Genomic DNA, 198995 nt, shown 5'->3' on the forward strand with positions numbered 1-198995 from the left:
CGCTGGATATGGCCTACGAGCAACGAGGCAAACCGCAGCAGGTGCTGTTTCATTCCGATCAGGGCAGCCAGTACGCCAGCCGCCTGTTTCGGCAGCGGTTGTGGCGATATCGGATGGAACAGAGCATGAGCCGTCGAGGTAATTGCTGGGACAATTCACCGATGGAGCGGTTGTTCCGGAGTCTGAAGTCGGAGTGGGTTCCGCCGACCGGTTACCTGACAGCTCAGGAGGCTCAGCGGGACATCAGTCATTACCTGATGCACCGCTACAACTGGATCAGGCCACATCAATTCAACGACGGGCTGCCGCCCGCCGCTGCCGAAGAAAAACTTAACCCACTGTCCGGGATGGGTTGACCACTACAACGACTTGAAAGAAACAGCCTCCGTCACCGATCACGCGGCCCATTCCCACGGGTTGGGCGCCATGCAGGATTTGCACGGCAAAGAGGCTGTTAGGTAAGCCCCGTGCGGCGGCCTCATCGGTCTTTGCGCTAAGGCCAGAGCCAACTCGAAGCGCTTGATAGACCTGAACGGATGGCGTTTCTAACAGGCAGGAGTAAATGCTCAATGGAATCTCCGAATCAGAGGAATTCTTGTGGCGGCAGTTTGAACCCGATTAGAGAGTGCAGAGGGTTCATTGAGCAAATCGGAGCCCCCTCAGTAACGCCTGCTTTTTCGATCCTGCCAACTGTCGTCAATTCGCATGCCATCTGCTTCGGCGCCATTTGGCCTTGAGCTTTGGCGTATGCGCTCGGCTCACGGGTGGCTTGCGCCGCCGTCCCGCGGCGTTGCCCTGTGATCGGGATGCCCGAGCAGTGGTGCCGTCGCCGTGCCTGATTCACGCTCGGCAACGAAGGTCGCCGGCGGTGAGCCATCGGCGTTGAGCTGGAGGATGCGTTTGGGCCGGCCCTGTTCGTCGAAGAACACCTGGCCGAGGCCGGCGCTGTTCCACAGGCGTTCGCCCGAGCGGCTGCGGTCGGGGATCAGCGGGGTGACGCGCATGCGCCGGCGCTTGGTCAGCCAGTTGAGCGGTGACCAGGGCGCGTAGAGCCAGCGGTTGAGGCGATCGAACCAGTCCAGCAGCTCGGCCGGGAATTCGTTCTTGATGCCGCTGCTGGTGATCTGCCAGATGGTCGGGCTGGCGCGCTTGTGGCGGATGCTCACGCGGTAGACGAAGGAGTAGTGCACGTCGCCGGAGAGGATGACGAAATCACCCGGCGTACGCGAGTGGCGGAAGATGTTCATCATCACGCTGGCCGCACCGCGATGCGCCATCCAGTTTTCCGCATCGACCATCAGCGGGTGGCCGGCATAGGTGAACAGTTTCTGGATGCCCTCGATCAGCTTCACGCCGAACATCGGCGCCGGCGAGACGATGATGCAGCTGGGGTGATCGAGCAGCGTCTGCTGAAAGTCGCACAGCGCTTCCCAGTCCATCAGCCCCGAGGGTTTCGACAGGTGCCCTTCGCTGCGCCAGCGGCGCGTACGGGTGTCCAGCACCAGCAGCGCGGGCGTGGTCGGCAGCACGTAGTGCCACTGCTCGAAATGCAGCAACTGGTCGATCAGCGCATCCTGCGCACTGGCCTGCAAGTGATGGTTCTGACGCTGCTGCAGCAGGTCGGCAAAGGCCTGCAGCGGCTCATCGAATACATCCGGGTTGTTGCCCCAGCCCTGGCACAGCAGATAGGCGAGCAGGGCGTTGCCGATGATGCGCTTGGAGAACGGATGACCGTAGGCGGTCTGCTCCCAGCGCGCGGAGAGGTTCCAGTCATCGGTGACATCGTGGTCGTCGAAGATCATCAGCGTCGGCAGGTGGGCGAACGTCCGCGCGGCCTGGCCGAGGGTCTGGCGGAAGGCGTCGATGCGTTCGCGCTCACGGGCGTAACGCTGCCGCTGTTCCTCGTCCAGCGCTGGCTGCTCTTCGCTGATCAGCGTCCAGGGCAGCGGCGACCAGACCAGCAGGTACATGGCGATCATCTCGGCGAAGGTCACCAGATGATTGTCGGCACTGCTGCTGGTGAAGACCGGTTTCTCCACACCGCCGAAGAACTTGTCGCGCAGGGTCTGGTTGCTTTTCACCGCCGGCAGCAGCTCGGCGCGTTGGTAGTAGCCGACCGGGTGGCCATACAGCGCCTGGCTGTCCTCGACCACGGCACCTTCGAGAAACTCGTCGAACAGGCCGAGGCGGGCGATCAATTGGTGAATGGCGCATAGCAATGGGCCGGCGACATCGTCGACATAGACCTGGTCGCCGCTCATCAGCAGCAGCGCCGGACGCTGCTTGGCTTCGGGCTGACTTGCCAGCAGGCGATCGGCGCAGAGCAGGCCGTCAGCAGCGGCGTGGTGCGGCTTGCGGCAGGAGCCGTGGAGCAGGTGGTCGACGCGCGAGCGCAGGACGAAATCAGCGTGCTTAGCGCCGTCGTAGAGCAGGTGCGGTGCCCAGTCGCGCATGCCTTTCGCGCCCGCGCTGTCGATGATCTGCAGGTCGTAGGCGATACGTTGGTCCTGTGGCAGTGCCTGTTCGAGCGGCAGGTCGATCAGGTGCAGCACGGCGTGCCGGCCTAGCGGCAGTTGCTGGCAGTGTTCGTCCAGCGCATGCGTCTGCTGCGCCTGGCCCTCGGGTTGCAGCCACAGTTGCAGGCTCAGTTCACGGCTGGCCACCAGCCACAGCACCAGGCGGCCGGGCTCCAGGCGGCGCAGCAGCGGGCCGGCGAGCACATCGGGCAGCGGAGCGGGGGCATTGTCTGGCATCGGTGCGGTACTTCCTGCAAGAAAAACGACAGAGATTGGACAGTGGCAGGACGCCAGCGGTTCAGGAGGCCAGCTGGCGCAGACGCTCGAAGTCGAGAATTTCGATCTCGCCGTAGGTGAGCTGCACCACGCCCTGCGCTTGCAGTTCCTTGAGAATCTGGTTGGTGGTCTGGCGTGACAGCGAGAGCATCAGCGCCAGCTGCTCCTGGGCCAGGTGCAGCACCCGGCGCGGTTCGCTTTCTCCGTAGTTCTCGGCGATCAGCAGCAGGCGTCGGGCCAGGCGCGGCGCGGCCGGCAGCAGGCTCATGTCTTCCAGAGCGACGAAGGCCAGACGCAGCTTGTGGCTCATCAACAGGGCGAAGTCGCGCCAGTACTGCGGCTCGCGTTCGAGCAGCGCGAGCAGGTCGTGCTGGGGTAGCAGCAGCAGGGTGCTGGCGCTTTCGGCGAAGGCATCGTGGGTGCGCGGCAGGCCATCGAACAGGGAAATTTCGCCGAACCAGTAGGGCGGCTCGACCAGGGTCAGCAATGCCTCCTTGCCGTTTTCGCTGACCGCGCCGATGCGCACTGCACCTTCGACCACCGCATACAGCCCGCTGGGTTTGTCGCCACGGCGAAACAGCCGCTGGCCGGCATCCAGGCGTTGCATCTGGGCCATGTCCAGCAGGCCCTGGCTCAGCGCTGGGGGCAATGCGGCGAACCAGTGGCCCTGGTTCAGCTGGCTGAGGTAATGACGGGGGTCGGGCATGGCGGCTCCTGTGAGGTTGCGCGGCGGTGCGGCCTTCCCTGCCATTGTCGGCTAGCCGACAGTGTGACTAGCCAAGGTGGAGGGATCATGTGCGGGCCCGTTTCACACCTGAGGACGATAATAATGAAAACCCTCGTCGATCACCTGGCGCAATATGCCGCCTACCATCGCGACCGGCGCAATATCGCCAGTCATTTCATCGGCATCCCGATGATCGTGCTGGCCGTCGCCGTGCTGCTGTCGCGGCCAGGTTTCCATCTTGCCGGCCTGTGGCTGGCGCCTGCCACGCTGGTGGCGCTGGCGTCGGCATGGTTCTACCTGCGCCTGGACACCCGTTTTGGCCTGCTCATGGCCGTGCTGCTGGGGCTGTGCCTGTGGGCCGGTGCCAGCCTGGCGGTCGCTTCCACTGCCCTGTGGCTGACGGCAGGCATTGGTCTGTTTGTGGTCGGCTGGGTCATCCAGTTCGTCGGTCACTACTACGAAGGACGCAAGCCGGCCTTCGTCGATGACGTCATGGGGCTGGTGATCGGGCCGCTGTTCGTGGTCGCTGAACTGGCCTTTCTGCTCGGCCTGCGCAAGGAAGTCGAGCATGCCGTGGTAGAGATCGCCGGGCCGACCTGCATCCGCGAGAAGAAGGCGCTGGCCTGAGCACGTGCTGCTGTTCGTCGCGGCTGAAGCCCCTCCCTCGGTCACTCGGTTTTGTGGGAGGGGCTTTAGCCGCGAGCCTTTCTAGAACATCGCCATCCACTGAGCCGTCATCGAGCGTGCGTGGCGATCCACGGTGATGGGTGCAAAGGGGCGGCCGGAGACGCTCTGCAGGGTGTTGCTCTGGCTGTTCATGTCGGCCAGCGCCGCACGCAGATAGCTCCAGCGCGTCTGCAGCTTGGTCACCTGCGGGTCGGATTGATCCTTGAGTGCCTGCAGTTCGCTGTCGATGGCCGGCAATAGCAGGCGTTCGTCCTGACCGAGGTAGGTGCCGGGCTGCTCGCGAGCGATCTCGAAGGTGCCCAGGTAGGAGCGGCTGAGGTATTGCACGCTGAGGTACTCGACCTTCGCCGCCAGCTCGCTCTGGCCTTCGGCCCCCGGTAGTGCACGGGCCGTGCTGAGGAAGTCGCGCAGGGCGCGGCTGAGGTCTTCGGGAAAGCGCCAGGGTACGTTCTCGTCACCGGGGCCATAGGAAACACCGTTGCGCAATTGGGTAACGAGGGCCTGATGGGCGCTGGTGAGTTCGGCGCTGCCCTGCGGCAGGCTCTGCATGGCACCGGCCAGAGCGGCCAGGTCGGCTTCCAGGCGCTGCTGATGGGTCTTCTGGAACCCTTCGCCACGTAACAGCATCAGGCTGCTGGTGGCGCGGCTGGCGTGTATCTGGATTTGTTCCTGCGGGCTGACGGCTTCGGCGAAGGCCATTGGCGAGAGCCCGACGAAGAGTCCGAGCGACCAGAAAAAAGCATGGCGCAACAGTGCTTTACAGCGCATCCGGGGTGCTCCTTGTTATTGTTTTGAGCAGGTATGCAGTGGGCAGCGTCAATGACGCAGCGCCAAGACTACTGCGTGACGCGCTGCAGAGCATGACCCGAAAGAGTGATTTCGTCGGAAAACGCTACCGTTCAGGTGCTGTTCGCCAGATTGCGCAGGTACTCGGCGGTGAAGGCGTCGGCGGGGAAGAAGGTCTCCAGTGCCAGTTCGGCGAGGGTCACGTCATTCGGGGTGCCGAACACCGTGATGGTGCTGATCAGGCTGAGCACACCTTGCTCGCTGTGCAGTTGCAGCGGCACCAGCACGGCGTCGCTCGGTGGCGCAGGGACTTCAGCGGGTGCCGGATAGCCGCGCAGTTCATCGAGCAGGCTGAACAGGGCTTCGTCGCCGCTGATTTCGGCGTCGCGCTGCAGGCGCATCAGCAGGTGCGCGCGCCACAACGCGAGGTTGGCGATGCGTGGTGCCAGGCCTTCGGGGTGCAACGACAGGCGCATCACATTGAGCGGCGGCCCGAGCAGAAAGTCCGGCATGCCGGCGAGGAAGGCACCGACCGAGGCGTTGGCTGCCAGCAGGTTCCACTGTCGGTCGATGGCCAGCGCCGGATAGGGTTCATGGGCCTTGAGCAACTGTTCGATGGCCTGGCGGGCTGGAGCCAGCGCCGGGTCGCTCAGTTCGTGCTGGCTGTACAGCGGGGCGAAACCGGCGGCGCTGAGCAGGCGATTGCGCTCGCGCAGGGGAATCTCCAGTTGCTCGGCCAGGTGCAGCAGCATTTCGCGGCTGGGTTGGGCGCGTCCGGTTTCGACGAAGCTCAGGTGGCGGGTGGAGATCTCCGCCTCGCAGGCGAGGTCGAGCTGGCTCAGGCGGCGCCTTTGGCGCCATTGGCGCAACAGGGCGCCGGCGGTCTGGGTATTGTTCATGGTCAGCACGATAGTTCAGTCAGGTCATGCCGGCCATTACCTGGCAGGTAATCGACGCCCCGCGCGTTTCGGCGAAATCTGTAGGCCAGGCACCACCCCGGTGTCCCTATGGAGGATTCATCATGAACGCACTGCAACCCACCCCGATGCTGCGCAATGCTCTCTTGCTCGATGGTCTGCTCAGCGGCGTTACCGGCCTGCTGCTGGTCCTGGCGGCCGGCTGGCTGGGCGCCTTCCTCGAACTACCGCGCCTGCTGTTGCTGGTCGCCGGTAGCGCGCTGCTGCCCTTCGCGGCGCTGCTGGTGTGGTTGTCCAACCGCGCCGAAATCAGCCGCCAGGCGATCTGGGCGGTGATCGCGGTCAACGCGCTGTGGGTGATCGACAGCCTGCTGGTACTGGTGATCGGCTGGGTGTCGCCGAACCTGTTCGGCTACGCCTTCGTTATCGCCCAGGCGCTGGCGGTGGCGCTGCTGGCCGAGCTGCAATGGTTCGGCCTCAAGCACTCGCAGGCTGCCGCCGTTTGATGGTCAGGTTCAGAGACCGCGCAGCGCCAGTTCTGCCCCAAGCAGCAACAGGCCGATGAAGAACCAGCGCTTGAAGCGCTCCGCGCTGATGCGTTTGCGCAGCCACTGGCCGCCGGCCATGCCCAGCAGTGCGGGCAGCAGGGCGAGGGCCGATACACCCAGCACCGCCGGTTGCAGCAGTTCACCGCTGTGACCGAGTGCTGCCGCCAGAGCCAGGGTGGAGACGCTGAAGGACAACCCCAGGGCCTGAACCAGATCGTCCTTCTCCAGGCCGATGGCCTGCAAGTAGGGCACGGCGGGAATCACGAATACACCGGTAACCGCGGTGATCGCGCCGGTGAGCGCACCAATCACCGGGCTCAGCCAGCCTTCCTTGATCCGCTCCACGCGAAAGTGCACCTTGGCCAGGCCGAGCAGTGCGTAAACCACCAGCGCCACGCCCAGCCAGCGGGTGGCGCCGGGCAGGTCGAGGCTTTGCAGCAGAGCGGCGACCAGCAGCGTGCCGCACAGGATGCCCAGCAGCATCGGCCATAGCCGGCGCAGCATCGGCAGCGGACTGCGACCGTCGCACAGCTGCCAGATGTTGGTCACCATCGACGGGATGATCAGCAGCGCGGCGGCCTGCAATGGCGCCATCACCAGACCGAGCAGACCGACGGCGATGGTCGGCAGGCCAAGGCCGACCACACCCTTGACCATGCCGGCGAGCAGGAAGGTGACGAGGATCAGGAGCAGGTGCTCAGTCATCGCGCTGCCCCTGATCGTGGATCGCGCGGCTGTCGGCCGGCGCCTGTTCGCGCTCGTGCATGCCGTAGTCGCGCAGTACCTGGGCCACGCGCAACCGATAGTGACTGAAGACCTCCTCGCGTCCTGCCGACTGCGCGCGGCGGTGTTCTTCGCGCTGGCGCCAGGCCTGGATTGCGGCTTCGTCCTGCCAGAACGACAGCGACAGGATCTTCCCCGGCTGGGTCAGGCTCTGGAAGCGCTCGATGGAGATGAAACCCGGCTGCTCGGCGAGCAGTGGGCGCAACTCACCGGCGAGGTCGAGATAGTCCTGCTGCAGGCCTGGCTTGGCCTGAACTTCGAAGATCACGGCGAGCATCGGTTTCTCCCTGGCTGGCTCTGGCTGAAATTGCCTGCCAGTATCCACATTTGCTGCACGCCATGTTTCGTCATGAGGTGAACTATGGAATACGCACCGGGTTTCAGCTCGATTGCCGCGTTGCTCGCCGATGCCGGGCGCGCCAGCATGGTCTGGGCGCTGATGGACGGCAGCGCGCGGCCGGCCGGCGAGCTGGCCTTGCTGGCGGGGCTGTCGCCGTCGTCGACCAGCGCGCACCTGGCCAAGCTGGTCGAAGGCGGCCTGCTGGTTCAGCAGCGCCATGGGCGCAATCGCTATTACCGCCTGGCCGGGCCGGAAGTCGGGCAACTGGTCGAGGCCCTGGCCAGTGCCGCGCTCGCCGCGCAGCCACGGCAACCACGGGCGATGCCGGCCTCGCGCGGGACGCCGCAGGCCATGCGTGAGGCGCGCACCTGTTACGACCATCTGGCCGGCGAACTGGCGGTCGGCGTGTTCGCGCGCATGCGCGCAGCTGACTGGCTGAGCGAGGGGGGCGGTGCGCTGCAGCTGACGGCAAGCGGTGAGCAGGGGCTGCAGGCGTTGGGGATCGATCTGCACCAGGTCAACCGTCAGCGCCGCCAGCGACTCTGTGCCTGCCCGGACTGGAGCGAGCGCAAGCCGCATCTCGGTGGTGCGCTGGGCGCGGCATTGCTGGGTCTGTGCGAAGGCGAGGGCTGGCTGCGGCGCAGCACGGGTTCGCGTGCGCTGCAGGTTTCCCCGCAGGGGCGTAGGGCGATCATGGCGATCGCGGCTCCGTAGGGTGGGCTTCAGCTCACCAAACAAAGGTTGAGCTCTGTGCGGTGGGCTGAAGCCCACCCTAAGCTCGTCCTACGTACTAAGGCGTGCCAATGCTTCACCGCGTAGGAGCCCCGCCCCGGGGCGAAGCTTTTCGTCGCGGGGCGCGACTCCTACGGGTGGCTTTAGGCTGAGGCGCTGACCGGCTTGCCGCCCTTGGGCTTGAAGTACAGGGTGGTGCCGCGGGCGAGGTTGTCCAGGCTGACGTGATCCTTGGCCACCTCGGCTTCGATCAGCTCGTCCTGGCCTTCGACCTTGAGGGTGATGCGGGTGATCGCGCCGAGCAGACGAATGTCGCGTACCTCGCCGGCCTTGTGCTCCGGGCTCGGTTCGCTGGACAGGTCAACCTCGTGCGGGCGGAACAGTACGTGGTGATCGTTGCCGACGTAGAGGCGGTTGGCGTCACCGAGGAAGTGGTAGACGAAATCGCTGGCCGGATTCTCGTAAACCTCGGCCGGTGTACCGATCTGCTCGATCACGCCCTTGTTCATCACCACGATGCGGTCGGCCACTTCCATGGCTTCTTCCTGGTCGTGGGTGACGAATACGCTGGTCAGGTGCACGTCCTCGTGCAGGCGCGCCAGCCAGCGGCGCAGCTCCTTGCGCACCTTGGCATCCAGCGCGCCGAAGGGTTCGTCGAGCAGCAGTACGCGCGGCTCCACCGCCAGGGCGCGAGCCAGGGCAATACGCTGGCGCTGACCGCCGGAGAGCTGTTCCGGGTAGCGATCGCCGAGCCAGTCGAGCTGCACCAGGTCGAGCAGTTCGTGGACCTTGCGCTTGATCACCTCTTCGCTCGGGCGCTGACCCTTGGGCTTCATGCGCAGGCCGAAGGCGACGTTGTCGAACACCGTCATGTGGCGGAACAGCGCGTAGTGCTGGAACACGAAGCCGACGTTGCGATCACGCACGTCGTGGTTGGAGACGTCCTCGCCGTGGAACTCGATGGTGCCGCTGTCCGGGGTTTCCAGGCCGGCGATGATGCGCAGCAGGGTGGTCTTGCCGCAGCCGGACGGGCCGAGCAGGGCGACCAGTTCGCCGCTCTGGATGTTCAGGTTGATCTCGTTCAGCGCCTTGAACGCATTGAAGTTCTTGCTGACGTTGCGGATTTCGATACTCATGTTTTATTCCTCGCCCGCACTGGCTTTCAGGCGGTTGATACGGGATTCGCTCCACTGCTTGAGCAGCAGGATGAACAGCGCCAGAAGCAGTAGCAGGCTGGCAACGCTGAAGGCGGCGACGTGATTGTATTCGTTGTAGAGAATCTCGACATGCAGCGGCAGCGTATTGGTGTAGCCGCGGATGTGCCCGGAGACCACCGATACTGCGCCAAACTCGCCCATCGCCCGGGCGGTGCACAGCACCACGCCGTAGATCAGGCCCCATTTGATATTGGGCAGGGTCACGTGCCAGAACATCTGCCAGCCGTTGGCACCGAGCAGGCGCGCGGCCTCTTCCTCCTGCGTGCCCTGTTCCTGCATCAGCGGGATCAGCTCGCGGGCGACGAAGGGCACGGTGACAAAGATGGTCGCCAGGACGATGCCGGGCAGGGCGAAGATGATCTGGATATCGTGCTCGCGCAACCAGGGGCCGAAGAAGCCCTGGGCGCCGAACAGCAGCACATAGATCAGACCGGCGATTACCGGTGACACCGAGAACGGCAGGTCGATCAGGGTCACCAGAATGCTCTTGCCGCGAAACTCATACTTGCTCACGCACCAGGCGGCGGCCACGCCGAACACCAGATTGAGCGGCACGGCGATGCCCACGGCGAGCAGGGTCAGTTTCAGTGCGCTGATGGCGTCGGGTTCGAGGATCGAAGCGACGAACACGCCGACGCCCTGTTTGAGCGCCTCGGTCGCCACCACGAACAAGGGCAGCAGCAGGAAGAAGGCGAACACCAGCCAGGCCGAAATGATCAGCAGGCGGCGGCCCAGGGCGTTACCGCGGCGCGCGGCATTGTTGGCGGCGCTGGCCGTCAGGGTTGCAGATGACATGCCTGGCTCCTTAAGAACGGCTGATGCGGCGCTGCAGCAGGTTGATCAGCAGCAGCAAGATGAACGACACCACCAGCATCAGCACGCCGATGGCGGTGGCGCCGGCGTAGTTGTACTGGTCCAGCTGCACCATGATCAGCAGCGGCAGGATCTCGGTCTTCATCGGCATGTTGCCGGCGATGAAGATCACCGAGCCGTACTCGCCAACGCCACGGGCGAAGGCCAGGGCGAAGCCGGTCAGCCAGGCCGGCAGCAGCGCCGGCAGCAGCACGTGGCGGGCCACCTGCAGCGGCTTGGCACCGAGGCAGGCGGCGGCTTCCTCGACTTCGCGCGGGATGTCGGCCAGTACCGGCTGGATGGTGCGCACGACGAAGGGTAGGGTGACGAAGGTCAGCGCCAGGGTGATGCCCAACGGGGTGTAGGCGATCTTGAAACCCAGGGTGGTGGCGAACTGGCCGATCAAACCGTTGGGCGCATAGAGCGCGGTCAGGGCGATACCGGCGACCGCGGTGGGCAGGGCGAACGGCAGGTCGATCATCGCTTCGATGATCTTGCGACCGGGGAAGGTGTAGCGCACCAGCACCCAGGCCAGCAGGGTACCGATCACGCCGTTGATGATGGCAGCGAGAAAGGCGGTGCCGAAGCTCAGCTTCAGGGCGGCCAGCACGCGCGGCGAGGAAATGATTGCCCAGAACTGATCCCAGGTGAGCTGGGCAGCGTGGACGAACATGGCACCCAGGGGAATCAGCACCAACAGACTGAGGTACACCAGGGTGTAACCCAGCGTCAGCCCGAAGCCGGGTATGACGGGGGAAGTACGACGAGACATTGGCTGTCCTTATCTGCTTGGGTTGCAACGCTTTAATACGCAAAGGGCGGACAAGCCAAAACACTGCCCGCCGCCTGCAATTGCCCAAGGTGGACAGGGAGTATTCCCTGCCCACCCGTTTTATCACTGGGCTTGGTAGATCTGGTCGAACACGCCACCGTCGTTGAAGAACTTCGGCTGAGCGGTTTTCCAGCCATCGAAGTCAGCGTCGATGGTTACCAGCTTGAGCTGCGGGAACTGCTTGGCGAACTCGGCCGCCACCGCCTGGTTGCGTGGGCGGTAGAAGTGCTTGGCGGCGATGCGCTGGCCTTCCTCGCTGTACAGGTAGTTGAGGTAGGCCTCGGCGACTTTGCGGGTGCCTTTCTTGTCGACGTTCTGATCGACCACGCTTACCGGCGGTTCGGCGAGGATCGACAGCGACGGCGCGACGATCTCGAAGTTCTCCCCGCCTTCTTCCTTGAGCGCCAGGAAGGCCTCGTTCTCCCAGGCCAGCAGCACGTCGCCGATGCCGTTGTTGACGAAGGTGATGGTTGAGCCGCGGGCGCCGGTATCGAGCACCGGGACGTTCTTGTAGAGCTTCTCGGTGAAGGCCTTGGCCTCGGCTTCGCTGCCGTACTTCTGCTGGGCATAGGCCCAGGCAGCGAGGAAGTTCCAGCGTGCGCCACCGGAGGTTTTCGGGTTCGGGGTAATCACTTCCACGCCCGGCTTGACCAGGTCATCCCAGTCCTTCAGGCCTTTCGGGTTGCCCTTGCGCACCAGGAACACGATGGTCGAGGTGTAGGGGGTGCTGGCGTCCGGCAGACGCTCCTGCCAGTTTTCCGGGATCAGCTTGCCGAGCTTGTACAGCTCGTCGATATCGCCGGCCAGGGCCAGGGTCACCACGTCGGCGCGCAGGCCGTCGATCACCGCACGGGCCTGCTTGCCCGAGCCGCCGTGGGATTGCTGGATGGTCACCGCTTCGTTGCCCTGGGCCTGCCAGTGCTTGTTGAAGGCGGCGTTGAATTCGGTGTAGAGCTCACGGGTCGGGTCGTAGGACACGTTGAGCAGGGTTTGTGCGGCGGCTACCGGGCCGGCGATCAGGGCGCTGGCCAGTGCGGCCAGGGCGAAACGACGAATGGACATGGTGCAGCTCCTAACTGTGAAATTCTTGTGTTGGCGTATTGGGTGTCAGGCGGGGCGATCTTTCTCGAGCCCTCTGGTGGTCCAGTCGGGCCGCATCATGTTTCAGCTGTTCTTGGTACTCGGTTGTTGCAGGCGAATCTTTTCCTTGCGCTCGATCTGCACGACCTGGCCGTTGTGCACGGTGATTTCCACCGAGCCGAATTTCAGGCCATGCAGGGCGGTCTGAATCTCGCGCAGGATGCTGGCTTCATCCTGGCCTTCGAGGTTTCTCAGCGTCGCGGTCATTTCCAGGCTCCTTATGAATAGGTCGCCATGGCGGCGGTATGGAGTACCGACGCTGGCGTGGAGCGGATAGTAGAGAGATGGAAATATTCTTAAAAATATTGTTTAAGAACATTTATATGCTTTTTGGAAATATGAGGCATGATGCGATTTATTGCGTTTTTGGAATAAGTAAATAAGTTCTTATTCTTTTTGTAATTTATTCGTGCTGCCTAGACTGACGCCATTCGATTCAAGGAGGCGCCGTCATGGGCAGCGAAGCAATCCGTTACCTGATCCTGCCGGGCTGGCAGGGCTCACCCGAAGAACACTGGCAAAGCCATTGGCAGCGCAGCCTGCCGAATAGCGCGCGTGTGGAGCAGAAGGACTGGCTCAACCCGCAACGTGGCGACTGGGTCACCGCGTTGAACCAGGCAGTCGCCGACGATCCGCGTCCGCTCATCCTCATCGCCCATAGCCTGGGCTGCGTGACGGTGGCTCATTGGGCCGCGCAGGCACCGGTCGAACTGCTGCGCCGTGTGCGCGGCGCGCTGCTGGTGGCGCCGGCCGATGTCGAGCGGCCGGGCTGCCCCGAGGCACTGCAGAATTTCGCGCCGATGCCGCGTGATCTGCTGCCCTTTCCCAGCCTGCTGGTGGGTTCCGACAACGACGCAGCGGCCAGCGCCCTGCGCGCCATGGAGCTGGCGCGGGCCTGGGGCAGCGAGGCGGCGATTCTGACCGGTGCCGGGCATATCAACGTGAAGTCCGGGCACCGTTACTGGGAGCAGGGCTTCGGCTATCTGTATCGCCTGCAGAGCCGCATCGAACAGCAGTCGCGCTTGCGCGCCTGATCCCCTCATAGCGGGACAACCTTTTCGGAGCGGGGTCGGGCCAGGCAGCCGCCCGCTCTTTTTTATGGCTGGCCATCCATGGCGGCCACCCTTCGGGCCGTTGCGGGGCAAGGTTAAAAGTTGCTCCAGGCATTTTTTATTCGCGTACAGGCTGCGCCGGCGAGGTGTGGCTCAGGAGCTTCACGTCATGAGTCTTCCACCTGGTTTCCCACCACCATTGACCTTCGCTGATTCGGACAAGAGCCCGCTGAGCATCCGCGCCAAGGCGCTGGTATTCGTCGATGCGCGTTCGCGCCAGTTGCGTGAGCGTGCCGAAGCCTTGGCGGGCAATGGCCAGCCGTTGCTGATTCTCGGTGAAACCGGCACCGGCAAGGAGCTGCTGGCGCGCTATATCCATCGCCACAGTGAGCGCGCTGGCCTGTTCGTGGCGGTGAGCTGCGCGGCGATAAGCCCGCAGTGGGGCGAGGCCGAGTTGTTCGGCCATGCCGCCGGTGCTCATGTCGGCGCCGGCAGTAGCCGTGCCGGCTGGTTCGGTTCGGCCAATGGCGGCACGCTCTACCTGGATGAAATCGCCGACCTCTCGCGGCCGTTGCAGAGCAAGCTGCTGGCCGCGCTGGAAACCCGCGAGGTGTATCGCGTCGGCGCCAGCCAGGCGCTGCCGGTGGATGTGCGTCTGGTGGCGGCGAGTAGCATCGACCTGGCCCGCGCGGTGGCCGCCGGCACCTTCGATGAGCGCCTGTACGCCTACCTGTGTGACGGCCAGTTGCTGTTCCCGGCGCTGCGTCAGCGGGTCGGCGACATTCTGCCGCTGGCCGAATACTTCCTCGGCATCCATGCCTCGCGCCTGGGCCTGACCATTCCGTCGATCAGTCCGGCGGCGCAGTCCGTGCTGGAGGCACATCGCTGGCCGGGCAATACCCGCGAGCTGGAGAACGTCATCCATTTCGCCCTGCTGCTGGCCGGCAATGCCGAGATCGGGCCGGAGCATCTGGAGTTGCCGGGTATTGCGTGAGACTGATCGTTCCTCACGCTCCGCGTGGGAATGCACCCTGGGACGCTCTGCATCCGTTTGGCTTTTGCCTAGCAGTCCGTACGGGCGCTGAGCGCCCTTACCTTGACTCCCACGCAGAGCGTGGGAGCTACAGATCTGCGTGTGCTCGGTGCGCGCGGCGCACCCTACGGCGCGAGCAGCGACACCGATTTGATCTGCGCCCAGAGCGCCTGGCCGGCATGAATGCCCAGCTGATCGAAGGAGTAGCGGGTGATTCGCGCCAGCAGGCGTTGATCACCGATGCGCAGGGTCAGCAGCATCTGCGCATCGAGCGCCTGCCAGCTTTCCACCCGTGCCGGCAGCAGATTGAGCAGGCTGCAATCCTCGGCGCGATTGAGCGCCAGGCTGACATCGCGTGCCTTGATCTTCACGCGCACCGAGTGGCCGTTGGGCAACGCCGCATGGGGCAGGCGCAGGCAGGCTTCGCTGCGGGGAAGGTTGAGTTGCAGCAGATCGTAGGCGGCATCATGACCGCAGACCTGGCCGTCGATCACGGCCTCGGCATCCTCGTCGCTGGCGAAGGGCAGGTCGGCGCGCAGCAGAATTTCCTTGAGCGGGCCGCTGGCGCGCACCTGGCCTTCGTCGAGCAGCACCAGATGATCGGCCAGGCGCGCCACCTCGTCCGGGGCGTGGCTGACGTAGAGCACCGGGATGTCCAGCTCCTCGTGCAGGCGCTGCAGATACGGCAGCACTTCCTGTTTGCGCTTGAGGTCCAGCGAAGCCAGCGGCTCGTCCATCAGCAGCAGGCGCGGGCTGGTCACCAGCGCGCGGGCTATGCCGACGCGTTGGCGTTCGCCGCCGGACAGCGCCGAGGGCATGCGCTCGAGCAGGTGGCCGATGCCCAGCAGCTGCAGCGCCTGATCCAGCGCCACCCTGCGTTGCGAGGCGGGGATGCGCCGTTGGCCGTACTCAAGGTTCTTGCGCACGCTCAGGTGCGGGAACAGGTTGGCGTCCTGGAACACGTAGCCGATGGCGCGTTTGTGCGCCGGCAGAAAGAAACCGCGCTCACTGTCGTGCCAGAGCTCTCCAGCAACCTGCAGGTAGCCCTGCTGCGGGCGATCCAGCCCGGCGAAGCAGCGCAGGCAACTGGTCTTGCCCGAACCGGAATGGCCGAACAGCGCACTGACGCCGCGCCCGGGCAGGTCAAGGTCGACATCCAGGGTGAAGCCCGGATGCTTGACCAGAAAGCGCGCGCGAATACGCCCATCGTCGTGGATGGCAGGTATCAGTGCCTTGCCGAGCCCGAACATCACAGCGCCCTCATCCGAGCATTGCGCCCGCCGTACAACGCCAGCAGAACGATGAAGGAGAACGCCACCATGCCGCCGGCCAGCCAGTGCGCCTGGGCGTAGTTCATGGTTTCCACGTGGTTGTAGATCTGCACCGAGACCACCTGGGTCTTGCCGGGGATATTGCCGCCGATCATCAGCACCACGCCGAACTCACCGATGGTATGGGCGAAGCTGAGAATGGCGGCGGTGATGAAGCCGGGGCGGGCCAGCGGCAGCACCACGCTGAAGAAGCTGTCCCAGGGATTGGCGCGCAGGGTCGCGGCGGCCTCCAGCGGGCCGCGGCCGATGGCCTCGAAGGCGTTCTGCAACGGCTGCACGACGAAGGGCAGGGAATAGAAGATCGAACCAATCACCAGGCCGGTAAAGGTGAAAGTGAAGGTGCCGAGACCGAGGCTCTGCGTCAGTTGGCCGAAGAAGCCATTGGGCCCCATGCTCACCAGCAGATAGAAGCCGATCACCGTTGGCGGCAGCACCAGCGGCAGCGCCACCACCGCGCCGACCGGGCGCTTGAGCCAAGAGTCGGTGCGCGCCAGCCACAGGGCAATCGGCGTACCGATGATCAGCAGCAGCACGGTGGTCAGCGAGGCCAGCTCCAGGGTCAGGAGGATGGCGTCGAGGTCATTCTTGGACAGCGGCATGTATAGGTTCCGGTGGCGAACGTAGCCCGGATGCAATCCGGGGCAGGCACAGTCAGGAGGCTCCCGGATTTCATCCGGGCTACGGCAGTTTATAGCCGAACGATTCGATCACCCTGGCCGCTTCCGCGCTCTGCAGGTACTCGACCAGTGCCACGGCGGCCGGATTGTTCGCACCCTGCTTGAGCATCACCGCGTCCTGCTTGATCGGGTCGTACATGGCCTCCGGCACGATCCAGGCCGAGCCGCTACTGACCTGGCCGTCCTTGTACACCTGCGACAGCGCGACGAAACCCAGCTCGGCGTTGCCGGTGAAGACGAACTGATGTGCCTGGGTGATGTTCTGGCCCTCCACCAGCTTGGCTTTCACTGCCTCGCTCAGCCCCAGCTTGTCCAGCACCTGCATCGCGGCCAGGCCGTAGGGCGCGGCCTTGGGGTTGGCGATGGACAGGTGCCTGAACTGGCCGGCCTTCAGCGCCGCGTCCGTGCCGTCGAGGTAGCTGGCATCGGCTGACCACAGCACCAGGCTGCCGATGGCGTAGGTGAAACGCGAGCCGGGCACTGTTGCACCTTCGCTCTCCAGCCTGGCCGGCGTCGTGTCGTCGGCAGCGAGCAGCACATCGAAAGGCGCGCCATTCTTGATCTGCGCATAGAACTGCCCGGTAGCGCCGAAGGACGCCACCAGCTTGTGCCCGGTGGCCTTCTCGAACGCGGGCGCGATGGCCTGCATCGGTGCGGTGAAGTTGGCGGCCACGGCGATCTTGACCTCGTCGGCGATGGCGCCGCTGGTGAAGATCAGGCCGAGGGTAAACAGGCTGCGCTTGAGAGGCTTGAGCATGAGGATTCCTCGTGGAATCGATCCTGATGACAGACCGGATGCGCAATCCTACATCGTTATGTTTTTTTGTATATAGCGGTTGTTGAAGTGGCTGACGGGCCTGGCCTGCATCACTTGAAGAACTGGCTGGGCGTGGTGCCGAACTGCTTCTTGAACATGGTGGCGAAGGCGCTGGGGCTGTCGTAGCCCAGCTCTCCGGCGATGTCGATGATCTTCTCGCCCAGGGCGATGCGCTCCAGCGCCAGCAACAGACGCGCCTGCTGGCGCCACTGGCCAAAGGTCATGCCAGTGCCTTTCTGGAACAGGCGCTGGATGGTCTTCTCGTCCAAGCCCAGGCGGGTGCTCCAGTCGGCCAGGGTGGAGGCGTCGCCGGGGTTGTCCTGCAGCGTTGAACAGATCGGCTGGATGCGCAGGTCGGCCGGTTGCGGCAGGTGCAGCGGCAGGGTTGGCAGGATGCGCAGTTCATCGAGGATCAGGCGCATCACCCGCGCCTCGCGCGAGTCGTCGGCGTAGGGCTGGTTGATCGCCACGGCGGCGCGGATCAGCTCGCCCAGCAGCGGCGAGATGGCCACGGCGCGGCACTCGGCGGGCATGTCCGCCAGGCTGTCAGGGCGCACGAAGACGCTGCGCATTCGCACGCTGCCGATGCAGCGGATCGCGTGCACCTGGCCGCAGGGCATCCAGATGCCGCGGCTTGGTGGCACCGTCCACTGGTTCAGCGCCGAGGTCACCACCATCACCCCGGAAATCGCATAGATCAGCTGGTGCTTGTTGCGGTGCGAGTGCGGCTCGATGACGGCGTTGAGCGGGTAATCGGTGGCGCTGCTGCTGACCATCCAGGGGGAAGCGTCGATCTCGGCCAGCAGCTTGTCGGCTAAGCGCATGAGGATGCCTTTTTTGCGAGGGTTGCTGCCCTGTCTTCGTGAGACAGGCGATGGGGCGCAGCCTAGCATAGCGCCGTTCCTCACCTCGTCCGGAAACTTCAAGCATGCCCAGCAGTCCTGCCGCTACGACCCTGGCCGGCGCCTCGCCCGCCAGCCAGGCCAGCCCTCTGGTGATGCGCGTGATCGGCGCCTGCGCCCTGGCGCACCTGATCAACGACCTGATCCAAGCGGTGTTGCCCGCCATCTACCCGATGCTCAAGCTCAACTACGGCCTGAGCTTCGCCCAGATCGGCCTGATCACCCTGACCTTCCAGCTCACCGCCTCGCTGCTGCAGCCCTGGGTGGGCTACCACACCGACCGCCATCCCAAGCCCTGGCTGCTGCCCGCCGGCTCGTTGTGCACCCTGGTCGGCATCCTCATGCTGGCCTTCGTCGGCAGCTTCCCGGCGATTCTCCTGGCCTCGGCGCTGGTGGGCATCGGCTCCTCGACCTTCCACCCCGAGGCGTCGCGCATCGCCCGCCTGGCCTCGGGCGGGCGCTACGGCCTGGCGCAATCCACCTTCCAGGTCGGCGGCAATGCCGGCACCGCCTTCGGCCCGCTGCTGGCGGCGGCGATCATCATTCCCTACGGCCAGGGCAACGTCGCCTGGTTCGGCCTGTTCGCCGCCTTTGCCATCGTCGTGCTGTACGGCCTGAGCCGCTGGTATCGCCATCACCTGACGTTGTTCAAGCTCAAGCAGGGCGGTGTAGCTACTCACGGGCTGTCATCCGGGCGGGTGAAGTTCGCCTTGCTGATCCTGGCGCTGCTGGTGTTCTCCAAGTACTTCTACATGGCCAGCTTCACCAGCTACTTCACCTTCTTCCTGATCGAGAAGTTCGACCTGTCGGTGGCCAGCTCGCAGCTCTACCTGTTTCTGTTCCTCGGCGCGGTGGCCGCTGGCACCTTCTTCGGCGGGCCGATAGGCGACCGCATCGGGCGCAAGCAGGTGATCTGGTTCTCCATCCTCGGCGTGGCGCCGTTCTCCCTGCTGCTGCCACACGTCGACCTGTTCTGGACCGGCGTGCTGAGCATGGTGATCGGCTTCATCCTCGCCTCGGCATTCTCCGCCATCGTGGTCTTCGCCCAGGAGCTGATGCCGGGCAACGTCGGTATGATCGCCGGGCTGTTCTTCGGCCTGATGTTCGGTTTCGGCGGCATCGGCGGGGCGCTGCTCGGTTACCTGGCGGACATCCACGGTATCGAGGAGGTGTTCCTGATCTGTTCGTTCCTGCCGCTGCTTGGCATCCTCACCGCGCTGTTGCCGTCGCTCAAAAAACATTAGTCGCTTACCACTCGCAAGGAAGGACAGCCATGATCACCTGCTACCTGCGCTATATCGTCGACCCCTACAAACTCAAGGATTTCGAGCACTACGCGAAGCTGTGGATTCCCTTGGTAGAGCGCTTCGGCGGCACGCACCACGGTTACTTCCTGCCGTCCGAGGGGGCCAATAACGTGGCGTTGGCGCTGTTCAGCTTCCCCAGCCTGGCCGAATACGAACGCTATCGTCAGGATTCCTTCGCCGACGCCGAGTGTCAGGCGGCCTTTCGCTACGCCGAAGAGACACGTTGCATCCTCAGCTACGAGCGCAGCTTTTTCCGGCCCGTATTCGACTAGGGCGACGCATGCCTGTGGTGGTGAGCTAAGCGACTCGTCGCCATACGCTGGCCAGCCAGGGTTGCTGGTCGCGAGGCAGGCCGGCGGGGCGGTAGTAGTGCTCCAGCTCGACGAAACCGGCCGCCGTGAGCCGCGCGCGCCAGCGTTCCAGGTCGTGGTAGCTGCCGTAGCGCGGGCCGTTCCAGCCTTCCTGATTCTCGCCGCGCGGGTTGGAGCTGAACAGCACGCCGCCTGGTTTCAGCGCTGCCTGCAACTGGCTGAGCACGCGCGGCAGCTCCTGATCGGGCACATGGAACAGGCTGGCGTTGGCGAAGATGCCATCGAAGTGGCCGGCCGGCAGATCCAGCTCCAGAAAACTTTGCTGCCAGACCTCGCAGCCGCTGTCGGCGCGAGCCATGGTGACGAACTCTGCGCAGCCATCGAGGCCGATGGCGGTATGGCCGAGGCCGCTGAAGGTGCGCAGATCACGCCCCGGGCCACAGCCGAAATCGAGGATGCGCCAGGGCTTTTCGCCCTCGATATGGCGCAGCAGCGCGGCGATGTTCTGGCTCACGTCATGGTCGCGCGTGCCCTCGCGAAAATCCTCGGCGCTGCTCTGGTAATGGGCCAGGGTGAGAGCGCTGATCTGCGTGAGTTCGTCGGGGCTCAGGGGCATGGTGAGGTTCCGGTAAAAGAGCGCATTAAAACCCTTTGGCGGGGCGCACGGCCAGAGGCGGCATGGCCCTTGGTCGGTAGCCAATGAACCTGCGTACCGCTTGCACAGTCCCATTTCTTGAGGGGTGTAGACCGGCTGTCTGCAGCCGGGTGCCCACAATCAAGGAGATAACGCGATGGTTACGCACTACAAAGTCTCTGGCCACCTCGCTTGTGGCTCTCATGGTGAAAAGCTGCCCGCCACCACCGAGCTGGCCAAGGTCAAATGCCGCAATTGCCGCAAGACCGAAGTGTTCACCGAAGCTCGACGTAACTCACGCAATGCCGCGCGCCGTGCCGCCCGCCGCGAAAAGGCCGCCCGCGCCGTCAACGACTGGCGCACTTCCTGGGAGGCGCGTCTGGCTGCCTTGCCAGGCCCGCAGCGTCTGCCGCGTGGTTTCGGCGACCAGGCATTCGTCTAGCCTGGATATTGGCGGGAGGAATGACCTCCCGCATCCGCCCGCGCTGCCAACACCTGTAGGAGCCGCGCCCCGTGGCGAATGGAGCCGGCAACTCACTATTGCGATACGGTCGCATCCGTCTTCGTTCCGGGGCGGCGCTCCTACAGTGACCGAACCAGGCGCGGCACCCGGCGTTGTCCAGTAAGGCGCTCGTGTGTCTGACGCCACCGCGCGGTCCAGGGCGCGATCTGCGCAACAGCCTGTTCCTGGGTTTGCCCCGTGGCGGAGCTTTCCCGTAGATTGGCCGGCTTACCTCGTCCGGCACTGGCCGGTTCTGCCTCGAGATTTTCGCCGTGTCCGCTGCTCCCGTTTCCGTTTACCGACTTCCCGGTTTCCTGCCGTTTCTCATCGCCCGCATCGTGGTGGTGTTCGCCGTGCAGATTCAGGCCATCGTGGTGGCCTGGCAGGTCTACGACCTGACGCGTGATCCGCTGTCGCTGGCCTATGTCGGCCTGGCGCAGTTCATCCCCATGCTGGTGCTGCTGATGCCAGCCGGCGACCTCATCGACCGCTACGACCGCAAGCTGATCCTCATGCTCAGCTGGCTGGTCGAAGGCCTGTGTGCGGCGGCGCTGCTGTGGTTGTCGCTGAGCGAAGCGGCCGTCAGTTGGTATTACGCGGTGCTGGTGCTCTACGGCTGTGGCCGCGCCTTCACCGGGCCGGCGCTATCGAGCCTGCTGCCGCAGATCGTGCCGCGCGAGCGCCTGGCCGCGGCCATCGCCGCCAACAGCATGATCATGCGTGGCGCGACCATTTCCGGCCCGGTGATCGGCGGCGGCCTGTATGCCATCGGCGGTGGCGGGCTGACCTATTCGGTCTGCCTTGCCTGCTTCCTTGCTGGCTCCGCACTGCTACCGCTGGTACCGGTGCGCTACGCGGAAAAGATGCAGGCGCTGGAAGCCACCGCGTGGGCGCGTTTTACCGCGGGCATCCACTTCATCCGCACGCGGCCGATCATCCTCGGCACCATCTCGCTGGACCTGTTCGCCGTGCTGCTTGGAGGCGTGATCGCGCTGCTGCCGATCTACGCCCAAAAAGTGCTGGAAGTCGGGCCGACGGGGCTCGGCCTGCTGCGCAGCGCCATGGCCATCGGCGAAGTGTCGGTCGGTTTGTACCTGAGCATGAAGCCGTTCAACCGCCATGTCGGCCTGGTGATGTTCGGCGCGGTGGCGCTGTTCGGTGTGGCCAACCTGGTGTTTGCGCTGTCCAGCCTGTTCTGGCTGTCCTTCGCCGCACTGGTGGTGGCCGGCGGCGCGGACATGGTGAGCATGTACATCCGTTCCTCGCTGGTGCAGTTCTCCACCCCGGACACCATGCGTGGCCGGGTCAACGCGGTGAACATGCTGTTCATCGGCTCTTCCAACGAGCTCGGCGAATTTCGCGCCGGCACCAGCGCCGCCTGGTTCGGCGTGGTGCCGGCGGCGCTGATCGGCTGCGCCTGCACCCTGACCGTGACTGGCGGCTGGATGCTCGGCTTCAAGAGCCTGCGCAGGGTCGACCGCTTCGAGGATGCGTCGCCGAACAAGGCGGCCTGAGTGCTGGTGTCGCAGCTTGACGTGGTGCGCACAGCGCACCCTACGGGGTAATCGTGTAGGGCGCACCGCCCCCACCCAGCGCCAGATCGGATGCAACCGTAGCCCGGATGAAATCCGGGGAAACCTGCAGCAGAAGACCCCGGATTTCATCCGGGCTACGAAGGTGCATCAGCCCAAGCGCAACAGCGCTCGCAGCTTCAGCCCAAGCACAATGCCAACCAGGCAGAACAGCCCGAACACCCAGCCCGACACCGCGCCGGCCATCACTCCGGACAGCAGCGTGCCTACCGTGCAGCCCAACGCCAGCAGGCTGCCCCAGCCCAGCAGCACGCCACCGAGCAGGCCGCGCAGCCAGTCGCGGGGTGCGCCGCTGCTGGGGCGGAAGTCGCCGGCGGCCAGGGCGCTGGCCCAGGCTGCGATCACCAGGCCGATGACGAACAGGCCGTTGTTCGACAGCAGGGTTTCCTTGACCACTGTGGCGCAGCCGGAAAAGCCATCGAGTCCCTCCAGGCGTGCTGGCAGCCAGCCCAGGCTGTCCGCGCCGGTACGCGCCAGGCTGCCCAGTTCGGCGGTCACCCCCAGTGGCGCGACGCGAAAATAGGCCAGCACCGCCAGCCCACCGATCAGCACACCGCCGACCCAGGTCGGCCAGCGTGCGCCGAACAGCAGCGACCACAGTCCTTGAGCTTCAGTCCTAGAGCCCGTCTGGCGATAACGCAGCAGCCAGGCGGCCAGCGCACCCAGCAGCGCCAGTTGCAGCAGCAGCGAGCTGCCGTAACCAACCCGGCCGGGCAGCCAGAGCACCGGCGCTTCCTGCAGGGCGGCCAGATACAGCGGGTTCCAGCTTAAAAAGCCCAGGGCGAAGCCGAGCAGCGCGCCGCCCAGCGCGGCCAGCGAGGCGAAATTGCCCTCGCCGAGGCGATACAGGTGCGCGCTGATGCACGAGCCGGAAATCGCCATGCCGAGGCCGAACACCGTGGCGGCCAGAGCCAGAACCCAGCTCAGCGGGCCGATATGGGCATCCGGGGGCAGGCGCCCGCCGCTGGGGTCGGGCAGGAAGGCGCCGAACACCGCGTGATAGCCGAGGGTGCCCAGCGCCAGGGCGGCGAGCAGGCCGAGCAGGCCGTCCGGTATGCGGCGTTCGACGAAGTCGCGGGTGACGCAGAAGAAACAGAAGCGCGAACGCTGCAGCAGCAGGCCGAACAGCGTGCCGCTGGCCAGCGAGTAGCTGAAGGCGCGACCTTCGTTGCTGCCGTCGGCCAGCTGCCAGATGAAGGCGAGCAGGGCGATGGTGAGCAGGCCGGACGTAGCGATGGACAGCGTTGCGCGAGGAGTGGCGATACTGGCGGTCATAGGTTGTCCTTGCTGACCGTAATGACGAAAGCGGCCCCGGTGTTTAGGCCGGGGCCGTGTTGTGCGTGACTGACGTTTGTTTTGTAGGAGCGGCTGCGGCCGCGAAACTCGCGGATAAATCCGCTCCTACAGGAGGCATCAGCCTTCATAGCGATGGATCGGTGAGGCGTGATCCACCCTACGCCTGGATCGGTTCAAGACCTTACTTGCCGCCCCAGACGGTGCCCGCCACGTTCACCACCGGCACGCCTACGGCATTGCCGTATTCGGTCCAGGAGCCGTCGTAGTTGCGCACGTCGTAGCCGAGGATTTTCTTCAGGGCGAACCAGGTGTGGCTGGAGCGCTCGCCGATGCGGCAGTAGGTGATGATCGGCTTGCTGCCATCGATACCTACTGCGCTGTAGACCTTCTTCAGCTCTTCAGCCGACTTGAAGGTGCCGTCAGCAGCGACCGCCTGGCCCCAGGGCACGTTCACCGCGCCGGGCACGTGGCCGGCGCGCACGGCCAGCTCCTGCACGCCCTGCGGGGCGAAGACCTTGCCGTTGTATTCGTCCGGCGAGCGGATATCCACCAGTTGCACGTCGCTGCGCTTCTCCGCGGCGGCCAACACGTCTGGCAGGAAGGCGCGCAGATCCTTGTTGGCGGCCTGCACCGTGACGTTGCCAGCCTTCGGCGTGCTGGCGCGGCTGTCCAAAGTACGGCCTTCAGCTTCCCACTTGGCGCGACCGCCATCGAGCAGCTTGACGTTATCCACGCCGTACACGTCGAACACCCAGGCGCCCCAGGCGGCGAACCAGTTGTTGTTGTCGCCGTAGAGAATGGTGGTGCTGTCGTCGTTCACCCCGGCCTTGCGCAGCAGTTGCTGGAAGGCTTCCTGGCTGGCGATGTCGCGGCGTACCGGGTCGACCAGGTCGCTGTGCCAGGCGAAGTTCACCGCGCCGGGGATATGCCCGCGCTCGTAGACGCCGGGCACCACGCTCACTTCGATGATGCGTACCTTGGGATCTTTCAGGTTCTTTTCCAGCCAGTCGGTACTGACCAGATAGTCGCTGGCGGCCTGCGCCGTCAGCGTGTGCAGCAGGGTGGCGGCGGCCAGCAGGCCGGCGCCGAACAGGGTCTTGATAGTCATTGTCGACGACCTCTCTAAGGTTGGCAGATTTCAGGCTAGTCAGCCTTTATCGAAGCGAGATACCGCTTTTTTCTATGCATATTCCCGGTTGAACGCACCTCCCTCAGCCGTACAGCGACGGCTGCGGCCCCTGGCCGCTGAGCAGCCAGTGACCGAGGTCGCGCACCTTGTAGTCGATGGGGTCGTGCAGGCTGTGCACCCGCACGTTGCGCCAGAAGCGGTCGAAGCCGTAACGCGAGCTGGTGGCGCGGGCGCCCATGGCTTCGAAGATCTGGCTGGTGATCTCCAGTGCCGCGCGTACCGCCACCACCTTGGCCTCGCTGATGGCTAGCGCCACCTCGGCACGTTCGGCGGCGGTCAGCGCCGGTTTTTCCCAGGAGCTCTGCAGGCGCTGGGCGGCGTGCTCGGCTAGGGGCAGGGCGCTGCGGTAGCGCAGCCACAGTTCGCCGTAGCGTTGCTGGATAAACGGATCGTCACTGGCATTGGCCACGCCTGATGCCGGCCAGGCGCGGCTGTGCTCGCGGGTGTAGCGCAGCGCTGCATCCAGCGCGCCCTGGGCATTGCCCAGGTAGAGCTGGGTGAGGATCAGCTGTGACAGGCAGGCGCGCAGGGTGGTACGCGGGCTGGGGCCGACCGGGCCGAGCAGCTCGCTGGCGTCGACGAAGACCTGCTCGAACTGCACCGTGCCGCTGTCGGTCTGGCGCTGGCCGAAGCCGTCCCAGTCGCTGTTCACCGCCAACCCCTCGCGCTGGCTGGGCAGGACGATGAACACGCGATCCTCTGGGCTCTTGCCGCGCGGTGCGCTGATCACCAGCGCATCGGCGCCGAGCGCGCCGGAGCAGAACGACTTGCTGCCATTGAGCTCGTAATGCTCCTCACGCGGGCTGAGCTTTAGGCCGGTGTCGCGGCCATTGGTGGCGTTGCCCCAGAACCAGCGCTCCTGCACCGTACGCGTCAACCAGTGACGCTGCTGATCGGGGTTGCCGAATAGCACGATGGTCGCCACCTGCAGGTGCTGGAAGGCGAACAGGTGGGCCAGCGAGCTGTCCACCGCCGCCAGGTAGCGCACGATGCGGTAGATCTCCGGCCAGGCCACGCCCTGGCCGCCGTACTGCTGCGGCACGGCCAGGGTCAGCAGGCCGCTTTCACGAATCAACTCGCGTTCGGCCTGGGCGCTGCCGCCAGCACGATCACGCTCCACCGCGCTGGCCGCCAGGCGCCGGGCCAGGCGTTCGACCTTGGCCGTGCGGCTGCCGAAGTCCACGGGGAACAGGTGCGCGGCGAACAACGGTTCGTCGCGCAGGCTGGGATGCAGGCGGGCCTCGGCGCTCATTGCGGGCTCCAGATGCTCACTTCACGGGCATCCACTGAGGTCGGCAGCAGGCTGGCGCCGTAGAAGGCATCGGCGATCTTCTGCTGCTCGGCGAGGCTGTCTGGCTGTACCAGACGCACCTGGTAGCTGCGTTTGGCGTTGGCTTTCTCGACGATGGCCGGGTCGAGGTTGCCCCACAGCGGGCCGAGGATTTCAGCCGCCTGGCGCGGGTTGGCGCGCAGCCAGTCACCGGTCTTCACCAGCTCGGCGAACACGGTCTGCAGCACCTGCGGGTGGCTCTTGGCGAACTTGGCGCTGGTCAGGTAGTAGCGCTGGTAGTCGGCCAGGCCCTTGCCGTCGGCGAGGATGCGCGTCGGCAACTGCTGCTGCGCGCCGCTGAGGAAGGGCTCCCAGGTGACCCAGGCGTCCACTTTGCGGTTCTCGAAGGCGGCGCGGCCATCGGCCGGGGTCAGGTAGGCGGGTTCGATGTCGCTGAACGTCAGGCCAGCCTTGTTCAGCGCGGCGATCAGCAGGTAGTGCACGCCGGCTGCCTTGGTCACGGCGACCTTCTTGCCCTTGAGGTCGGCCAGGGTTTTGATCGGCGAATCCTCGCGCACGATGATCGCCTGCGCGCTGGGGGAGGGTGCTTCCTGGGCAAAATAGGCGAGGTCGGCACCGGCGGCCTGGGCGAATACCGGCACGGTGTCGGCGACATCGGCAGAGAGATCGATATTGCCGACGTTGAGCGCTTCCAGCAGCGGCTGACCGTTGGGGAATTCGTGCCAGCTGATGGTGATGTCCTGGTCGGCCAGTGCCTTCTCCAGGGTGCCCTGGCTCTTCAGCAGGCTGATCAGCGTGGAGGATTTCTGGTAGCCGATGCGCAGTTGCTCGGCAGCCTCGGTGAGCGGAGCGACGAGCAGACCGATGGCCAGCGAGGCGGCGATCAGTGTGCTGCGTTTGGAATGAGTGTTGGACATGGCGGCTCTCGATACGAACACGTGCCGGCCATGGGATTGCGGCGGATCACGCGTACTTCAGTGTTTAGAAAAAGAAGTCCGGTGATCCGGTGAAGAGAAGCTAGTCGATATAAAAAGCAGTTGTTAAATAATTTTTAGGAATTAGCTAAGGCCAGTTTGTCAGGCGCGGCGGGGGCTCTGTGCGGGCTGGCGAAGCAAGCCGTCAGAAGTGGCTCGCAGGATTCGCGGATGAATCGGCTCCTACGGACCGAATTGCATCGGGATCAGGCTTATATTCTTTTTAGTTACTACAAAGTGAAAAATAATTCTTTTTAGGGATTAGTGTGTATTCCGTAGATTAGCCACCAGCCGACAGCGGACCACCGCATCGGGCCCGAATCAGGGGCTCTTAGAACCTGTTCACGGTCTCGCGAGCTAGAGTCAGGCAAGGCGAAATCAGGCGAAAAAGCGCAGTTTACGAGCTGTAAATGAGCATTTTGAGCCTGGTTTCAACGCAGCATGGCCGACGCGCAGCAGATCGTGACCAGGTTCGTATGCCAATCCGCCGAGACCAGCGCCATGTCCGCTGTCCTGCCGAGCCCCTGTGCAGTGCCAACCCCAGAACAGCACACAAAGCACTTGGAGCATCGAGCATGAAAAAATCCACCCTGGCCTTGGCCGTCACGCTGGCCGCCATCGCCAACCAGGCCACCGCCGCCGGTTTCATCGAAGACAGCAAGGCCAGCATCGGCCTGCGCAATTTCTATTACGACCTGAACAACAAGAACACCGCCAACAACAACGGCGAGGCGCAAGAGTGGGGTCAGGGTTTCATCTTCAACTACAGCTCCGGTTTCACCCAGGGCACCGTCGGTTTCGGCCTCGACGCCATCGGCCTGCTTGGCGTGAAGCTGGACTCCGGCGGCACCGCAAGCAAGGCCGGCCGTGATCGCACCCCAGGCCAGCTGTTCCCGCTCGACAGCGACGGCAGCGCCGTGGACGACTACAGCAAGGCCGGCGTGACCGCCAAGGTGCGCCTGTCCAAGACCGAGGCGCGCCTCGGCACCCTGCTGCCGAAGCTGCCGGTGGTGACCTTCAACGACGGCCGCCTGCTGCCGCAGACCTTCGAGGGCGGGCAGATCACCTCCAACGAGATCGACGGCCTGACCCTGACCGCCGGCCAGTTGGAAAGCACCAAGACTCGTAGCTCCACCGACGACATCTCTCTGCGTATCGCCGGCGCCACCGGTGACGCCGACACCAACAAGTTCTACTTCGCCGGTGGTGACTACAAGCTGACCAAGGACCTGACGCTGCAGTACTACTACGGCAACCTTGAAGACTTCTACAAACAGCACTTCCTCGGCCTGGTGCACAACTGGGCGATCGGCCCGGGTTCGCTTAAGACCGATCTGCGCTACTTCGACAGTGGCTCCGACGGCAAGAACGGCAGCGCCTCCGGCCGTGCCGATGGCTACCGCAGCGCCGGCTACTGGCGTGCTGGCGACAGCAGCACCGGCGAGGTCGACAACCAGACCTGGAGCGCGCTGTTCACCTACACCCTGGGCAGCCACTTCGCCAGCCTGGGCTACCAGCAGGTCGAAGGCGACAGCGCCTTCCCCTTCCTCAACCAGGGCGGCGGCAGCTCGTCCTACCTGATCACCGACCGCCAGATCGGCAAGTTCCAGAACGCCGGCGAGCGCACCTGGCTGGCCGAGTACGGCTATGACTTCACCAAACTCGGCGTCCCGGGCCTGAAGGCCAGCGTCGCTTACCTCAAGGGTGACAACGTCGACTCCGCCAACGGTGACCTGAAAGAGTGGGAGCGCGACTTCCGCCTCGACTACACCCTGCAGGACGGCCCGCTGAAAGGCCTCGGCGTGTCCTGGCGCAACGCGACCCAGCGCGGCAACGTCACCACCGACGCCGACGAAAACCGCCTGATCCTGAGTTACACCCTGACCCTGCTGTAACCCAAGTTGTGACATCTCCTGACCGGCCCGCCAACGGGCCGGAAGGCCATATATCCACGAGGAGATGACCATGAAGAAGAATGCCTTGCGTGTTGGCCTGGCGGCGCTGTTCGCCGCCTGGTTGCCAGCCGCCGTACATGCCGCACCACCGAAAGAAGTCCGCCTGGACTACGCCTACTACGCCCCCACCAGCCTGGTGCTCAAGCAGCAGGGCTTGTTGGAAAAAGCCCTCGCGCCGCAGGGCATCGCCGTCAAATGGACATTCAGCCAGGGCAGCAACCGCTCGCTGGAATACCTCAACGGAGGTAGCACCGATTTCGCCTCCACTGCCGGCCTGGCCGCCGTGCTCAGCCGCGCCAACGGCGCGCCGATCAACACCGTCTACGTCGCCAGCCGCCCGGAGTGGACAGCGCTGGTGGTGCCCAAGGACTCGCCCGTCCAGTCGCTGGCCGACCTCAAGGGTAAAAAGGTCGCCGCCACCAAGGGCACCGACCCTTTCCTGTTCCTCCTGCAAAGCCTGCAGAAGGCCGGGCTGGACAAGAACGACGTGGAGATCGTCCACCTGCAACACCCGGACGGTCGCGTCGCCCTGGAGCGCGGCGACGTGCAGGCCTGGGCCGGGCTCGACCCGCTGATGGCGGCCAGCGAGCTGCAGGCTGGTTCGCGCCTGCTGTACCGCAATCGTGACTTCAACAGCTACAGCGTGCTCAGCGTCACCGAAAAGTTCGCCAAGGAGCAGCCCGAGCTGATCAAGCAGGTGATCGCCGCTTATGAGCAGGCGCGCCAGTGGGCCATCGCCAACCCCGATGCCCTGGCCCAGTTGCTCGCCGACGAAGCCAAACTGCCGCTGGAAGTGGCCAAGCTGCAACTGTCGCGCACCGACTTCAGCAACCCGCAGCCGGGCGCCGAACACATCAAGGCGCTGAAAGCCTCTGCACCCATCCTGCTCGACGAGCAACTGGTGCGTCCGGGCACCGACGTCGCTCAGGTGGTCGACCAACTGATCCAGCCGCAACTGGCCGCTCAGGTGATCGGCAGCAACGTGGCCAAGGCGGGGAACTGACCGATGGGCGCGCTCAACCTCGTCATCGGTCGCTGGGCCGAACGGCTTCCAGGCTGGCGGCCGGCACTGACCGACCTGCGTGGTTGGGTGGTGCCCCTGCTGATTCTGGCTCTGCTGGAAGCCCTGGTGCGCAGCGGCGTATTGCCCGCGCACCAGATGCCTGCGCCGAGCCAGGTGGCGCAAACCCTATACCTGCTGGCGCAGAGTGGCGAGCTGTGGCGGCATCTGAACGCCAGCCTGCTGCGCGTCGGCGCCGGTTTTGCCATCGGCGCCGCGCTGGCCATCGTCATCGGCACCTGGGTGGGCCTCAGTCGTCGCGCTGAGGCCTATCTGGAGCCGACCTTCCAGGCGCTGCGGGCCATCCCGAGCCTGGCCTGGGTGCCGCTGCTGCTGCTCTGGTTGGGCATCGACGAAACGCCGAAAATCGTGCTGATCGCCCTCGGCGCCTTCTTCCCGGTGTACCTGGCGCTGCTCGCCGGCATCCGCAACATCGACCGCAAGCTGGTGGAGGTGGGCCAGCTCTACGGCCTGTCGCCGATGGCGCTGGTGCGCCGCATTCTGCTGCCGGCTGCGCTGCCGAGCCTGTTCACCGGCTTGCGCGGGGCGCTCAGCCTGAGCTGGATGTTCCTCGTCGCCGCCGAACTGATCGCCGCCACCCGTGGCCTCGGCTACCTGCTCAGCGACGGTCGGGAAACCTCGCGGCCGGATCTGGTGATCGCCGCGATCCTGCTGCTGGCGCTGTTCGGCAAACTCAGCGACAGCCTGCTCAAGGCCTGGGAAACCCGCGCCCTGCGCTGGCGCGACAGTTACCAGGGTGGGGAGGGCGAAGCATGAGTGCGCTGCTGAAACTGCAGAATATCCACAAGGCCTTCGCTGACGTGCGCGTGCTCGAAGACGTCAGCCTGAGCCTGGCCGCCGGCGAAGTAGTGAGCCTGCTCGGCCCCTCCGGCTGCGGCAAGAGCACCCTGCTGCGCATCGCCGCCGGGCTGGATCAGGACTATCAGGGCGGGCTGGAACTCAACCCGCTGCTCAACTTCGGGCGTGGCAGCGGCATCGGCGTGGTGTTCCAGGAACCCCGGCTGATGCCCTGGCTCAGCGTGGCGCAGAACGTCGGCTTCGCCGATGGCTGGGTGGCGGATGATAAATGGGTGGAACAATTGCTCCGCGACGTCGGCTTGCACGGGCGTGGCGAGGCGTTGCCCAAACACCTATCCGGCGGTCAGGCACAACGCGTGGCCATTGCCCGTGCGCTGTACGGCAAACCGCAGGTGCTGCTGCTGGATGAGCCCTTCAGCGCGGTGGACGCCTTCACCCGCATGAAGCTGCAGGATCTGGTGGTGGAGCTGGCTGCCCGCTACGAAATCGCCGTGCTGCTGGTCACCCATGACCTCGACGAAGCCTTTTATCTAAGCGACCGCGTGCTGATCCTCGGCGGCACGCCAAGCCGCCTGCAACGCGAACTGGCCGTGCCCCTGGCCCGCCCCCGCGACCGCCGCTCGGCCGAACTGGCCTACCTGCGCGGCGAGGCCCTGACCGAGCTGTACCAGTCGCACGTGCTGTAAACGAACTCTTCAAGGTGGAGTACTTTTTCGGGCCGTAAGGCCCGATTTTTTTGCCCGCGCCGCACGCGCAGGCTTTTGTAGCCCGGATGAAATCCGGGGGCTTTATCAGGGCGAGGCTCAGAGGTTATGGCGGGTATGAAACCGAACGTGTCATTCGGCTGAAGGCGCTCTACCCAGGCTACATGCTGACGTAGGGCGGCCTCGCTCGCGAAGCGAGCAGCCCGCCAGGCCGTGCTGAGATTAGATCCTGCGCCCGACACATCATCGGCGTACTGCTTCCGAACGGCCGGCGTCCCGGTACGCCCTACGCGCTGACGTGTTGATTTCGCCCTGCCGGGCGAGTCACTTTTGTCTTGGCAAAAGTAACCAAAACCGCCCGCCCCGCCATCCGGCCCCGGCTTCGCCGGGGTTCGTTCGCTCCATCGTCGCTCCAGAGGCCCGCTGCGAAGGGCCATCCCTGGCCCATCGCAGCTCTCGCGGCATCCATGCCGCTCAACCTCTTCCGCGACGATTCCGCTCACCCTCCTGAAGGGGCTACTCGCGCGCATGATGCATCGGCGTTCTTATCCTAGGGTGCGCCATGCGCACCGAATTTTTTATGCTCTGTTGGTTGCAAGTGCAGTAAATAAATCTGTCCTCTTTGGGGCACTGCCTGGACTCCTTGCTATTAGGAGCTAAAGTATCTGCAATGCTTTAAATAACCCCCTATGAACAACGACCCTTTCATTATAATTTAATCTTGCTTCTCTGTTTTGATAGCGAAAAACATAACGTCCTCCGCGAGGGCTGTTTCCGATGACGCTGAATAGGAAAAGAATTTGTAGAACAAATTTTACGTTTCGCTCTTGGATGAATCCTTGTTCTACACGCTGTTGATATGCCTGCTCGAATTCCGGGATGGAAAAATTCCATTTTCTTAACTGTGAAATTGTGTCAAAGGTGTTGGAGATGTCAGGTAAGATAGCAAATAATTCATCAGTTAATTCTTGTCTCAAGTAGTTTGAGAAAGCTTTGTCGACGTATCTCACAACGGTTGGTCCAATCTGGACGTTTGATTCTATTGCATGCTGTGCGCAATTTTGGAGGTAAAGGACAAAGTCTCGTGGGCGTATTAAAGTACTTCGACAGATGAATTCAAAAGTGGATATCTTGCTTTTTTGTCTGTTCGATCCTACGCCAATTCGGCGCGCTCCAAATACTCGACCCCAAGCTGCATCAAATGGGAGAATGTTCTTGCAGTCTTGGTCAATTGCCCTTGATATACGAAAAGCAATGAGGCGTTTGATTTTTTCTACATCCCAGTTTAGGTCGACCCTGAAATCTCCCCATTTGTTTTTGTCAGAGTCCTTTACTAGGTCGTATATGTCGTCACGCAGGAACACAATCGGCAGGATTTTGGCGCCTCCTCCACCAAAAATACTCCTAATGTCTTGGACTGCTTTGAAAAGACTTGTTATTAATGCTGTGTATTGTTCGAACTGTTCTTCTGCAACAATGTCTCTGTAGTCTTCATCAAGTTCGTCAAAGAGGATGTAGTATTTGCTTTCGCTAACATGATTTAGCAATAGATCTTCTAGGTAGTCTACGTTCTTTATCCAGTTGGTTGGCTCGTGAGTGTCTTCGCTTCTGGTTATCTTTAATGATAATCCAAAAAGCGAAAAGCCAAAGTCTTTGCTTACCCAGCGCCCTATCCTACGGCTCAGTGGTGCCTTGTCATCATATATTTTAGATAGCTGCTCCCTGATTTCTAAATCAACGGAATTGTCTTTTAGCATCAGTCTGCAAATTGAGCTGTATATTAGGTATTTCCAGATGGTAATAAATTGATTTGGTTTGGTGTATTTTGCATTTTTATGGTCGTATAGCTCATTGAATGGGAAGTTTTTAAAGCTGAGCTTTTCAGAAAATACATCATGGCTCGATAACGCACTAAAGTGCTCGCATATGGCTGTTTTTCCTGAACCCTTTCTGCCGATTACGAAACATTTTTCTCCTTGGGAGATTTGATCTACTTCCCTGACATGCCAAAAATATCGAGTGTTGTCTTCGCTTTTTGCTTCCCTTTTCCAGCGAGATATTTCAGAAAGTAATGCGTTGTTGACTGCGTCTGTGTCTAATTCTTCTATTTCTTCGGATTCTAAGGTTTCATCAGTTATTTGCTCTGAGTCTTGGAGTTGCTCATGGCTGTTGTTGTATGGAACTCTTGATGAGCCGTTATCTTTCAGTGGGGGGTAGTGAGGAGGCGCTATTAATTTCGCATTGACTGCTTGTCTTTTCTTTTCGCTGGTATCTATTTCGAACTCTACTTGGCATCCAGCGCTGAGCTCCAAAGGATTTGTAGCGTGAGTGATATGTAAAAATATATCTGAAGAGTCGTCAGGTATTTTAATGAACCCGTACGCTTTTTTGTTTAGCCAACCTTTAAAAATTCCTTGAGTGCTCATTTGGGCTTTCCTGTATGTTTGCGTAAAGGTTCTTTGAAAACGAGGTGGTTACGGTTTTATGGTGGCGCTTTCTAGAAAGTGCTTCAAGTTTTAGTAATAACTAACTGTCAACAATAATTATTTTGCGATCCCAGGAACTGTGTCTGCCTGAAGGGAAAGACCTGCGGCCTGAGAATTTCCGAGTTGTGATACTTAGGTTAGTGATCCGATCTAATTCAAATCGACGCCATTCGGGCAGTGGGCCTCCGGATCTGCTGGAACCACCTATTTGGTAACCAAGCAATTGGAGAGAGCCCCCGTTTACACCTAGTATATGAGGCTCCACATGGCGAGAGTGCCCGCCGTAGTTAAAAGTCACTACAGATTTTTCACGGATGGCACGTTCAATAATTTGCTGATTCATAAAAGTTCCTTCTTTGTCTAGTGTTTCCTAACGATTAATTAGGAGACATAAAGCAGCATTCCCTGCGAAACCTGTTACACAACCTTCTTGTCGTCCCGCAGACCCTTGTTTCGCTTGGTGGTGGCCGCAGTACCAAGGTAGAAAACAACAGTAATGGCAACAAGCCTAATCCGCTGGATCGCATCACCAGCAGAACCAAGCCAGAACCTAGTCCATCCATCGGCACACTGTCCATGTTCCGTTGGCAAAATGCCATGCCAGTGGTTTGCCGTTGGAGAAACGGCGATCCAGACCTTCCCAAACCCACCCACAAATTCTGTGAACACCACTGTGGATAACCTTTGCAAAAAGCGCTTCGCGCCTAGCATCCAAGCGGGTCACGGCAGGCCGTTCAATTTTTGTCCAATGACGTTGTACTGGCGTTATCGCCAGGCGGAATATCGCTTTTAATCAATCACTTGGCTCGGGTTTTCAACTGCTGAGCTGGGCGGGGGCGTGTTGCCGGGTGTCGTGCACAAAATCTGGGGAAAGTGCTGTGGATAAGATGCGGGAAAACTCTTCCAGCCCAGGTGGGGTAAGGGCTGCCTGGAGCTGGTGATTTTTCGTTCGGGGTCACGCGGTTGTCATGTTTCGCAGCTATAGTGGCCGGTCGATTTCAGTTGCTGGAGCCCTTCGATGTCCGAGTCCCCCGAGCGTCCCGCCCCGGTCAGTTTGCTGCAGGCGTTCTGGTTCTGGCTGAAGCTGGGGTTGATCAGCTTCGGCGGGCCGGCCGGGCAGATTTCAATCATGCATCAGGAGTTGGTGGAGAAGCGCCGCTGGTTGTCCGAGCGGCGCTTTCTGCATGCGCTGAACTACTGCATGTTGCTGCCCGGGCCGGAGGCGCAGCAGTTGGCGACTTATATCGGCTGGTTGATGCACCGCACCTGGGGCGGGGTGATCGCCGGGGCGCTGTTCGTGCTGCCGTCGCTGTTGATCCTGATCGCGCTGTCCTGGGTCTATCTTGTGTTCGGCGATGTGCCGCTGGTGGCGGGGATCTTCTATGGCATCAAGCCGGCGGTGACGGCCATCGTGCTGCAGGCGGCCTGGCGCATCGGCGGTCGGGTGTTGAAGAACATCTGGCTGTGGGCCATCGCGGCGGCGGCCTTCGTGGCCATCTTCGCCCTGCAGCTGCCGTTCCCGCTGATCGTGCTGGGCGCCGCGCTGGTGGGCTACATCGGTGGGCGACTGGCGCCGCAGCACTTCGCGGTCGGTGGTGGCCATGGCGAGAAGGTCGGGGCGCATGCGCCGGCATTGATCGATGACGAGACGCGCCTGGCGCACACGCACCTTCGCTCCAGCCGCCTGGCGCTGATCCTGCTGGTCGGCGCGCTGCTCTGGCTGTTGCCGATGGGCCTGCTAACCCTGGCGTTCGGCTGGCAGGGCACACTGACGCAGATGGGCTGGTTCTTCACCAAGGCGGCGTTGCTGACCTTCGGCGGCGCCTATGCGGTATTGCCCTATGTGTATCAGGGCGCAGTGGGTCACTACGGCTGGCTGACGCCGACGCAGATGATCGATGGCCTGGCGCTGGGTGAAACCACGCCGGGGCCGCTGATCATGGTGGTGGCTTTCGTCGCCTTCGTTGGTGCCTTTGGCCAGCCGGTGTTCGGTGGCGATTCGGCCTTCGCCAGTGGCGCGTTGGCGGCGGTGCTGGTCACCTGGTTCACCTTTCTGCCGTCGTTTCTGTTCATCCTCGCCGGCGGGCCGCTGGTGGAGTCGACCCACGGTCAGTTGAAGTTCACAGCGCCGCTGACCGGGATCACCGCTGCGGTGGTCGGGGTGATCCTCAACCTGGCGCTGTTCTTCGGTTATCACGTGCTCTGGCCAGAGGGCTTCGCCGGTACGTTCGATTGGGTGTCGGCGTTGATTACCCTCGGTGCGGGCGTGGCGTTGCTGGGCTTCAAGCGTGGGGTGATTGAGACGCTGGTGGCCTGTGCACTGGTGGGCTTGGCGGTTCGGTTGTTGGGTTGAGTGGTTGGGCTTGCGAGCGCTTGGTGGGTTACGCGGCGCTTGAGGTGGGTGCGCGGCTGTTTGAGCGGTGTTTTGCGCCGCTAACCCACCCTACGGGAGCGCGCTGCCAGGGCTTTTGTGGGAGGGGCTTTAGCCGCGACAGCCGCTAGGCCTGGACAAGTCGCCGCTGAAGCGCCTTCCACAGGGCTGATCCCACTGCATCAATACGATTTCTTTACGCCCCGGCGGCGGGGTGCCAATCGAATTTTTACGGCCAGCCTTTCGACAATGCTCGCGAGCGGATTCCCCGCATCGTGGAGCTTTGCACATGAACGCAATCGATGGTGTGTCGCTGATCCTGGTGGTCGGCCTCTTCGCCTACCTGCTGTCGGCGCTGCTGACCGCCGGGCGTGGTTGAGGAGACGGCCATGCACGACTACGACTGGCTGCTGCTGGCGGCCTTCCTCCTGCTGGTGCTGGCACCGGCACCTTTTCTCGGGCGCTACTTCTACCGCGTGATGGAGGGCCAGCGCACCTGGCTCAGCCCGTTGCTGCAGCCGGTGGAGCGCCTGTGCTACCGCGTGGCCGGCGTCGACCCGGAGCGTGAGCAGAGCTGGCGCGGCTACGCCCTGGCGCTGCTGGCCTTCACCCTGGTCTGCCTGCTGGCGCTGATGAGCATTCTGTTGCTACAGGGCGCCTTGCCGCTCAACCCGCAGCAGCTCGCCGGACTGAGCCTGCCACTGGCGTTCAACACGGCGGTGAGCTTCGTCACCAATACCAACTGGCAGGCCTACAGCGGCGAGGCGCAGCTCAGTTACTTCAGTCAGATGATTGGGCTCGGTGTGCAGAACTTCGTCAGCCCGGCGGTGGGTTTGGCGGTGTTGGTGGTGCTGTGCCGTGGCTTGGCGCGGCAGTCCAACGACTGCCTGGGCAATTTCTGGGTGGATATCACCCGCGCCGTGCTCTACGGCCTGTTGCCGCTGTGCCTGGTGCTGGCTGTGCTGCTGGTGTGGCAGGGCGTGCCGCAGAACTTCAGCGACTACGTCTCGGCCACCACCCTGCAGGGCAGCGAGCAGACCCTGCCGATGGGGCCGGCGGCCAGCCAGATCGCCATCAAGCAACTGGGCACCAACGGCGGCGGCTTCTTCGGCGTCAACTCGGCGCATCCATTCGAGAACCCCACGGCGCTGAGCAACCTGCTGGAGCTGGCGTCGATCCTGCTGATCCCGGCGGCGCTGGTGTTCACCTTCGGCCATTACGTGCGTGACCTGCGCCAGAGCCGGGCGATCCTGGCCAGCATGCTGCTGCTGTTCGTCATCGGCCTGGGTGTTTGCGCCTGGGCGGAGTTGCAGCCGAACCCGGCGCTGGCGGGGCTGCCCATCGAGCAGGTCGGCTCGTTGGAGGGCAAGGAGGCGCGCTTCGGCAGCTTCGCCTCGGTGCTCTGGGCCACGGCCACCACGGCGGCGTCCAACGGCTCGGTGAACGCCATGCACGACAGCTTCAGCGCCCTCGGCGGCCTGGTACCGCTGGTCAACATGCTGCTTGGTGAGATTATTTTCGGCGGCGTCGGCGCGGGCCTCTACGGCATGCTGCTGTTCGTGCTGATCGCAGTGTTCCTCGCCGGCCTGATGATCGGCCGCACGCCGGCTTATCTGGGCAAGAAGCTGGAAGCTCGTGAGGTACGGCTGATGGTTGCCACGCTGCTGGTGATGCCGGTCGGCGTGCTGGTGTTCGGCGCCCTGGCGGTGAGTTTCACCGGCCCTGCGGCCTCCATCGGCAACCCCGGCCCGCATGGCTTCAGCCAGGCGCTGTATGCCTACGGCTCGGCCACCGGCAACAACGGCTCGGCTTTCGCCGGCTTCACCGCCGACACCCCCTACCACAACCTGATGCTCGGCCTGGCCATGCTGCTCGGGCGCTTCGGCTACATCCTGCCGGTGCTGGCGATTGCCGGCAGCCTGGCGGCCAAGCGCGCCGCGCCGCAGGGGCAGAACAGCTTCCCCACCCATGGGCCGCTGTTCGTCGTGCTGCTGACGTTGACCATCCTCCTGGTGGGTGGCCTGACCTTCATGCCGGCGCTGGCCCTGGGCCCGCTGGCCGAACACCTGGCGTTCTGAAGGAGAAACCGTGATGAATGCCCCCGTAACGGCGCAACGCAGCGCCCAATCGTCCAGCAGCCAGCCGCAGACCGGCCTCGGCGCGCTGTGGCGCCCGGCCCTCAAGCAGGCCTTCGTCAAGCTCGACCCACGGCAACTGGTGCGCTCGCCGGTGATGCTGGTGGTGGAGCTGACGGCGCTGGTCACCAGCGTGCTGTGCTTCGTCCCCAACCCAGCGGTGAGCACCGCCCTGGGCGTGCAGATCGCCCTGTGGCTGTGGTTCACCGTGCTCTTCGCCAACTTCGCCGAGGCCCTGGCCGAGGGCCGTGGCAAGGCCCGCGCCGACAGCCTGAAGTCCGGCAGCCAGGGGCTGATGGCGCGCAAGCAGGTCGGCGAGCAGTTCCAGTCCGTCCCGGCCAGCAGCCTGCGCAAGGGCGACGTGGTGCGGGTCGAGGCCGGTGAATTGATCCCCGGTGACGGCGAGGTGATCGAAGGCGTCGCGGCGGTCAACGAGGCGGCGATTACTGGCGAGTCCGCACCGGTGATCCGCGAGTCCGGCGGCGACCGCTCGGCGGTGACCGGCAACACCCGACTGGTGTCGGACTGGCTGCTGGTGCGCATCAGCGCCAACCCCGGCGAGTCCACCCTCGACCGCATGATCGCTCTGGTCGAAGGCGCGCGCCGGCAGAAGACGCCCAACGAGGTGGCTCTGGATATCCTGCTGATCGGCCTGACCCTGATCTTCCTGCTGGTGGTGGCCACGCTGCAGCCGTTCGCCCGTTTTGCCGGTGGCGATCTGCCGCTTATCTACCTGGCGGCGCTGCTGGTGACGCTGATCCCCACCACCATCGGCGGCTTGCTCTCGGCCATCGGCATCGCCGGCATGGATCGCCTGGTGCGCCTCAACGTCATCGCCAAGTCCGGCCGCGCCGTGGAGGCGGCGGGCGACGTGCACACCCTGCTGCTGGACAAGACCGGCACCATCACCTTTGGCAACCGCCGCTGCAGCGCCATGGTCAAGGCGCCGGGCGTCACCACGCTGGAGCTGGCCGAGGCGGCGCTGCTGGCCTCGCAGGGCGACGACACGCCCGAGGGCAAGTCCATCGTCGAGTACCTGGCAGCGCTGCACCCGATGGAGGTGCCCGAGCGTAGCGGCATGACGCTGATCGCCTTCAGCGCCGAGACGCGCCTGTCCGGTGCTGATGTGGGTGGCGTGGCTTATCGCAAAGGCGCAGTGGACGCCGTGCTGGCCTACCTCGGCCTGGGCCGTAGTGATCTGCCGGCGCCCCTGGCGCGCGAGGTGGAGAAGATCGCCCAGAGTGGCGGCACGCCGCTGCTGGTGGCCGGGGACGGGCGCCTGCTCGGCGCCATCCACCTCAAAGATGTGGTCAAGCCAGACATCCGAGAGCGCTTCGCCGAGTTGCGCGCCCTGGGTATCCGCACCGTCATGGTCACCGGCGACAACCCGCTGACCGCCGCCGCCATCGCCGCCGAGGCCGGTGTCGACGACGTGATTGCCGAGGCCACGCCGGAGAAGAAGCTCTCGCGCATCCGCGCCGAGCAGGCCGAAGGCAAGCTGGTGGCGATGTGCGGCGACGGCGCCAACGACGCCCCGGCGCTGGCCCAGGCCGACGTCGGCCTGGCGATGAACGACGGCACCCAGGCCGCGCGCGAGGCCGCCAACCTGGTGGATCTGGACAGCGACCCGACCAAGCTGATCGACGTGGTGCAGGTGGGCAAGGAACTGCTGGTGACGCGCGGCGCGCTGACCACCTTCTCGGTGGCCAACGACGTGGCCAAGTACTTCGCCATCCTCCCGGCGTTGTTCGCCGGCATCTACCCGCAGCTTGGCGCGCTCAACCTGATGCAGCTGCACAGCCCGCAAAGCGCGATCCTCTCGGCCATCGTGTTCAACGCCCTGATCATCGTCGCGCTGATCCCGCTGGCGCTGCGCGGCGTGCGCATCCCCGCGCTGGGCGCCGGCCAACTGTTGCGGCGCAACCTGCTGATCTATGGCCTCGGCGGGCTGCTCGCGCCCTTCGTCGGCATCAAGCTGCTCGACCTGCTGCTGGTGGGGTTGGGCTGGGTGTAAGTGCGTTGTTTGAACGTTCTGTAGGAGCGGATTTATCCGCGAAATGGCTGGCAAGCAGGCAAGGCCATCGCGAATGAATTCGCTCCTACACAAGCAAAGAATCGATATCGGAGATTCATCATGCTCAACTCTATCCGCCCCGCCATCGCCACCCTGGTGCTGATGACCCTGCTCACCGGCGTGGCTTACCCGCTGGCGGTCACCGGCGTGGCCCAGGTGGCCTTCCCCGATCAGGCCGCCGGCAGTCTGGTGCGTGACGACGCCGGCCAGGTACGCGGCAGCCGCCTGATCGCCCAGTCCTTCGACGGCGATCAATGGTTCCAGCCGCGCCCCTCGGCAGGTAGCTACGCCACCGTGGCCAGCGGCGCCAGCAACCTGTCGGCCGGCAATCCGAAGCTGTTTGCCCGCATCGAGCAGGCCAGCGCCGGCCTTGCAGGTGACACGCCAGTGCCGATGCAACTGGTGACCACCTCGGGCAGCGGCCTCGACCCACAGCTGTCGCCCGAAGCCGCCGCCTGGCAGATTCCGCGCATCGCCCAGGCCCGTGGCCTGGCCGAGGCCGAGCTGCTGCGCCTGGTCGAGGCATACACCGAGCGCCCGCTGTTCGGCCCGGCGGTGGTCAATGTGCTGGCTCTGAACCTGGCGCTGGTCGACAATCCATCCACTTCTTCCCAGTGACGAGTGCTCGATGAACGACAGCCTACGCGCCGAAGCGCTGCTCGCCGACCTGCCCCGCGAAGGCCGTGGCCGGCTCAAGGTGTTTCTCGGCGCGGCGCCGGGCGTGGGCAAGACCTACGCCATGCTCCAGGCCGCCCATGCGCAACTGCGCCAGGGCGTGGCGCTGCGCGCCGGGGTGGTGGAAAGCCACGGCCGCAGCGAGACCGAGGCGCTACTGCTGGGCCTGCCGCAACAGCCGCCATTGCGCCTGCCGTATCGCGGCCTGGAGCTGAGCGAGATGGATCTCGATGGCCTGCTCGCCGACCCACCCAAGCTGGCGCTGGTCGACGAGCTGGCGCACAGCAATGCGCCCGGCAGCCGCCACGCCAAGCGCTGGCAGGACGTGCAGGAGCTGCTTGCTGCCGGCATCGACATCTACACCACGGTCAACGTGCAGCACCTGGAAAGCCTCAACGACCGCGTCCGCGATATCACCGGCGTGCAGGTGCGCGAAACCGTGCCCGACTGGGTGCTGCAGGAAGCCGACGAGATCCAGCTGGTCGATCTGCCGCCGCGTGAGCTGCTCGAGCGTCTACGTGACGGCAAGGTGTACATGCCCGAGCAGGCGCGGGCGGCCATCGACGCCTTCTTCTCGCCGACCAACCTCACCGCGCTGCGCGAGCTGGCCATGCAGACTGCTGCCGCGCGGGTCGATGCCGACCTCGACCAACGCTACCGCCAGCTCGGCCAGGCCGCGCCCAGCGTGCTCGGGCGACTGCTGGTGGGAGTGGATGGCGACGGCGAGGCCGAGCGCCTGGTGCGCCATGCCTGCCGGGTCGCCGAGCGGCGTCATCTGCCCTGGTCGGTGGTGCACGTGGACGGCCGCCACGCCATGGACGAGGACCAGCGCGGCCGTCTGCAAGCCGCGCTGCGCCTGGCCGAGCGCCTCGGTGGCGAGGTGGTGACGCTGCACGGCGACTCGGTGGCACGCACGCTGCTCGACCACGCCCGCGAGCGCCGCGCCAGCCTGATCCTGGTCGGCAGCAGCACACGGCGCCTGCGTCGGCGCTGGTTCGGTCGTGGCCTCGGCGAGCGTCTGTTGGCCGCTGGTGCCGGGCTGGAAGTGAGCGTGCTGGATGCGGCGGGTGATCAGCCACGGGCTGGCCGTCGCGCGCGCATCGCCCCGCGCTGGCGCGACTACCTGCTGGCCGCACTGGCGACTGCCTGCGCCACGCTGATCTCCCTCGGCCTGGCGCGGGTGCTGGAGTTGCCGAACATCTCCCTGGTGTTTCTCGCCGCCGTACTGCTGGTGGCGGTGCGCAGCAGCCTGGGCCCGGCGCTGGCGTGCTCGGGGCTGTCGTTCCTGGCCTACAACTTCCTGTTCATTCCGCCGACCCTGACCATGCAGATCCAGCGTCAGGAGGACGTGCTGACCCTGCTGTTCTTCCTGCTCATGGCCGGGCTGACTGGCAACCTGGCCAGCCGCCAGCGGCGCCAGGTGCAGGCGCTGCGTCAGGCGCAGAGTGAAACCACGGCGCTGCTGGAGCTGTCGCGCAAGCTCACCGTCGCCGCCGACCGCCAGGCCGTGCTGGCGGTGGCCGAGCAACAACTGGGCGGCTGGGCCGAGATGCAGCTGACCCTGTTGTCGCGTTCGGCGGATGGCCAGTGGCAGCATGAGGGCGGTCTGCACGCCGAGTTGCCCGATGCTGAGCGCGCCGCCGCCGACTGGGCCTGGCAGCACGAGCAGCCAGCGGGACTTGGCACCGACACCCTGCCCAGCAGCCGCTGGTGGTGGTGGCCGCTGTGCGGCGAGGAGGGGCCGCTACTGTTGATCGGCCTGCAGCGTGTCGACGGCGCGCCGCTGGCGGACGGGCGCCGACGCCTGGTCGCCGCCCTGGGCCAGCCGCTGGCGCAGGCCCTGGCCCGTGCGCAATTGGCCGAGGAGCTGGAGGCGGCGCGCCTGCACGGGCAGACCGAGGAGCTGCGTAGTGCGTTGCTGGCTTCGGTGTCGCACGACCTGCGCACGCCATTGACCGCCATGCGCGGCTCCATCGACAGTCTGCTGGCGTTGGGTGATGCGATCCCCGCGGCGGATCGCAACGAGCTGCTGGAGGGCACCCGCGACGAGGCCGAGCGCCTCGACCGCTATATCCAGAACCTGCTCGACATGACCCGCCTCGGCCATGGCGGGCTCAAGCTGGCGCGCGACTGGGTGGCGCCCAGCGATATCGTCGCCAGCGCCCTGCAACGCCTGCGCGCGGTGCTCGCGCCGTTGCAGGTCGAATGCGTGTTGCCGCCGGAGCCGCCGCTGCTGCGTGTGCATGCGGCGCTGATCGAGCAGGCGCTGGTCAACGTGCTGGAAAACGCCGCGCGCTTCTCGCCGCCCGCTGGCCGCCTGCGCGTGGCGCTGGAGTACGACGCGCAGGAGCTGCGCTTCGTCGTCGCCGATCAGGGCCCTGGCATTCCCGAGGCGGAACGGGCGAAGATCTTCGACATGTTCTATACCGCAGCGCGAGGAGATCGTGGCGGCCAGGGCACGGGCCTGGGCCTGGCGATCTGCCAGGGCATGGTCGGTGCCCATGGCGGCCGCGTCACGGTCGGCGAGGGCCTCGATGGTCGTGGCGCCAGCCTGACCCTGCACCTGCCGCTGACCACGCAACCGCAAGCCGCCGAGGAAGACTGATGAGCCAGGGGCCGAGCATTCTGCTGATCGACGATGAGGCGCAGATTCGCAAGTTCCTGCGCATCGCCCTCAGTGCCCAGGGCTACCGGGTGCTGGAGGCGGCGAACGGCGAAGACGGCCTGGCCCAGGCGGCGCTGCACAACCCCGATCTCGTCGTGCTCGACCTCGGCCTGCCCGACCTCGACGGCCAGCAGGTGCTGCGCGGCCTGCGCGAATGGAGCCAGGTACCGGTGCTGGTGCTTTCGGTGCGTGCCAGCGAGGGTGAGAAGGTGCTGGCGCTGGACGGCGGCGCCAACGACTACGTGACCAAGCCGTTCGGCATCCAGGAATTCCTCGCCCGCGTGCGCGTGCTGCTGCGCCAGGGCCAGGGTCGCGAAGCGCTGCCGGCGAGCATCGTCTGTGGTGCGCTGAGCATCGACCTGGCCTATCGTCGGGTCAGCCTCGACGGCGCCGAAATCGCCCTGACGCCCAAGGAATATGCGGTGCTGGCGCTGCTCGCCCAGTACCTTGGCCGTGTGGTGACCCAGCAGCAACTGCTGCGCGATGTCTGGGGGCCGAGCCACGTCGGTGACAGCCATTATCTGCGCGTGGTGGTCGGCCACCTGCGGCAGAAACTCGGCGACGACCCGGCCGCGCCGCGCTACCTGATCACCGAGGCCGGTGTGGGTTATCGCCTGCGCGAGCCCGCCTAAAGTACCAAGGCTAGGCGCAAACGATCTCGATGCTGCAGGCCGTTCTCGAACAGCGGCTCGGGGTAGTGCTGCGGGAAATAATCCGGCTCAACCGCCACCACGCGAAAACCGGCGCGCTGGTAGAAGGTCAGCTGGTGACCGAATGTGCCGGTGCCCAGCTCCAGGCGCTGCGCCCCGAGCTGCCGGGCCTGGTCGATGGCGTGACGTAGCAGCAGGGCGCCGATACCCTGACCCTGGTGTTCGGGCGCCACGGCGATGTTCATCAGTTCCCAGGTATCGGCGGTCATGGCCTTGATCACGTAGACGCCGATGATCGCGTCGTCCAGGCATGCGACCACGCAATGACCCTCCTGCAGATAGCGGGCGATGACGCTGGGGCTGGGGTCGGCCTCCAGCAGCAGCGCCATCGGTACCTGTTCGCTGGGAACCTTGTGCAGGCTTGGGGTGGACATGACGAACCTTCCTCGAATAACTTTTTGGTTATAAATAAATCATTATTTATTCTTTTTATTTCGATTGGTTCCTGAGCATAGTGAGCGCCACGCAAGCTACTGCCAAGGAGCACGATCATGACCATCCGTCTGGGCGACATCGCCCCTGACTTCGAACAGGATTCCAGCGAAGGCCGCATTCGATTCCACGAGTGGCTGGGCGACAGCTGGGGCATCCTCTTCTCCCACCCGGCTGACTTCACGCCGGTGTGCACCACCGAACTGGGCTTCACCGCCAAGCTCAAGGATGAGTTCGCCAAGCGTGGCGTCAAGGCCATCGCCCTGTCGGTCGACCCGGTGGATTCGCACATCAAATGGATCGATGACATCAACGAGACGCAGAACACCGCGGTCAACTTCCCGATCATCGCCGATGCCGACCGCAAGGTGTCCGACCTCTACGACCTGATCCACCCGAACGCCAACGACACCCTGACCGTGCGTTCGCTGTTCGTCATCGACCCGAACAAAAAGGTGCGCCTGACCATCACCTATCCGGCTAGTACCGGGCGCAACTTCAATGAAATCCTGCGCGTCGTCGATTCGCTGCAACTGACCGACAACTACAAGGTGGCCACGCCGGCCAACTGGCAGGACGGTGAAGAGGTGGTGATCGTGCCGTCGTTGAAGGACGAGGCCGAGATCGCCGAGCGCTTCCCGAAAGGCTATCGCGCGGTCAAACCCTATCTGCGCCTGACGCCGCAGCCGAACCGCTAAGGAGCGATCTGCTGCGCGTCGGCCTTACTGCGTTAAAACCGGGCTCGGACTGCTCATTTGCAGCTCGTAAAGTCGAGCGCGACTCCGACCTCTCCTCGTACGGTTTTGCCTTGTATGGCTCTAGCTCGCGAGATCGCAAGAACGTTTAAGGAATCACCATGCATGTCGTGTTGCTCTCCGGCAGCCCTGCGGTGCGTTCGCGCACCGAGGTACTGCTGGATTACGTCCGCCAGCGCCTGGAGGCGCAGCAGGTGGAAGTCAGCCTGCTGCGGGTGCGGGATTTCCCCGCCGAGGACCTGCTGCATGCCCGCTTCGACAGCCCGGCGGTGCAGCAGTTGCAGGCTGTGGTGGCCAGCGCCGATGGCCTGGTGGTCGGTACGCCGGTGTACAAGGCGTCGTTCACCGGTGCCTTGAAGGTGCTGCTGGATCTGCTGCCCGAGCGCGCCCTGGCGCACAAGGTGGTGCTGCCCCTGGCCAGTGGTGGCAGCCCGGCGCATCTGCTGGCTGTGGACTACGCGCTCAAGCCGGTGCTGGCCGCGCTGAAGGCGCAGGAAATGCTCTCCGGCGTGTTCGCCGTAGACAAGCAGATCGCCTACCCGGAAGGGGACAGGCCCGCGCAGATCGACGACGAGTTGCGCGAACGTCTCGATGAGGCTCTGGAACAACTGGGCGCAGCCCTGGCGCGACGGCCGAAGCCGATCGACCCGAACCTGCTCAACGACCGGCTGGTGAACGCCCGCTGGAGTATCTGATCCATCTGTAACACCCCGCCTTACTCGCCCGCCAACGGGCAAGCAGGTAGCCAACCAAGACATCACAGCAAAGGGAGAGCGCCATGCGCACCATTACTTTGCGTCGAAGCCTGGTCGCCCTGTTTGCCGCGGCCATTTCCTTCGGCGCCATCACTCATGCACAAGCCGAGACATTGCGTATCGGCTATCAGAAATACGGCACCCTGGTGCTGCTCAAGGCCAAGGGCACCCTGGAAAAACGCTTGGCCGAGCAGGGCGTGGAGGTCAAGTGGACGGAGTTCCCGGGCGGTCCGCAACTGCTCGAGGGTCTCAACGTCGGCTCCGTGGATTTCGGTGTCACCGGTGAAACCCCACCGGTGTTCGCTCAGGCAGCTGGCGCTGACCTGCTCTACGTCGCCCATGAGCCGCCGGCCCCAACCGGCGAGGCGATCCTCGTGCCGAAAGATTCGCCGATCAAATCGGTGGCCGAACTCAAGGGCAAGAAGGTCGCCCTGAACAAGGGCTCCAACGTGCATTACCTGCTGGTGCGCGCGCTGGAAGACGCCGGCCTCAAGTACGGCGACATCACCCCGGTCTACCTGCCGCCCGCCGATGCCCGCGCCGCCTTCGAGCGTGGCAGCGTCGATGCCTGGGTGATCTGGGACCCGTTCCAGTCCGCCGCCGAGAAGCAATTGCAGGCCCGCACCCTGCGTGACGGTAGCGGTCTGGTGGACAACCACCAGTTCTACCTGGCGACCCGCACCTATGCCGAGAAGAACCCGCAGGTGGTCGGCACGCTGGTCGAGGAAATCCGCGGCGTCGGCGAGTGGGTCAAGGGCAACCTCGACGAAGCCACCAGCCAGGTCGCGCCGCTGATCGGCCTGTCCCCGGAAATCACCCGCCAGGCCGTCGAGCGCCAGGGTTACGGCGCGCAGTTCATCAGCCCGGAGGTGGTCGAGGCGCAGCAGAAGATCGCCGATACCTTCACTGAGCTGAAGCTGATCCCCAAGCAGCTGACCATCAAGGACGTGATCTGGAATCCGCCGGCCAAGGTCGCGCAGAACCAGTAACCCGTAGCCCGGATGCAATCCGGGGCAGCCACACGGTATTTCCCGGATTGCATCCGGGCTACGTCAACGCTTTCGTGAAAGGAGACAACTCCATGAGCCTCAACATCTTCTGGTTCCTGCCTACCCATGGCGATGGCAAGTACCTGGGCACCGCCGAAGGCGCGCGCGCCGTCGACCACGGCTACCTGGCCCAGGTCGCCCAGGCGGCTGACCGCCTCGGTTATGGCGGCGTGCTGATTCCCACCGGGCGTTCCTGCGAGGACTCCTGGCTGGTGGCCGCCTCGCTGATCCCGCTCACGCAGAATCTGAAGTTTCTCGTTGCCCTGCGCCCGGGGATCATTTCGCCGACCGTGGCTGCGCGCCAGGCGGCGACCCTGGATCGCCTGTCGAACGGCCGTGCGCTGTTCAATCTGGTGACCGGGGGCGATCCGGACGAGCTGGCCGGCGATGGTCTGCACCTGTCGCACGCCGAGCGCTATGAGGCTTCCGTCGAATTCACCCGTATCTGGCGCCGCGTTCTGGAAGGCGAAACCGTCGACTACGACGGCAAGCATATCCAGGTGAAGGGCGCCAAGCTGCTCTACCCGCCGATCCAGCAGCCGCGTCCGCCGCTGTATTTCGGTGGGTCGTCCGACGCGGCGCAGGATCTGGCCGCCGAGCAGGTCGAGCTGTACCTGACCTGGGGCGAGCCGCCGGCTGCGGTGGCCGAGAAGATCGCTCAGGTGCGCGAGAAGGCTGCTGCGCAGGGCCGCGAAGTGCGCTTCGGCATTCGCCTGCACGTGATCGTGCGCGAGACCAATGAGGAAGCCTGGGCGGCGGCGGATCGCCTGATCAGCCACCTGGATCAGGACACCATCGACCGTGCCCAGGCGTCGCTGGCGCGCTTCGACTCCGTTGGCCAACAGCGCATGGCCGCTTTGCACGGTGGCAAGACCGACAACCTGGAAGTGTCGCCGAACCTCTGGGCCGGTGTCGGCCTGGTGCGCGGCGGCGCTGGCACTGCGCTGGTCGGCGATGGCCCGACCGTGGCAGCTCGGGTCAAGGAGTATGCGGAGCTGGGCATCGACACCTTCATCTTCTCCGGCTACCCGCATCTGGAAGAGTCGTACCGGGTCGCCGAACTGCTGTTCCCGCATCTGGACGTAGCCCAGCCGCAGCGTCCGGAAAGTCGCGGTTATGTCAGCCCGTTCGGCGAAATGATCTCCAGCGACATTTTGCCGAAGGCGGCTTCGGCGAGTTGAGGTTGGTGCAGTCACTGGTTGCCCCGGATTGCATCCGGGCTACGGACTGAAAAGCACCCTCTCCCCCAGCCCCTCTCCCGCAAGCGGGAGAGGGTTGGGGAGAGGGCCGATGTGGCCCGAATGCAATCCGGGGACAGAGATACAGAATTTTTCGAGGCAACCATGAGCAACACGACTCTTCACAAACTGGCTCTTCGCGCTGCGCCCTGGGCCTTGCCGCTGGGGCTGCTGGCCGCCTGGCAACTGGCGGTGGCCAGCGGTTGGCTGTCCAGCCGCATCCTGCCGGCGCCCAGCGCCGTGCTCGCCGCCGGCTGGGCGCTGCTGGCCTCCGGCGAAATCTGGCAGCACCTGGCGATCAGTGGCCAGCGCGCCGGTATCGGCTTCGCCATTGGCGGCGGCATCGGCTTGCTGCTGGGCTTTATCACCGGCCTTTCGAAATGGGGCGAGCGCTTTCTCGACAGTTCGGTGCAGATGATTCGCAACGTGCCGCACCTGGCGCTGATCCCGCTGGTGATCCTCTGGTTCGGCATCGACGAGGCGGCCAAGGTGTTCCTGGTCGCGCTCGGCACGCTGTTCCCGATCTACCTCAACACCTACCACGGCATCCGCAACGTCGATCCGGCGCTGGTGGAGATGGCGCGCAGCTATGGCTTGTCCGGCTTCTCGCTGTTCCGTCAGGTGATCCTGCCGGGTGCGTTGCCGTCGATCCTGGTTGGCGTGCGTTTCGCTCTGGGCTTCATGTGGCTGACGCTGATCGTCGCGGAGACCATCTCTGCCAGCAGTGGCATTGGCTACCTGGCGATGAACGCCCGCGAATTCCTGCAGACCGATGTGGTGGTGCTGGCGATTCTGCTCTACGCGGTGCTCGGCAAGCTGGCCGACGTCGCCGCCCGTGGTCTTGAGCGCATCTGGCTGCGCTGGCATCCGGCCTATCAGGTCAAGGCAGGTGGGCAATGACAGCGCTGCATAACATTCGTCAGGGCATTCCCCTGGCGATCGAGAAGATCGAGAAATCCTTCGGCGAGCGCCAGGTGCTCAAGGGCATCGACCTGCATATCCCGGCCGGCCAGTTCGTCGCCGTGGTCGGCCGCAGCGGCTGTGGCAAGAGCACGCTGCTGCGCCTGCTGGCCGGTCTGGATCAGCCCAGCGGTGGCCAGTTGCTGGCCGGCAATGGCTCGCTCAACGCGGTGCGTGAAGACATTCGCCTGATGTTCCAGGACTCGCGTCTGCTGCCCTGGAAGCGGGTGATCGACAACGTCGGCCTGGGTCTTTCCGGCAACTGGCGCAAGCAGGCCGAGGAAGCCCTGGCGGCGGTCGGCCTGGCGGATCGTGCCAATGAGTGGCCGGCGGCACTGTCCGGCGGGCAGAAGCAGCGCGTGGCCCTGGCCCGTGCATTGATCCATCGGCCGCGCCTGCTGCTGCTCGATGAGCCGCTGGGCGCGCTGGATGCGCTGACCCGCATCGAGATGCAGCAACTGATCGAACGTCTGTGGCAGCAGCATGGCTTCACCGTGCTGCTGGTCACCCACGACGTCGCCGAAGCGGTGGCCGTAGCGGACCGGGTAATTCTCATCGAGGACGGTCAGATCGGCCTCGACCTCGATGTGCAACTGCTGCGCCCGCGTCCGCATGGCTCGCCGCTGCTGGCTGCGTTGGAAGCGCGGGTGCTCGACCGGGTGCTGGCACAGCCGGAGTTGCCGACCCCACCAGACCCCGTATCACCTCTGCCCACGCAATTGCGTTGGGCGCTGTGAGACCGTAGCCCGGATGTAATCCGGGACGGCTCAAGAATTCCCCGGATTGCATCCGGGCTACATCAGTGGACCATCAGGAGAAACACCATGACCATCAAAGCCATCAACGTGCGTAACCAGTTCAAGGGCAGCATCAAGGAAATCGTCATCGGCGACGTGCTGTCGGAAATCGACGTGCAGACTGCCGCCGGCATCGTCACCTCGGTGATCACCACCCGCTCCGTGCGCGAACTGGAATTGCAGGTGGGCAGTGAAGTGATCGCTTTCGTGAAATCCACCGAAGTGTCCATCGCCAAGCTCTGATCGCTCTTGCGCCACCCTGGCCGCTCCTCGGGGCGGCCGGGGCAAGGTGCCACCGTTACTTCCCGCGCTCCTCCTTGTTCGCCACTTCCGGCTCCTTCCCGTATGCTTCCCCGTCTTTCCCTGGCCGCACCTATGCGGCGGGTTCGTCTGATGGCGTGGTTGATTTTTATCTGGTTATAAGCAGATAAGAAAATAGTATTTTTCGGATATATACCGTTGCGCCACAATCGCGCCATCAAAACGCCTGCTTGCAGGCTCTGCCAACGATAAGGAAGCCGCTCATGCTGAAGAAGATCCTCCTGGCCAGTGTGGCCAGTGCCACCCTGCTGACTGGCTCGCTGAGCCATGCTGCTGCCGACACGCCGTTCCACAACGCCTCCTACGACATCGCCCGCGAGCTGTTCGGCGAGATCAATCCGCTGTTCGTCGAGCACTGGAAGCAGCAGAGCGGCAAGGAAGTGAAGATCATCCAGTCCTTCGCCGGTACCTCGCGTCAGGCGCAGGACATCATCCAGGGCAAGAAGGTCGACGTCGTCACCTTTAACCAGGTAACCGATGTGGACATCCTGGCCAAGCGCGGTCTGCTGCGTGAAGACTGGGCCAAGCAGTTCCCCAACAACGCCTCGCCGTACTACAGCACCACCGCGTTCCTGGTGCGTGAAGGCAACCCGAAGAACATCAAGAGCTGGGATGACCTGATTCGCGACGACGTGAAGCTGGTATTCCCCAACCCGAAAACCTCCGGCAACGCCCGCTACAGTTACCTGGGCGCCTGGCTGTTCGCCAACGAGAAATTCAATGGCGACGAGGAGAAGGTAAAGGCCTTCGTCGGCAAGCTGCTGAAGAACGTCGAGAACTTCCCCACTGGCGGCCGTGGCGCCACCGTGGCCTTCGCCCAGAACGGCCAGGGCGACGTGCTGCTGACCTTCGAGTCGGAAGTGATCAACATCGCCAAGGGTGACGAGTTCAAGTCTGCCAACCTGGAAATCGTGGTGCCGGAAGTCAGCGTGCTGGCCGAGTTCCCGGTGGCCATCGTCGACAAGGTGGCCGACGAGCGCGGCACCCGCGAGCAGGCCAAGGCCTTCCTCGACTTCCAGTACAGCAAGGACATCCAGCAGCTGCTGACCCGCTACAACTACCGCGTGCACAACCTGGAAGTGGTCGAGGCGACCAAGGCGCAGTTCGCACCGGTACGCCTGATCAACCCGAACGAGATCCTCGGTAGCTGGGATGACATCACCGCCAAGCACTTCGACAACGGTGGTATCCTTGACCAGCTTCTCGCGACTGGGCGCTGAGCGCGCCGGTCTGGCGTAGCAGGCTGTTGAAAAACGTAGGCGAGGCAGGCAAGACAAGGCAAAAACGGCCGAAAAAGCGCAGTTTACGTGCTGTAAATGAGCATTTTGAGGCCATTTTTAACGCAGTATTGCCAACGTAGGTAGTTTTTCAACGGCCTGTTAGGGCGGGTGTAACCCGCCAGCCATGAGTGGCGGGTTACACCCGCCCTACGCGAGCATCGTAATGGTCAGTTGGCCGCCTTATTGGCGGCCAACTGCATTTGTAGAGCCGAGCTTTTCGTGAGTAAACCGACGCTGTTCTTCCTGCAGACTCCGCTGCTGCCTGGCTTCGGCCTGAGCTTCGGCGTCAGCGTGCTGTACCTGTCGCTGGTGATCCTGTTGCCGCTGTCGGCGCTGCTGTTGTACGTCAGCGACATGACCTGGGCGCAGTACTGGTTCGCGATCAGCGATCCGCGTGTGGTGCAGACCTACAAGGTGACCATCTCGGCGGCCTTCTACTCGACGCTGGCGGTGCTGGTGCTGGGTCTGCTGCTGGCCTGGGTCATCACCCGCTACGACTTCCCTGGTCGGCGCATCGTCGATGCGCTGGTCGACCTGCCGTTTGCCCTGCCGACCTCGGTCGCCGGCCTGACCCTCGCCGCGCTGCTGGTACCCAACGGCTGGATCGGCCAGTGGCTGGGCTTCAAGGTGGCCTACGCCTACGCCGGTATCGTGGTGGCGATGGTCTTTACCAGCATTCCCTTCGTGGTGCGTACCGTGCAGCCGGTGCTGCAGGATCTTGGCTCGGAATACGAGGAGGCCGCGCGCACCCTGGGCGCCAGCCGCGTGCAGACCTTTCGCAAGGTGATCCTGCCGACTCTGACCCCGGCGCTGGTCACCGGTGGCTCGCAGGCCTTCGTGCGCAGCCTCGGCGAGTTCGGCGCGGTGATCATGATCGCCGGCAACATTCCCTACCAGACGGAGGTCAGCTCGCTGATGATTTTCGTCCGTCTGCAGGAGTTCAATTACCCGGCGGCGGCGGCCATTGCTTCGGTGATCCTGCTTGCCTCGCTGACTCTTCTGTTCCTCCTGCAGGTCGTGCAGGGACGTCTGTTCGCATGGCAACGGCAAGGTCGATGAAAAAGCCCCAAGATTGGCGCCAGTGGGCGCTGGTAATCCTCGGTCTGATGGTGGTGGCGCTGATTCTGCTGGTGCCGCTGGCGCTGATCTTCACCAAGGCGCTGGCTGGTGGGCTTGACCTGCTGTGGAGCAACCTCGGCGAGGACTACATGCTCCACGCCATCGGGTTGACCCTGCTGGTGGCCGCCATCACCGTGCCGCTGAACCTGTGCTTCGGCATTTGCCTGGCCTGGTGCGTGACGCACTACGATTTTCGCGGGCGCAAACTGCTGACCACGCTGGTCGACATTCCCTATGCGGTATCGCCGGTGGTCGCCGGCCTCTGTTATCTGGTGGTCTACGGCCTGGAGAGCTTCATCGGCCGCTGGTTCTACGATAACGGCATGCAGTTGATGTTCGCCTGGCCGGGCATCGTCATGGTCACCGTATTCGTCACCGCGCCCTATGTGGCGCGCATTCTGATTCCGGTGATGCAGGCCCAGGGCCAGGACGAAGAAGCCGCTGCCATGTGCCTGGGTGCCAGCGGCTGGCAGATCTTCCGTCGCATCAGTCTGCCGAAGATCAAATGGGCGCTGCTCTACGGTGTGGTGGTGACCAATGCCCGCGCGGTGGGCGAGTTCGGTGCGGTGTCGGTGGTGTCCGGCACCATCATCAACCAGACCCTGACCCTGCCGCTGCTGGTCGACCAGCTCAACAACGATTACAAGCCCGCGGCGGCCTTCACTGCCGCCGGCCTGCTGGCGTGCATGGCGCTGCTCACCCTGTTCCTGAAAACCTTCATGGAGTGGCGTCAGCGCCAGCTGATGCAACGCGCCGAGGCCTGATAAGGGTGAACGCTTATGGTGGATGTGAAGAGTGGCATCCCTAGGGGCTTCATTTCCTATCGCGGCTGAACCCGCTCCTACGGAGCGTGGTGCTGGTGTAGGAGCGGCTTCAGCCGCGATGCTCTTCCGACGCTGCCACCTGCACCTGATTGCGACCACCATGCTTGGCCGCATACAGCGCCTTGTCGGCGCGCTCGCGCAGTTGCTCGGCTTCACTGTGCACATCGGTGCCGGCGATACCGGCACTCAGGGTGCAGGAGAATTCGCCGCCATCGGCGATGAAGCGCAACTCGGCGAAGCGTTCGCGAATCTCGTCGACGATCTGCTTGGCCTGTTGCGGGGTGCAGTCCGGCAGTACCGCGAGAAACTCCTCGCCGCCATAGCGCCCCAGACTGTCGACCCGACGCAGGCGCTGGCGCAGCAGGTTGGCCAGGGCGCGGATGACGTTGTCGCCGGCGGCGTGACCATGTTCGTCGTTGACCCGTTTGAAGTGATCGATATCCAGCATCACCACACTGGCGCGGTCGCCGCTGCGTAGCGCGCGCTCCAGCTCGATGGCCACCTGCTCCTTGATATCGCCATGCTTGAGCAGGCCGGTGAGGCTGTCGCGCGCCAGGGCGTTGGACAGCAGACGTGCGCGCTGAGCGCGGGAGAACACGGTGGCGACTAGGGCGTTGTCGGAAATCGGCTTGGTGACGAAGTCGTCGCCGGCCTTGATCAGCGCATTCATCTGCTTGCCGATATCGGTTTCCGCCGACAGGTAGATGATCGGGATGCGCAGCCAGTCGTCGTTGCAACGGATGATCTGCGCCAGCTCAGGGCCGGTACAGTCCGGCATGTTGACGTCGAGCAGCACCACCTCGGGATTGAAGTCGCGCAGATGCTCGAAGATCTGCGCCGGGTCCTGAAGGATTTCCACCAGCATGCCGGCGTCGCGCAGCACCAGGCTGTAGCGGCTGGCCAGATCGCGGTCGTCGTCGACGATCAGCACTCGGTAGGGCTCGCCGCTCTGCTGAGCGAAGCAGCGTTCCAGGCGGCTTTCCAGCTGCGGAATGTCCACCGGCTTGGCGAAGAAACCCAATGCACCGGCCCGCACCGCCTGCAACTGGGTGGCGAAGTCATCCTGGTGAGTCAGCACCAGCAGCGGCAGTGGCACCTCCAGGCGCTGCTGCAGGCCTGCGGCATAGTCCAGGCCGCTGCAGTCTTCGCTGGCCAGATTGACGTCGACGATCAGCGCGTCCGGTATCTGCTGCTCCAGGGCCGCATCGAGACCGGCGATGGAATTGAAGTGCTCGGCCTGATAGCCGAAGTTGTTCAGGGTCAGGCGCATGTTTTCGCCTACGGCTATTTCATTCTCGAGGATGTAGATGAGCCGGGACTCGGTGTCTCCACGTAGCGCCTGTGGTATCTGCTGCTGCACTGCGCCGGGTGCCGCGTTGCTGGAGGTCTGGTTGCCCAGGCGTTGCAGCGCCGCGATGAATTCGCCGAGTTCGTGCTGCAGGCGTTGCTGATGTTCCAGCCAGCGCTCGGCCTGTTGTTCCAGCTCCCGCGCTTGCTGGCCAAGCTGGTCGAAACCGAAGGTGCCGGCACTGCCGGCCAGGCGATGCAGCTGGTCGCGTAGCGCCTGCAACAGGTGCCTGCGCTGCTCGTCGCCGGCCTCGAGCAGTTGCTCGCTCTGCTGCGTCAGTTGCGGAAGCTCCTGGTGCAGGCGTTCGGCGAATTGCTGGCCGAGCTGCTGCAGGCGCTCCTGCAGGGTCTGAGGAATGGCGTTGCCGTCGTGTTTATCCATGGCGTCGGCTCCAGATCTGCCGGATCTGGGCGGCAAGCTGCATGGGATCGAAGGGTTTCACGATCACGTCGAGCGCGCCCAGGCTGCGGTAATGGGCCACTTCACCGGGCTGGACCTTGGCCGTCATGAAGGCTACTGGCACCTCACCGATATCCACCAGTTCGCGCAGCCTCTCCAGCGTTTGCGGGCCGTCCATGCCTGGCATTATCACGTCGAGCAGGATGAAGTCGGGCGCGAAGCCTTGTACCTGATCGAGCGCTTCCTGGCCGCTGGCGCAGCTCAGCACCTGGAAGCCGCCAACGGCTTCCAGAGCGACCTTGGCCACGGCCTGGATCGAGGGGTCGTCCTCGACGTGAAGGATGCGCTTGAGCTCAGTCATGGCGGGTCTCCTTGGCGGGTAACAGGCGGTTGAGCATGTGCAGGAAGTGTTGTCCATCATTGCGTGATTTGGCCAGTGCCGCGCTCACCCCGGCCAATTCATGGCCATCCATCTCGCTGGCCGAGAGCACGGCCACCGGTAGCCCTGGCAGCTGGTTCTGCAGTTCATCGAGCAGCTCCAGGCCGTTGCCGTCGGGCAGACCGAGATCGAGCAGAACCAGGTCGAAAGGCTGCTCGGCGAGCAGGCGACGCGCTTCGGCGAGGCTGTCGGCGGGAACGAACTCGGCCAGCTCGCGGCCCTGTTCGGCGACCACCATACGCAGATCGTGATCGTCTTCCACGTGTAGCACGCGTGGGCTCTGCGGCAGATTCTGCAAGGCCTGAGCAAGGCTGGCGAGCAAGCGCTGCGGGTCGATCGGCTTGCTCAGCCAGTCCAGCGCGGGCACGCCGTCCAGTGCCAGGCGGCCCTCTTCACAGGCGGCCGATACCACCAGAATCGGCAGCTCGCGATAGCGCGCGTCGGCGCGCAGTTCTTGTACCAGTTGCATGCCGTCGCCGTCCGGCAGGCGCAGATCGAGGCTGATGGCGGCGGGTATTTCCTCACGCAGACGGGCGCGTGCTTCGCCCAGGCTGTGAGCCAGACGCACGCGATAACCGGCATTTTCCAGCAACTGGCGCAGCAGGTTGGCGATGTCCGGTTCGTCCTCGACCACCAGCAGGCTGCGCCGGCCGTCGCTGGCCGCGGGCAGGGCGGCTTCGGCCAGCGTGGGCAGCTCGAACCAGAAGCAGGCGCCCTGGCCCTCTACCGAGTCGAAGCCGATCTGCCCGCCCATGCGTTCGATCAACTCCTTGCTGATCGCCAGGCCCAGGCCGGTGCCGCCCTTGCTGCGGCTGTCGCTGGCGTCGGCCTGGGAGAACTTGCTGAAGATGCGCTGGCGAAATTCGGCGGCGATGCCTGGGCCCTGGTCGCTGACCTCGACGCGCACGCGAGCGCCACGACCTTCGGCGCGCAGGCATACTTCGGCGCCGGGCGGCGAGTACTTCACGGCGTTGGAGATGAAGTTGGCCAGCACCTGCTGCAGACGCATGGCATCGACCCGTACGCGGGCCGCTACGCAGTCGAGCAGGCGCAGCTTGACCTGGTGGCGGTCGGCGTAGGCCTGGTTGCTGTCCAGCGCCTCTTGGAGCTGGGCGGCAAGTGCGCAGGGTTGCAGGTCGAACTGCATCTTGCCGGCTTCCAGTTTGTCCATGTCCAGCAGATCGTTGATCAGGTGGCTGAGACGCTGGCTGTTGGCTTGGGCGATGCCCAGCATGGTGCGCATGCTTTCCGGTACCGTGCCCAGTGCGCCGCCATTGATCAGGCCCAGCGAGCCGGCGATGGCGGTCAGCGGTGTGCGCAGCTCGTGGCTGACGGTGGAGACGAACTCGCTCTTGAGGCGCTCGATACGCTTGGCCTCGCTCTGGTCCATGGTGGTGCCGGTGATGCGCAGCGGGTAGCCGTTGTCGTCGCGCTGGATGTAGCCGCGCAGCAGCACCGGCAGGTCGCTGCCGTCGACACGCAGCAGGCGACAGTCGATGGTGAAGTTGCTGGCGCCTGTGGACAGCGCATGTTTCAGACGAGCGCGCGTTGCGGGCAGATCGTCCGGGTGCACCAGGTTTTCCCAGGCCCAGGGGTCATCGGCAAAACCCGGCGGGCCCTGTTCCGGATAGCCGAGCATCTGCCAGCCGTGGGCCGAGGCGAAGAAGCTGCCGGCCTTGACCTCGATATCCCACCAACCGTCATTGCCGCCCTTGAGTGCCAGTGCCAGGCGCTCTTCGCTGCGGTGCAGCTGTTCGGTGATGCGCTCGGCCAACTGCTGTATCTGCTCGCGGCGCAGGCTCAGGCTGCTGATCAGGAAGAACAGCAGCAGGCTGATGCAGACGCCCAATGCCAGCAGTGAGCCTTCGCCGCGATGGGCGGCATCGAGAAAGCCTGGGGCGTAGTGAAAGTTCAGGTACCAGCGCTGGCCGAACAGTTCCAGCTCTCGCAGGGTGTCGGCAGGCGTATCGATGGCGTTGCCAGCGCTGCTGTAAAGCAGGTCGGCGGCAGCCGTATCGGGGCCGGCATAGAGCTCGAACTCCAGGTCGCGTTGGCGTGCACCGAGGATGCCGTGCATCAGGTCGTGCGCACGGTAGGGGCTGTAGGCAAAGCCACGCAGCGCGGCCAGGCGCTGCTCGGGAGTGTCCAGCGGTTGGCCGTGCCGGTACACCGGGGTGTACAGCAGCAAACCCGGTTGGACCTTGCCGTGGGTTTCCTGCACCAGCGTGACACGGCCGGACAGCCGGCTCTGGCCGCTGCGTGCGGCGTTCAGCATGGCGGCCTGGCGCACGGGTTCGGACAGCATGTCGAAGCCGAAGGCGACCAGATTACGTCCGGCGAAAGGCTCGATATAGCGAATGGCGCTGTACAGCGTACGCTTGCCAAGCGGGCGCACGCGGAAGTTGGGGTAGCCCTCGGCACGCATTTCGGTTTCGAAGGCGTGCAGCTGTTCGGCGGGCAATACCTGGCTGAACCCCAGGCCCTGGATACCTGGGTAGCGTTCTTCCAGGTTCAGGCGACGCGCGTAGGTGCGCCAGTCGTCGCGACTGACCTCTTTATTGGCATCGAGCAGGGCGGCGGCGCCGAGCAGGATGCTTTCCTGGTTATGCATGCGCTGGATGATGGCCTCGCTGATTTCGTCGGCAAGGAGCTCGAGCTGGCGTGAGGCGGACGCGCTCTGGCTCTGGCGCAAGCTGTCCCAGGCCAGCAGCGTCGTGCCGAGCGCCAGCGCCAGCACGCCCCAGGCCAGCAGATTGTTGCGGCTGAACAGCTGCCCGAGCAGTTGCAGGCGCAGCGTGATGTTGTCGTTCATGGCTGCACCCCGACTTGCGGCAGGTCCAGCCAGAAGGTGCTGCCTTGCCCCTCCACGGAGTCGAAGCCGATACGGCCACCCATGTGTTCGATGATCTCCTTGCTGATCGCCAGGCCCAGGCCTGTGCCACCCTGGCGGCGGGTGTCGCCGGCATCGGCCTGAGCGAATTTGCTGAAGATGCGCGGCTTGAAGTCTTGCGCGATGCCCTGGCCCTGGTCACGCACGCTGATGCGTACCCAGCCGTCCGTGGGCACGGCTGATAGCTCCACGCTCTGTCCGGCGGCAGAAAACTTGGCGGCATTGGCCAGCAGGTTGGCCAGCACCTGCTCCAGGCGCTGGGCATCGGCACATACCTGGCAATCGATGCCCGGCAGTAGCAGCAGTTGCACCCGGTGGTGCTCGGCATAGGGCTGGTTGCTGCGCAGCGCCTGCTCCAGCAGCGGGCGCAGGGCCAACGGCTGCAGATCGAAGCGCATCTTGCCGGCGACCAGCTTGTCGATGTCCAGCAGGTCGTCGATCAGCTTGCGCAGGCGCTGGCTGTTGCTCTGGGCGATTTCCAGCATCTGCTGCATCTGCTCCGGCACCGCGCCAAGGGCGCCGCCGTTGATCAGACCGAGTGAGCCGGCGATGGCGGTCAGCGGCGTGCGCAGCTCATGGCTGACGGTGGAGACGAACTCGTTCTGCAATTGCTCGCCGCGCTTGCGTTCGCTGATGTCGCTGATGAAGCCGTGCCAGAGCGTTTCGCCGCCGGGCAGGCGCTGCGGTGCGGCACGCCCCTCGACCCAGAGCGGACCGTGCAGTGGATGCAGGACGCGGTATTCCTGATGCCAGGTGCTCAGGTTCGCGGCCGAGCGGGCGATGGCGGCGTGCACCTGTGGCGCGTCATCCGGATGCAGGCGGGCGTGGAGTGGGCCGGCATCCTCGCTGACTTCTTCTGGCGTGCAGCCGTAAACGTCGCGGATTCCGGCGCTGGCATAGGGGAAGCAACTGCTGCCATCGGCGCGCAGCAGATACTGGTAGACCATGCCCGGCAGCTGTGCGGCGATGCGCTGCAGGCGCAGGCGCGCCTCTTCGCGCTGGCTGAGATCGTTGGCCACCAGCAGGTAGCCTTGGAGCGGCTGGCCTTCGGCGCGGATCGGCGAGAGATTCAGGCGCACCGGCAGATGCTGTCCGCTGCGTGCGCGCAGTTGCCCCTCGGTGCTCTGCGGCCCGCTGCTGCAGGCGGTGCACAGGCGTTCGTACTGGCCTGGTTCGAGCAGTAGCTGCGGCAGGTACTTATCCTCCAGCTCAGCGGGCGAATAGCCCAGCAGCTGCTGCGCTTCATGGTTGCTGCGCAGTACACGGCCCTGTGGGTCAAGCACCAGCACTGCACTACCGGCGTTGTCCAGCATGGCCTGGTGCATGGCGCTCTGTTCGGCCTGGCGGCGCGCCTGCAGGCGCAGCTCGAACAACTCCCCGGTCAGCTGTGCCAAGTGCTGCAACTGAGCACGCTGGTGGCTGTCGAGGTGGCGCGGCTGGCGGTCGATCACGCACAGGGTGCCGAGCGCCAGGCCCCGGCCGTCGTGCAGCGGCATGCCGGCGTAAAAGCGGATATGCGGGTCGGAAGTGACCAGCGGGTTGTCGCGAAAACGCGCGTCATCCAGGGCATTGTCCACTTCCAGGGGCGCGTCGGCGGCCACCGCATGGGCGCAGAAGGCCAGCTCGCGCGCGGTTTGCTCGGCATCCAGGCCAACCTGGCTCTTGAACCACTGGCGTTGGGCATCGACCAGCGAAATCAGGGCGATAGGGGTGTCGCAGATCTGCGCAGCCAGCGCGGTGATGTGGTCGAACATCGCTTCGGCCGGGCTGTCGAGCAGTTCCAGGGCGCGCAGGGCGGCCAGGCGCTCCTGCTCGTTGGCGGGGATCGGGGCTTGGCTCATGACGCGCTCCCTGTGATCGGTAGTTCGAACCAGAAGCTAGCACCTTGGCCTGGGGAAGAGTCGAAGCCGATATGGCCGCCCATGCGTTCGATGATTTCCTTGCAGATGGCCAGCCCCAGCCCGGTGCCGCCCTGTTGCCGGGTGTCACCGGAGTCGGCCTGGGAGAACTTGCTGAAGATGCGCGGTTTGAAGGCTTCCGGTATGCCGGGGCCGCTGTCCGCTACGCTGACGCGCAAGACCTCGCCGCACTGCTGCAGGCGCACCTCGACGCTGGCGCCCGCTGGCGAGAACTTGGCGGCGTTGGACAGCAGGTTGGCCATCACCTGGGCCAGGCGCTGAGCGTCGACCCGCACCTGGGCGTCGCCCTCGACCTGCAGGCGCAATTCGACCTGATGCTGCTCGGCATAGGGGTGGTTGTGCAGCAGCGCCTGTTCCAGCAGTGGCTGCAGTGCGCGTGTCTGCAGGTCGAAATGCATCTTGCCGGCCACCAGCTTGTCCATGTCCAGCAGGTCGTTGATCAGGGCGCTGAGACGCTGGCTGTTGCTGTGGGCGATGCTCAGCATCTGGCGCATGCTTTCCGGTACGGTGCCGAGGGCGCCGCCATTGATCAGGCCGAGCGAACCGGCGATGGCGGTGAGCGGGGTGCGCAGTTCGTGGCTGACGGTGGAGACGAATTCGTTCTTCATCTGTTCGGTGCGCTTGCGCTCGGCGATGTCGCGGATCACCGCGATAAAGCGGCGCTGCCCCTGGTGGCTGATCTGTGACATCGCCAGCTCCATGGGGAAGCATTCACCATCCTGACGCAGGCCTTCCATTTCGCCGATCTGGTTGATGGCGCAGCCTTGCCGCAGTAAGTCGCCCGCCAGGTGCGGAACCAGTTGGGTGATGCTCTGACCGGCGACCTCGGGCTGGCGATAGCCGAATATCGCTTCGGCCGCATGGTTGAAGGTTTCGATGCGGCCCTGCTCATCGATGGTGACGATGGCGTCGACCACGTTGTCGAGCAAGGTACTGAGGTAATGTTCGCGCTCGCGCACCGCGCGCTCGGCAGCGACACGATCACTGAAATCCTGAATCTGCGAGACGAAATGCACGGGCCGCCCCTCGCCGTCACGCACCAGCGACACGCTGAGCAACACCCACAGCGTGCGCCCTTGCTTGTCCAGGTAGCGTTTCTCCATCTGATAGGCGTTGATCCGCCCAGCCAGCAGATCGGCGACGTTCTGCCGATCGGCATCGAGATCGTCCGGATGGGTGACCTGCTGGTAGGTAGAGGTCAGCAGCTCTTCGCGGTCATAGCCGAGCATGCGGCACAGCTCGTCGTTGACCTCCAGCCAGCGGCCGTCCGGGCTGATCAGTGCCATGCCCTGTGGCGCGGTATTGAAGGCATTGAGAAAACGCTGTTGGCTCAGGCGCAGTTCGTCCTCCATGGCCTGGCGTTCGCTGATGTCCCAGATGAAACCGTCGACCCACAACAGCCTGCCGTGGCTGTCGTATTCGCCACGGCCTTTCTCCCGCACCCAGACGTTATGGCCATCGGCATGGCGCAGGCGGTAGGTGAGCTCGAACCTTTCCTGACGCGCGATGGCCTCGCCGATGCGGTAGGTGATGGCCAGGTCGTCGGGATGCACGATGCTGGAAAAGCTGCGTACCTGGTTGTCGATGAAGTCGCTGGCCGGGTAACCGCTGAGGTTGGCAATTTCATCGCTGATGTAGCGCATGCTCCAGTCGGCGTCGTTGGCGCAGCGATACACCACGCCAGGCAGGTTGGCCACCAGGCCGCGGAAGCGGCTCTCGCTCTTCTGCAACGCGCGGGTGGCCTGTTGCAATTCGCTGATATCGCTGGCGATGCCGAGAAAACCGGTGATCTGGCTACTCTCGTCGAACATGGCGCTGACGGTGAGGTTGACCTGGCGCAGGCTGCCGTCCTTGTGGCGATAGGTCCACTGGCGGGTTTCCGGGTCGCCGCCGCGGGCGTTATGTACTAGGACTTCGAAGCTCTCCAGCGGGTGCCCGGCGACCTCGCTGAGCTCGGCGGCGCGGGTCTGGATTTCGTCCGCGAGATGAAACATCGCCGGAGTCTGAAGTCCGATCATCTCCTCGGTGCTATAGCCGAGCAGGCGTTCGGCGCCGGAATTGAACAGGCTGATGATGCCTTGCGTGTCGGTGGCGATGATCGATACCCCGGTGGCCGAGTCCAGCACCGCTTGCAGATAGGCGCGTGCCGCGCGCACGGCGCGCTCCTGCTGCTGGCGTTCCAGAATGGCGCCGACCCAGCGGGCGAACAAGCCGAGGAAGTCGCGGTCGGCGTCATCGAATGGCTGCCTGCGTCGCTCGGGGTTGGCGAAGGCCAGGGTGCCGAATGGCTTGCCGCCCACGCGCACGGCGGTGCCGATATAGCTTTCCAGGGCGAACTGGCGATAACAGGGGTGGTGCCTGTGCGGCGAGTCGGCCATATGGGTGATGGCCAGCGCATCGTTATGCTGCAAGGCCAGGCTGCAGTAGGTGTCGCCCAGTTCGAACAGCTGGCCGTCGCTGAGGGCGTCGTCGGGAGATACCTGTACCAGCACCTGGTACTGCTCGCCCTGGATACGGCTGATGATGCCCAGCGGCATGCCGAAATGCTCGGCGCCCAGGCGCAGCGCCTGGCGCAGTTGCTCGGTGCGGCTCAGGCTGGGCAGCGCAGCGATCTCATTGAGCGCGCGCAACGCCGCCTGCTGGCGCTGCATCAGGCGCTGCGTGCTGCGCCGGGTGCTGCGTAGCAGAACCAGCAGCAGGGCCTCGGCGCCGCACCAGGCGAGCAGCCACTTGACTACCAGCCAGCGCTTGTCGCTGCGGTGCAGATTGAACTGATCGCTGACGTCGTGCCAGATCAGTGCGACCGCCAGTGGCTCTGCGCTGGGGTCGTGACGTTGCCGGTAGCTACTCAGTGCCACCTGATTGACCAGATAATGACGTTCGCTGTCGTCCAGCAGGCGCACGCTATCGCCCTCGCTCGGGGCGGGCAGTCGCTGTTGCTGTTGCCAGGCCAGGACCTGGGGCCGCGAATGATCCATCAACTGCCAGCGCTGGGTATCGCCAGCCAGGCCGCGTAGTTCTTCACCGCTGTCCGAACTCAGCAGCAAGTCGTCGCGCAGCAGCAGTGCCACACCGCTGTCGAACTCGCGGTCCAGCTGGGCAAGATCCTCGAGCACGCCCATTGCCACTTCGATGGCGCCGACCTGTTGGGGCCCGTTGTTGCTCTCGGCCAGCAACGGGGCAATGGCGCGCATGCCGACGCTGCCGCGGGTCAGGCCCAGACCGGCCTGGCTTCTGGCGCTGCGCAGCGCTTCCAGCACCATCGGGCGCCAGCCAATCTGCAGGTCGCCAAAGTGCTCGGGTTCGTGCACGCGCAGCAGCACCTTCACGTCTGGCGCCAGGTGCACGTACAGCCGAAACGGCTGGTGCGCCTGCAGGTTGCGCCAGCGCGGCGCCAGGCGGGTGTAGAGCTGACTGCGGATGTTGGCCAGGCTTTGCAGATCGCTCGACGGCAGGGCGTGAGCCTGGCGCACCAGCTCCGTCACCCAGGCATCGGCAGCGATGGTTTCCGCCAGCAGCTGCGCGCGTTCCTGCAGCCCATGCTGGGTGCTGTTCAGGGCCATGCGCTGGATGTCTGCCTGTTTGCTGATCTGTAGTTGCCAGAGCGCTTCGCGCTCGTTCAGCGCCTGGCGCCCGAGAAAGGCGAAGAACAGCGCCAGGCACAGGCTGCCACCGATGACTATCCAGCGGCCGGCGTCCCGGCGGCCGGCGTCGCGGCCACTGGCGTCGCGGCCACTGGCATTGAATTGACCGAACCAGCGATTACCCAGCCTCGGTTTACTCATTCGTCGCGCCTCAGCTCAGCCCGGCCAGGCGGCGCAGGCGCTGTACTTCCTGACTATCGGCGCTCTGCAGTTCGACGCTGGCAAGGCGCATGAGAATCGGCTCACGGCGCGCATTGCCGGGAGCCAGGCCGTAACAGGCGCCGATCAGTTCACGCAGCCCGATGGGTAAACGCCAATCTGCCTTGAGGCGGCTGGCCAGGTCGCCGCTGTATTGGCGCAGCGCTTGTTGCACTTGTTCCTCGCTCAACGGCAGACCGCGGTTGCGCCAGATCTGTGCCTGCTGCAGTACGGCCAGCTCGCCCATGCGTTGTAGCAGGGCGGCGCTGTGCAGGGGTGTCGGGTCCAGCTGGCAGGCTTTGGCCAGTGCATCGACCTTGTGCCGCAGGTTCAACTGCGCCTGCAGCAGGTTCTGGCCCAGGGTTCTCAGGTCGGCGTCCTGCAAGCTGGCTGCCGGGCGTAGCGCCAGGCCCTGAATCAGGTTCAGCGCGGTGGCTGCGCCCAGTCGGCGCACGGCATCGGGCAGGCTGGCGCAGGGCTGTCCCGTGCTGTTGTAGAGGCTGCTGTTGGCCGCAGCGATCAGCCGCGCCTGCACGGCTGGGTCCTGCTGCCAGTGTTCGCCGAGTTGCTCCAGGGTGCTGGGTGCTGCCGTGGTGTCGCGCAGTTGCTGAAAGAGTTCGTCGCGCAATGGCAGATCGATCTCCTCGTCGGGCAAGGCAGCGAGATGGTGAAGAAAGTCCTCGTCGTTGGCTGCCGCCACGTGAGGCTCATCATCGTCGGGTAACAGGCTGCGTAGGCAGTCCAGCACCTTGGGCACCTGGAAGGGTTTGCTGATAAAGGCGTTGATGCCCAGGGCGCGCACCTCGAGCACGCTATTGCGATCGGCGCGCGCGGTGATCATCACCAGCGCCACGTCACGGTCCTGGCTGCGTACCGCCTGCAATAGAAGAGTGCCGCTGCCGTCCGGCAGGTTCCAGTCGGCGATCACCAGTTGCGCCGGTTCGCGCTGCCAGGCCGAGATGGCGTCTGCCACGCGCACTTGGCAGTCGACGCGAGCGCCGGGGCGCAGGCTCAGTACGATCTGCTTGAGCAGATCGGCGATCCAGGGATCGTCTTCGAGAATCAGCACGCGCATGTTCAGCTCCTGGTGCTGGACTGGCTATCCTTCGCTTCGCTCAGCGTAGTGGTGTCGACGGCTCTGGCTACAGGTTGCGGACGGCCGAAGTGGTAGCCCTGGCCGTAGTTGCAGCCTAGCTCGCGCAGGAAGGCGGCTTGAGCGGGTTGTTCGATACCTTCGGCGAGAACCTTGAGGCCCAGGCTCTTACCCAGGGCGATCACAGCGCGGGCGATGGCGGCATCCTCCGGGTCGTCAGGCAGGCCGCGCACGAAGCTCTGGTCGAGCTTGAGCTTGTCCACTGGCAGACGCTTGAGGCGCGCCAGGGAGCTGTAGCCAGTGCCGAAGTCGTCAATGGCCAGGCGCACGCCCAGGGCGCGCAGGCTGATGAGCAGTTTCTGCGCTGCATCCGGGTCTTCCATGATGGCGCTCTCGGTGACTTCCAGCTCCAGCTGCTCGGGCGGCAGGCCTGTTTCTGCCAGTACCTGCGCCACTTTCATATCGAGTTCACCGCGGCTGAACAGGCGGCTGGAGACGTTCACCGCGACGAAACTCAGCCCACAACCCTCGGCGTTCCAGCGCACCATCTGGCGGCAGGCCTGCTCCAGTACCCAGGTATCGATGGCGCCGATCATGCCGTTGTCCTCGGCAATCGGGATGAATTCGCCAGGAGCGATCAGCCCGCGTTGCGGGTGCTGCCAGCGCACCAGTGCCTCCATGCCTACCCGGCTACCGTCACCCAGGTCATGCAACGGCTGGTAGTAAACGCGCAGCTCGTCATTGTCCAGGGCATGGCGCAGGCTGCTGGCCAGTTCCACGCGCTGACGGGCGTAGTCGGTCAGCTCCTGCACATAGAAGGCATAGCCTTCGCGGCCGCTGCTCTTGGCTTTGAACAGCGCCGAGTCGGCGTTACGCAGGATCTGCTCGACGCTATCGGCATCTTCGGGGAACAGGCTGATGCCGATGCTGGCGCCAATGTAGAGCTCGTGACCGTCGAGGCGAAAGAACGTTTCCAGGCTGCGCAGCAGACGCTGTGCAAGCTCGGCTGCCTGAGCGGCGTCGGCGCAATTTTCGCTGAGCAGGCCGAACTCGTCGCCGCCCAGCCGGGCCAGCGTGCAGCCACTGGGCAAATCCTGCTGCAGGCGTTCACCGACGCCCTTGAGCAGCAGGTCGCCGACGTTGTGGCCGAGGCTTTCGTTGATGTGCTTGAAATGGTCCAGGTCGATCAGCAGCACTGCGCCGCGTAGTTCCTCGATCTTGCTGCGCTCCAGTGCATGGGCGACGCGTTCGGTGAACAGCAGGCGATTGGGCAGGTTGCTCAGCGGATCGTGGTGGGCCAGATAATCCAGCTCACGCTGCGAACGCTTGAGCGCCGTGATGTCGGAGAACACCGCCACGTAATGGCTGACGCGCCCCTGCTCGTCGTGGATGACGCGGATGCATTGCCACTGCGGGTAGATTTCGCCGCTCTTGCGCCGGTTCCACACTTCACCGCTCCAGGCGCCACGGTTCTGCAGGGCGTGCCACAGGCTCTGGTAGAAGGCGGTGTCGTGGCGGCCGGATTTGAGCAGGTTGGGGTGCTGGCCGAGGATTTCCTCGCTGCTGTAACCGGTGATGCGGCTGAAGGCAGGGTTGACGTGCACGATGCTTTGTTCGGCATCGGTAACCAGTACCCCTTCCTGGGTGGCATCGAACACCGCTGCGGCCTGGCGCAGGCTGTCGTCGATGGCGCGTTGCTGGGTGATGTCGCTGGCTATGCCGATGAAGCGCTGCGGTTGGCCGTTTTCGTCACGCAGCAGGCGGCCGCGCGAGTGAATCCAGCGATAGCTGCCATCGGCATGGCGCAGGCGGTAGAGGTTCTCGTAGGGCTGTTCACTCAACTCGGCATTGAGTGCATGCAGCGCGCGCTCCACGTCATCCGGATGCAGGCGCGCGGCCCAGTCTTCGCGGGTATCGCCCAGGGTTTGCGGAGTGAGGCCGAGGAGCCTGGCGTAGCCCTCGGAGAAGAATACCTTGCGTCTGGACACGTCCCAGTCCCACAGGCCATCGCGTGTGGCATCCAGCGCCAGGCGCAGACGCTCCTCGTTACTGGCCAGTTCCAGGCGTGCGCGGCGGTACTGCAGGGCATGGCGGTGCAGCACCAAGTAGAGCAGCGAACTGGTGAGCGCGACGAAGAACAGGCCCTTGAGGGATTGCACGCGCTCCTGCTGCGTCACGGACAGGCCCAGGGCGGTCAACAGATGGTCGCTGAGAAGAATCCACAGAGCGGCGAGCAGGAGGTAGCCCAGGGTCAGACGCAAGGCGGCGATGTCGATACGCATGGGCAAGCGGCAGCGCTCCCTGTAAATGCTGGCCAGTATAGATGCTTCACTGCTGAAACATTCTCATCTAAAAGACCAACTGGTTTTCTGGCATGGGTCAGGGATAATGTGATCAGGTTCGTCCTTGTAGGACAAGCCGCGTTCCCCCTTCAAGAGGCAACAGCGCCCATGTGGTACAACGGTTTACTCGACCTATCGGTCTGGCAGCTGGTGGCTGCGACCTTGCTGATGACACACGTGACCATCGTCAGCGTGACTGTCTATCTGCACCGCTACTCTGCGCACCGTGCACTGGAACTGCACCCCGCGCTCAAGCATTTCTTCCGTTTCTGGCTGTGGTTGACCACGGGTCAGAACACTCGCGAGTGGACCGCGATTCACCGCAAGCATCACGCCAAGTGCGAAACCGTCGATGACCCGCATAGTCCGGTCATCAAAGGTCTGGGCACCGTGCTGCGCAAAGGTGCCGAACTCTATCAGGAAGAGGCGAAGAACCAGGAAACCCTGCGTATCTATGGCAAGAACTGCCCGGATGACTGGATCGAGCGCAATGTCTACAGCCGCTATCCGATTGGCGGCGTGACGTTGATGGCGATCATCGACCTGGCGCTGTTCGGCGTACTTGGCATGACCGTCTGGGCAATCCAGATGATGTGGATTCCGGTATGGGCCGCAGGCGTCATCAACGGTCTTGGCCACGCTGTCGGCTATCGCAACTTCGAATGCCGCGACGCCGCCACCAACCTGGTGCCCTGGGGCATCCTGATCGGCGGTGAGGAACTGCACAACAACCACCACACCTACCCCAACAGCGCCAAGTTGTCGGTGAAGAAGTGGGAGTTCGATATGGGCTGGGCCTGGATCAAGCTGTTCAGCTTCTTCGGCCTGGCTCAGGTGCAGCGTGTCGCGCCCATCGCCCATCGGGTCGAGGGCAAAGCCAGCCTGGACATGGACACCGCCATGGCCATCCTCAACAACCGTTTCCAGATCATGGCGCAGTACCGCAAGTTGGTGATCGTGCCATTGGTCAAGCAGGAAGTGGCCAAGGCCGACGAGTCCGTTCGTCACCTTTTCCGTCGTGCAAAACGTCTGCTGTCGCGTGAACCGAGCCTGCTGGAAGAGCAGCATCACGCGCACATCGCCGATATGCTGGCGCAGAGTCAGGCTCTCAAGGTGATCTACGAGAAGCGCCTGGCGCTGCAGCAGATCTGGGTCAAGACCAGCAGCAACGGCCACGACATGCTCGAAGCCATGAAACAGTGGGTACACGAGGCCGAGGTCAGCGGTATCCAGTCGCTGCGTGAGTTTGCCGAGCAGCTCAAGACCTACTCGCTGCGACCATCCAGCGCGACTGCCTGACCGCCGCTCGTTACAAGCAAAGGCCCGCCGAACTGGCGGGCCTTTGTGTATGTCCAACAGCTCGCACTATGCTCATTTCAATGCGAGGCGAAGGACGGATGGCCGCTGTAATGGACGATCAAGGCAACGCTGTTTCCGAGTTGGAAGAACTGACCTTGGCTCTACTGCACAGCCGTGCTGAAGTAGAGCGCCTGGGTGCGCGCGAACAACTGTTCAGTAGCCTGCTTGGTAGCGTCAATGCCGTGCTCTGGGCCTTCGACTGGAACGAGCAGCGGATGATCTATGTCAGCCCTGCCTATGAGCGCATCTTCGGTCGTTCCGCCGCGCTGCTTTTGGCCGACTATGGTGAGTGGCGCAACAGCATCTATCCGGACGATATCGACTACGCCGCCGAGAGCCTGGCCAAGGTGCTGGAAACCGGCGCGGTGGAGTCTCGCGAGTACCGCATCATTCGCGCTGATGGCCAATTGCGCTGGCTCAGCGACAAGTGTTTCGTCAGCCCTCGGCTGGGCGCTGAGCCCGGCAGTGTGATCGTCGGTATCGCCGAAGACATCACCGAGAAGAAGCGGCTGGAGGGCGAGCTGCATCGCCTGGCTACCACCGATGTGCTGACTCAGAGCAGCAACCGGCGGCACTTTTTCGAGTGCGCACGTCGCGAGTTCGAACATGCGCGCAAGTTCGGCAGTCCGCTGGCCTTCCTGTTGCTCGATCTCGATGACTTCAAGAAGATCAATGACCAGTACGGCCACCAGATCGGCGATGAAGTGTTGCGACGCCTGGCACATTGCGGCAGCAATGCCCTGAGGCGCGGCGATCTGTTCGGACGTATCGGTGGTGAGGAGTTCGCGGCGCTGTTCCCGGGCTGTGAGCAGGATGTGGCTTTGCAGGTGGCTGAACGACTGCAGCGTGAGGTGCAACGCCTCAGCTTTCGCCATGAGGGCACCAGCTTCGGCATCACCGTCAGTCAGGGGCTGACCAGTCTGCTGGCCACTGATGTAAGCCTCGATGCGCTCTACGCACGTGCCGATGCAGCGATGTACATGGCCAAGCGTCAAGGCAAGAATCAGATCGTCCTGGGCTGAGGGTCTGGCGATTTTCCGCCTGGGAGCAAGTTCTCATAAGCGGAAATTTGCCTATCTTGATTGTCATTACATGGTCACTGTGCTGCAGGAAAAATGTAACCTGTTGTTCTAGAGGCCTCGCAGGCCTGCTATCAGGAACTGGCGCGTTATCTGCATAGGCTCCGGCAGATGCCGGCCAGGATGTCGGCGCACAATAACAACGACGAGAGAGCATTCACCATGCACCACTCAGCCCGCCTTGTTTCGGCCGCCGCACTGCGTTCGCCGTTGTTCTGTTCTTCCTGAGTTTTTCACGTATCCATTCGAGCCTGGTTCATACCTGTCCCGGCTTGTGGGTGCGTATGCCCCATTCGTGCCGGCCTGCCTCTTCGTGCCGAAGTCTGCGCCGGACGATGCGTCACCTTAAACACACTGGAGAGAAACATAATGAGAAAGACCTCCCTGGCACTGGCCGTAGCCGCCAGCACCCTGGGCCTGAGCCAAGTCGCCTTCGCCGATTTCATCGGTGACAGCAAAGCCAGCCTGACCATGCGCAACTTCTACTTCGACCAGAACACCGTGAACACCACCAACAACAATGGTGAGGCCAGCGAGTGGGGCCAGGGCTTTATTCTCAACTATCAGTCCGGTTTCACTGAAGGCACCGTTGGCTTTGGTGTCGATGCTGTCGGCATGCTGGGCGTGCGTCTGGACGGTGGTGGTCGTGCTACCAAGACTGGTCGTGACCGTACTCCGGGCGCACTGTTCCCGCTGGAAAGCGATGGCAGTGCTGTCGACGAGTTCAGCAAGGGTGGTCTGACCGGTAAGGTTCGTTTCTCCAAGACCGAAGCTCGCGTCGGTACCTTGATGCCGAAACTGCCGATCCTGACCTCCAACGACGGTCGCCTGCTGCCGCAGATGTTCGAAGGCGGCATGATCACTTCCAACGAAATCGACAACCTGACCCTGACCGCTGGTCAGATCGAGCACGCCGTAGGCCGTGCCTCGAGCAACAGCACCGGTCTGGCCGTGGATGGCGGTAGGCAAGCCTCCAACAAGTTCTACTTCGGCGGTGGTGACTGGAAGATCAACAAGGATCTGACTGCGCAGTACTACTACGCCAACCTGGAAGACTACTACAAGCAGCATTTCGCTGGTCTGGGTCATAACCTGGCGCTGGGCGAAGGCAGCCTGAAGACTGATCTGCGTTACTTCCGTACCACTTCTGATGGCAAGAACGGCAGTGCTGCCGGCCGTGCTGGCGGCTACTCCGCCAATACCACCTTCGGTGACGGCACTGGTGAGATCGACAACAACACCTGGAGCGCCGCCTTCACCTACACCCTGCATAGCCACGCGATCATGCTGGGCTATCAGCGCGTTTCCGAGGACAGCAACTTCATCCAGCTGAACCAAGGGAGTCTGGTCAATGACAGCCTGGCCAACGAAGGTGCTGGCGGCTCCAGCGTGTACCTGCTGACCGACCGTCTGGCCCACAGCTTCACCCGTGCCGGTGAGCGCACCACCTTCGGTCAGTATACCTACGATTTTGCAGGCCTCGGTGTACCGGGTCTGAAGGCTTCGGTAGCCTATCTGAAGGGCACCAACGTTCAGCTCTCCAATGGTACTCAGGCAAAAGAATGGGAGCGTGACGTTGCACTTGATTATGTGTTCCAGGACGGCGCCATGAAGGGGCTGGGTCTGGGCTGGCGTTATGGCGTGCTGCGCGGCAATGCTGCAACCGACGTTGACCAGAACCGTCTGATCGTCAGCTACACCCTGCCGCTGATGTAAGGCGAGAGGTTTTCGGGAGGCTTGCTAAGGCCTGATGTTCCGAAAAACTGAACGAAAAATGCCCGCTCCCTTTGGATGCGGGCATTTTTTTTGGGCGACTGGTTACGGCTCAGCGTGGGTTGTCAGCTGGCGCTGCCGAGGTGGCAAGAATGGCGCTGGCCAGTGCCATATCGTCGGCGTCCTGCAGTTGCGGGTTGGCGCTGCGCAGTTGCTGCATTGCCGCTTCCAGATGTGGGCCGCGGATTTCGCCGTTACTGGCGACGAAGCTGCTAGCATCCTCTTCGGCCGCCGCAACCAGCTTGCGATCCTTGAAGGTCAGATAGGTCGAGGCGGTGGTTGCGCCCGAGGAAAGAATATCGCGCAGCAGGCCATCGGCTGCTGCGGTCTGGGCGATCAGGCAGGCACTGAACGCCAGTGCGGCACGGCTCGTTACACGCATGAGGAAACTCCTTAAGGGTGGTTCCTATCCTAAGAGTCGCGTAAGCCGCTGGTGGTTCCTTGCTGGCGATGGCCGGTTGCCAGGCCGATCAGCTGCTGAGCTTGCGCGCCCGCTGCTGATGACGCCACCAAAGCAGCGCCGAAAGCATTGCCAGTGCGCCGAACAGCAGAAACTGCCAGACCCAGGGCAGGTCCGGGAACAGGTAGGTCAGTGCCCCGACGGCGACGGCCACCAGGCCGACCCACAGCAGGTAGCCTCCGGCGCCGAACACCTCGAGAATCAGCAGCAGGGTGGCCAGGGCCAACCAATCCCAGAACGACAAGTTTTGCAGGTAGGTGATCATGGGAAGACGCGGCTACCCATACTCAGACTGTTTGCTGATCGCCCTTCGGTGTACATCGCATAGACTCCATTGCCAGATCAATCAATCTAAGCACAGTCGCCTGGGCTCTGCCGCCGACCCCTTCGCAAGGCGGGCAGATGCCGGGCCATCCGTGGGAGCCAGGGCATGTTTGCGCGTTCGCTGATGGCGTTTTTGCTTACCGCTCTGCTGCTGGCAGGGCAGGGCGCCGTGGCCGATGAGCTGCTGAATGCCCTGCACCGTGCAGCGCCGCAGTTGGAAATACGTGCGTTGCACGGTGCGCTACAGGCGCTGCGGTGTGCCGAGCGTGAAGGTGCGGGTGAAGCCAAGCGGTTGGCGGTGATCGATTACTCGCATTCCTCGCTGGAGCGGCGCCTATGGGTTTTCGATCTGACGCACAGGCGTCTGCTGCAGCGTGAGTTCGTGGCCCATGGTCGCCAGTCCGGCGAGCTGTTCGCCGAGCGCTTTTCCAATCTGCCCGGCAGCCATCAGTCCAGCCTGGGTCTGTTTCGCGGTGCTGAAAGCTACAGCGGCCGGCATGGGCATTCGCTGCGCCTCGATGGCCTGGAGCCGGGCTTCAATGACCAGGCGCGTGCCCGTGCGCTGGTGATCCATGGCGCCGATTACGTGGCGCCGACATGGGCGCAGAGATACGGCCGCATGGGGCGCAGCCTGGGCTGTCCGGCGGTACAGCAGGAGGTGATTCGTGGGCTGGTGGAGCAGCTCAAGGATGGCCAGTACCTGTTCGCCTGGCACCCACTGTTGGTCGACGACCGCTATCTCGACTGCACGAGCATCAGCGTTGCTCGCTCTGTGGAGTGACGCGTAGCACTTCCTCGATGGTGGTCAGCCCGGCCGCGACCTTTTGCGCGCCGGACAGGCGCAGGCTGCGCATGCCGTCCTTGAAGGCGGCGCGGCGCAGGGCGGTAAGGTCGGTGTCGGCGTTGATCAGCGGCTTGATGGCGTCGTTGATCAGCATGATTTCGTAGACCCCGGCGCGGCCGCGATAGCCGGTTTCACGGCATTCCAGGCAGCCGACCGCGTGGTGCGCCTGGGTCGGCAATGGCGAGCTCCAAGGCCGGGTCAGGCCGTTCCAGGTGTCTTCGTCCAGTTGCACGGGTGCCTTGCAGTGCGGGCACAGGGTACGCACCAGACGCTGCGCCATGACGCCGAGGATAGTGGCCTTGAGCAGGTAGTGCGGCACGCCCAGTTCGAGCAGGCGGGTGATGGCGCTGGGCGCGTCGTTGGTGTGCAGGGTGGACAGCACCAGGTGGCCGGTCAGTGCCGCCTGTATCGCCATTTCGGCGGTTTCCAGGTCGCGGATCTCACCGACCATGATGATGTCCGGATCCTGACGCATCAGCGCGCGCACGCCGCTGGCGAAGGTCAGGTCGATGTTGTGCTGCACCTGCATCTGGTTGAAGGCGCCTTCGATCATCTCGATCGGGTCTTCGATGGTGCAGACGTTCACCTCCTCGGTCGCCAGTTGTTTGAGGGTGGTGTAGAGGGTGGTGGTCTTGCCCGAGCCGGTGGGGCCGGTGACCAGAATGATGCCGTTGGGCTGGCTGGTCATGCTGGCCCAGCGGCGCAGGTCGTCAGGAGAGAAGCCAAGCTGATCCGGGCTTTTCAGCAGTACTTCCGGGTCGAAGATACGCATCACCATCTTCTCGCCGAAGGCGGTCGGCAGGGTCGACAGGCGCAATTCCACTTCGCCGCCGTCCGGGGTCTTGGTCTTGACCCGGCCATCCTGTGGCTTGCGTTTCTCGGCGATGTTCATGCGCCCGAGGTTCTTCAGGCGGCTGACCACCGCCATGGTGACCTGGGCAGGGAACTGATAGACGGTATGCAGCACGCCGTCGATGCGAAAACGCACAGTGCCCTGCTCGCGGCGTGGCTCGATGTGGATATCGCTGGCACGTTGCTGGAAGGCGTACTGGAACAGCCAGTCGACGATGTTGACGATGTGCGCATCGTTGGCGTCCGGCTCCTGATCCTGGGCGCCGAGGCTGAGCAATTGCTCGAAGTTGCCGACCCCGCTGATCTTTTGATCGGTGGCATTGGCGCCGCTGACCGAGCGGGCCAGGCGATAGAACTCGGTGGTGAAGCGCTGGATATCGCTGGGGTTGGCCACCACGCGCTTGATCGGGCGCTTGAGTACGTGCACCAGGTTGGCCTCCCAGCTGTGCACCAGCGGCTGGCTGCTGGCGATGGTGACGCTTTCGCTGTCCACTGCCACGGCGAGGATCTTGTGACGCTGGGCGAAGGCGTAGGACATCAACGGGGTGATGGCCGGCACGTCGATCTTCAGTGGATCGATGCGCAGGTAGGGTTGGCCGGCGAAGTCGGCCAGCCAGACGGTAAGGGTTTCCAGGTCGAGCTTCTTGCCCGGGCGCGTCAGGTCGTTGACCTGCTGTGCGGCGAGGAACTCCAGCGGATGTTGGGTGTTGTTCAGTGAGCTGCGGCGAATCGCCAGGCACTGCTCGGCCACGTCCTGCTCGACCCGGCCCTGGGCCACCAGCTCACGCAGCAGGTCGCCAAGGTCCAGTACACGGTCAGGGGCGGTAGCGGTGAAGGCGGACATGCGAGCTCCTCGGGGTCGGCCTGAACAAGGTTAGCAGGCCGTTTTTCAACGGCCTTTCAGCCTGGCTAGGATGCCCGAAAAGCAGCACAAGGGCGAAGGCCCATGCGTGATGAGTCGCCGCTTCAGGCCACCTCCGTGACCAGGCTGTGATCCAGGTGTTGCCAGGTCACCTCCCATACGCAGACCAGGCTGCGCAGTTTCTGCGCCAGCACGCCGGCGCGATGCAGCGACAGGCCAGACAGACGCAGGCTGATATGCAGGTCGTCCTGCAGGCGTTCCATGTGCAAGGCCTCAGGTAATAACTGCAATTGTGCAAACAGCCCCAGCAGGCGGCACATCACGTCGGCTTCGGCGTCGGTGCGCAGCTGGTATTCAACGCAGGCGTCAGGGCGATCCTGCCAGGGATCGCGGCGGTTATGGGCGGACGGAAACGGGGTGGTATCTGGCATGGCGGAAGCTCGGGCAGGTTTTGCTTAAGTTTCCGCCCTAATTCGGCAAAAGTTCTGCCTGGTTTTATGGGTTATTCCAGGTTTCATGGATAAACTTGCCTTGTTAATCGGGTATTGGGGGTTTTTTATGTCCATCGTGCTGGATACTTACGACCAACGCATTCTTGCCCTGCTACAGGAAGATGCTGGTCTCTCCACTGCGGAGATCGCCGAGCGCATCGGTCTGTCGCAGTCGCCGTGCTGGCGCCGTATCCAGCGCCTCAAGGAGGAGGGGGTGATTCGCAAGCAGGTCACCCTGCTCGATCGCAAGCGCATCGGCCTGCACACGCAGGTGTTCGCTCAGGTCAAGCTCAACGCTCATGGGCGTTCCAACCTGACCGAGTTCGCCGAGGCTATGCGCGAGTTTCCCGAGGTGCTGGAGTGCCATGTACTGATGGGCGCGGTGGATTTCATGCTGCGCATCGTCACCCGCGATATCGAGGCGTATGAGCGCTTCTTCTTCGAGAAGCTGTCGCTGGTGCCAGGTATCCAGGAGGTGAACTCCATCGTCGCGCTGTCGGAGATCAAGTCCACCACCAGCTTGCCGCTTGCCTAAGGAAACGCCGAGAAAGCCGTCATGCCCGCGCAGGCGGGTATCCAGAACCTACGAGTCACCTGGGCTCCCGCCTTCGCGGGAGTGACGATAAATGGCTTTTTCAGAACATCCCTAAGGCTTGATCACCACCGGAGGCAACTGCTCGACATTACGCTTGCCAGGCGGCGTGAGGCCCATGGACACATAGATGCTGGTCAACTGATCCACCCCCATGTCGGCGGGGCGTATCCATGTCTCCGGTACGTAGAGCAGGCCGCCACCGACCGGAATCGGCGCGGTGGGAATGAGGATGGCGCAGTAGGCACGGCCTTCCAGTTCCACCGTCTCCGAGCTTGGGCGCAGAGCCAGTACCGCTGCGCCGTCACCACCGAAGAAACACCACACCGGCGCCATGGTGGTGATGTCCGGGTTCTTGCTCTTGTCCAGCAGGCCCACGAAGCGGTCGGCCAGGTTATAGAAGTTGCCGATCAGCGGCGTGCGCCGCAGGGTGCGGTCGAGCAGCCAGGACAGGGGCCGGCGCAGGCCCAGTTGCACGGCCAGGCCCAGTGGGTAGAGGCTGGCCAGCAGCACCAGGCAACCCAGTAGATAGGCCAGGTAACTGTTGCTGGAAAACGGTTGGCCGAGGGCGGCAGACAGCTGGCCGATCAGGGTCGAGGGGCCGACCAGGCGATTGAGCAGGCTGAATATCCAGGCCAGCAATGCCAGAGTCAGAACCAGTGGCAGCAACGACAACAGGCCTGTAAACCAGGTGGTGACGATGGATTTCAGGCTGCGCTTGATCATGTGACGGTTTCCTTGGCGATATCGAGCGTAACTTTACGTGACCACAGGCGCTTGTGTGCACTGCTGTGGAAATGTGCACGCACTCAAATGGCTACAGTAGTTTTCATCAGATTATTTCGCGCAAAAAAAGCCCGGCACAAAGGCCGGGCAGAGTGGGTACATGGAGTACCAAACAGCGTAGGTTTGAACCCTTACATGCCGAGCATGTTCGGCAAGCCGAGCGACACGGCAGGCACGTAGGTAATGATCACCAGGAAGCTGAGCAGCAGCATCAGCCAGGGCATCGCCGCGCGGATCACAGCCGTCAGCGGCATACCCGTCACCGCCGAGGTGACGAACAGGTTCAGCCCCACTGGTGGTGTGATCAGACCGATTTCCATGTTCACCACCATGATGATGCCCAGGTGGATCGGGTCGATGCCCAGTTGCATGGCGATGGGGAAGAGAATCGGTGCCAGGATCAGGATGATCGCCGACGGCTCCATGAAGGCACCGGCGATCAGCAGCACGATGTTCACTACCAGCAGGAACTGCCACGGCTGCAGACCCAGATCCACCACCCAGGCGGTGATCTGCTGCGGGATCTGCTCGGTGGTCAGTACGTGAGCGAAGAGCATGGCGTTGGCAATGATGAACATCAGCATGATGGTCAGCTTGCCGGACTCCAGCAGCACCTTCGGGCACTCGCGGATCTTCAGATCCTTGTACACGAACAGGGCGACGAAGCCGGCATATACCGCCGCCACGGCCGCAGCCTCGGTCGGGGTGAACATGCCGCTGTAGATACCGCCGAGGATGATCACCATCAGCAGCAGGCCCCAGAACGCTTCACGCGCGGCGCGCAGCCACTCGCGGAAGCTGGCGCGTGGCAGGGCTGGCAGCTTCTTGATGCGCGCGACGATGTAGATCGCGATCATCAGCACCAGGCCGAGCATCACGCCCGGAATCACACCGGCCATGAATAGCTTGCCCACCGACTGCTCGGTGGCGGCGGCGTACACCACCATCACGATCGACGGCGGAATCAGGATGCCCAGGGTACCGGCGTTACACACGATGCCGGCGCCGAAGGCCTGCGGGTAACCGGAACGCACCATGCCGGCGATGGCGATGGAGCCGACTGCGGCCACGGTCGCCGGCGACGAGCCGGACAGGGCGGCGAACAGCATGCACGCCAGTACCGCACCGATGGCCAGACCGCCACGGATGTGGCCGACGCAGGCGTTGGCGAAGTCGATCAGGCGCTTGGCCACGCCGCCGGTGGTCATGAAGGCACCGGACAGCAGGAAGAACGGAATGGCCAGCAGGGTGTAGTGTTCGGAGGTCTCGAACAGCTTGATCGCCAGCGAGCGCACCGAGTCCGGGCTGAACAGCATGATGGTGATCGAACCGGCCAGGCCGAGCGAGGCTGCAATCGGCACGCCGATGAACATCAGCAAAAACAGCAGCAGGAAGAGGAACAGAACGGTCATTGCTTGGGCTCCTCATGCTCATTGATTTTCAGGGCGTCAGCGGCTTCATCCGCCAGACCGAGGCCGGTCTGCTGGTCACGCAGAATGCGCACGAGGATTTCCAGGAAGCGGATGAACACCATGGCGTAGCCGAAGGGCACGATCATGCCGATATGCCATTGCTGGATGCCGTAGTGACCGAGGTCCTCGGCACCGATGCCGGCCTTGAACAGGGTGCTGACCCAGTCGTAGCTGCCGACCGCGATGAGGCCGGCGTAGCCCAGGCAGGCCGAGCAGGCGATCACGCCGATGACGCGCTGTACACCGCGTGGGGCCAGCTTGACCAGGGCATCGACACCGATGTGGCCGGCCGTGCGCACGCCATAGGCCAGGCCGAAGAAGATCAGCCAGCCGAACAGGGCCTTGGTCAGGGCGTTGCTCCAGGTCATCGCCTGGGCCATGTCGAGAATGGCGTCGCCGATGCCGAGCAGCAGCTCGTTACCGCCGAAGGTATCACCCAGCCAGTAGAACAGGGTGTAGAAGTTGTTGAGGATCACGTAGACGAATGTGATCAGCGTCATGGCCGCCAGGAGGAAAGCGATAAAGCCTTCCTCGAAGTGCTCCCAGACGCGCCGCAAGGCGTTCATGGTCGGTTCTCCCGAATGGAAAGGGCGTAAGGCAAACCGAGGGCCGGCTCACCGGTTGCTGCATGTTTCGATGCCCTTTGCGGGCGTCGTGGTGGAGCAGGGCAATTGCACCCTGCCCACCCGGCTCTCCGGCCTTATTGCTGGTTGGCGGCTTGCGCGGCCTTGATCAGGTCGGCACCGATCTCGCCTTCGAACTTCTGCCATACCGGCTGCATGGCGTCGCGCCATTGGCCGCGCTGCTCAGGCGTCAGGGTCAGGATTTCGGTGGTGCCGGCTTCCAGGATGCGCTGCTTGTCGCCTTCGTTGAGGGCGTCAGCCTGTTTGTTCACCTCGACGGTGACCTCGGCGATGATCTTGTTCAGCTCGTCGCGTACGTCAGCCGGCAGCCCGTCCCAGAACTTGGTGTTGGTGATCAGCATGTAGTCCAGCAGGCCATGGTTGGACTCGGTGATGTACTTCTGCACTTCGTGCATCTTCTGGCTGTAGATGTTCGAGTAGGGGTTCTCGGCACCGTTGACCACGCCAGTCTGCAGGCCCTGATAGACCTCGGCGAAGCTCATCTTGCGCGGGTTGGCGCGCACGGCCTTGAACTGCTCTTCCAGTACGGCGGAAGCCTGTACGCGGAACTTCAGGCCACGGGCGTCCTTCGGCTCCAGCAGCGCCTTGTTGGCCGACAGCTGCTTCAGGCCGTTGTGCCAGTAGGCCAGGCCGGTGATGCCCTTGTCGGTCATGGAGGTCAGTAGTTTCTGGCCTTCGGGGCTGTTCTGGAAGCGATCGACTGCGGCCATGTTGTCGAACAGGAACGGCAGGTCGAATACCTGCAGTTGCTTGGTGTAATGCTCGAACTTAGCCAGGGACGGGGCGATCATCTGCACGTCACCGAGCAGCAGCGCTTCCATTTCCTTGCCGTCACCGAACAGCGAGGAGTTCGGGTAGACCTCGACCTTGACCTTGTCGCCCAGGCGCTCTTCAGCCAGTTGCTTGAACAGCACGGCACCCTGACCTTTCGGGGTGTGCTCGGCAACCACGTGGGAGAATTTGATGACGATCGGGTCGGCAGCGTGAACCACGCCAGCGATGGACAGGGACAGAGCGCAAGCCAGCGCCTTGGCAGTCAGTTTGAACATGCGGATGCTTCCTCTTGTTGTGTTTATCGCATTGGCGCCAGTGGCGCTGCTAACGAACGGACAAGAGCAAGTCTAGGCGGCTTGGAGAAAAACGCCGGTGGCATCAGCGAGGCCTGGACTTGTGCTTGTGGGTTCGCTTGAGGCTAGCCTAGAGCAACCCTTGTGCCAGTCTGCTGCGAGCGAATGCCATGCATCATGAAAAGCCCGTGGCTACGGGCTTTGGCGGCGCTTGGTCTGAGGGCGCCCCTCGCTGTGGGGCGGTCTTTATCGATGAAGCTGGCGGTTTGCCGCCAGTTAGTCGAAGTCCTCTGGCGAGCTTCCGCCAACGCCGGAGAAGGTCAGGCCATGTTTGCGCAGTTTGTCGTGCAGGGTCTTGCGCGGTACGCCCAGGGCTTCGGCCAGGCTGCGTAGCGAGCCGTGCGGACGGCTCAACTCGGCGGCGATCAGCGCGCGCTCGAAGGCTTCGACCTGCTCGCTGAGCCCGCCATTGACCGGCGGCAGACTGGGCGCGTTGCTGTCGAGTGCCAACTCCAGGCCCAGCGCAAAGCGCTCGGCGGCGTTCTGCAGTTCGCGCACGTTGCCCGGCCATGGATGACGCAGCAGCAGCGCACGCTGCCCAGGTTGCAGTTCACGTGGCGCCAGGGCGTGGCGGGCGGCCGCCCCTTCGGCGAAATGCTGGAACAGCAGCAAGGCGTCCTCGCCGCGCTCGCGCAGCGGCGGGATGGACAGCGGTGCGACGTTGAGGCGGTAGTACAGGTCGGCGCGGAAACGCCCGGCGTCGGCAGCCTGGCGCAGGTCTTCCTTGGTCGCGGCGATCACACGGATGTCCAGCGGGATCAGCTGATTGCCACCCAGGCGTTCGACCACGCGCTCCTGCAGAAGACGCAGCAATTTGACCTGCACGTCCAGGCTCATGCTCTCGATCTCGTCGAGGAACAGGGTGCCGCCATTGGCGAACTCGAACTTGCCGATGCGCCGTTTCTGCGCACCAGTGAAGGCCCCGGCCTCGTGGCCGAACAACTCGCTTTCCACTACCGATTCGGCCAGCGCGCCGGCGTTGATGGCGACGAAGGGGCCGTCGCGGCGGCTGGACAGATCGTGCAGGGCGCGGGCGACCACCTCCTTGCCGGCGCCGGTCTCGCCCAGGATCAGCACATCGGTGGCGATGCTGGCAAGCGCACCGATCTGTTCGCGCAGGCGCTGCATGGCCGGCGATTGGCCAACCAGACGGCTGGACAGTTGCTGGCGGTCATTGAGCGCCATACGCAGGCTGCGGTTGTCCAGCACCAGGCGGCGCAGCTCCAGCGCGCGGCGTACGCTGTCAAGCAGGTCATCGTTGGCGAAGGGTTTTTCCAGGAAGTCGTAGGCGCCGGCGCGCATCGCCTGTACGGCCAGCGGCACGTCGCCATGGCCAGTGATCAGCAGCACCGGCAGCTCGGCATCACGCTCGCGCAATTGCTGCAGCAATTGCAGGCCATCGATGCCCGGCATGCGGATATCGCTGACCACCACGCCCGGCCAGCCTGCCGGAATGCGTGCGGCCAGGCCCTGCGCATCGCCCAGGCTGAGCACCTTGAGCCCGGCCAGGTCGAGCGTCTGGCTGAGCGCCTGGCGCAGATGGGCATCGTCGTCGATCAGCAGTACCTGAATGCGGCTGTCGATGGCGCTGTCGCTGGTCATGGCGAAGGATCCTCGGAAGGTTGCAGGTTGACGCCGGGAGCGGCCAGGCGCAGGCGTAGGGTGATCAGTGCGCCACCCTCGGGATGATTGGCCAGCAGTAGCTCGCCGTCCAGTGCGCGGATCAGGCTGTCGCAGATGGCCAGGCCAAGCCCCAGGCCTTGGGCGCTGGTCTTGGTGGTGAAGAAGGGCTCACGTGCGCGTGCCAGGGATTCGGCCGAGAAACCGGGACCGTTGTCGCGCAGCAGCAGGTCGAGGTGCTCGGCCTGATGTTCGAGGCTGATCCAGATACGTCGTGGTGGCGCCTTGGCGACCAGCGCATCGAGTGCGTTGCCAAGCAGATTGCCGAGCACCTGGCGCAGGCGTGTCTCACCGGCCTGAACCCAGAGGGTGGCATCCGGCAGGTCGCGAATCAGTTCTACGTCCATGGCCCGGCGGCGCTTGGCCAGCAGGGCCAGGGCATCGTCCAGCGCCGGTTGCAGGGCGACGCGCTCCGGCGCATGGCGGTCGCGGCGGGCGAATGCGCGCAGATGGGCAATGATCGAGGCCATGCGTTCGGTCAGCTCGCTGATCAGCTTGAGGTTGGCACGGGCATCGTCGTTGCGCTGGTGATCGAGCAGGGTGCTGGCATTTTCGGCGTAACTGCGGATCGCCCCCAGCGGTTGATTGAGTTCGTGGCTGATGCTGGCGCTCATGGTGCCGAGCGCCGACAGTTTGCCGGCCTGAACCAGTTCGTCCTGAGCGCGCACCAGTTCCTGCTGGGCCTGCTCGCGTTCGAGCACTTCCTGCTTGAGGCGGCTGTTGAGCAGCTCCAGATCCTGCGTGCGTTCGGCGACGCGCTGCTCCAGTTCGGCCTTGGCGCGAGCGTCCAGAGCAATGCGTTCCAGGTAATGACGGCGACGCAGGATCAGCAGGCCCAGCAACAACAGCAGCGCCAGCAGCGCGGCCGCCCCGACGGCCACGGCGCTACGCACGGGGCGGTCGAGGAGGATGCGTGGAGCGAGAATGCTCACCGTCCAGCCGGTTTCTTCCAGAGCGCGGCTTTGTGTCAGCCAGGCGTTGGGATCGATATCGAGCAGGGGCGGCGCCTGGGTCGGGTAGGGCTGGTTGGCGGCGATGGCCGATTGCTCGACGCGGTCCAGCGGGCGACTGGCGTGAAAGCGCCAGTCCGGGCGCGAGGTGAGGATGACCACGCCGTTGGTATCGGTCACCAGCAACTGTTCAGGCGTGTTGCCCCACAGCGTTTCGGTGTGGTCGAGGTCGACCTTGACCACCAGTGCGCCGATATTGTGGTCGTCCTCGTGCACTGGGTAGGCAAAGTAGTAACCGCGCTTGCCGGACGTTGTACCCAGGCCGAAGAAGCGTCCCAGGCGCCCGGCCAGCGCTTCACGAAAATACGGGCGAAAGGCGAAGTTGCCGGCGACGAAGCTGTCGGGCTTGTCCCAGTTGGAGGCGGCCAGGGTGACGCCGCGATTATTCATCAGGTAGATCACGTCGGCACCGGTCTGCCGCTTGATGCGCGCCAGCAGGCGATTGGCGGTGTCCAGTGCGGCAGGGTCTTCGGGCGCGTGCAGGGCTGCGCGTACACCTGGAAGATCACCGAGAATCTGCGGCAGCACCTCGTAACGACGCAGCGTACCGAGCAGGTTGGCCACATACAGATCGAGGGTTTGCCGGTTCTGCTCGATCAGTACTTCGCGGTAGTAGCGCTCGGCCAGGAAGTGAACGGGCCACAGCAGTGGCGCAAGCAGCAGCGCCAGCAGCACGAGGCTGCGCCAGCGCAGGCGACGGGGAGTGGCAGTGTTCGTGCTCATGGCAAACCGTGCAGAAATGATCGGCGCATTATGCACGTTAAGTGTGCGGCCGGTGATGGGCGCCGGCCGCTACCGTCAGTTCATGCGTTGCAGGCAGGCGTCCAGCGCCGTGCGCCAGTCCGGCAGGCGAATCTGCCAGGCTTGTTCCAGGCGCTCGCCGTCCAGGCGTGAGTTGAGCGGGCGTTGCGCCGGCGTCGGGTATTCGCTGCTGGGGATGGGGCGCAGCCTGGCGCAAGGCCTGCCGGCCGCGCGCAGATGCTCGGCGATGGCGCTGGCGAAACCGAACCAGCTGGTTTCGCCCTGGCAGGTCAGGTGGTAGGTACCCCAGCGCTGGCGTCCTTGTTGCCACTTTTCGATCAGCTCGGCGGTGGCGCTGGCGATGCTGCCGGCCCAGGTCGGCGCGCCGATCTGGTCGTCGACCACGCTGAGCTCTTCGCGCTCCTGCAGCAGGCGCTGCATGGTCAAGAGGAAGTTGCGCCCGTATTGCGAATAGACCCAGCTGGTGCGCAGGATCAGGTGATCGCAGCCGCTGATGCGCAGCGCCTGTTCACCGGCCGCCTTGCTGGCGCCGTAGACGCCCAGCGGATGTGGCGTATCGGCTTCACGGTAAGGCGTGGTCTTGCTGCCATCGAAGACGTAGTCGGTGGAGTAGTGAATCAGCGGAATGTCCAGTTCGAAGCAGGCATCGGCGATGGCACGCGGCGCCTCGGCATTGATGGCGAAGGCCAGCTCGCGTTCCTGTTCGGCCTGGTCGACGGCGGTGTACGCGGCGGCATTGATTACCAGCGCCGGTCGCTCGCGCAGGATGATGTCGCCCAGGGTTTCCGGGCGCGACAGGTCGAATGCCTGGCGACCGAGGCTGACCAGCTCGTGTTTGCTCAGGGCCAGTTGCAGTTCACGCGCGACCTGACCGGTATGGCCGCTGATCAGAATCTTCATGCGAAGGTCTCGGCGTCGGTCAGACTCAGGCCCTGTTGGTCTTTGGCCGAGAGTTGTGGCGACAGACCGTCGAGCGGCCAGTCGATGGCCAGTTGCGTGTCGTCCCAGCGGATGCAGCGCTCGTGAGCCGGGGCGTAGTAGTCGGTGGTCTTGTAGAGGAACTCGGCGTACTCGCTGAGCACCAGAAAACCGTGGGCGAAGCCTTCCGGCACCCACAGCTGGCGCTTGTTCTCGGCTGACAAATGCACGCCGACCCACTTGCCGAAATTCGCCGAGCTGCGGCGTACGTCGACCGCGACGTCATAGACCTCGCCGGCGCTGACGCGCACCAGCTTGCCCTGGGCCTGCTGCAGTTGATAGTGCAGGCCGCGCAGTACGCCGCGCGCCGAGCGTGAGTGGTTGTCCTGGACGAACTCGCGGGTTACCCCGGTGGCTTCGGCAAAGCGCCGTGCGTTGAAACTCTCGTAGAAGAAGCCGCGTTCGTCACCGAATACCTGAGGTTCGAGAATCAGCACTTCCGGCAATGCAGTGGTAATCACCTTCATGGGAGTTCCTCGGCAAGCTTGTACAGGTACTGACCGTAGCCGGTCTTGCCCAGTGCCTTGGCGCACGCGAGTAGTTGTTCGCGGTCGATCCAGCCCTGCTGGTAGGCGATCTCTTCCAGGCAGGCGACCTTCAGACCCTGGCGTTTTTCTACCGTCTGCACGTAATGCGAGGCATCCAGCAGGCTGTCGTGAGTGCCGGTGTCGAGCCAGGCGAAGCCTCGACCGAAACGCTCCACGCGCAGGTCGCCACGGGCCAGATAGGCGTTGTTCACGTCGGTGATTTCCAGCTCGCCGCGTGGCGAGGGCTTGACCGCCTTGGCGATCTGCACCACATCGTTGTCGTAGAAATACAGGCCGGTCACGGCAAAGCTGGACTTGGGTTGTGCCGGTTTTTCCTCGATCGACAGCGCATTGCCAGCCGCATCGAATTCGACCACGCCAAAACGTTCGGGGTCGCTGACCCAGTAGCCGAAGACCGTGGCGCCGCTATTGTGGGTGGCCGCGCGCAGCAGCTTCTCGGTGAAGTGCTGACCATGGAAGATGTTGTCGCCGAGGATCAGGCATACCGAGTCGTCACCAATGAACGACTCGCCGATCAGGAAAGCCTGCGCCAGGCCGTCGGGAGAAGGTTGCTCGGCATACTGCAGTTCGATGCCGAACTGGCTGCCGTCACCGAGCATCTTGCGGAAGTTGGGCAGATCTTCGGGGGTGGAGATGATCAGAATCTCGCGAATGCCGGCCAGCATCAGCACCGACAACGGGTAGTAGATCATCGGCTTGTCATAGATCGGCAGCAGTTGCTTGGACACGCCGAGGGTAATGGGGTGCAGGCGGGTGCCGGAGCCACCGGCGAGGATGATGCCTTTCATGTTTTCTATGTTCCTTGTCGATGCGTAGGGCGGGTGCAACCCGCCGCTGCCTGGCTGGCGGGTTGTACCCGCCCTACGTCTTGAGCTCTAGAGTGCTCCGAGTCGCTGGCCCTGATAGCTACCATCCTGCACGCGGCGGCACCAGTCGAGGTTGTCCAGGTACCACTGCACCGTCTTGCGCAGCCCGGTTTCGAAGGTTTCCTGCGGTATCCAGCCCAGCTCGCGCTCGATCTTGCCGGCGTCGATGGCGTAGCGCAGGTCATGGCCCGGGCGATCCTGCGCATAGGTGATCAGGTCTTCATAGCGCGCGATACCGGCCGGCTTCTGCGGCGCCAACTCTTCCAGTAGCGCGCAGATGGCGCGCACCACATCGAGGTTCTTCTGCTCATTGTGGCCGCCGATGTTGTAAGTCTCGCCGACCTTGCCCTCGCTGACCACCTTGAGCAGGGCGCGCGCGTGGTCTTCCACGTACAGCCAGTCGCGTACTTGCTGACCATTGCCGTACACCGGCAGCGGTTTGCCCGCCAGGGCGTTGAGGATCATCAGCGGGATCAGCTTTTCAGGGAAATGATAGGGGCCGTAGTTGTTCGAGCAGTTGCTGATCAGTACCGGTAGACCATAGGTGCGCTGCCAGGCGCGTACCAGATGGTCGGACGCCGCCTTGCTCGCCGAATACGGTGAGCTGGGCGCGTAAGGGGTGGTTTCGGTAAAGAGATCGTCGACGCCATGCAGGTCGCCGTATACCTCGTCGGTGGATATGTGATGGAAACGAAAGGCCGCCTTGCGCTCAGCGCTCAGGCCAAGCCAGTAGGCGCGGGTGCTTTCCAGCAGGCTATAGGTACCGACGATATTGGTCTGGATAAAGGCCGCTGGGCCATCGATGGAGCGGTCGACGTGGGACTCGGCGGCCAGGTGCATGATGGCGTCGGGCTGGAACTCGGCCAGCGTCTGCGCGACCACAGGGCTGTCGGCGATATCCGCCTGGACGAAGCGGTAGCGCGGGTTGTCATCAACGGGGGCAAGCGATTCCAGGTTGCCGGCGTAGGTCAACTTGTCGAGGTTGAGTACGTCATGCTCGGTACTTTGGATCAGGTGGCGAATCAGCGCCGAACCGATGAAGCCGGCGCCGCCGGTAACAAGAATGCGCATCTGCTCATAACCTCGCTATGTAACCTTTCGCCATACCCACGAGCCGAGTGCGGTAAGTGCAATGAACAAGCGACGGATGTGGGCAGGAGCAAAAACAAAAAAGGCCTGCATGAAAGCAGGCCCTGATATTAGATGGTGCCGGCACCAGGAGTCGAACCCGGGACCTACTGATTACAAGTCAGTTGCTCTACCAGCTGAGCTATACCGGCACTGAAGGGCCGCCATTATATCCATTCATCGGCCTGAGTAAAGCCACCTTCGAGCCAGGTTTTTCCGGGCTCGGCTATCAGAAGCTTCTGGCTTATGCACAAAGAGAAGGCGCGTGCGACGGTGGCGCACCGGCTCTGTGCATTCGATCACGATTTTTCGCAAGTTATTGTTTTTGCTAGGGCTTCGAAGGCTGTTCGAAAAATGATCAGATGTCTACGAGGCAATTCCCAAGTGGCTTTGCAGCATTTGCCCAGAAAGGATCAACAGAGTTATCCACAGCTTCTGTGTGCAACTCAGGCGCGCTCGGCCAGCAGCAGCAGGTTGCGCGGGCTCAGCTGGTAATCGCAGAAGGTGCCCAGCTTCACCCTATAGCCCTGTTCCTGCAGATACAGGGCGCGGTCGAGCAGTAGCCAGAGTTCCAGTGGCCGGCGGAACAGGTTGCGCAGCAACTCCAGATTGCGCACTTCGGCCAGGCGTTGCCAGCCGCGAGCTTCCAGCTCCGGCCAGTCCTGCTCACCGGGTAGTGGCACGTCGCGCAGCATGGCGAGGTCATGGCAGAAGCGGGCGAAAGATTTGCTGAACCAGTCGCTGGGCAGCGACGGCGTTGGCAGGTATTCATCGATGCCGCGTAGCTGGCGTTGCAGCAGATCGAAAGCCAGGCGCCAGGCCATCGACTGATTGCGCTGTCGGCGTACACGGGCACCTGCCGTGACGGTCTCGCTCAATGGCAGGCCGAGATCGTCGCGTGAAAGCCGCAATGCGGACGCTTGTGCGGCAGTCGAGAGGGCTTGGTACTGCAGGCCGGCGATGCGGTTGTAGCAGCAGGGCGCCACCGCCAGTTGTGGGCATCCGTTGCGGCTGGCCAGTTGCAGCAGGCGGACATGCAGGTCGCCACAGGCGTGCAGGGCCACCGGGGTATGTTCTTTCGTCAGGCGTTCGTCGCAATCATCGGCAAGCACATCCTGCCGTAGGTGTGCGGCAGCCAGTCCCAGGCGTTTGCTCAGTGCGCTACCGGACTCGATCAGTGCTGGATCGTGCTCCAGGCAGGTCAGGTGCTGGTCATCCTGAGTCAGCCAGCGACCGAGGTGGCCCTTGCCGGCGCACCAGTCGAGCCAGTGCGCGGGGCGCTGGCGAAACTGCAGGTGGCTGGCAAAGGCCTGGATCTGCGCCAGCTTCCTGCCGGGTACATCGACGCTCAAGGCGTGCGCGCGCGGCGGACTGTTCAGACTCGGAATTTCGCCCAACTGACTAAGAGCTTGCGCCTGGCGGGCCAGGTCGGGAAAGGGCGCAGGTGCAGAGAGTGCGAAGGGGCTGTTGTCGCTGGCCTCAGCCTGCTCCAGGGAGCGGCTGCGCAGCCAGGTAGCGAGTTCCGCCAGCTCCGTTTCCCAGGGCAGCTGCAGGTGATGAAACGGCCGAGGTCGCCAGAGCGCCTGATGCTGCAGAAGAAAACTGTCCAGGGCCCGGAAGCGAGCGAGCAGATCGCCAGAGGTAAGGATGGGCTCGGACATGGCGCTCATGCGTCTGGTTGAACCGGGCTGCCAAGTGGGCCGCCCGATTGGCTTAGCGACCCTGGCAGGCGTCGACGCGCAGCCAGCGCTCCAGCAGGCGGAAGGCGCGCACCAGAACGAAGGCGATGACCAGGTAGAACAGGCCTGCGGCAAAGAAGATCTCCACCGGCAGATAGGTGCGCGCGATGATGGTGCGCGCCATGCCGGTCAGCTCCAGCAGCGTCACGGTGCTGGCCAGGGCGCTGGCCTTGAGCATCAGGATCACTTCGTTGCTGTAGGCCGGCAGGCCGATGCGCGCGGCGCGCGGCAGGATGATGTAGAACATGGTCTTGGCTCGCGACATGCCCAGTGCGCGTGCCGCTTCCACTTCACCGGGTGGCACGGCCTGGATGGCGCCGCGCAGGATTTCGGCGATATAGGCGGCGGTGTGCAGGGTCATGGTGATGATCGCGCACCAGTACGGTGAGCGCAGGTAGGGCCAGAGTGGGCCCTGGCGCACGGCGTCGAATTGCGCCAGGCCGTAGTAGACCAAAAACAGCTGTACCAGCAGCGGTGTGCCGCGGAAGAAGAAAATGTAGCCATAGGGCAGGGCGCGCACGTACCAGTGCTTGGAGGCGCGGGCGATGCCCATCGGCAGTGCGAGGATCAGGCCGGCAACGACCGCGATGGCCACCAGCTCCAGGGTCAGCAGCGCGCCTTGCGATAGACGCGGCAGCCATTTGATGATCACCGCCCAGTTCAGGCTGGAGAGGCTCGTCCAGAGCGCCAGTGCGATGAGCACGCCTGCTGCGAGCCAGGCGATGATGGCAGCGTTCTTTCTCATGAGGCGCTCCGCACGAAGCCACGGCTGGCGCGCTTCTCGAGGTAATGCAGGCCGATCATGGCGAGCACGGTCAGGCCCAGATAAATGAAGGCTGCGACCATATAAAAAGTGAAGGGCTCCTTGCTGGCGGTCACGGCGATCTGCGAGCGGCGCATGATCTCTTCCAGGCCAATCACCGACACCAGGGCGGTGTCCTTCATCAGAATCATGAACAGGTTGCCCAGGCCGGGCAGGGCGATGCGCCACATCTGCGGCAGAATCAGCTTCCAGAGGATACGTGTCTTGGACATGCCGAGTGCCTGGCCGGCTTCGCGGTGGCCCTTGGGGATCGCCAGGATGGCGCCGCGGAACACTTCGGTGGCGTAGGCACCGAAACACAGGCCGAGGGCAATGGTGCCCGCGGCGAAGGCCGAAAGCTCGAGGCTCTCGACGCCAAGCAGGTCGGCCAGGCTGCGCATCAGGCCAACCGTGCCGAAATAGATCAGCAGCACCCAGAGCAGTTCGGGTACGCCGCGCACGATGGTGGAATAGCTGCCGCCGAGCCACTGCAGCGGCTTGTACGGCGAAGTCTTGGCCAGCGCGCCGAGCAGGCCTAGCACCAGACCTACAGCCAGCGCGGACAGCGCCAGTTTGATGGTCATCAGGGTGCCGGCGGCCAGGGCGGGGCCGAATCCGTGGAGGTCAAAAATCATCGGAGGGCTCGGGCAACTGCGCCGCCCAATGGGCGGCGCGGTGCCTTCAGGTCATCAGTAGATGCTGAACGGGAAGTACTTGTCGTTGATCTGCTTGTAGGTGCCGTCTTCGATGATGGCTTGCAGAGCGGCGTTCAGCTTCTCGCGCAGCGGATCGCCCTTGCGTACGGCGATACCGATCTTGTCGTTGTCGAATACTGGGTCGCCCTTGAATTCGAACTCTTTGCCGGCGTCGCTCTTGAGCCATTCCCAGTTGACGAAGGTGTCGGCCAGCACGCCGTCGAGGCGGCCGGAGGCCAGGTCGAGGTAGGCGTTTTCCTGGGTGTCGTACAGCTTGATGTCGACCACCTTGCCCAGGTTGTCTTCCAGCCAGGTACCGGCGATGGTCGCGCGCTGGGCGCCGATCACCTTGCCCTTGAGGCTGGCTTCGTCCGTCTTGAAATCGGCCGACTTGGGTGCGATGAACTGCAGTTTGTTGGTGTAGTAGGGCTCGGTGAAGTCCACCGCCGCCTTGCGCTCCTCGGTGATCGACATCGAAGCGATCAGGAAGTCGAATTTCTTGGCGTTCAGGGCCGGGATGATGCCATCCCAGTCAGAGGTGACCACTTCGCACTCGGCCTGCATCTTGGCGCACAGCGCCTGGCCGATTTCCACGTCGAAGCCGGTGACCTTGCCACTGGCGTCGATCAGGTTGAAGGGTGGGTAGGCGCCTTCGGTGCCGAGTTTCAGTTTGTCAGCTGCGACAGCGCTGGTGCCGAAAGCCAGGGTAGCGGCTGCGGCCAGCAGGATCTTCTTATAGTTCTGCATGCATGTTGCTCCGTGTTAGCGATTGCTGGACATGAATTGTTTACAGCGTGCCGAGTTGGGGTTGTCAAATACCTGGGCGGGTGGCCCCTGTTCCTCGACCAGGCCCTGGTGGAGAAACACCACCTCGCTGGAAACCTGGCGAGCGAAACCCATTTCATGGGTCACCAGCAGCATGGTGCGACCCTCGTCGGCAAGCGCGCGAATCACATTAAGCACTTCTTGTACCATCTCCGGGTCGAGCGCCGAAGTGGGCTCGTCGAACAGGATCACCTTCGGCTGCATGGCCAGGGTGCGGGCAATGGCCGCGCGCTGCTGCTGGCCGCCGGAAAGCTGGTTGGGGTAGACGTGACGTTTGTCGGCGATGCCGACCTTGGCCAGCAGCGCTTCGGCCACCTCGATGGCCTCGGCCTTGCTCTGGCCGAGTACGCGACGCGGCGCCTCGATGATGTTGTCGAGCACGCTCATGTGCGGCCACAGGTTGAAATTCTGGAAGACGAAACCGATCTCGCTGCGCAGGCGGTTGATCTGCCTGTTGTCGGCAGCAACCAGATCGCCATTCTTCGCGGCCTTGAGCTTGAGCTCCTCGCCAGCGACGAAAATCTGACCCTTGTGCGGGTTTTCCAGCAGATTGATGCAGCGCAGGAAGGTGGACTTGCCGGAGCCGGAAGAGCCGAGAATGGAGATGACGTCGCCGTCTTTGGCCGTCAGGGAAATACCCTTGAGCACTTCGAGATCGCCGTAGCGTTTGTGCAGGTTGCGGATTTCCAGCGCGGGCGTCGCCTCGGCCATGGGGTGGGGTCCTCTTCTTCTTCGAATGCGCTCCGGCGTACGGCGGGCCGTCCTGGCTGGCGGCCAAGCTAGCATAGCGTTTCCGTGACCGCCAAGCCGTTTGCCGGGCGATAGAGGGTCGCTGGGTCGCAGGTGTCGCCTGGTTACAGTTGCTTGTCGCGCAGATGCAAAACGAGCCAATCAACGTACGTCGTTCAAATACAGCTCGACCATGTCATCAATGTGCTGCTCATGTTTTGAGCAATGCATTGACGAGGTCACTCGTATTTACGCCGAGGTCACCTGCATTTGCTCGGAGGTCACTCGTATTTACAGGGTAAGTCACCTGTATTTGCCGCTGAGCTCACCCGTATTTGAGGCGAGATAGCGATTATTCGGTTGCGCTGCTACGGGGCAAGAGACGCCAAGTCCATCTTTGTACGACCATAAGGACGCAGCGTGGAGGTTTAGAAACAGAAAACCCCCGACACCAGTGGTATCGGGGGTTTCGGTATTCATGGTGCCCAGGGACGGAATCGAACCGCCGACACGGGGATTTTCAATCCCCTGCTCTACCAACTGAGCTACCTGGGCCAACGGGGCGCTATTAGACGGATTTGAAGGGTCAGTGTCAAGCGCGGGTTTGAAAAATATTTAATTATTTCGGGCGCTTAGGTTCGTGAGGGGTAGGGTGCGCCGTGCGCACCGCTATCGAGAGCCCGGCGGCTGGTGTGTGGAAATACCAGTTCCTGTCGCGGCTAAAGCCCCTCCCACAGGCATGCTTATTCGCTTGGCGGCACGTAGCCTTCGGCCTGGGCGTATTCCTCGCCGGAGAGGAACTTGTCCATCTCGGTCTGCAGGAACTTGCGATCTTCGGCGTTCATCATGTTCAGGCGGCGCTCGTTGATCAGCATGGTCTGGTGCTTCTGCCATTCGTCCCAGGCCTGCTTGGAAACGTTGGCGAAGATGTCTTCGCCCTTGGGGCCGGGGTAGGGCGCGCGATCCAGGCCGGGCAGTTCCTGTTTGTATTTGCGGCACTGTACGGTGCGGGTCATGTCGGTTCTCCAGCGGTAATGGCTTGCGCCGCGCGTTTCAGCAGCTTCTTCACCGGGGCGGCGAGGCCCAGGCGCGGCGGGGTGGCGAGGTTATACCAGAGCCAGTCGACCTCGGCCACGCGGCTGGGTTGCTCGGTGGTTTCGATCAGCCAGGGTTCGATGGCCAGTTGGAAGTGGCTGAAGGTGTGGGTCAGGCCTTCCAGTTCGCGGCGTGCGCCGAATGTGAGCTGTTGCTGCTGGCCGAGGCTTTCGAGCTGAGCGAGATCGTCCAGCTCTGGCAGGCTCCACAGGCCGCCCCACAGGCCAGTGGTCGGGCGGCGATAGAGCAGGATGTCACCGGAATTGTTAACCAGAATCGGCATCAGGGTGCGTTTCTGCGGCAGCGTCTTGCGTGGCTTCGGTATGGGATAGCGGATTTCCAGACCGAGCAGATGGGCCTGGCAGCCGCTGCGCACCGGGCACAGCAGGCAGGTCGGCTTGCTGCGGGTGCACAGGGTGGCGCCGAGGTCCATCATCGCCTGGGTGTAGTGGTTGACCCGTTCGTGCGGGGTGAAGCGCTCGGCGACGTCCCACAGCTGTTTGGCCACCTTCGGCTCGCCCGGATAGCCCTCCTGCGCCACGTAGCGCGCCAGCACGCGCTTGACGTTGCCGTCGAGGATCGGCGCACGCATGTCCATGCTCAGGCTGGCGATGGCGCCGGCGGTGGAGCGGCCGATACCGGGCAGTTCGCTGAGCGCATCGACGTTGCGCGGGAACTCGCCGCCGTGCTCACGCATGACGATCTGCGCCGTTTTCTGCAGGTTGCGGGCGCGGGTGTAGTAGCCCAGGCCCGTCCACAGGTGCAGCACTTCGTCTTCCGGCGCTTCGGCGAGGTCGCGCACCGTGGGGAGCGCGGCCATAAAACGGTCGAAGTAGCCGAGTACGGTGCTGACCTGGGTCTGCTGCAGCATGATTTCCGAGACCCAGACGCGATACGGCGTGATGTTCTGCTGCCAGGGTAGATCCTTGCGCCCGTGCTGGTCGTACCAGGCCAGTACGGCGCCGTTGAATTGCTCGGGACTCATCGGTTGAACAGGCCCTTGAGTGCGTCTTTCAGATCCGGGCTGACCTTGTCGCCGAGTTTTTCTTCCAACTTCTCGGTCAGCTTGTTGCCGGCCAGGCGTGCAGCGATCTTGCCGAGGCCGTCCTGATCCAGGCGGCAGGCCTTGGCGCCCAGCTCCAGCGGGCCACGGCAGCGCAGCGGCCATTCGATGCCGACATAGCGCTCGTTGACCTGGCAGGCTGGGTCGGGCATTTCGCGCTGGTCGCCTTCGAGGGTGACGCCGACCTTGTAATCGAGGCCGAGCACACGCAGATCCAGATCGCCATTACCGCTGACTGCCAGGCCCGGTACCTGAGCCTTAAGGTCGGGGTTGTGGGCGACGCCGTCGCGCACGCTGAGGCTGCCGGTAAGCTCACGGAAAGGGGTGTCCTTGCCGGTTGGCGGGTTGCTCAGCGCCTTGCGGTTGAGGGTGGCGATGCCGCGGCACAGCTGCTGCTCGAGATTGGCGTCGACCAGCACGCCATCATTGAGGGCGAAGCTGGCGGTGCCATTGAGCGCTTCGATCCACTCCTTCTGGCTGTTGCCACGGGTGTTGAACTTGGCGTCGAGGTCGAGCTGCCCTTTGATCGGGGCAGGTTGATCTTCCTTCTTCAGTAGCGGTTCCAGCGGCATGCGGGTCAGGCGCTGTTCCAGACTGAGCATCGGCTCGGCCTGGCGCACATCGATGCGGCCATTACCGACGAAGCTGCCGCCCTGCAGTTTGCCGCGCGCTTCTTCCACGGTGATCAGGCCGCCACGGCCATTGGCCTTGAGGTTGACGTCGCTGAGCTGATGCTTGTCATAGGTGAGCTGGGCGAGGCTGAGGGCCAGTTGCAGGTCGAGTTTGCGCAGGTGATCCACCGGCAGCACTTTCTCGCTGCTCCAGGCTTGCTGGGTCGGCGCATTGGGCAGCGGGGTGGTGCCGTCCTTGCCGGCGTCAGCGATGCTTTCCTTGACTTCGGCCTTGCGTGCGGCAGCGGCGCTGTCCTGGGTTTTGGGCGGCAGGTAGCGGTTCAGATCGAGCTTGTCGCCCTTGAGGTCAGCGCGCAGGGCCTGTTTGGCGAAGTCGGTGACGCCGAGGTTGCCGCTGAAGGTGCTGCCGTCGAGCTTGAGGTTGAGTTCTTCGAGCATCATGCCCTTGCTCGACCCATTGAGGCGGCTGACCAGTTCGAACTGGTTGAGGCTATCGCTGGCCTGCATGGCTGGCAGTTCGACGCCGACACCTTCGAGGAATTCACGCAGGTTGAGCGAGGCGATGGACAGGCCGCCGGAAATCTTCGCGTCCTTGTCCAACTCACGTGCCTTGATCTCGCCTAGGGCGCGCAGCTGGTTGGCGGAGAGCTTGAGGCCATTCCATTCGGCGACGTTGGCGGCCAGGTCGACCAGCAGTTGGCCCTGGGCGGAGAAATTCAGGGTCTTGCCCTTGAGCGGCTCGCCCGAGGCTTCGCCAGCCAGTTTGAGGTCTTCGAACTGGTAGCGTTTGAGCGCGCGGTCGAAACGCAGCTGGCCTTCAACCTCGCTGCGTGCGCGCAGCACTGGCTGGTTGGTGCCGAAGAAGGCACTGAGCTTGACCGGGATACTGGCGCCTTCGCGGATGGCGCCGGTTTTCAGCTCGATATTCTCGACGGTGAATTGCTGGCCTTTCTGCGCGTCGCTGTAGTCGATGCGCGAGTTGCTCAGGGTCAGGCTGTCGATATCCAGCTTGACCGGCTGGCCGGCTGGTTTGTCACTCGGCTGGCTTGGCGGCGTTTCTTCGCTCGGCGCCGGCTCGCTGGGCGTTTGCTGTGGCGCACTGGCCTGGGCCGGGCGGCCAACGCCTTCCCAGTTGCCATGGCCTTTATCGTCACGCTGCAGGTTGAGGTTGAGGCCATCGACGCGGATGTCGCTCATCTGCACTTCCTTGCGCAGCAGCGGCATCACGCGGACGGAAAGGCCGATCATGCGCAGGTCGGCGAACGGTTTGTCCGGGGTGTCGGCGCTGGCCAGGGTGGCGTCGGTCAGCTCCAGGCCCAGCCAGGGGAACAGGCTCCAGCCGATGTCGCCCCTGAGCTGCAGCTCGAGGTTGGCCTTGTCGCGGGCGATCTGGCGGATCTCGTCCTTGTAGTCGTTGGGGTCGAACAGATGAGTCAAGGCGAACAGCAGCGCCACTACGATCAGCAGCAAGCCGAGAAAGAAAAGGCCCAGAATCTTGCCTAACGCTTTCATGAACGGGTCCTTGGTTTCGAGAGCTGGAATGGCGGTGTGCAGAAGACTGCCGATTATAGCGTCATGCCGCCATGTCCAGGCGCCTGCTTGAGGCGCTGAACAGGGATTGGCTCGAGCTTGGATCGGAATAGGTTCGAGCGGTTCCCCGCAGCTGCGCCGTGCCGCGGATTGGCAGTGGTATCGACGCCATCTATCACGCAATAGATGAAGTCTTTTGGGTTTTTGCGTAAAAAGCAAAAAATCTGCATAAATTGATAAAAATTGACTTCTTGCGCGGCGATTTGTCGCGCCCCGGTGCTACTCTCCGCAAGCTTTTACCTCGGCGAGTCTATGCGATTGCCCTTGCTTGCTCGTAACTAAAAGAAGAGACCTATCTATGACTGACGCCTTTGTATTGGACGGCGATGTGGCGAAGCCTGCATTTCTGTCCAAGGAGCGCATCATCGCGCGCCCCGGTTTCAACCGTTGGTTGGTTCCGCCAGCCGCTCTCGCCATTCACCTGTGTATCGGCATGGCCTATGGCTTCTCGGTGTTCTGGTTGCCGCTGTCGAAGGCGGTCGGTATCACCGCTGCCACGGCCTGTGCCCCGGAAATGGGTTTCTTCGAGCAAGTCTTCGCCAGCAACTGCGACTGGCAGATTTCCATGCTCGGCTGGATCTACACCCTGTTCTTCGTTTTCCTCGGTTGCTCGGCTGCCATCTGGGGTGGCTGGCTGGAGCATGCCGGTCCGCGCAAGGCAGGCGTGGTTTCCGCACTGTGCTGGTGCGGCGGTCTGCTGATTTCCGCGCTGGGTATCTATACCCATCAGATCTGGCTGCTCTGGCTGGGCTCGGGGGTGATCGGTGGCATCGGTCTCGGCCTGGGTTACATCTCGCCGGTCTCGACCCTGATCAAATGGTTCCCGGACAAGCGTGGCATGGCCACCGGTATGGCGATCATGGGTTTCGGTGGCGGTGCGATGGTCGGTGCGCCGCTGGCAGCGATGCTGATGAACCACTTCGCTTCGCCTGAAGGTGTCGGTGTGTGGCAGAGCTTCGTGGTCATGGCGGTGATCTACTTCGTCTTCATGATGGGCGGCGCGCTGTCCTACCGTGTGCCGCCGACCGGCTGGAAACCGGCGGGCTGGACCGCGCCGGCAGCCAAGGCCAACAACGCGATGATCACCAAGGGTCACGTGCACGTTAATACCGCGTGGAAAACCCCGCAGTTCTGGCTGGTCTGGGCCGTACTGTGCCTGAACGTGTCGGCCGGTATCGGCATCATCGGCATGGCTTCGCCGCTGCTGCAGGAGGTCTTCGCCGGCAAGCTGATCGGTGTCGACCTGGCCTTCAACGAGCTCAGCTCCACGCAACTGGTCGAGATCGCCGCTATCGCTGCGGGCTTCACCGGTCTGCTCAGCCTGTTCAACATCGGTGGCCGCTTCTTCTGGGCTTCCTGCTCGGACTTCATCGGGCGCAAGGGCACCTACTTCGTGTTCTTCGGTCTGGGCTTCGCGCTCTATGCTGCGGTGCCGATGCTCGGCCAGCTGGGCAGCCTCGCGCTGTTCGTGCTGGCGTTCTGCATCATCCTGTCGATGTACGGCGGTGGCTTCGCCACCGTGCCGGCCTACCTGGCCGACCTGTTCGGCACGCAGATGGTCGGCGCGATCCACGGTCGCCTGCTGACTGCCTGGGCGGTGGCTGGTGTGCTCGGCCCGGTGCTGGTCAACTACCTGCGCGAGTACCAGCTGAGCATCGGTGTGGAGAAGGCGGCAGCCTACGACATCACCCTGTACATCCTTGCCGGTCTGCTGGTGCTGGGCCTCATCTGCAACGCCCTGGTGCGTCCGGTGGCGCCGAAGTACTTCATGACCGAGGCCGAGCTGGCCGCCGAGCGCGCCCATGGCGAAAAGTCGGCGCCGGCAGCGAGCGAGCTGGAGTGGTCGGCTGATCCGTCGAGCAAGCCGGTGGCGGTTGCCGCCTGGCTGGTGGTGGGTATTCCGCTGGCCTGGGGTGTGTGGATCACCCTGCAGAAGACCGTCGTGCTGTTCCAGTAACGTCGTGCTTCTGGGAAAAGCCCGCGCAGGCCTCGTGCCTGTGCGGGCTTTTTCGATTCTGCCCGTCCGACCATCGCCGGTAGCCGTTGCCGCCCCGGCACGCCTATAATGCTGGCCTATTTCCGTTAGTAATTCGTGGAGCTGGTGATGGCCGAACGTACGGCATTCGTCGAGCGCAACACCCTGGAGACCCAGGTCAAGGTCTCGATCAACCTGGATGGCACCGGTAAGGCGCGTTTCGATATTGGTGTGCCCTTTCTCGAGCACATGCTCGACCAGATCGCCCGTCATGGTCTGATCGACCTCGATATCGAGTGCAAGGGCGATCTGCATATCGACGACCACCACACCGTCGAGGATGTCGGCATTACCCTCGGCCAGGCCTTCACCAAGGCCATTGGCGACAAGAAGGGCATGACTCGTTACGGCCATTCCTATGTGCCGCTGGACGAAGCGCTGTCGCGCGTGGTGATCGACTTCTCCGGGCGTCCGGGCCTGCAGATGCACGTGCCGTTCACCCGTGCGGTGGTCGGCAACTTCGATGTCGATCTGTTCCAGGAGTTCTTCCAGGGCTTCGTCAACCACGCGCTGGTCAGCCTGCACATCGACAACCTGCGTGGGCACAACACCCACCACCAGATCGAGACGGTGTTCAAGGCCTTCGGTCGCGCGCTGCGCATGGCTGTCGAGCTGGACCCGCGCATGGCCGGGCAGATGCCGTCGACCAAGGGCTGCCTGTAAATGCAGACGGTAGCCGTAATCGACTATGGCATGGGCAACCTGCACTCGGTGGCCAAGGCGCTGGAGCACGTTGGCGCCGGCCGCGTGCTGGTGACCTCGGACGCCAAGGTGATTCGCGAGGCCGATCGTGTGGTGTTCCCCGGTGTTGGCGCGATCCGCGACTGCATGGCCGAGATCAAGCGCCTGGGTTTCGACGAGCTGGTGCGTGAAGTCAGCGCCGACCGTCCCTTCCTCGGTATCTGCGTCGGTATGCAGGCGCTGCTCGAGCGCAGCGAGGAGAACGACGGCGTCGACTGCATTGGCCTGTTCCCCGGTCAGGTGCGCTTTTTTGGCAAGGACCTGAGCGAGGACGGCGAGCGCCTCAAGGTGCCGCACATGGGCTGGAACGAAGTGGCGCAGGCGGTCAAGCATCCGCTGTGGCACGACATTCCGGACAGCGCACGCTTCTACTTCGTGCACAGCTACTACATCGAGGCCGGCAAGCCGCAGCAGGTGGTCGGTCGCGGCCACTACGGCAAGGACTTCGCCGCAGCATTGGCCGAAGGCTCGCGCTTTGCCGTGCAGTTCCACCCGGAGAAGAGCCATACCCACGGCCTGCAGTTGCTGCAGAACTTCGCCGCCTGGGATGGGCGCTGGTAATGGCCCGCAGCAAGGTCCCCAGTCTCGCGCTCGAGCCTGCCCAGGAGCAGGCCGCGCTGCTGATGCTGCAACGCTTTCTCGATGAGCGTTTTGAGCTGCAGCTGGGCACCTTCGAAGTGCAGGAAGTCCTCGACCAGATCAGCCGCGAGCTGGCGCCGCACTATTACAACAAGGCGATTCTCGATGTGCAGGCGCACCTGAAAGACAGGTTCGAAAGCATCGAGAGCGACCTCTGGGCGCTCGAAAAGAGCTGACCCTTCTTTTTCGTTTTCAAGACTTGAGCAGGTTCAACCGATGCTGATTATCCCCGCTATCGATCTGAAGGACGGCGCCTGCGTGCGTCTGCGCCAAGGCCGCATGGAAGACTCCACGGTGTTCTCCGATGACCCGGTGAGCATGGCCGCCAAGTGGGTCGAGGGCGGTTGCCGCCGTCTGCACCTGGTCGACCTGAACGGCGCCTTCGAAGGGCAGCCGGTCAACGGCGAAGTGGTCACCGCCATCGCCAAGCGCTACCCGACCCTGCCGATCCAGATCGGCGGCGGCATCCGCACCCTGGAGACCATCGAGCACTACGTGCGCGCGGGCGTCAGCTACGTGATCATCGGCACCAAGGCGGTGAAAGAGCCCGAGTTCGTTGCCGAGGCGTGCAAGGCCTTCCCCGGCAAGGTCATCGTTGGTCTGGATGCCAAGGACGGTTTCGTCGCCACCGACGGCTGGGCGGAAGTGTCCAGCGTGCAGGCCACCGACCTGGCCAAGCGCTTCGAGGCTGACGGTGTATCCGCCATCGTTTATACCGACATCGCCAAAGACGGCATGATGCAAGGCTGCAACGTCGAAGCCACTGCTGCACTGGCTGCCGCCAGCCGCATCCCTGTGATCGCCTCCGGCGGCATCCACAACCTCGGTGATATCGAGAAGCTGCTGTTGGCGCGCTCGCCCGGCATCATCGGCGCCATCACCGGCCGCGCGATCTACGAAGGCACCCTGGATGTGGCCGAGGCCCAGGCCTTCTGCGACAGCTTCAAGGGTTGAACCGTAGGGCGGGTGAAACCCGCCGCAATTGACGCAATCTTTATCGGTGGGTTGCACCCACCCTACGGGAGCTCCGTATGGCACTGGCTAAACGCATTATCCCCTGCCTCGACGTGGACAACGGCCGCGTGGTCAAGGGCGTCAAGTTCGAGAACATCCGCGATGCCGGTGACCCGGTGGAGATCGCTCGTCGCTACGATGAGCAGGGCGCCGACGAGATCACCTTCCTCGACATCACCGCCAGCGTCGATGGCCGCGATACCACCCTGCACACCGTCGAGCGCATGGCCAGCCAGGTGTTCATCCCGCTCACCGTCGGTGGCGGCGTGCGCACCGTGCAGGACATTCGCAACCTGCTCAATGCCGGTGCCGACAAGGTGTCGATCAACACCGCCGCGGTGTTCAACCCTGAGTTCGTCGGCGAAGCCGCCGCGCGTTTCGGCTCGCAATGCATCGTCGTCGCCATCGACGCCAAGCGTGTGTCCGCACCGGGCGAGCCGGGCCGCTGGGAGATCTTCACTCACGGCGGGCGCAAGCCGACCGGCCTGGACGCCGTGGCGTGGGCGCGCAAGATGGAAGACCTGGGCGCCGGTGAGATCCTGCTCACCAGCATGGATCAGGACGGCGTGAAGAGCGGTTACGACCTCGGTGTGACCCGCGCCATCAGCGAGGCCGTGCGCGTGCCGGTGATCGCCTCTGGTGGTGTCGGCAACCTGCAGCACCTGGCCGACGGCATCCTCGAAGGCAAGGCCGATGCCGTGCTGGCCGCGAGCATCTTCCACTTTGGCGAGTACACCGTGCCGGAAGCCAAGGCCTACCTGGCCAGTCGCGGTATCGTGGTGCGCTGATCCGCTTGTCGCTTCGGGCCGCCTGCGCGGCTCGAAGTGGCGGCCACCTTCCCAGCGAAAGGCCTGCTGACCGAGCCCATCGGTCAAAGCTGCGGGCGAGTCGACGGCAAACTGCCAGCGATGCAGCTAGCATTGCCCGCCATTTTCCAATCCCAAGCCTTCTGTCCTCGGTGGATGGGCGCCTTTTGCCGAGCATTTTCGACACGGAGTCTTCATGTTCCTTCTTCGCGTCGTGACCATACTGGCCCTGGTGTGTGGCCTCAGCCTCGCGCGCGCTGAACCGCTGGTGCTGCTCACGGAGAATCTGCCCCCTTCAACATGTCGGTCGCCGGCACCAACTATGCCCGTGACGATGGCGTGACGGGCATCAGCTCGGACATCCTGCGCGCGGTGTGCGAGCGTGCCCAGGTCCAGTGCCAGCAGATCTTGCGTTTCCCCTGGCAGCGTGTGTACCAGCAGACGCTGGACGATGCGGACTACGGGCTGTTTTCCACCGCGCGTACCGCAGAGCGTGAAGGGCTGTTCAAGTGGGTGGGGCCGATCGCCAGCAACGAATGGGTGCTGTTCAGCAAGGGTGACAGTTCGATCCAGTTGAACAGTCTCGACGACGCACGGCGTTACCGTATCGGCGGCTATAAAGGTGACGCCAAGACCCAGTTCCTGCTCGATCGCGGGTTGGAAGTGCAGACGGCGTTGCGTGACAGCGAGAACGTCAAGAAGCTGGAAAGGGGCCAGATCGATTTGTGGATGACCTCCAATCAGGCGGGGCGTTTCGTCGCGCGCCAGAAGGGCCTGGAGGACCTCAGGGTGGTGCAGAAGTTGCAGAATGCATTGGACTCGCTACGGGCCGAGGGGGCGTTGAGGAGTATCGAGGCGCGCTACTGAGGCACACTGCCAGTAATCGCTGGGCCGGGGAGGGCGTGGCGGTTATCCTGAGGTGGTCTGCCTTTTCATAGAAAGAGAAATGTCATGTTCAAACGTCTGCTAATCGCGTTCGCTGGCACCCTTATGGCGCTCGCTGGCGCGGTGCGCGCCGAAGTGGACCCGAACTACAGCGTGGTCCTGCTGACTGAGAATTTCCCGCCTTACAACATGGCGATCAACGGCAAGAACTTCGCTCAGGAAGACAATATCGATGGCGTCGCCGTCGATGTGGTCAGAGAGATGTTCAAGCGTGCCGGGGTCAAGTACAGCCTGACCCTGCGTTTCCCCTGGGATCGTATCTACAAGCTGGCGCTGGAAAAACCGAACTACGGCGTATTCGTCACCGCGCGCCTGCCGGAGCGTGAGCAACTGTTCAAGTGGGTTGGCCCGATCGGTCCTGATGACTGGGTAATGCTGGCCAAGGGCGACAGTTCGATCAACCTGGCCAGCCTGGATGAGGCCAAGCAGTATCGCATTGGTGCCTACAAGGGCGACGCCATCTCCGAATATCTGGTCGACAAGGGTGTGGAGCACAGCACCTCGTTGCGTGACCAGGAAAATGCCCGCAAGCTGATGTCCGGGCAGATCGATCTATGGGCCACCGGTGATCCTGCCGGCCGCTACCTGGCCAAGCAGGAGGGTGTCTCCGGTCTGCGCACCGTGTTGCGCTTCGACAGTGCCGAGCTTTACCTGGCGCTGAACAAGGAAATGCCTGACGAGATCGTTGCCAAGCTACAGGCAGCGCTGGATCAGATGCGCGCCGAAGGCTTTGTCGACGAGACGCTGAACAACTACCTGTAAGCACCGAACACGGGACCGGCCACGAGCCGGTCGCTTGCCATGGATGGCAAAGCCACTGAGTGCCAATGACCGGGCTCAGGCCCATGCAAGGATGTCGCTAGCCATAACCAAAATCATGCGAGCGGTACGTCTTATGCTGAATACTCTGAAGAAAAGCCTGTTTGTCACCTTGTTCATGCTCTGCGGTTCCGCGTACGCGGAGTTGCCCCAGGATTACAAGGTGGTGCTGCTGACCGAGAATTTCCCGCCCTTCAACATGGCGGTGGACGACAAGAACTTCGCCCGTGACGACGGTATCGATGGCATCAGTGCCGACATCGTGCGCGAGATGTTCAAGCGTGCCGGCATCGACTACACCCTGACCCTGCGTTTCCCCTGGGACCGTCTCTATCGCCTGACGCTGGAAAAACCCAACTACGGGCTGTTCTCCACCACCTATACCGAAGAGCGCAAGCCGCTGTTCAAATGGGTCGGCCCGATCGCCAAGACCGGCTGGGTGTTGCTCGCCGCGCCGGGTAACGACATCAAGGTGTCGACTCTGCAGGATGCTGCCAAATATCGCATCGGTGCCTACAAGAACGATGCGGTCAGCCAGAACCTGGAGAGCCAGGGCCTGGAGCCAATCAACGCCCTGCGTGACCAGGAGAACGTGAAGAAGCTGGTGCGCGGGCAAATCGACCTGTGGGCCACCACCGACCCGGTGGGGCGTTATCTGGCCAAGCAGGAAGACGTCACCGGCCTCAATACCGTGCTGCGTTTCAGGGATGCCGAGCTGTACCTGGCGCTGAACAAGGATACCCCGGACGAGGTGGTGCAGCGTCTGCAGAAGGCGCTGGATGAGCTGCGCAGCGAAGGTTTCATCGACGACATTACCGAGAATTATCTGTAACCGTGCGATAGCGCGAACTAGGCGGCTTTGCGGTGCTCTGCGGAAACGCTGCTGCTTGTCAGTGAGGCATAGGAAGATGAGCCTGTAGGAGCCAGCTTGCTGGCGATCCGACGTATCGATAGCCATCCGGCGTTGCTGGCGAAAAGCATCGCCGGCAAGCCGGCTCCTACGATTCTGTAGCGATGCCGGCTCCCGGGGCACCTATGGTAGGTGCCTCGGGAGCCTTATCTGGTCGGCTTGGCTCAGTTGCCGCGTGTGACGCTCAGGCCCTTGAGCAGGTTCAGTGCCTGGCTCAGCTGGTAGTCATCGTCCTGCGGACGCTCGGCGCGTGCGGCCTGTGCGGCCTTGCTCGGGCGATCAGCGCCGCCGTTACCATTGCCCAGGTGGCCCTGCAGGTCGGCTTCCTTGATGCCTTCACTGTCCTGCTCGCGGGTGAGTTTGGCGCGCCCCACTTCGATGTCGGGGACGATGCCCTGAGCTTGGATCGAGCGGCCGTTGGGCGTGAAATACAGGGCGGTGGTCAGCTTCAGCGCGCGGTCGTTGTTCAGTGGCAGCACGGTCTGTACCGAGCCCTTGCCGAAGCTGTTGGTGCCCATCAGCACCGCGCGTCTGTGATCCTGCAGCGCACCGGCGACGATCTCCGAGGCCGAGGCACTGCCGCCGTTGATCAGCACCACCAGCGGTACGCCTTCGCTGGCATCGGCCGGGTCGGCGTTGAAGCGCAGCTCGGAGTTGGCTAGGCGACCCTCGGTGTAGACGATCAAGCCCTTCTTGAGGAAATGGTCGGTGACCTCCACCGCCGCCTGCAGCACGCCGCCGGGGTTGTTGCGCAGGTCCATGACCAGGCCGCGCAGCTTCTTGTTGCCGTTGTCCTTGCGCAGCTTGGTCAGCGCCTTGCCGACTTCTTCGCCGGTGTTGACCTGGAATTGCGAGATACGCAGATAGCCGTAGCCGTCTTCGAGCATCTGGCTCTTGACGCTGCGCACCTTGATCACCGCGCGGGTCAGGGTCAGATCGAACGGGCGACCGCCATCACGCACCAGCGTCAGCTCGATCGTGCTACCGGCCTTGCCGCGCATCTTGTCCACGGCTTCCATCATCGACAGGCCCTTGGTCGGCTGGCCGTCGATCTTGACGATCAGGTCGCCGGGCTGGATGCCGGCCTTCGATGCCGGCGTGTCGTCGATGGGCGAGACCACCTTGACGAAGCCATCCTCCATGCCGATCTCGATGCCCAGGCCGCCGAACTCGCCGCTGGTGCTTTCCTGCAGCTCGGCGAAGGCTTCCGGCTCGAGGTAGGCCGAGTGCGGGTCGAGGTTGCTGAGCATGCCCTTGATGGCATTCTCCAGCAGGGTCTTGTCGCTCACTGGCTCGACGTAGGCTGCCTTGATGCGGTCCATCACCTCGGCGAAGGTGCGCAGATCATCCAGCGGCAGTGGAGCCTTGCCGCTCGCCGCTGCTGCCGGCGCGGGGGCAGGCTCGGCGGCGTGCAGGGCTGGAGCGCCGAGCAGCAGCCCGAGGGCCAGGGCCAGGCAGGTGGGGCGGAAGCGATGAGACATGAAGACAACTCCTAGTTAAATTAGGCGCCACCAGGCTGCTGAAAACTACCTGCGTTGGCAATACTGCGTTAAAAACGGCCTCAGAATGCTCATTTACAGCTCGTAAACTCGAATGCGAGCCCAGTCCGTTCTTCGGCCGTTTTTGCGGGGCCGCCATCGGTATTGTCTTGCCTGCCTCGCTTACGTTTTTCAAAAACTTGGTTATCCCTGCGCGCGGCACCACTGTGCTGGATCACTCGGGCGACCGTTCTGGCGAATGGCGAAGTACAGTGCCGATGTTTCCTGGCCACCGCTGCTGCCTACGGTGGCGATGGGATCGCCGGCCTTGACCACGTCTCCGGCACTCTTGAGCAGGTTCTGGTTGTGGCCATACAGGCTCAGATAACCGTTGCCATGGTCGAGAATGACCAGCAGACCGGCGCCACGCAACCAGTCGGCGAATACCACGCGACCACCATGCACGGCGCGTACCTGACTGCCAGCGGGCGCACCGATCAGCACGCCATCCCACTTAGTACGAGCGTCGCCGCCGCGAGGGGTTCCGTAGCGTGCTACCAATCGGCCATCGACCGGCCACGGCAACTTGCCGCGTGCGCTGGCGAAAGGCCCGCCGTAGACAGCACCAGATGTCACCAACGGGCCGCTTGGCTGGCTGGGCTGCTGGCCTGGCCGAGCCGGCTCTGCCTGCTGCGCGGCCAGGGCGCGCTTGCGCGCCTCTGCGGCCTCGCGCGCCTGGCGGGCCAGGGTTTCTTCGATGGTCTTCAGTACGCGACCGAGTTCGGCCTGTTCCTGCTGGCGCGCCTTGAGTCGCTGATCACGGGTGGCGAAGTCGCGGTTGAGCTTGGCCAGTGTCTGCTGGCGTTCCTTGCGCGCTTCGGCGAGCTTGGCGTGGCGCTCATCCAGGCCCGCTTTCTGCGCCTGCAGCTGGGCCTGGTGGTTGTTGATTTCCTGCTCGACGTTGGCCAATTGGCGCAGGGTCTCGTTGAACGCGGCGAGCTGTTCGAGACGCGCCTGGCTGAGGTAGTCGTAGTAGGTGAGGGTGCGTGAGAATTTTTCCGGGTTCTGTTGGTTGAGCAGCAGCTTGACGTATTCCTGGCGGCCGCTCTGATAGGCCGCGCGGGCCTGGATAGCGATCAGCCGTTGCTGTTCAGTGCGCGCGCCCTGAAGTTTTTTTTTCTCCTGATCCAGGCGCTGGATTTCCTGCTCGCTGCCCTTGAGCTCGCGCTGCAGTTCCTTGACCTGGTTTTCCAGGTCGCCCATCTCGGTCTCGGTCTTCTTCAGCTGTTGCTGCACGCCGGATTTCTCCTGCTGCAGTTTCTCCAGCAACTTCTTCAGCTCGGCGACATCCTGGCGCGCCGCTTTCAGCTGGCGCTGGGTATCGGCGCGCTGATCGGCGATGGCCGGAGCGATCAGGCTGCTGAGCAGAATCAGGGCAAGGATGCGAAGCATGGGCGGGGCGATACCTGGCGGAGTAGCGAATGGCGCTTAGTATGCCTAAAAAACCGGCGGCAAGCTGCAAGCCACAAGCAGCTAGAAGAGCGAACGTGACGCGTAGCCTGGATGCAATCCGGGGGGAGATTCCCCGGATTGCATCCAGGCTACGATGCTTGCGTCTTATTGCAGCTCGACGATGGTCTTGCCCGTCATCTCGGCCGGCTGTGGCAGGCCCATCAGCGTGAGCAGGGTCGGCGCCACATCGGCCAGCACGCCACCTTCACGGATACGCGCCGGGCGCTTGCCAACGTAGATGAACGGTACTGGCTCGCAGGTGTGGGCGGTGTGCGCCTGGCCGGTGCACTCGTCTTCCATCTGTTCGACGTTGCCATGGTCGGCAGTGATCAGCGCTTCGCCACCGACCTTGTCCAGCGCCTCGGTGATGCGGCCGACGCAGCGGTCGAGGGTTTCCACGGCCTTGACTGCGGCCTCGAACACGCCGGTATGGCCGACCATGTCGCCGTTGGCGTAATTGACGATGATCACGTCATAACGCTGGTTGTCGATGGCATCGACGATCCTGTCGGTGACTTCCGGCGCGCTCATTTCCGGCTTGAGGTCGTAGGTGGCGACGTTCGGCGAGGGGATGAGGATGCGTTCTTCGCCCTCGAACGGCTCTTCGCGGCCGCCGGAGAAGAAGAAGGTGACGTGAGCGTATTTCTCGGTTTCAGCGATACGCAGCTGGGTCTTGCCATTCTTCGCCAGGTATTCGCCGAGCACATTGGTCAGAGCTTCCGGAGCGAAGGCGCTGGGGGCCGGGATGCTCGCCGCGTACTGGGTGAGCATGACGAAACCGACCTGCGGTGCACGCTTGCGCTCGAATTCCTTGAAACCAGGCTCGACGAAGGCTCGGGTCAGTTCGCGGGCGCGGTCGGCGCGGAAGTTCATGAACACCACGGCGTCGCCATCTTCCACCTGCACCGGCGTGCCGATGGTGGTGGCCTTGACGAACTCGTCGCTCTCGCCACGGTCGTAGGCGGCTTGCAGGCCTTCAACGGCGCTGGCGGCGTTGAACTGGCCGGCGCCGTCGACGATCAGGTGGTAGGCCTGCTCGACGCGGTCCCAGCGGTTGTCGCGGTCCATGGCGAAATAGCGGCCGGTGAGACTGGCGATGCGGCCCTTGCCGAGGCGGGCGAATGTGGCATCGAGCAGCTCGATGGACGGTTGTGCGCTTTTCGGTGGGGTGTCGCGGCCGTCGAGGAAGGCATGCAGGTAGATCTTCTCGGCGCCGCGCTTGGCGGCCAGTTCGGCCATGGCGACGATGTGATCCTGGTGGCTGTGTACGCCGCCATCGGAGAGCAGGCCGAGGATGTGCACGGCCTTGCCGGCGGCCACGGCCTTGTCCACGGCCTGGTTGATCGTGGCGTTGTCGAAGAACTCGCCGTCACGAATCGCCTTGGTCACGCGGGTGAAGTCCTGGTACACCACGCGACCGGCACCGAGGTTCATATGGCCGACTTCGGAGTTGCCCATCTGCCCGTCCGGCAGGCCGACGTCCATGCCGCTGCCTGAGATCAGGCCGTGCGGGTAGGTAGCACGCAGGCGGTCGTAGACCGGCGTGTTGGCAGCATGGATGGCGTTGTACTCGGGTTTGTCGCTGTGACCGAAGCCGTCGAGGATGATCAGAACCAAGGGTTTTGGCGTGGCACTCATTGAACTGGCTCGCTCTGCGTCTGAGGGGGCAAGGAAACAGCCCGGCATTTTAGGGCCAAGCGCCTGGCGCGTCACTGCCAGACGGGGTTTGGCCGACCTGTGGGGCTGTGTATACTGGCCGGCATTTTACCGTCCTGGGCCATATAGATGTTCGCCAACCTGATTGAATTCATCATCAACCACTACGTACTGAGTGGAATGTTCGCCGTTCTGCTGGTGTTGCTGATCGTCACCGAAATGCGCAAGGGCGGGCAGAGCCTGTCGAGCCGCGAGCTCACCGCGCTGGTCAACAGCGACAAGGGCGTGGTGCTCGACGTGCGCGCGCAGAAGGACTTCTCCGCCGGGCATATCGTCGATTCGCTGCACATCCCTTACGACAAGGTGGTGGCACGTATCACCGAGCTGGAAAAGCACAAGGCCAAGACCATCGTCGTCGTCGACGCCATGGGTCAGCATGCCGGCAGCGTCGCCCGCGAGCTGAAGAAAGCCGGTTTTACCGCCGCCAAGCTGTCCGGTGGCATCGCTACCTGGCGTGGCGACAACCTGCCGCTGGTGAAGTGACATGAGCAGCGTGGTCGTCTACTCCAGCGACTGGTGCCCCTACTGCATGCGTGCCAAGCAACTGCTGGCCGGCAAAGGGGTGGACTTCGAGGAAATTCGCGTCGACGGCCAGCCGGCCATCCGCGCGGAGATGACCCGCAAGGCTGGCCGCACCTCGGTGCCGCAAATCTGGATCGGCAGCACCCATGTGGGTGGCTGTGACGACCTCTACGCCCTGGAGCGCGCCGGCAAGCTCGACGCCCTGCTGCAGAGCCCCGCTTGAAACCTCAACGTTAAGGAAGGCAAACGCCATGACCGAGCAAGCCAACAGCGGCGCAGCCGCTGACGATTCGCAGAATCCGCAATTCTCCCTGCAGCGCATCTACGTCAAGGACCTGTCCTTCGAAGCGCCGAAGAGCCCGGAAATTTTCCGCCAGGAGTGGACGCCGAGCGTCGGTCTGGATCTGAACACCCGCCAGAAGGCCCTGGAAGGTGACTTCCACGAGGTGGTGCTGACCCTGTCGGTGACGGTCAAGAACGGCGAAGAAGTCGCCTTCATCGCCGAAGTGCAGCAGGCCGGCATCTTCCTGATCAAGGGCCTGGACGCGGCCTCGATGAGCCACACCCTCGGTGCCTTCTGCCCGAACATCCTGTTCCCGTACGCCCGTGAAGCGCTGGACAGCCTGGTGATCCGCGGCTCGTTCCCGGCCCTGATGCTGTCGCCGGTGAACTTCGACGCGCTGTACGCTCAGGAGCTGCAGCGCATGCAGCAAGCCGGCGAAACCACTGCTCACTAAGTGCTCGGTTCGCTTGCATGAAAAAAGCGCCTCTCGGGGCGCTTTTTTGTGTCCGCTCGCGGCCTTAGTCGGCGCCAGCGAAGCCGTTCTGCCGCCAGGCCTCGTAAACGGTGACGGCCACGGTATTGGACAGGTTCAGGCTGCGGCAACCGGCGCGCATCGGCAGGCGTACGCGCTGCTCCGGCGGCAGCGCGTTACGTACGTCCTCGGGCAGGCCACGGCTTTCCGGGCCGAACAGAAACGCGTCGCCGGGCTGGTAGGCGATCTCGTGGAACGGCTGCGAGCCCTTGGTGGTGAAGGCGAACAGGCGCGGCTGGCCAAGGCTGTCGAGGCAGCTCTGCAGGTCCGGGTGGCGCTTGAGGGTGGCGTATTCGTGATAATCCAGGCCGGCGCGGCGCAGGCGCTTGTCGTCCAGTTCGAAGCCCAGCGGCTCGATCAGGTGCAGCTGGCAGCCGCTGTTGGCGCACAGCCTGATAATGTTGCCGGTATTAGGCGGAATTTCCGGTTGAAAGAGGATGACGTGGAACATGCAACACTCCGAGCGCTGGGACGAGCGCCATTCTACGCCGCCAGAAGATCCACGGCCGCGTTTGCGCTGGCGTTTCGTGGCATCGGTGATGCTGATCGCCTTTCTCGTCGGCTTGATGATCGGCCGTGTGTTCGATCCACCACGTCTGCGTATCGAGGATGCCGAGGCCTGGGAGCAGGGACTACAGCTCTGGTTCAATCGTGAGCCACAGGCGCAGGCCGAACATGTCGACGGCGCCCTGGTGTATCGCTACGCGGATGCCTACGGGCGTGTGCGTGAGGGGCAATTGAAACTGCCGCTGGGCCTGGTGAACTGGCGCGTGGAGCGCGACGGAAGGGATCTGCTGCTGGTGCTGGTGTCACCCCGCCCGCTGGACGGGGAGTGGCGCGGTGCGCAAGAGGATGGACGTTGGCGGGCGCGCCTGACGCTGCGTCCCAAATAAAGAAGGGGATTCCCCGGCCTGCCTGTACCAAGGTCCCCGAAACGGGTGGCGCCGTGCTCATTGGCAGAGCAGCGGCGCGTTACACATGACGCGCGGTGGCGTCGAATAAAGAAGGGGATTCCCCGGCCTGCCTGTACCAAGGTCCCCGAAACTGGGATTGCCTTAGCATATGCAGGGCGTGTGCCAATTTTATTACCGCAACGGAAAGGCGCTATTTCGCTGGGTTTGAGGCCCTCTGGCGAGGGCTGCGGCGCCAGTTGCGACGCCACGGTGCACCAGCGTGCAGCGTGATGCACCGCTGGCGCACCACGCTGTTCTGGGGCGCTGGATGGTTGCTCAGCGTGGTAGCAGTTTCAGCGTGCCCTGGCTGTTGGCTTTGACGTCTGCCTCGCTCAGGTGCTGTGGCTGATACTTGACGGCCACATGGGGCGCCGCCTGATCGCCGTAATGCGCGTCGAACGGCACACCGCTCTGGCCGACGGGAATGCCGCCCAGCGCCTTGTCGGCATCGGCCAGGTCGACCAGCCGTCGGGTGGAAGGACCATAGACCACGGGCCAGGGCGCCGGGCCAACCTTGTGCGAGAAGTTGTTCGGCGTTTCATGGCCGCCTGGTGCGGCGAATGGGCCGACGTTCAGCAGCCAGGCCAGCGGCTGCTGCTGACCAAGTGCGTGCTGATGGGTGAGGGTATGACCGCGGCCCCAGTTCCAGGCCTCGACATCATTGCCGAGCACGCTGCGTAGATGCGTCAGGCTGGCGCGCCAGGCGTCGGCGACGATCTGCGCGCGGCTTTCGCGCTGTTCGCTGCCCTGGCGATTCCACCAGGGCGAGTCGGCATTGGCGGTCAGGCGCGGCAGGGCAGTGTCGAGCACGCGGGTTTGCAGCAGGCTGTCGAAGAACATCTCGCCCAGCTCGTCGGCCATGGCTTCGCGGGCAAGCTGATAGGTCAGCTGGTTGAACAGGGTAGTGGCCACGGAATCGAGTGCATGGTCGCCATTCCACTCGGCCAGTTGCTCCGCCAGTGCGCGCTCCTCATCGGTCGCCGCTGCAGCGCGCAGCTCGTCGAGGATCGGCGCCAGCAGGCGCGGGCCGTAGCCGGTACCGGGGTCGAGCTGCAGCGCCTGGCTGTTCTGCGTATCCCATTTCACCGAGGCGTCGCTCAGGCGCTGGTTCAGGCGCTGGCCACGATCGGGCAGGTTGTAGTAACCGGGAATCTCGATGCCGCTGGCCGGTACGGGCTGGTAGTTGGCTGAGAGAATGTAGCCGCGCTCCGGGTTCTCTTCCTGCGGGTTGGCGCTGAAGGGGTGGTAGCCGAGCTTGTCCGCTTCACCGCTGGCGCCATCGAGAATGAAGGTCGGGTTGACCCCGGCCGGGCGCAGGGGCAGCTTGGCGGCGGCCCACCAGCCAATATCGCCGCTGGCACTGGCCCAGAGCACATTGAGGCCGGGCGCTTCGATCTTCTCGACGGCGGCGCGGGCCTTGTCCAGGCTGTCGGCGCGGCCTAGTTGGTAGAAGGCGTCGAGCATCGGGTTGTCGGTTTCGAGGAAGGCCCACCACATGGCGATCGGCGTGCTGCCGCTGGTCTGGCCCAGGGCATCGTTGATGATCGGCCCGTGCGGCGAGCGGCGCAGGGTGATCTGCACCGGCTCGACACCTTTGACCCGGATGGTTTCGGTGCGCTGTTCGAGGTCGACCCAGTTGCCCTGGTACCAGACCTGGTTGGCGTTATCCGGATTGACGCGCTCGGCGATCAGGTCGAGGTCGTCGTTCTGGAACATGGTCAGGCTCCAGGCGAAGTCGCGATTGTGGCCGAGCATGGCGCTGGGAATCAGCGCGTGGTGGTAGCCATACAGCTCGTAGCCGGGTGCCTGCAGGTGCGCCTCGTACCAGACCGCCGGCAGCGAGAAGCGAATATGCGGGTCGCCCGCCAGCAGTGGCTTGCCGCTGGCGGTGCGGCTGCCGGAAACAGCCCAGGCGTTGCTGCCCTCGAACTGCGGCAGGCCGGTGCCCTCCAGGGCGCTGTTGCTGAGCTGGGCCAGGGCGGAAAGATCCTGCCAGTCGCCGGCGGCGAGGGATGTGCCGAGCACACCCTGCGGATGCCAGTCGAGATCGAACAGCTCGAGATAATCCGCACCCAGGGCGTCACGGACATGGGTCATCACCGGTTCGGTGCGCAGGGCCGCGGCGAAGCTGTAGGCCATGTAGCCAGCGATGCTGAGCGTATCGGCCATGGTGAAAGGGCGTGGCTCGATGCCCAGCAGGTCGAACTCCAGCGGACGTGGGCGGCTGGCCTGGTATTGGTTGACCCCTTCGAGATAGTGCTGCAGCGCCTGGGTGGACGGACTGTCGGCATCTAGCCTGGCGGCGTAGGCATCGGCGTGGCGGCCTATTTCCAGGGTGCGGAACAGGCGGTCGGTGGGCACCAGCTTTTCGCCGAGCACTTCGGCCAGTTCGCCGCGCGCCAGGCGCCGCAGCAGCTCCATCTGGAACAGGCGATCCTGGGCGTGGACGAAACCCAGGGCGCGGTACATGTCCGCTTCATTCTCGGCGCGAATGTGTGGCACGCCGCGTTCGTCGTAATCGACCGTGACCGGCGCCTGCAGCGCGCCGAGTACCACCTCGCCATCGCGTTGCGGTTGCTTGTCATGCAGGTACCAGGTCAGGCCGCCAGCTGCGGCTGCAATCACCAGCGCAAGGGCGGTCAGGGAACGTTTCATCCAGCGATCCTTATTGTTGTGGGGCAAGCGTGCAGGCATTTTGCTCAGGCGCGTGGGCGGCGGCATTGACCATATGCCTCAATGCTGAAAGTCTATGGTCAATATTTGCCAGAGATCGCCATGGTCGATAACGCCTTCGTCGCCCTTACTCATTCCTCGACCCTGCGTCGGCTGCTCTACGAGGCCCTGGCGGCGCTGGGGCTCGACCCGACCGACACCTACCGTCGTGCCTACGCTGGTGTGGCCCTGGCGGCGCCGTTGCTGGAAGCGCGCGAGGAGCACGACAACGCGCCGCGCTTCTGGCAGGCGCTGGAGGGCATCAGCGGTGACACCGATATCGGCCTGCACCTGGGCGAGGTCATGCAGCCACGGCCGATGGATGTGGTCAGCTATCTGCTGCTGGCGGCTCGGGACCTGCGTCAGGGCTTGCAAGCCTTCGTGCGCTTCCAGCACATCCTCTCCGGCGGTTTTGCCGCGCGACTGCAGGAGCAGGGAGACGAGGCGCACCTGGTGATCGATCTCAACTACCGCGAGGTTGGCTCGCTGCGTCAGCAGATGGAGTGCCTGGCTGTGCTGCTGAGCAAGATGCTGGCGTCGGCCGCTGGCGGCGAGTTGCCGTTGATGGGCGTCGAGTTTCGCCACCGGGCGCCGCGCAAGCTTGCCGAGCATCGCCGTTTGCTGAGTGTCGAACCCCGTTTCTCGCGGCCGCACGACGTGCTGATCCTGCCGCGTGCGCTGCTCTCGCGGCCTTCGCGCAGCGCCAGCCCGCGGCTGTTCGAGGTGCTCAGCGAAGAAGCCGAGAAGCAGTTGGCAGGGTTGGTGGAGAACCAGTTGCTGGCACGGGTGCGCTACTGGCTGGAGGTCAATCTGGGTGGTACGACCTGCAGCCTGGAGGCCTGTGCACTGGCGCTGGGCAGCAATCGCGGTGCCTTGCAGCGTTCGCTGAGCGAGCAGGGCAGCAGTTTTCGCGCACTGCACGATGAGGTGCGGCGCCTGCGCGCGCTGCGCCTGCTGGATCAGGGCCTGGGTGTACGCGAGGTGGCGCGCGCCTGCGGTTTCGCCGAGCTGTCGCCGTTCTACCGCGCCTTTCGTCGCTGGCAGGGCGGGACGCCGCGCGGTCTGGTATCGCGCCACGGATCGACTGGCGGTGAGGCCCTCGCGTAGGGTGGGTTAGCCGCTTGTCGTACTTATCAGTCGATTCGCCATATTAGCTGCGGCGTAACCCTCCGCCGGCGTAAGGCGATCTACCGCCTGGTGGGTTACGCGACGCTCCACCTCCGCGGCGTTCCTCGATTCACCTGAGGCGCCGCTAACCCACCCTACGGGGTCAATCGTTGCCCGGCTTGGCCCATTCACAGAAGCAGCCCACCGCCAGAGTATTGCTGGCATTCACCTTGCGTCCGGCCGCCAGCGCTTCGAGTATGGGCTCGATGAAGCTGTTGCTCGAGTTGCAGGTCAGGCCTTCGCTGTAGGGGCCGAAGTAGGCCAGCTGGCCCTGTTTGTCCCAGATCGCTACGGCAGGGCTGGCTGGCAGGTTGGTGCTGCCGGGCAGCTCATCGATGGGTTGCAGTGCGGCCAGTTCGGCGGGCAGGCGGCCCTGGCTGCCGGGCTTCTGCACGACGTGAAATTGCACGCCTTGTGGCGTGTAGTGTTCGATCAGTTCGGACAGGTGCTGCTGGTTGCCGACATTGCATGGGCAGGTCGGGTCCCAGAAATGCACCAGGCGGATCGCGCCGGGGCCGCTCAGTTCAGTGGGTAGCTGCAGTTCGGCGCCGGAGAACACCGCTGCGCGCTCGTCGAAGGTGCGCAGGTAGCGCGTTTCGAACCAGCGGTAAGCCAGCGCCATACCGGCCAGCCAGGCCAGGGCGAGCAGGGCGATGAGCAGGTTCTTGCGGGACAGGCGGAGCATGGGCGGGCCGGGCGTAAAAAGGGCGTGTAGCTTGCCACGATGCGCCGGGCAGCTGAATATCGCAGCATTCGAGGAGATGTCGTCGGGATCGTCCGCGTGCATCCTGCAACCTATGGAAAGCCCTATGTCAGAGCCGTTTCAGCCCGATCACTTGCGCCCTCTGCTGCGACCCTTGGCCGCAGCGCACCTGGATTTGCCGGCGCTGCAGGCGTATCGCAGCTTCTACGGTTTCGACCTGGCCGCGCGCTTTGCCGGGCTGGACAACCGTCTCGGCAGCTTCAATGCAGCCGGCTACCAGATCGCCGTGCAGCTGTGGGCGCCGGCCGAGCCGCAGGGCACCCTGCTGTTGCTGCACGGCTATTACGACCATATGGGCCTGTACCGACATGTGGTCGACTGGGCGCTGAGTATGAATTTTGCCGTGCTCGCCTGCGACCTGCCGGGACACGGTCTGTCCAGCGGTGCGCGTGCCAGCATCGGTGATTTCGCCGAGTATCAGCAGGTGCTGGCTGGCTTGTTCGAGCAGGCCAGCGAGCTGGGGCTGCCGCAGCCCTGGCATCTCTGTGGGCAGAGCACGGGTGGGGCGATTCTGCTGGATTATCTGCTCGCCGACGGCAAGCGCCCGGAGCTCGGGCAGAGCATTCTCCTGGCACCACTGGTGCGGCCGCGCGCCTGGGCCTGGTCGAAGCTCAGCTATCGGATGCTCAGTCCCTTCGTTCGGGAAATTCCGCGGCGCTTCAGCGAGAACTCCAGCGACGCCACCTTCATCGACTTCGTGCACAACCTCGATCCCCTGCAGCCGCGCAGCTTGCCGACTGCCTGGGTGGGGGCATTGGCCAAGTGGGTGCCGCATGTCGAAGCGGCCGGGCGCAGCACGCACAGCCCGCTGATCATTCAGGGCGAGGCGGACATGACGGTCGACTGGCGCTACAACCTCGAGGTGCTGCAGGACAAGTTCCATCAGCCGCAGATCCTGCGATTGGCAGACGCCCGCCATCACCTGGCGAACGAGAACGAGACGTTGCGTAAGCACTATTTCGACTTTCTGCGCGAGCGATTGGCGTAGGTTCTACCGGCACCAAGGAGCATCGTAGATGGGTAGAGCAACGCGAAACCCATCAGATGGCCCAATACCGATCAGATAAGGTTGCAAAAGCGGCCTTTCGTAGGAGCCCCGCCCCGGGGCGAAGCTTTTCAATTGCGCATCGCCCTGGTTCGCGGCGGGGCGCCGTTCCTACACATTCGCAGCGTCGATGCTTAACTGACTGGCATTAATCAAATGGCCCCGGGTTTCGCTGCGCTCAACCCAGGCTACAGGCTGTTATATGCCCTGCGGCGCCGGCTCCAGCTCGTTGCTGCTCATGCCTACTGCAAGGCCTGCGCGCAGCGCCTGTAGGGCGGCCTGGTAATAGGCTTTGCCCGCCTCCGACTGGGCGAATTCGACGAACTGCTCCAGCTCGGGGTCGCTCAGCTCGCGATAGACGTGCAGCAGGGTGTTGTCGAGATCCTGTTCGATCTGCGTCATCAGGCGCTCACGCTGGCCATTGAGCAGCCCTTGAGCCTGACTGCCGCCGAGCAGGCCGGGAATCATCTGGCTGAGGCTGTCGGCTGCCACGCCGGCCAGCGCCAGGCTGACTTCAGCCCCCGCTTCCTTGGCCGGAATGGCCTGGGCCAGGTGACGAATCAGTAGGCGGCGAGTGGCATCGGCATCGGTGCGTGGCAGGCCATTGGCGTATTTGGCCAATTGGTCGCTACGGGTGGCCAGCGTCTCGGCGGCAACGATCTTGCGGCCCAGCGCGGATTCGAAGAAGGCCAGCGCCGGCTGCGGGTCGGCCAGCTCCATGCGCAGGCTGTGCTGCGCGCGCTGGTCGATGGCGGCAGCAGCGAAGCGGCGATTGCTGTTATCCACCAGCGCCTGAAACACCGCCGGTGGCAGAGTGCTGCGGTAGCGCTGCTGAGCCGCGTCGAGCGCCTGGTTGAAATGTTCGCGCTGTTGCGGCCAGCCGGCGGCCTGATACAGGCGCAGGTGGTCGTCTGCCAGGGCCGGCAAGGTCAGGCCAATCAGCAACAGGGCAAACAGAACGCGCATCGAGAACTCCTTGGCAAACTTTCCTGGTCGGCCGCAGGTGTTGCGGCCGGTTATTTTCGGTGGCTGGTGGAGGCTTGTCGAGTCACGACATGCCACTGATACAATCGCCGCCATGACCGAATCCAGCCTGCACGACCTCTTTTCCGGCCTTATCGACGACCTTGCCAGCCAGGGCTGGTCGCAACGGGCGTTGTTCGCCCCAGAAGTTCTGACCCGCGAACTGGCCGTCGAGTGTCGCACGCGTGCACAGAATGGCGAACTCAATGCCGCCGGCGTTGGGCGCGGGGGCGCGCAGCAGGTGCGGGAAGGGATTCGCGGCGATCGCATCCAATGGCTGGAACCTGGCCAGAGCCAAGCCTGTGACCAGTATCTGCAATTGATGGACGGTTTGCGTCAGGCACTCAATCAGGCGCTCTATCTGGGGCTCGAAGACTACGAATGCCACTTCGCCTGCTACGCACCGGGGGCCTTCTACCAGCGGCATCTCGATCGTTTTCGCGATGACGACCGCCGCACGGTGTCGGCGGTGTTCTATCTGAACGAGGACTGGCAGACCGAGCAGGGCGGGGCGTTGCGCCTGTATCTGGCCGATGGCCGGGAGCATGACGTACTGCCTCAGGCTGGAACACTGGCGCTGTTTCTATCTTCCGAGATGCCTCACGAAGTGCTGCCGGCCACCCGCGAGCGACTGTCATTGACCGGCTGGTTCAGGCGTCGGGGTGGCGCGGTACTCTGAGGCCTGTGGGCTGTCTGGCGACAGTCATGGAGAGGGCGATGCAGAAGATATTGGTCAGCCGCTGCCTGCTCGGGCATCGGGTGCGTTATGACGGTGGTGCTCACGGACCCTTCGATCAGCTGCAGCGGTGGCTGGACGAAGGACGGGTGGTGGCGCTGTGTCCGGAGGTGGCGGGTGGGCTGCCGACGCCACGTCCGCCTGCGGAAATTCGCGATGGACAGGGTGGTGCGGTGTTGGATGGTCGGCTGCCAGTACTGACGATCGAGGGCGAGGATGTCACGGCTGCGTTCGTCGACGGCGCCGAACAGGCGCTGGCGCTGGTGCGCGAGCACGACATCCGCCTGGCACTGCTGAAGGCGCGCAGCCCTTCGTGTGGCAATCTGGAAAACTATGACGGCAGCTTCAGCGGCGTGCGAGTGCCGGGCGAGGGCGTGACCGCTGCCCTGCTGAAACGAGCTGGAGTGAAGGTGTTCAACGAAATGCAGTTGGACGAAGCGGCCGCCGAGTTGGCGCGGTTGGAACAAGGCGGCGCTTTAGAGTCGTAGGAGCGAGCTCTGCTCGCGAAGTGGCCCATGTTCGCGAGCAGAGCTCGCTCCTACAGGTCTGCCCGTCAGATAAAGAAAAGGGAGGCCGAAGCCTCCCTTTGTTCATTTCTGCATACCTCCGGGGCTCGCGAGCTAGAGCGAGACAAGGCGGGAGCGACCGAGGAGAGCGGAGTTTACGTCAGTAAATGAGCATCTCCGAGGTTGTTCCCAACGCCGTATCGCCGACGCGCAGCAGCTCCGGTTTAGAACAGGACGCGGCTGCGAATCGTGCCATTGACGTGCTGCAGCTTCTCCAGCGCCAGGTCGGAGTACTCGGCGTCTACGTCGATCACCACGTAGCCGACCTTGTCGTTGGTCTGCAGGAACTGGCCGGAGATGTTGATGCCGTTGTCGGCGAACACCTTGTTGATTTCGCTCATCACGCCCGGAATGTTCTCGTGGATGTGCAGCAGGCGGTGCTTGCCTGGGTGCGCCGGCAGGGCCACTTCAGGGAAGTTGACCGAGGACACCGAAGTACCGTTGTCGCTGTACTTGACCAGCTTCTCGGCCACTTCCAGGCCGATGTTGGCCTGCGCTTCGGCGGTGGAGCCACCGATGTGCGGGGTCAGGATCACGCGATCCAGGCCGCGCAGCGGGCTTTCGAACTCTTCGTCGTTGGACTTGGGTTCGACCGGGAACACGTCGATGGCCGCGCCAATCAGGTGCTCGTCCTTGATCGCCTGGGCCAGGTGATCCAGCTCGACCACGGTACCGCGCGCGGCGTTGATCAGGATGCCGCCCTTCTTCATGGCGCGGATTTCCTTCTCGCCGATCATCCACTGGGTGGACGGCAGCTCCGGCACGTGCAGGGAGACGATGTCGCACAGGCCCAGCAGCTCGTACAGGTCACCGATCTGCGTGGCGTTGCCCAGTGGCAGCTTGGTCACGGTGTCGTAGAAGAACACCTGCATGCCCAGGGCCTCGGCCAGTACCGAGAGCTGGGTGCCGATGGAGCCGTAGCCGACGATACCCAGCTTCTTGCCGCGGATCTCGAAGGAGTTGGCCGCCGACTTGATCCAGCCGCCACGGTGGCAGGAGGCGTTCTTCTCGGGGATGCCGCGCAGCAGCAGGATGGCCTGGGCCAGCACCAGCTCGGCCACCGAACGGGTGTTGGAGTAGGGCGCGTTGAACACGGCGATACCGCGCTCGCGGGCGGCGTCCAGGTCGACCTGGTTGGTACCGATGCAGAAGCAACCGACGGCGACCAGTTTTTTCGCGCAGTCGAAGACCTCGGCAGTCAGCTGGGTGCGCGAGCGGATGCCGATGAAGTGGGCATCGGCGATCTTTTCTTTCAGCTCTTCGCCTGACAGCGCGCCCTTGAGGTACTCGATGTTGCTGTAACCGGCGGCCTTCAGCGTGTCCACGGCGTTCTGGTGGACGCCTTCGAGAAGAAGGAACTTGATCTTGCTCTTGTCCAGAGAGGTCTTGCTCATCGGAGTACCTGTGTCCCACGGGATGTTGTCAGGGAAGGGCTGAGAAACTCAGCCGGCGCCCGCAGATCGCTGCATGGCTCGATTCACGGGGTGCGTATGCTAGCATGTTCGCCTTTTTCAATGCTCGGTTGCGACCTGAATGGTTCTCAGGGCGACCATGAATCCTTTGAGAGTTCCGTAGATGACCACCCCTGCCCAGATCGAAGAGCTGAAGACCCTGGTTGAACCCGGCAAGGTACTGACCGACGCCGATTCCCTCGAGGCCTATGGCAAGGACTGGACCAAGCATTTCGCCCCGGCGCCCTCTGCAATCGTCTTCCCCAAGACTACCGAGCAGGTGCAGGCCATCGTGCGTTGGGCCAATGCGCACAAGGTCGCCCTGGTGCCGTCCGGTGGCCGAACCGGTTTGTCGGCGGCTGCGGTCGCGGCCAATGGCGAAGTGGTGGTGGCGTTCGACTACATGAACCAGATTCTCTCGTTCAACGAATACGACCGCGCGGCGGTGTGCCAGCCGGGCGTGGTGACCAAGCAGTTGCAGCTGTTCGCCGAAGAGAAAGGCCTGTATTACCCGGTGGATTTCGCCTCCAGCGGCTCCAGCCAGATTGGCGGCAATATCGGCACCAATGCCGGCGGGATCAAGGTGATTCGCTACGGCATGACCCGCAACTGGGTGGCCGGCCTGAAGGTCGTGACCGGCACCGGCGAATTGCTGGAGCTGAACAAGGACCTGATCAAGAACGCCACTGGCTATGACCTGCGTCAGCTGTTCATCGGCGCCGAAGGCACCCTGGGCTTCGTGGTCGAAGCGACCATGCGCCTGGATCGCGCGCCGAAGAACCTCACCGCGATGGTGCTCGGCACCGCTGATTTCGACTCGATCATGCCGGTGCTGCACGCTTTCCAGAGCAAGCTCGACCTGACCGCGTTCGAGTTCTTTTCCGACAAGGCGCTGGCCAAGGTGCTCGGCCGTGGCGACGTCCCCGCACCGTTCGAAAGCGAATGCCCCTTCTATGCGCTGCTGGAATTCGAAGCCAGCACCGAGGAAGTGGCCAACCAGGCGCTGGAAACCTTCGAGCATTGCGTCGAGCAGGGCTGGGTGGTCGATGGCGTGATGAGCCAGAGCGAACAGCAGCTGCAGAACCTGTGGAAGCTGCGCGAATATATCTCCGAAACCATCAGCCACTGGACGCCGTACAAGAACGACATCTCCGTCACGGTCAGCCAGGTGCCGGCCTTCCTCAAGGACATCGATGCCATCGTCGAAGCCAACTACCCGGATTTCGAGGTGGTGTGGTTCGGCCATATCGGTGACGGCAACCTGCATCTGAATATCTTGAAGCCCGATAACCTGTCCAAGGACGAGTTCTTCGCCAAGTGCGCGGTAGTCAACCAGTGGGTGTTCGAGACCGTGCAGAAATACAACGGCTCGATCAGTGCCGAGCATGGCGTGGGCATGACCAAGCGCGACTACCTGCACTACAGCCGTTCGCCAGAAGAAATCGCCTGCATGAAAGCGATCAAGGCGGTGTTCGATCCCAACGGCATCATGAACCCCGGCAAGATCTTTGCCTGATCGCAGACGCCCGCCTGACAGCGGGCGTTTTCGTATCCGGCCATGTGTCGGTTAAGGTACGGCACCGGCCACAAGCCGCGATGCCCACAATACGAACAACACAGGAGTCGGTGATGAGCTATCAGCACCAGTATGTCGACGGTACCACCGTCCACTTCCCGCTCGGCAAGGTCGTCTGCATCGGCCGCAACTACGCCGAGCATGCCGCCGAACTGAACAACCCGGTGCCCACCGAGCCGCTGCTGTTCATCAAACCCGGCTCCTGCGTGGTGCCGCTAGAGGGTGGCTTTGTCATCCCCGAGGATCGCGGCTCGGTGCATTACGAGGCGGAGATCGCCGTGCTGATCGGCAAGCCGCTGTCGAAGAAGCCGGATGCTGAGGAAGTGCGTGACGCCATCAGCGGCTTCGCCCCGGCGCTGGATCTGACCCTGCGCGACGTGCAGGCCAAGCTCAAGGAGAAGGGCTATCCCTGGGAAATCGCCAAGAGCTTCGACGGCGCCTGCGTGCTGGCGCCCTTCGTGCCCGGCGATGCCATCGAGGACCTGGCCGATATCGGCATTCGCCTGGTGATCAACGGTGAAACCCGCCAGGACGGCAACAGCCGCGACATGCTCAATCCCATCGTCAGCATGATCCAGCACATGGCTGGGCACTTCGCCCTGCAGCCGGGTGACGTGATCCTCACCGGCACGCCGGTCGGTGTTGGTGCGCTGAGCAAGGGCGATGAGTTGGTGCTGGAGTTGGTCGGTCACAGTAGTTTCACCAGTACCGTGCTATAAGCTCTGACCGCCGCCTTTTCAGGCGGCGGAACTCCTCCAGACATCGGATGTCGGATCGCCATCAAGCAGCCGAGCCGTCGCCGATGCCCTCCCTCCGTTCCCGCTTTTCTCGCCCCCGTTACTGGTTGTCCGGCATAGCCGTGCTGGCCGTGATCACGGTCGTAAAAACCCAGCATTTGGATGATCGCGCCCTGCTCTGGTGGCAGGAGGGGCGTACGCCGTTGGTCGAGCGCCTGTCCAGCGTCTGGCTGCCTGGCTACCGTGCGGTCATTCAGGCCAAGGCGTTGTCGGGTCTGGAACAAGATGAAACCTCGGGGCTGACCTACAACCCGGTAACCGGCACCCTCTTCACCGTCACGGGCAAGAATCCCCTGCTGGTGGAACTCTCGCGTGAGGGTGAGGTGTTGCGGCGTATTCAGTTGAAGGGCTTCGCTGATCCGGAAGCGGTGGAGATGATGGACAACGGGCGCATGGCCATCGTCGATGAGCGTCGACGTCAGCTCACCACCTTTATCCTGCATGACGACGACCTGGAGCTGGATGCGGCCGATTTCCCCGGCTTCGACCTGGGCTTTGCCGAAGCGGGTAACAAGGGCTTCGAAGCCGTTGCCTGGGATGCACGCAGCAGCAGCCTGATGCTGGGCAAGGAGCGTAGCCCGATGGGCTTGTTCAGCCTGCCTTTTCCTGGCGAGGATGGTGCTGCTGGCGTGATGCAGCCTTTCAACTACGGCAATCTGGGAATGCGCGATATTTCTTCGCTGAGTATCGATGCGCGTACCGGCCACGCACTGGTGCTGTCCGACGAGTCGCGCATGCTGCTGGAGCTGGATCGCAGCGGTCACCCGGTCAGCTTTCTCAGCCTTACCGGCGGTCTCAACGGTCTGGAACAGGGCATCAAGCAGGCCGAGGGCGTGACCATGGACGAAGAGGGCAACATCTATATCGTCGCCGAGCCCAATCTTTTTTACGTCTTCAGCAAGGCGCAGCCAGATGCCAGTTGAGTGGCGTGGCGGATTCAGTTTGGCTTAAGCCGCGATTCAGTCTGGCTTCAGCTAGCGGCACTAATCTGGCCCCGTCACTTACGAACAACGAGGTTCACGCCATGAAACGTACCGCTCTCGCTCTGATGGTTCTGCCGCTGCTCAGCACCGCTGCTTTCGCCACTGGTTACACCGGCCCTGGCGCCACCCCGCAGGTCACTACTGTGGCTGCTGCACTGGAAACTGCTGACGACACCCATGTTGTGCTGGAAGGCCAGATCGTCAAGCGCCTGCAGGATGAGCTCTACGAGTTCAAGGACGCCACCGGCACCATCCAGGTCGAAATCGACGACGAAGACTGGCCGGGCCAGAAAGTCTCTGAAACCGCCAAGGTGCGCCTGACCGGTGAAGTCGACAAGGACCTCAATAGTCATGAGATCGATGTCGATCGCGTCGAGCTGATCAACTGATCGCGATTTCACCGCTGCCCGCCACGTCAAACCCGTGGCGGGCTTTTCTGTGGTAGTCAGAGAAATTCATCATGCGTCGTTTGCTCTCCATAAACCCCTGGCTCTATCTGCTGTTCTTCGTCTTGTTGCTTGGCGCCGTGTTGGGCCAGCAGTATCGGCTGTTCGAGCGAGCCTGGTTCTCCGTGCAGGAGTGGCAGCATGGTGCGCAGTGGCGTGATCAGTCGCTGTGGCTGGGCGACTACCGCGTGGTGATCGAGGCCAAGCCCATTGCCGATATCAGCGATGTGTCGGCGCTGACCTACGATCCGGATCGCCGCAGCCTGTTCAGCGTCACCAACAAGCCGGCCAAGGTGATCGAGATCAGCCTGCAGGGCGAGCTCAAGCGCAGCATCGATCTCGAAGGCTTCGGCGACCCTGAAGCCATCGAATACATCGCGCCTGGCGTCTACGTGATCGCCGATGAGCGCGAGCAGCGTCTGGTCAAGGTGCGTATCGACGATGACAGTCGTGTGATCGATGCCGCCGATTTCCAGCAGCTATCCCTGGGTATCGGCCTCAACGGCAACAAGGGCTTCGAAGGCCTGGCCTACGACGCACGGAACCAGCGCCTGCTGGTGGCCAAGGAGCGCGATCCGGTGCGCATCTTCGAGGTGCTGGGCTTCCCTCATGTCGACGAGAGCAAGCCACTGGTGCTGCAGGTCAATACCGACCCGAAGCGCGATGCGCGGTTGTTCGTGCGCGACCTTTCCAGCCTGGACTTCGACGCCGCGACCGGCCATCTGTTGGCGCTGTCGGACGAGTCGCGCCTGGTAATCGAACTCAATGCCGACGGCAAGCCGATCAGTACATTGTCGCTGTTACGTGGCCAGCATGGCCTGCAGCGCAGCGTGCCGCAGGCCGAGGGGATAGCGACGGATGACGACGGCAACCTGTACCTGATCAGTGAGCCGAACCTGTTCTATGTGTTCAGGAAGCAGGGCGACTAACTCGTCTGGTCGTCGATCACCGCGCTCGGTGCATTTTTTTGCACCGACTCGATGCCGCTCTTGCAACTGGCGGCGCTGGCATACATCTGGCTTTGCCCGACCACCTGGCCGTTGGTGGCCAGGAGCAGGAAGTAGTGTTTGTCGTTGCTCGAGGTCTTGGTCTCGAAGGCGCCCTCGCGTTGTGAATTCTTTTTCACCGATTCGATGCCGTTAAGCGCCGAGTCCTTGGCCTTGTACATCTCGCTGCTGAGGATGACCTGGCCATTGGTCGCCAGCAGGTTGAAGTGGAACTGGCCGTCTTTGGCCTTCTTCAGCTCGAACTTTCCAGACATGTTCATTTCTCCCTGAGCGCTCGGCGGTATGCCGCAGCGATGCTCAGCAAGCGTAGTTCATCAATGTGAGTGGCTCTTGCCGACATGGGTATGGCCATCGTCCGGTAGCGGTTGCACACCGCCGCTGACGTTGAGCTGGCGCAGGATGCCGCAGTCTTCCGCCTCCTTGGGGCCGTTGCAACGGTCGCGCAACTCGGTGAGTTGATCACGTAGCGCCTGCAGGCTGTCGATGCGCGCCTGAACATGCTCGATATGTTCGTCCACCAGGCTGTTGATGCCGGCGCAGCTCTCTTGGGGCAGGTCGCGCAGGGCCAGCAGTCGTTGAATCTCTTCCAGGGTCATGTCCAGCGTCCGGCAATTGCGGATGAACACCAGACGTTCCAGGTGCTGTGCCCCGTACAGGCGGTAGTTGCCCTCGCTGCGTGCGGGCGCCGGCAGCAGACCTTCGCGTTCGTAGTAGCGTACGGTCTCTACCCGGCAGCCGGCCTTTTTCGCCAATTCTCCGATTTTCATGGGATCGCTCCGTAGGTGCTTGACCCTATAGTGACTACAGGGTGTGTACTCGGCAATAGATACCTGACGGAGATTTGCCATGAGCCGCTGCTGCGATCACTCGCACCAACAGCCACTTGCTCACCCTGAGCATGTCCACGATCACGCTGGACACAAACACGAGGCCGTGCCGCAGCCAGCGGACGCCGCGCTGACGGGCGCGTGCAATACCCGTATTCGCATCGAGCAGATGGATTGCCCCACGGAAGAGCGCCTGATTCGTGACGCGCTGGGTCGCCTGCCTGGCGTGGCCGGTCTGCATTTCAATCTGCTGCAGCGCGTGCTCACAGTCAGTCATGACGAGGGAATGCTGGCGCAGGTGCTGCCGGCCATCCGCGCGCTGGGGTTCACCCCGCAGGTCGAAAATGATCGCACTGCGCAGCAGCTGGCTGCTGCACCGGCAAAAAAACCGTGGTGGCCACTGGCGCTGGCTGGTGGGGTGGCAACCGCTTCGGAAATCGTGCATTTCGCCGGGCTCGGCCCCGACTGGCTGGTGGCACTGCTGGCCGTTGCCGCCATCCTGATGTGCGGGCTGAACACCTACAAGAAGGGCTGGATCGCCCTGAAGAACCGCAACCTCAATATCAATGCCCTGATGAGCATCGCCGTGACCGGCGCGGTGCTGATCGGTCAGTGGCCGGAAGCGGCGATGGTCATGGTGCTGTTCACCCTGGCCGAATTGATCGAGGCGCGCTCGCTGGATCGGGCACGTAACGCCATACGCGGGCTGATGGATCTGGCGCCGCCGCGCGCTACCGTGCAGCAGGCCGATGGCAGTTGGCAGGAGCTCGACGTGCAGGATATCGGGCTGGGCGCGGTGGTGCGTGTGCGCCCCGGTGAGCGCATCAGCCTCGATGGTGAGGTGGTCGGCGGCAGCTCGACGGTCAATCAGGCGCCGATCACCGGGGAAAGCCTGCCGGTGGAAAAACGTGTGGGCGACGCCGTGTTCGCTGGCACCATCAACGAGGCGGGCTCGCTGGAGTTCCGCGTAAGCGCGGCAGCACGTGACACCACCCTGGCGCGCATCATCCATGCGGTGGAGGAGGCGCAGGGCTCGCGCGCGCCGACTCAGCGCTTCGTCGACCGGTTCTCGCGCATCTACACCCCGGCAGTATTCGCCTTCGCTCTGGCGGTCGCCGTATTTCCGCCACTGCTGATGGGCGGCGCCTGGCTCGACTGGGTCTACCGCGCCCTGGTCCTGCTGGTGGTGGCCTGCCCCTGTGCGCTGGTGATTTCCACGCCGGTGACCATCGTCAGCGGCCTGGCGGCCGCCGCACGCAAGGGCATCCTGATCAAGGGCGGCGTCTATCTGGAGAACGGGCGGCATCTGGCCCTGCTGGCGCTGGACAAGACCGGCACGCTGACCCATGGCAAGCCGGTGCAGACCGACAGCCTGCACTTGCTGGAAGTGGATGAACCGCTGCACGCCACCTGGGCGGCGAGCCTGGCCGCGCGCTCGGATCACCCGGTTTCCAGGGCGTTGGCCCAGCGTGCCGAAGCGCAGGGGCAGGCGTTGCACGATGTCGAGGATTTCGAGGCACTGCCCGGGCGGGGTAGCAAAGGTCGGATCGATGGCACGCTTCTCTTTATGGGTAACCACCGCCTGGTCGAAGACCTCGGGCTGTGCTCGGCGCAACTGGAGCAGCGCCTCGAGGCACTGGAACGCCAGGGCAAGAGCGTGGTGGTGCTGTGCGACGAACAGCGCGCGCTGATGCTCTTCGCTGTCGCTGACACGGTGCGCCAGACCAGCCGCGAGGCAGTCGCCGAGCTGCATGAGCTGGGTGTGCGCACCTGCATGCTCAGCGGTGACAACGCCCATACCGCCGCGGCCATCGCCGAACAGGTCGGTGTCGACGAGGCACGTGGCGACCTGTTGCCAGCCGACAAGCTGGCCTGGGTCGAGGCGCGTCAGGCACAGGGCAGGGTGGTCGGCATGGTCGGCGACGGCATCAACGATGCGCCAGCCCTGGCCAAGGCCGAGATCGGCTTTGCCATGGGCGCCGCCGGCACCGACACGGCCATCGAGACGGCAGATGTCGCGCTGATGGACGACGATTTGCGCAAGATTCCGGCCTTCGTTCGCCTGTCGCGGCAGACCCACGCCATCCTGGTACAGAACATCGTCCTGGCCCTGGGCATCAAGGCGATCTTCCTGGCCCTGACCCTGGTGGGCGAGGCGACCATGTGGATGGCCGTGTTCGCCGATATGGGCGTGAGCCTGATGGTGGTGTTCAACGGCCTGCGCTTGTTGCGCAAATGAAGGAGGACGATATGAACATGAAACTACAAGTCGCCATCGACGAGGCTTTCGCTCAGGCGCAACAAGAACTGCGTGCTCGCCGCGGCGCCGAAGCGTTGGTCTGGCTGGAGCGGGCGCACATTCTTACCCAGCGTCGCCCGTGGCTGCATGCGCGTTCGCACTGGCTGATGTTGCAGGCAGGCTGGCAGTTGGGTGATCTACGCGAGGTGCTGGGACAGATTCCGCGAATCCTGGCGGCGCTGCTGTTCTCGCGCATCTGGGTGCCCATCGGCAACACCGGGCGGGCGCGGGTCAGTGCCTTTCAACCCGTGCCGATCAGCGAGGAACTGCGCCGCCTGCTCGAGTAGGCGGCGCATTGGCAGGCTCCGTGGCCCGGATGTAATCCGGGAAATTCCGCTGAATCTACCCCGGATTGCATCCGGGCTACCTACTGTGCAAACCAGAGTGGTTGGAACAACGGACTCTGTGGGAGGGGCTTCAGCCGCGACAATCGCCGCTGAAGCGCCTCCCACAAGATGTGCCGGTCACAGATTCAACGCTTGAGCGTTTTCACGCCTTCGGCGGTGCCGAGCAGCAGCAGGTCGGCCGGGCGGGCGGCGAACAGGCCGTTGGTAACCACGCCGACGATGGCGTTTATATCCGCCTCCAGCTTCACCGGGTCGGTGATCGACAGGTTGTGCACGTCGAGAATGACGTTGCCGTTGTCGGTCAGCACGCCTTCGCGGTACACCGGGTCGCCGCCCAGTTTCACCAGCTCGCGCGCCACATGACTGCGCGCCATCGGAATGACTTCCACCGGCAGCGGGAAGGCGCCCAGCACCGGTACCAGCTTGCTGGCGTCGGCGATGCAGATGAAGGTCTTGGCCACGGCGGCGACGATCTTCTCGCGGGTCAGTGCGGCGCCGCCGCCCTTGATCAGGTGCAGGCGTTCGTCGCTCTCGTCGGCGCCGTCGACGTAGAACTCCAGCTCGGCGGTGCTGTTGAGGTCGTAGACCGGTATGCCATGGCCCTTCAGGCGTGCTGCGGTGGCTTCGGAGCTGGCGACGGCGCCATCGAAGTCCATCTTGTGCTTGGCCAGTGCGTCGATGAAGAAGTTGGCGGTGGAGCCGGTGCCGACGCCAACGATGCTCTTGCTGTCGAGGCGCGGGAGAATGTGGTCGACGGCGGCCTGGGCCACGGCCTGTTTCAGCTGATCCTGGTTCATCGCGGGGAAATGCCTGGGAAGGTGGGGGAAGTAGGCGCGAATTATAGCCGCAAGTGCTGTGCTGACGGAGCAGAACCCACGCGTTTCGTATGGTCGTCCGGCGCGGCGCTGGGGTAGACTCGGCAGTCCTCTCAAAGCCCGAACGCCTGCGAAATCACCATGCTCGAACAGTACGTGAAGAAGATCCTCACCTCGCGCGTTTATGACGTCGCGGTGGAAACCCCGCTGCAACCCGCCCGCCAGCTCAGTGAGCGGCTGGGCAGCCAGATTCTGCTCAAGCGCGAGGATCTGCAGCCGGTGTACTCGTTCAAGATTCGCGGCGCCTACAACAAGCTGGCGCAACTCTCGGCCGAAGAGCTGGCGCGCGGCGTGGTCACCGCCTCGGCCGGCAACCACGCCCAGGGCCTGGCCCTGGCGGCCAAGCATCTGGGGGTGAAGGCGACCATCGTCATGCCGCGTACCACGCCTGAGCTGAAGGTGCAGGGCGTGCGCTCGCGGGGCGGCAAGGTGGTGCTGCACGGCGACGCCTTCCCCGAGGCGCTGGCGCATTCGCTGAAGCTGGTGGAAGAGAAGGGCTACACCTATATCCACCCCTACGACGACCCACTGGTGATCGCCGGCCAGGGCACCGTGGCCATGGAAGTGCTGCGTCAGCACCAGGGGCATATCGATGCCATCTTCGTGCCGGTCGGTGGCGGTGGCCTGATCGCCGGCATCGCCGCGTACGTGAAATACCTGCGCCCGGAAATCAAGGTGATCGGCGTCGAGCCAGACGACTCCAACTGCCTGCAGCAGGCGATGGCGGCGGGCGAGCGCGTGGTGCTACCGATGGTCGGGCTGTTCGCCGACGGCGTGGCAGTGGCGCAGATCGGCCAGCACACCTTCGATATCTGCAAGGATCACGTCGATGAAGTGATCACCGTCAGCACCGACGAAATCTGTGCGGCAATCAAGGACATCTACGACGATACCCGTTCGATCACCGAGCCGGCCGGCGCGCTGGCCGTGGCCGGGATCAAGAAGTACGTCGAGCGTCAGGGCGCCAACGGCGAAGTGCTGGTGGGTATCGATTCCGGCGCCAACGTCAACTTCGACCGCCTGCGCCACGTTGCTGAGCGCGCCGAGCTGGGCGAGAAGCGCGAAGCGATCATCGCCGTGACCATCCCCGAACAGCCGGGTAGCTTCAAGGCCTTCTGCGAGGCGGTGGGCAAGCGCCAGATCACCGAGTTCAACTATCGCTATCACACTGACCGCGAAGCGCACATCTTCGTCGGCGTGCAGACCCATCCGGAGAATGACCCGCGCCAGGCGTTGGTCGAGGGCCTGCGTGCGCAGGGCTTCCCGGTGCTGGACCTGACCGATAACGAACTGGCCAAATTGCATATCCGCCATATGGTCGGTGGTCATGCCGCTGGTGTCGGTAACGAGATGGTGCTGCGCTTCGAATTCCCCGAGCGGCCGGGCGCGCTGTTCAACTTCCTGCAGAAACTGGGCGGGCGCTGGAATATCTCGATGTTCCATTACCGCAATCACGGTGCTGCCGATGGCCGCGTACTGGCGGCGCTGCAGGTGCCTGAAGATGAACGCCATCTGGTGCCGACGGCGCTGGATGCCATCGGTTATCCCTACTGGGATGAAAGCGACAACCCGGCTTATCGCCTGTTTCTGGGTTGAAAGCTGCCTTCGAACCGTAGGGCGGGTTACACCCGCCCTACGTAATCGCCTGATAACCAAGGAAGCCCCTGATGGAACACTATCTGCTGGTCCGTATTCTCCACAGCGCCCCGGGCGTGTTGCTGCTGCTCGGCCTGATCGCCCATGGCGTCATGCTGTTCAAGGCGCAGCGCGGTGGAGATGCGACGGTGCTGGCGCGCAAGCTGCGCGTGACCCTGCTGTTCAGCTTCCCGGCATTCGCCGTGCTGGCGCTGAGCCTGCCGGTTACCGGCTACTGGCTGGTGGACACCGCCGGCTGGCCGCTGGGACAGACCTGGCTGCTGCTGGGCAGCATTCTCTATGCGCTGATGATGCTGCTCGGTTTGCTGCTGGCCGGTCGTCTGGCGGTCTGGCGTGCCCTGGGTGATGCACCGGCGTCGACTTCGCTGAAGCGTCTGTGCCTGATCTATGCCGGGCTGATTCTGGTACTGCTGATCGCCATCATGGCGCTGATGGGCGCCAAGCCGGTCTAAGCAGATCGGCGGGCTGCTCGCTTCGCTCGCGAGACCGCCCTACGTTTTACCGGCTGCGCCTGCTTTTCGCCTGTAGGAGCGGCTGGGCGGCATTCCGCTTCAGCCGCGATTGCCGCTATGAAAGGTTTCGCGGCTGAAGCCGCTCCTACGCCACCCCGGTGACATCGCACACTCAGCGCAGCGAAATCACCGGCCAGCCGCGTTCGGTGGCGGTGGCGCGCAGCACCTCGTCCGGGTCGACCGCCACCGGGTTGGCCACGGCCTCCAGCAGCGGCAGGTCATTGCACGAGTCGCTGTAGAAGTAGGCGCCATCGAGGTTGTACCCCGTTTCTGCCAGCCATTCGTTCAAGCGGGTCACTTTGCCGCCCTGGTAGCACGGCGTGCCGGTGATCTGCCCGGTATAGCGGCCGTCCTGCATACCGCATTCGGTGGCGATCAACGTCTCCACACCCAGGCGCTCGGCGATGGGCGCGGTGACGAAGCGGTTGGTGGCGGTGATGATCACCAGCTTGTCGCCAGCGGCACGATGTTCGGCCAGCAGTGCCTCGCCCTTGGCCAGGATGATCGGCTCGATCACCTCGGCCATGAACTCGCGGTGCCACTGCGCCAGTTGCGCCATGTCGTGGCGGCCGAACATGGCCTGGCTGAAATTCTGATAAGCCACCACATCCAGCTTGCCGGCGCAGTAATCGGCATAGAAGGCATCGTTGCGCGCCAGGTACTCGGCCGCGTCGACCAGGCCGCGCTGGCAGACGAATTCGCCCCAGCTGTGATCGCTGTCGCCAGCCAGCAGGGTGTTGTCGAGATCGAAAAGGGCCAAGCGCACGGTTCGTTACCTGTTCTGTAGAAAGGGAAGGCGCGCCAGAATAGCCGCTTTGCCAGGGCTTTCAAACAGCGCCTAAACCCGCGTTGCTGCTGTCGCCGGCTTTGTGGAACAATGCCGGAACTTGCGTGTACGAGGTTGCTTGCCGTGATCGATTCTGATGGTTTCCGCCCGAATGTCGGCATCATCCTGACCAATGATGTCGGCCAGGTGCTCTGGGCCAGGCGTATCAACCAGGATGCGTGGCAGTTTCCCCAGGGTGGCATCAATGATCGTGAATCGCCGATCGATGCGCTTTACCGTGAACTGAATGAAGAGGTCGGGCTCGAAGAGCAGGATGTGAAGATCCTCGCCTGCACCCGCGGCTGGTTGCGTTATCGTTTGCCGCAGCGTCTGGTGCGCACGCACAGTCAGCCGCTGTGCATCGGGCAGAAGCAGAAGTGGTTTCTGCTGCGCCTGACGGGGGCTGAAGACCGTGTGCGCATGGACCTGACCGGCAAGCCCGAATTCGATGGCTGGCGCTGGGTCAGTTACTGGTACCCGCTGGGTCAGGTGGTCACATTCAAACGCGAGGTCTACCGCCGCGCGCTCAAGGAACTCGCCCCGCGCCTGATAGTGCGCGACTGATACGGACCCCAATCGAGCATGCTCAATACGCTGCGCAAGATCGTCCAGGAAGTAAACGCCGCCAAGGATCTCAAGGCGGCGCTGTCGATCATCGTGCAGCGAGTCAAGGAAGCGATGGGCAGCCAGGTCTGCTCGGTCTACCTGCTCGATGCGGAAACCAATCGTTTCGTGTTGATGGCCACCAACGGCCTCAACAAGCGCTCCATCGGCAAGGTCAGCATGGCCCCCAGCGAGGGCCTGGTCGGCCTGGTCGGTAGCCGTGAAGAGCCGCTTAACCTCGAAGACGCCGCCAGTCACCCCCGCTACCGCTATTTCGCCGAGACTGGCGAGGAGCGCTACGCCTCCTTCCTTGGTGCACCGATCATCCACCACCGCCGGGTGATGGGCGTTCTGGTGGTGCAGCAGAAGGAACGCCGCCAGTTCGACGAGGGCGAGGAAGCTTTTCTGGTCACCATGAGCGCGCAGCTCGCTGGCGTTATCGCCCATGCCGAGGCAACCGGCTCGATTCGCGGTCTGGGGCGCCAGGGCAAAGGCGTGCAGGAGGCCAAGTTCGTCGGCGTGCCGGGTGCACCGGGGGCAGCGGTCGGTACCGCTGTCGTGGTGCTGCCCCCGGCCGATCTCAATGTAGTTCCAGACCGCAGCGTCGATGACATCACGGCGGAGCTGGAGCTGTTCGACAAGGCGCTCGGCTGGGTACGCGAGGACATGCAGGAGCTGTCCGAGAAACTCGCCACTCAGCTGCGCAAGGAAGAGCGCGCGCTGTTCGACGTCTACCTGATGATGCTCGAGGATGCTGCGCTGGGTAACGAGGTGCGCAAGGTCATCCGTACCGGCCAATGGGCGCAGGGCGCCTTGCGCCAGGTAGTGCTCGACCACGTCAATCGCTTCGAACTGATGGACGATGCCTATCTGCGTGAGCGCGCCAGCGATGTGCGCGACCTCGGTCGGCGCCTGCTCGCCTACCTGCAGGAAGAACGCAAGACCACGCTGGTCTATCCGGATAACACCATCCTGGTCAGCGAGGAGCTGTCGCCGGCGATGCTCGGCGAAGTGCCGGAAGGCAAGCTGGTCGGTCTGATCTCGGTGACCGGCTCGGGTAACTCCCATGTGGCGATTTTCGCCCGCGCCATGGGCATTCCCACGGTGATGGGTGTGGTCGATCTGCCGTATTCGAAGATCGACGGCATCAAGCTGATTGTCGACGGCTACCATGGCGAAGTTTTCACCAACCCCAGCGAGCTGCTGAGCAAGCAGTACGCTGAGGTTGTCGAGGAGGAGCGCCAGCTCACCGAAGGGCTCGATGCTCTGCGCGCGCTGCCCTGCGAGACCCTCGACGGCCACCGTATGCCGCTGTGGGTCAACACCGGCCTGCTCGCCGATGTTGCACGTGCCCAGCAGCGCGGCGCCGAGGGCGTCGGCCTGTACCGTACCGAAGTGCCGTTCATGGTCAACGAGCGCTTTCCCAGCGAGAAGGAGCAACTGGCCACCTATCGCGAGCAGTTGCAGGCCTTCCACCCGCTGCCGGTGACCATGCGCACCCTGGATATCGGCGGCGACAAGTCGCTGTCCTACTTCCCGATCAAGGAAGAGAACCCCTTCCTGGGCTGGCGCGGCATTCGCGTGACCCTCGATCACCCGGAAATCTTCCTGGTGCAGACCCGCGCCATGCTCAAGGCCAGCGAGGGGCTGAACAACCTGCGCATCCTGTTGCCGATGATTTCCGGCACGCAGGAGCTGGAAGAGGCGCTGCACTTGATCCACCGCGCCTGGGGCGAGGTGCGTGACGAGGGTACCGATGTGCCACTGCCGCCTATCGGCGTGATGATCGAGATCCCGGCAGCCGTTTATCAGACCCGCGAACTGGCGCGCCAGGTCGATTTCCTCTCGGTCGGCTCCAACGACCTGACCCAATACCTGCTGGCGGTCGACCGCAACAACCCGCGTGTGGCGGATCTCTACGATTTCCTCCACCCGGCGGTGCTGCAGGCCTTACAGAAAGTGGTCAACGACGCGCATCTCGAAGGCAAACCAGTGAGCATCTGCGGTGAGATGGCCGGCGATCCGGCGGCTGCCGTGTTGTTGCTGGCGATGGGCTTCGATTCGCTGTCGATGAACGCCACCAACCTGCCCAAGGTGAAATGGTTGCTGCGTCAGGTCACCCAGAGCAAGGCCACGGAACTGCTGGGGCAGGTGATGACCATGGACAACCCGCACCTGATCTACAGCACCCTGCACCTGGCACTGCGCAATCTGGGGCTGGGCCGAGTGATCAACCCAGCCTCCAATATCCAGGCCTGAAACGCTGCGTAGTCCGGATGCAATCCGGGGAAGATTTGTACGGTGTTCCCGGACTGCGTCCGGGCTACCGACGTAAGACGACCTCGTCGAGTACGGTGCTATGTGGGCCGAAGCTGCGCTCGGTGATGCTCCAGCCGCCATTCTGTTTGAGGTTCAGCACCGTGCTGGCGCGAGTGCCGTAGGTGGCGCTGGCGATGAACACGCTCGACAGCAGGCGCTCCGTGGCCAGTCCTACGCCAGTGTCCGGCAGCAGGTGATCGGCTGGCTGGCTGCTGTCGCTCAGCATCTCAAGCAAGTCTTCATCCACCCCATCGATGCGTTCACTCAACGCATCTCTGGCGCGCAGCAGCTTCGGCCAGGGCGTGTCGAGGCTGGCGTTGGACAGGCCATATATGCCGCTCTCTAGTTGCCTGGGCTGTCCTTCCTGAGAATTGAAATGCCAGAGCTGTTGAGCATCGCCAACCAGCAGATTGAAGCCGGCATATTCGGTGGCATCGCGCATGATCCTGTCGAGATAGGCCGGCGCCGACTCCTGACCCAGCAGGTAGTCGGCTGTCAGCGCGCCGCGTGAACGCGTGCCAGCTTTTTGCCTGGGATCGCGGATGTTGGTCAGCGCTGCGAAGCGGCCTTGCGCGGTAACGCCGAGCCAGGTACCCCCAGCTTGCAGATCGCGACCGGCGAATACGCCAGGTGCATCCGGCCATTCACTCAATGCGGCGCTGGGGCGCGCGTAGAACTCGTCGCGATTGGCCGCCAGGCGCAGCACCGTCGGGCTTTCGGGCTGCCAGGCGAAGACGATCAGGCACATGCGCATTCCTCCTATGGCGGAGTCTGGCAGGCTAGCGAGCTCAGCCAGGGGCGGCAACCGTTCCGTCGATCCGTGTGCCGTTGAGGAGGCATTTCCGCTACCATGCCGCTTTGTTTTTGGGGGTGTCTATGGAGCTGCTGCTCTACCTGGTACTGGGCTCGGCTGCCGGTGTGCTGGCTGGCCTGTTCGGCGTGGGCGGTGGTCTGATCATCGTGCCGGTGCTGGTGCTGAGCTTCACCGCACAGGGTCTGGCAACGGAAATCCTCACTCACCTGGCAGTGGGCACTTCCCTGGCGACGATCATCTTTACCTCGATCAACTCGCTGCTCGAGCATCACCGCAAGGGCGCGGTACGCTGGCCGCTGTTTCGCTGGCTGACTCTGGGTATCCTGCTGGGTGCAGCGCTGGGGGCGCTAACCGCAGCGCTGATCCAGGGGCCTTGGTTGCAGAAGATCATCGGTACCTTCGCCATCATCGTTGCTGCGCAGATGGCGCTGGACCTGAAACCCAAGGCCAGTCGCGGTGTCCCAGGCAAGCCGACGCTGACGGTAGCCGGCGGGGTGATCGGTTGGGCGTCGGCGATCTTCGGCATTGGCGGTGGTTCGCTGACCGTGCCCTTTCTGGTCTGGCGCAGCGTGCCGATCCAGCAGGCGGTAGCGACCTCGGCGGCCTGTGGCTTGCCGATCGCCATTGCCGGTGCGCTGAGTTTCATGTTTACCGGCTGGGGGAATCCGAATCTGCCGCCATGGAGCGTCGGTTTCGTCTATCTCCCGGCATTGCTGGGCATCGCCGTGACCAGCATGTTCTTTGCCCGTTTTGGTGCGCGCCTGGCTCATCGCCTGTCGCCACTGTTGCTCAAGCGTCTTTTCGCCTTGCTGCTGTTCAGCGTGGGCCTGAGTTTTTTCATTTAAGGAGTCCTGGATGCTGCCTTATCCGCAGATCGACCCGGTGGCCATCGCCCTCGGTCCCCTGAAAATCCACTGGTACGGTCTGATGTACCTGGTCGGCATCGGTGGTGCCTGGTGGCTGGCCTCGCGCCGGCTGGAGCGTTTCGATGCTACCTGGACCAAGGACAAGCTGTCCGACCTGGTGTTCTGGGTGGCCATGGGGGTGATTCTCGGTGGCCGTCTGGGCTACGTGTTCTTCTATGACTTTGCCGCCTATATCGCCGAGCCGGCGAAGATCCTGCGAGTCTGGGAGGGCGGCATGTCCTTCCACGGCGGGCTGATCGGGGTGATGCTGGCGACCTGGTGGTTCGGCAAGCGCAACGGCAAGAGCTTCTTCGAGCTGATGGACTTCATCGCGCCACTGGTGCCGATCGGGCTGGGCGCCGGGCGCATCGGCAACTTCATCAATGCCGAGCTGTGGGGCAAGGCCACCGATGTGCCCTGGGCGATGGTCTTCCCCACCGACCCTGAGCAACTGGCGCGCCATCCGTCGCAGCTGTATCAGTTCGCCCTGGAGGGCGTGGCGCTGTTCACCATCCTCTGGTTCTATTCGCGTAAACCGCGCCCCACCATGGCGGTGTCCGGTATGTTCGCCGCGTGCTACGGGGTGTTCCGCTTCATCGTCGAGTTCGTTCGTGTGCCGGACGCCCAGCTGGGCTACCTGGCCTGGGGCTGGCTGACCATGGGCCAGATTCTCTGCCTGCCGATGATCCTCGGCGGTATCGGCCTGATCGCCTACGCCTACAAGCGCCAGCCCGTACAAGGAGCCGTCTGATGAAACAGTACCTCGACCTGATGCGTCACGTGCGCGAGCACGGCACCTTCAAGGAAGACCGCACCGGTACCGGCACCTACAGCGTGTTCGGCTACCAGATGCGCTTCGACCTGGCCGCTGGATTCCCCATTGTCACCACCAAGAAGTGTCACCTGCGCTCGATCATCCACGAGCTGCTGTGGTTCCTGCAGGGCGACACCAATATCCGTTATCTGAAGGAAAATGGTGTATCCATCTGGGACGAGTGGGCCGACGAGAACGGCGACCTCGGCCCGGTCTACGGCTACCAGTGGCGCAGCTGGCCGGCGCCCAATGGCGAGTCCATCGACCAGATCGCCAAGCTGATCGAAATGATCAGGAAGAACCCGGATTCGCGCCGCCTGATCGTCTCGGCCTGGAACCCGGCGCTGGTCGAGCAGATGGCCCTGCCACCGTGTCATGCGCTGTTCCAGTTCTACGTCGCTGACGGCAAGCTCTCCTGCCAGCTCTATCAGCGTTCGGCAGACATCTTCCTCGGCGTGCCTTTCAACATCGCCAGCTACGCGCTGCTGACGCTTATGGTGGCGCAGGTGTGCAACCTGCAGCCGGGCGAGTTCATCTGGACCGGTGGCGACTGCCACCTGTACGCCAACCACATCGAGCAAACTGATCTGCAACTGACCCGCCAGCCGCTGCCGCTGCCGACCATGAAGCTCAACCCCGAGGTGAAGGATCTGCTGGCCTTCAAATTCGAGGACTTCGAACTGGTCGGCTACGAAGCGCACCCGCATATCAAGGCGCCGGTGGCAGTGTGAGATAGAAGTGGGTGGGCTCTGGTGGGCTAAAGCGGAGCGCCGCCCGGCCCACCCTACGGTCTGGCAGCGTCACGAAGCTCTACTAGGATGTAGGGTGGGCCGGGTGGCGTTTCTTGTAGGGTGGGCTTCAGCCCACCGATTCACCAATCCGTTGCCGCCGGCCCCTTCACCGACACCCAACAGGCAAAGGACTGCCCATGCCCCACTACCGCCGCGAACGGATTCCCGGTGCAACCTACTTCTTCACGGTCACTCTCGCTGATCGTCGTTCCCGCTTACTGGTGGAGGAAATTGCGCTGCTGCGCCAGGTCTACGTCGAGGCCAGCAAGCGCATGCCGTTCAAGACCGTCGCCATCTGTGTTCTACCCGACCATCTGCATGCTGTTTGGGAACTGCCTGAGGATGACCGCGACTATTCCCGGCGTTGGGCATTGATCAAAAGCCAGTTTTCTCGGGCTCTACCCGCCATGGCGTCTGTCAGCGCCAGCAAATCCAGAAGGCGTGAGAAGGGAGTCTGGCAGAGACGCTTCTGGGAGCACCGCATCCGTGATGAGGAGGATCTCGCAAGGCATGTCGACTACATCCATTTCAACCCGGTAAAGCACGGCCTGGTGAGTCAGGTTGGCGACTGGCCTTATTCGAGCTTCCATCGTTATGTCGGGCGCGGGCTCCTGCCTGCAGATTGGGGTGGGCGGGATGATGGTGATGGCGAGTTTGGGGAGTAGGTATTGGTGGGCTGAAGCCCACCCTACAGATAACTATCACTCATCGCGTAGGGTGGGCTTCAGCCCACCGGTTGCATGGAAAGGTCGCTGCACAGGCGCTCTACCTGTTCGGCGCGTTCGGCCTCTTCCAGGCGTGCGCCGGGGTTGAGTGATGACCATTCGGGATGCGCCCGTGCCACGTTAAGTGGCGCCGGTAGCTTGCCCTGGCGCCACAGGGTTTCCTGAGGTGCGTTGAGGGTGATGGCGTCCACCGCGGCGTGACCACGTACGTTCAGTGCGGCCAGCAGTTGCTGCTGACGCAGGGCGAGCAGGCGCAGTACAGCATCGTCGACGGTCAGCTCGCGCTGGCCCTTGAGTTTTCCCTTCAGTCGTTCCCCGTAGTTGCGCAGGGTCTGTGCACTGCCGCCGATCACCGCACCCAGCGCTGCGGCGGCGCCCAGGGTGATGCCGCCGACCAGCAGGTCGACGCCGACGCCCGTGGCGGCGCCGGCCGCCATGCCGCCACCGACCTTGATGCCGAGCTGCTTCAGCGTTTCCGGGTTGAACAGGTCGTCGCCCCAGCGGCCGTCGAGCAGCGGCAGGTCGGCCGCCTTGGCATCGCTGCTGCGGAAGGCATACAGGCGCAATAGGGCCTCGACGCAGCGCTGCTCGCGTTGGCGAATCGCATCGCGCAGCTCAGAAATGGCGCCCTGTTCCAGCACCAGCTGGGCGGCGACGCTGCGGCGGCAGGCGGCGCAGTCGATCAGCAGCTCGGCGATCAGCCGGTTGCCTGCCTGACGACGGGCCTGGCGCTGCGCTTCGTGATCCTCGATCAGGCGCTGCAACTGGGAGCGCGAACGCTCCAGCAGCAGGGCCAGGCTTTCGTAGAGACGGCGTTCGCCATCTTCCGGTGGCGCCACGCTGTCGAAGGCCACCAGGGCATGCAGGCCGAGGCGAGCCAGGGCTTCGCGCCATTCACCTTCGCGATGGCTGGCGCTGGCGACGAAGTTGAGCACCGGCAGCAGCGGCCGGCCGCACATGGTCAGCACCGCCAGTTCGTCGCGGTACTTGGCCAGCACCGGTTCGCGCACGTCGATCACGTACAGCCCTGCGTCGGAGGCCATGAGCTGACGCAATACCTTGGCCTCCTGCTCGTAACGCTGGCGCGCTTCGCTGCCTTCGAGAAAGCGGGCCAGACGGGCCGGGCCGTCCAGGCGCTCGCCGGGACGGTCCAGGCGCTCCAGGTAGTCGAGCAGGGCAATGGCGTCCTCCAGGCCGGGGGTGTCGTACAGCTCCAGCAACGCCTGACCATCCACCGACAGGCGCGCACCCTCGACATGGCGCGTGGTGCTGGCGCGCGGCGAGACTTCGCCGAACTCCACGTCGCGGGTCAGGGTGCGCAGCAGCGAGGTCTTGCCGACATTGGTATGGCCGACCAGGGCGAGTTTCAGCGGTGCGCTCATGCCGTGGCCTCGATCAGGCAGCGAGGAGGTAGCAGAGCGTGCATCGAGGTAGGAGCGAGCTCTGCTCGCGAAGCTTTTGCCGTTTGCCATGGTTCGCGAGCAGAGCTCGCTCCTACATGAAGCCCGTGTGCCTGCGGCTCTCTAGTCATGTCCGCTCTCCAGCCAGTTCAGCGGCGCCGTATCACCGTGGGTCAGCCCTAGGGTGTCGAGGGCCTGGTGCCAGTCCGTCAGGCGCGCGCTGTCCAGGCTCTCACCGGGCGTCGGCGGTAGCAGCCAGACGCGCGCGGCGCTCGCACAACGCGCCAGTTCGCCGAGCAGCGCCAGGGTGCCGCGATCCGGTGAGCGGCGCGGGTCGCAAGCGATGGCCAGACGTTCGGGCGGGAAGCGGGTCAGTTGTTCGAGCAACTGGCGGCGCTGTTCGCGGCTGTCGATCACCCCGGCATCGGCCACGCCCTTGGGTAGCGGCGCGGGCGGCCAGGGGCGGCGCTCGTCCAGTTCGATGCCGAGCAGCAGCGCGCCGCTGCCAGCTTGGGAATTGGTGCCGGCTTGCGGCTGATGCAGCGCGGCGGGCGCCAGGTCGCAGACACCGAGACGTTCGCTGTCCGGTTGCAGGCGCTGGCGTAGCAGGCTGTAGCCCGGTAGGTCGAGATCCAGGCGCAGCGCGCCTTTGCCGGATTGCCAGCGCCACAGGCACAGCAGCGCCAGCAGCAGGCGTGGCAGCAGGCCGTAGACCAGCACCACGCCGACCAGCCAGCCGGCCCAGCTCTGCCGGGCCGCTTCACTGGCGATGGCGGCATCGCCGCTGGCGCGAATGACGTCGATGTCCGGCAGGCTGAAGCCGAGCAGCGCGGGCAAGGCGCCTATGGCTTGGGTCAGGGCGATGAAGGTGTCGCCACCAAGAATGGTGGTTTCCCAGACGAAGCCGTAGCGGCGCGTGGCGAGCAGCAGCAGCAAGGTGGCCAATGCCGCGAGCATGGCCAGCGTCCACAGGCCGTTGACCATCAGGCCGAGCCCCCAGCGGGTCAGGCGTTGGCGTTGCAGCATCAGCAGCAGGGCCGGGGCCAACTGCGCGGCGCTGGCGTCGCGTGCCAGTTTTTCACTGAGCCACAGCCACAGGCGACCGAGCGCGCCAGGGTGGTCGCGGGTCAGCAGCAGACCCAGCAGCCAGCCAAGCAGCATCAGCAGGTTGAGCCCGAGCAGGCTGCCTAGGGCCCAGAACACATTGACGGGTTGGCGCCCGTCACCCAAGGCGGCCAGTGCCAGGCCAAAGCCGCTGAGCAAGGCCAGCAGGGCGAGCAGCAGGCCGGCCAGACGGGCGCCTTGCAGCCAGTGCAGCAGCGCTTGCCACTGGCCGTCACGGCGGGCCAGAAACAGGGCGCGATGCTGGATGCGCTCGGCCAGGTCTCCGTGCTCGGCACGGGCCAGGCGATTGGCTTCGGCATCTTCGAGCGGGCCGGCGTGTTCCTCGCGCAGGCGAATGGTCTCGCTGAGCCAGAGGCGTTGGAAAGGCGTGGGGGAGGAGGCGTCTGTCACGCGGCGTCTCGTCGTTCGGATCAGGGGTTGAGGATAACCCCTGATCCGCCTTGGTGCTAATCAGCGCTGCTGGCGCAACCGCACGGCGATGTCCGGTTGGTCGATGAAGAGGCCGTCGATGCCGGTGGCGAGGAAGGCACGCAGCTCGGCGTCGATGTCGCCGCGATTACTTGGTACGTCGCCACTGCGCAGGCTGGTGGGCAGGAAGGCGTTCTCGGCGCGGAAGGTATAGGGGTGCACCTTGAGCCCGGCAGCATGGGCGTCACGTACCAGGCTGGTCGGCGCGGTCAGGTTACCGGCGGCATCACGCGGGATGATCATGCCTTTCTCCGGGCCGATACCGGCGGCGTAGCTCGCGATGTTTTTCAGGCCTTCTGGCGTGATCATCTGTTGATAGCCAAGGTCACTGCCCAGTACCTGCTGATCGTAGGGTTGGCCCTCTATCCACAGCAGCTGCACCAGGCGGATTGGGGTCAGTTTGCTCAGTGTCTTGAGGTTATCCACTTCGAAGGACTGGATGAAAACGGGCGCGTCGGCGCTGTCATAGCCGTTGCGTTCGAGCACCGCCAGCAGCGGTTTCTCCATGGACAGGTCGAGGTGCTGGAAGTGGGTGGGGTGCTTGGTTTCCGGGTACAAACCCAGGGACCGTTGCTGGAGGGCTTCCAGCCGTTTCACCAGATCGATGATCTCCTGCAGCGTGGGTATCTCGAACTGGCCATTGAAGCGGGTATTGCCCGGCCGCTGCTGCGGGATGCGTTCGATGGCGCGCAGGGTTTTCAGCTCGGCCAGGGTGAAGTCCTCGCTGAACCAGCCTTCCAGGCTGCGCCCGTCGACGCTCTGGGTGCGTTTGCGGTCAGCGAATTCGGGGCGCTGCGCCACGTCGGTGGTCAATCCCAGTTCGTTGTCGTGACGGGCGACCAGTTGGCCGTCGCGCGTCATCACTAGGTCGGGCTCGATGTAGTCGGCGCCTTGCAAGGCCGCCAACGCGTAGGCGGCCAGGGTGTGCTCGGGCGCGTAACCGCTGGCGCCACGATGAGCGATTACCAGGGGCGCCGCGGTCTGCCAGGTTTGGGCTTGACTGGCGCTGGGTTGCTGCTGGGCCCAGTCGATGGCGGCCTGGACGTTATCCGGAGTCGGGCTGGCGAAGACCGACAGTGGCAGCAGTGTGACGCCCAATATCCAGGCAGATAGTGATTTAGACATGACGCTAGCTCCTTGCTCGTGGATTCAGCCGCTAGCCTGCAACGGCGAAGGTGACGATACGACGACAGCGTTGCTTCGGCCACAGGTGGGCTGCGAGGCCGCTGGGTGCTCTGCTATGCTCGCGGCCATGAAAACGACTCTACCCCTTTCCCTGATCGCCGCGCTCGCGCACAACCGTGTGATCGGTCGCGACAACCAGCTGCCCTGGCACCTGCCGGCGGACCTCAAGCATTTCAAGGCGCTGACGCTCGGCAAGCCGATCATCATGGGGCGCAAGACCTGGGATTCGCTCGGTCGGCCATTGCCCGGCAGGCTCAACATCGTGGTCAGTCGCCAGGCGGGCCTGACCCTGGAAGGTGCCGAGGTATTCGCGACGCTGGAAGAGGCCATCGAACGAGCCGACGCCTGGGCGCGCGAAGAGGATGCCGAGGAACTGATGCTGATCGGCGGCGCGCAGCTCTATGAGCTGGGCCTGGCCCAGGCTGATCGCCTGTACCTGACGCGTGTCGGCCTCGACCCCGAAGGCGATGCCTTCTTCCCCGAGGTCGACGAAGTCACCTGGCGCATGACCTCCAGCGTCGAGCACCCGGCTTCGGCCGAGACACCGTTTTACGCCTTCGAAGTGTGGGAGCGCCGCGGCGCATAACCCTGCCGAGCTTTCCGGCCATCTCTGCCGCCAGATTTCCCTGCGCGCGGTGATGGCCACTGCCTTGCCTCTGCCGTCATTTTCTTTCGTGCATCCTGATGCAGGTCTTTATATGTCTGAGCAATCGCCCGACGACGAGCAACTGAACGCCGTCGCTGCACTCTTCGTGCGCCATCCACTCTGGGAAGATGCGCTGGCCCTGCTGTTCGGCACCGCTCTGGTGGCGCTAGGCATCGCCTTCTACACCCATGCCGGGTTGCTGACGGGCGGCACCGTCGGCATCGCCTTTCTCGCCAACTACCAGGCGGGTTGGTCGTTCGGTCTGGTGTTTTGTCTGGTCAATCTGCCGTTTTACCTGCTCGGTATCTGGCGCATGGGCTGGGCCTTCACCTTGCGTACTGGCTGCGCGGTGTTGCTGGTTTCGCTGTTGGCGGAACTGACCCCGCAGTGGGTCGCCTTCGCCCACCTCAGTGCTCTCTATGCCGCGCTGTTTGGCGGGGCTGCGATGGGGCTGGGGTTGCTGATGCTGTTCCGCCACCGCGCCAGCCTGGGCGGGGTGAACATCCTCGCGCTGTACATGCAGGAGCGCTTCGGTCTGCGCGCGGGCGCGGTGCAGATGGCCATCGACGCGAGCATCGTGCTGGCGGCGATCTTCGTGGTGTCGCCAGACAAGGTGTTGCTCTCGGTACTGGGGGCGGTGATGCTCAACCTGGTGCTGGCGATCAATCACCGGGCGGACCGCTACGTCGGCGTCAGCTGAACCCCGCAACGAACGAGGGGCTGCCTCGCTGGAGGCAGCCCCTCGTTGTTTCGTTTTTCGCGGAGGCGAGAATCAGATCACTTCGGTGAATTGGATGATCTCCACCCAGTAACCGTCCGGATCCTTGATGAAGGCGATGTCGCGCATGCGGCCGTCGGTGAGGCGTTTCTGGAAGTCCACGCCGAGGTCTTCGAAACGCTGGCAGGCCGCCTTGATATCCGGCACCGATACGCACAGGTGGCCGAAGCCGCGCGGGTCGCTGTTGCCGCTGTGGTAGGAGAATTCCGGGTCCTTCTCGGTGCCGTAGTTGTAGGTCAGCTCCAGTATGCCGGGGATGGACTTGCGCCACTGATGGCGAGCTGCCGGGTCGGTCGGGATCTGCGACTTGTCATTGATCAGGGCGAGGAAGTACAGGCTGAACTCGGCGTCGGGGAAGTCCTTCTTCTCCAGCAGGGTGAAGCCCAGCACGCGGGTGTAGAAATCCAGCGACTTCTGCAGATCCTTCACACGGATCATGGTGTGGTTGTAGACGAAGTCGGCGGTGGCTGCGTCGGGTTTGGCGGTCACGCCGGGGATGGCGTTGAGCTCGTCGAGGGTCATGGAGTTCTCCATCAGGCGGGAAAAGGGGAGGGCACGGAAAGGTCGTGTCTACCTATATGGCTTCGTCCATGGCGTTTTTCAAGGTCGAATGTCACAGCAGGGTGGATGAGACTCTTTCATCTGCCTTGCTAGCGTGGTGTCTTGATTGGTGGGCTGAAGCCCACCCTACAGCCATGCCCGATCGAGCAGGGTGGGCCGGGCGGCGATCCGCTTCAGCCCACCAATTCCAGCACCCGCATTAGACCTCCAGCGTGATCAGCTTGGCCCGTGCCCGGCCATCCTCGATATGCAGAATGCCCACGCCGATGGGTAGCTTGAAGCGCCGTGGCCCGGCGCTGCCGGGGTTGAGGTAGAGCACGCCGTTGCGCTTTTCGTGCAGCGGCTTGTGCGAGTGACCGGCGATTACCACGTCGATGCCCTGAGCTGCCGGGTCGATATCCAGCTGCTTGAGGTCGTGCAGCACATGCAGGGCGATGGCGCCGAAGCGTAGCGTCAGGCGCTCGGGGATGGCGTCGGCCCAGCTGTCCTGATCATTGTTGCCGCGCACCACCGACAGCGGTGCGATGCGTTCCAGATCGGCCAGAATGTGCGGCCCGCCGATATCGCCGGCATGGATCAGGTGAGCGACGCCTTGCAACGCTGCTAGCGCTTCGGGGCGCAGCAGGTTGTGGGTGTCGGCGATCAGGCCGATGCGCATCACTGCCCCTTGAGCAGTGCCAGCAAGGCATCGGCATCGAGCTTGCCGCTCATCTCGCCGCCTTCGAGCAGGCTGCTGGCAAGGTCGCGTTTGCGGGCGTGCAGGCTGACGATTTGTTCCTCGATGGTGTTTTCCGTAACCAGTCGGTAGATGGTCACCGGGCGTTTTTGGCCCATGCGGTGAGCGCGGTCGCTGGCCTGGTCTTCCACTGCCGGATTCCACCAGGGGTCGAGGTGGATGACGTAGTCGGCGGCGGTCAGGTTGAGGCCGCTGCCACCGGCCTTGAGGCTGATCAGGAATATCTCGCCTTCGCCGGCCTGGAAGGCGTTGACCCGCTTCTGGCGCTCCTTGGCTGGGGTGGCGCCGTCGAGGTACTGATAGTGGATGCCGCGCTTATCCAGCCAGGCGCGAACGATGTCCAGGTGGTCGACGAATTGGCTGAAGACCAGCGCCTTGTGACGGTTGTCCAGCAGCTCTTCGACGATTTCCGCGAAGGCCTGGAGTTTGCTGCTGCTCAGGGGGCTACCCGGAATCACCAGTGAGGGATGGCAGCAGAAGCGGCGCAGGCGGGTGATCTCGGTCAGCACCTGAAGCGGGCTGCGCTCTTCGTCGGGTGCGCTGAGGTTGTCTACGGCCTGCTGGCGCAGGGCTTCGTACTGATGGGCTTCGGCCTCGGACAGCGGCACCTTGTAGGTGATTTCGGTGCGCGCGGGCAGCTCATCGAGCACCTGGCTTTTCAGGCGACGCAGGATGAAGGGTTGGATCAGGTTCTTCAGGGCGCGCCGCGCCGAGGCATCGCCCTGTTCGATGGGGGTGGCGAAGCGTTGGCCAAAGCTGTCCTGGCTGCCGAGCAAGCTGGGGTTGATGAAGCGGAACAGGTTCCACAATTCGCCCAGGTGGTTTTCCAGTGGGGTGCCGGTGGCGATCAGGCGGAAGTCGGCCTGCAGGGCCATGGCGGCCTGCGAACGTTTGGTCTGGGCGTTCTTGATCGCCTGCGCCTCATCGAGCACCACGCTGACCCAAGGCTGTTTGCTGAATGCGTCGGCATCCTGTTGCAGCAGGCCGTAGCTGACGATGACCAGATCCCGTGGACCTAGACCGTCCAGGGTGCGCGTGTGTTGGTAGTCGCGGATGTTGAGGGTAGGGGCGAAGCGATTGCTTTCGGCCTGCCAGTTGAGCGTCACCGAGGTCGGTGCCACCACCAACTGTGGGCCTTGTGCGGCGCGCAACAGCAGCAGGGCCAGGGTTTGTACGGTTTTACCCAAGCCCATGTCGTCGGCCAGGCAGGCGCCCACGCCCCACTGTGCCAGGCGTGCCAGCCAGGCAAAGCCTTCTTGCTGGTAATCACGCAGTTCGGCCTGCAAGGTGCTTGGCACCGCTGGCTGATAATCCCGCAGGGACTGCAGGCGTTGTAGGTGGGTCTGCCAGTCCTGACTGGCCTTGAATTCGCCGGCTTCTTCGGCCAGTTCGGCGAGCAGCGGGGTGGTCAGCGGGCTCAGGCGCAGGCCATCGTCGTTGATCCGTTCGGCCAGGTGGCTCAGTTCGTCCAGGCGCTTGCGCAGGCTGTTGCCGATGGCCAGCCAGTCATTGCTGCCCAGTGTGATGAAGCGGCCAGGGCTGGCCTTGAGCAGCTCCAGCAATTGGCGTAGCTGCAGCACTCGGCCGTCATCCAGGGTCAGCTCGCCTTGAAGCTGGAACCAGTCGCCTTGTTGCTTGAGGCCAAGCTTGAGGTGCTGGATCTCGCTGCGGCCCTTGATGCGCATGCGCTCGCCTTCCGGCCATACGCATTCGAGTAGCTGGCCGTCGATGGCCTGCAGCTCGCTGAGCACCTGCAGGGCGTCCTGCGGGTTTTCCAGTTGCCACTCCTGACCGTCGCTGTCGGCATTGGCCAGGGCTGGGCAGGCGTCGAGGATCTGTTGCAGGGCTTGGCGTTCGTGCTTGAGATTACGCGCCACTTGCACGGTTTTACCGTCGCGCTCACCCAGCAGGCGCTCGCTGCCATGCCCTGGCCGGAACCAGCCACCTTCAGCCAGAGGCCGCACCAGCAATTGCAAGCGCAGCCCCTCGGCCAACGGCAGTAGATGGGCGTAGAGGCGGGTATCGGCGCTTATCTCTTCGACGTGCGCGGTCAGCTCCGGGATATCCGAGTGGATGGGCAGCAACGGGGCGATACTGCCAATGGCTTCGACCAGTTGCGCCTTGGCTGACAGCGGCACGTTGAGGCCGTCACCGATGATCTCGGCGATCTGCCGCAGCTCCTTGCTGACTGGGTAGATCTTCAGTCGCGTGGGGGTTTCCTTCACCAGCAGCAACTCGCCGTGGCCGATGCCCTCAGGCTGAAGCCGCAGGCTGATCTGGCCTTTGCTTTCCTTGAGCTGCAGGCCGGGCTCGCCCAGGCTGACGTCGACCCTTACCTCTGGCGCATCCTGCCAGAACAGATGGGGATGGCCCACCAGGCGCTGCAGTGCAAGGGAAGCCGGCAGGCTGTACTGGCGACCACCGTAATAGCTGCTCTCGACCTGGATCAGGCGGTTGGCCTCACGGTCCTGATCGCAGAGAAAGTCCAGGCTGTCGCCGTCCTCGAGCAGACGCTTGAGGGCAACGGGGCGGCCCTTGCTCCATTGCCCCTTGGCGTTGCGTTTTTGCTCGCGGGGCTCGAGCGTCAGGCCGCTGTAGCGATTCATACTGAGCAGCCAGGCCAGGCGCGTTTGTTGCTCGGCGCTCTTGACCGGGTTGGCCGGTGAGCGGATCAGGCTCAGTGCGTTGAGTGCCAGTTGCCAGCTTTCCTGACGCTGATACAGGTCTACCAGGGGCAGCGCACCATCAGGCAGTGGCGCGCTGCCGCCGAATTGGCGGCTGATCAGCGCTTCGTATTCATCGGCGAGCCAACGATAGCCATTTTCACATAGCTGCTGCGCCTGTTCCTGCAAGGCGTTACGCCAAGCCTTTTGCCTGGCCAGCGGCTCATCCAGCCAGTACAGCGCCAGGCCGAGCAGCAACCCATCCAGGCCCGGAGCCAGTGGCGGCAGTTTGTGCAACTGCGGCGGTCGACTGCCTTGGCGCAGGTCGAGAAAACTCAGCAGCAGCTGATAGGCGATGCCATACCCCTGTTTGCTGCCCAGTTGTAGGGCTTGTTTGAGCGTCGGTAACTGCTTGGGATCGTTTTCCTGAATCAGCGCCAGGCAGTACAGCGCGTTGAGTGTCGGCGGGAGGTCGATCTTGCGCTTTTTGGTCTGCTTGCGCAGATCGGCCATCCACTCACGTAGCACGGCCAGCATGTCGCGTAAGGCGCCCTTGGCGAACAGGCTGATGATCACATGCATCAGGCTGCGCGTCTCAAGGGCCATCTGCTCGAGGGTTGCCTGATCGCCGCGCCACAGGGCGTGCAGCAGTACCTGCAAGCCAAGCTCCATATCGTTGTGCTGTTGCAGGCTCTGCAGGGCCATTCGATAGCTCTGCTCGGCCGGTGAGCAGGCTATCGCGGCCAGTTGCAGGTGGTCGTCGAGCAGTAGCTGGCGAACCGGCAGGGACAGTCTGGCCAAGAGGGTCTGCCCGGCTTCGTCGTTGAGCATCTGCCGGATCGGGTGCCATTCCAGCGATTCATGGATGGGGACCACATCGTCCAGTTGCTCCAGCGCCTGTGCCAGGTAATCGGCATCGTCAGCGATGATCGCCAGCCAGACTTCCTCCATGAGCCGTTTGCTGGACGGTGATGACCAGGTGTCGAGCGGGGTTAGCTGTTGCACATGTGCCTTGAGCAATGCGACGCGATCCTCTGACTTGAACAGACGCAGCAGTACTTCGTTGCGTAGATTCGGCGTGATGCCAAACAAGGTGTGCCTGTCGCTTTGCCCCTGGGTTAGCCAGCCGGTTGCGATGAGTTCCTTGGCCACCTCGCTGAAGCAGGTGTGATCAAGCTGCCGTGAGCTGGAGAGGCGCACGTTGAGCGCGCGCAGGTGTTTGAGCAATGCGGTTTTGTTCTGCCCCATGACACAGGGCGCCAGGTTGAATAGCACCGATTGCAAGTGATACGGCAAGGCTTCAAACGCGACGGGTGACTTGGGCATAAGAACGGGGCTCTGGCAACCTGACGGAGGGCAAATGGTAGTGGCTATCGATAAAACGACCAAGCCCGGCACATGGCCGGGCTTAGTTTAGGCAGGGGGCGGGTATCAGCCGTCCAGCATGGCCTTGTTGCGCACCGCACCCTTGTCGGCGCTGGTGGCGAGCAGGGCGTAGGCCTTGAGTGCGGTGGTTACCTTGCGCGCGCGTGGTGCGGCCGGCTTCCAGCCTTTCTTGTCCTGTTCGGCACGGCGGGCGGCCAGTTCTTCATCGCTGACCAGCAGGTTGATGCTGCGATTGGGGATGTCGATGAGGATCTTGTCGCCGTCGTTGACCAGGCCGATGGCGCCACCTGCTGCCGCTTCCGGCGAGGCGTGGCCGATGGACAGGCCGCTGGTGCCACCGGAGAAGCGGCCGTCGGTGAGCAGGGCGCAGGCCTTGCCCAGACCCTTGGACTTCAGGTAGCTGGTCGGATAGAGCATCTCCTGCATGCCAGGGCCACCTTTCGGACCTTCGTAACGGATGATGACGATGTCACCTTCCTTCACTTCGTCATTGAGGATGCCCTTGACCGCGCTGTCCTGGCTCTCGAAGACCTTGGCGTTGCCCTCGAAGACATGGATCGATTCGTCCACACCCGCGGTCTTCACCACGCAGCCATCGAGGGCGATGTTGCCGTACAGCACCGCAAGTCCGCCTTCCTGGGAGTACGCGTGCTCGACGCTGCGAATGCAGCCTTCGGCACGGTCGTCGTCGAGGGTTTCCCAGCGGGTGCTCTGGCTGAATGCGGTCTGGGTCGGGATACCGGCCGGGCCGGCCTTGAAGAAGTGGTGCACGGCCTCGTCGCGGGTCTGGGTGATGTCCCACTGGGCGATGGCGTCGGCCATGCTCGGGCTGTGCACGGTGGCCACGTCGGTGTGCAGCAGGCCGCCGCGAGCCAGCTCGCCGAGGATGCTGAAGACGCCGCCGGCGCGGTGCACGTCTTCCATGTGGTACTTCTGGATGTTCGGCGCCACCTTGCACAGCTGCGGCACGATGCGTGACAGGCGGTCGATATCGCGCAGGTCGAAATCAATCTCGGCTTCCTGGGCCGCGGCCAGCAGGTGGAGGATGGTGTTGGTCGAGCCGCCCATGGCGATGTCCAGCATCATGGCGTTCTCGAAGGCCTTGAAGTTGGCGATATTGCGCGGCAGCACGGAGTCGTCGTTCTCGCCGTAGTAGCGCTGGCACAGCTCCACCGCCAGGCGCCCGGCGCGTAGGAACAGCTGCTCGCGGTCGCTGTGGGTGGCCAGTGTGGAGCCATTGCCCGGCAGGGCCAGGCCGAGGGCCTCGGCCAGGCAGTTCATCGAGTTGGCGGTGAACATGCCGGAGCAGCTGCCGCAGGTCGGGCAGGCGCTGCGCTCGTACTCGGCGACCTTCTCGTCGCTGGCGCTGTCGTCGGCGGCGATGACCATGGCGTCGACCAGGTCCAGGCCGTGGTTGGCCAGCTTGGTCTTGCCGGCTTCCATCGGCCCGCCGGAGACGAACACCACCGGGATGTTCAGGCGCAGGGCGGCCATCAGCATGCCGGGGGTGATCTTGTCGCAGTTGCTGATGCAGACGATGGCGTCGGCGCAGTGGGCGTTGACCATGTATTCCACGGAGTCGGCGATGATCTCGCGGCTCGGCAGCGAATAGAGCATGCCGTCGTGGCCCATGGCGATGCCGTCGTCGACGGCGATGGTGTTGAATTCCTTGGCCACGCCGCCGTGCTTCTCGATCTCGCGGGCGACCAGTTGGCCGAGATCCTTCAGGTGCACGTGGCCGGGCACGAACTGGGTGAAGGAGTTGGCGATGGCGATGATCGGTTTCTTGAAGTCTTCGTCCTTCATCCCGGTGGCGCGCCACAGGGCGCGGGCGCCGGCCATGTTGCGGCCGTGGGTGGAGGTTTTCGAGCGGTAATCGGGCATGACGGATTCCTGCGGCTAATGCGGTTGTATAGGCGGTGAGCGTCGGTGGGCGGCAGGTCGCCGCGTAGTGTGGGCTGCATGACGAAACGGGATCGCCGTTCGTGCGGCCAGGGCTCACAGGCCCGCCGGAGGATGCCGGGCGGGGAATGGGGCGATTCTACGCCCGGCAGGGCTGGCGGGGGAAGGTTGCCGGTCGTGCGCAGGCCCGTGACGGCTCAATGCGGTATTTCGATCCCGCGCATCCGCTCGGCACGTCGGCGTAGCAGTTCCAGGGTGACCAGCAGGGCGATGGAGACCAGGATCAGCAGTGTGGCGATGGCCAGGATGCTCGGGTTGATCTGCTCGCGCAGGCCCGAGAACATCTGCCGGGGAATGGTGCGTTGCTGTGGGCCGGCCATGAACAGGATCACCACCACTTCATCGAACGAGGTGATGAAGGCGAACAGCGCGCCGCTGATCACGCCGGGGCGGATCAGCGGCATGATCACGTCGAAGAACACGCGGATCGGCGTGGCGCCCAGATTCAGCGCGGCGCGTGCCAGGCTGTAGTCGAAACCGGTGAGGGTGGCGGTGACAGTGATAATGACGAACGGCGTACCAAGTGCGGCATGGGCCAGGATCACGCCCAGGTAGCCACCGGCCAGGCCGAGGTTGGAGTAGAAGAAGAACATGCCGGCGGCGGTGATGATCAGCGGCACGATCATTGGCGACAGCAGCAGGGCGGTGATGAAGCGGCGAAACGGCATCTCATCGCGGGCCAGGCCTATGGCGGCGCAGGTGCCCAGAATGGTGGCGAGGATGGTCGAGAGGATGCCGATGAAGAAGCTGTTCTTGATCGCCAGTATCCACTTCGGATCGTTGAATACCTCCCGGTACCAGCGCAGCGAATAGGCCTCGGGGTCGAGGGTGAGCATGCCTTCGGTGAAGCTGAAGAACGGCTCTGCGTTGAACGACAGCGGCACGATCACCAGGATCGGCAGAATCAGAAACAGCAGCACCAGCCAGGAGCTGGCCTTGAGCAGCCAGTGTCCGAGGTGGTGCCAGAAGCCGTAGTAGGCGGGGATCTTCATCGTCTCATCATCCCAACTTGATATTGCTGGCGCCGACGAAACGGTCGTACACCCAGTACAGCAACAGGATCAGCCCGAGCAGCAGCGAGCCCAGCGCGGCGGCCAGCTCCCAGTTGTTCGAGCGCTGCATATGGAAGGCGATGATGTTGCTGATCATCTGTCCGTCGGTGCCACCGACCAGTGCCGGGGTGATGTAGTAGCCCACGGAGATGATGAATACCAGCAGTGCCCCGGCACTGAGTCCGGGCAAGGTCATCGGGAAGTAGATGCGGACGAAGGCCGGGATCGGTTTGTCGCCGAGGCTGAGTGCGGCGCGCATGTAGCTGGGGTCGATGCCGCGCATCACACTGTACAGCGGCAGAATCATGAACGGCAGCAGGATGTGGGTCATCGCCACCACGGTGGCGAACGAGGTATAGAGCATCTCGAAGGGCTGACTGATCAGGCCGATGCCCATGAGGAAGGAGTTGATCACGCCGTTGGTCTGCAACAGCGCGATCCACGAGGTGGTACGCACCAGCAGCGAGGTCCAGAACGGCAGCAGCACCAGCACCAGCAGCAGGTTGGCGCGGTTCGACGGCAGGCCGGCGAGGTAGTAGGCCAGCGGGTAGCCGAGCAGGGCGCAGAGCAGGGTGATGACCAGCGCCATGTTCAGGGTCTTGGAATACAGCTGCAGGTAGATCTGGGTGTCCTGGCGCGCCTGGATGCCCTCGTCTGGGTGCATCTCCAGGTCCAGAGCCGTCAGGTAGTAGTCGTAGGTGTAGACCTTGCCGGCGCGCTCGATGGCGTACCACAGCTCGGGCTTGCTCCAGTTGCGGTGGGCCTCGAGCAGCGTCTGCACGCCTTGGCTTTGCAGCGCCTGGGCGTCCAGTCGGCCAACGCGCCGGGCAGTGGCTTTGACCACGCTGGACATGCCGGTATAGGCGCGGTTGAGTTCTTCGGAGAGCTTGCCGGACAGGCGCTGCTGGTTAAGGCCATGCAGTTCGCTGGCGAAGACCTGCAGGGTTTTTTCGTCCGGCAGTTGCTTGTGATCGTCCCAGCGTTCGAGCTCGGCCAGGGTCTGCGGAATCAGTTCGGCCACGGTCGGGTGATACACGCTGCGCCACAGCATGGTCCCGATGGGGGCGACGAAGGTGACGAGGATGAACAGCAGCAGTGGCACCACGAACAGAAAGGCGGCGACGCGCTTCTTGCGACGGGCGCTGGCGGCTTGGCCAGCTTCGCTGGTGGTCAGGGATGACAAGGTGTTACTCCGTAAAACAGGGCGCACAGCAAGTGTCGATCAGTAGCTCCCTCTCCCGTTTACGGGAGAGGGCTGGGGAGAGGGTGACAGATTCACCCTCTCCCCCAACCCCTCTCCCACAAGTGGGAGAGGGGAGCTGATGGCCTTTACTTCAACAACCACTCGTTGAATTTCTCACCCAACGACTCGCCATAGTCAGCCCAGAACTCGGAGCCAGCCTGGATGCCTTTATCCAGGTGAGCGGTCGGCAGGTGCGGCGTCGCAGTCTGGTCTGCCAGCGGCATGGACGACTTGCGGGTCGGGCCGTAGGCGACGTCCGGCATGCCGGCCAGCGGCTTGGAGCCGGTGGCGTACTTGATGAATTCCATAGCTAGGTCTTTCTTCTTCGAGCCTTTGACGATGGCCCAGGCGTCGAGGTCGTAGACGTGGCCGTCCCAGACGATTTCGAAGGGTTTCTTCTCCTGCACGATGGCGTCGTAGAAGCGGCCGTTGGCCGATTGCACCAGCACCGCACCGCCGTCATTGAGCAGTTGTGGCGCCTGCGACCAGGAGTCGAACCAGACGATGTCCTTCTTGATGCTGTCCAGCTTGTCGAAGGCGCGTTGCTGGCCTTCGGGGGTGGCCAGCACGTCGTACACTTCATCGGGCGCCACGCCGTCGGCCAGCAGTGCCCATTCCATGTTCACCTGCGGGCGTTTGCGCAGGGCGCGCTTGCCGGGAATCTTGGCGGTGTCGAAGAAGTCGCCGATGCTGGCAGCCTTGGTGCCGCCGATGGTGTTCTGGTTGTAGGCGAACACCACCGACCAGACGATGTTGCCCACCGCGCACTCGCTGGCCAGGGCTTCGGGGATGAAGTCCTGGGCGGCCGGGGTGCCGTCGATGCCGGCCGGCAGTACGCTGTGGTCGAGGGTTTCCAGCAGGCCTTCGGAGCAGGCGCGCTCGAGGTCGATCACCTCGAAGTCGACCACATCCCACTGAATGTTGCCGGATTCGACCTGGGCCTTGATCTCGGCGACGCCGCCCGAGTAATCCTCGAACAATACCTTGACGCCGGACTCTGCCTGGTAAGGGTCGATGACGTGTTTTTTCTGCGCCGCGCCATAGGCGCCGCCCCAGGACACCACGGTGAGGCTGTCCTGGGCCGTGGCGTTGCCCGCTGTGAGTCCCAATGCCGCCACCAGGGCGAAGGTGGAAAAGCTGGTAGTCAGTGATCTAGCCATTGCTGTGCTCCATTTGCTTCTACTAGTTGTGGGGTCAGAGCGTCTTCGGCACTTCCGATCGATCCAGCGCCTGGCTGTCTTCCGGCAGCCAGGCGAGGGCGATTTCCTGCTGAGCGCTGAGTTGCGGGGCTGAACTGTCGTTCAGGTTCTTCACCACCAGCTCGCTGCCGCTGGCGGTTTCGAAGTGGTAGCGGATGTATTCGCCCACGTAGTGGCGGGTGACGAAGCGGGCCTTGACCTGATTGCCGGCGGCGCCAAGGCGGTCGGTGAAATTGAGCTTTTCCGGGCGTACCGACACCGTGGTGGCCTGGCCGACTTCGGTGCAGTTGGCTTTCAGCGTGCGGACCAGGCCGCCATCGTCGAGGCGCACCTGGACGCGATCAGCCTCGACTGCCTCGATCACGCCGGAGAGCTTGTTGCTTTCGCCGATGAAGTCGGCGACGAACATGTTGGCTGGGCGTTCGTAGAGCACGTGCGGCGCGGCGCATTGCTGCACCACGCCGTTATTGAACACGGCGATGCGGTCGCTCATGGTCAGCGCTTCGGTCTGGTCGTGGGTGACGTAGATCACGGTGAAGCCGAGCTGCTCGTGCAGGCGCTTGATCTCGAACTGCATCTGCTCGCGCAGCTTCTTGTCCAGTGCGCCGAGCGGCTCGTCCATCAGCACGATGTCCGGGGCGAAGATCAGCGCGCGGGCCAGGGCCACGCGCTGGCGCTGGCCGCCGGAAAGCTGGGCGGGGTAGCGGCCGCCGAAGGCCTGCAGTTCGACCAGGGCGAGGTACTCCTCGACCTTGGCGCGAATCTCGTCCTTGGGCAATTTGCGGATTTTCAGTGGGTAGGCCAGGTTCTCGCGGATGGTCATGTGCGGGAACAGCGCGTACTGCTGGAAGACCATGCCGATGTTGCGAGCGTAGGGGGCGATGCTGGTGACGTTGCGGCCGTTGATCAGGATCTCGCCGCTGGTTACGTCCTCGAAGCCGGCGAGCATCATCAGGCAGGTGGTTTTGCCTGAGCCTGAAGGGCCGAGCAGGGTGATGAACTCGCCCTTGGCCACGTTGAGGTTGAAGTCCTTGACCACCAGGGTCTTGTGATCGTAGGTCTTCTTGACGTTGGTGAATCGCAGGAACGCGTCGTTCCCAGCCTGCGCAGTCATAGTCCTCCCCGCTGTCCGCAATGTGGAGTCAGCTCGTGGCCAAGGCTCCAACTTCTGAGTCGATTCACCCCCTTCGTGGGAGGCGATCGTTATGTTGATAGCTAAAAGCAATAAGCAAGCCAGATGACTGATGGCCGGCTGATAGCGCTCTGCTATGCAGGTTCAAGCCTAGTCGATGCTGGGAGAGATGCGAGGCGGGTGTGGGGGGAGGTAACAGCGCGGGAAGTGAGGGGCACCTGCCGACACGCACTCGGCAGGTGCAGGCTGCTCAACTATTGGGCAGTAGGCGCATGGTCAGGCTTTTGATGTAGCGGGTCTCGTTGATCGCCGGGTGTACCGGATGATCGGGGCCCTGGGCGCCGCGCTCGAGTAGTTGAATGTTGCGATCCAGATGGCGGGCGCTGGTCAGCAGAATGTTCTGCAGGTTGTCCTCTTCCAGGTGCATGGAGCAACTGGCGCTGACCAGGATGCCGTCCTTGTTCAGCAGGCGCATGGCGGTTTCGTTGAGGCGCCGGTAGGCCGCTTCGCCGTTCTTGATGTCCTTCTTGCGCTTGATGAAGGCGGGTGGGTCGGCGATCACCACGTCGAAGCGCTCTTCGGCGGACTTCAGTTCACGCAGGGCGGCGAACACGTCACCTTCGACGCAGGTGACCTTTTCGGCGAAACCGTTGAGCGTGGCATTACGTTCCACGCCGTCGAGGGCGAAGGCCGAGGCGTCCACGCAGAACACTTCGCTGGCGCCGAACGCTGCGGCCTGCACGCCCCAGCCGCCGATGTAGCTGAACAGGTCGAGCACGCGCTTGCCTTTGACATAGGGCGCCAGGCGCGCGCGGTTCATGCGGTGGTCATAGAACCAGCCGGTCTTCTGCCCTTCGATAACCGGTGCTTCGAACTTCACGCCGTTCTCTTCCAGCGCTACCCACTCCGGCACCTCGCCGTAGGCAGTCGCCACGTAGCGTTCGAGACCTTCGGCGTCGCGCGCGCTGGAGTCGTTCTTGAACAGGATGCCGCTGGGTTTGCACACTTGGATCAGCGCGGCGAGCACGTCGTCCTTGTGTGCCTCCATGGTGGCCGAAGCCAGCTGCACCACCAGAATGTCGAAGAAGCGGTCGACCACCAGGCCCGGTAGCAGGTCGGAGTCGCCATACACCAGGCGGTAGCAGGGCTTGTCGAACAGGCGCTCGCGCAGCGACAGGCAGACGTTGAGGCGATGCACCAGCAGGGATTTGTCCAGCACGTGCTTGACGTCGCGTGACAGCAGACGCGCGCAGATCAGGTTGTTCGGACTCATGGCGACGATGCCCAGCGGCTTGCCGCCGGCGGCTTCGAGAACAGCCTGGTCCCCGGCGGCAAAACCATGCAGCGGGGTGGCGGCGACATCGATCTCGTTGCTGTAGACCCACAGGTGGCCGGCGCGCAGGCGTCGGTCGGCGTTGGCTTTCAGGCGCAGACTGGGCAGGGAAGACATGAGTTCGGGCTCCGCGGGGAAAAGAGCGGGATTATAGCGGTTTGCACACGGGGCCGGCGTTTACAAAAGTCGGCTGCGAGCAGGTCGGTGCTTTGGCTAGACTGTGCGCTACTTCTCACCCTGCACGATCCCTCTTTCATGACCTACGAACTTACCGCCGAACAGATCCAGCAAGTCCTGCAGGGGATCAGCGTACCGCCGCAACCACAGATCATGGTCGATCTGCAGATGGAACAGATCATGCCCAGCCCCGATCTGCGCAGCATCGCCAAGCTGATCAGTCAGGACCCGGGGCTGTCCGGCGCGCTGCTGAAGATCGTCAACTCGCCACACTTCGGCCTGGCCAACCGCATCGCTTCGATCCAGCAGGCGGTCAATCTGATGGGCTGCAACACCGTGATCAACCTGATCAATGCGCAGTCGATCAAAGGCGAGCTGACCGACGAAGCGATCCTGGTGCTCAACCGCTTCTGGGACAGTGCCCAGGACGTGGCGATGACCTGCCTGACCCTGGCCAAGCGCCTCGGTTATCACTCGCCTGACGAAGCCTACAGCCTTGGGCTGTTCCACGACTGCGGCATCCCGCTGATGCTCAAGCGCTTCCCCAACTACATGCAGGTGCTGGAGGAGGCCTACGCCAGTGCCAGTGAAGAGCGGCGTGTGGTCGATACCGAGAATCGCCTGCTGACCACCAACCATGCCGTGGTCGGCTATTTCACCGCGCGCTCCTGGCGCCTGCCGGAGCACCTCTGCGAGGTCATTGCCAACCACCACAATGCCTTGTCGATCTTCAGCGATGACTCGGGGCGTGACGCTCAGTTGAAGACGCTGCTGGGCATTCTCAAGATGGCCGAGCACATCTGCGAGACGCATCGCGTGCAGGGTGGGCAGGCCATCGACATGGAGTGGCAGCACATCGCGCAGCCGATTCTCGAGTATCTGGGGTTGTCGGAGTATGACTTCGAGAACCTGCGCGAAAGCATCCGCGATCTGGCGGTGCTCTGAGTCTTCGTGGGGTTGCGCCGCCGTGCAACTGAGCGTGTAGGCGGCTTACCCTACCGCTTGCTGCGCAGCTCCTGCTAAGGTGGCGAACCGCCGTTTTCCTGTTGTATTGCCATGCCTGAATTACCCGAAGTCGAAACTACCCGCCGCGGTATCGCCCCCTATCTCGAGGGTCAGCGCGTCAGCCGCGTCATCGTGCGTGAGCGCCGTCTGCGCTGGCCCATCCCCGAAGACCTGGACGTGCGTCTGTCCGGCCAGCGAATCGAGTGCGTCGAGCGCCGCGCCAAGTACCTGCTGATCAAGGCCGAAGTCGGCAGTCTGATCAGTCATCTGGGTATGTCTGGCAGTCTGCGTCTGGTCGAGTGTGGCCTGGCCGCAGCCAAGCATGAGCATGTGGATATCGAGCTGGAGTCCGGCCTGGCGCTGCGTTACACCGACCCGCGGCGTTTCGGCGCGCTGCTGTGGAGCGAAGATCCGCTGCGCCACGAGCTGCTCAGCAAGCTCGGCCCTGAGCCGTTGGGCGGATTGTTCGAGGGTGAGCGCCTGTTCCAGATGTCGCGCGGGCGCAGCATGGCGGTCAAACCCTTCATCATGGATAACGCCGTGGTCGTCGGCGTGGGCAATATCTACGCCACCGAAGCGCTGTTCGCCGCCGGTATTGATCCGCGTCGTGAGGCGGGCTCGATTTCGCGGGCGCGCTACCTGCGCCTGGCCGATGAGATCAAGCGCATCCTCGCTCATGCCATCGAGCGTGGCGGCACCACCTTGCGCGACTTCGTCGGTGGCGATGGCCAGCCCGGCTACTTCCAGCAGGAGCTGTTCGCCTACGGGCGCGGCGGCGAGTTCTGCAAGGTCTGCGGCAGCACGCTACGTGAGGTCAAGCTGGGCCAGCGGGCGAGTGTCTACTGTCCCAAGTGCCAGCGCTGAGCAGATAACGATCCGCTGGATATGGGTGAGTCGTAGGGCGGGTGAAACCCGCCGGGATTTCAATGGCGGGTTGCACCCGCCCTACGGCATAAAAATAAGAAAAACGAAGGTGTTAGATGTCCGGCAACTATCTACCGCGCAATCCAGCTGCCCAATGGCTGGGGCGCGGCGTGCTGAAACTCATGGGCTGGCGCATCGAGGGCGAGTTGCCCAAGCTCGACAAGTTCGTCGCCATCGGCGCCCACCACACGTCCAACTGGGACTTCGTGATCTTCATTGCGCTGAAGTTCGTGCTGCGTCTCAACGCGCGCTGGTTCGGCAAGCACAGCATCTTTCGCTGGCCCTTCGGCGGCCTGATGCGCAGTTGGGGCGGCATTGCGATTCGCCGGGACCGCAAGTTGAACACCGTCGAACAGGCCATTCAGGCCTTTCGCGAGCATGACGAGTTCATTCTGGTGCTGTCGCCCGAAGGCACGCGCAAGAAGGTCGAGCGCTGGAAGATGGGCTTCTACCATATTGCGCTGGGCGCGGGCGTACCCATAGTGCTGGGCGCGCTGGATTACCAGAATCGACGGGTGGTGATCGGCCCGACCTTTTTGCCAACAGGTGACGAGCAAGCCGACTTGGCGGCCATGCTGGCGTTCTTTCGTCCATACGTACCGAAAAAGCCGGAATATGCCTTTCACGGCGATTGACGTCCGTCACGCTGACAATTATCAATGCGCTGTTATAGTTACTGGCACTTTCCCGAATAATCTGAAGGATCGATCCATGAAAGCGTTCCGCACTTCCGCCGCTGTCCTGGCGCTGACCTCTGGCCTGCTGGCGCTATCGGCGCAAGCGGAAGTGGTTCAGCAGAACGCCAGTGGTGATCCGTTGTACACCGTCGAGGCGCCCAAGGGCTATGCCATGATTGGTGATCTGCTCATCGCCCGCCCCCTGCTGATCGGCGCCACTGCGATCGGTGCTGCAGCCTTCATCGTCAGCCTGCCGTTCACCGCGCTGGGCGGTAACGTCGGCGAGGCAGCGCAGTCCCTCGTGGTAGCGCCGGGCAAAGAAGCCTTCGTACGCTGCCTGGGCTGCACCAGCAGCGGCTACAAGCAAGACTGATTCGCTGCACTGCTTGTCGCGGCCTCTCTCCTCCTCATCGAGGCGAGGGGCCGTTACGTTTTAACGCCGAGAAAAGGAAGAAGCGGTAGTGATGAAGTACCTGCGCTGGGTGATATTGCTGCTGGTGGTAATGGGGCTGATCGCCTCGTTCTGGTTCAGCCAGGGCTGGCTGCAACTCTGCGCCGGGCTGGCGATCTTCCTGTTCGGCATGCAGTGCCTGGAAGAGGGCTTGCGCCAACTGGCGGGCAGCAAGCTGGAGCAGATACTTGGGCGCAGCACCTCGACATCCTTCAAGAGTCTGTTGTTCGGCGTCGGCGGCACCTTGTTGCTGCAGTCCAGCACCCTGGTGTCGCTGCTGACCATCGCCTTTATCAGCACCGGGCTGATCCAACTGGCGGGCGGCATCGCCATTCTTTTCGGCGCCAACCTCGGCGCCACCAGCGGTATCTGGTTGCTGGCGCTGGCGGGACAGAACCTCAGCCTCAGTCCGCTGGCCTTGCCATTGCTGGTGTTCGGTGTGCTGGCCGGTTTCTTCGGGGCGAAGAGCAAGGCGGCCGGGCGTATCGTGTTAGGCGTTGCCTTCATCTTCCTGGGGATCGATCAGATCAAGGAAGGCTTCGCCAGCTTTGGCGATGGTCTGGACATGAGTGCATACCAGGAAGGCGGGCTACGCGGCGCGCTGCTGTTCACCGCAATAGGCATGGCCATCACCGTGGTGCTGCAATCCAGCCATGCGACCCTGATGCTGACTCTCGCAGCGTTGGCTGGCGGTCAGCTGGAGTTGAGCCAGAGTCTGGCCATTGCCATTGGCTCCAATATCGGCAGCAGTGTGACCACCGGCTTCGTCGGCTCGCTGGGCGGCAACCGCAGCGGGCAGCGCCTTGCCCTGGCCCATGTGCTGTTCAACGTGGTCACTGGCGTGCTGGCATTCATCCTGCTCGAGCCGCTGACCTGGCTGGTGCACGCGCTGGCCGAACCGCTGGGGCTTGGCGAAAACAGCCTGATCCAACTGGCGATGTTCCACACCCTGTTCAATGCCATGGGCGTTGCGCTGTTCTGGCCGCTGCAGGGGCGTCTGGCGCAGTTGTTGATCCGCTGGCTGCCGGAACGTAGCGAGCCACAGGTACTGATCACCGAACTGGCGAGCGAGAAAGTCGCCGAGCCCGAGCGAACTCGTGCGCGCTACCTCAACGAACGGGCGTTGGATTCGGTGGATGCCGCCTCCGGCGCGGTGGTGCAGGAGCTGGGGCACCTTGGCCGCTTGAGCCTGGAGGTGATCTGCCATGCACTCTATCTGCCGGTTGATCAGTTGGCGCGTGCACGGGCGGATGAGCAACTGCTGCAGGCCAAGCCCACGCAGGGCGGCTTCGATGCGGAGCACTTGTACCAATTCCATATCAAGGGTGTGTATGGCGATCTGCTGAGCTTCATGGGGCGCATGGAACTGCCCATGGACGAAGCGCATCAGCAGTTCTGGGTCAGTTGCCAGTTGGCGGCGCTGCAACTGGTGGATGCGGTCAAAGACGCCAAGCACCTGCAGAAGAATCTTGGCCATTATCTGGACGCACCACCCTCGGCGGTGCGTGATGCCTATGTGGAGCTGCGTCGCCATTTGCTCACCACCCTGCACGAGGTGCGTGAGTTGGCACGCTCGGACATGCCTGACGAAATGTGGCAGTCACGCCTGCGTTGGTTGGATGAGCAGGCGGCGAGCTTCGATGCGAGGTTTCGTCAGCGCCTGTTCGCCGAGGTACGCGACGGCCGTCTGGATGGCCTGCAGACCAGCTCGCTGATGAACGACCTGGGTTATGTCAGCCGTATTTTCCAGAGCCTGCGCAACGTGCTGATGCTGGGCAACGAGCAGGCGCTGTTCCGCGAATTGCGCAAGTTTGGTGAGGAGCAGGAGAGCCTGATCCGGCTTTCCTGAGGTTTGGTAGCCCGGATGAAATCCGGGGCTTTGAGGCCTCGACACCCCCGGATTTCATCCGGGCTGCGGTTACATTTGGTCGCTGCGCTTCAAGGCGTCGCTGTGCCAATCCCGCGAGGATCGCTCGCGGCCTTCACTTCGCCGCTGACCTTGTCCCAGAAAAGCACCTGCTGATTACCGTACTGCCGATCCAGGCGCTTGAGTTCGTAGCCGCGTCGTTGCAGCTCGGCGATCTGCTCATCGTTGAAGGTGTCCGGCTCGTGCTCGATCACGTCGGGCAGGAACTGGTGGTGGTAGCGCGCCACCGCCGGCCAGCGCTCGATGGGCTTGTCGTCCAGGTACTCGAGCATCGACAGCAGCACCATGCTGGGGATACGGCTGCCGCCCGGTGTGCCGAAGGCAGCGAACTCGTCGCTGCTCTCGATAAAGCTGGGGCTCATCGACGACAGCGGCCGCTTGCCTCCGGCAATCGCATTGGCCTGGCTGCCGGTCAGGCCGTAGGCGTTGGCGCCCTGTACGTCGGCGGCGAAGTCGTCCATCTCGTCGTTGAGCAGTACACCGGTGCCGGGTACGGTGAAGGCGGCGCCAAAGGGCAGGTTGATCGACAGCGTTGCAGCGACAGCATTGCCTTCGGCATCGAGCACGGCAAAGTGGGTGGTGTGGTCGCCCTCGTGCCAGGTGCCGGCCGGCGGCAGGCTGGCGCTGGGTGTGGCGCGTTCGGGGTCGATGCTGCCGGCCAGTACAGCCAGATGCCCAGGCGAAAGCAGTTGCTCGACCGGATTCTTGACGAAGTCCGGGTCGCCGAGCAGGCCCCGGTCACGGTAGGCGCGGCGCAGTGCCTCGACCACATAGTGCACGCGCTGTACGGGCTCGGCGTCGCGCCAGGGCAGTTGTTCGAGAATCGCCAGGCTCTGCGCCAGGGCTATACCGCCCGCCGAGGGCGGCGGTGCGCTGATCAGCTCGCGGCCATCTTCCAGGGGGAAATGTAGCGGCGCACGGCGGGCAATACGGTACTCACGCAGGTCATCCTCGGTCCAGATACCGCCGGCATGGCGCACGCCTTTGATCAGGCGCTCGGCTATCGGGCCGTTATAGAAACCCTCCCGGCCATGTTCGGCCAGCGCCTGCAGGGTGGTGGCTAGATCCGTCTGACGCAGCAGATGGCCCTCGGCGGGGATTTCGCCCCGGTCGAGAAAGAGCTTGGCGCTTTCGGCATCGTCACGCAGCGCTGCCAGGCGCCAGGTCGCGCGCTCGCGGTAGACACGATCGACCGCGAAGCCCTCGTTGGCCAGGGCAATGGCCGGGGCCAGGCTGGTTTTCAGCGGCAAGCGGCCGTGCTTCTCCGCCAGCTCGACCAATGCTGCTGGCAGCCCCGGAATGGCGGCAGCCAGTGCGCCGTTGAGCGACAACTCGCGCTGCACCTTGCCATCGCGGACATACAGATTCGGTTTGGCTTCCAGCGGTGCGCGTTCGCGGGCATCGAGGAAGTCGTAGCCTGGCGTATCGCCGGCAGTGCGCAGCAGGAAGAAGCCGCCGCCGCCAAGGCCTGAGCCGTAGGGTTCGACCACGGCCAGGGCAGCGCTGGCAGCGACGGCGGCGTCGAAGGCATTGCCGCCGGCGTCGAGCATCTGCTGCGCAGCGGCCGTGGCGGCAGGGTGGGCGGTGGCAATGGCGGGTTGCTGCGGGGCTGCCTGGGCCAGCAGGCTGGCGCCGAGCAGCAGGGTCGATAGCAGGAGTTTGCGCAACATGCGATCTACCGAGGGGCGGCTGAAGGAGGCTGGAAGCTTAACAGCCTTGTTCAGGCGAAGGGCAGAACGGGCGCGGAGGAAACGGGAGACCGGCGGCCTCCCGGGGAGAATCAGGCCTTGCCGGTGATGATGCGGTATTTGTGCATCAGCTCATCCTTGCTCTCGACATTGTTCTCGTCGAGCGGGATGCAGTCCACCGGGCACACCTGCTGGCATTGCGGCTCATCGTAGTGGCCAACGCACTCGGTGCACAGGTTGGGGTCGATCACGTAGATCTCCTCACCCTGGGAAATGGCGCCGTTGGGGCACTCGGGTTCGCAGACGTCGCAGTTGATGCAATCGTCGGTGATGATCAGGGACATGGGGCAACTCCTGTCGAGGCGCAGGCTTCGACACTGGCAGACAACAATGGCGCAATTGTGCCGGATTGGTGCGGCTTGTGCCATGAGGCTGGACAGTTAGGCACCGCTCACTGTAGGAGCGGCGCCCCGCCGCGAATCTGAGGTTCGCCAGACAAGCTTCGCCCCGGGGCGGGGCTCCTGCTAAAAGTCGATCTTGCTTAGCTTTTGCGAAAACGCTCGTTCAGCGCGTCGGCCACGGCAGGGTGGACGAACTTGGTGATATCGCCGCCCAGGGCTGCGATCTCGCGCACCAGGGTCGAGGAGATGAAGGAATACTTTTCCGATGGCGTGAGGAACAGGCTTTCCACGTCCGGCGCCAGTTGACGGTTCATGTTGGCCAGCTGGAATTCATATTCGAAGTCCGACACCGCGCGCAGGCCGCGCAGGAAGACATTGGCGTTCTGCTCCTTGACGAAGTGCGCCAGCAGCGACGAAAAACCCATCACTTCGACGTTGGGCAGGTGCTTGGTAACCTCGCGGGCCAGCTCGACGCGTTGCTCCAGGGAAAACAGAGGGTTCTTCTTGGGGCTGGCGGCGACGGCGATGATAACGTGATCGAACAGGCGCGCGGCGCGTTCGACCAGATCACCGTGGCCCTTGGTGATGGGGTCGAAGGTGCCGGGGTATAACACTCGATTCATCGGGACGTCCTGGCGGGTCGAAAAGGAGTCGGATGGTAGCGCAGCGCATGCCAGCGGCCAAGCCACGGCCTGCGTTGCGTTCTCCCATGCCAGGGCAGTGGCGTCTAGCTCGGGCTTTTCAGCCGCTCGGCCAGCAGCGTCGCAAGCTTGGCGGTCAGGCCGTAGATCGACAGTTGGGGGTTGGCGCCGATGCTGGTGGGAAATAGCGAACCGTCGTGGATCGACAGGTTGGCCAGGTGATGGTGCCGGCCCAGGCTGTCGACCACTGCCTGCTGTGCATCCTCGCCCATGGCGCAGCCGCCCATCACGTGAGCACTGCCCAGGCGGGTGCGGTACAGCGCCAGGTCGAGGTTCTCGATCATGTCCCGGGCCTCCTTCCAACTGCCGACGTAACGCGCATCGGCATGGGTCGGTATCACCGCCTTGGCACCGGCGGCGAACTGGATTTCCGCCATGGTCAGGTAGGCGCGGCGCACGCCATCCCAGGTGTAGTCGGTCATCTGGTAGTCGAGCACCGGGCTGCCATCGCCCCGCAGCTCGACGCGCCCTTCGGCGCTGTCTTCGTGGAAACCGTCGCGCAGCAGGGCGAGCATCACGTTGGTGTGCGGCAGTTGCGCCATGCGCAGGGCATTCTTGCGACCGAAGTCGCCGAGCAGGGTGGCGGTCAGCGCCGGCTGCAGTGGCGGCACTTCCAGTTTGTAGGAGAGCCGCCCGCGAGTGCCGTCGTCCCACTGGAAATGATCCGAGTAGACCGACTGCGGCGCACCGTAGAAAGGGTTGATGACTTGCTCGAACTGCGCCGCGGAGAAGTTCACCAGGTGCAGGTAGGTGCGCCGGCCGACGCGCTGGTGCGGGTCGGGCGTATTGGAGCGCAGCAGGATGCCGGGCGTGTTGATGCCACCGCCGGCCAGCACGTAGTGCCGCGCCTTGACCCGGATGCGCTTGCCGTTGGGCGCCACGCAGCGCTCGTCCATGCCCAGGCAGTCGATGCCGACCACCTTGTCGCCCTCGATCAGCAGCTTGTCGGCGCGCGCCAGGTAGAGCAGCTCGCCGCCGGCGTCGAGGGTGGCGGGGATGGTAGTGACCAGCATCGACTGCTTGGCGTTGGTCGGGCAGCCCATGCCGCAATAGCCTAGGTTCCAGCAGCCGCGTACGTTGCGCGGGATCGGCGACCAGTGATAGCCGAGCTTGTCGCAACCGCTGCGCAACACCTCGTTGTTGGCATTGGGCGGCACCGCCCAGGGCGCAACGCCCAGGCGCTGTTCCATTCTCTCGAACCAGGGCGCCATGGCTGCTTCATCATGCCCTGCCACACCGTGCACCTCTGCCCAATGCGCCAGGGTCTGTGGCGGGGTGCGAAAGCTGCTGGTCCAGTTGATCAGCGTGGTACCGCCGACCGCACGGCCCTGGAGGATGGTGATGGCGCCGTCCTTGCTCATGCGCCCGATTCCTTCCTGATAGAGCGACGGGTAGGCGTCGGCTTCCTGCATCTTGAAGTCGTCGCTGGTCTTCAGTGGGCCTTCTTCGATCAGCAGCACCTTGTAACCCGCCGCGCTGAGGATTTCCGCCGTGGTGCCACCACCGGCGCCGCTGCCGACGATGGCGACATCGGCTTCCAGCGTCAGATCGTTTTCCAGACGCGAACCGTCGTATGTCTTCCAGCCCCTGGCCAGGCCTTGCTTGAACAAATCGGGTACGGGCATTTCGAATTCTCTTGTTGTTATGGACGGCGCAGCCCTGGTAGGAGCCGGCTTGCCGGCGATCCAGCAATCGCCGGCAAGCCGGCTCCTACAACTAGACCGTAGGTGGCCCGGGGTAGCCACAATGCGCCCAGGCTTCCTGGCGGCTGTACCAGGCCATCATCACCAGCTGCAGCAGCGAGGCGTGGCCCATGCGCAGCAAGCTCAGGCTGCTGTTCTGCCAGCGGGTGAGGAACTGCCGCACGTCGTCGCCACTGGCCTTGTCCCAGCTGCCCCAGACGCCGGTGAGCGGGCCGCGGGTGACGGGCAGGGCCAGCACGTCGAACAGTTGCACGGTGAGCCCCCGCATCTCCGGCGACAGGTGCGCCAGGCTGGTATCGAGGCTCTTGAGCGTGCCGTCGACGGCCTGGGGCATCTGCTGCGCGGTCACGGCGCCATCGAGCATCACCGGGATCAGCGCGCGCAGAAAGGGCAGGTCGCTGCTGCGCAGGATCAGGTAGCCGCTGGCCGGCGTGCTGGCCGAACAGCCGCTTAAGGTGGCGGTCAGCCCGGCGGTGCCGAGCAGCGCGGTGCCCAGCAGGCCGACCTTGAGCAGGCTGCGCCGCGACAGCTGCGGCGCGTGGAGGGTGGTGTCGTTCATTGTTGTTATCACCAGGCGTAGAACGGGCCGTGCCCGCGTGGATCAGCGTAGGAACAGCTTGTAGACCAGCTTCTGGATCGCCTTGCCGTAGGGCGGGTAGATCAGCCGCGCGGCGTTGAAGCGCTGCTTGATGAACACGCCCTTGGCCTTGCTGAAGGTCAGGAAGCCTTCGTGGCCGTGGTAATGGCCCATGCCAGACGGGCCGATACCGCCGAACGGCATATCGTCCTGGGCCACGTGCAGCAGGGTGTCGTTCAGGCACACGCCGCCGGAGTGGGTTTCATGCAGCACGCGCTGTTGCTCGCGCTTGTCGTAGCCGAAGTAGTACAGCGCCAGCGGCCGTGGCCGCGCGTTGACGTAGGCGAAGGCGTCTTCGATACGGTCGTAGGGCACCACGGGCAGTAGCGGGCCGAAGATCTCGTCCTGCATCAGCTTCATCTCGTCGTTTACGTCCAGCACCAGGCTCTGCGGCAGGCGCCGGCCCTGGGTTTCTGGGTACAGCGAGACGATACGCGCGCCCTTGGCTTCGGCATCCTGCAGGTAGCCATTGAGGCGGGCCAGCTGGCGCTCGTTGATGATCGCGGTGTAGTCCGGGTTGTCCTTGAGCTGCGGATAGAAGCGCTGCACCACCTGGCGGTAGGCGGTGACGAAGCCATCGACGCGATCCCTTGGCACCAGCACGTAGTCCGGCGCTACACAGGTCTGCCCGGCGTTGAGGGTCTTGCCGAAGGCGATGCGCTCGGCGGCGTCCGCCAGCGGCACGTCGGCGGAAACGATGGCTGGCGACTTGCCGCCCAGCTCCAAGGTCACCGGGGTCAGGTTCTCGGCGGCGGCGCGCATTACGTGCTTACCGATGCTGGTGGCACCGGTGAACAGCAGGTGGTCGAACGGCAGTTTGGAGAAGGCCATGCCGACTTCTGCCTCGCCCAGGGCGACGCTGACCAGGTCCTCGGGGAAGATGCGCGCCAGCAGATCCTTGATCAGCTGCGAGGTGGCTGGGGTGGATTCGCTCATCTTGATCATCACCCGGTTGCCGGCGGCCAGCGCGCCAACCAGTGGGCCGATGGCGAGAAACAGCGGGTAGTTCCACGGCACGATGATGCCGACCACGCCCAGTGGCTGGTAGATGACCTTGGCCGAAGCGGGCATGAACTGCATGCCGACGCTGCGCCGCGACGGCTTCATCCACTTCTTGATGCGCTTGTTGGCGTAATGGATGCCATGCAGGCTGGGCATCAGTTCGGCGAGCAGGGTTTCGTCGGCCGAGCGATTGCTGAAGTCGGCGGAGATCGCCGAGATCAACGCATCCTGCTGTTCGGTCAGCAGCTCGCTGAGGGATTTCAGCCACTGGATGCGCTGCTCGGCCGACGGCATCGGATTGGCGGCAAAGGCCGCACGCTGCAGGGCGAAGGTGCCGTCCAGCTGGTTGATCTGCTGTTGGCTGTGCTGCAGGTAGGCGATGTCGGCGACCATAGGGTTTCTCCTCGACGTTCCAGCGGGCTGCTTGAAAAGACTGAGCTGGATTTTTAGAGCAATTACTCTAATGTGTCAAATAGGATGCCGCGCAGCCGCCCTCGCTGCACCCTAACCAAAGGCCTGTCAGGGCCTGGGGGATGCATCGGGGGGTAACACTTCGGCTGTTTCGCCTGTACCTTTGCCACTTTTGAAGTCGAGATCGAGCTGCGTTATGGCGCCACCCAAGACCCGCGACCGCATCGTTGCCGAGAGCCTGGCCCTGTTCAACGCCCAGGGTGAGCGCAACGTCACCACCAACCATATCGCCGCGCACCTGGGCATATCGCCGGGCAACCTGTACTACCACTTCCGCAACAAGCAGATGATCATCGCCGAGCTGTTCGCCCAGTACGAAACGCAGGTCGACAGCTTCCTGCGCCTGCCCGAAGGCCGCGCGCTGACGGTGGAGGACAAGACCTTCTATCTGGAGGCGCTGCTGGCAGCGATGTGGCACTACCGCTTCCTGCACCGCGACCTGGAGCACCTGCTGGAATCCGACGCCGAGCTGGCCGAGCGCTATCGTGCTTTCGCCCGGCGCTGCCTGATAGGCGCGCAGTCGGTTTATCAGGGCTTCGTCGAGGCCGGCATTCTGCTGATGAGCCCGGCGCAGATCGAGGCGCTGACGCTCAACGCCTGGATCATCATGACCTCCTGGGTGCGCTTTCTCTGCACGGCTGGCGCCAGCCCGGACAACCTCAGCCAGGACATGCTGCGCCGCGGCATCTACCAGGTGCTGGCGCTGGAGGGCGGCTACATCGCCCCCGCCGCGCGCGAGGCGGTCGAAGCGCTGTACGGCCGCCTGCATGTGCCGCTGGAGCAGGTGCTCTGAGGCGATCAGCTACTGTTGCCCAGCGCCACTGGCCTGGCCCGCAAGGGCGGCTGGTGGGGTTGCAGGCGACGTAACTGGCGGTACAGCGCGCGGGTTTCCAGCAGATTCCATACCCGCAGCAAGGTCTCGATGGCATCCAGCGGCTTGCTGATGAAGTCGCGCGCGCCCAGCGCCAGCGCGCGCAGCCGGGCCTCGCGGGTGGCATCGGCGGTGAGCACCAGAATCGGCAGGTAATCGTCGGCGGGAATGCGCCGCTGCAGCTGTTCGAGCACGGCGAAGCCGTCCAGGCCGGGCATGTGCAGGTCGAGAATCAGCAGATCCGGCTCGAAGCTGCTGAATAACGCCAGAGCCTGCGCCGGGTCGGTGCAACAGAGCACGTTGTGCAGCCCTTCGCGGGCCAGCAGTTGTTCGACCAGCTCAAGGTTGGCGGGCTGATCATCGATCACCAGGATGCGAAAATCGTCGGCGGGCGCTGGGTGGTTCATGGTCAGGCTCCGAGAGGCGGGGTGGGCGTGGCGACATCCAGATGCTGGCGCAGGGCGGCGAGAAAGGTCGGTACGTGCAGGGGTTTGCTCAGCACCGCGGTGGCGCCGGCCTGCTGCAGATCGCGCCGGGTGCCGGCGCTGACGTCGGCGGTGATCAGCAGCACGGGTGTATCGCTGCTGCTGGGGTGCAGGCGCAGGCGTTTGAGTACTTCCTGGCCCGAGAGGTCGGGCAGGTCGAGATCCAGCAGGATCACCTCGGGGCGGTGCTGCCAGGCCAGGTCGAGACCGAGCTGCCCCTGCATGGCCGAAATCACCTGCACCTGCGGCCAGCGCGACAGCAGGGTCTCGATCAGCGCCAGGCTGGACAGGTTGTCTTCAATGCACAGCACGCGCAGCGGCCGCTCCGGCGGGGCGATGTCGCTGGCCGCAGGCGGTGGTGCCGCGGCCGGCGCCGGCAGCAGGCCTTCATGTACCTGAGCCCGTGGTAGCGTCAGGCTAAAGGTGCTGCCTTCACCGGGTGTGCTGTGCACGCCGAGGCTGCCATCCATCTGCTCCAGCAGGCTCTTGCTCAGGGCCAGGCCCAGACCGGTGCCCTCCACCTCGCTGGCCGCGGCGCCGAGGCGCTCGAAGGGGATGAACAGACGTTCCAGGTCCTCGGCGGCGATACCGGGGCCGTTGTCGATCACGCTCAACGTGACGGTGTCGCTGTCGGCCTGCACCCGTACTTCGACATGGCCGCCAGGGTGGTTGTACTTGATCGCGTTGGACAGCAGATTGAGCAGCACCTGCACCAGGCGCTGGCGGTCAGCTTGCACGCAGAGTGTTGTTGCCAGGTCGTCTGGCAGGCGCAGGCGGATGTCGGCACTGTCGGCCTGTGGCGACAGCAGCAGGCTGACCTCCTGCAGCAGAGGTCGCAGCGCCAAGGGCTCAGGGCTCATCGCCAGGCGTCCGGATTCGATGCGGGCGATATCCAGCACCTCATTGATCAGCCCCAGCAGGTGCCGGCCGGCGCGCAGGATATGACGTACCTGGGCCTGTTGCGCCGGCGTGCCCGTGTCCATTTCCAGCAACTGGGCGAAACCGAGAATGGAATTGAGCGGCGTGCGCAGCTCGTGGCTCATGCGCGAGAGAAATTCGCTTTTCGCCCGGCTGGCGTTTTCCGCTTCTTCGCGGGCCGTGCGCAGGGCGGCCTCGGCATTACGCCGGTCGGTGATGTCGCGAGTGATCTTGGAGAAGCCGCGCAAGGTGCCGCTGGCGTCACGCTGGGCGGTGATCACCACGTTGGCCCAGAACAGCGAGCCATCGCGGCGCTGGCGCCAGGCTTCCTCCTCGTAGCGGCCTTCGCGCGTGGCCACTTGCAGGGCGTGCTGCGGTGCTGTGTCACGGGCCTGCGGCGGGTAGAACAGGGAGAAGTGACGGCCGAGGATGTCTGCTTCGCTGTAGCCTTTGATGCGCTCGGCGCCGGTGTTCCAGGAGGTGACGTGGCCACTGGGGTCGAGGCCGAAGATGCCGTATTCCTTGACCCCGTCGATGATCAGGCGCAGGCGCTCCTCGTTGTCGCGCAAGGCCCGCTCGCGTTCGGCCAGCAGTTGCCCGGCCTCCTCCAGGCTGGCGGCGAGCTGGCCGATCTCATCGGCTGCGGGGCCATGGGGAATCAGCGGCTGGCCCAGTGCCAGGCGCCGGGCGTTGCGTTCGACCCGCTGGACCCGCTGGACGATGCCGGTGGACAGCAGCACCACCGCGAACAGCGCGCCGAGCACGCCGAACATGGCGGCCAGACCGGTGGCCAGGAGCATGCGCGAGCGTACGGCGCTGGCCTCGGCGTTGCGTTCGTCGAGCAAGGTCTGCTCGCGCTCGAGCATCTGCTGGATCTCCTGGCGCAGCGCATCGAGCACATGCTTGTTGTCTACCAGGATGCGCGTCACCGCCGCGCGGTCTTCACTGCTGGCCAGCGTCTTGAGCTGTTCCAGGCCTTCCAGCTTGATCACGATCAACGGGCGCAGGCGTTCCAGGCTGCTGCGCATCTGCGGGTCGCGAATGTCGCTATCGAGGCGCCGCAGCGTGCTGTCGATTCGTTCAACGGCGCTGCGGTATGAAGGCAGGAAGTCGCTGCGCTGGATCAGCAGATAGCCGCGTACGCTGGCCGCCGCCTCGGCCAGCAGGCTGTGCACCGCCTGTACGTCGCCCTGCACGCGTAGCGCCCGGCGCACGTCGTCCTCGACCCGCGAGGTCTGGCGCTCGGTGAAGTACACCAGCACCAGCGAGATCAGCAGCACCGCCAGCGGCAGGGCGATGATCACCAGGCTCTTGCTGCGCAGGGGGCGGTCGGTCCAGCGGCTGAACAGGCTCTTCACGGCTGGCGCTCCGTCGGTGCCACCAGGCCCAGGGCGATGCCTTGTACGGCGGCCTGGGTGCGGTCGGCAACCCCCAGTTTGCCGATTACCCGTTCGACATGAGCCTTGGCCGTGCCGGTGGCGATGCCCAGCTTTTCGCCGATCTCGCGGTTGGTGAAGCCGCCAGCAATCAGCCCGAGCACCTGGCGCTCGCGCGGCGTCAGCGCGCTGTTGGCCGCGCCGCTCTGGTTGCGTTCGACCACGCGGCGCAGCAACTGCGCGCTGACCATGCCGTTGAGCGCGCTCTGGCCCGCCGCCACCTGGCGCAGGCCGTCGATCACTTCCTGGCGGCTGGCGTCCTTGAGCAGGTAGCCGACGGCCCCGGCGCTGATCGCCGCTTCCAGGTGGTCGGGGCTGTCGTACATGGTGAACAGCAGCACCTTGATCCCCGGCAAGCGTTCGCGCAGCAGGCGCGCCGTGGCCAGCCCGTTGAGATGGGGCATGCGGATGTCGAGGATGGCGATATCCGGTTGCAGGCGCTCGCAGAGTTCCAGCGCCTGGCGTCCGTCCACCGCCTGGCCGACGATGCTGAATTCGGGGCAGTCGGCGAGCATGGCGGCGAAGCCGGCGCGGGTCACTTCATGGTCATCGGCGAGCAGCAGGCGAATCGGCTCGTTCATGCGTGTTCCTCATCCGCCAGGGCGTGTGGAATGCTGGCCAGCAGGTGCGTGCCCTGGCCGGGCTGGCTATGACAACTGAACTGGCCACCGAGCAGCAGGCAGCGCTCGCGCATGGCCACCAGGCCCATGCCGCCTTCACCCGCCAGCTGCTTCTGCCCGGCGGCGAAGCCGGGACCGCGATCTTCCACCTGCAACCGGGCTGTATCGCCGTCGAGGTGCAGATCCAGGCTGACCGCGCCGCTGTCGGTGTGCTTGCAGATATTGTTGATGGCCTCCTGGCCGACGCGAAACAGGGCGATTTCCACCGCCGGGCGCAGGCGCTGCATATCGCGGCGCAGCCACTGCACCTGGCGACCCTGGCTGCGCAGACGGTCGAGTTCGCGGTCGAGCGCCGGTGCCAGGCCGAAGTCATCCAGCAGGGTGGGGCGCAGGCCGCTGATGGCCTGACGCGTCTCGCCCATGCTGCGTTGCGCCAGTTGCAGGATGGGTGCCAGAGCGGCACGCAACTCGTCATTCAGCTGGCGATGCTGGGCGAAGCCCTGCAGACGCTGGTGCAGCCCGGCCAGGGTCTGCGCCAGGCCGTCGTGCAGGTCATAGGCCACCCGTGCGCGTTCGTCCTCCTGGGCGGTCATCTGCTGGTGTACCAGCTCCGACATGCTGCGCTCGCGCAGGCTCAGTGCGGCCAGCAACTGGCTGTTGTGCAGATGCCCTGCGAGCAGGGTGGCGAGCAGTTGCAAGGCTTCGAGGTCTTCCGCGTCGGGGCCGCGCATGGCGCTAGCGTTGCCCAGCAGCAGGGCGCCGAAGACTTCGCCCGAAGCCGCATGCAAGGGTAGGCAGAGCGCCAGGGCAACCTCCGGCAGCGGCGCTGCGAACACCTGGGCGGCGCCTTGCCAGGGCAAAGTAGCGAGTTGCTGTTGCAAGGCGGCAGGGCCGAAACCGGCGCTGCGGCTCGGGCTGCCATCGGCATGCCTGAGCAGCAGTACGCCACCATCCATGGCGCAGAAGCTGCAGGCCCGTTGCAGGGCCAGCGCACCGCTCTCGGCGGCGGGTAGCGCATTGAGGGTGCGACCGCTCTCGACCAGCAGGCGCAGGCGCGCGGCGCGGCTTTCCGCCTGGCGGTAATCGGCGCGCAGGGCCAGTACGCTGTCAGGTGGGGTGTGCTGCATCCGGACCTCCAGGGTTTGGCGCGTCAACCGACGGCGCAGGCTAATAAATTGAACCGCGTCCGGCATCTGCCACCTGGCATAGACCGCCGCCTCCACCTGGCCGATGTGTCTGCGGTGGGCGGCCTGCATGCTGGTGGCGTCTTTCAATAGTCGGAGATTCAACCATGTTGAAACCCTTGTTCAGCAGCTGTGCCCTGGTATTTGCCCTGTCCGTGCCGCTGGTTCAGGCGGCCGATGCGCCTCATGTCTACACGGAAACGGCAACCGCCCCGAGCAATGCGCAGGAGCAGCAGATCGCCGGCCTGTTCGAGCGCTGGAACGCCGCCTTGCAGACTGGCGACTCGGCCAAGGTCGCTGCCTTGTACGCCGACAACGGCGTGCTGCAGCCCACGGTATCGAATCGGGTGCGCGTAGGCCATGAGGCAATCAAGGACTATTTCGACCATTTCTTACAGGCCAAGCCGGTCGGCACGATCAACATGCGTGAAATTCGCCAGATCGGCCCGGATGCAGCGGTGGATTCGGGGGTTTACACCTTCGCCCTGACCCAGGGTGATGCGGTGCGTCAGGTGCAGGCGCGCTACACCTTCGTTTACCAGAAGGTCGATGGCGAGTGGAAAATCCTCAAGCACCACTCCTCGGCGATGCCGGAACAGCCTGCCGCCAGTTGATTCAGGTGAGTGTGTCCAGCCAGTGAGGGATGCGCCGCTCCAGGTAGTAACTGGGGCGGCGCGGGCTACCCTCGACGAAGCCGACATGCCCGCCCTTGGCATGCAGTTCGAGCTCGGTGCCGGGTGCCAGCTCGCTGGCCTCGGGCAGGCTGTGGCGGAAGATGAAGGGGTCGTCCTCGGCCTGGATGATCAGCGTACGTGTGCGGATTTCACCCAGGTAGAAACGGCTGGAGGCGCGGCGGTAGTAGTCGTGGGCATCGGCGAAACCGTGCAGCGGCGCGGTGATGCGTCCGTCGAAGTCCCAGAAAGTGCGCATGCCGTCCAGCGGGCCCAGGCGCTGCAGCACCGACAGGCGCTCGCCCTGGCCGCTATCGGCGAACAGGCGCTGCTTGTTGTTCACGTAGGCGACCATTTCACGCATGAAGTGCGCCTGATACACCCGCGAGAAGCCCAAACCGATGCGGTCGGCGCACTGGTCCAGACGAAACGGCACCGAGACCGCCACCGCTGCTTGCAGCTGGCTTTGCTCGCCACTCTCACCCAGATACTTGAGCAACACGTTGCCGCCCAGGGAATAACCGACGGTGTATAGCGGCGCCATCGGTCGTTGCGCGCGCAGGTGGGCGACAGCCGATGCCAGATCCTCGCTGGCGCCGGAGTGGTAGCCGCGCGGCAGCAGATTGGGTTCACCGGAGCAGCCGCGCCAGTTCAGCGCCACGCTGGCCCAGCCACGCGCGGCCAGAACCTGCTGCAGGCCGAGCACGTAGAGCGAGTTGGAGCTGCCGGTCAAGCCATGCAGCACCAGCACCAGCGGCGCATGGGCGTCATGCGGGCCGTGCCAGTCGAGGTCGAGAAAATCGCCATCGTCCAGCCACAGCCGCTCGCGCTGCCGTTCCAGTTGCGGCGGCTTGCGGCAGAAGGGGTTCCACAGCGTCTGCAGATGCGGGCCGGGGAGCCACCAGGCGGGGCGAAAGTCAGTTGTCATTGGTGCATTCGGCCGTTGGCAGCACGGATTCAGGGGGCTCGATGTAGGGCGTACTCGCGAAGCAGTACGCCGTTGCTGGAGACCTCATGGCACAGGCGCCAGAGAGCGGGCTTTCTTGGGGGCATACGTTGGCATGGGCTGGCGGACTGTTCGCTGGCGCTACGAGCGGTCGGCGTTCCGATCCGCCCTACGCTTGGCCAACTTACGAGGATTGTGCTCGCCCCTTCAGGTTCGCCGCAATATCGGCGCCTTAGCGCCGACGCTTGCGCAGTATGCGCCAGGCGCACCAGGCCAAAACCAGCAGGGCGGCGATGCGCTGGTTGGCTAGGCTGATTGTGATGCCGGCGTTGGGATTGTGCGGTATCGCGCGCTGCAGGTTGAGCGCAATTTCCTGCTGGCTGAGCAATACCGGTAGCGCCAGTGCGATCAGCAGCAGGTAGGGCAGGTGGGCGTAGATGAAGTCTTTCATCCACGCTGCCACAGCGCGTAGTGCACCTGGCCGGTGTGCTTCTCGCGATGCAGGCGCCAGTTGCCGGGCAGGCCCAGGCTTGAGGGCGCGGTTTCGCTTTCGGTATAGACCCAGGCGTCATCGGCCAGCCAGCCCTGAGCTTCCAGCAGGTTGCAGGCGTCCTGCAGCAGATCCTTGTGGAACGGCGGGTCGAGCAGAACGATATCGAAGCGCCGCTGCGCCGGACGCGCCAACAGTTGCAGGGCATCGCCCAGATGAATCTCGCCCGTGCTGCATTGCAGCGTCGCCAGGTGGCCGCGCAAGGCGCTCACCGAGGCCGGGTTGAGGTCGCAGGCCAGACCGCTGGCAGCACCACGCGACAGCGCTTCGAGCAGCAGTGCGCCGCTGCCGGCGAAGGGGTCGAGCACATAAGCGCCCTCGACATAGGGCGCCAGCCAGTTGAACAGCGTCTCACGCACCCGGTCCGGGGTCGGGCGCAGGCCTGGCCCGTCGGGGAAAGCAAAGCGCCGCGAACGCCACTGCCCGCCGATGATGCGCAACTGACCCTGGCCGCCGTGAGCCTTGGCGGCCGGTTTTGGCTGTGTGCGACCACGCATCAGTGCGGCACCGCGCTGGGCAGTTCGGCCGGGCGCTCGGTGGGCGGCGGCAGCTCTTTTTGCGGCACCGTCGGGCCGGCAGTGACCACCACCAGCGCCTCGGGGTCGAGGTGTTTGGCCATTGCCGCTTTCACTTGATCGGTCGTGAGGTTCTGCACGTCACGCATGAAGTCGTCCAGATAGCTCAGTGGCAGGTCGTAGAAACCCATCGAGGCCAGTTGGCCGACGATGGCAGCGTTGCTCGCGGTGGACAGCGGGAAGCTGCCGGCCAGCTCACGCTTGGCGTTGTCCAGTTCCTGCTGGGTAGGGCCGTCACGCAGGTAGTCGGCGAGCAGTTGCTTGACCAGCGCCAGGGTGCCTTCGCTCAAGTCCGCTCGGGTCTGCAGGTTGATCATGAACGGGCCGCGTGCCTGCATGGCGCTGAAACCGGAGTAGACGCCGTAGGTCAGGCCACGCTTCTCGCGCACTTCGCTCATCAGGCGAGTGCCGAAACCGCCGCCGCCGAAAATCTGGTTGCCCAGGTACAGCGCGGTATAGTCCGGGTCGCGCCTATCGATGCCGAGCTGGGCGATCATCAGGTGGGTCTGGTTGGACGGGTACTCGATATGGCTGGCGCCGGGCTTGGGCGTCTGCGGCTGGGCGATCTTGGCCAGCGCCGGGCCTGGCGGCAGGGCGGCGGATACCTGGTCGGCGATGGCCTCGGCCTCGGCGCGCGACAGATCGCCAACCAGCGCGATCACCGCATTGCCGGCGGCATAGGCACGGGCATGGAAAGCCTGCAGCTGCTGGCGGGTGATGGCCGGGATCGACTGTGCCGTGCCTTCGCTCGGGTGAGCGTAGGGGTGCTGACCGTACAGGCGCTCGAACAATTCGAGGCTGGCCAGTTTGCCCGGGTTCTGCTTCTGGAGCTCGAAGCCGGCCAGCAACTGGTTCTTGATCCGTGCCAGCGAGTCGGCGGGGAAGGTGGGCTTGCCCAGCACCTCAGCGAACAGGGCTAGTGCCGGTTCGCGCTGCTCCTGCGCGCTCAGGCTGCGCAGGCTGGCCACCGCCATGTCGCGGTAGGCGCCGTTGCCGAACTCGGCACCGAGCCCCTCGAAGCCGGCGGCGATGGCGCCGACGTCCTTGCCCGGTACGCCTTCGTTGAGCATGGCGTTGGTCAGGGTGGCCAGGCCTGGCACGCCGCCGTCCTGACTGCTGCCGGCGGCGAAGGTCAGGCGCAGGTCGAACATCGGTAGCTCATGTGCTTCGACGAACAGCACCTTGGCGCCTTGCGCGGTCTGCCAGGTCTGGATATCCAGGGTGCGGCGGGTTGGCGCCTTGCCGTCGAGTGCGGCCAGCGACTGCAGCTTGGCGGCATCGCCAGTCACGGTGCTGTCGGACAGGTTGGCGCAGGCGCCCAGTGCCAGGGCGCTGGACAGGATCAGGCCGAGCAGGCCCAGGCGGCGGTGCTCAGTCTTCATGGGCGGGACTCCTTATTGCGGGACTCTTCGGGCAGTACGTTGGCGACGCTCAGGCGCTCGCGGACGAAGAAGGTGCGTGCGGCCTGCTGGATGTCGGCCGGGGTGACGGCCTCCAGCTCGGCCAGCTCTTGGTCGATCAGTTGCCAGGACAGGCCGACGGTTTCCAGTTGGCCGATGCTGGTGGCCTGGCTGGTGATCGAATCGCGCTCGAACACCAGGCCGGCGATCACCTGGGCGCGTACGCGGGCCAGTTCGGCGGCGGACGGCGGGGCTTTCTTCAGTTCTTCCAGTTCGCGCCACAGGCCGGCCTCGGCCTGCTCCAGGGTCTTGTCTTTTTGCACGTTGGGCGTGGCCGAGACGATGAACAGGCTGTCGCCACGGGTGAAGGCGTTGTACCAGGCGCTGGCGCCCGAGACGAGTTCTTCGCCGCGTTCCAGGCGGGTGGACAGGCGTGCGCTGTAGCCGCCGTCGAGCAGGGCGGCGGCCAGGCGCAGGGCATAGACCTGGCGCGGCGTGTCGGCGGTGGCCAGACCCGGTACGTTGAAGCCCATGATCAGGCTCGGCAACTGCGTCTTGAGGTACAGCGTGGTGCGGCGTTCGCCCGGCGCGGCCAGTTCCAGCGGCAGTTTGGCGGTAGGCACTTCACCGCGCGGAATGTCGCCGAAGTAGCGCTGCACCTGGTTCTTGACCTCATCCACGGTCACGTCACCGACCACCACCAGGGTGGCATTGTTCGGTGCGTACCATTTCTGGTGCCAGGCACGCAGTTCGTCGATGTGCATGCGGTCGAGGTCGGCCATCCAGCCGATGGTGGGGATGCTGTAGCCGCTGGCTGGATAGGCCATGGCCTTGAAGCGCTCGTAAGCCAGCGAAGACGGGCGGTCGTCGGTGCGCAGGCGGCGCTCTTCCTTGATCACCTCGATTTCCTTGGCGAACTCGTCTGCTGGCAGCTGCAGGCTGGCCAGGCGGTCGGCTTCCAGCTCCAGCGCCACGCCCAGGCGGTCACTGGCCAGTACCTGATAGTAGGCGGTGTAGTCGTCGCTGGTGAAGGCGTTTTCCTCGGCGCCCAGTTCGCGCAGGATGCGCGAGGCTTCGCCGGGGCCAAACTTGCCGCTGCCCTTGAACATCATGTGTTCCAGCGCGTGGGACAGGCCGGTGGAACCGGGCGTCTCATAGCTGGAGCCGACCTTGTACCAGATCTGCGAGACCACCACGGGGGCGCGATGGTCCTCGCGGACTATGACCTTGAGGCCGTTATCGAGGGTAAATTCGTGGGTTGGCTGTGGCGCGGCGGCGAACGCCGCCAGCGGCAGGCAGAGCACCCCCATGATCAAACCGAGGGCGCGGCGTGCAGTGACAATCATTCAGGTGTCGTCCTGTTGGATGGTCGAGGCGGTCGAACCGCCGTTGACAAGAGGGCGTCAGGATACCCCATCCATACTACGAGGCACCGCCCGCCGTTGGGACATCGGCGCAAGCGATTAGGTTCTGCGTCGCAGCGAATTGGATTCAGTCGATAATCGGGGTGCTGATAGTGCTCACGCTTGCCGACAATTCCAGTAGCAAGCCATTGACCTGTTCGGCGCTCATGCCGAAAGGGTCCAGGCGGTCGCTGCAGGAGTATTTCAGAAAAAGTTCTCGGTTGGCCTGCTTGGCGCCGGCCCAGCCCATGCTCCAGCTGGCGTAGCGGCGGACGTGGATCTCTTCGTAGTCGAGAATCGTCAGGTCCTTGTGGCGGTTGTCCTCTGCCAAACGGTTGTACAACGCGTTGATGGCCGTTCGCGGTCCTTCCAGTGCTTGAACAAAGGTGTCGGCGTTACAGCACAGGATGCCAGTGAGGCCGCGTGTCGGGTTGTTGCGTTGCGAGCTTTCGAGAATATCGCGGATCAGTTGTGAAGACATGCCATGGCTGGCGCGGCTGGCATAAGTAAGGCGGACAAGCATGCTTGCGACCCCGCAAAGGATGAGCTGAGGAAGATGTTCGACAACTGTGTATCAGCTTGTACAGCTTTTGTATAGGTTTTAGGCGCGCTACTGTCGGGTCTCACGCTGGTGGTGGCGATTACCGCAGGCGCCTGATCAGCGGCAGGAAACTGGCAGGCTGCAACGCTGCGCGGTAGCGCTCTAAAGTGGTAAAGTCTCGGGCTGTTTCGTACAGCGCAAGCCCTTTGATGTGCCCGTGCGGGCGGTTGCCCCGGGACATGCCTGGCAAGCGAATTTTTCTGGATGCGGCACGCGGCACCGACTGCCTGCGATGACTGCTCCCCCCTTTGAGAAGACCCATGTTTGGTTCCAAAGACGACAAGAATCCACCGGCTGAGGCCGATACTCAGGCTCAGCCTATGAGTGAAGAGAAGAAATCCCTGTTCAGTTGGTGGCGCAAGAAACCCGCAGAAACCGCTGTCGAGTCGACTCAATCTGCGCCCATCGAGCAACCTGTTACCCAGGCGCCTGTCGAGCCGCCGACGCCTGAGCCTGCGCCGGTAGCCGAGCCTGAAGTGGCTGAGGTCGCGTCCGCTCCAGCACCACAGCCTGAACCGCAGGCTGCCGAACCACCAGCCGCCCCTGTCGTTATTGAACCGCCGGTCGTGTCCGAGCCTGTTGTCGAGGCCGCACCCGTCGTGGCTGCGCCAGCTCTCGTCGCGGCGCCAGCCACTCAGGAAAAACCGAGCTTCTTCGCCCGCCTCAAGCAAGGCCTGTCCAAGACCAGCGCCAGCCTCGGCGAGGGCATGGCCAGCCTGTTCCTCGGCAAGAAGGCCATCGACGATGACCTGCTCGACGACCTGGAAACCCGCCTGCTGACCGCCGACGTTGGCGTCGAGGCGACCACCGCGATCATCGGTAACCTGACCAAGCGCGTGGCGCGCAAGGAACTGGCCGACAGCGGCGCCCTGTACAAGGCACTGCAGGAAGAGTTGGTCAGCCTGCTCAAGCCGGTCGAGCAGTCGCTGGTCATTGACACTGCCAAACAGCCTTACGTGATTCTCGTCGTAGGTGTGAACGGCGTGGGCAAGACCACCACCATCGGCAAGCTGGCCAAGAAGCTGCAGCTCGAAGGCAAGAAGGTCATGCTCGCCGCGGGCGACACCTTCCGCGCCGCTGCGGTGGAGCAACTGCAGGTCTGGGGCGAGCGCAACAACATTGCGGTCATCGCTCAGCACACCGGCGCCGATTCGGCTTCGGTGATCTTCGATGCGGTGCAGGCCGCCAAGTCGCGTGGCATCGACGTGCTTATCGCCGACACCGCCGGGCGCCTGCACACCAAAGACAACCTGATGGAAGAGTTGAAGAAGGTCCGTCGGGTGATCGGCAAGCTGGACGAAACCGCGCCGCATGAGGTGCTGCTGGTACTCGATGCCGGCACCGGGCAGAACGCCATCAACCAGGCCAAGCAGTTCAACCAGACCGTGAACCTCACCGGTCTGGCACTGACCAAACTCGACGGCACCGCCAAGGGCGGCGTTATCTTCGCCCTGGCCAAGCAGTTCGGTCTGCCGATTCGCTATATCGGCGTGGGTGAAAGCATCGATGACCTGCGTCCGTTCCAGGCGCAGGCTTTCGTCCAGGCACTCTTCGAGGAGCGTGAGCGCGGATGATCCGATTCGAGCAGGTCGCCAAGCGTTACTCCAATGGCCATGTCGGGCTGCACGAACTGAGTTTCCGCGTTCGCCCCGGCGAATTCCTCTTTGTCACCGGTCACTCCGGAGCCGGCAAGAGCACACTGCTGCGTCTGCTGCTGGCGATGGAGCGGCCCACCAGCGGCAAGTTGCTGCTGGCCGGGCAGGACCTGTCGACCATCACCAATGCGCAGATTCCCTTCCTGCGCCGGCAGATCGGCGTGGTGTTCCAGAACCACCAACTGCTGTTCGACCGCACCGTGTACGACAACGTCGCGCTGCCGCTGCAGATTCTCGGCCTGTCCAAGCCGGAAATCGGCAAACGCGTCGGTGCTGCACTGGAGCGCGTCAGCCTCAGCGACAAGGCGGCGCAGTCGCCGGGTGACCTGTCCACCGGTCAGCAACAGCGCGTCGGCATCGCCCGCGCCATCGTCCACCGGCCGGCCTTGCTGTTGGCGGACGAGCCCACCGGCAACCTCGACCCGCGCCTGGCTGCCGAGATCATGGGGGTGTTCGAAGACATCAACCAGCTGGGCACCACGGTACTGATCGCCAGCCACGACCTGGCGCTGATCGCGCGCATGCGCCAGCGCATGCTCACCCTGCAACGTGGTCGCCTGATCGGTGATGGGGAGGCTGCCTGATGAGTGCATCGAAGATGCCCACGCCGCAACCGGCCGAACGTGTCGGCGCGGCGCCGCGCAACAAGGTGGTCGACGGCCCGGCGGACGAACCGGATTTCCGCACGCTGTTCCATGCCTGGCTGGAAAGCCATCGCGCCAGTCTGGTCGACAGCCTGCGCCGCCTGGCGCGCCAGCCCATCGGCAGCTTCTTCACCTGCCTGGTGATGGCCGTGGCGCTGAGCCTGCCCATGGGCCTGTCGCTGCTGCTGGACAACGTCGAGAAACTCGGTGGCTCCTGGCAGCGTGCGGCGCAGATCTCCCTGTTCCTCGACATGTCCGCCGGCGAGCGTGACGGCCAGTCGCTACGTGAGCAGATCGCGGCGATGGATGACGTCTCCGACGCCGAGTGGATCAGCCGTGAGCAGGCACTGGAAGAGTTTCAGCAGCTGTCCGGCCTGGGCCAGGCGCTCAAGGAACTGCCGGAGAATCCGCTACCAGGCGTGGTGCTGGTAACGCCCAAGGAAGTCGACAAGGCCAAGCTCGAGGCCCTGCGCCAGCGCCTGGCGGAGCTGCCCAAGGTGGAGCAGGCGCAGCTCGATCTGGTCTGGGTCGAGCGCCTGACCGCGATCCTCAAACTGGGCGATCGTTTCGTCTTCGGCCTCAGCCTGCTGCTGATCCTGGCGCTGCTGCTGGTGATCGGTAATACCATCCGCCTGCACATCGAGAATCGCCGCGCCGAGATCGAGGTGATCAAGCTGGTGGGCGGCACCGATGGCTACGTGCGACGTCCCTTCCTTTATATGGGAGCGCTATACGGCTTCGGCGCGGGTATCTTCGCCTGGCTGCTGCTGGCCTTCGGGCTGGATTGGTTGAACGATGCTGTAGTACGTTTGGCCGGCCTTTACGGTAGCGATTTCGCGCTGGGTGGCGTACCTTCTTCTGACGGTTTTTCGCTGCTGCTCGGCGCCGTGCTGTTGGGCTATATTGGCGCCTGGCTGGCGGTGGCGCGTCATCTGAACGAACTTGCACCCCGTTAGGGCGCTGTTCGGCGAGGCTGAACGCAAGCTGACAAGTCATTGTTTTGGTTGATATTGACTATCTATCAGGGAACTTATCCACAGGCCCCGCATCAGATAGCGCAGTGCTACACTGCATGAGTTTTGTGAATCGGAGGATTCGAATGTCCACTTCCTTGCAACCTGTTCATGCTCTGGTTCCAGGCGCCAACCTGGAAGCGTACGTGCATGCGGTCAACAGCATTCCGCTGCTGACGCCCGAGCAGGAGCGTGAACTGGCCGAAAATCTCTTTTACCAGCAGGATCTCGAGGCCGCCCGCCAGATGGTGTTGGCCCACCTGCGTTTCGTGGTGCATATCGCCCGCAGCTACTCCGGTTATGGTCTGGCCCAGGCCGACCTGATCCAGGAAGGCAACGTCGGCCTGATGAAGGCGGTCAAGCGCTTCAACCCGGAAATGGGCGTGCGTCTGGTGTCCTTCGCTGTGCACTGGATCCGTGCCGAGATCCACGAGTTCATCCTGAAGAACTGGCGCATCGTCAAAGTGGCCACCACCAAGGCCCAGCGTAAACTGTTCTTCAACCTGCGCAGCCAGAAGAAGCGTCTGGCCTGGCTGAACAACGATGAAGTGACTGCCGTGGCCGCAAGCCTGGGCGTCGAGCCGCACGAAGTGCGCGAGATGGAAAGTCGCCTGACCGGCCAGGACATGGCCTTCGACCCGGCAGCCGATGCCGACGATGACAGCGCCTTCCAGTCGCCGGCGCATTACCTGGAAGACCACCGCTACGACCCGGCTCGCCAGCTCGAAGATGCCGACTGGAGCGACAGCTCCAGCAGCAACCTGCACGAAGCGCTGGAAAGCCTGGACGAGCGTAGCCGCGATATTCTCTACCAGCGCTGGCTGGCCGAGGAAAAGGCGACGCTGCATGACCTGGCCGCCAAGTACAACGTGTCTGCCGAGCGTATTCGTCAGCTCGAGAAGAACGCGATGAACAAGCTCAAGGGCTGTATTGCTGCCTGAGCCTGCCGTTACCCCGAAAAGCCGCACCCTGGTGCGGCTTTTTGCTGTCTGGAGCAATTGCCTTGAACAAGACCCCTCTCAAAGCGCAGCACCTGCTGGTGTTCGTGGCTGTGGCCGTGCTGTTCTTCGCCTGGGGCGCCTGGCTGATGCGCAGTACCGAGGTTGAGCCGGTGGCCAATCTGCAGCAGTGGCGTGATGTGCTGTTGCAGCCGCTGGCCGAAGATGAGTTGATGCTGCGTGAGGTGCAGGCGGTGGCGCCAGGCGAGCTGTGGCTGGAGCCGCGCCTCGACGGCGCACGGCTTGTCTATCGTGCGCCACTCGAAGGGGAGGAGGGTGAGTGGTCGCTCGAAGCCGAGCTGAAGTTGAGCGCGGAGCAGCGCGACAGTCTGATGACGGCGCAAGGCCTCAAGGCCGGTGATAGCGAGCAGGCCCTTGGTCAATCACTGGTCGATCAGATGGCTGGTTTTTCCATCGCCAGCCTCAATCTGAGTGCCCCGCAAGCGCTGGCCAGCGACCGCCTGGCTGCCAGTCTCGGGCAGCCACGCTTGACGTTGGAGCTGGCCGAAGGCCAGGCCTGGGTCTATCCACAATGGGGGCTGACCGTGCATCTGCAGGGCGACGAGGTCGAGCTGTTGCACGCCGTCCCGCGCAAGGCTTTTCGCGCTACCCGCTAGCTTACAGCCAGCGCGGCCACCAATCGGGGCGCTGCGGCTTGAGTTGATTGAGGTAGTGGCTGCCCCCCAGCTGCGTCATCTGCTGACGAATCCAGGCGGCGCGACGATTGACGTAGGCGTCCGGCCGGCCTGCGCTCCAGCGCAGCGGGTTGGGTAGCACCGCTGCCAGCTGGCTGGCCTGCTGGCGATTGAGGTAGGGCGCGCCGACGCCGAAGTGATGCTGTGCGGCCGCTTCGGCGCCGAAGATGCCATCACCCCACTCGACGCTATTGAGGTACACCTCGAGGATGCGCTCTTTCGGCCAGAGCACTTCGATCAGCGCGGTGAACCAGGCTTCCAGGCCCTTGCGCAGCCAGCTGCGTCCGGACCAGAGAAACAGGTTCTTCGCCACCTGCTGGCTGAGGGTACTGGCGCCCCTGAGCGAGCCGCCGCTCTGGTTGTGTGCCAGCGCCGCTTGAATCGCGCCGACGTCGAAGCCCCAATGCTCGGCGAATTTCTGGTCTTCAGCGGCGATCACCGCCATCTTCAGGTGATCCGGGAGTTCTTTCCAGGGGCGCCACTGGCGCTTCAGCTCGATGGGCTGTTCGCTGCCCCAGGATTCGATCTTGCGCTCGATCATCAAGGCCGTGCCGGGCGGCGGTACCCAGCGCAGTACGAGCACCAGCAGCGCACTGGCCAACATCAGCCAGAGCAGCAGTTTCAGCAGGCGGCGGGTCAGGGCTCGGAGCATGGGGTCTCGCATTGATCGGATGTGGCGCTATTAAAACAAAAAATCACTGGGGAAATTCCCGAGCGGCCGCACGATTGCGCGCAGGTGTGACAATAACAACCATTTCGACCCCAGGCTCAATGGTTAAACTGCGTGCACGTCGATCTCACCTGGAGGTTCCATGGCTCGTTTCTGGCTGCTGTTATCCGCTTTCGCCGGCTTTACCGGGGTGGCCCTGGGCGCCTTTGCGGCCCATGGCCTTAAGCACAGGCTAAGCGCCGAATACCTGGCGATGTTCCAGACTGGCACACACTATCAACTGATCCACGCGCTGGCCCTGTTCGGCGTCGGCCTGCTGGCGATGCATGCACCCGGACGGCTGGTGAATCTGGCTGGCGGCGCCTTCGCGCTGGGTATCCTGCTGTTTTCCGGCAGCCTCTATCTGCTGACCCTCAGCGGTATCGGCAAGCTCGGCATCATCACGCCTTTCGGCGGCGTCGCCTTCCTCGTTGGCTGGCTGTGCCTGGGCCTAGGCGCCTGGAAGCTGACCTGACCCTGGCGTCAGAAATGAGGACGAATGGCGCCTTTTAGCCTTGGTCGTGGCCAGTTAACGGGCTAGAATGCCGGCCCTCTTTCCAGTTGTGACCGAGTCGTCATGCGTATCCAGTTGAATGGTGAACCCTTCGAACTGCCGGATAACCAGAGCGTCGCCGACCTGTTGGTTCGCCTCGATCTGACCGGGCGCCGTGTGGCGGTCGAACTCAATCAGGACATCGTTCCACGCAGCCAGCACGACAGCACCCAGCTCGCCGAAGGCGATCAGGTGGAAGTGGTGCACGCCATCGGCGGCGGTTGACCTCACGAGGAGTTTTCCATGAGCCAAGTTCGCAGCGACAAGCCCTTCACCCTGGCCGGTCGTACGTTCCAGTCGCGCCTGCTGGTCGGTACCGGCAAGTACAAGGATATGGACGAAACCCGTGACGCCATCGCCGCCTCCGGCGCCGAAATCGTCACCGTGGCGGTGCGCCGTACCAACATCGGCCAGAACCCCGGTGAGCCGAACCTGCTCGACGTGATCAGCCCGGACAAATACACCATTCTGCCCAACACTGCCGGTTGCTACGATGCGGTCGAGGCCGTGCGCACTTGCCGCCTGGCCCGCGAACTGCTCGATGGCCACAACCTGGTCAAGCTGGAAGTGCTGGCCGACCAGAAAACCCTGTTCCCCAACGTCATCGAGACCATCAAGGCCGCGGAAGTGCTGGTCAAGGACGGTTTCGACGTCATGGTGTACACCAGCGACGATCCGATCATCGCGCGTCAACTGGCCGAGATCGGCTGCATCGCGGTGATGCCGCTGGCCGGCCTGATCGGCTCGGGCCTGGGTATCTGCAACCCGTACAACCTGCGCATCATTCTCGAGGAATCGAAAGTGCCGGTGCTGGTCGATGCCGGTGTGGGCACTGCCTCCGACGCCACTATCGCCATGGAGCTGGGCTGCGAGGCCGTGCTGATGAACAGCGCCATTGCCGAAGCGCAGAATCCGGTGCTGATGGCGCGCGCCATGCAGCACGCCGTCGAGGCTGGCCGCCTGGCCTACCTGGCCGGCCGCATGCCGAAGAAACTTTATGCCAGCGCGTCGTCGCCGCTGACTGGCCTGATCAACTAAGGATGACGATTTGCTGCGCGTCGGCCCTGCTGCGTTGAATGCAGGGCTTCAGCCCGCAGAGTCGTAAAACACTCGACAAGAGCCCAGCATGACCGATACCCAACAGCCCGAACTGACCGAAGACGGTCGCCAGCGCCGTACCATCAAGAGCTTCGTGATGCGCGCCGGGCGCATGACCGAGGGCCAGCAGCGCGGCCTGGACAAGGGCTGGCCGCTGTTCGGCCTGGAACTGGAAGATGGCCTGCGCGACTTCGACCAGGTGTTCGGTCGCAGCGCGCCGCGCACCTTCGAGATCGGCTTCGGTATGGGCCACTCCACCCTGGAGATGGCCGCTGCCGCGCCCGAGCAGGATTTCATTGGCGTCGAGGTACACAAACCCGGCGTCGGTGCGTTGCTGAGCGGCGCGATGTTGCAGAATCTGCGCAACATTCGCGTGTACAGCTGCGATGCGCTGGAAGTGCTGCGCGACTGCGTCGCCGATGCCAGCCTTGATCGCGTGCTGCTGTTCTTCCCCGACCCCTGGCACAAATCGCGGCACCACAAGCGCCGCATCGTCCAGCCGGCTTTCGCCGAGCTGGTGCGCAGCAAGTTGAAGATCGGTGGTGTGCTGCACATGGCTACCGATTGGGAGAACTACGCCGAGCACATGCTCGAAGTGATGAATGCAGCGCCGGGCTATCGCAACCTGGCGGCCGATGGCACCTACGTGCCGCGTCCCGAGGAGCGCCCGGTGACCAAGTTCGAACGTCGTGGCGAGCGTCTCGGCCATGGCGTGTGGGATCTGAAGTTCCAGCGTCAGGAATGACTCACCCAGCGACAAGCGTTTGATTAGAACCGGCAGGATGCACGATTAGATCGGGATAACCCGACAGCCAGGATGGCGCCTCACCGCAAACACAACAAAGACAAGCGCACCTACAAGGGGCGCGGACAATAGCGGCCCCGCTTCTAGGCGCCGCGAGGAGAGCATTGTGTTGAGATCGGTTTCCCTTCTTCTGCTGACTGCCCTGGCGTTTCAGGCCCAGGCCAAGGTCGATGCCAGCCAGGCCGCGCGCCTGGGTCAGGAACTGACGCCACTTGGCGGCGAGCGTGCCGGTAATGCCAGTGGCACCATCCCTGCCTGGACGGGCGGCCTGGCCACGCCGCCGGCCAATTACCAGCCGGGCATGCATCACCCTGATCCCTATGCTGACGACAAACTGCTGTACCGGGTCGACAGCCAGAACCTGGCGCAGTACGAACAACAGCTGCCGGTCGGCCTCAAGACCCTGCTGCAGCAGAATCCCAGCTTCTATCTGCGCGTATTCCCAACCCGGCGCAGTGCGGCTGCGCCACAACGCATCTACGACGCCACTCGCTTCAACGCCCTCAATGCCGAGCTGATTGCCGGTGGCAATGGCGTTCAGGGGGCTGCCTCCGGCGTGCCGTTCCCGCTGCCAGCGAACGGTCAGGAGGCGATCTGGAACCACGTCATGCGTTATCGCGGCGATCAGATCAGCATGGCCACCAATCAGGCGGCGGTGCTCAGCAACGGTAGTTACAACCTGCTCAAGCTCGAACGCGACATCTACTTCGTCTACGGCCGTGACGGCGTGGCCCCGCAGGACCTGGACAACACCCTGTTCTATTACAAGTACAAGGTCGTGGCTCCAGCCAAGCTGGCCGGCTCGGCGCTGGTGGTGCAGGAGACCCTCGATCAGGTGCTGGCGATTCGCAAGGCCTGGCGTTTCAACCGTGGCGAGCGCCGTGTGCGCCGCCTGCCGATGCTTGCCTACGACACCCTGCAGCCCGACACCAATGGCATGGCCACCGCCGACCAGGTGGATTCCTACAATGGCGCGCCGGATCGCTACGAGTGGCAGTTGTTGGGCAAGCGCGAGATGCTGGTGCCCTACAACAGCTATGCCGTGCACCAGCGCGGCATTCCCTACGCCGATATCCTGCAGGCCAAGCACATCAACCCCGAGCTGTTGCGTTACGAGCTGCATCGCGTCTGGGTGGTCGAGGCGGATCTGCGTACCGGCTTCAGCCATCCCTATGGCAAACGCCGCTTCTATCTGGATGAGGACAGCTGGCAGATCCTCGCCGTCGACCTGTATGACCGCAACGGTAACCTGATCGGTCTGCAGGAAGCCCACCCGATCAGCTACTACGACGTGCCGATGTTCGGCTCGACCCTGGAGACCATTTACGACCTCAAGGGTGGCCGCTACTTCGCTGACGGCCTGGATAACAACGAGAAGATGTACGACTTCAACGCCCGACTGAGCCCGCGCGACTTCACCCCGCAGGCGCTGCGCCGCGAAGGTAACTGAGTCTGAGAAAGCCACCCTTGAGGTTAATGCTGTTCACTTAAGAAACGGTCGAGCTCGATCAGTCCCCTCGCCCCTCCGGGGAGAGGGCTAGGGAGAGGGGGAAACTGGCAGTTTTGCGGTGTTTTCTGCCCTCTCCCCCAGCCCCTCTCCCATAAATGGGAGAGGGGAGCCAAACGTGTGCAACCTTAAGTGAACAGCATTAACCCTTGAGGCGGCTTTTTCATTTCAGGCTGGCTAATTACGGTCGGCCAATATGCCGATGACCGCGAAGATCAGGATCAGCACCGGCGCCAGTGTGTAGTTGTTGAAGTGCGCCAGGCCCTTGGCCAGCCAGGGTGTGAGGAAGACGATCGCCAGGCCGTAGCCGACCGCGCAGAACACCACGAACAGCAGGGTACGCAGGACGAAATTGAGGTTGCCGATGGTGCGTTGAACCCAGGCGTTGATGGCTGGGCCGAACAGCACCAGCAGGGTGGCCATGATGGCCAGGGAGATATCGCCGAGGTGGCTGCGGCTCCAGCGCGAGAGGGTGACGATCAGGTCCAGTAGCAGATCCATTCAGGCTCCTTGGCAGGCGTAACGGTCAGCGCAGCGGCATCAGGGCTGCGCGAGCGAAGCGCCTAAGCCTAACGGATTGTCGTGGCGCTGTGGGTGAACTAGGCCAGGAACTGCTGCAGCAGATCATTGAGAAACAGCTGGCCCTTGGCCGTGGCGACCAGTCGAGTTTCATCGGCTTGCAGCAGGCCCAGGCGTTCGGCTTCGCGGCGTGCCTGTTCGAGTTGCTGCAACGGCAGGCCGGTGCGCTGGCTGAACAGCTCGGCCGGCGCGCCTTCGGTCAGGCGCAGCACGTTCATCAGAAATTCGAAGGGCAACTCGTCGGCTGCCAGCAGGCGTTCGCCGGCCTGGAATGCCTTGGCCGGGTCGAGGTAGTCCTTCGGCAGGCGGGTTTTCCAGGTGCGCTGGATGCGCCCTGCGGGTGTGCTCAGCTTGGCGTGAGCGCCGGCGCCGATGCCGAGAAAGTCTCCGAAGGTCCAGTAGTTGAGGTTGTGCTGCGCCTGTTTGCCGGGCTGGGCGTAGGCGGACACCTCGTACTGCGCGTAGCCCTCGGCGGCGAGCAGCGCCTGGCCGGCTTCCTGGATGTCCCACAGCAGATCGTCCTCGGGCAGCTCGGGCGGCTGGCTCCAGAACACCGTGTTCGGCTCCATCGTCAGCTGGTACCAGGACAGGTGCGTGGGAGCCTGGGCGATGGCGGTGCGCAGGTCGAACAGGGCGTCTTCGATGCTCTGCTGCGGCAGGCCGTGCATCAGGTCGAGGTTGAAGTTATCGAAGCCGGCAGCACGCGCCATATCGGCGGCACGGATGGCTTCGTCGCCATTGTGGATGCGCCCCAGCGCCTTTAGCTTGGCTTCCTGGAAACTCTGCACGCCGATGGACAGACGGTTGATGCCGAGGCTTCGGTAGCCCTTGAACTTGGCCTGCTCGAAGGTGCCGGGGTTGGCTTCCAGGGTGATCTCGATGTCTGGCGCAAAGGCGATGCGCCGCTCGACGCCTTCCAGCAGACGGCCCAGGGCGCGGTCGGAGAACAGACTGGGCGTGCCGCCACCGAAGAAAATCGAGCTCAGTGGCCGGCCATGGGCGTGCTGCACGTCGATATCGAGGTCGGCGAGCAGCGCGTCGACGTATTCCTCTTCAGGCAGCGTCGGCCCGGCAGCATGGGAGTTGAAGTCGCAGTAAGGGCATTTGCGCACGCACCACGGGATGTGGATATAGAGCGCCAGGGGCGGGAGCAGGAAACTCCCGCCAGCGGAATCGCTCATGCCAGCCCCAGGCGCTGCTTGAGCAGGGCCATGGCGCGGGCGCGGTGGCTGAGGCGATTCTTCTGTTCGGCAGGCAGTTCGGCACTGGAGCAGCTGGTTTCCGGCACCCAGAACAGTGGGTCGTAGCCGAAGCCTTGCTCGCCACGGGCTTCGTGCAGGATGTGCCCGTGCCACAGGCCTTCACAGAGGATCGGTAGCGGATCGTCGGCGTGGCGCACCAGGGCCAGGGCGCAGACGAACTGGGCGCCGCGCTCTGCGTCCGGCACGTCTTTCAGGGCAGCGAGCAGCTTGGCATTGTTCGCTGCGTCGCCCTGACCATCGGCATAGCGCGCCGAGTAGATGCCGGGCGCGCCGCCGAGGAAATCCACCGCCAGGCCGGAGTCGTCTGCCAGCGCCGGCAGGCCGGAGATGCGCGCGGCGTTGCGTGCTTTGAGGATGGCATTCTCGACGAACGACAGGCCGGTCTCTTCCGGCTCGACGCTGGAGAACTCGCCGATGGAACGCACGCGTACTGCATCGCCGAGCATGGCCTGCAACTCTTTGAGCTTGCCGGCGTTATGGCTGGCCAGTACCAGTTCCTTGAGGTCGATCATGCGGATATTGCCTGTCAGTTGAACGTTGAATTACAGAACCTGTAGGAGCGGCGCCCCGCCGCGAACCAGGACGGCAGGCCCTGAAAGCTTCGCCCCGGGGCGGGGCTCCTACGCAAAGATGCTGGCAGCGCCTGCGGCATCAGTCATCCGGGAACATTTCCTGGTTGAAGGTGATGCGGTGTGTGTTGTCGCCCTGACGCACATCGAGGGTGAAACTGAGAATCTCGCGGCTGGAGAAGGGGAACTGTGCCAGGTAATAGATGGCGCCGCTCTCGGTGACCTGCCTGAAGGTCAACGCGGTGCTCTGCCCCAGCAGGTTCTTCACCTGGCCGCTGACCTGCGCGGTGCTGGCCTTGCCGGCCTTGAGCACGGCGATATTGATCACGCCCTGGGTCTTGCTGCGCACCAGGCCGGCGGCGCTGGCGATGTCCGGCTGCAGGAAGCTGGAGTTGAACACGCTGTAGTGCACGTCGAGGTCGCCGAAGCTCTGCTTGCGCTCGGCGGCGGCCGGCAGGGCCAGGCACAGGGCGATCAGGAAGGGGATGATGCGGCGCATGATGTTCTCCTCGTTCAGACCGCAACGCGGTGGGCGGACAGGTCCGCGCCGCTGATGCGGTAGATGCCGATCTCGCCCAACAGGTTGGGCCAGATGCGGCTTGCCAGGCCATGGCGGTGGTCACGGTCCACTGCCAGGCGTTCTTCCACACGGGCACCCTGGGCGTGACAGAGACGCTCGAAGTCCTCGAAGGTGCAGAAGTGGATATTCGGGGTGTTGTACCAGGTATAGGGCAAGAAGTCCGACACCGGCATGCGACCTTTCGTCGTCAGGTACCAGCGGCAGCGCCAGTGGCCGAAATTGGGGAAGGTGATGATGCAGGTCTTGCCGACACGCAGCATCTCGGCCAGCACCTTGTCCGGGTAGTGTAGCGCCTGCAGCGACTGGGTCATGACCACCACGTCGAAGCTGTTGCTGGCGAAGTTACCTAGACCGAGATCGAGGTTCTGCTCGATGACGTTGACGCCGCGCTCGATGCACAGGGCGATCTTGTCCGGGTCGATCTCCAGGCCGTAGCCGGCCACCTGCTTGTTGTCGCGCAGCCAGGCCAGCAGCTCGCCGTCGCCGCAGCCCAGGTCGAGCACACGGCTGCCCGGGGCGATCCATTCCTGGATGATGTCCAGATCCGCTCGCATGCTCATACCTCGATTCGCTTCATGTAGCTGTCGAACGCCTGCAAATAACGCGGGATCGGCATGAGGAAGGCGTCATGGCCCTGCGGTGCGTCGATTTCCAGGTAGCAGACGTTCTTCTTCGCCGCCGTCAGGGCGTCGACGATCTCCCGCGAGCGGGCGGGGGAGAAGCGCCAGTCGGTGGTGAAGGACATCACGCAGAAGTCCGCCTTGGCCACGGTCAGGGTCTTGGCCAGATCGCCGTCGTTGGCGGCAGCCGGGTCGAAGTAGTCCAGCGCCTTGGTCATCAGCAGATAGGTGTTGGCGTCGAAACGGCCGGAGAATTCCTCGCCCTGATAGCGCAGGTAGCTTTCCACCTGGAACTCGACGCTGTGGAAGTCGTAGTTGAGTTTCTCGCTCTTCAGACCGCGGCCGAATTTCTCGCCCATGGCGTCGTCGGACAGGTAGGTGATATGGCCGACCATGCGCGCCAGCATCAGCCCGCGCTTGGGGATCACGCCCTGTTCCTGGAAATGCCCGCCGTGAAACTCCGGGTCGGTGAGAATCGCCTGGCGCGCCACCTCGTTGAAGGCGATGTTCTGCGCCGACAGCTTGGGCGCCGAGGCAATCGCCAGGCAATGGCGTACGCGCTCGGGGTAGCTGATGGTCCACTGCATGGCCTGCATGCCGCCGAGGCTGCCGCCGATTACCGCCGCCCACTGGGCAATGCCGAGCACATCGGCCAGGCGTGCCTGGCTGTGCACCCAGTCTTCCACCGTCATTACCGGGAAGTCGGCGCCGTAGGGCTTGCCGGTGGCCGGGTTGGCGCTGCTCGGGCCGGTGGAGCCGTTGCAGCCGCCCAGGTTGTTGAGGCTGACGACGAAGAACTTGTTGGTGTCGATGGGCTTGCCGGGGCCGATGCAGCTGTCCCACCAGCCGGGCTTGCGATCATCCGGGCTGTGGTAGCCGGCGGCGTGATGGTGGCCGGACAGGGCGTGGCAGATCAGCACCGCATTGCTGCGCGCGGCGTTCAGTTCGCCATAGGTTTCGACGACCAGTTCGTACTCGGCCAGGCTGCGCCCGCAGGCCAGCGCCAGGGGTTCGCTGAAGCGAAATACCTGGGGACTGACCAGGCCGACGGAATCTTGGGGAAATGCAGTGGGCATTGAGGCGCTGCTAATGAATCGGAGGAGGGCGCCAGTCTAAAGAGCACCGACCCGAGCGGCAAGCGAGCTGGGGGCAGGAAAAAGGCAGGCTAGGGTTGCTGGCGCTAGTCAACCGGGCTAGAGTCTGCCCTGTCGCGGTCAATCCCGCGACCGGGTGTAGCAACTCGAAATCAACCAGGGCGCGGTAGCGCCATAGCCGAGAGCAGGCGCTTTTTTGTGCCTGCTGTTTTCTCGTGCATTTATGGCGGGCCGTGCGGGGCAGGCTTCGGCCTGGCCGGTTCCCTTGGTTGCCGGTTTGCTACCCCCGTACGGTCCGCCTCCATTACCGTGTAGCAACGGCTGGATGGCGGCTCCTTAATCAAACCAAGGAGCATAAGGAAAATGCGCCACTTTCCCCCTTTTACCCAAGGGCGCCGCCCTGGGCCATTACCGTTCTCCTCTGTGGAGGTGCGCCATGACTGATCGGCCTACCTCGCTTCATCACCGCCATCGCCTCGACCGTACCGACCCGCATGCCTTGTGCGAGCTGGCGTCCCTGCGCCTGGAAGCCGTACAGGCGCTGATCAAGGTATTGCTCGACGAACAACCACCCGGCGATGCCTCACGGGTACCACGCCATACCCTGGCAGCAGCCAGTGCCCTGCTCACCGAGGCGGCTGCCCTTTACCTGCGTGCCATGGCCCGGTTGTACCCTGTGCCTGAGTCCAGACCGACGCCCTAGCGCTAACTCATTCGCGACATTGCCCTGGCAGGGCGATTAGCGTGACCCAGGTCATGCTGTCGCCCCGCCAGTATTGAACCCAGCAACCGGGCTGGGCACCCTGTTGCCCAGCCCGGATCTCAAGGAAGGAACTCGCCATGCTGGATGCCAACCAGGCGCATATCATCCTCACCATCCCCGCCGTCGAAACCGATCTACAGGTGCTCGCGTTCACTGGCCGGGAAATGCTCAACAAACCCTATCGGTTCGACATCGAACTGATCAGCCAGAACGCCACTCTCGACCTCGACGCGCTGATCAATCAGACCGCCTACCTGGCCTTCGGCCCCTCCGGTAAAGGCGTGCATGGCGTGGTCTACGCCATCACGCAAGGCGACTCCGGCAAACGCCTGACCCGCTACCGCATCAGCCTGCGGCCGCAACTCGCCTACCTGGCTCACCGCTACAACCAGCGCATCTTCCAGCACCTGACGGTGCCACAGATCATCAGCCAGGTCCTCGAAGACCACGGCATCCAGAGCGACGCCTATCAATTCCAGCTCGGTTATATCTATCCCGAACGCGACTACTGCGTGCAGTACGACGAAAGCGACCTGCACTTCAT

The 198995-nt window shown here is 63.8% G+C and carries 188 protein-coding genes, 2 tRNA genes and 1 pseudogene; 89 read left to right on the top strand and 102 right to left on the bottom strand.

Translation table 11 applies throughout. The features are described 5' to 3' along the window. Positions 1-356 (top strand): DDE-type integrase/transposase/recombinase (locus tag BLS08_RS18795; RefSeq protein ID WP_139204263.1); only part of this gene is annotated, 356 nt, incomplete at its 5' end. A 402-nt stretch (positions 357-758) separates the two neighbouring features. On the opposite strand, the gene BLS08_RS18805 is transcribed toward BLS08_RS18795, so the two are convergent. Together BLS08_RS18805 and BLS08_RS18810 are read right to left on the bottom strand one after the other, a co-directional pair. Beyond that, on the bottom strand, positions 759-2753 hold the full coding sequence (locus tag BLS08_RS18805) for a metallophosphoesterase family protein (RefSeq protein WP_017676042.1): 1995 nt from the start codon (positions 2751-2753) through the stop codon (positions 759-761). 61 nt (positions 2754-2814) lie between these two features. Then, a complete protein-coding gene (locus BLS08_RS18810) occupies positions 2815-3498 on the bottom strand; it encodes a Crp/Fnr family transcriptional regulator (RefSeq protein ID WP_017676041.1) in 684 nt (227 codons plus the stop codon). A 123-nt stretch (positions 3499-3621) separates the two neighbouring features. On the opposite strand from BLS08_RS18810, the gene BLS08_RS18815 reads away from it, so the two are divergent. Continuing rightward, positions 3622-4146: an Mpo1 family 2-hydroxy fatty acid dioxygenase gene (locus tag BLS08_RS18815; protein WP_017676040.1), complete on the top strand. Its 525-nt coding sequence runs from the start codon at positions 3622-3624 to the stop codon at positions 4144-4146. 81 nt (positions 4147-4227) lie between these two features. On the opposite strand, the gene BLS08_RS18820 is transcribed toward BLS08_RS18815, so the two are convergent. After that, the gene (locus BLS08_RS18820; RefSeq protein WP_017676039.1) at positions 4228-4974 is read right to left on the bottom strand and encodes a hypothetical protein; all 747 of its coding nucleotides are present in this window, start codon (positions 4972-4974) and stop codon (positions 4228-4230) included. Between the two features lie 131 nt (positions 4975-5105). Beyond that, positions 5106-5891 carry an MmyB family transcriptional regulator gene (locus BLS08_RS18825; protein ID WP_003464553.1) on the bottom strand — a complete coding sequence of 262 codons (786 nt, stop codon included), beginning with the start codon at positions 5889-5891 and terminating at the stop codon, positions 5106-5108. A gap of 122 nt (positions 5892-6013) precedes the next feature. Here BLS08_RS18825 and BLS08_RS18830 point away from each other — a divergent pair, with 122 nt between their 5' ends. Then, positions 6014-6415, top strand: a complete 402-nt coding sequence (locus BLS08_RS18830) for a hypothetical protein (protein ID WP_003464550.1) — start codon at positions 6014-6016, stop codon at positions 6413-6415. Between the two features lie 9 nt (positions 6416-6424). Here BLS08_RS18830 and BLS08_RS18835 read toward each other — a convergent pair whose 3' ends face one another. Together BLS08_RS18835 and BLS08_RS18840 are read right to left on the bottom strand one after the other, a co-directional pair. Beyond that, positions 6425-7162: a sulfite exporter TauE/SafE family protein gene (locus tag BLS08_RS18835; protein WP_017676037.1), complete on the bottom strand. Its 738-nt coding sequence runs from the start codon at positions 7160-7162 to the stop codon at positions 6425-6427. Next, positions 7155-7517 carry an antibiotic biosynthesis monooxygenase family protein gene (locus BLS08_RS18840; protein ID WP_017676036.1) on the bottom strand — a complete coding sequence of 121 codons (363 nt, stop codon included), beginning with the start codon at positions 7515-7517 and terminating at the stop codon, positions 7155-7157. Before BLS08_RS18840 ends, BLS08_RS18835 begins: the two co-directional genes overlap by 8 nt. Before the next feature lie 84 nt (positions 7518-7601). Here BLS08_RS18840 and BLS08_RS18845 point away from each other — a divergent pair, with 84 nt between their 5' ends. Continuing rightward, positions 7602-8294 carry an ArsR/SmtB family transcription factor gene (locus tag BLS08_RS18845; RefSeq protein WP_017676035.1) on the top strand — a complete coding sequence of 231 codons (693 nt, stop codon included), beginning with the start codon at positions 7602-7604 and terminating at the stop codon, positions 8292-8294. A gap of 161 nt (positions 8295-8455) precedes the next feature. Here the strand turns inward: BLS08_RS18845 and BLS08_RS18850 are convergent, their stop codons facing one another. The 5 genes from BLS08_RS18850 to oscA form a co-directional block, all read right to left on the bottom strand. Next, complete coding sequence (locus BLS08_RS18850; RefSeq protein ID WP_003464541.1) at positions 8456-9448, bottom strand: sulfate/molybdate ABC transporter ATP-binding protein; 993 nt, start codon at positions 9446-9448, stop codon at positions 8456-8458. Between the two features lie 3 nt (positions 9449-9451). Next, a complete protein-coding gene (gene cysW / locus BLS08_RS18855) occupies positions 9452-10324 on the bottom strand; it encodes a sulfate ABC transporter permease subunit CysW (RefSeq protein ID WP_003464539.1) in 873 nt (290 codons plus the stop codon). 10 nt (positions 10325-10334) lie between these two features. Beyond that, entirely contained in the window at positions 10335-11153 is an 819-nt protein-coding gene (cysT, locus tag BLS08_RS18860) for a sulfate ABC transporter permease subunit CysT (protein ID WP_003464536.1), read from the bottom strand. A gap of 123 nt (positions 11154-11276) precedes the next feature. Then, the gene (locus BLS08_RS18865; protein WP_017676034.1) at positions 11277-12275 is read right to left on the bottom strand and encodes a sulfate ABC transporter substrate-binding protein; all 999 of its coding nucleotides are present in this window, start codon (positions 12273-12275) and stop codon (positions 11277-11279) included. A gap of 102 nt (positions 12276-12377) precedes the next feature. After that, complete coding sequence (oscA, locus tag BLS08_RS18870) at positions 12378-12560, bottom strand: sulfur starvation response protein OscA (RefSeq protein WP_003464528.1); 183 nt, start codon at positions 12558-12560, stop codon at positions 12378-12380. 245 nt (positions 12561-12805) lie between these two features. Between oscA and BLS08_RS18875 the strand changes: the two genes are divergently transcribed. Together BLS08_RS18875 and BLS08_RS18880 are read left to right on the top strand one after the other, a co-directional pair. Beyond that, positions 12806-13387, top strand: coding sequence for an RBBP9/YdeN family alpha/beta hydrolase (locus BLS08_RS18875; RefSeq protein WP_017676033.1), 582 nt, complete (start codon positions 12806-12808; stop codon positions 13385-13387). A gap of 187 nt (positions 13388-13574) precedes the next feature. After that, on the top strand, positions 13575-14399 hold the full coding sequence (locus tag BLS08_RS18880; RefSeq protein WP_017676032.1) for a sigma 54-interacting transcriptional regulator: 825 nt from the start codon (positions 13575-13577) through the stop codon (positions 14397-14399). A 164-nt stretch (positions 14400-14563) separates the two neighbouring features. On the opposite strand, the gene modC is transcribed toward BLS08_RS18880, so the two are convergent. The 4 genes from modC to BLS08_RS18900 all read right to left on the bottom strand — a co-directional run bounded on the left by modC (position 14564) and on the right by BLS08_RS18900 (position 18087). Continuing rightward, complete coding sequence (modC, locus tag BLS08_RS18885) at positions 14564-15688, bottom strand: molybdenum ABC transporter ATP-binding protein (RefSeq protein WP_017676031.1); 1125 nt, start codon at positions 15686-15688, stop codon at positions 14564-14566. Next, positions 15688-16368, bottom strand: a complete 681-nt coding sequence (gene modB / locus BLS08_RS18890) for a molybdate ABC transporter permease subunit (RefSeq protein ID WP_017676030.1) — start codon at positions 16366-16368, stop codon at positions 15688-15690. The genes modC and modB overlap by 1 nt, the downstream gene beginning before the upstream one ends. 79 nt (positions 16369-16447) lie before the next feature. Then, a complete protein-coding gene (gene modA, locus BLS08_RS18895; protein WP_017676029.1) occupies positions 16448-17203 on the bottom strand; it encodes a molybdate ABC transporter substrate-binding protein in 756 nt (251 codons plus the stop codon). Between the two features lie 110 nt (positions 17204-17313). After that, positions 17314-18087 carry an AraC family transcriptional regulator gene (locus BLS08_RS18900; RefSeq protein ID WP_017676028.1) on the bottom strand — a complete coding sequence of 258 codons (774 nt, stop codon included), beginning with the start codon at positions 18085-18087 and terminating at the stop codon, positions 17314-17316. A gap of 104 nt (positions 18088-18191) precedes the next feature. Between BLS08_RS18900 and BLS08_RS18905 the strand changes: the two genes are divergently transcribed. Continuing rightward, positions 18192-19409: an MFS transporter gene (locus BLS08_RS18905; RefSeq protein ID WP_017676027.1), complete on the top strand. Its 1218-nt coding sequence runs from the start codon at positions 18192-18194 to the stop codon at positions 19407-19409. Between the two features lie 29 nt (positions 19410-19438). Further along, positions 19439-19744, top strand: coding sequence for an NIPSNAP family protein (locus BLS08_RS18910; RefSeq protein WP_017676026.1), 306 nt, complete (start codon positions 19439-19441; stop codon positions 19742-19744). 25 nt (positions 19745-19769) lie between these two features. On the opposite strand, the gene BLS08_RS18915 is transcribed toward BLS08_RS18910, so the two are convergent. Beyond that, positions 19770-20399 (bottom strand): class I SAM-dependent methyltransferase, encoded by a 630-nt coding sequence (locus tag BLS08_RS18915; protein ID WP_017676025.1) that lies wholly within the window; start codon positions 20397-20399, stop codon positions 19770-19772. Positions 20400-20574: 175 nt separating this feature from the next. Here BLS08_RS18915 and BLS08_RS18920 point away from each other — a divergent pair, with 175 nt between their 5' ends. Then, a complete protein-coding gene (locus BLS08_RS18920) occupies positions 20575-20859 on the top strand; it encodes a hypothetical protein (protein WP_017676024.1) in 285 nt (94 codons plus the stop codon). A 332-nt stretch (positions 20860-21191) separates the two neighbouring features. Next, complete coding sequence (locus BLS08_RS18925; RefSeq protein ID WP_090337165.1) at positions 21192-22433, top strand: MFS transporter; 1242 nt, start codon at positions 21192-21194, stop codon at positions 22431-22433. A gap of 168 nt (positions 22434-22601) precedes the next feature. Here BLS08_RS18925 and BLS08_RS18930 read toward each other — a convergent pair whose 3' ends face one another. From BLS08_RS18930 to BLS08_RS18945, 4 genes are all read right to left on the bottom strand, one after another. Continuing rightward, entirely contained in the window at positions 22602-23786 is a 1185-nt protein-coding gene (locus tag BLS08_RS18930; RefSeq protein ID WP_055985334.1) for a YeeE/YedE thiosulfate transporter family protein, read from the bottom strand. Positions 23787-23988: 202 nt separating this feature from the next. After that, entirely contained in the window at positions 23989-24915 is a 927-nt protein-coding gene (locus BLS08_RS18935; RefSeq protein WP_055985329.1) for a sulfurtransferase, read from the bottom strand. 103 nt (positions 24916-25018) lie between these two features. After that, positions 25019-26248: an acyl-CoA dehydrogenase family protein gene (locus tag BLS08_RS18940; RefSeq protein WP_055985326.1), complete on the bottom strand. Its 1230-nt coding sequence runs from the start codon at positions 26246-26248 to the stop codon at positions 25019-25021. Further along, positions 26245-27204 (bottom strand): aliphatic sulfonate ABC transporter substrate-binding protein, encoded by a 960-nt coding sequence (locus BLS08_RS18945; RefSeq protein WP_055985322.1) that lies wholly within the window; start codon positions 27202-27204, stop codon positions 26245-26247. The genes BLS08_RS18940 and BLS08_RS18945 overlap by 4 nt, the downstream gene beginning before the upstream one ends. Positions 27205-27836: 632 nt before the next feature. Here BLS08_RS18945 and BLS08_RS18950 point away from each other — a divergent pair. The 4 genes from BLS08_RS18950 to BLS08_RS18965 all read left to right on the top strand — a co-directional run bounded on the left by BLS08_RS18950 (position 27837) and on the right by BLS08_RS18965 (position 31781). Beyond that, complete coding sequence (locus BLS08_RS18950; RefSeq protein ID WP_055985319.1) at positions 27837-29156, top strand: OprD family porin; 1320 nt, start codon at positions 27837-27839, stop codon at positions 29154-29156. 70 nt (positions 29157-29226) lie between these two features. Next, positions 29227-30219, top strand: coding sequence for an aliphatic sulfonate ABC transporter substrate-binding protein (locus BLS08_RS18955; RefSeq protein ID WP_055985316.1), 993 nt, complete (start codon positions 29227-29229; stop codon positions 30217-30219). 3 nt (positions 30220-30222) lie between these two features. Further along, positions 30223-31053 carry an ABC transporter permease gene (locus BLS08_RS18960; protein ID WP_055985313.1) on the top strand — a complete coding sequence of 277 codons (831 nt, stop codon included), beginning with the start codon at positions 30223-30225 and terminating at the stop codon, positions 31051-31053. Then, a complete protein-coding gene (locus tag BLS08_RS18965) occupies positions 31050-31781 on the top strand; it encodes an ABC transporter ATP-binding protein (RefSeq protein WP_055985310.1) in 732 nt (243 codons plus the stop codon). Before BLS08_RS18960 ends, BLS08_RS18965 begins: the two co-directional genes overlap by 4 nt. Positions 31782-32455: 674 nt before the next feature. Here the strand turns inward: BLS08_RS18965 and BLS08_RS18970 are convergent. Both BLS08_RS18970 and BLS08_RS26830 read right to left on the bottom strand, forming a co-directional pair. Then, entirely contained in the window at positions 32456-34225 is a 1770-nt protein-coding gene (locus tag BLS08_RS18970) for a cold-shock protein (protein ID WP_082469372.1), read from the bottom strand. A gap of 100 nt (positions 34226-34325) precedes the next feature. Next, a complete protein-coding gene (locus BLS08_RS26830; protein ID WP_082469371.1) occupies positions 34326-34628 on the bottom strand; it encodes a WYL domain-containing protein in 303 nt (100 codons plus the stop codon). A 675-nt stretch (positions 34629-35303) separates the two neighbouring features. On the opposite strand from BLS08_RS26830, the gene chrA reads away from it, so the two are divergent. From chrA to BLS08_RS19015, 7 genes are all read left to right on the top strand, one after another. Further along, a complete protein-coding gene (gene chrA, locus BLS08_RS18985; protein WP_055985306.1) occupies positions 35304-36638 on the top strand; it encodes a chromate efflux transporter in 1335 nt (444 codons plus the stop codon). Positions 36639-36945: 307 nt separating this feature from the next. Continuing rightward, entirely contained in the window at positions 36946-37035 is a 90-nt protein-coding gene (locus BLS08_RS18990) for a hypothetical protein (RefSeq protein ID WP_021490657.1), read from the top strand. Between the two features lie 10 nt (positions 37036-37045). Next, the gene (gene kdpA / locus BLS08_RS18995) at positions 37046-38734 is read left to right on the top strand and encodes a potassium-transporting ATPase subunit KdpA (RefSeq protein WP_055985303.1); all 1689 of its coding nucleotides are present in this window, start codon (positions 37046-37048) and stop codon (positions 38732-38734) included. A 13-nt stretch (positions 38735-38747) separates the two neighbouring features. Further along, positions 38748-40805, top strand: a complete 2058-nt coding sequence (kdpB, locus tag BLS08_RS19000; RefSeq protein WP_055985300.1) for a potassium-transporting ATPase subunit KdpB — start codon at positions 38748-38750, stop codon at positions 40803-40805. 120 nt (positions 40806-40925) lie between these two features. Next, positions 40926-41483 carry a potassium-transporting ATPase subunit KdpC gene (gene kdpC, locus BLS08_RS19005; RefSeq protein WP_017676009.1) on the top strand — a complete coding sequence of 186 codons (558 nt, stop codon included), beginning with the start codon at positions 40926-40928 and terminating at the stop codon, positions 41481-41483. Between the two features lie 10 nt (positions 41484-41493). Next, on the top strand, positions 41494-44145 hold the full coding sequence (locus tag BLS08_RS19010; RefSeq protein ID WP_021490653.1) for a sensor histidine kinase: 2652 nt from the start codon (positions 41494-41496) through the stop codon (positions 44143-44145). Further along, a complete protein-coding gene (locus BLS08_RS19015) occupies positions 44145-44837 on the top strand; it encodes a response regulator (RefSeq protein WP_021490652.1) in 693 nt (230 codons plus the stop codon). The genes BLS08_RS19010 and BLS08_RS19015 overlap by 1 nt, the downstream gene beginning before the upstream one ends. Here the strand turns inward: BLS08_RS19015 and BLS08_RS19020 are convergent. Further along, the gene (locus BLS08_RS19020) at positions 44834-45289 is read right to left on the bottom strand and encodes a GNAT family N-acetyltransferase (RefSeq protein WP_017676006.1); all 456 of its coding nucleotides are present in this window, start codon (positions 45287-45289) and stop codon (positions 44834-44836) included. The two genes, BLS08_RS19015 and BLS08_RS19020, sit on opposite strands and share 4 nt — an antisense overlap. A 117-nt stretch (positions 45290-45406) precedes the next feature. Between BLS08_RS19020 and BLS08_RS19025 the strand changes: the two genes are divergently transcribed. From BLS08_RS19025 to cysW (BLS08_RS19070), 10 genes are all read left to right on the top strand, one after another. Further along, entirely contained in the window at positions 45407-46045 is a 639-nt protein-coding gene (locus tag BLS08_RS19025; RefSeq protein ID WP_003464457.1) for a peroxiredoxin, read from the top strand. A 158-nt stretch (positions 46046-46203) separates the two neighbouring features. Next, positions 46204-46797, top strand: a complete 594-nt coding sequence (gene ssuE, locus BLS08_RS19030; protein ID WP_003464452.1) for an NADPH-dependent FMN reductase — start codon at positions 46204-46206, stop codon at positions 46795-46797. An 83-nt stretch (positions 46798-46880) separates the two neighbouring features. Next, positions 46881-47846 (top strand): sulfonate ABC transporter substrate-binding protein, encoded by a 966-nt coding sequence (locus BLS08_RS19035; RefSeq protein WP_003464450.1) that lies wholly within the window; start codon positions 46881-46883, stop codon positions 47844-47846. 92 nt (positions 47847-47938) lie between these two features. Then, entirely contained in the window at positions 47939-49087 is a 1149-nt protein-coding gene (gene ssuD / locus BLS08_RS19040) for an FMNH2-dependent alkanesulfonate monooxygenase (protein WP_003464431.1), read from the top strand. A gap of 162 nt (positions 49088-49249) precedes the next feature. Then, a complete protein-coding gene (gene ssuC, locus BLS08_RS19045; RefSeq protein WP_003464428.1) occupies positions 49250-50044 on the top strand; it encodes an aliphatic sulfonate ABC transporter permease SsuC in 795 nt (264 codons plus the stop codon). Beyond that, complete coding sequence (gene ssuB / locus BLS08_RS19050) at positions 50041-50841, top strand: aliphatic sulfonates ABC transporter ATP-binding protein (RefSeq protein WP_003464426.1); 801 nt, start codon at positions 50041-50043, stop codon at positions 50839-50841. The genes ssuC and ssuB overlap by 4 nt, the downstream gene beginning before the upstream one ends. 87 nt (positions 50842-50928) lie before the next feature. After that, positions 50929-51144: a TOBE domain-containing protein gene (locus tag BLS08_RS19055; protein ID WP_003242436.1), complete on the top strand. Its 216-nt coding sequence runs from the start codon at positions 50929-50931 to the stop codon at positions 51142-51144. Between the two features lie 281 nt (positions 51145-51425). Next, on the top strand, positions 51426-52442 hold the full coding sequence (gene cysP, locus BLS08_RS19060) for a thiosulfate ABC transporter substrate-binding protein CysP (protein WP_017676000.1): 1017 nt from the start codon (positions 51426-51428) through the stop codon (positions 52440-52442). A 279-nt stretch (positions 52443-52721) separates the two neighbouring features. Beyond that, positions 52722-53561 carry a sulfate ABC transporter permease subunit CysT gene (cysT, locus tag BLS08_RS19065; RefSeq protein ID WP_090337167.1) on the top strand — a complete coding sequence of 280 codons (840 nt, stop codon included), beginning with the start codon at positions 52722-52724 and terminating at the stop codon, positions 53559-53561. Then, positions 53558-54385, top strand: a complete 828-nt coding sequence (gene cysW, locus BLS08_RS19070) for a sulfate ABC transporter permease subunit CysW (protein ID WP_021490647.1) — start codon at positions 53558-53560, stop codon at positions 54383-54385. Before cysT (BLS08_RS19065) ends, cysW (BLS08_RS19070) begins: the two co-directional genes overlap by 4 nt. Before the next feature lie 109 nt (positions 54386-54494). Here cysW (BLS08_RS19070) and BLS08_RS19075 read toward each other — a convergent pair whose 3' ends face one another. From BLS08_RS19075 to BLS08_RS19105, 7 genes are read right to left on the bottom strand one after another with little or no spacing between them, the layout of a single operon-like run. After that, entirely contained in the window at positions 54495-56174 is a 1680-nt protein-coding gene (locus BLS08_RS19075; RefSeq protein WP_090337168.1) for a diguanylate cyclase, read from the bottom strand. Beyond that, positions 56167-56553 carry a response regulator gene (locus BLS08_RS19080; protein ID WP_090337170.1) on the bottom strand — a complete coding sequence of 129 codons (387 nt, stop codon included), beginning with the start codon at positions 56551-56553 and terminating at the stop codon, positions 56167-56169. Before BLS08_RS19080 ends, BLS08_RS19075 begins: the two co-directional genes overlap by 8 nt. Next, on the bottom strand, positions 56546-59443 hold the full coding sequence (locus tag BLS08_RS19085) for a CHASE domain-containing protein (RefSeq protein WP_090337171.1): 2898 nt from the start codon (positions 59441-59443) through the stop codon (positions 56546-56548). Before BLS08_RS19085 ends, BLS08_RS19080 begins: the two co-directional genes overlap by 8 nt. After that, a complete protein-coding gene (locus BLS08_RS19090; RefSeq protein ID WP_090337174.1) occupies positions 59440-61362 on the bottom strand; it encodes an ATP-binding protein in 1923 nt (640 codons plus the stop codon). Before BLS08_RS19090 ends, BLS08_RS19085 begins: the two co-directional genes overlap by 4 nt. After that, complete coding sequence (locus BLS08_RS26790; RefSeq protein WP_090337176.1) at positions 61359-65225, bottom strand: PAS domain S-box protein; 3867 nt, start codon at positions 65223-65225, stop codon at positions 61359-61361. Before BLS08_RS26790 ends, BLS08_RS19090 begins: the two co-directional genes overlap by 4 nt. Positions 65226-65235: 10 nt before the next feature. Next, the gene (locus tag BLS08_RS19100) at positions 65236-66357 is read right to left on the bottom strand and encodes an HDOD domain-containing protein (RefSeq protein WP_090337178.1); all 1122 of its coding nucleotides are present in this window, start codon (positions 66355-66357) and stop codon (positions 65236-65238) included. A 2-nt stretch (positions 66358-66359) separates the two neighbouring features. Next, on the bottom strand, positions 66360-68657 hold the full coding sequence (locus BLS08_RS19105) for a putative bifunctional diguanylate cyclase/phosphodiesterase (RefSeq protein ID WP_090337179.1): 2298 nt from the start codon (positions 68655-68657) through the stop codon (positions 66360-66362). Positions 68658-68825: 168 nt separating this feature from the next. On the opposite strand from BLS08_RS19105, the gene desA reads away from it, so the two are divergent. The 3 genes from desA (at position 68826) to BLS08_RS19120 (ending at position 72871) form a co-directional block, all read left to right on the top strand. Continuing rightward, on the top strand, positions 68826-70016 hold the full coding sequence (desA, locus tag BLS08_RS19110; protein ID WP_090337182.1) for a delta-9 fatty acid desaturase DesA: 1191 nt from the start codon (positions 68826-68828) through the stop codon (positions 70014-70016). Positions 70017-70126: 110 nt separating this feature from the next. After that, positions 70127-71098: a GGDEF domain-containing protein gene (locus tag BLS08_RS19115; protein ID WP_021490639.1), complete on the top strand. Its 972-nt coding sequence runs from the start codon at positions 70127-70129 to the stop codon at positions 71096-71098. A gap of 426 nt (positions 71099-71524) precedes the next feature. Beyond that, positions 71525-72871: an OprD family porin gene (locus tag BLS08_RS19120; protein ID WP_090337184.1), complete on the top strand. Its 1347-nt coding sequence runs from the start codon at positions 71525-71527 to the stop codon at positions 72869-72871. A gap of 109 nt (positions 72872-72980) precedes the next feature. Here BLS08_RS19120 and BLS08_RS19125 read toward each other — a convergent pair whose 3' ends face one another. Both BLS08_RS19125 and BLS08_RS19130 read right to left on the bottom strand, forming a co-directional pair. After that, complete coding sequence (locus BLS08_RS19125) at positions 72981-73310, bottom strand: DUF2388 domain-containing protein (RefSeq protein WP_090337186.1); 330 nt, start codon at positions 73308-73310, stop codon at positions 72981-72983. An 88-nt stretch (positions 73311-73398) separates the two neighbouring features. Further along, positions 73399-73653, bottom strand: a complete 255-nt coding sequence (locus BLS08_RS19130; RefSeq protein ID WP_090337188.1) for an NfeD family protein — start codon at positions 73651-73653, stop codon at positions 73399-73401. Positions 73654-73818: 165 nt separating this feature from the next. On the opposite strand from BLS08_RS19130, the gene BLS08_RS19135 reads away from it, so the two are divergent. Beyond that, positions 73819-74493 carry a murein L,D-transpeptidase catalytic domain family protein gene (locus BLS08_RS19135; protein ID WP_090337189.1) on the top strand — a complete coding sequence of 225 codons (675 nt, stop codon included), beginning with the start codon at positions 73819-73821 and terminating at the stop codon, positions 74491-74493. On the opposite strand, the gene BLS08_RS19140 is transcribed toward BLS08_RS19135, so the two are convergent. Continuing rightward, entirely contained in the window at positions 74468-76252 is a 1785-nt protein-coding gene (locus BLS08_RS19140; RefSeq protein ID WP_090337191.1) for a type IV pilus assembly ATPase TfpB, read from the bottom strand. The two genes, BLS08_RS19135 and BLS08_RS19140, sit on opposite strands and share 26 nt — an antisense overlap. A 122-nt stretch (positions 76253-76374) precedes the next feature. Beyond that, positions 76375-76701 carry a hypothetical protein gene (locus BLS08_RS19145; RefSeq protein ID WP_090337193.1) on the bottom strand — a complete coding sequence of 109 codons (327 nt, stop codon included), beginning with the start codon at positions 76699-76701 and terminating at the stop codon, positions 76375-76377. Between the two features lie 127 nt (positions 76702-76828). Between BLS08_RS19145 and BLS08_RS19150 the strand changes: the two genes are divergently transcribed. Then, a complete protein-coding gene (locus tag BLS08_RS19150) occupies positions 76829-77296 on the top strand; it encodes an Lrp/AsnC family transcriptional regulator (protein ID WP_090337195.1) in 468 nt (155 codons plus the stop codon). 111 nt (positions 77297-77407) lie between these two features. On the opposite strand, the gene BLS08_RS19155 is transcribed toward BLS08_RS19150, so the two are convergent. The 20 genes from BLS08_RS19155 to BLS08_RS19250 all read right to left on the bottom strand — a co-directional run bounded on the left by BLS08_RS19155 (position 77408) and on the right by BLS08_RS19250 (position 97446). Beyond that, entirely contained in the window at positions 77408-78079 is a 672-nt protein-coding gene (locus BLS08_RS19155) for a DUF502 domain-containing protein (RefSeq protein ID WP_090337196.1), read from the bottom strand. Between the two features lie 191 nt (positions 78080-78270). Next, positions 78271-79551, bottom strand: coding sequence for a C4-dicarboxylate TRAP transporter large permease protein DctM (gene dctM / locus BLS08_RS19160; protein ID WP_090337198.1), 1281 nt, complete (start codon positions 79549-79551; stop codon positions 78271-78273). Beyond that, positions 79548-80177, bottom strand: a complete 630-nt coding sequence (locus BLS08_RS19165) for a TRAP transporter small permease (protein WP_090337199.1) — start codon at positions 80175-80177, stop codon at positions 79548-79550. The genes dctM and BLS08_RS19165 overlap by 4 nt, the downstream gene beginning before the upstream one ends. Before the next feature lie 134 nt (positions 80178-80311). Then, the gene (gene dctP / locus BLS08_RS19170) at positions 80312-81304 is read right to left on the bottom strand and encodes a C4-dicarboxylate TRAP substrate-binding protein DctP (RefSeq protein ID WP_090337201.1); all 993 of its coding nucleotides are present in this window, start codon (positions 81302-81304) and stop codon (positions 80312-80314) included. Between the two features lie 294 nt (positions 81305-81598). Further along, positions 81599-82984, bottom strand: coding sequence for a sigma-54-dependent transcriptional regulator (locus BLS08_RS19175; protein ID WP_090337203.1), 1386 nt, complete (start codon positions 82982-82984; stop codon positions 81599-81601). Beyond that, positions 82981-84795, bottom strand: a complete 1815-nt coding sequence (locus BLS08_RS19180) for a sensor histidine kinase (RefSeq protein WP_090337204.1) — start codon at positions 84793-84795, stop codon at positions 82981-82983. The genes BLS08_RS19175 and BLS08_RS19180 overlap by 4 nt, the downstream gene beginning before the upstream one ends. Before the next feature lie 75 nt (positions 84796-84870). Then, the gene (rfbD, locus tag BLS08_RS19185) at positions 84871-85734 is read right to left on the bottom strand and encodes a dTDP-4-dehydrorhamnose reductase (protein ID WP_090337207.1); all 864 of its coding nucleotides are present in this window, start codon (positions 85732-85734) and stop codon (positions 84871-84873) included. After that, the gene (gene rfbC / locus BLS08_RS19190) at positions 85731-86279 is read right to left on the bottom strand and encodes a dTDP-4-dehydrorhamnose 3,5-epimerase (RefSeq protein ID WP_090337209.1); all 549 of its coding nucleotides are present in this window, start codon (positions 86277-86279) and stop codon (positions 85731-85733) included. The genes rfbD and rfbC overlap by 4 nt, the downstream gene beginning before the upstream one ends. Then, positions 86276-87148 carry a glucose-1-phosphate thymidylyltransferase RfbA gene (rfbA, locus tag BLS08_RS19195; RefSeq protein ID WP_003464341.1) on the bottom strand — a complete coding sequence of 291 codons (873 nt, stop codon included), beginning with the start codon at positions 87146-87148 and terminating at the stop codon, positions 86276-86278. Before rfbA ends, rfbC begins: the two co-directional genes overlap by 4 nt. Before the next feature lie 87 nt (positions 87149-87235). Beyond that, complete coding sequence (rfbB, locus tag BLS08_RS19200; protein ID WP_090337210.1) at positions 87236-88297, bottom strand: dTDP-glucose 4,6-dehydratase; 1062 nt, start codon at positions 88295-88297, stop codon at positions 87236-87238. Positions 88298-88430: 133 nt separating this feature from the next. Beyond that, positions 88431-88506: transfer RNA gene (locus BLS08_RS19205), tRNA-Thr, on the bottom strand. Positions 88507-88800: 294 nt separating this feature from the next. Further along, complete coding sequence (locus BLS08_RS19210) at positions 88801-90015, bottom strand: methyltransferase (RefSeq protein ID WP_090337212.1); 1215 nt, start codon at positions 90013-90015, stop codon at positions 88801-88803. A gap of 52 nt (positions 90016-90067) precedes the next feature. Then, positions 90068-90757 (bottom strand): ABC transporter permease, encoded by a 690-nt coding sequence (locus tag BLS08_RS19215; RefSeq protein WP_090337321.1) that lies wholly within the window; start codon positions 90755-90757, stop codon positions 90068-90070. A gap of 77 nt (positions 90758-90834) precedes the next feature. Next, on the bottom strand, positions 90835-91530 hold the full coding sequence (locus tag BLS08_RS19220) for an ABC transporter permease (protein WP_090337214.1): 696 nt from the start codon (positions 91528-91530) through the stop codon (positions 90835-90837). A gap of 54 nt (positions 91531-91584) precedes the next feature. Beyond that, positions 91585-92337 carry an ABC transporter substrate-binding protein gene (locus tag BLS08_RS19225; protein WP_090337215.1) on the bottom strand — a complete coding sequence of 251 codons (753 nt, stop codon included), beginning with the start codon at positions 92335-92337 and terminating at the stop codon, positions 91585-91587. A gap of 15 nt (positions 92338-92352) precedes the next feature. Next, positions 92353-93126 (bottom strand): ABC transporter ATP-binding protein, encoded by a 774-nt coding sequence (locus BLS08_RS19230; RefSeq protein WP_003464185.1) that lies wholly within the window; start codon positions 93124-93126, stop codon positions 92353-92355. Between the two features lie 497 nt (positions 93127-93623). Beyond that, positions 93624-93699: transfer RNA gene (locus BLS08_RS19235), tRNA-Phe, on the bottom strand. 188 nt (positions 93700-93887) lie between these two features. Further along, positions 93888-94160 carry an oxidative damage protection protein gene (locus BLS08_RS19240; protein WP_003464177.1) on the bottom strand — a complete coding sequence of 91 codons (273 nt, stop codon included), beginning with the start codon at positions 94158-94160 and terminating at the stop codon, positions 93888-93890. Next, positions 94157-95224, bottom strand: a complete 1068-nt coding sequence (gene mutY, locus BLS08_RS19245; protein WP_090337216.1) for an A/G-specific adenine glycosylase — start codon at positions 95222-95224, stop codon at positions 94157-94159. The genes BLS08_RS19240 and mutY overlap by 4 nt, the downstream gene beginning before the upstream one ends. After that, the gene (locus tag BLS08_RS19250) at positions 95221-97446 is read right to left on the bottom strand and encodes an AsmA family protein (protein WP_090337218.1); all 2226 of its coding nucleotides are present in this window, start codon (positions 97444-97446) and stop codon (positions 95221-95223) included. Before BLS08_RS19250 ends, mutY begins: the two co-directional genes overlap by 4 nt. A gap of 376 nt (positions 97447-97822) precedes the next feature. On the opposite strand from BLS08_RS19250, the gene BLS08_RS19255 reads away from it, so the two are divergent. The 9 genes and pseudogenes from BLS08_RS19255 (at position 97823) to BLS08_RS19295 (ending at position 105355) form a co-directional block, all read left to right on the top strand. Then, entirely contained in the window at positions 97823-99481 is a 1659-nt protein-coding gene (locus BLS08_RS19255) for an OFA family MFS transporter (protein ID WP_090337219.1), read from the top strand. Between the two features lie 147 nt (positions 99482-99628). Beyond that, the gene (hisB, locus tag BLS08_RS19260; RefSeq protein WP_017675949.1) at positions 99629-100222 is read left to right on the top strand and encodes an imidazoleglycerol-phosphate dehydratase HisB; all 594 of its coding nucleotides are present in this window, start codon (positions 99629-99631) and stop codon (positions 100220-100222) included. Then, the gene (hisH, locus tag BLS08_RS19265) at positions 100223-100861 is read left to right on the top strand and encodes an imidazole glycerol phosphate synthase subunit HisH (RefSeq protein ID WP_090337221.1); all 639 of its coding nucleotides are present in this window, start codon (positions 100223-100225) and stop codon (positions 100859-100861) included. It abuts the gene before it with no gap. Continuing rightward, positions 100861-101115, top strand: a complete 255-nt coding sequence (locus BLS08_RS19270) for a DUF2164 domain-containing protein (RefSeq protein WP_090337222.1) — start codon at positions 100861-100863, stop codon at positions 101113-101115. Before hisH ends, BLS08_RS19270 begins: the two co-directional genes overlap by 1 nt. 40 nt (positions 101116-101155) lie before the next feature. Beyond that, positions 101156-101893 (top strand): 1-(5-phosphoribosyl)-5-[(5-phosphoribosylamino)methylideneamino]imidazole-4-carboxamide isomerase, encoded by a 738-nt coding sequence (gene hisA / locus BLS08_RS19275; protein ID WP_090337224.1) that lies wholly within the window; start codon positions 101156-101158, stop codon positions 101891-101893. A gap of 77 nt (positions 101894-101970) precedes the next feature. Next, a complete protein-coding gene (gene hisF, locus BLS08_RS19280; protein ID WP_017675945.1) occupies positions 101971-102741 on the top strand; it encodes an imidazole glycerol phosphate synthase subunit HisF in 771 nt (256 codons plus the stop codon). Positions 102742-102955: 214 nt separating this feature from the next. Beyond that, positions 102956-103626, top strand: a pseudogene (locus BLS08_RS19285) (substrate-binding periplasmic protein). A gap of 84 nt (positions 103627-103710) precedes the next feature. After that, positions 103711-104466, top strand: coding sequence for a substrate-binding periplasmic protein (locus BLS08_RS19290; protein ID WP_090337226.1), 756 nt, complete (start codon positions 103711-103713; stop codon positions 104464-104466). Positions 104467-104599: 133 nt separating this feature from the next. Next, complete coding sequence (locus BLS08_RS19295) at positions 104600-105355, top strand: substrate-binding periplasmic protein (protein WP_017675942.1); 756 nt, start codon at positions 104600-104602, stop codon at positions 105353-105355. Between the two features lie 242 nt (positions 105356-105597). Here BLS08_RS19295 and BLS08_RS19300 read toward each other — a convergent pair whose 3' ends face one another. The 3 genes from BLS08_RS19300 to gpmI all read right to left on the bottom strand — a co-directional run bounded on the left by BLS08_RS19300 (position 105598) and on the right by gpmI (position 110061). After that, entirely contained in the window at positions 105598-106914 is a 1317-nt protein-coding gene (locus tag BLS08_RS19300) for a S41 family peptidase (protein ID WP_090337227.1), read from the bottom strand. Positions 106915-107115: 201 nt separating this feature from the next. After that, a complete protein-coding gene (locus BLS08_RS19305) occupies positions 107116-108363 on the bottom strand; it encodes a murein hydrolase activator EnvC family protein (protein WP_090337229.1) in 1248 nt (415 codons plus the stop codon). Between the two features lie 165 nt (positions 108364-108528). Continuing rightward, entirely contained in the window at positions 108529-110061 is a 1533-nt protein-coding gene (gene gpmI, locus BLS08_RS19310) for a 2,3-bisphosphoglycerate-independent phosphoglycerate mutase (RefSeq protein ID WP_090337231.1), read from the bottom strand. A 147-nt stretch (positions 110062-110208) separates the two neighbouring features. On the opposite strand from gpmI, the gene BLS08_RS19315 reads away from it, so the two are divergent. Genes BLS08_RS19315 through secB form a run of 3 tightly spaced genes read left to right on the top strand, consistent with a single transcriptional unit; the run spans position 110209 to position 111398 of the window. Continuing rightward, the gene (locus tag BLS08_RS19315; protein ID WP_090337232.1) at positions 110209-110622 is read left to right on the top strand and encodes a rhodanese-like domain-containing protein; all 414 of its coding nucleotides are present in this window, start codon (positions 110209-110211) and stop codon (positions 110620-110622) included. Between the two features lies 1 nt (position 110623). After that, positions 110624-110884, top strand: a complete 261-nt coding sequence (gene grxC, locus BLS08_RS19320; protein ID WP_090337234.1) for a glutaredoxin 3 — start codon at positions 110624-110626, stop codon at positions 110882-110884. A gap of 28 nt (positions 110885-110912) precedes the next feature. Continuing rightward, a complete protein-coding gene (secB, locus tag BLS08_RS19325) occupies positions 110913-111398 on the top strand; it encodes a protein-export chaperone SecB (RefSeq protein WP_074939487.1) in 486 nt (161 codons plus the stop codon). 64 nt (positions 111399-111462) lie between these two features. On the opposite strand, the gene trmL is transcribed toward secB, so the two are convergent. Then, positions 111463-111927 carry a tRNA (uridine(34)/cytosine(34)/5-carboxymethylaminomethyluridine(34)-2'-O)-methyltransferase TrmL gene (gene trmL / locus BLS08_RS19330; RefSeq protein ID WP_059392386.1) on the bottom strand — a complete coding sequence of 155 codons (465 nt, stop codon included), beginning with the start codon at positions 111925-111927 and terminating at the stop codon, positions 111463-111465. Here trmL and BLS08_RS19335 point away from each other — a divergent pair. Further along, the gene (locus BLS08_RS19335) at positions 111926-112369 is read left to right on the top strand and encodes a hypothetical protein (RefSeq protein ID WP_084341604.1); all 444 of its coding nucleotides are present in this window, start codon (positions 111926-111928) and stop codon (positions 112367-112369) included. The genes trmL and BLS08_RS19335 overlap by 2 nt on opposite strands. A 336-nt stretch (positions 112370-112705) precedes the next feature. Here the strand turns inward: BLS08_RS19335 and BLS08_RS19340 are convergent, their stop codons facing one another. Continuing rightward, positions 112706-115084 (bottom strand): penicillin acylase family protein, encoded by a 2379-nt coding sequence (locus tag BLS08_RS19340; RefSeq protein ID WP_167375887.1) that lies wholly within the window; start codon positions 115082-115084, stop codon positions 112706-112708. 120 nt (positions 115085-115204) lie between these two features. Between BLS08_RS19340 and BLS08_RS19345 the strand changes: the two genes are divergently transcribed. Continuing rightward, on the top strand, positions 115205-116248 hold the full coding sequence (locus BLS08_RS19345) for an AraC family transcriptional regulator (RefSeq protein WP_090337323.1): 1044 nt from the start codon (positions 115205-115207) through the stop codon (positions 116246-116248). A gap of 163 nt (positions 116249-116411) precedes the next feature. Here the strand turns inward: BLS08_RS19345 and BLS08_RS19350 are convergent, their stop codons facing one another. Continuing rightward, positions 116412-116993 carry a DUF6436 domain-containing protein gene (locus tag BLS08_RS19350; RefSeq protein WP_026088477.1) on the bottom strand — a complete coding sequence of 194 codons (582 nt, stop codon included), beginning with the start codon at positions 116991-116993 and terminating at the stop codon, positions 116412-116414. A 124-nt stretch (positions 116994-117117) separates the two neighbouring features. Here BLS08_RS19350 and BLS08_RS19355 point away from each other — a divergent pair, with 124 nt between their 5' ends. After that, positions 117118-118059 carry a phospholipase BipL gene (locus BLS08_RS19355; protein ID WP_090337237.1) on the top strand — a complete coding sequence of 314 codons (942 nt, stop codon included), beginning with the start codon at positions 117118-117120 and terminating at the stop codon, positions 118057-118059. 255 nt (positions 118060-118314) lie between these two features. Here BLS08_RS19355 and BLS08_RS19360 read toward each other — a convergent pair whose 3' ends face one another. After that, the gene (locus BLS08_RS19360; RefSeq protein WP_090337239.1) at positions 118315-119082 is read right to left on the bottom strand and encodes a hypothetical protein; all 768 of its coding nucleotides are present in this window, start codon (positions 119080-119082) and stop codon (positions 118315-118317) included. A gap of 112 nt (positions 119083-119194) precedes the next feature. Between BLS08_RS19360 and BLS08_RS19365 the strand changes: the two genes are divergently transcribed. Both BLS08_RS19365 and BLS08_RS19370 read left to right on the top strand, forming a co-directional pair. Then, positions 119195-119818, top strand: a complete 624-nt coding sequence (locus tag BLS08_RS19365) for a 2OG-Fe(II) oxygenase (RefSeq protein WP_090337241.1) — start codon at positions 119195-119197, stop codon at positions 119816-119818. A 38-nt stretch (positions 119819-119856) separates the two neighbouring features. Continuing rightward, on the top strand, positions 119857-120363 hold the full coding sequence (locus BLS08_RS19370) for a 2-thiouracil desulfurase family protein (RefSeq protein ID WP_090337243.1): 507 nt from the start codon (positions 119857-119859) through the stop codon (positions 120361-120363). Between the two features lie 242 nt (positions 120364-120605). On the opposite strand, the gene serA is transcribed toward BLS08_RS19370, so the two are convergent. After that, the gene (gene serA / locus BLS08_RS19375) at positions 120606-121835 is read right to left on the bottom strand and encodes a phosphoglycerate dehydrogenase (protein WP_017675927.1); all 1230 of its coding nucleotides are present in this window, start codon (positions 121833-121835) and stop codon (positions 120606-120608) included. 181 nt (positions 121836-122016) lie between these two features. Between serA and BLS08_RS19380 the strand changes: the two genes are divergently transcribed. From BLS08_RS19380 to BLS08_RS19400, 5 genes are all read left to right on the top strand, one after another. After that, the gene (locus BLS08_RS19380; protein ID WP_003464118.1) at positions 122017-123408 is read left to right on the top strand and encodes an FAD-binding oxidoreductase; all 1392 of its coding nucleotides are present in this window, start codon (positions 122017-122019) and stop codon (positions 123406-123408) included. 113 nt (positions 123409-123521) lie between these two features. Beyond that, positions 123522-124187 (top strand): fumarylacetoacetate hydrolase family protein, encoded by a 666-nt coding sequence (locus BLS08_RS19385; protein ID WP_090337245.1) that lies wholly within the window; start codon positions 123522-123524, stop codon positions 124185-124187. 83 nt (positions 124188-124270) lie between these two features. Next, positions 124271-125188, top strand: a complete 918-nt coding sequence (locus BLS08_RS19390; protein WP_090337325.1) for an SdiA-regulated domain-containing protein — start codon at positions 124271-124273, stop codon at positions 125186-125188. Between the two features lie 101 nt (positions 125189-125289). Beyond that, positions 125290-125637: a NirD/YgiW/YdeI family stress tolerance protein gene (locus BLS08_RS19395; protein ID WP_090337247.1), complete on the top strand. Its 348-nt coding sequence runs from the start codon at positions 125290-125292 to the stop codon at positions 125635-125637. Between the two features lie 71 nt (positions 125638-125708). Beyond that, positions 125709-126623, top strand: a complete 915-nt coding sequence (locus BLS08_RS19400; RefSeq protein WP_090337249.1) for an SdiA-regulated domain-containing protein — start codon at positions 125709-125711, stop codon at positions 126621-126623. Here BLS08_RS19400 and BLS08_RS19405 read toward each other — a convergent pair. Both BLS08_RS19405 and cadR read right to left on the bottom strand, forming a co-directional pair. Further along, positions 126620-126955 (bottom strand): YegP family protein, encoded by a 336-nt coding sequence (locus BLS08_RS19405; protein ID WP_090337250.1) that lies wholly within the window; start codon positions 126953-126955, stop codon positions 126620-126622. The two genes, BLS08_RS19400 and BLS08_RS19405, sit on opposite strands and share 4 nt — an antisense overlap. A gap of 60 nt (positions 126956-127015) precedes the next feature. Continuing rightward, positions 127016-127468, bottom strand: coding sequence for a Cd(II)/Pb(II)-responsive transcriptional regulator (gene cadR, locus BLS08_RS19410; protein WP_090337252.1), 453 nt, complete (start codon positions 127466-127468; stop codon positions 127016-127018). 79 nt (positions 127469-127547) lie between these two features. On the opposite strand from cadR, the gene BLS08_RS19415 reads away from it, so the two are divergent. Together BLS08_RS19415 and BLS08_RS19420 are read left to right on the top strand one after the other, a co-directional pair. Further along, a complete protein-coding gene (locus BLS08_RS19415; RefSeq protein WP_090337253.1) occupies positions 127548-129767 on the top strand; it encodes a heavy metal translocating P-type ATPase in 2220 nt (739 codons plus the stop codon). Between the two features lie 11 nt (positions 129768-129778). After that, on the top strand, positions 129779-130114 hold the full coding sequence (locus BLS08_RS19420) for a DUF3703 domain-containing protein (protein ID WP_017675920.1): 336 nt from the start codon (positions 129779-129781) through the stop codon (positions 130112-130114). Positions 130115-130299: 185 nt separating this feature from the next. Here the strand turns inward: BLS08_RS19420 and rpiA are convergent, their stop codons facing one another. Continuing rightward, entirely contained in the window at positions 130300-130971 is a 672-nt protein-coding gene (gene rpiA, locus BLS08_RS19425) for a ribose-5-phosphate isomerase RpiA (protein ID WP_017675919.1), read from the bottom strand. Positions 130972-131130: 159 nt separating this feature from the next. On the opposite strand from rpiA, the gene ilvA reads away from it, so the two are divergent. After that, positions 131131-132645 (top strand): threonine ammonia-lyase, biosynthetic, encoded by a 1515-nt coding sequence (ilvA, locus tag BLS08_RS19430; RefSeq protein WP_090337255.1) that lies wholly within the window; start codon positions 131131-131133, stop codon positions 132643-132645. A 71-nt stretch (positions 132646-132716) separates the two neighbouring features. Continuing rightward, on the top strand, positions 132717-133157 hold the full coding sequence (locus BLS08_RS19435; protein WP_090337257.1) for a DUF2269 family protein: 441 nt from the start codon (positions 132717-132719) through the stop codon (positions 133155-133157). Positions 133158-133329: 172 nt separating this feature from the next. On the opposite strand, the gene BLS08_RS19440 is transcribed toward BLS08_RS19435, so the two are convergent. Then, on the bottom strand, positions 133330-133983 hold the full coding sequence (locus tag BLS08_RS19440) for a histidinol-phosphatase (RefSeq protein ID WP_090337259.1): 654 nt from the start codon (positions 133981-133983) through the stop codon (positions 133330-133332). A gap of 144 nt (positions 133984-134127) precedes the next feature. Between BLS08_RS19440 and BLS08_RS19445 the strand changes: the two genes are divergently transcribed. Together BLS08_RS19445 and ptsP are read left to right on the top strand one after the other, a co-directional pair. Then, on the top strand, positions 134128-134607 hold the full coding sequence (locus tag BLS08_RS19445) for an RNA pyrophosphohydrolase (protein ID WP_074860405.1): 480 nt from the start codon (positions 134128-134130) through the stop codon (positions 134605-134607). A gap of 18 nt (positions 134608-134625) precedes the next feature. Further along, positions 134626-136905, top strand: coding sequence for a phosphoenolpyruvate--protein phosphotransferase (gene ptsP, locus BLS08_RS19450; RefSeq protein ID WP_090337260.1), 2280 nt, complete (start codon positions 134626-134628; stop codon positions 136903-136905). A gap of 64 nt (positions 136906-136969) precedes the next feature. On the opposite strand, the gene BLS08_RS19455 is transcribed toward ptsP, so the two are convergent. After that, positions 136970-137713 (bottom strand): NRDE family protein, encoded by a 744-nt coding sequence (locus BLS08_RS19455; RefSeq protein WP_090337262.1) that lies wholly within the window; start codon positions 137711-137713, stop codon positions 136970-136972. Between the two features lie 128 nt (positions 137714-137841). On the opposite strand from BLS08_RS19455, the gene BLS08_RS19460 reads away from it, so the two are divergent. From BLS08_RS19460 to BLS08_RS19475, 4 genes are all read left to right on the top strand, one after another. Next, positions 137842-138624 carry a sulfite exporter TauE/SafE family protein gene (locus BLS08_RS19460; RefSeq protein ID WP_017675914.1) on the top strand — a complete coding sequence of 261 codons (783 nt, stop codon included), beginning with the start codon at positions 137842-137844 and terminating at the stop codon, positions 138622-138624. Between the two features lie 10 nt (positions 138625-138634). After that, positions 138635-139435 carry a prolipoprotein diacylglyceryl transferase gene (gene lgt / locus BLS08_RS19465; RefSeq protein WP_017675913.1) on the top strand — a complete coding sequence of 267 codons (801 nt, stop codon included), beginning with the start codon at positions 138635-138637 and terminating at the stop codon, positions 139433-139435. Next, a complete protein-coding gene (locus tag BLS08_RS19470; RefSeq protein WP_090337264.1) occupies positions 139435-140229 on the top strand; it encodes a thymidylate synthase in 795 nt (264 codons plus the stop codon). The genes lgt and BLS08_RS19470 overlap by 1 nt, the downstream gene beginning before the upstream one ends. A gap of 197 nt (positions 140230-140426) precedes the next feature. Further along, positions 140427-140954, top strand: a complete 528-nt coding sequence (locus tag BLS08_RS19475) for an REP-associated tyrosine transposase (protein WP_017675911.1) — start codon at positions 140427-140429, stop codon at positions 140952-140954. Between the two features lie 59 nt (positions 140955-141013). Here the strand turns inward: BLS08_RS19475 and BLS08_RS19480 are convergent, their stop codons facing one another. The 3 genes from BLS08_RS19480 to BLS08_RS19490 all read right to left on the bottom strand — a co-directional run bounded on the left by BLS08_RS19480 (position 141014) and on the right by BLS08_RS19490 (position 145132). Beyond that, positions 141014-142396: a GTPase/DUF3482 domain-containing protein gene (locus BLS08_RS19480; RefSeq protein ID WP_090337265.1), complete on the bottom strand. Its 1383-nt coding sequence runs from the start codon at positions 142394-142396 to the stop codon at positions 141014-141016. Between the two features lie 141 nt (positions 142397-142537). Next, positions 142538-143929, bottom strand: a complete 1392-nt coding sequence (locus tag BLS08_RS19485) for a DUF2868 domain-containing protein (RefSeq protein WP_090337267.1) — start codon at positions 143927-143929, stop codon at positions 142538-142540. 60 nt (positions 143930-143989) lie between these two features. Continuing rightward, on the bottom strand, positions 143990-145132 hold the full coding sequence (locus tag BLS08_RS19490; RefSeq protein ID WP_090337269.1) for a glycerophosphodiester phosphodiesterase: 1143 nt from the start codon (positions 145130-145132) through the stop codon (positions 143990-143992). Between the two features lie 115 nt (positions 145133-145247). Here BLS08_RS19490 and BLS08_RS19495 point away from each other — a divergent pair, with 115 nt between their 5' ends. Both BLS08_RS19495 and BLS08_RS19500 read left to right on the top strand, forming a co-directional pair. Next, positions 145248-145778: a dihydrofolate reductase gene (locus BLS08_RS19495; RefSeq protein ID WP_090337271.1), complete on the top strand. Its 531-nt coding sequence runs from the start codon at positions 145248-145250 to the stop codon at positions 145776-145778. A 112-nt stretch (positions 145779-145890) separates the two neighbouring features. After that, the gene (locus BLS08_RS19500) at positions 145891-146538 is read left to right on the top strand and encodes a YitT family protein (RefSeq protein ID WP_090337272.1); all 648 of its coding nucleotides are present in this window, start codon (positions 145891-145893) and stop codon (positions 146536-146538) included. A gap of 72 nt (positions 146539-146610) precedes the next feature. Here BLS08_RS19500 and gloA read toward each other — a convergent pair whose 3' ends face one another. The 9 genes from gloA to BLS08_RS19545 form a co-directional block, all read right to left on the bottom strand. Further along, complete coding sequence (gene gloA, locus BLS08_RS19505) at positions 146611-147138, bottom strand: lactoylglutathione lyase (protein WP_090337273.1); 528 nt, start codon at positions 147136-147138, stop codon at positions 146611-146613. Between the two features lie 238 nt (positions 147139-147376). Further along, positions 147377-147835, bottom strand: coding sequence for a metallophosphoesterase family protein (locus BLS08_RS19510; RefSeq protein ID WP_090337275.1), 459 nt, complete (start codon positions 147833-147835; stop codon positions 147377-147379). Continuing rightward, entirely contained in the window at positions 147835-151824 is a 3990-nt protein-coding gene (locus BLS08_RS19515) for a DEAD/DEAH box helicase (protein WP_244155381.1), read from the bottom strand. Before BLS08_RS19515 ends, BLS08_RS19510 begins: the two co-directional genes overlap by 1 nt. A gap of 183 nt (positions 151825-152007) precedes the next feature. Beyond that, complete coding sequence (gene ilvD / locus BLS08_RS19520; RefSeq protein ID WP_090337278.1) at positions 152008-153846, bottom strand: dihydroxy-acid dehydratase; 1839 nt, start codon at positions 153844-153846, stop codon at positions 152008-152010. 215 nt (positions 153847-154061) lie between these two features. Continuing rightward, complete coding sequence (locus tag BLS08_RS19525) at positions 154062-154916, bottom strand: ABC transporter permease (protein ID WP_084340443.1); 855 nt, start codon at positions 154914-154916, stop codon at positions 154062-154064. A 7-nt stretch (positions 154917-154923) separates the two neighbouring features. Beyond that, positions 154924-156159, bottom strand: a complete 1236-nt coding sequence (locus BLS08_RS19530) for an ABC transporter permease (RefSeq protein ID WP_090337279.1) — start codon at positions 156157-156159, stop codon at positions 154924-154926. 146 nt (positions 156160-156305) lie between these two features. Then, the gene (locus BLS08_RS19535) at positions 156306-157379 is read right to left on the bottom strand and encodes an ABC transporter substrate-binding protein (protein WP_090337281.1); all 1074 of its coding nucleotides are present in this window, start codon (positions 157377-157379) and stop codon (positions 156306-156308) included. 34 nt (positions 157380-157413) lie between these two features. Beyond that, positions 157414-158532: an ABC transporter ATP-binding protein gene (locus tag BLS08_RS19540; RefSeq protein ID WP_090337283.1), complete on the bottom strand. Its 1119-nt coding sequence runs from the start codon at positions 158530-158532 to the stop codon at positions 157414-157416. Between the two features lie 268 nt (positions 158533-158800). Next, positions 158801-160000 carry a class I SAM-dependent rRNA methyltransferase gene (locus tag BLS08_RS19545; protein WP_045735708.1) on the bottom strand — a complete coding sequence of 400 codons (1200 nt, stop codon included), beginning with the start codon at positions 159998-160000 and terminating at the stop codon, positions 158801-158803. A gap of 138 nt (positions 160001-160138) precedes the next feature. On the opposite strand from BLS08_RS19545, the gene BLS08_RS19550 reads away from it, so the two are divergent. From BLS08_RS19550 to BLS08_RS19570, 5 genes are all read left to right on the top strand, one after another. Continuing rightward, entirely contained in the window at positions 160139-161005 is an 867-nt protein-coding gene (locus BLS08_RS19550) for an HDOD domain-containing protein (RefSeq protein WP_039965300.1), read from the top strand. 111 nt (positions 161006-161116) lie between these two features. Then, positions 161117-161929 carry a bifunctional DNA-formamidopyrimidine glycosylase/DNA-(apurinic or apyrimidinic site) lyase gene (gene mutM / locus BLS08_RS19555; RefSeq protein ID WP_003464034.1) on the top strand — a complete coding sequence of 271 codons (813 nt, stop codon included), beginning with the start codon at positions 161117-161119 and terminating at the stop codon, positions 161927-161929. 116 nt (positions 161930-162045) lie between these two features. Next, positions 162046-162624 carry a lysophospholipid acyltransferase family protein gene (locus tag BLS08_RS19560; RefSeq protein ID WP_003464031.1) on the top strand — a complete coding sequence of 193 codons (579 nt, stop codon included), beginning with the start codon at positions 162046-162048 and terminating at the stop codon, positions 162622-162624. A gap of 76 nt (positions 162625-162700) precedes the next feature. After that, complete coding sequence (locus tag BLS08_RS19565; protein WP_090337284.1) at positions 162701-163039, top strand: multidrug transporter; 339 nt, start codon at positions 162701-162703, stop codon at positions 163037-163039. A 91-nt stretch (positions 163040-163130) separates the two neighbouring features. Then, positions 163131-164966: a Na/Pi cotransporter family protein gene (locus BLS08_RS19570; RefSeq protein WP_090337286.1), complete on the top strand. Its 1836-nt coding sequence runs from the start codon at positions 163131-163133 to the stop codon at positions 164964-164966. Between the two features lie 89 nt (positions 164967-165055). Here BLS08_RS19570 and ggt read toward each other — a convergent pair whose 3' ends face one another. The 6 genes from ggt to BLS08_RS19600 form a co-directional block, all read right to left on the bottom strand. Then, the gene (gene ggt / locus BLS08_RS19575; RefSeq protein ID WP_090337287.1) at positions 165056-166714 is read right to left on the bottom strand and encodes a gamma-glutamyltransferase; all 1659 of its coding nucleotides are present in this window, start codon (positions 166712-166714) and stop codon (positions 165056-165058) included. Positions 166715-166824: 110 nt separating this feature from the next. Beyond that, positions 166825-167076, bottom strand: a complete 252-nt coding sequence (locus BLS08_RS19580; RefSeq protein ID WP_003464019.1) for a YfhL family 4Fe-4S dicluster ferredoxin — start codon at positions 167074-167076, stop codon at positions 166825-166827. Between the two features lie 197 nt (positions 167077-167273). Continuing rightward, a complete protein-coding gene (gene coaD, locus BLS08_RS19585) occupies positions 167274-167756 on the bottom strand; it encodes a pantetheine-phosphate adenylyltransferase (RefSeq protein ID WP_003464016.1) in 483 nt (160 codons plus the stop codon). Positions 167757-167860: 104 nt separating this feature from the next. Continuing rightward, positions 167861-169459, bottom strand: a complete 1599-nt coding sequence (locus tag BLS08_RS19590) for a GMC family oxidoreductase (protein ID WP_090337289.1) — start codon at positions 169457-169459, stop codon at positions 167861-167863. Between the two features lie 91 nt (positions 169460-169550). Continuing rightward, on the bottom strand, positions 169551-170096 hold the full coding sequence (locus tag BLS08_RS19595) for a twin-arginine translocation pathway signal protein (RefSeq protein ID WP_090337290.1): 546 nt from the start codon (positions 170094-170096) through the stop codon (positions 169551-169553). 42 nt (positions 170097-170138) lie between these two features. After that, complete coding sequence (locus BLS08_RS19600; RefSeq protein WP_090337292.1) at positions 170139-171569, bottom strand: coniferyl aldehyde dehydrogenase; 1431 nt, start codon at positions 171567-171569, stop codon at positions 170139-170141. A 214-nt stretch (positions 171570-171783) separates the two neighbouring features. Between BLS08_RS19600 and BLS08_RS19605 the strand changes: the two genes are divergently transcribed. Continuing rightward, positions 171784-172440 (top strand): TetR/AcrR family transcriptional regulator, encoded by a 657-nt coding sequence (locus BLS08_RS19605; RefSeq protein WP_090337294.1) that lies wholly within the window; start codon positions 171784-171786, stop codon positions 172438-172440. A gap of 5 nt (positions 172441-172445) precedes the next feature. Here the strand turns inward: BLS08_RS19605 and BLS08_RS19610 are convergent, their stop codons facing one another. The 4 genes from BLS08_RS19610 to BLS08_RS19625 are packed head-to-tail and all read right to left on the bottom strand — an operon-like array spanning position 172446 to position 177104. Then, positions 172446-172925 carry a response regulator gene (locus BLS08_RS19610; protein WP_090337295.1) on the bottom strand — a complete coding sequence of 160 codons (480 nt, stop codon included), beginning with the start codon at positions 172923-172925 and terminating at the stop codon, positions 172446-172448. Between the two features lie 2 nt (positions 172926-172927). Beyond that, positions 172928-175279, bottom strand: a complete 2352-nt coding sequence (locus tag BLS08_RS19615; RefSeq protein ID WP_090337297.1) for an ATP-binding protein — start codon at positions 175277-175279, stop codon at positions 172928-172930. Beyond that, the gene (locus BLS08_RS19620) at positions 175276-175938 is read right to left on the bottom strand and encodes a response regulator (protein WP_090337298.1); all 663 of its coding nucleotides are present in this window, start codon (positions 175936-175938) and stop codon (positions 175276-175278) included. Before BLS08_RS19620 ends, BLS08_RS19615 begins: the two co-directional genes overlap by 4 nt. Continuing rightward, positions 175935-177104: a sensor histidine kinase gene (locus BLS08_RS19625; RefSeq protein WP_090337300.1), complete on the bottom strand. Its 1170-nt coding sequence runs from the start codon at positions 177102-177104 to the stop codon at positions 175935-175937. Before BLS08_RS19625 ends, BLS08_RS19620 begins: the two co-directional genes overlap by 4 nt. A 164-nt stretch (positions 177105-177268) precedes the next feature. Here BLS08_RS19625 and BLS08_RS19630 point away from each other — a divergent pair, with 164 nt between their 5' ends. Beyond that, positions 177269-177775, top strand: a complete 507-nt coding sequence (locus BLS08_RS19630) for an SgcJ/EcaC family oxidoreductase (RefSeq protein ID WP_090337302.1) — start codon at positions 177269-177271, stop codon at positions 177773-177775. Between the two features lies 1 nt (position 177776). Here the strand turns inward: BLS08_RS19630 and BLS08_RS19635 are convergent, their stop codons facing one another. The 6 genes from BLS08_RS19635 to BLS08_RS19660 all read right to left on the bottom strand — a co-directional run bounded on the left by BLS08_RS19635 (position 177777) and on the right by BLS08_RS19660 (position 183229). Beyond that, positions 177777-178760 (bottom strand): hydrolase, encoded by a 984-nt coding sequence (locus BLS08_RS19635; protein WP_090337304.1) that lies wholly within the window; start codon positions 178758-178760, stop codon positions 177777-177779. Between the two features lie 250 nt (positions 178761-179010). Then, the gene (locus BLS08_RS19640; RefSeq protein WP_075750361.1) at positions 179011-179229 is read right to left on the bottom strand and encodes a hypothetical protein; all 219 of its coding nucleotides are present in this window, start codon (positions 179227-179229) and stop codon (positions 179011-179013) included. Beyond that, positions 179226-179825, bottom strand: coding sequence for a 16S rRNA (guanine(966)-N(2))-methyltransferase RsmD (gene rsmD / locus BLS08_RS19645; RefSeq protein ID WP_090337306.1), 600 nt, complete (start codon positions 179823-179825; stop codon positions 179226-179228). Before rsmD ends, BLS08_RS19640 begins: the two co-directional genes overlap by 4 nt. Next, positions 179825-181285, bottom strand: a complete 1461-nt coding sequence (locus tag BLS08_RS19650; RefSeq protein WP_074855370.1) for a M16 family metallopeptidase — start codon at positions 181283-181285, stop codon at positions 179825-179827. Before BLS08_RS19650 ends, rsmD begins: the two co-directional genes overlap by 1 nt. Next, complete coding sequence (locus BLS08_RS19655) at positions 181282-182649, bottom strand: M16 family metallopeptidase (RefSeq protein WP_090337308.1); 1368 nt, start codon at positions 182647-182649, stop codon at positions 181282-181284. The genes BLS08_RS19650 and BLS08_RS19655 overlap by 4 nt, the downstream gene beginning before the upstream one ends. Positions 182650-182794: 145 nt before the next feature. Then, positions 182795-183229: a BLUF domain-containing protein gene (locus tag BLS08_RS19660; protein ID WP_017675860.1), complete on the bottom strand. Its 435-nt coding sequence runs from the start codon at positions 183227-183229 to the stop codon at positions 182795-182797. 338 nt (positions 183230-183567) lie between these two features. Here BLS08_RS19660 and ftsY point away from each other — a divergent pair, with 338 nt between their 5' ends. The 5 genes from ftsY (at position 183568) to BLS08_RS19685 (ending at position 188234) form a co-directional block, all read left to right on the top strand. Beyond that, positions 183568-184881 carry a signal recognition particle-docking protein FtsY gene (gene ftsY / locus BLS08_RS19665; RefSeq protein WP_090337310.1) on the top strand — a complete coding sequence of 438 codons (1314 nt, stop codon included), beginning with the start codon at positions 183568-183570 and terminating at the stop codon, positions 184879-184881. After that, entirely contained in the window at positions 184878-185546 is a 669-nt protein-coding gene (gene ftsE / locus BLS08_RS19670) for a cell division ATP-binding protein FtsE (protein WP_090337311.1), read from the top strand. Before ftsY ends, ftsE begins: the two co-directional genes overlap by 4 nt. Beyond that, positions 185546-186562, top strand: a complete 1017-nt coding sequence (ftsX, locus tag BLS08_RS19675; protein WP_059392348.1) for a permease-like cell division protein FtsX — start codon at positions 185546-185548, stop codon at positions 186560-186562. The genes ftsE and ftsX overlap by 1 nt, the downstream gene beginning before the upstream one ends. 143 nt (positions 186563-186705) lie before the next feature. Continuing rightward, positions 186706-187560, top strand: a complete 855-nt coding sequence (rpoH, locus tag BLS08_RS19680; protein WP_017675856.1) for an RNA polymerase sigma factor RpoH — start codon at positions 186706-186708, stop codon at positions 187558-187560. A 62-nt stretch (positions 187561-187622) separates the two neighbouring features. After that, entirely contained in the window at positions 187623-188234 is a 612-nt protein-coding gene (locus tag BLS08_RS19685) for a hypothetical protein (protein WP_090337313.1), read from the top strand. Between the two features lies 1 nt (position 188235). On the opposite strand, the gene mtgA is transcribed toward BLS08_RS19685, so the two are convergent. Next, positions 188236-188964 (bottom strand): monofunctional biosynthetic peptidoglycan transglycosylase, encoded by a 729-nt coding sequence (mtgA, locus tag BLS08_RS19690; protein WP_090337315.1) that lies wholly within the window; start codon positions 188962-188964, stop codon positions 188236-188238. 160 nt (positions 188965-189124) lie between these two features. Here mtgA and BLS08_RS19695 point away from each other — a divergent pair, with 160 nt between their 5' ends. The 5 genes from BLS08_RS19695 (at position 189125) to BLS08_RS19715 (ending at position 192927) form a co-directional block, all read left to right on the top strand. Then, positions 189125-189496, top strand: a complete 372-nt coding sequence (locus BLS08_RS19695; protein WP_090337317.1) for a DUF423 domain-containing protein — start codon at positions 189125-189127, stop codon at positions 189494-189496. A gap of 102 nt (positions 189497-189598) precedes the next feature. Then, a complete protein-coding gene (gene thiS / locus BLS08_RS19700; RefSeq protein WP_061240208.1) occupies positions 189599-189799 on the top strand; it encodes a sulfur carrier protein ThiS in 201 nt (66 codons plus the stop codon). Positions 189800-189817: 18 nt separating this feature from the next. Further along, positions 189818-190612, top strand: coding sequence for a thiazole synthase (locus tag BLS08_RS19705; RefSeq protein ID WP_017363115.1), 795 nt, complete (start codon positions 189818-189820; stop codon positions 190610-190612). A gap of 88 nt (positions 190613-190700) precedes the next feature. Next, the gene (gene trmB / locus BLS08_RS19710) at positions 190701-191417 is read left to right on the top strand and encodes a tRNA (guanosine(46)-N7)-methyltransferase TrmB (protein ID WP_090337319.1); all 717 of its coding nucleotides are present in this window, start codon (positions 190701-190703) and stop codon (positions 191415-191417) included. Positions 191418-191583: 166 nt separating this feature from the next. Next, positions 191584-192927, top strand: a complete 1344-nt coding sequence (locus BLS08_RS19715; protein ID WP_021490414.1) for a DUF1329 domain-containing protein — start codon at positions 191584-191586, stop codon at positions 192925-192927. 234 nt (positions 192928-193161) lie between these two features. Here BLS08_RS19715 and BLS08_RS19720 read toward each other — a convergent pair whose 3' ends face one another. From BLS08_RS19720 to metX, 6 genes are all read right to left on the bottom strand, one after another. After that, complete coding sequence (locus BLS08_RS19720) at positions 193162-193485, bottom strand: DUF3392 domain-containing protein (protein ID WP_074679979.1); 324 nt, start codon at positions 193483-193485, stop codon at positions 193162-193164. A gap of 98 nt (positions 193486-193583) precedes the next feature. Then, the gene (hemW, locus tag BLS08_RS19725) at positions 193584-194744 is read right to left on the bottom strand and encodes a radical SAM family heme chaperone HemW (RefSeq protein ID WP_055984989.1); all 1161 of its coding nucleotides are present in this window, start codon (positions 194742-194744) and stop codon (positions 193584-193586) included. Continuing rightward, positions 194741-195337: an RdgB/HAM1 family non-canonical purine NTP pyrophosphatase gene (gene rdgB, locus BLS08_RS19730; protein ID WP_055984992.1), complete on the bottom strand. Its 597-nt coding sequence runs from the start codon at positions 195335-195337 to the stop codon at positions 194741-194743. The genes hemW and rdgB overlap by 4 nt, the downstream gene beginning before the upstream one ends. 139 nt (positions 195338-195476) lie before the next feature. Further along, the gene (locus tag BLS08_RS19735) at positions 195477-195893 is read right to left on the bottom strand and encodes a DUF4426 domain-containing protein (RefSeq protein ID WP_055984995.1); all 417 of its coding nucleotides are present in this window, start codon (positions 195891-195893) and stop codon (positions 195477-195479) included. 14 nt (positions 195894-195907) lie between these two features. Beyond that, positions 195908-196528 carry a methionine biosynthesis protein MetW gene (gene metW, locus BLS08_RS19740; RefSeq protein WP_026088470.1) on the bottom strand — a complete coding sequence of 207 codons (621 nt, stop codon included), beginning with the start codon at positions 196526-196528 and terminating at the stop codon, positions 195908-195910. A gap of 2 nt (positions 196529-196530) precedes the next feature. Continuing rightward, positions 196531-197670: a homoserine O-succinyltransferase MetX gene (gene metX / locus BLS08_RS19745; RefSeq protein WP_055984998.1), complete on the bottom strand. Its 1140-nt coding sequence runs from the start codon at positions 197668-197670 to the stop codon at positions 196531-196533. 454 nt (positions 197671-198124) lie between these two features. Between metX and BLS08_RS19750 the strand changes: the two genes are divergently transcribed. Both BLS08_RS19750 and BLS08_RS19755 read left to right on the top strand, forming a co-directional pair. Further along, complete coding sequence (locus BLS08_RS19750; RefSeq protein ID WP_055985002.1) at positions 198125-198391, top strand: hypothetical protein; 267 nt, start codon at positions 198125-198127, stop codon at positions 198389-198391. A gap of 137 nt (positions 198392-198528) precedes the next feature. Then, a partial coding sequence (locus BLS08_RS19755) for a contractile injection system protein, VgrG/Pvc8 family (RefSeq protein ID WP_279615831.1) occupies positions 198529-198995 on the top strand: 467 nt, incomplete at its 3' end.

Origin of the sequence: Ectopseudomonas chengduensis (genome assembly GCF_900102635.1) — a bacterium.
Taxonomy (GTDB): domain Bacteria; phylum Pseudomonadota; class Gammaproteobacteria; order Pseudomonadales; family Pseudomonadaceae; genus Aquipseudomonas; species Aquipseudomonas chengduensis.

Coding starts and splice junctions, on each gene's coding strand:
- BLS08_RS19240 (WP_003464177.1), bottom strand. CDS start 94,160: ATGACCCGCACCGTACAGTGCCGCAAATACAAACAGGAACTGCCCGGC.
- BLS08_RS19340 (WP_167375887.1), bottom strand. CDS start 115,084: ATGAAACGTTCCCTGACCGCCCTTGCGCTGGTGATTGCAGCCGCAGCT.
- BLS08_RS19015 (WP_021490652.1), top strand. CDS start 44,145: ATGAGCCAGGGGCCGAGCATTCTGCTGATCGACGATGAGGCGCAGATT.
- BLS08_RS19635 (WP_090337304.1), bottom strand. CDS start 178,760: ATGACAACTGACTTTCGCCCCGCCTGGTGGCTCCCCGGCCCGCATCTG.
- BLS08_RS19335 (WP_084341604.1), top strand. CDS start 111,926: ATGCAACACTCCGAGCGCTGGGACGAGCGCCATTCTACGCCGCCAGAA.
- ftsY (WP_090337310.1), top strand. CDS start 183,568: ATGTTTGGTTCCAAAGACGACAAGAATCCACCGGCTGAGGCCGATACT.
- BLS08_RS19020 (WP_017676006.1), bottom strand. CDS start 45,289: ATGTCCACCCCAAGCCTGCACAAGGTTCCCAGCGAACAGGTACCGATG.
- BLS08_RS19420 (WP_017675920.1), top strand. CDS start 129,779: ATGAACATGAAACTACAAGTCGCCATCGACGAGGCTTTCGCTCAGGCG.
- rfbD (WP_090337207.1), bottom strand. CDS start 85,734: ATGAAGATTCTGATCAGCGGCCATACCGGTCAGGTCGCGCGTGAACTG.
- BLS08_RS19735 (WP_055984995.1), bottom strand. CDS start 195,893: ATGCGCCGCATCATCCCCTTCCTGATCGCCCTGTGCCTGGCCCTGCCG.
- BLS08_RS18805 (WP_017676042.1), bottom strand. CDS start 2,753: ATGCCAGACAATGCCCCCGCTCCGCTGCCCGATGTGCTCGCCGGCCCG.
- BLS08_RS19600 (WP_090337292.1), bottom strand. CDS start 171,569: ATGGTCGCCGACATCGCCTACCTGCAGCACAGCCAACAGCAGATCAAC.
- BLS08_RS19305 (WP_090337229.1), bottom strand. CDS start 108,363: ATGCTTCGCATCCTTGCCCTGATTCTGCTCAGCAGCCTGATCGCTCCG.
- mutM (WP_003464034.1), top strand. CDS start 161,117: ATGCCTGAATTACCCGAAGTCGAAACTACCCGCCGCGGTATCGCCCCC.
- BLS08_RS18940 (WP_055985326.1), bottom strand. CDS start 26,248: ATGAGCGCCGAGGCCCGCCTGCATCCCAGCCTGCGCGACGAACCGTTG.
- BLS08_RS18875 (WP_017676033.1), top strand. CDS start 12,806: ATGGGCAGCGAAGCAATCCGTTACCTGATCCTGCCGGGCTGGCAGGGC.
- BLS08_RS19175 (WP_090337203.1), bottom strand. CDS start 82,984: ATGACCAGCGACAGCGCCATCGACAGCCGCATTCAGGTACTGCTGATC.
- BLS08_RS19630 (WP_090337302.1), top strand. CDS start 177,269: ATGTTGAAACCCTTGTTCAGCAGCTGTGCCCTGGTATTTGCCCTGTCC.
- BLS08_RS19580 (WP_003464019.1), bottom strand. CDS start 167,076: ATGTCCCTGATCATCACCGACGATTGCATCAACTGCGACGTCTGCGAA.
- BLS08_RS18935 (WP_055985329.1), bottom strand. CDS start 24,915: ATGACTATCAAGACCCTGTTCGGCGCCGGCCTGCTGGCCGCCGCCACC.
- BLS08_RS19350 (WP_026088477.1), bottom strand. CDS start 116,993: ATGCTCCGCCTGTCCCGCAAGAACCTGCTCATCGCCCTGCTCGCCCTG.
- BLS08_RS19100 (WP_090337178.1), bottom strand. CDS start 66,357: ATGCGCGTGCTGATTCTCGAAGACGATCCCTGGATCGCCGATCTGCTC.
- BLS08_RS18825 (WP_003464553.1), bottom strand. CDS start 5,891: ATGAACAATACCCAGACCGCCGGCGCCCTGTTGCGCCAATGGCGCCAA.
- lgt (WP_017675913.1), top strand. CDS start 138,635: ATGCTGCCTTATCCGCAGATCGACCCGGTGGCCATCGCCCTCGGTCCC.
- modA (WP_017676029.1), bottom strand. CDS start 17,203: ATGCTCAAGCCTCTCAAGCGCAGCCTGTTTACCCTCGGCCTGATCTTC.
- BLS08_RS18900 (WP_017676028.1), bottom strand. CDS start 18,087: ATGCGCTTAGCCGACAAGCTGCTGGCCGAGATCGACGCTTCCCCCTGG.
- BLS08_RS19360 (WP_090337239.1), bottom strand. CDS start 119,082: ATGCGCGTTCTGTTTGCCCTGTTGCTGATTGGCCTGACCTTGCCGGCC.
- rsmD (WP_090337306.1), bottom strand. CDS start 179,825: ATGCGTGGTCGCACACAGCCAAAACCGGCCGCCAAGGCTCACGGCGGC.
- BLS08_RS19250 (WP_090337218.1), bottom strand. CDS start 97,446: ATGAAAGCGTTAGGCAAGATTCTGGGCCTTTTCTTTCTCGGCTTGCTG.
- BLS08_RS18960 (WP_055985313.1), top strand. CDS start 30,223: ATGGGCGCGCTCAACCTCGTCATCGGTCGCTGGGCCGAACGGCTTCCA.
- modC (WP_017676031.1), bottom strand. CDS start 15,688: ATGTTCGGGCTCGGCAAGGCACTGATACCTGCCATCCACGACGATGGG.
- BLS08_RS18850 (WP_003464541.1), bottom strand. CDS start 9,448: ATGAGTATCGAAATCCGCAACGTCAGCAAGAACTTCAATGCGTTCAAG.
- ftsE (WP_090337311.1), top strand. CDS start 184,878: ATGATCCGATTCGAGCAGGTCGCCAAGCGTTACTCCAATGGCCATGTC.
- BLS08_RS18965 (WP_055985310.1), top strand. CDS start 31,050: ATGAGTGCGCTGCTGAAACTGCAGAATATCCACAAGGCCTTCGCTGAC.
- BLS08_RS18955 (WP_055985316.1), top strand. CDS start 29,227: ATGAAGAAGAATGCCTTGCGTGTTGGCCTGGCGGCGCTGTTCGCCGCC.
- BLS08_RS19355 (WP_090337237.1), top strand. CDS start 117,118: ATGTCAGAGCCGTTTCAGCCCGATCACTTGCGCCCTCTGCTGCGACCC.
- hisA (WP_090337224.1), top strand. CDS start 101,156: ATGCTGATTATCCCCGCTATCGATCTGAAGGACGGCGCCTGCGTGCGT.
- ssuE (WP_003464452.1), top strand. CDS start 46,204: ATGCATGTCGTGTTGCTCTCCGGCAGCCCTGCGGTGCGTTCGCGCACC.
- BLS08_RS19150 (WP_090337195.1), top strand. CDS start 76,829: ATGTCCATCGTGCTGGATACTTACGACCAACGCATTCTTGCCCTGCTA.
- BLS08_RS19545 (WP_045735708.1), bottom strand. CDS start 160,000: ATGTCTTCCCTGCCCAGTCTGCGCCTGAAAGCCAACGCCGACCGACGC.
- BLS08_RS19750 (WP_055985002.1), top strand. CDS start 198,125: ATGACTGATCGGCCTACCTCGCTTCATCACCGCCATCGCCTCGACCGT.
- hisB (WP_017675949.1), top strand. CDS start 99,629: ATGGCCGAACGTACGGCATTCGTCGAGCGCAACACCCTGGAGACCCAG.
- BLS08_RS19655 (WP_090337308.1), bottom strand. CDS start 182,649: ATGATTGTCACTGCACGCCGCGCCCTCGGTTTGATCATGGGGGTGCTC.
- hisF (WP_017675945.1), top strand. CDS start 101,971: ATGGCACTGGCTAAACGCATTATCCCCTGCCTCGACGTGGACAACGGC.
- BLS08_RS19125 (WP_090337186.1), bottom strand. CDS start 73,310: ATGCGTGTAACGAGCCGTGCCGCACTGGCGTTCAGTGCCTGCCTGATC.
- BLS08_RS18845 (WP_017676035.1), top strand. CDS start 7,602: ATGGAATACGCACCGGGTTTCAGCTCGATTGCCGCGTTGCTCGCCGAT.
- BLS08_RS18990 (WP_021490657.1), top strand. CDS start 36,946: ATGAACGCAATCGATGGTGTGTCGCTGATCCTGGTGGTCGGCCTCTTC.
- mtgA (WP_090337315.1), bottom strand. CDS start 188,964: ATGCTCCGAGCCCTGACCCGCCGCCTGCTGAAACTGCTGCTCTGGCTG.
- BLS08_RS19180 (WP_090337204.1), bottom strand. CDS start 84,795: ATGAGCACGAACACTGCCACTCCCCGTCGCCTGCGCTGGCGCAGCCTC.
- BLS08_RS19315 (WP_090337232.1), top strand. CDS start 110,209: ATGTTCGCCAACCTGATTGAATTCATCATCAACCACTACGTACTGAGT.
- BLS08_RS19705 (WP_017363115.1), top strand. CDS start 189,818: ATGAGCCAAGTTCGCAGCGACAAGCCCTTCACCCTGGCCGGTCGTACG.
- BLS08_RS19480 (WP_090337265.1), bottom strand. CDS start 142,396: ATGAGCGCACCGCTGAAACTCGCCCTGGTCGGCCATACCAATGTCGGC.
- BLS08_RS19470 (WP_090337264.1), top strand. CDS start 139,435: ATGAAACAGTACCTCGACCTGATGCGTCACGTGCGCGAGCACGGCACC.
- BLS08_RS19495 (WP_090337271.1), top strand. CDS start 145,248: ATGCTCGCGGCCATGAAAACGACTCTACCCCTTTCCCTGATCGCCGCG.
- BLS08_RS19390 (WP_090337325.1), top strand. CDS start 124,271: ATGCCCTCCCTCCGTTCCCGCTTTTCTCGCCCCCGTTACTGGTTGTCC.
- BLS08_RS18835 (WP_017676037.1), bottom strand. CDS start 7,162: ATGACTGAGCACCTGCTCCTGATCCTCGTCACCTTCCTGCTCGCCGGC.
- BLS08_RS18910 (WP_017676026.1), top strand. CDS start 19,439: ATGATCACCTGCTACCTGCGCTATATCGTCGACCCCTACAAACTCAAG.
- BLS08_RS19720 (WP_074679979.1), bottom strand. CDS start 193,485: ATGGATCTGCTACTGGACCTGATCGTCACCCTCTCGCGCTGGAGCCGC.
- ilvD (WP_090337278.1), bottom strand. CDS start 153,846: ATGCCCGATTACCGCTCGAAAACCTCCACCCACGGCCGCAACATGGCC.
- BLS08_RS18970 (WP_082469372.1), bottom strand. CDS start 34,225: ATGAGCACTCAAGGAATTTTTAAAGGTTGGCTAAACAAAAAAGCGTAC.
- kdpA (WP_055985303.1), top strand. CDS start 37,046: ATGCACGACTACGACTGGCTGCTGCTGGCGGCCTTCCTCCTGCTGGTG.
- hemW (WP_055984989.1), bottom strand. CDS start 194,744: ATGAGCGATTCCGCTGGCGGGAGTTTCCTGCTCCCGCCCCTGGCGCTC.
- BLS08_RS26830 (WP_082469371.1), bottom strand. CDS start 34,628: ATGAATCAGCAAATTATTGAACGTGCCATCCGTGAAAAATCTGTAGTG.
- trmB (WP_090337319.1), top strand. CDS start 190,701: ATGACCGATACCCAACAGCCCGAACTGACCGAAGACGGTCGCCAGCGC.
- BLS08_RS18830 (WP_003464550.1), top strand. CDS start 6,014: ATGAACGCACTGCAACCCACCCCGATGCTGCGCAATGCTCTCTTGCTC.
- dctP (WP_090337201.1), bottom strand. CDS start 81,304: ATGTTCAAACTGACTGCCAAGGCGCTGGCTTGCGCTCTGTCCCTGTCC.
- BLS08_RS19255 (WP_090337219.1), top strand. CDS start 97,823: ATGACTGACGCCTTTGTATTGGACGGCGATGTGGCGAAGCCTGCATTT.
- BLS08_RS19660 (WP_017675860.1), bottom strand. CDS start 183,229: ATGCTTGTCCGCCTTACTTATGCCAGCCGCGCCAGCCATGGCATGTCT.
- BLS08_RS19055 (WP_003242436.1), top strand. CDS start 50,929: ATGACCATCAAAGCCATCAACGTGCGTAACCAGTTCAAGGGCAGCATC.
- BLS08_RS19490 (WP_090337269.1), bottom strand. CDS start 145,132: ATGTCTAAATCACTATCTGCCTGGATATTGGGCGTCACACTGCTGCCA.
- ftsX (WP_059392348.1), top strand. CDS start 185,546: ATGAGTGCATCGAAGATGCCCACGCCGCAACCGGCCGAACGTGTCGGC.
- cadR (WP_090337252.1), bottom strand. CDS start 127,468: ATGAAAATCGGAGAATTGGCGAAAAAGGCCGGCTGCCGGGTAGAGACC.
- BLS08_RS19435 (WP_090337257.1), top strand. CDS start 132,717: ATGGAACACTATCTGCTGGTCCGTATTCTCCACAGCGCCCCGGGCGTG.
- BLS08_RS19380 (WP_003464118.1), top strand. CDS start 122,017: ATGACCACCCCTGCCCAGATCGAAGAGCTGAAGACCCTGGTTGAACCC.
- ptsP (WP_090337260.1), top strand. CDS start 134,626: ATGCTCAATACGCTGCGCAAGATCGTCCAGGAAGTAAACGCCGCCAAG.
- metW (WP_026088470.1), bottom strand. CDS start 196,528: ATGCGAGCGGATCTGGACATCATCCAGGAATGGATCGCCCCGGGCAGC.
- BLS08_RS19570 (WP_090337286.1), top strand. CDS start 163,131: ATGAAGTACCTGCGCTGGGTGATATTGCTGCTGGTGGTAATGGGGCTG.
- BLS08_RS19460 (WP_017675914.1), top strand. CDS start 137,842: ATGGAGCTGCTGCTCTACCTGGTACTGGGCTCGGCTGCCGGTGTGCTG.
- BLS08_RS19345 (WP_090337323.1), top strand. CDS start 115,205: ATGGTCGATAACGCCTTCGTCGCCCTTACTCATTCCTCGACCCTGCGT.
- BLS08_RS19540 (WP_090337283.1), bottom strand. CDS start 158,532: ATGACTGCGCAGGCTGGGAACGACGCGTTCCTGCGATTCACCAACGTC.
- trmL (WP_059392386.1), bottom strand. CDS start 111,927: ATGTTCCACGTCATCCTCTTTCAACCGGAAATTCCGCCTAATACCGGC.
- BLS08_RS18815 (WP_017676040.1), top strand. CDS start 3,622: ATGAAAACCCTCGTCGATCACCTGGCGCAATATGCCGCCTACCATCGC.
- BLS08_RS19610 (WP_090337295.1), bottom strand. CDS start 172,925: ATGAACCACCCAGCGCCCGCCGACGATTTTCGCATCCTGGTGATCGAT.
- kdpB (WP_055985300.1), top strand. CDS start 38,748: ATGAATGCCCCCGTAACGGCGCAACGCAGCGCCCAATCGTCCAGCAGC.
- serA (WP_017675927.1), bottom strand. CDS start 121,835: ATGAGCAAGACCTCTCTGGACAAGAGCAAGATCAAGTTCCTTCTTCTC.
- BLS08_RS19370 (WP_090337243.1), top strand. CDS start 119,857: ATGCAGAAGATATTGGTCAGCCGCTGCCTGCTCGGGCATCGGGTGCGT.
- BLS08_RS19120 (WP_090337184.1), top strand. CDS start 71,525: ATGAGAAAGACCTCCCTGGCACTGGCCGTAGCCGCCAGCACCCTGGGC.
- BLS08_RS19695 (WP_090337317.1), top strand. CDS start 189,125: ATGGCTCGTTTCTGGCTGCTGTTATCCGCTTTCGCCGGCTTTACCGGG.
- BLS08_RS19415 (WP_090337253.1), top strand. CDS start 127,548: ATGAGCCGCTGCTGCGATCACTCGCACCAACAGCCACTTGCTCACCCT.
- BLS08_RS18920 (WP_017676024.1), top strand. CDS start 20,575: ATGGTTACGCACTACAAAGTCTCTGGCCACCTCGCTTGTGGCTCTCAT.
- BLS08_RS18810 (WP_017676041.1), bottom strand. CDS start 3,498: ATGCCCGACCCCCGTCATTACCTCAGCCAGCTGAACCAGGGCCACTGG.
- ilvA (WP_090337255.1), top strand. CDS start 131,131: ATGCTCGAACAGTACGTGAAGAAGATCCTCACCTCGCGCGTTTATGAC.
- BLS08_RS19130 (WP_090337188.1), bottom strand. CDS start 73,653: ATGATCACCTACCTGCAAAACTTGTCGTTCTGGGATTGGTTGGCCCTG.
- BLS08_RS19605 (WP_090337294.1), top strand. CDS start 171,784: ATGGCGCCACCCAAGACCCGCGACCGCATCGTTGCCGAGAGCCTGGCC.
- BLS08_RS19625 (WP_090337300.1), bottom strand. CDS start 177,104: ATGCAGCACACCCCACCTGACAGCGTACTGGCCCTGCGCGCCGATTAC.
- ggt (WP_090337287.1), bottom strand. CDS start 166,714: ATGTTGCGCAAACTCCTGCTATCGACCCTGCTGCTCGGCGCCAGCCTG.
- BLS08_RS18840 (WP_017676036.1), bottom strand. CDS start 7,517: ATGCTCGCCGTGATCTTCGAAGTTCAGGCCAAGCCAGGCCTGCAGCAG.
- rfbA (WP_003464341.1), bottom strand. CDS start 87,148: ATGAAAGGCATCATCCTCGCCGGTGGCTCCGGCACCCGCCTGCACCCC.
- BLS08_RS19590 (WP_090337289.1), bottom strand. CDS start 169,459: ATGCCCGTACCCGATTTGTTCAAGCAAGGCCTGGCCAGGGGCTGGAAG.
- cysT (WP_003464536.1), bottom strand. CDS start 11,153: ATGTCTCGTCGTACTTCCCCCGTCATACCCGGCTTCGGGCTGACGCTG.
- ssuD (WP_003464431.1), top strand. CDS start 47,939: ATGAGCCTCAACATCTTCTGGTTCCTGCCTACCCATGGCGATGGCAAG.
- oscA (WP_003464528.1), bottom strand. CDS start 12,560: ATGACCGCGACGCTGAGAAACCTCGAAGGCCAGGATGAAGCCAGCATC.
- rpiA (WP_017675919.1), bottom strand. CDS start 130,971: ATGAACCAGGATCAGCTGAAACAGGCCGTGGCCCAGGCCGCCGTCGAC.
- hisH (WP_090337221.1), top strand. CDS start 100,223: ATGCAGACGGTAGCCGTAATCGACTATGGCATGGGCAACCTGCACTCG.
- kdpC (WP_017676009.1), top strand. CDS start 40,926: ATGCTCAACTCTATCCGCCCCGCCATCGCCACCCTGGTGCTGATGACC.
- secB (WP_074939487.1), top strand. CDS start 110,913: ATGACCGAGCAAGCCAACAGCGGCGCAGCCGCTGACGATTCGCAGAAT.
- BLS08_RS19515 (WP_244155381.1), bottom strand. CDS start 151,824: ATGGGGCAGAACAAAACCGCATTGCTCAAACACCTGCGCGCGCTCAAC.
- rpoH (WP_017675856.1), top strand. CDS start 186,706: ATGTCCACTTCCTTGCAACCTGTTCATGCTCTGGTTCCAGGCGCCAAC.
- BLS08_RS19225 (WP_090337215.1), bottom strand. CDS start 92,337: ATGCAGAACTATAAGAAGATCCTGCTGGCCGCAGCCGCTACCCTGGCT.
- BLS08_RS19145 (WP_090337193.1), bottom strand. CDS start 76,701: ATGCCAGATACCACCCCGTTTCCGTCCGCCCATAACCGCCGCGATCCC.
- cysW (WP_021490647.1), top strand. CDS start 53,558: ATGAAAAAGCCCCAAGATTGGCGCCAGTGGGCGCTGGTAATCCTCGGT.
- cysW (WP_003464539.1), bottom strand. CDS start 10,324: ATGTCATCTGCAACCCTGACGGCCAGCGCCGCCAACAATGCCGCGCGC.
- gloA (WP_090337273.1), bottom strand. CDS start 147,138: ATGACCCTCGACGAGCTCAACGCCATCCCCGGCGTGACCGCCAAACCC.
- BLS08_RS18865 (WP_017676034.1), bottom strand. CDS start 12,275: ATGTCCATTCGTCGTTTCGCCCTGGCCGCACTGGCCAGCGCCCTGATC.
- rfbC (WP_090337209.1), bottom strand. CDS start 86,279: ATGAAGGTGATTACCACTGCATTGCCGGAAGTGCTGATTCTCGAACCT.
- BLS08_RS18820 (WP_017676039.1), bottom strand. CDS start 4,974: ATGCGCTGTAAAGCACTGTTGCGCCATGCTTTTTTCTGGTCGCTCGGA.
- chrA (WP_055985306.1), top strand. CDS start 35,304: ATGTCCGAGTCCCCCGAGCGTCCCGCCCCGGTCAGTTTGCTGCAGGCG.
- metX (WP_055984998.1), bottom strand. CDS start 197,670: ATGCCCACTGCATTTCCCCAAGATTCCGTCGGCCTGGTCAGTCCCCAG.
- BLS08_RS19105 (WP_090337179.1), bottom strand. CDS start 68,657: ATGCGTATCGACATCGCCGCCTTGCGTCTGACCCTGGGCTACCTCCTG.
- ssuB (WP_003464426.1), top strand. CDS start 50,041: ATGACAGCGCTGCATAACATTCGTCAGGGCATTCCCCTGGCGATCGAG.
- BLS08_RS18880 (WP_017676032.1), top strand. CDS start 13,575: ATGAGTCTTCCACCTGGTTTCCCACCACCATTGACCTTCGCTGATTCG.
- desA (WP_090337182.1), top strand. CDS start 68,826: ATGTGGTACAACGGTTTACTCGACCTATCGGTCTGGCAGCTGGTGGCT.
- BLS08_RS19550 (WP_039965300.1), top strand. CDS start 160,139: ATGACCTACGAACTTACCGCCGAACAGATCCAGCAAGTCCTGCAGGGG.
- cysP (WP_017676000.1), top strand. CDS start 51,426: ATGCTGAAGAAGATCCTCCTGGCCAGTGTGGCCAGTGCCACCCTGCTG.
- BLS08_RS18905 (WP_017676027.1), top strand. CDS start 18,192: ATGCCCAGCAGTCCTGCCGCTACGACCCTGGCCGGCGCCTCGCCCGCC.
- grxC (WP_090337234.1), top strand. CDS start 110,624: ATGAGCAGCGTGGTCGTCTACTCCAGCGACTGGTGCCCCTACTGCATG.
- BLS08_RS19085 (WP_090337171.1), bottom strand. CDS start 59,443: ATGAACGACAACATCACGCTGCGCCTGCAACTGCTCGGGCAGCTGTTC.
- BLS08_RS19365 (WP_090337241.1), top strand. CDS start 119,195: ATGACCGAATCCAGCCTGCACGACCTCTTTTCCGGCCTTATCGACGAC.
- BLS08_RS19640 (WP_075750361.1), bottom strand. CDS start 179,229: ATGAAAGACTTCATCTACGCCCACCTGCCCTACCTGCTGCTGATCGCA.
- BLS08_RS19090 (WP_090337174.1), bottom strand. CDS start 61,362: ATGAGCCAAGCCCCGATCCCCGCCAACGAGCAGGAGCGCCTGGCCGCC.
- gpmI (WP_090337231.1), bottom strand. CDS start 110,061: ATGAGTGCCACGCCAAAACCCTTGGTTCTGATCATCCTCGACGGCTTC.
- BLS08_RS19650 (WP_074855370.1), bottom strand. CDS start 181,285: ATGAAGACTGAGCACCGCCGCCTGGGCCTGCTCGGCCTGATCCTGTCC.
- BLS08_RS19290 (WP_090337226.1), top strand. CDS start 103,711: ATGTTCAAACGTCTGCTAATCGCGTTCGCTGGCACCCTTATGGCGCTC.
- BLS08_RS19475 (WP_017675911.1), top strand. CDS start 140,427: ATGCCCCACTACCGCCGCGAACGGATTCCCGGTGCAACCTACTTCTTC.
- modB (WP_017676030.1), bottom strand. CDS start 16,368: ATGCCGCTGTCCAAGAATGACCTCGACGCCATCCTCCTGACCCTGGAG.
- coaD (WP_003464016.1), bottom strand. CDS start 167,756: ATGAATCGAGTGTTATACCCCGGCACCTTCGACCCCATCACCAAGGGC.
- thiS (WP_061240208.1), top strand. CDS start 189,599: ATGCGTATCCAGTTGAATGGTGAACCCTTCGAACTGCCGGATAACCAG.
- ssuC (WP_003464428.1), top strand. CDS start 49,250: ATGAGCAACACGACTCTTCACAAACTGGCTCTTCGCGCTGCGCCCTGG.
- BLS08_RS19455 (WP_090337262.1), bottom strand. CDS start 137,713: ATGTGCCTGATCGTCTTCGCCTGGCAGCCCGAAAGCCCGACGGTGCTG.
- BLS08_RS26790 (WP_090337176.1), bottom strand. CDS start 65,225: ATGAGTAAACCGAGGCTGGGTAATCGCTGGTTCGGTCAATTCAATGCC.
- BLS08_RS19270 (WP_090337222.1), top strand. CDS start 100,861: ATGGCCCGCAGCAAGGTCCCCAGTCTCGCGCTCGAGCCTGCCCAGGAG.
- BLS08_RS19510 (WP_090337275.1), bottom strand. CDS start 147,835: ATGCGCATCGGCCTGATCGCCGACACCCACAACCTGCTGCGCCCCGAA.
- BLS08_RS19230 (WP_003464185.1), bottom strand. CDS start 93,126: ATGGCCGAGGCGACGCCCGCGCTGGAAATCCGCAACCTGCACAAACGC.
- BLS08_RS19115 (WP_021490639.1), top strand. CDS start 70,127: ATGGACGATCAAGGCAACGCTGTTTCCGAGTTGGAAGAACTGACCTTG.
- mutY (WP_090337216.1), bottom strand. CDS start 95,224: ATGAGTCCCGAGCAATTCAACGGCGCCGTACTGGCCTGGTACGACCAG.
- BLS08_RS19620 (WP_090337298.1), bottom strand. CDS start 175,938: ATGAACGAGCCGATTCGCCTGCTGCTCGCCGATGACCATGAAGTGACC.
- BLS08_RS19220 (WP_090337214.1), bottom strand. CDS start 91,530: ATGATTTTTGACCTCCACGGATTCGGCCCCGCCCTGGCCGCCGGCACC.
- BLS08_RS19385 (WP_090337245.1), top strand. CDS start 123,522: ATGAGCTATCAGCACCAGTATGTCGACGGTACCACCGTCCACTTCCCG.
- BLS08_RS19080 (WP_090337170.1), bottom strand. CDS start 56,553: ATGACTGAGCTCAAGCGCATCCTTCACGTCGAGGACGACCCCTCGATC.
- BLS08_RS18950 (WP_055985319.1), top strand. CDS start 27,837: ATGAAAAAATCCACCCTGGCCTTGGCCGTCACGCTGGCCGCCATCGCC.
- BLS08_RS19395 (WP_090337247.1), top strand. CDS start 125,290: ATGAAACGTACCGCTCTCGCTCTGATGGTTCTGCCGCTGCTCAGCACC.
- BLS08_RS19300 (WP_090337227.1), bottom strand. CDS start 106,914: ATGTCTCATCGCTTCCGCCCCACCTGCCTGGCCCTGGCCCTCGGGCTG.
- BLS08_RS19035 (WP_003464450.1), top strand. CDS start 46,881: ATGCGCACCATTACTTTGCGTCGAAGCCTGGTCGCCCTGTTTGCCGCG.
- rfbB (WP_090337210.1), bottom strand. CDS start 88,297: ATGCGCATTCTTGTTACCGGCGGCGCCGGCTTCATCGGTTCGGCGCTG.
- BLS08_RS19165 (WP_090337199.1), bottom strand. CDS start 80,177: ATGAACGCCTTGCGGCGCGTCTGGGAGCACTTCGAGGAAGGCTTTATC.
- rdgB (WP_055984992.1), bottom strand. CDS start 195,337: ATGATCGACCTCAAGGAACTGGTACTGGCCAGCCATAACGCCGGCAAG.
- BLS08_RS19155 (WP_090337196.1), bottom strand. CDS start 78,079: ATGATCAAGCGCAGCCTGAAATCCATCGTCACCACCTGGTTTACAGGC.
- BLS08_RS19565 (WP_090337284.1), top strand. CDS start 162,701: ATGAAAGCGTTCCGCACTTCCGCCGCTGTCCTGGCGCTGACCTCTGGC.
- BLS08_RS19535 (WP_090337281.1), bottom strand. CDS start 157,379: ATGGCTAGATCACTGACTACCAGCTTTTCCACCTTCGCCCTGGTGGCG.
- BLS08_RS19010 (WP_021490653.1), top strand. CDS start 41,494: ATGAACGACAGCCTACGCGCCGAAGCGCTGCTCGCCGACCTGCCCCGC.
- BLS08_RS19400 (WP_090337249.1), top strand. CDS start 125,709: ATGCGTCGTTTGCTCTCCATAAACCCCTGGCTCTATCTGCTGTTCTTC.
- BLS08_RS19140 (WP_090337191.1), bottom strand. CDS start 76,252: ATGTCCGCCTTCACCGCTACCGCCCCTGACCGTGTACTGGACCTTGGC.
- BLS08_RS19405 (WP_090337250.1), bottom strand. CDS start 126,955: ATGTCTGGAAAGTTCGAGCTGAAGAAGGCCAAAGACGGCCAGTTCCAC.
- BLS08_RS18930 (WP_055985334.1), bottom strand. CDS start 23,786: ATGACCGCCAGTATCGCCACTCCTCGCGCAACGCTGTCCATCGCTACG.
- dctM (WP_090337198.1), bottom strand. CDS start 79,551: ATGACCGTTCTGTTCCTCTTCCTGCTGCTGTTTTTGCTGATGTTCATC.
- BLS08_RS18945 (WP_055985322.1), bottom strand. CDS start 27,204: ATGTCCAACACTCATTCCAAACGCAGCACACTGATCGCCGCCTCGCTG.
- BLS08_RS19075 (WP_090337168.1), bottom strand. CDS start 56,174: ATGGATAAACACGACGGCAACGCCATTCCTCAGACCCTGCAGGAGCGC.
- BLS08_RS19135 (WP_090337189.1), top strand. CDS start 73,819: ATGTTTGCGCGTTCGCTGATGGCGTTTTTGCTTACCGCTCTGCTGCTG.
- BLS08_RS19025 (WP_003464457.1), top strand. CDS start 45,407: ATGACCATCCGTCTGGGCGACATCGCCCCTGACTTCGAACAGGATTCC.
- BLS08_RS19525 (WP_084340443.1), bottom strand. CDS start 154,916: ATGAAGATCCCCGCCTACTACGGCTTCTGGCACCACCTCGGACACTGG.
- BLS08_RS19560 (WP_003464031.1), top strand. CDS start 162,046: ATGTCCGGCAACTATCTACCGCGCAATCCAGCTGCCCAATGGCTGGGG.
- BLS08_RS19295 (WP_017675942.1), top strand. CDS start 104,600: ATGCTGAATACTCTGAAGAAAAGCCTGTTTGTCACCTTGTTCATGCTC.
- BLS08_RS19595 (WP_090337290.1), bottom strand. CDS start 170,096: ATGAACGACACCACCCTCCACGCGCCGCAGCTGTCGCGGCGCAGCCTG.
- BLS08_RS19210 (WP_090337212.1), bottom strand. CDS start 90,015: ATGTCCGAGCCCATCCTTACCTCTGGCGATCTGCTCGCTCGCTTCCGG.
- BLS08_RS19500 (WP_090337272.1), top strand. CDS start 145,891: ATGTCTGAGCAATCGCCCGACGACGAGCAACTGAACGCCGTCGCTGCA.
- BLS08_RS18915 (WP_017676025.1), bottom strand. CDS start 20,399: ATGCCCCTGAGCCCCGACGAACTCACGCAGATCAGCGCTCTCACCCTG.